We start from the raw sequence: 230,686 nt of genomic DNA on the forward strand, positions 1-230,686 counted from the left end.
AAAACTACTTCAAGCCCGCATTTATTGGCCGTTCGACAGTAGTGCCTTATTTCCCGCTTGATAATGACGAAATGGCACAAATTGCTCGTTTATCATTACGCCGAATTGAAAAGCGCGTAAAAAATCATTACGGCGCTAGCTTCAGTTACAGCGAAGAGCTAATTGAACATCTAATTGAACAAAATCACTCACCAGAAACCGGTGCTCGTGCAATTGAGCAGATTATAAACCGGACTTTAATGCCTGAGCTGGCGACACAATGCATTGTGAGAGTTAGCGGCGGCGAAGCCATTACTCAGATCCATCTGGATCTGGCTGAAGGACAAATTGATATAGCCATTAATTAACGGGGGATGTTGTGAACAACGAAATAAGCAACAGTTATGGGCTTGGTAAAGCGATTCATAAGCAGGTAACAGATCCTAAAGGGGATTCTGTAGGTTTGGCCGATGCGGCGCTTGATTGGACGACTGGAATGATTGATGCGACACCGATTGGTGAAGTGATTAACCGCCCAGTTAAAGCCATTGAAGAAAGCTGTATTAGTCGTATTGAGCGCACCAAAATTGTAGAAGGCGTAAAACAAAAATTTTCTACACACATCAGTAAAGCGGCTGCTCAAAGCTTGCATAGTTTTACGATGCCAAATGTACTTTCTGCCGACAGAGCATTACTGAGAGGCAAAACCGGGCAAGAGTACATGGACACAACAAAAGCGGTTTACGACAAACATCAGCAGTCTCGTTTTTATCGTTTCCAGCGTAAAATGCACGATCAAGCTCGTGTGTTGAAGAAGAATCCGGTAAAAATTGCCAAATTACCACTTGGTTTAGTTCCGGGTGGCGATATTGCTAAAACAGCTATTAAAGGCGCTGAATACGTTGGTGGTAAGTTTGCTGGAGCGCGTAAGCAGCGTAAAAAAGGCGAATACGCATCAGGCAATAAAGCCGTTTTAGAGCAGCGTTTAGGGAACAAAGAAGCAGCAAGGAAAATTGCTAAATGGCAAGCAAAAGACATAGCTGAATTGGGGCCAAAACTGCAACGTAACCTGTATAAGTTAAAACAATCGGTAGCGGTGTTGGATTCTCGCCACAGTGATATTGAAGCGAAAGTAAATCGCTTTAATGCGGCTTCGACGGTTGATGCACAGTATGCCGCTTTAGCGCAAGTTGCACGTAGCCGTGAAGAGTTAGCGATGAGCTACCATGAAGCGCAGCACTATATCGAGAAGGTAAAAGGGATGTGCAGTACACTAGAAGCCACTGCCATTGAAACAAATGCGTACTTACACTTTCTAGAAGAGTTACTGGATCAAACACAAACTTCCATTCTTAACTCGATTAAGTAGCGGTAATAACTAAAAACATTACATATTGTATTCAGCGGCTGAAAAGTCGCTGAGTAGTATACAAGGAGTGACGTTTATGCCGAGTAAAATGTCAATAACGCTTAGCTCGACTAAGCCTGCGGTTAGTTTTTCAGGCTTAAAAAATGTACCGGGTTACATGAAACGTATACCTGACACAAAAGGCTTTGGTTATGCTAATGATCATGTCGGTGATGGCATTGGTTTAATCACAGGTGCCGTTGAACAGGCCCAAGAAGTAGCGAATGCCGCTGCCGAAGCTGCAGGTGCTGCTGCGGATTCTGGTGGTATTGATTGGGTTGGTGCTGGGCCGATTGGTGATACGGTTTCAACAGCGATTGAGTCTGTGCAAGCGATTTTAGAGTGGGCCGGAAAACGCAAAGCTAAAGAGTTACCTGCTAATACGCTCTTATTAGCTCCAACTCCGGTTTCTCCGCCACAAGGTCAAAGCCAAGTTGTGCATCAAGATATGTTGTCGGCAACGGCTTCAAATGCAAAGTGCCAGAGCTACTTTAAAAAACGCATGTACAAGAAAATTGCAGGCTCGGCAGTATCAACAACTGGGTCTTGGCTGGGAGCAGTGACGCAAGTGAACGTAACAGGGGCACTTCGTCATGGCCGTTCAGAAGCGAAAACCATTGCTCATATTGCTCGTTTTAAAAAACTCTTAGATGGTTTTAACCGTCAAGGGTATGAAGATGAAATCGAAATGTGTAAGCGTTTAATGCGCTGGAAAGCAGTAAAAGCGGTTTCTCAAGGTGCTCAGTTAACAGCAGATCTCATTCCAGGTTCGGCAGGTGCACCTATAGCTGGAGGCTTGATTGCTGGTGCTGCTTCTATTGGTACAGCAGCTTACATGCGTAAAGAAGAAGACTTGATCGTTCAAACCGCTCAAATGCTCCATTACCGCGCCTTCATGGAATTATCAAATAACATGGATACTCAGCAACGCAGTGTCTACACCGTTGCATTAGATTCGCCTGCCGTTGAATTAGTACGTGAGATGTTTGGCCAAATCGCACGTATTGAGCAAGAGCGCGTACTCGTTAATGTACGTGGTCATAAACTTAAAATTGGTGGTGAGCACCTAAAAGCCGATCAATACATGCGTGAGCCTGCTGGCTGGCTAGTTCTGGTTGATAAATTGAGCTTGCTCTAATATTTGTTTGCTTTGTAATAAACTAAAAAATAAAATTATTACAAACAAATATCATAAAAATAAAAAGTCAGATCGACTGAATATAGCCGATACTGATTATTATAAAAACAATAATACCCAGAAAAGTGGTCATCATTGTAAGGGAAAATATTAGGATACGATTGTGGAAAAAAATCCATTTACACCAGAACAGCTTCAATGGATAAGAAGTTCCTTAAAAATAGCCGTTGTCCACGGAGGAGATAAGACGCAATCGGAAAGTTATCTTTATGAAAACTTAAGCCCGCGTTCAACAAAAACCTATGAGCCAGTCGCGCACGATATTGCTCAGGCTTTACGTGAATCAGGCTTTATGCATGTAAAGGTGCTTCCAGAAGACATTAATTTACCGCAACAACTAAAAGCTTTAGAAATTGACTTAGTTTTCACCAATAGTGGTGGTTTACAAGGCTTTGACTCAATGTGTCACTTACCATCTATGCTCGAAATGCTAGGGGTACCGTACGTTGGCCATTCACCAATGGTCGCTGGTGTGTTGGATAATAAGCATCTGTTTAAGCACGAGATTCATGCGGCAGGGATCCCGACTGCACCTTTTATTACCATAGGTTTAGAAGAGAGCATTAATGATGACGTGAACCAGTCTATGCTTGATCTGATTGACGCTGAGTTTGGTGACGGCTTCATTGTTAAGCCAGTGTCTGGCCGTGCTTCTGTGCATGTATACCCAGTATTTGAGCGTAAAGAGCTTGATAGTGTGGTTAAAAAAGTTCAAAAAGCGACCAATAATATCGTTCTAGTCGAACCTTATTTATCTGGACGTGAATTTGTCGTTGCTGTGGCTGGCCCAGTAGTGATGAAAAATAATGAACTACACAGTTTAGATGGGCCGCTGTCTTTTTCTATAACAGAGAGAGTATTAGAAAAAGATGAAACGATTTTTACTTCAATGGATGTAAAACCTATTACAGGTGATCGCTTATTGAAGGTAACAGATTCTAATCTGCGCGGTCAGTTGGCCGAAATTGGCTCGAAAATCTTTACTCAATTAGGGCTACAAACCCTTGTTAGAGTCGATTTACGTATGGATAAGAAAGGAAAATTGTTGGTATTGGAAACCAACCCTAAGCCTGATCTGAAAAAACCAGAAGGTAATAAGGTCAGTCTTGTTTGTCACGATATTCAGGGAGAGAATATGAGTTACCACGACCTAATTCAATCGGTTGTTTTCAATCGACTGGCTTATTTAAAACAGCACCGACCAAGTACTCTTGCCCACTGTTTCTCTGATGATTTTTATCAGCTAGCAGAGAAATAGGAGTAGGAGTGGACTCAGTAAAAAATAAAGCAAGGTTGCTACTCGGTTCAGCAATAGTGACGTTGTCACTATTGCTGATTCTCGTTGTGGGGTACGCACAAGCATTAAAAAGCTATCAACAGTTAACCGTTGATACGGTGCTGGCGCAAACAGAAGCAGCACGTCTTGGTATTGAACAAATCCTGAATTCAGGTGTGTCCCTGACCGAAATTGCAGGCTTAAATAAAGTTCTTCAGCCTATTGCTGATTCAGAAAACTCAGTGACGGGGTTGCGCTTACTAGCCGGTGATAAAGAGTTATATAGTTTTGGCCCTCAAGCAGGTAGCCTTAATCATATTTCAGTACCATTAAGTAACAAATTTGGCCAAGTAGGCAGTTTGGAAGTGGTTTTAAGCCCTGAAAAGGTTGAAGCTCTGATCAGCGCTAACTTTCAGCCGATGTTATGGCTTATTGCAATCCTTCTTATCGTCTTTGTTGGTTGTGTACTGAAGAGTCAGCATCGTGCTGTTTATCTGACCAGTTTTACGGTCATCTTCTTTACTATGGCCATTAGCGTATTGCTGTTAGTCGGCAGCTTGTACCGTGATGGTTTACAAAGCAAAGCGGTATCTCTGGGGGATATTGTAAGCCAGCGTTTATCTCCCATTCTTGATTATAACGTTGATCAAGATTTATTAACTGGGATTGATGGCATGCTTGATAACTTCAGGCGCGCGAATCCGGAGCTTTCCGAAATTTCGGTGTACAAAGGCGAAGCGTTGATTGCCAGTAGCCATGACCGAAATAGCATGGGGCTGATTTTAAAAGACACCGGAGTGCTTGAATACAGCCATGCCACCTCTTTGCAAGGCGAGGTGAGGTTATCTTATCAAGCAGAAGTTGTTTTAGCACAGCTCGCGAGAATTTTGAAAAACTTCGCGGTGCTGTTTTTTGCGTGTGGGCTAGTGTGTTTTGTGTTCATTCGTCTATTAAGCGGTGAAGCAAATCGAAGCCAAGACGATTTAGTTCTAGAGCGACTTAAGCCCTTGTTTCTTGGCGCAGTGCTAATGGAAGCGCTAATGGCTCCGATCATGCCCCAGTACCTAACAGCAGTTGCTAATGATGCTGGTTTAGGGGCGGGCGCATCTTCTTTATTTTTCACGCTGTATTTTCTCGGTTTTGCATTAACGCTATTGCCTGCTGCTCGGCTTATTGAACTTTATGATATTAGACGAGTGCTGGTTATTGGCATTTTATTATCAAGTTTGGGGTGTGTTCTTCTTGGCTCTGAGTACTTCCATATTGATTGGAATATTGTCGTTACGCTTGGGGCAAGGTTAGTTTCTGGTATTGGCCAAGCTTTAATTTTTATTGCTGTTCAAGGGTATATTTTAAGATTTAGTAACCGAAGTAATAAAACTCAGGCGGCGGGTATCATTGTCTTTTGCTTTAACGCTGGCTTTATTACCGGGGCAGCGATTGGTGCTTTATTGGCTAACTACCTTGGTGATAAAGGTATCTTTATGCTTGCGGCAAGCATCGGTCTGATCATGAGTATGTTTAGTTTGTTGTTGCCTTCCATGAAATTACAGAAGGTGTCATCACGATCGTTTACTCAAAATATTGTGGAGATGATGTCTGACTCGTGGCGCTTAATTAAAGTCCCTGCATTTATTCGTACCATGTTATTAGTCGGGATACCAACGAAAGCAGCATTAACGGGGGTTGTGTCTTTTGCTGTTCCTTTATTGTTATCTGAGCAAGGGATCAGTAAAGAAAGTATTGGGCAGGTATTAATGGCATACGCAGCTGTAGTGTTGTTTGTGAGCCATAAGGTTGGCCCTTGGGTTGATAAATTAGGCAGTAGCAAAACCGCGTTGAGTATTGGCAGTTTATTAGCTGGGCTAGGCCTTGCTTTGTTGGCTTATGCTCTGATGCTGGAAACAGAGTGGCACATTGTCGCGTTAATGACGGTATCTATGATGGTGCTGGGCTTTTCACACGGTTTAATTAATGCGCCTGTGGTGACACACGTTGTAGAAAAAACTCGTGGTTATAGCAGCACAGACTCAACAGTTGCAGCAACTTACCGATTTCTTGAAAGATTTGGTCATGTTTCCGGTTCTATTATAGTGGCTCAATTGCTGATGTGGTTAGGGGCTGCTCAAGCGATGCTTGCATTAGGTATTTTCTTCACTTTGGCTTGCACTCTATTTGTGATGTTTGAACGAACCACGGTTAAGGCGGTGAGTGTATGAGGTGGATAGTTTTATTGTGCTCATTTTTGAGTTTCATTGCCTTTGCAAAACCAAGTGACATGAGTTCAGGCATGATGCAGGAAGTGCAAAAACCTTGGCCTCAATGGCTTGGAGAAGAGTTAAAACCAGATTTTAATAGCCATTGGCAAACTGAAATTACAGATTTGGGAGTGACTTATTCTCCGGCGCAATCGCTACCAACGGTGCTTGTGATTATTTCTCGTAAAGCGAAATCTTATGATACAGCGTTGAATACCTTGTTAGGAGCATTCAGTCGAGAATTGCCACAAGCACAGCTAGTTATACGTAAACTACCAACGGAAAAAGCGGAATTAACCGAATTACTTAATCTTGCAGAGCAAAGTAGTGATTTGATTTATACCGTGGGCTCTAAAGCCACGGTAGCGGTTCGAGAAGTATTTAAAGGTCGTCAAACCCCTGTTGTTTCTGTAAACGCAAAAGACCCTGTTCAACTGGGTTTAATTGAGGATTATCAGGGGTCAGGTGATAACTTTGCGTTTACGTCTTTGAATTTACCTGCTGATGTTACCTTGGCTTTTATGCAGCGTTTTAAACCTCACCTAGAGCAGGTTGCTGTGCTTTATGCAAAAAGCAATAAGAGTGCTTATGTCACTCAATATTTGCCTTTAAAGAAAGAAGCAGAGCAAAAAGGGGTGAAGGTATGGCCGATAGTGGTAGACGAAAGTGATCCTGATTTGCGTTTAAAAACGACGATGAAGCGAACCATTGCGGAACTAAAGCAAAATGATCCTAATTTAACAAAAACAGTGTTGTGGCTCACAGGCAGCTCAAGTTTACTGGCAAGAGTGGCAGAAATTAACCAGTATTCTAGTAACTTACCGCTGATTTCAGCTGTGCCTGATGTAGTTCGCCAAGGGAAAGACAGTGCGTTGATGTCGTTTGGTGTGAGCTTTGTGAACAATGCTCATCAAGCTGCTTTGTATGGATTGTCCATTTTAAAAGGAGAAACAACAGCTGGAGAATTGCCTGTTGGGTTGATCTCACCACCTGACATCGCGATTAGCTTTGAACAAGCTCAGAGAATTAATCAGCAAATACCATTTGTGCTAATGGAAATGGCCAGTGATGTATATGACACCGATGGAAAGGTAATTCGTTCAGAGGGTAAATCTATGCAGGAACAGCAATGAAGGTAAGCAGACTATACAAAGCTTTTGGCCTCAGCTTTTGTTTGTTATGGACAGCAGGCGTTAATGCTGCGGGAAATATTGGCCCTGAGCGCTTATTGTTGGTAACTCAACAATGGCGACCTTATCAGTACCAAGAAAACGGTGAGATGAGGGGCCCTGGTATTGATAAAATAAAGTGTGTGATGAAAGGCATGCAGCAGCCTTATCAACTTACGATGACAAGCTGGGATCGAGCCCAAATCTTAACGGAAGTAGGCGATCAGCATGGTTTCTTTTTGGCATCAAAGAATGATATTCGAGATAAGTTCGCTTCATATTCAGACCCAGTAATGAATCAAGCGTGGAGTTGGTTTAGCCTTTCAGACTCTATCGACACACAAAGCACTATGTTTAAAGAGCAGATCACTGTTACGGCTTTGTTTGGTTCTAATAAATGGTTTTGGCTACAAAAACAGGGTTATCGAGTAGAAAAAAAACCACGCCATTCCGGAACCTTGGTTGAGTTGTTATTAGCTGGTGAGGTGGGGGCTGTCCTGGCGAATGATTTTGTTATGGAAGACGCTATTAAACAGCTAGGCGTAAGTCACCGTGCTATTACTAAAAATAGAATTAAAGAAAAGCCACTTGGTGTGTATTTTTCAAAAAAATTTACTAAGCAGTACCCGCGTTTTTTAAAGGCATTTAATGAAGCCGTAGCGCAGTGTAAGGGGAGTTAAAATGCCATTATCATTAAGAATTATCAGCTCTCCTAACGGGGAACCAATTTCAGATTGGACTAAAAACTTCCCAGAAGAAGGGGGAAGTATTGGACGCTCATTTGGAACTACGATGCAGCTCTCTGACGCGACTCGTGAAGTTTCTGGCACACATGCAGTGATCAATCGTGGCAGCCGTGGTTATCAGATCATGGACATGAGCACCAATGGATTATTCATTAATGGAAGTAATCAGCCATTAGGGAAAAATAATCAATCGGCTTTAAACGATGGCGATGTTATCGATTTAGGTCAATATCGCTTGATGGTATCTTGTTTTGTACCAGCTCAAGCCACAGCGAAAAAAGGACTAGAAACTGCCAATTCACCACTAGGTAGTTGGGAAGATGATCCTTTTGGATCCGATATTCCGCCTATGTCGACTCAACCTGAAGCACCTGCTCAAGTAAGAGAGCCTGAATTATCTTTCAGTGCGTTGTCAGATAGCGTTGAGCCGGATCCCTTTTTGGAGATAGAGGCAGAAAAAGAGAGCACTGACGAAGTGCGAAATATTAGCCTATTAAGCAACGATGGGTTTGATGATGACCCGTTTGCTGAAGACAGCAGTGACAGTTTAACGCCTATTACTTTTGATGCGCCAATAGCACCTCATACGGGTAATTCTTCTCCTAATATTCATCCAGCCATGGATCCACAGCAGTTATTATCCATGCAAGCGAAGCAGCAAGAGCTGATGATTCAAGCTGTGGAAATGGCCTTTGGTCGTTTGATGGAAGAAATGGCTCCTGCCCATTTAGAAGATATGTTTAATGATATCGCACAGCCTGGTTTCTTTAGCCGTAAGCCGGATTATTGGTCGATGTACAAACGTTATTTCCAGCGTCAACAAGACAATCAAGACTGGCAATTAAAGTTTAAGGCGTATTTCAGTGAGAGTTTACGCATTAAACAGTCGTTAGGGGAAAAGTAAGATGAAAAAGATACTCTTAATGATGGCTTGTGTGTTTTTGCTGAATGGCTGTAGCTCGTGGATGTTTTGGAAAGATCCTCTTCCGCTTCAGGTAACAGTGAATATTGAAGCGGCAAACAACATTAACCCCAATTTAGATGGATTAGCTTCTCCGCTTGAAATGAGGGTGTATCAGCTTGCTGACAGCGAAGCGTTTAATCAGGCCAATTTTATTGATCTTTACAATGATGATCAGGGCATTTTAAAAGCTAAGTTACTGTCAAAGCGTAATTTAGACAGTGTATTACCCGCAGAGAAACGCGTAGTTGTGTTGCCTCAGCTAGCTGAAACTCAATATATTGGCGTGATTGCGGCGTTTGCCGACTACCGAGAAGCAAAAAATAAAGCGATTGTACAAGTTCAGCCGGGTTTACCTGTGGTTGTGAATATCAGTGTCGATGGAATTAATATCAGTATTACAGGTCAAGAGGGCTAATTAAGAATGGATAAGAAAAAAGTCGTTTGGTCTGAAGGGATGTTTTTAAGCCCGCAGCATTTCCAGCAACAAGAGCGTTACTTAGAAACATTTACAAAATCTTACTGTGGTTTGATGAATCCGGCGCGTTTTGGTCTTGCTGCCCTTGAACTGGATTCTTCACTTACTCGGATTGGTAAAGTTGGGATCAAAAGCGCATCGGGTTTATTCCCAGATGGTACTCCGTTTGAGGTACATAATGGACTTGCTCTAGAGATCCCTGAAGGTACTATTGATAAGCTTGTTTATTTGGCATTGCCGATTTATCGCACGGGGGTTGTAGATGTCGGTGATGAGCAAGATAAAAATCGACGTCATCATCGAATTGATCATAATGTATTTGATACCAGCCGAGATCACAGTGAAGCATTACAGCTGGAGCTGGCGGAGCCGAACATTGTATTAAAGCTAGAAGGGGACGATCTACAAGATTACACCGTGATACCGATTGCTCACGTTACTGAGCATAAATCAGATGGTGAAATTGAATTAAACCGTGCTTTCATTCCTGTGCCACTTTACTTCACAGTGTCGGATTATTTAAAAGACAACGTGAACGACATCTACGCGCAAATGCAATATCGTGCACGCACCATTTCACAGCGTCTGCAGGTGGAGTCGGGCAGTAAAAGTCATCAAGCACTTTTACGTGACTATTTGTGGCTTCAAGCATTGGGCCGTTGGCTGCCAAACGTGAAATACTGGCTTGATACCAGCACCATTTCCCCTCAAGAAATCTACCAAACGTGTTTGCAAATGGTGGGTGAAATGCAAGGTCTTGAAGGTAAGATGCCGCAAGAATATCAAGGCTGGGAACATAACCGTTTGTATAGTTTATTTTCATCCCTGTTTTCTGATATTCGTATCATGTTGCGTGAAGTACAGCTAGACAGTGTGAGCACTTTGGTTTGGGATAGCAGTCTATTTGAGAAACGTCGACTATTGCGCACAATCGTACAAGATCGAGGCTTATTTAATGCTGGTCGATTCTTGTTGGTGGTTTCTTCACCGTTAGGCGCAGTGCAGCTGGGGGAGCAGTTCCCACAAGCGAGTAAATTGGCGGGTAATAGCGCGATTGCAGAATTGGTGCGCAATGCGTTATCTGGTGTACCGATGCGTGCGCTTCCTGTACCACCTTCTGAGCTAAAAGCACGCAGTGATGCTGCTTATTTTGAATTGGATACTCAGTCACCATTATGGCGTGAGTTGATTCAAAAAGATGAGCCGATAGCCCTTCATGTTGACAGCCGTATTGGTGAAGTTGACATCGAATTTTTTGTGATTAGATAGGGGCGTGAGTGATGACGTCATTATTTAATGAACAAGAAACTATTTCAGTTCGGCGCAGTGGAGCTAATGCCGAGCCAGTGAAGTCTGCTGAGCAGAATCCAGCACTGGATTTAACTGGAACTGAAAAGCTCATTGAAAACTTAACGATTTACGGTAATCCATTGCTTAATGCCAGTAGTGAATTACTGGGTTTATTAGTCAGTTTGCCTCGTTTAGCTACACCGCTGGATATCGATGCATTTCGTCAGCAACTATTAGATGGCATTGCTGACTTTAAGCGCCGTGGTTTGTTCTTGGACTATCACCCGAGTGTGATTGAAAAAAGCTGCTTTGTTTTGTGTGCCGCGTTTGATGAATGTATTTTGTATACCCATTGGGGCGAGCAAGTTCGTTGGGAAAATCATTCCTTATTGAGTAAGGTATTTAACCAACGAGATGGTGGTGAAGTCTTTTTCACGTTGTTGGATCAAGCGCGCCGCCAGCCATCAAAATTAGTGGATTTTTTAGAGCTTCAATATGTGCTTATTATGTTGGGCTTCTTAGGTAAATATCGCCATTCTGAGCGACGAAAAATCAATGAGCTTCAGTCTGAGCTTTATAGTGTCATTCGCTTTTACAGAGAAGAGTCTGCTTTGCCAGTGCCTGCTCCCGGTACAGTGGTTGATGCAAGAAAACCATGGCAATTCTTGAGTGTCACTAAGCTGTTGGTGATCAGTGGTTTGGTTGTGCTGGGCTCTTATGCATTTTCTGAGTTCTGGTATAAAAACCGCAGTCAAGCGACATTATCTGCGTTTACGTCGTTAGACATGCATGGTTTTGTTCACACGACGCAAGATAGTGACTTGATTTACACAAGTACACCCGCCGATTTGGGGCAAAAGGACGCCAGTTTGCCTGAAGTAATGGTGGAATCTATGACACCACCTCAAGTGACCTGGGAAATTTTGATAGCCACTTTCTCTAGTAAAGATGATGGGCAACGCCTAGCACACGACTTACGAGAATCTGGCTACAGTATTACCATCAAAACGTTAGATACAGGTGTGGAGTTGATTGTTACTGAGCAAAAAGATTTAGCGAAAGCCAAAGCGTTAAAAAATGAGCTGAATATACGCTTCGGGCTTAATGCTGCTGTGCGCCGAAGCAAACAGTGATTGTCGGCTAAAACGGAGTTTATAACATCATCATCGCAGTTCTTCACTTTATTGGCCTAAGTCTAGATAGGGTAGAAGCAACTGCGACTATGTATAAGAATAAAATTTATGAAATTAAATAAACCATTACTCTTGCTAACCGTCCTGTTGTTGATGGCTTCTGCTTTCACTTGGTGGCTGATACCTGCTGAGCCTGATTTTAATGGCTTGGTAAAAATGTTGATAGTGTTTAGTTTGCTTGCTGCGGGGCTTGTTTCATTCGGCTTATCTTACTGGTATCGTTCAGAGAAAGAGCAAGATGAGCAGCAACACGAACAATCTTTGCTTCTTAAGCAAGACATACAAACCATTAATCAGCTATTCAAAAGTGCTGTTAAGCAGCTACGTGGTGTAAGAGGGAATAAACTCAACAGCTTGTATGAGTTACCTTGGTACGTCTTGATCGGTGGGGAAACCGACGCCAAAAGTAGTTTGTTACAGCAAAATAATTTAGAGCCAGTATTACACCGAGCACACGATGCAAGTGATACGGATCAGTATGTTCGTTTCTGGAGCAATGATAATCTTGTAGTTATTGAAGTAGGGCATCGCTTATTTGATAGTGATGGCATTGATGATTCATTATGGCGTGCTTTTGCGAAACAGCTACTTAAATACCGCCCTCGTCAGGCAGCGAACGGGGTTGTTACGGCTATTGGTTGTGATCGATTACTGCAAGGTGATAAAAAAGCGCGCCAAATATTAAGTACCAATCTACAAGAAGCGATTTTGACGTTAGGTGAACATACTGGCTTGTCTTTACCTGTTTACAGTATCTTCACTAAATCTGATTCCATTTCTGATTTTGTGGACTTCTTCACTAGCTATTCAGGTTGTGATGTTGAAAACCCATTTGGTTTGTCTTTTTCAATGGATGACTCGCGTCGATTTAATCCTCACCAGTTCGAATCTGATAGCAAGCAATTATTGAAATCACTGTCTCAACAACAATTCCAGTTATTACGGGAAGTTCATCAGGACAGCAGCTCTTCTGTTATCGCTTTACCTTACCAATTGAGAATCTTTTTTGAGCGCGCGAATGAGCTATTAACCAATATTGGTCGTGAAAACCGAGTTCGCCAAGCTGTATGGCTTCGAGGTATGTACTTGGTCAGTACGGGCCAAAAAGGAGCGAGTTATGATTTATTAACTCAGCTGGTGGCAGAGCAAGGTTCATTCAACGCAAATTCCGTGAAGTCTCAAGTCCCAAGTCGTAAAAGCTTATTTGCGAGTCGCATTTTTAATAATGTGATTGCACCAGAAGCGGATGCGGTTGGGGTTAATGAAGTTCGCCATCATTCGTATATTGCGGCTCGAAGTGCATTGGTAATTGCTTTGTTTGGTGTCATCACGCTCTTTGGACTACAGCTAAAAGATAACTGGAATTTGGACGAAGAGTTCCGTGGTAATGCGACAACACAATTAAGCCTGTATCGTAATGATATTGAGCGTTTACGAGATGGTCGTTCAGGATTAGCGGAAGTGATTCCGGTGCTGAATGAATTACGTTTAGTGGCCGAGCAAGGTAACCAACCAGTGCCTTGGTATCAGAAGGTCAGTATTAAGCAAACGCAAACGGCAGAGCAAATTTATCAAGGTTATCAGCAGCAGTTACAACTGTTCTTACTACCACAACTTGCAGATGTACTGAGTAGTGAGTTGTACGTGTATGTAAACCTAGGTAACCCAAGTAAGGTGTTTGAGTTACTGCGCTATTATCAGATGTTGTTTGATAAGCAGCGACTAGATCAGCAAGAAATGGTGGATTATTTGGTTGATACCTTGAATGACCAAGGGGATATTTCAGCCGACAGTTTAAATAATTTAGGCCTACTCATGGCTGACTTATTTGGCAGCAGTTATGACAAAGTGTTAGAAGCCAATAGTGAGTTGATCTCTGTTGCGGCACAGAATTTAGAAGGTCTATCGCCAGAACGCTTGATTTATGCACGCTTAAAAGCCATGCCTGAGTACCGAACTCGTGTTGATATTCGTCGCCAGTTGGGTGAAAAGTTTGGCTCGATGTTCCGCTTTAAAAATGATTTTCATGGCTATTTATTGCAAGAGCTGTATACCCGCCAAGGCCACTCCAACATTGATTTATCGGTGAAGTCACCACTGCTGAAAAAGCAACTGGAAGAGTTTAAATCGATCCAAGGCGACATGTCGGGTGTCTCTATTGCAGAGCTGACGGCATTGAGTAAAAAAGTACAACGTCTGTACTACGCTGACTATGTGTATCAGTGGAAAGAGCTGGTTAATAACATTGAAGTGAAAGAGTTTACCAGTATGGCTGATTTAGCGTATGCGGTGAAAATAGCTCGTGAGCCAGCTAACAGTCCATTAATTGATGTTCTTGATGCTCTAGTTGTTAATACCACTTTAGCCACTGAAAAGACCCCTGATACGAAAGGGACGACAAAAGCTGCAAGACAGCTGGGTTTAAAGAGCGTTGCTAAAGTGGCTAAAAAAGCAGACAAAATTAATAAAGTAGGGGGTGAAAAACTACTTCGTTTACAGCCTGCTTTTGTTGTGAACGAAGCGTTTAGCAGCTATTCAACATTTATGGGGGCAGAATCTGAAGTACCACCCGTTAATGAGTTGATCACTGAATTTGATAATTTGAATACCTATTTCGATAGTGCACTTTCTAGCAGCGAGCCAGGTAAAGCAATGTACGCCAATGCTAAGGCTCATGCAGCTGGTAGCCAAGACCCACTTGTGACATTCCGACGTCAGTCTAGCCGTGCTCCGGGGCAGGTAGCAGACTGGATTAAGTCACTTGATGATCAAGCTTGGAGCCATATTATTAGTAGTAGCTCGGTGTATTTGAATCGACAGTGGAAAGAGCGTGTTTATTCGTTTTACCGTCAAGCAATTGAAGGTCGCTTCCCATTTTCTCTTCAAGGGCGTGGTGAAGTAGCTTTGGATGACTTTGCTAACCTATTTAAACCGCAGGGACGTATTGATACCTTTATTACAGAAGAGCTTCAGCCTTTTGCGTATTGGGATAATGGAGTACTGAAATTAGCGGAAATTGATGGAGAACGTTTACCAATAAAAGCCGATATGCTGAGAAAGCTAAAACAAGCAAAAGACATTCGTGAGTTGTTCTTTGGGCCGACAGGTCAAGAGCTTGCTTTGCAGTTGCGCCTTAAAGCCAGCTCCATGAGTACATCGACGACGCAGTTTGATATTCGTGAAGCCGAAAGCTTATTCGCTTATCGTCATGGCCCACGTTTATGGCAGAACATTGCATGGCCTACAACAGGAGAAGATGGTTATATTTCCGCTAATTTCTATAATGGTGAGAATAGAACCGCAAGTAAATCCTATACGGGGCAGTGGGCAATTTTCCGCATGTTATTTGATGGACAATCCAGTTCTACGGGTGACCGACGTATTAGAAATCTTGTTTATAAGCTAGAAAAAGACGATATTGTGCTTCAATATGCGTTAAAAGACAGCAACCGAGCGTTAAATAAAGGGTTATTAACCAGCTTCTATTTACCATCGAGCTTGTAATTCAAGATAGGGGATATTGTGAATGCATTTTTGCCTGTGCAAGCAGGCAGTTTATTGGCTAACCGCTTTTTGGTGAAAGAACCGTTAGGTCGAGCTGTTTATATAGCCTATGACTTGAGTCACGGTAAAACGGTTGTCATTAAGCAAGCGAAGGCGTCACAATTACAAAAAGAGTGGCAATGTTTATCGATGTGCCACTCACCCTATATTATAAAAGCAGGGGAGTTATGCTCCTCTGCTTCATTATTGACTCTTCCATACTTAGATGGACAGTCGTTACTGTCTTTCTCTTCTGATCAAGCTCACTTGTTTTTATCATTATTGCCTCAACTGGTGAGGGCTATTGATCATGTACATCAGCAAGGTTGGATCCACGGTGATATTAAGCCTTCTAATGTGATGTATTTAGCCAATGAACATAAAATTCAGTTGATTGATTTTGGATCTTGTCTATCCATTGGTACGAAATATTATGATTTGGATGAATGGCAGCTGACACCAGGATTTTCTACACAGGACCAACTGCAAGGTAATGGCCACGTACTTCCTAGCTACGATTGGTTTGCACTCAAGCAATGGCTATCTCAATTGGATGCAAATTGTTTATCTGATCCTGAGCTGCGTTTAGCTACCCAGTGGTCATCTTGGCTTCAGACGAAAGTAAAGTAATCAAGCTTACTTCGAAGCCAGCATTTGGTATTTTTTTAACATGCTTGAATATTTAGGTGTTCGCTTTAGGTTTTTGATAGATTTACTAAACTGCTGGATTAGGTAGGTAGCGTTCGGTGTTTTTTTACTTATCGCCATGTAAATAGGGCTAATGTCGACGGCTGGCTCTAACAGCACTATTTGATGACTGACTCCTAGCCGATCAGCCTGTAATTTTATAGCAAATGGGTTGCCAACGGCCAATTCAAATCGTTTTCCTATCAGCATTTTGATGAGTTGATGTTCATTGTTTACTCTGTCTTTTTTCAAAAAATTTGCTTTGTCGTACTCGTTGCCGTAGGTATATCCGCTGATCATACCGATGCGATACTGTTTGAGAGTGTTTAAGTCCCCATTATAGTGAATGGAGAGCTCTGGCCTAGTCACAAACTGATTGACTTCTAGGGCGTGGGGTTCGTCTGGGTAAAGGGCAAATTGAGCACGCTCTTCAGTGTAAAACATAGTGGTGATCAAATCTGCTTTACCTGTTTTTAAGCTGTTTAGTGCGCCTTGCCAAGAAGATCTTTGGTAACGAAGGGTAAAACCAAGATCATCTGCGATATGCTCTAGTACCTCAATGGATATTCCTGAAAAGGTGTCATTGTCTTTGAAGTAAAAGGGGGGATAATCCACATCGGCTAAGGCGATAGTCAGTACTGAGGGGATCTGTTTTTCACTGGCGTGACTATGCAAAGAAAAAGTTAACAATATGCAGAAAATGGCGATAAGATGCGAAAAAAGCATGTATGTTCGCTTTACTATGCAGTGCAATCTAACCTCTACGACATGAATGGCTATCTATAGAAAATAGCACGTGTCAGGAGGTATTGCGTATGAGTAAAGGTCTTTGGTAAGAAAAGAGGGCTTGCTAGCCCCCAATTAATACGGTGGGCATCCCCATAACAATAGTGCCGCCATGAGCAGTGGTATCACCCATTCGAGCGGCAGGTTTACTGTTAACTAATACTGTAGCGCTACCTTTGACCACACTGTCTGGTGGCCCAACACAAACACAGATTTGTCCAACGGTTGCGGCAGGAAGATTACCAATTAGAACCGTACAAGGTAGAGGAAGAAGTGGACCGCCCACATGGGGGATTGGTACGACAGCAGGGGTTTGCATTGGGCACACATGCATGTCGGTAGCTCTGGCTGCGGGTAGCATAATTAACTCTCCTTAACTTACTTCGCTCTGTAGGCCATTACCGCCCTGTGCGATGTTTAAACCCATGTCTAAATAGTGTTGATAGCGTTCTTTAGCTTGCTCACCATCTGGTAACACAGCGGTTAAATTAATTGCCCCTGCGACGGCGTGAGAATACAGATTTGCAGGTGGTGGAACCACAGGATCACCAACGGCAGTCATGCTGCCTCCACTCCAGAATGCAGCTTGTGCTGTCCAGCCTGCACCTGTTTGCAAATCTGCTTTTTCTGCCATTTGTTCTGCAAAGCGACGTGATGTTTCATCAGGTGTATGCACCCAAGCTTTGGCTGAACGGATGGCATTTTCTTCGTCTTCATTCCAGTCATCGCGGCTTGAGGAGCAACAACAAGCCCACCAAATCGCTTCACGAACGGGTAGAGCATGTGCAAGAAATAAAACCACATCATTAAACAGTTCAGCGTCAATAGCCGCTAAAATCAAGGGCGCAGGCTCAGGGTGTTGCTGGGATAACTCTAAAATTTCATCACTGGCTTCATAAAGGTTTAAAATATCACTGGCCAATTGATGGGGTATTTTTAAATAAGTCATTAATTTACCTTCGCAATAGCGCCTTGAATTTGTACCATTGCGCCTGCTTTTACTTGGGTCATAGCACTACCGTTTACGGTAATCATGGTGCCTTTAATATCGGCTTTACCTTGGCCTTCAACGGTTACCATAGTGGCTTTCATTTCTGCTTTAGCTTGCCCACTAATGGCAATTTGTGGCCCTGAAATTTTAATGCCACTTGCGCTTAGTTCAATGGAGCTTCCGCCAACGGCGAGCTTAATACTGGTTTTACCCGAAATTTTAACGGTCTGGCCATCAACAGACACAGCGGAAGTTGCGCTAATATCGGCGTTCTTGCCTGCATCTGCACTGAAGTTGGCATCTGCTTTTAAAGAAACGTCCTTTTTTGCACTGGCAGAAAAAGCATCTTCAGTGGCTAATGTCATGGCCTCTTTACTTTTCCAGTCTGTCGTTTTTTCTACTTCAGTGGAGGAGATGCCTGTGATTGTTTGTTTCGAGTCGTTCTTAACATTAATCGTTAGGTCTTTTTCAGCTTGAAGAAAGACCTCTTCTTTGTCTTTTTTATCTTCAAAGCGCAGTTCATTTGCGGTGCTGCTGCTGCCATTTGGTGTGGTACGGGTTTTTATGCCGCTTTGCGTGGCAGTGGTATAAGGCGGCTTATTTTTTCCATTATAAATAGAACCAGATACAACAGGTCTATCAGGATCGCCATCAATGAAGCTGACTAATACTTCGTCACCAATTCGCGGAATGAATTGTACGCCAAAGCCGTTACTGGCGACGGCTTGAGCTACTGGCACCCAGCATGAACTTTTCTCATCTTTTTTACCGTCTTGATCCCAATGGAATTGGATTTTTATTCGTGCTGACTTATCTTGGTTGACTTCTTCGCCACTTGGTCCTGTGACTTCTGCACTTTGAATACTATAAATTCTCGGTTTTTCGATAAAAGGTGGTCGCCATGTGCCAGTTGTCGGAACACAGTGAATTCGGTTCTGATATTCCGCTTGCATGCCACTTTCATTGGCTTGAATCGAGTGCTCAGCATGGGTGATCAAGTACTCTTGATTGTATTCAGACTCGGTATGATCCGTTAAAGAAAAGCGCAGCCCAGCCCCCAGCGTTGGGATTGTTGAATGGGCAACAGCAATCACTTTTTGGCTATCAATGCTTTCCATTTGCCGTTTGGCGGCATCACGAATGGCGCTTTTATCTTGATTACCTTGGCCGAAAAAGTATTGGGTTAACGCGCTGTTTTTGATTGATGAGGTGGTGTTGCGATCACCGCTCGATAAACATTCTGCAAGCTCTTGAGTGTGATCGGCTAATGAAAGTTTGCTTGCCCCAATTTGGTTACGATAGCCCCATTGCGTGATGGCAAAGGTTTTATCTTTCGCATTGGTAATGAAGGGAACTTTGCTATCCTTGGCTTTATTAAAATCTTGATTACTGTCGGCGATAACAACAGAAGGTTGAGAGCCTGTGTGATCACAATGATAATGCCAGCCTTCACTTGCCATCATGCGCATTAAGAAATCTAAATCAGATTCATTAAATTGGATACAGTATGTGTGGGTAATGCCTGAACTTCGAGGCGATACTTTGAAATAGCTTTTCAAACCAGAATCAGACAGCACTTCTTCTACAATTTGCTTTGTACTCATTTCTTGAAAAGTACGGCTGGTCGTACGAAATGCAAATACAGAAAGTGGATCAATAGCTTCTACACGGTAGCTATAGAGTTGTTTTCCAACATCAAAGCCAATATTTTCAATCGACGATGTTAGAGCAAGAAAGCGTTTTACTTCTTCTCTATCACCTTCAAAACCAGGAGAATAGCGTACATCAAAAGTTTTGCCTAAGCTGCTCTCGGCTAGCTTCTCGCTAGATACAATAGTCGCTACAAAATCCGAACGTCCTGATACACGTTCAGTCACGTTCAGCTCAGTGATAATGTATGGCCCTTTGCCGTCCAATTTGGCAAGAGCAGGACGCTGTTTCTCATTATAGTCAGCAGCCATAATCTAAGCTCTCTGTTGTTATAATAATTATTTTTAATATCGTAATTATACAGTATTTCTTAATAAGTCGAATTTATCAATGGTTGGTTATTATATAATTTATAAGTAAAAAAACAGCTCTGATGACTCGTGTATAGAGAGCTCATTCCAATTGTTCGTATTGCTTTAACCGTTTTAGTTGTTGTCACTGTTTATATAAGAACGGGTAAGTGCGCCATTATTTTCAAAATACCTTGAATTTTTGTTTTTATGTAAGTGATATCCATTCCACTTTTGATGGTTTAGAGCTACATATGTGTACAAAAAAATAATTTGTACAATCTTAATTTTTCAACTAGCATAGTTGTACAAGGTGATTTTTTGTATAGGGTTTAAATATGGATATTCAAGTTGGAGTGAGTGCGTGTGTTCTTGGGCACCCTGTTCGTTTTGATGGTGGTCACAAAAGACATCGTTTTACAGTTGAAGAGTTAAGTGAGTTTTTTAATTTCACTCCGCTCTGTCCGGAGGTTTCGATCGGTTTAACGGTTCCAAGGCCCACGATTAGGCTTGTTAAAAAAGGCGAGCATACTGAGTTAGTTGCGACCAAAGATCCATCGATTATTTACACGGAAAACATGAATCGATTTTGTGATAAGCATATTCCCACCCTAGAAGATATGTGTGGTTATATTGTTTGTGCTAAATCACCTACGTGCGGTATGGAAAGGGTAAAGCTTTATCGAGAGAATGGACATACCATTCCAGGGGGAACCATGGGGATGTTCACACAAAAGCTCATTGATAACATGCCTTGGCTACCTGTAGAAGAAGACGGAAGGCTGCAAGATCCTGTTTTGAGAGAGAATTTTATTTTTCGAGTGTTTGCACTGAATGATTTGTACAATTCTGTGAGTGAAAATTTATCGATAAAAAGCATTGTTGACTTCCACTCAAGATATAAGTTAACTCTAATGGCCCACAGTCGCGTGGACTACACGGCTTTAGGAAGTTTAGTCGCGAACATTAAAGGCCGTGATTTAGATGAGTTTTTTCATGAATACAGAAGTTTATTTATGGCGGCATTGAAGAAAAGAACAAACAAGAAAACGAACACAAATGTGTTAATGCACTGCCAAGGTTACTTTAAGAAAATGCTTAATAAGCAAGAAAAAGAAGAGCTATCTAAGTTAATTTTGGATTATCGAGCTGGAATAGTTCCTTTGTTGTCTCCACTAACTTTGATTAATCATTATTTGAATCGATTTCCGAATGCTTACTTGACCAGTCAAGTATTCTTACAGCCTTACCCAGAAAAATTGAGATTACGCTATGCCCTCTAAGCCACAAGAAAAAACAATGCCAGCTTTACTCAGTATTGGAGAAGTCTCTTCAATAACAGGTGTTAATACCGTTACGCTCAGAGCATGGCAAAGGCGTTATGGCTTAATTACCCCCCAGAGGACAGAAAAAGGCCATCGATTATACAGTGATGCTGACATTGTATTAATTAAGGAGATTTTAGAGTGGCTAGATAAAGGGGTATCTATTGGCAAGGTGAAAGCGCTGCTTGGTAGTGCAGCGGTTGTAGAAAAGGTGAAAAGTGTTCGTTCGCTAGATGGTACAGAAGATGTTATTCGTTATTTAGAGCAGTTTAACCAAGTGAAGTTAGATCGTCAGCTAAGCGAGATGATGAAGCTTTATCCGCTAGAGTCTTTACAGAGCGGTCTATTTGATGTGGTTGAATCACATTTAAATAATGAACAAAACCCTATTGCTGAGTTACAGAAAGCACTATGGGATAACGTGCTGACAGAACGGTGCATTTTTTCTATTGCTGCACTACGAAAGCGAAACAGTCAGGGTTGCTTACTACTCAGCTACGATGAGGTAAGTAATCGGCATTTTTGGTTAGTGAATTTGCAGTTAGCGAATAAAGGCTTTAATGCTATTGCTTTGCAGGCAATTAATGGCAAGTTATCGATTTTACGTACTGTTGTTGAACAGCAAAAAATTAAGCATATAGCATTATATGGTGAGTCTAGAATATCGGCAGTGAACTTAGATCTACTTGTGAATTTCCTTTCAGATCTGGATGTTAGTGTGTCTGTACATGGTTCCATTGCTCACATTCATTCTCAGTCTTTTTGATGTACTAGCAAGGAGGGCTATGTTTTAAGTCAGGTGATGATAAGAAGACATAGCTTAACAATATGATGAATGTTTCAAGTTCTGTTAATTTGATGTGGTTTCGGCGTGATTTGCGAACCTTCGACAATAAAGCCCTTTATGCGGCATGTGATGCAGGAGTCCCTGTTATTGCACTCTATGTTGCAACACCTAAACAGTGGAAGTTACATAATAACGCAGGCATTCAAGTAGATTTAATTCAACGTCGCCTTAAGGTTCTTGAGAAAGAGCTGGAACACTTAAATATTCCCTTACTTGTTGAAAGTGTTGCTACTTACAATGATGTGCCTAGTTTATTTGCTAGCCTGATTGAGAAATATCAAATTAAGCATGTGTTTTGCAATAATGAATTTTCATGGAATGAGCGGCAAAGAGACCACATGGTGGCCAATCAACTTAATGCAAAACAGGTTTTGTTTAGCGGCTTTGATGATGATTGTGCTTTGATTCCAAATTCCATTGTCACTCAACATGGTGATCCTTATAAAGTATTTACGCCGTTTAAGAACACTTGGTTGAAGGAATTTGATAATCATCCATTGTGCCTTATTAAGCCAAAAGCCTTGCCGTTCAACCAAGTAACCAGATCATTAGTTGATAGCTCTAACGAGTTTATTTCATTTGATTACTCAGAGGATGATAGCTCAGGGTGGGATGTTGAAACGGATATAATTCACGATAAGCTGTCTGATTTTTGTAAAGAAAAATTGTTTTATTATAAAGAGCAGAGAGAAGAACCCTCTATTGATGGTACGAGTGGATTATCACCTTATTTAACCATTGGGGCACTTTCGATTCGCCAGTGTATGAATGCGATAAGAAATGCCACCCAAGGGGCTAATTTCCAGCAGAAAGAGAATGTTTCAACGTGGCTTAATGAATTAATCTGGCGAGAATTTTACCGTCATTTGATGATAGCTTACCCTAGAGTGAGCAAGGGGTATTCATTTCATTCTTGGGCTGAAAATATTGAATGGAACAATAATCCAGACTGGTTTTTAAGGTGGAAAAAAGGAGAAACTGGCTACCCAATTGTTGATGCAGCCATGCGACAGCTTGAAAAAACAGGTTGGATGCATAATCGACTCAGAATGATTGTGGCGAGCTTTTTAACGAAAGATTTGCTTTTGCCTTGGCAGTTAGGTGAAGCGTGGTTTATGTCGAAGTTGATTGATGGTGATCACCCGTCAAATAACGGAGGGTGGCAGTGGTCTGCATCTACAGGGACCGATGCACAACCTTACTTTCGAATTTTTAACCCAACGGTGCAAGGACAGAGATTTGACTTGGAAGGCAAGTATATACGTCGGTGGGTAAAAGAGCTGAGAGAAGTACCTGATAAATATATTCATACTCCAGATAAATGGGTACATTTTGATGATCTTAATTACCCAAAGCCTATCGTAGAACATAAGCAAGCTCGATTGTTGGCTATTGAGGTCTTTAAAAAGGCGAAAGGCGAGATAGCATAATCGAGAGAAGATGATTACCTCAAAGGCGGAAAGAACTCTGCCTTTGAGGTACAACGTTTTAAAGTTGCAATATTTTTAGTCTATCAAACCATAGTCAGAGCGAAGAATGTCCACAATTTCAGCTTTCGGATTTTCACTCAGTGTAATTTTCTTACCTGTTACTTTCTCTGCAACGCCAATATAAGTTTTCGAGATTTGCATTAATACTTCTTGTGGTAAAGCGTTATCACGCGCAAGGGCAGAACGCTCTTCCATGCGGTCTTTGTTTAACAAAATATCTGGGTCGGGAAAGTGGTTGAGCAGTAGCTGACGGAAATCTTCTTTTGAGTTTTCGATGATTTGACCATCGCGGTAGGCTGGGCCATCCCAAATACGAGAGGAATCAGGCGTGCCAACCTCATCCATGTAAATTAGTTTTTCTTTGCCACTGGCATCACTTACGTAGCCAAACTCGAACTTTGTATCCACAAAAATTTGGTCGATGGCTGCTAAGGCATCGCTGATGACGTTAAAACCTTCTTTCAATAGCTTTTCATAATGAGCAATGTCGCAGGCTTTGCTGAAATTAAAGGAAGCAAAGTTATCTTCGATGTTTTTACGTGTGATGTTCACATCATCGACAGCAGGAACACCAGGAATGCCTTCTAAAATGCCTTTTGTGGATGGCGTGATTAAAAGCTCAGGTAACTTTTGATCTTTCTCTAGCCCTTCAGGTACTTCGATACCACAGAATTCACGTTCGCCCTTTTCGTAAGAGCGCCACATTGACCCCGTAATGTACTGGCGGCAAATTGCTTCAATCATGACCGGTTTTGCTTTTTGTACGATCCAAACAAATGGGTGAGGGATGTCTAGAATGTGGCTATCGGCAAGGCCATTGTCTTTAAAAAGCTTAAACCAGTGATTAGAAATGGCATTAAGAGCAGCCCCTTTACCTGGTACGCCTTTCATACCACCTTCACCGTGCCAAATGCAGTCAAAAGCCGAAATACGATCGCTGATCACCATAATCGCTAGCGGGGCATCAGGGGCTACATCATAGCCTTTTTCTTCGATCAGGCGGCGGCTGTCCGCTTCAGTTAACCAGTAAACCGAGCGCACTTTTCCACTGTGAACAGGTTTGTCGGTACGGATTGGGAGATCATCATTTACAGCGAGGACTTGATCAGCAAGACTCATGGCGAGAAATTCCTATTTCAATAATCAATACGATGATATAGCGCGCAGTGATTGCGGCTAGCAACTGGTGCGAATAATAACAGAACTGATAGAGGCTTCCACCTAAAAAGCAAACGTTTGCCTTTGTTTTTATCTAATTGGAGCAATAATTAAAAAATAGATTAGATTAAGGCTGCATTCGATTTTATATCAGCACGAATACAGCCGTGATATGAGAGAGTGATGTAAAAAGTTAGGAATTAAAAAGTCCAGAAGCAAACTTGATATTGAGCCACTCTGGCCAGAAGAGGAAATGGCTCCAGTCAGTTAATACATCAATTGCGGGTTGTGGAGAGGGCGCAATTTGAAACAGAGCGACAGTGGCAACTAGCTGAGCGATGCTTGTTACGGGGTAACGCATGTCCATGAACTTGAGGGCAGTACCAAACGAGGCTTTTAAACTGGTATTGGAAAAATCTACACTGTAAAACTCATCCAGCAGCAGATGTACCATAGCGCCGCCAAAGACAAATATGCCTGACAGCCAGCTGATCACGTCGGCATTTTGCGCTCGGTCTTGACTTGCCCAATCGATCAAACAGACAGTGATCATGCTAAGTAAAGCTGAAAAAACTAAGGAGTGGCAACTGCCACGGTGAACCGTGAGTTTTTCAAATGCAGATTTGCATACAAACCGAATAAACATATAAATTGCCAGAGCCCACAACAGCAGTTCCAGCATGGTGAGTTGCATGTAGATGAACCGTATGGCTAAAAAAGAGCACCCTCCCGCTAATAAATTAAATAAGGTTTTCATTGAGGTGGAGTTGTCTGAATCGATGTCAGGCAGTAAGCCACCTACGGTACCTAGAAACCATAACCATAATGCCGTTGTTGGTGTGATGGCATAAGAAGACAATAGGGCAGTGGACGCTAACCCACTGATCAATGCGGCCCCATTTAAATGAGTACTAAAGTTCGCCACAGCTTAATCCTTGCCTGAAACAGGAATAAGGCCACGAGAAGAATAAGCGATAAATGTGCAGTCAAAGCTCATAAAGGTCTGTGTTTATATCCAGTACTGTTCGTTTATAGGCACGGTATAGCAGAAACTTTGTGTTCATGAAACTTTTTTTGCATGAAAAGTTCAATTTAGCTCGAATAGTATGCTGGTTCTTGGTCGTATAGGCTGATATTCCTTGCTTTCTACCGTTTAACTGTTTTCCTTTTCGAAAAAAAACACTAGAATCTTGCGGTCTAAAAAATTGACCGTATAAGTCAACTTACAAAACAAATAAATCCGCCAGCAAAGCTGTAGGACGATACATAGGAAACAATATGATTCAAGTAGTAGGACACAAAAACCCAGACAGCGATAGCATCTGTTCAGCTCTAGTTGGTGCAGAACTTCTTAAAGCTCGTGGTCTTGAAGCAAAAGCGGTTCGTCAAGGCGAATTAAACCGTGAAACTCAACATATTTTGCAACAAGCCGGTGTTGATCAACCAGAGATGTGTGAAGGTGTTGCTGGCGAGAAAATCTGGCTAGTGGACTACTCAGATCTAGCGCAAGCACCAGACGATGTAGCTGAAGCTGAAATCGTAGGTATTGTTGACCACCACCGTCTAGGTGATGTGATGACAGTTAACCCACTTGAAGCGTGGATCTGGCCTGTTGGTTGTACTTGTACCATCATGTTCAACCTATTCAAAATGGAAGAAACAGAAATCACTCGTCCACTAGCGACACTAATGATGTCTGCTATTTTAAGTGACACAGTAGGTTTCGCTTCTCCAACTTGTACTCAAAAAGATAAGGATGCGGTTGCTGAACTTGCTCCTTTAGCTGGTGTTGAAGATCTTGATCTATTCATCAAAGAGCTTTTAATCGCGAAAACAGACATTGCGGGTCTTTCTGCTGCTGAGCTTGTAGAAAAAGATCTGAAAGCGTACCCATTCAAAGAGCGCGATGTTGTTGTTGGTCAAATTGAACTTGCGACTCTTGAGCAAGTAGATAGCATGATTGATGAGCTGAACGCTGATCTACAGCGTCGTTGTGATGAAGATGGCCTAGCAATGGCTGCTCTAATGTTAACAGACATCACAACAAGCACGACTCGTCTACTTTACAAAGGTGAGTGGAACGAAACGTTAGATACACACGCGAAAGACGGTGTATTAACAATGGAAAATACGCTTAGCCGTAAGAAGCAAGGCTGGCCTTGGCTACAAACGGTTCTTGCTTAATCGCATTTAGCCGTTTATACAGCCTGCTTAAATAGCGGATAGTAAAAAGCCCCTGTATTGACAAGTACAGGGGCTTTTTGTTTCTGAAATCAGCGATGAGAGAATGAGTAAAAAATGAGTTAATGAGAGTATTGCTCGTTGATGGCCAAAGCGAGATCTATATTGTTCAGTAGAGTGTCAACAATGAGTGGGTCGAGGTGAGTACCACGAGAATCACGAAGCAGAGTGATGACATCTTCAATAGGCCAAGCTGGTTTATAACATCTGGCATGAGTGAGGGCATCAAACACATCAACAACGGCGATAATACGAGCTTCTAAACTGATCTCTTCTCCTTTTAAGCCTTGTGGGTAGCCTGTGCCATCGTATTTTTCGTGGTGCTGGTGGGCAATAATGGCAGCGGTTTGTAGAATAGGGCGTTTAGAGCCGGAAAGGATATTGTACCCAATTTCAGAGTGCTCTTTCATGATCTCCCATTCTTCAGGATCCAGTTTTCCGGGTTTTAAAAGTATGGCGTCTGGAGTGGCAATTTTTCCGATATCGTGCATGGGAGAAGATTGTTTGATCAGTTGTGCGCGCTCTTCACTGCATCCAAGTAACTTACATAAATGATAACCAAGATTAGCGATACGGCGAACATGGTTGCCTGCTTCTTGGGAACGCGATTCCACCACATCTCCGAGTCGGTAAATAAGTTCACCTTGTGTATCGATTATTTCTTTATTCAATAGTAGGTTTTCAAAAGACATACTGACACTAGAAGAAAAAATATTGAGAAGCTGGCATTCTAAATCGGTGATTTTTCGTGCCCCTTTTAAATACAGCAGACTGATGGCCCCAGATTTAGTGGAGAAGTAACCCACAAAAATATCGTCTTCGATAATGCTTTTTTTCTCTTTTAATGCTCGTTCTAAAAACCGTTGGATCTCTTCATCAATGGCTTCTTCAGTATCATCTGCGCCTATTTGAGCCAATATCTGATAGTCGTTTTTTTCATCCTGTAGGGTAGCAATTCCTTTGACTCGTACCAGCATGCTTTGATCATTCATTCTGAGCAGAGAAAGCACTTGTTGTAAAACCCCACTACTAAAAGAGGTAAGGGTACTTTGTTTGAATATTTCTGAAGTAGATTGAATGACTCGTTCTAAGCCGTGACGATAGCTTTCTTCTTGTTGGCGAGCTTCTTCTACGTTGATGATGTCGCGATAAGAGCGCAGGGAAGTATATACGGTTGAGAATAGTTTTTTACTGTCGAGTTCGGTTTTTTCTCGGTAATCGTTAATGTCATACTCTGTGATGACTTTATGTTCTGGAGCTTGACCGGGTTGACCTGTTCTTAAAACAATACGAGTGCGGTGGTTATCCAGCTCTTGACGCATCCAGCGGGCAACTTCTAAACCTGCATCGTCCGTTTCCATTACCACATCCAAAAACACTAAGGCAAAGTCGCTGGTGTTGGAAAGTTGCTCTTTGGCTTCTTCGCCGGAGAAGGCATCGTGAAATTCTAAGGGGCGATTATCAAATTTAAATCGCTTTAACACCATTTTAGTGACTTGATGTATGTCTGGTTCATCATCAACGATCAATATTTTCCAAGGAGGTAGGGATTCTTCCTCAAGATCTCGCAATAATGACAATGACATGGCAAGTCTCTTTGTTAGCTGTTAATACTTATTGGTATAGGTAACTTTTGTGTTTTACACAAGTGCATAGGTTCGGCAGTTGTATGTTAAAGGCGGTGTATCATGAGTCTGGATGCTGAGAGGGAAAGTTGATGAAATAGTTTAATCCTGCTCCTGGGGCTGTGGTAATTTGCACCTCTCCTCCAAGTTTTCTATTTACTAAATTGTAGACAAGGTGGGCCCCTAGGCCGCTGCCACCTTCATTGCGCTTGGTGGTATAAAATGGGTCAAAGAGGTTCTTTTCACCTTCATAATCAAGCCCAACCCCATTATCTCGAAAATGAAGGCGTGTCATATCGTCTTCCTGAGTGACCTTGATATCAATTTGGCCTGTTTGCTCTGGCTCAAATGCATGTAATAAACTATTCATAATTAAATTAGTGAGGATCTGGGAGATAGCGCCAGGGTAGGAGGTGCAGACAATGTGTGGTTCACATTCAACATTAATGACATGGGGAACACGTTTTAACTTGGGGCGCAGAGAAAGCAAAATTTCATCAATGTATTCTTTAAATTGGAATTGGCGTAATTCATCACTGGATTGATCAACGGCCACTTGTTTGAAGCTTTGGATCAGCTTTGAAGCGCGCTCATTATTTTTCAGGATGATTTCGGAAGATTCATCGCACAGCTCCATAAACTCCAGCAGTTGAGATTCGCTTAACTTACCTTCATCATAAAGCTGTTTAAGTACACTGGCTTCTTCATGGAGGTTGGATGCTGCGGTGACACAGACTCCAATCGGCGTATTAATTTCATGGGCAATCCCAGCGACTAATTTACCCAGTGAAGCCTGTTTTTCATTTTCAACCAATTGAGACTGTGCTTCTTGTAATTGATTCATGGCATCTTGTAGCTCTTGGGTGCGGTCATCAACTAAGGTTTGCAATTGCTCACTATAACGCATGGCCAATTGTTCTTTTTCTTGTGCGTAATTAAGCTGCTTGCGGAGTTGAGTTGGGCTTACTTTTAGTTGGCTCAACATCTGGCGGTAGCAATTTTCTAAAGCGTTATTTTCAAATTCAGTAAATAATTCTGATTTTTTTATTAATATATGTGCCATAGCGGCACCTGTTATCCCGCTTAGCATTCGCTCTGCTGTTTTTTCTATATCGGCTAACTCTTGAACATTGATGGTGGTTTTATTGTGGACTTTGGACTCTGTTAAGCAGGTATCGAGCTTTTGTTTGGTTTCATTTTCAGGAAGGTATTGATTGAATAACTGGGTCAATATATTTACTTTTTGTTGCAGGTTGATATCTTGCGGCAAATCCAGTTGTTTTAAATCCTCCTCTCCCTGCCTTTTAGTCATAACATCAATAAATTCAGCATTATAGCGATCCTCTTCTTTTGATGTTTTACAAAATAGGCTGGCAATAATAGCGGTAGAGACATTAGCAATTAACGACCAAAAAGCTCCGTGGCTAACTCTATCCATTTCTGTACCAAATAAACGCTCAGGGTGAAGCCAGCTGATCCCCCATGGTCCGTACTGGAGCATATTTGCATCAATCCAGCCGCTTTTCATAATGGCAGGAATAAATAAGCAATACGCCCAGACTAAAAAGCCTGCGCTTATTCCTGCAATCGCACCAGCAGTGTTCACATGCCGCCAATAGACCCCCATCAGCACTAAAGGCAAAAATTGCAAAACAGCGCAAAAGGAAATCATCCCCATATTGGCTAGCATGTAAGACTCACCTAAGAATAAATAAAACGCCTGTCCTGCCCCCAGCACTAAAAAGACGGCCAACCAACGGACTTGTAGAAGGTATTTGCTTAAACGACTTTTGGGGGCGAGCCACTGCATAAGAGGTAATGCAAGGTGATTACTGAACATGGTGGACAGCGTCATGCCAGATACCATTAACATGGCCATAGACGCAGAGAAGCCACCGATGAATACCAATAGAGCAAGTTCACTTTGTTCTGCTAATAATGGTAATGCCAACATATAGCGATCAGCATGTTGTGGCCCAATAGCAAGTAGGCCTGCGGCGGCGATGGGGGTGACAAACATGGTCATGAGCAGCAAATAAATAGGCAAGGCCCATTGTACTTTTTTAATGTAGGTTGGCTCAGAATTTTCCACTACCATGACATGAAATTGGCGCGGTAGCATGATAAAGGCGGAACCAGCCAAAAGAAGAAAGCTTATCCATGTCATTAAATTTGGTCGGCTCGCCATTTTGTCAGCAGCTTCTGGCAGTTGTTGTTGTAGTTGGTCAAAAATATCAAAGGGGCCATCAAACATAAAAAAGCACACAAAAATGCCAGCCACCAGCATGGCGATCAGCTTAACTGCGCCCTCTACGGCTAGGGCAAGCATCATACCCGGGTGACGCTCAGTAGGGTCGAGGTGGCGAATCCCAAAGATAATGGTAAATAGAGCAACGCCAATCCATACCAGCCACGTCACTGATAGGTGGTTGTCTCCGCTGGTGGAAAGGATAAGGTTGATGGAGCTATTAATGGCTTTTAGTTGCAGTGCGAGGTAGGGGACAATGCCTATCATGGCAACAATAGAGACAAGGCCAGCGAGATAAAGGCTGCGGTTAAATCGTGCAGAAAGAAAATCGGCAATGCTGTTGACGTGATACACCTGTTTGATCAGTAAAATACGTTGCATTAAGGGCCAAATGACAAGCATGAGTAGTGTTGGGCCAAGGTAGATGGTAAACATCAAAATACCGGATCGCGAGGCGAGTCCAACGCTGCCAAAAAATGTCCAGCTGGTGCAATAGATGGCAATCGAGAAGATATACACAATGACGCTGGATGAGATCCTTTGAGCCCGTTCATTACCCGATTCGGCCCACGTGGCTAAAAAATACAAAACACCAATATAGGCAAGGATCACGATAATGAGGGTCGTGGCACTGATCATAGCGAACCTCTTTATTCAGCAAGGAAGCGTAAGAGCACGATTAAACAACACCAGATCACAAGTACGCTGATCAGTAGAGTACCAATAGGGAGAGGGATGCTAGCAGCCACTGGCCAAGTAACCAGTAACGTGGCGAGCACTAAAATTAAGAGTCGAAGAGCGGGTTGATTATTGTTCTTAATCCACACAGTGAGAACTCCTTCTGCGTTACTAATAGATAGCATAGTCCAGCTTGGAAGGAGTTAGGGAGCTCTATGGTCGCCTCCTTATTTATAGTGGTGCTTAATGACGTTGATTAGGCTCTTAATGTCAGATGCATTGTTATAAATATGCGGTGAGATTCGAATGCCGTGGCTACGTTCATCAATACTGATTCTTTGTTGTGCTAAAGCGGCGGTGATGTGAGGTTGCCGCTGTTTAAAATTTAATACCACGGTGCCACTACGTTTTGCTTCCAAGGTAGGAGATGCCACTTCATGACTAAACTCATTGGTAATCATATTAATTAAGGTTTGGTTATGTTTCCGTATTTTGTCTGCTCCTATCCGAGATAAATACATAATGCTGTTCGAGGCAATGACATAAGGAGCAATGGATGGCGTTCCGCCCCAAAACCTCAGGGCGTTGTCTTGATATTGAAAATGGTGAATATCAAACTCGAATGGGTTTTCATGGGAAAACCAGCCTACATCTTTAGGTGTACATAATGACAAAATATCTGGATTGACCCATAAGTACGCCGCGCCTGGACCACCACATAACCATTTCACGCTAGAGCCGATAAGAAAATCTGGCTTTAATGCATTTAAGTGCAATGGAATAACGCCAGCCGATTGAGCAACGTCAACAACGGATACAGCGTTATGTTCGTGGGCTAATGTCACTATGTGTTCAATGGGGGCGCGCTGCCCTGTATTGGAGTAGGCATGGCTGATAAACACTAAATCGGTATTATTATTTACATATTCAGCCCAAACGTTGGGGTCGGTAATATTGAGATGTTTAGGTATATAGGTAATGCAGGCTTGGTGAGGCAGGGCTTTTTGTAGCACAAACCCCATACTGGGAAAGTCTTGCTCACTCATGACTATACGGGGGCGCGACACTTGAAGAGAAGCTAGCGACATAACGACTTTACTGAGGGTGCTAGACAAGTTCACTTGTGGGCAAAAATTGCTCATGGAAGAGTGAAACAACAATCCCAGAGCCGTTCGAAATGAATCAATTTGTGTTAGCCATTGTTGCCACGGATCACCATGAGAAGTTTGCCATGGTTCAAAGAAATGATCTGTAAAAAATTGTTGGCTAGTTTTTAAAGGTCGCCCCACAGAGTGGCTGAGTAGATAGGTGCCATCAGGAAGTAGAAAGTCATCGCTGTACATAAGAAACCTACGTGATTTTAGTGTCTATCTAATGTGGATTTAAGCTTTTGAATGTCTTTGTATCGTGTATAAATATCACTGCGATCAGCAGCAGCACGGCGGTCGCGAAGTTTTTCCAGTGAATTGAGTAATACGGGCAATGGTGGGCCGCTGGCCGTGAGTTTATCCATGTGTTGCTGATTCATGTTACTAGATGGAATGGCGATGTATTTTGTAACCAGTTGATTATGGTGCTGAATGGCTGTTTTACCGTGGAGTTCACATACCTCTAAAAAGAGTGCTAGGTTTTCTTGATACCAATTGTGGTTGCTGTGTTTGGTTTGGCTTAGAAAATCATCCATCATGCTTTGTCGGCGCATACAGTCTCGTAGAATTTGTTGATCTTCTGGCATCATAAACAAGAATTTATCCACCAATATTTGCGAATAAGAAGGCTCGTTTGCCACACACAAACCAAGCAGCAAATCAATGACATTAATGCCTGCAAAATCCCCCGCATTAGCCCCCCGATACACTTGGGTGCCGACTCGATAAGGTTTGTAATAAGGGCGAACACAATAGAAAAAACGATCCGGATCCAGCTTTTCAAATAGTTGTGAATTCGAATCAAATACGTCTTGCAGTGCTTGTTTTGTTACTTTGAGTAACTCGCGGCTAATAGGGTGAGAAATACCAAGAGGTTGAATTTTTAATAAAGCATCCGCCGCACGTTTGTAGGCCAAAATACCTTTGGTGTTGTAATCAACAAACAGCTTTTCATCGGTGAGATCGCTAAACCGCTTGTACAAGCCGTTACTGGCCGAGTTGTGTGTGGTGAGGTGTGCGGTAGAAAACCGCGGTGTTACTCCAATAGAAGCCCCAATGTGCATAGCCAGTGCAGAGGCTTCTTTTAATGGTGAGGTGGTTTCACGTGAAGGCTCTGTGATTTCATGTCGACGACAAGCCGCCATGTATAGCCCCACATTGCCTAACAAGTTAAAGTCTTCATCAAATCCTTCATCGGTATTCCCTTCGGCTAATAGTTTTGTAATATATGCTCGGCCTTCCTCTTCAAGTTGTTGTTTTTCCTGTTCACCGATGTTTTCCACATTGGCTTTATCGTTTTGAGCCCAATAAAGGCGCTCCAGCTCAGAATTAATTTCCACAAAGGCGGTTCTGATCCAGTGATCAAAGATTTCAGTATTTTTTGTCACGGCCTAGTCCATTAGTTAATGTTGCTAATATGTTAATTTTATACTCAATATCAAAGTGTAATTCGTTAAAGGGATAGAGAGTTTGTACAGTGATTAGCGTTATTCGATAAAAATCTAAGATAAATTATCGAAAATCACTCGTTGGTATTGATCTGGGAAGGTTGCGTTTTGCATTTTGCAACGCAGATAAGGGCGTTAAAGTTAGATTTTGTCTAAAAATGAGTAAATTTAAGGAGATATGGCTTGGTATTCATCTTGCGTTACTGGAAATAAATAATTTTGGGGATACGCAAAGGAGATCAAGATGAGAAGAGAAGCATTGATCCTATTTCTTGCTCTGCAATCAAGTATGGCCTTTGGTGCGGCATTCTCTACTTGCCCATCAAAAGCCTTCTTGATTCAAGACACCACCGCTAAATTATATGGTGTTAATCTGGTTTCTGGTGATCACACCTTACTGTCAGACAGTATGAATACATCAGGAAAGATCAACGGCATGGGCTTTAACTTTCATGATAACTATCTTTATGGCTTTGGTTATGAAGCTAAAAATGTAGTGAGAATTGGCGATGATTATCAGGCCGAAGCGTTATCAGCCACAGGACTTCCGAATACTAATTTTTATGTTGGTGATATTTCGCTATCAGAAAATGCGTACTACGTATATAGAAAGGGAGGAAGTTATGGTTTGTATAAAATTCCTCTTGATCCTTTAGATGCTAATTATCTTCAAGCAACCAGAGTTATTGATGGTGGTTCATTAAATCTGAATATCTACGATTTGGCGTTTAACCCAGTAACCAATGAAGTTTACAGTGTTGATGGTGGGGGTAATCTACACCGCATTAATGTCAGTACAGGGGGAGCAACCTCATTGGGCAATGTTGGAGTCAGCGGCACTTTTGGTGCGGTTTATTTTGATGTGAATCAGAACCTATACATTAGCCGAAACAGCGACGGTGTAATTTTTCGTATTGCGATAGGTGAAGGTGCAACAACAGCGGAGCATTTCACGTACGGGCCAAGTTCGGGTAATAATGATGGTGCTCGCTGTGCTATGGCTGCGGTCGTTGATGAAGATAGTGACCCAACCGTAGATTACGGTGATGCGCCAGATACATATGGAACTTCCCTTGATAGTAATGGCCCGCGACATGGAGTATCAGGCTTGTATTTAGGCTCGTTGGTGGATGCAGAGCATCATGCATTAGTATCACCGAGCTCTGATGAAGGGGATCAACTGGCTGACGATGATGGTATTGGTTTTGTGTCTGTTATTGAAAGTGGTCAAAAATACTTATTACAGATCGAATCAAACGGCAGTGGTTATTTGAATGCTTGGCTGGATTGGAACCAAAATGGCCAGTTTGATTCTGGCGAGCAAATCATTACAGACATGGCATTAACGGGTGGTATCAATAATGTGTTGTTGGATGCGCCATCTGATTTAGTGGAAGGCATGACTTGGGCGCGTTTTCGTTACAGCTCAACGGCAGGCATTGGCCCTACGGGTGGTGTGTCGGATGGTGAGGTGGAAGATTACTCGGTGTACATCACGTCATTGTCATTGACTGCTCATTACAATGCCAATACCACCGTTGCTTTTGAAGATTCATGGCCTCGTAAAGGGGATTACGACATGAATGATTTGGTGTCGACTTACGACAGTACGGTTTATGTCAATGACGCCAATAATGTTGAAAAGATCATTATCTCCGGGACCATTATTGCTTCTGGGGCTTCTTATCATAACGGGTTCGCTATCCATTTCCCTGGTATTGCGACGGGAGATGTATCCAACTCTCTTTCAACCTTAACGGTAAATGGTGCTATTGCCAGCCATGACATGTTTGAATCAGCGTCCACTTATTTATCTGTGGTGATAAGCCCAGATGTGGAAGAGGCAATCACCAAACTAAGTGGTTGTTCCTTCTATCGAACAGAAAGCAGTGCGGGTTGTGCACAAAGCATTCAATACAGTTTTGAAGCGCAAATCAACGTAACAGGTACTGTGCCGTATAGCTCTATGCCAGTAATGCCGTTTGATCCGTATCTCTTCGGTGTTTCCACTCACTACCATGGTGATGACTTTAGTGTAGCGCCAAGTAATGCGTTAGAAATCCACTTGAAAAATAAAGCCCCAACCAATCTATTCAATACTGATTATTTTGGCTTGGGAGATGACAGAAGTTCAGTCGCGAGTGGTGTTTACTTTCTAACAGACACAGGACTTCCTTGGGCGATTTCGGTTTCTGATTCATGGGTTCATCCGTACGAGTTTAAAGATATTTCAGAAGCTTACCCAGATTTTATTAACTTTGTGACCACTGCTGGTGGTGAAAATGGAGATTGGTATTTGTCTGAAAAAGCGAATTCTGCACTGATTTATTCTAATTAGGAGAAGAACAATGAAATATTGTTTTAGTGTGTTTTTTCTTATGTTACTGGTTGCTTGCGGCGGCGGGGATAGTGGTGACGACTCAGGAAATAGCAGTGTTAGTACGCCTTCTACTGGTCCAACGCCAGCGACAAAAACGGCAGACCTATCTACCACGGAGGAATTTGATTTTTCTACTCATAAAACCGTAATGGTAGCTGTGGATCTGACTAATGCGGCATTAACGCCGATGTTGCTGAATATTTGTACGTCTTTTGTGGAAAAAAATGCGCAAGTCATTGTCGATCAAAGTAGCTGTGTCGTTAAGCAAAAGGTGAGTGGTACTTATTATGAGTACAGTATGGAACTGAGTAATCATCAACAGTCTTTGGCGGTTCAGCTGTGGCAATCGGAGCCAGAGTTGACAAACGTGACACAAATTTTGGATGTGTCAGACAACATAGCGTCTTCTTTGGTACGAGTCGATTTTTAATAAAAAGGTGAAGTGTGTGTTACTGATACAGAGTGATTTTCGATACACTGAATGAAATTGATATCGGAAATCACTCAATGGTTAAGTTAGATAATAAAGATCGCATTATTTTATCCATGTTGCAGCGCTCTGGCCGGATCTCCATGTCTGAATTAGCAGAGGTTGTGAACTTATCAGATACGCCATGTTTGCGCCGAGTAAAAAAACTAGAGCAAGCGGGGGTGATTGAAGGGTACAGTGCAAGAGTAAATCGAAAAGCGGTCGGCCTGAATGTGTTGATTTATGCGTTTGTACGTTTAACCGAAAGCTCCGATACCAATGCCGAACTATTTGAACACGCCATGAGTGAGCTGGATTGTGTACTGGAATGCTCGGTAGTCACAGGCAGTTATGACTATTTAATCAAGATAGTGGCTTATGATTTGGAAGCTTACGAAAGCTTTGTGAAAAAATCGTTTGGGCGTTTATCGTTTATTGCCAATATTGAGTCAACAGTGGTGCTAAAACAGACGTTTTCTAAAGAAGAGTTGCCGCTAGAAGGCTAAATGGGCTTAAGCGCAAACAATGTTAGCGATTCAAATTGCTTACGCTTACTGTATTTTACTTAGTTTTTTGAGTTATACATTTTATCGAAGTTTTTCTGATTCCAGCCAACCATTACCTGATCGCCAATTTTTAACACTGGAATAGAGCGAGCGCCCATGGCTTGCAGTTCTTTACGTCCACGTTGCATTTTGGCATTGGTTAAGCGGTATTTAATCCCTTTTGAATCAAGGTAACGCTGTGCGTCTTTACAGTGTGGGCACTTGTCAGCTACGTATAAAACAATTCTTTTCATGGGATATTTACTCTTTACTTATTTGCCAATGCCAGCGTAGGCCAAAACAGATTACGCCGCTCATTTTTACTTCAAAATGAGCGGCGTAGTATATACGTAAATAGCTTCAAGATGCTCGTTTCAATGAGAATTTATTGGTTTCAAGCCAAAGAGCCGATTTAAACTGGGGTAAGGCGATGGTGAAAATCATTATATCTACATTAGGTTAGATGAATAACCAAGGGGCCTGTTGTGTTTGATCAATCACTTGGCGGTAGTGTTGGTGAATACTTTTGAGTTGTTGGCTGGCACCATCTAATTCTTTCTCAATGTGTTTTGAGATGGAGCGGATCAGTTCGTAACCGAGTTTTGCGTCTTGTTGGCTTACGATCTGTTTTAAATCGTTAATGCGGCTTTCATCAAAACATGGGTCTTTATCTAATAGCTCTTGCTCTTTTAAAGGTAAGTACTCCCAGTAGAGTAATAATTCATCGGGCTTACTTTTGGTTTCTTCTATTTGTTGTTCTTTAATAAAACCTTTTTTCTCTATGGCTTCTGCGTAAGCAAAGTAATGATACAGAGACTTTAAGCTATTATCGTCTAGCTGTAATCGCTGGTGGCAGTAGTTCAATAAGCGTTTGTAATCATGAGAGAAGTAGCTATGGTCGTTCATAATACTAAGAAGTTTTAGCATAGATTCTGCAGCAACCTCTGTGATTTCGGGTAGGCTTTCAATTTGCTTAAGGTGCTGCTTAGCTTCTGATAGCTTTTCTTCAATTCTGAGCACATCAGGCATTTGTTCTAGTGTGGTATTACAAAAGGTAATACATAACATGTTGGTGGCTTTTTTATATAACAGCAGTGCGGTAAACGTGTTCGACATGGACGCGTAATCTGTGTGATGTTTACTGTCCAATTCTGGTGGAAAAATATTAGTGTGGGTGGTTTGTTGTTTTTTAAGGCAAATATCAAACAGCACTTCAATGGGGAAGCGGCCGATGATCTGATATTTTTTTTGCTCAACAACATGCTCATAGAGCCAAGAACTATCAATAAACGCTAGATTTTCTAGATGCGCTTTTGTTAGCTCATGCCCATTTATTTTGCATTGCTGCACTTCGATGATTTCTTTTTGGACTTCTACTTTCATACGCAACATCCTTGTTCGCTATCTAATTTTCAGATTAGCTTACATTCAGACCTTGTAAACAGCCGAAAGTGAGATTAAACGTATAAAAGTACAGAAAAGTCATTAATATTATCAGCTTATCAATATATTTTATGCTGACAGCATTAAACTTAAATTCACTTTTGAACTGGGGATGCGATTTAACTTTTGGCTGATATCTTTACCAATAGTGGCAATTTTTTCTAAGTCTACCCCTGTCTTGATGCCTAGACCACGGCATAAATAGAGTACATCTTCAGTGGCAACATTACCATTTGCGCCAGGAGCATAAGGGCAGCCACCTAAACCGCCCACAGAACAATCCACTACACTTACGCCGCATTGTAGAGCCTGATAAATATTCACAAGGGCTTGGCCGTAAGTGTCATGGCAGTGAATGGCTAAGTGCTCAGCAGGAACATGAATTTGTACCGCTTCTAATACTTGTTCAATGCGAAGCGGGGAGGCCATGCCTAATGTGTCACCAAGGGATATTTCGTAACAGCCTAATTGGTGTAGGCTTTGAGCAACGTGAGAAACTTGAGCGACGCTCGTTTTTCCTTCATAGGGGCAGTCGGTGATGCAAGAAAGGTAGCCCCGTACTTTTATATTGTACTGCTGAGCTAATTCCATTATGGGCTCAAATCGTTGTAAGCTCTCTTTTATGGAACAATTAATGTTTTTTCGACAAAATGATTCGGAGGCAGAGGTAAAAATGGCAATTTGTGTTACGCCTGCGCTGATGGCTGCTTCTAAGCCATTTAAGTTCGGTACAAGTGCCGAGTAGGTAACGCCGGGCTTTCGAGAAATGCGTTGCAGTACTTTGGCAGAATCTGCCATTTGGGGAATCCATTTTGGAGAGACAAACGAGCCAGACTCTATATGAGTGAGTCCCGTTTCCGATAAGTCATTAATTAACTGGATTTTGGTAGCGGTACTGACTTTTTTTTCATTTTGAAGGCCATCCCGTGGCCCGACTTCCACTAAAGTAACTTGCTCCGGTAAGTGTTCTGCTACCATATCTTCTTGCTCCCATAATTAACTGTCTTGATGTTCGTCGTGCCAACTTGGGCTGCGATTATCAAAAAATGCTTGAACGCCTTCTTGTCCTTCTTTAGAGACTCGGATTTCAGCGATCATTTGGCTGGTGGTGCGGCGGAGTTCTTTATCCAGCGGGTGTTGCTCACACAATGCGATGACTTTTTTAGCTTGGGCGAGGGCGTTGGGGCCATTAAAGAGTAAATTGTGTATGAGATCTTTAGCGGCTTGAATTGGGTCTTCATTGATCTCATGAATCAAGCTGAGTTGCACTGCATGTTGGCTTTTAATTATCTCGGCCGTTAAAAAATAGCGGCGGCTTTGGCGCACGCCCATAGCTCGTATGACGTAAGGCCCGATAGTTGCGGGGATCAATCCTAGTTTTACTTCGCTTAAACAGAATTTCGATTCCGGGTTGGCAACGGCAATATCGCAGCAGCAAATAAGGCCAATAGCTCCCCCGAAGGCCGCGCCATTGATGGCAGCAATGGTAGGGTGTGGAAATACGTCAAGCTTGTGCAGTAACTCGGCAAGAGTTTGTGCTTCTTTATGATTTTGAAAAGGGGTATGGGTTGCCATTTCTTGCATCCAGTTTAAGTCGGCACCAGATGAGAAATGCTTTCCATTGGAGGTTAAGAGTAAAGCACGTATTTTGGGGTTTTCTGTTAGGGCATCGAGCTGCATGATCAGCGCATTAACGAGTTCAGAGTTAAAAGCATTATGAACCTCAGGGCGGTTTAATGTTAAGGTCGCAACGCCCTCTGGGGAGATATCAAGCTCTAACATAAAAATCTACTCCTTTGTTATTACTTCACCGGAACTTGGGATAATTTAAGTTCCCAGCTCTGGTTACTCGGTACGTTTTTCAAAATGCAAGTGACCGTAATTCTCAAGGTTTTACCTAAAAGCGTAGATGCAGTTATCAAAATTCACAGGTGGATGTTTACATTTTTGGGCTACATACGAAAAATTCCAAAGTCACTGTTAGAGATCTTTTGGTTTAAGGCTGCGGTTAACGCTTGGATAAGGACATCACGTGTGTGTGCCGGATCGATAATGCCATCATCCCATAGGCGGGCGCTGGCGTATAAGGGGCTGGCTTGTTGGTCATACATATCGATGATGGGCTGCATAAATGCGTCTTTGTCTGCTTCACTCCATTGTTCGCCTTGCCTTTCTTTAATCGCTTGAGTGACTTGAGCCATAACACCTGCTGCTTGGTTTCCTCCCATGACGGCAATTTTAGCGTTTGGCCACATCCACATCATGGTTGGATCGTAAGATCGCCCGCACATGGCGTAGTTGCCTGCTCCATAAGATCCCCCAATCACCACGGTTAATTTAGGCACATCAGCACAAGCCACGGCCATGACCATTTTAGCGCCATGTTTTGCGATGCCTTCTGCTTCATAGCGTTTGCCGACCATGAAACCAGTGACGTTTTGCAAGAATAAGAGTGGTATTTTTCGTTTGGTACACAAAGTAATGAAGTGCGCGCCTTTTAATGCGGATTCTGAAAATAAAATGCCATTGTTGGCCACAATGCCGATTAGGTGACCATTTAGTTTAGCAAAGCCACAAATAAGACTTTTGCCATACAAGGCTTTAAATTCATCAAAATCTGAGTCGTCAACTAATCGAGCAATAATTTCACGAACATCAAAGGGGATCCGTAAATCGTGATTGATGATGCCGTACATCTCCTTGGCATCGTACCTTGGTGGCAACACATGATTTTCTGTTGCGGGATCTTTAGGGGGAAGCCCGCAGTTTTGAATGGCTTGTCGCGCCAGTAAGAGGGCATGTGGCTCATTGTCGGCTAAATAATCCGCGACTCCAGAGTGGCGACAATGTACGTCAGCCCCACCGAGATCTTCAGAACTGACGACTTCTCCGGTGGCGGCTTTGACTAAAGGAGGCCCCGCTAAAAAGATTGTGCCTTGTTGTTTCACCATAATGGCGACGTCAGACATGGCGGGAACATAGGCTCCACCAGCGGTGCATAACCCTAAAACTACTGCAATTTGAGGAATGCCCTTGGCCGACATTCGGGCTTGGTTATAGAAAATGCGTCCGAAGTGCTCTCGATCAGGAAAAACTTCATCTTGTCTTGGCAGGTTAGCGCCACCAGAATCGACGAGATAAACACAAGGAATGTGGCATTTCTCTGCGATCTCTTGCGCTCGCAGGTGTTTTTTTACGGTGATCGGGTAATACGTGCCGCCTTTTACTGTTGGATCATTGGCAATGATCATGCATTCTTGGCCATAAATATGTCCGATACCAGCAACAACACCAGCGCAGGGTACGTCTTCTTCATACACTTTTAAAGCGGCGTATTTTCCAACTTCAAGAAAAGGTGAACCATCATCGAGTAATTGCGAAATGCGCTCTCTTACAGGTAGTTTTCCTTTTTCTTTTTGTCGTTGTTGTGCTTTTTCTCCACCGCCTTTTTCAATGCGTTTTGACAGGGTGGTAAGCAAATCCAAATTACTTTGCATGGTCAATGCGTTGGTAGAAAACAGCTCACTGTTGGTGTCGATTTTACTGGTTATGATGGCCATAAGTTATCTTCCTGATCGCTTATTTGTTTTGAGTATCCCAAGCTTACTTATTTAGATTCTTCAAAGATCTCTCTGCCAATGAGCATTCGACGGATTTCTGAAGTGCCTGCTCCAATTTCATAGAGTTTGGCGTCGCGAAGCAGTCGGCCTGCGGAATATTCATTGATGTAGCCGTTGCCTCCAAGAAGTTGGATTGCATCTAGGGCGATTTGGGTTGCTAGCTCCGCGTTATATAAAATGACACCAGCGGCGTCTTTTCTGGAAGCTTCACCACGATCACATGCGGCGGCTACTGCGTATAAATAAGCTCTGGCTGCGTTCATTCTGCTGTACATATCGGCAATCTTTCCTTGTACCAGCTGAAATTCGCCAATAGATTGGCCAAACTGTTTTCTGTCATGGATATAGGGCACAACTAAGTCCATGCAGGCTTGCATGATCCCAAGTGGGCCTGCGGCAAGCACCACACGTTCATAGTCAAGGCCGCTCATTAAAACTCGTACGCCTTTGTTTAACTCGCCCAGTACATTTGTGGTGGGAACCCGGCATTGATTAAAGACCAGTTCACAGGTATTCGATCCGCGCATGCCGAGTTTGTCGAGCTTTTGTGCGGTGCTAAACCCCGCAAATTCCTTTTCGATAATGAAAGCGGTAATGCCATGAGATCCAAGCTCCGGCTCTGTTTTGGCGTATACCACCAACACATGCGCATCTGGCCCATTGGTGATCCACATTTTGTTGCCAGTCAGAACAAAATCATCACCATCTTTTTCCGCTTTTAACTGCATGGAAACCACATCAGAACCTGAGTTCACTTCGCTCATGGCAAGCGCGCCTATGTGTTCACCTGAAATGAGTTTTGGTAAATATTTTTGTTTCTGCTCAGCAGTACCATTACGAAAAATTTGGTTAACACACAGGTTGGAGTGCGCACCGTAGCTAAGGGCGACAGAGGCGGAAGCTCGGCTGATTTCTTCCATTGCAATGACATGGGCAAGGTACCCCATATTTGCACCACCATATTGTTCGGAAACGGTGACGCCGAGTAAGCCCATTTCACCGAGTTTTTCCCATAGATGATTTGGAAAGGCATTTTGCTGATCGATATCGGCTGCCAGAGGGGCTATTTCACCGTTTGCAAATCCATTGACCTGTTCGCGCAGCATGTCGAGGGTTTCCCCCAACCCAAAGTTTAAGGGGGTATAAGTCGATTGCATAGCCGCTCCTTAATGTTGTTATTGACCAGATTAAAAATGTTAACTGGCTAAGTGTGGTGGTGTTGAACTGTCTATATCCAGCAGTGCATTTTGGCAGCGCTCCTGAGCAAGATTAAGTTCATTCATTACGGCGTTAATGTCATTGAGTTGTTGCTGTAAGGCTATTTTTTTTTGATCGATAAGCTCAATCATTTGGGTTAATTGCTCGGTATTTTTGTTGGCATCGTACATTTCAAGTAGCTCACGAATCTCGGCCAGTGAGAAACCTAAGCGTTTACCACGAAGAATAAGTTTGAGCCTAATTTTGTCTTTATGGTTGTAAATTCGAGTGCTGCCCTTACGCTCTGGATACATCAAGCCCACATCTTCGTAGAAGCGAATACTGCGTGTTGTAATATTAAATTCATTAGCCAGCTCACTGATTTTAAAGGTGTCCATATAGGTATTTCTCCTTGCTAGCTTGTTATCGTTGCGGTGCTGATGGCACTTGATTTTGAAGCTAAAGATAAAGCGATGTTGCAAACTTGACGTTTACGTAAATGTTAGTAAGACTAATTCATAGGCGCAAAAAATTATTCGATGAAATTACAGTTTCTGTCAGAATCGGGAATGTGTAGTACGAAAGATTGGCAGACGAAAATTCAGTTTCTAGGTTGTGAAAACACATAATCAACCTCAACGAATGTAGGTCAGGTCATGGAAAATACCGTCTGGATAGTAGCCGCAAAACGTACACCTATGGGCAGTTTTCAAGGTTGCCTAAGTTCTCTTTCTGCACCTGAATTAGGCGCGCATGCTATTCGCAGTGTCTTAAAGCAGAGTCACCTTCCTCCTGAGCGTATCGATGAAGTGTTCATGGGGTGCGTATTACCCGCTGGGTGTGGTCAGGCTCCTGCTCGTCAGGCCGCTATAGGAGCGAATATTCCTTATTCCGTGCCATGTACCACGTTGAATAAAGTGTGTGGCTCGGGCATGAAGTCTGTCATGTTGGGATACGACTTGATTCAGTCACGGTCGCTTAAAACCGTGGTGGCTGGTGGCATGGAAAGCATGAGTAATGCCCCGTATTTTATGCCTGCTGCCCGCAAAGGCATGCGCTTAGGCCACGGAGAAGTACGTGATCATATGTTTTGGGATGGCCTTCAAGATGCGTACGAGGGCAAGTTGATGGGCGTGTATGCTCAAAAGGCCGCAGATGAGTACCATTTCAGCAGAGAAGCGATGGACGAGTGGGCGTTGCTCTCACTTGGTCGTGCAAAAAAGGCGATTGAAACCGGGTGGTTTAACGCTGAAGTCGATCCCATTAAGCTCACCGTGCGCCGTACTTCAACTATGGTTGAGCATGATGAAGCCCCATTTACCGTCAATGAAGAAAAAATTCCCCATTTAAAACCCGCTTTTGTTGAACACAGTTCTAATGGGCATGCCGCGGGTTCTGTCACTGCGGCTAATTCAAGTTCTATTTCTGATGGTGCTGCGGCATTGATCTTAATGGACAGTGAAGAAGCGAAAAAACAGGGTTTGGCACCACTTGCCATTATTAAAGGGCATTCCACGCACGCACGTGCTCCTGGTGAGTTCACGATCGCCCCTAAATTTGCCATTGAATCATTACTAGATAAATTGGAGTGGGGTGTGGAAGACGTGGATTTATGGGAAATCAATGAAGCTTTTGCCATGGTCACTCAGTATGCCGTGAAAGAGTTAAAACTGAACCCTGATCTGGTTAATGTTCATGGTGGTGCTTGTGCTCTTGGCCATCCCATTGGCGCGAGCGGTGCAAGGATCATCGTGACGCTCATTCATGCCTTACGACAAAGAGGTGAGCATAAGGGGATAGCTTCCTTATGTATTGGTGGCGGTGAAGCCACCGCGATTGCCGTAGAGGTTCCTTAATACTTGCTTGAACAATGTATGTTGTTGAACGCTATTTTGTTCTCACTTTTTTGTAGCAGCGCAATGCCATCGCAAAAGGATAAGAAAGATGACAAACCGTGTACCTATGTATTTGGAAGAGCAGTTCTATCAATCAGAAGCTAAAGAATGGATAGAAGTGACTAACCCAGCCACTAATGATGTGATCGCAGAAGTACCATGCTCTACGGAGTCTGAAATAGACAGAGCGATTCATTACGCCAAACAAACTTTTTCTACATGGAAGAATGTGCCAGTGCCTGAGCGGGCAAGGTTGATGCTCAACTACCAGCATTTATTGAAAGAAAACCACGATCAAATTGCCGAAGTGTTGTCGTTTGAAACCGGTAAAACTATTGCTGATGCAAAAGGGGATGTATGGCGAGGTATTGAGGTAGTCGAGCAAGCTGCCAATATTGCCAGCATGATGATGGGAGAAACCGTAGAAAATGTGGCAAGTGAGATAGACTGTTACTCTTATATTCAGCCCCTTGGTGTCTGTTGCGGTATTACGCCGTTTAACTTTCCTGCCATGATCCCGTTGTGGATGTTTCCTATGGCTATCGCGTCGGGAAATACGTTTGTTTTAAAACCATCGGAGCAAGTGCCACTTACCGCTGTGCGTTTGGTGGAATTGTTTTATTTGGCAGGTGCACCAGAAGGGGTATTGCAACTGGTTCATGGTGGAAAATCGCAAGTGGACCAATTATTGATGGATAAACGAGTACGTACGGTTTCGTTTGTGGGCTCTGTTCCGGTGGGCCAATACATTTATCAGCAAGGCACCAAGAACCTCAAACGTGTACAAGCCTTTGCTGGGGCTAAAAACCACATGGTGATCATGCCTGATGCGAATAAAGAACAGGTCATCAACAATTTAGTGGGTTCTTCGGTGGGGGCAGCAGGCCAACGTTGTATGGCTATTTCTGTCGCTGTGTTTGTTGGTGATACCAAAGAGTGGATTCCAGATCTGAAAGCGGCCATGGAAAAAGTCCAACCCGGGGCATGGAATGACGACAATGCAGGTTATGGCCCGCTTATTAGCCAACAAGCCAAACGAAGAGTGCTTGGGTTTATTGAAAGAGGTAAAAAAGAAGGTGCCAATTGTATTCTGGATGGCAGCGATTGTGTGGTGGAAGGCTACCCTAAAGGCAACTGGGTAGGGCCGACACTCTTTACGGGTGTGAACACCGACATGTCCATTTATAACGAAGAGATCTTTGGTCCAGTGCTGGTGACGTTAGAAGTGGACACGCTTGATGAAGCCATTGAGCTTGTGAACAACAACCCTTATGGCAACGGGACTTCTATTTTTACGGCTTGTGGTGCGGCTGCGCGAAAATACCAACATCAAATCGAAGTTGGCCAAGTAGGGATCAATGTTCCCGTACCTGTGCCATTGCCATTTTTCTCTTTTACGGGCTGGAAAGGCAGCTTTTATGGTGATCTACACGCTTATGGTAAGCAAGCGGTTCGTTTTTATACCGAGACGAAAACCGTGACATCCCGCTGGTTTGATGAAGACATTCCAACAGGGCCAAACATGACCATTCATTTGAGGTAGCTTGATTTGAAGTAACAAGGCTGGATTTCAAATAAGGAGTGAATATGGATTTTGACTTAAATGATGATCAGTTGGCCTTTGCTGAAACGGCTCGCCAGTTTGCGACACAATCTTTAGCGCCTTATGCCGCTCAATGGGATGAAGAAGCCCTGTTTCCAAAGCAGACCATTAAAGAAGCTGGTGAGCTTGGTTTTTTGGCACTTTATACACCGGAGCAGTATGGCGGTTTGGGGCTTAGTCGGTTGGATGCCGCCATTATTTTTGAACAGCTGGCTATGGGGTGTACTGCAACGACGGCTTATTTAACCATTCATAATATGGCGACTTGGATGGTGGCCAGCTTTGCGAAAGAAGAGTTAGCCAGTGAGCTTGTTCCTAAATTAGTGACTGGTGATTTACTGGCTTCGTATTGTTTGACGGAGCCGAACGCAGGCTCTGATGCTGCGTCTCTTACCACAAGTGCTACACATGAAGGGGAAGAGTACGTACTGTCTGGCTCAAAAGTATTCATTTCAGGTGCAGGTGATACGGATGTATTAATTGTGATGGCAAGAACAGGAGGCTCAGGTGCTTCAGGAATTTCGGCGTTTGTGGTGCCAGCGGACAGTAAAGGAATCAGCTATGGTCGAAAAGAGCCGAAAATGGGGTGGAATTGCCAAGCAACAAGAACTGTAACACTGGATAAAGTGAAAGTGCCTGTAAAAAATTTACTCGGCAAAGAAGGTGAAGGTTTTAAGTTCGCCATGATGGGTTTAGATGGTGGGCGAGTGAACATTGCAACCTGCTCGGTGGGAACAGCTCAACAAGCTCTAAATCTTGCGACGCAATATTTGCATGATAGAAAACAGTTCGGGCAGCCGCTTTCTCAATTTCAAGGGCTACAATTTAAGCTGGCAGACATGGCAACTGAGTTAGTGGCAGCTAGGCAGATGGTACGGTTAGCAGCGTTCAAGCTTGATCAGAAAAACAGCGAACGAACGACTTACTGTGCCATGGCGAAACGATTTGCGACTGATGTGGGTTTCCAAGTGTGTGACCAAGCTCTACAGATCTTTGGTGGTTATGGATACATTAAAGAGTACCCGTTGGAGCGGTATTTCCGTGATGTTCGAGTTCATCAGATCTTAGAAGGCAGCAACGAAATCATGCGAGTTATTATTGCTCGGCGATTACTGACAGAAGGTACGGAGATCATGTAATGGCAAAATCCAGTAAAAAGTCTCAGAAAGGAAAGCAAGTTACGAAGTCGGCTCCTCCATTACCTCATGCAGAAGGTTTACTGGTAGAAATGCATGATCATGTGGCAGTTATTACGATGAATAACCCACCAGCCAATACATGGACTGCTGAGAGTTTAATGGGTTTAACTGCCTTAATAGAAGCGTTAAACAAAGACGCATCAGTTTATGCTTTAGTGATAACGGGGCAAGGCGAAAAATTCTTTTCAGCAGGGGCGGATCTTAATCTGTTTGCCAGTGGTGATAAAACCATCGCGGTAGAAATGGCACAAAAATTTGGCTTGGCATTTGAAACGCTTTCTAATTTTAGAGGGGTTTCCATTGCTGCCATTAACGGTTACGCCATGGGGGGCGGGTTAGAGGTGGCACTAGCCTGTGATATTCGTATCGCAGAAGAGCAAGCGGTGATGGCGTTACCGGAAGCGTCTGTTGGTTTATTGCCTTGTGCTGGTGGAACCCAACATCTAACTCGTATTGTCGGGGAGGGCTGGGCTAAACGGATGATCTTGTGCGGTGAACGAGTAAATGCAGATGTCGCGAAAACATTAAACTTAGTTGAAGAGGTCGTCGATAAAGGGGAAAGCTTTTCTTCGGCGATGGCATTAGCAAATAAAGTCGCTAATCAATCACCTCCGGCGGTCACTGTATGTAAGCAGCTTATCCAGCAAACTCGCACTGCACCCATGCATCATGGACTAAGGATGGAGCGAGAGCTGTTTGTAGGTTTGTTTGACACGAAAGATCAAGCTGAAGGAGTAAATGCCTTTTTAGAAAAACGACAGCCAGAATGGAAAAACAAATAGCGCATAGATAAGACATGATTATGATGACGTATTACAACAATAAGAAGGAAGTCTTATGTCGGGAACGGTTAACTTTTCAGAGTTAGAATGCATGGATGGTCATAAGGTTGGCATAGCAGAGCTCGATAATCCGGCTTCTTTAAATGCTCTGTCTTTAACCATGCTTGAAAAGCTCAAGCACCAATTAAAAGAGTGGCAAGGAGACCCTAAATTTGTTTGTGTTGTGCTAAAAGCAACGGGAGAAAAGGCTTTCTGTGCAGGTGGCGATATTCGTTCTATGTACCAAGTGATGTCGGAAGCCAAGTCTGATGAGCAGATCAAAACCCAGCTTACTCATTACTTTACAGTGGAATATGAATGTGACTATTTAATTCATACCTTCGAAAAGCCCATTATTGTGTGGGGGCACGGTATTGTGATGGGTGGTGGCATTGGTTTGTTTGTTGGAGCCAGTCATCGTGTGATTACGCCGGCAACCCGCTTGGCTATGCCAGAAATAACCATAGGTTTGTACCCAGATGTTGGCGGGACGTGGTTTTTAAATCAATTGCCAGAAGGGGTTGGTTTGTTTCTAGGTCTAACAGGGGCAAGATTGAACGCCACCGATGTGCAGCAGCTCGGGCTAGCTGAACATATGGTTTCTCCGGATACCTACCAAAACTTACTTAATTTATTACAGCGTAATGCATGGGTAGGTGGTGATCAACTCGGCGATCTTAGTAGCGATTTAGACCACATACGAGTAACAGAGTTATTAATTGCTTTGGAAGAGCAAAACCCTGTTGAGCTCCCTTCTTCTCAGATAATGCCGTTTTTAGAGCAAATTCAAGCAGCAGGATCAGCCGATAGTTTAAGTGGTGTGTATAACAACATTCAGCAAATAGCAGGCACAGAACCATGGTTGAAAAACGCAAAAGATAACTTATCAAAAGGCAGCCCAATATCGGCTCATATTTGCTACCGACAAATGACGCAATATCAAGAATCCAGCTTGGCAGAGGCGTTTCAGATTGAGCTTACCTTATCGGTAAAAAGTGGCTTGTTTGGTGAATTTAAAGAAGGGGTGAGAGCCTTACTTATCGATAAATGTGGAGATCCCAACTGGAAATACAGCAGCATAGAAGAGGTAGATGTCAGCGATATCGATGATCTGTTTACTTCTCTGTGGCCAAGTGAATTTCACCCTTTGCAACATCTTCAATAATAAATCTAATATTCAAGGTTAAAAGGAGAGTTGAACATGGAAACAGTCGCGTTTATTGGTTTAGGTAATATGGGCGCTCCAATGGCCATTAATTTGCTAAAAGCGGGTTATCAAGTCAATGTGTTTGATTTGAATCCTAAAGCGATAGAAAAAGTTGCAGAGCACGGGGCGATTGCGTGTTCAGATCTGACTTCTGTTGTCGATAAAGTGAGTATTGTGCTGACGATGTTACCGGCGGGTCAGCATGTTCGCCAAGTGTATTTAGATAACGACGATGGTCCCGGAGTTTTCTCTTTAATCGATGATAAGACCTTTATTATCGACTCTTCCACTATCGATCCTGCTACAGCAAAACAAATGGCTCACGAAGCTTGTAAACGTGGTATCGGGTTTGTAGATGCACCTGTTTCAGGCGGTGTTGCTGGAGCTGCCGCGGGCACATTAACGTTTATCGTTGGTGGCTCAGAAGGCGATTTTTCACAAGCAAAACCGATTTTAGAGGTCATGGGGAAAAATGTTTTTCATGCCGGAGAAGCAGGAGCAGGGCAGCTTGCAAAAATCTGTAATAACATCATGCTTGCGACCCTAATGGTGGGGACTTGTGAAGCACTAAATCTTGGTATAGATCATGGGCTTGATCCAAAAGTCTTGACGAACATTATGCTGCAAAGTTCAGGGAAAAATTGGGCTTTAGAAGTCTACAATCCGTGCCCTGGGATCATGGAGAATGTGCCCTCTAGTAATGACTATCGTGGTGGATTTATGGGCAAATTAATGGTGAAGGATCTAGGCTTAGCCATGGAGGCTGCAATTCAAAGTCAGTCATCGATTCCGATGGGAACACTGGCAAGGAATTTGTACGCCATACACAATTCAAACGGAAATGAAGAGCGGGATTTTTCAAGTCTGTTTGAATTTTTCAGCCATAAATAGGATGTAAACGCGGTATGGAAGTAAAAAACGGAGTATTTGCCATTACAGGGGCAGGTCAAGGGTTAGGCCGAGAAATGGCGATAACACTGGCGAAATTAGGGGCTCAAGTCGCATTAATTGATTTGAATGAAGAAGGCTTATTGGAAACCTCGACTTTGTGTCATGAAGAGGGCGTTAAGGCCGTCATGTATTGCATGGATGTGAGTGATGAAGAAGCAGTTGTAAACGTTTTTCAGCGGATTGTTCATGATTTTGGTCACCTTGATGGACTGATCAACAATGCTGGCTTATTGCGCGATGGAATGTTAGTGAAAGTGAAAAACGATGAAGTGACTAAAATGTCGTTGGATCATTTTCAAGCAGTGATGGATGTGAATGTCACTGGAACGTTTTTATGTGGTCGTGAAGCGGCAGTGAGAATGATTGAAACCGGAAGGCATGGAGTCATCATTAATATTTCCAGTGTTTCTCGGGCTGGTAACATGGGGCAGACCAATTATTCTGCGTCTAAGGCAGCGGTTGCCACGATGGCAGTATGCTGGGCAAAAGAACTTGGTCGTTATGGTATACGCGCAGCAGCAATTGCTCCCGGTGTAATTAAAACAGCTATGACAGACGGTATGAAGCCAGAAGCTCGTGAGCGTTTAAAACAAATGGTGCCATTGGGCCGTTTGGGTGAAGCACAAGAGATTGCACAGAGTGTGCGATTTATTATTGAAAATGATTATTACACAGGGCGGGTGTTAGAAACGGATGGAGGGATTCGTTTATAACGAAGCTTAAGTGTATCTGTGAGCGGACTTCATTATTTCACGATGTAGGTAATGAATTCCGCTCAGCCATATGACTGTGTTGGAAATCTTAGTCTTTGTTTTGATCTCTTAAGGCCATTTCGGCTAGATTGAATTGACGAACATCTTGTTTTGCGTAGTCGTTACATTTTTCGCAGGAGTGGTGCTTAATACCATCACAGTAGTTTAACTGTAGAACCATCGCTGGTTGATGACACCAATCACAAATACCTTCAATGCTAAACATAATTTGCCTCTCTTCTATTATATTTTCTCTTGTCTGTTAAGGCGTTATGGTTAACAAACACGGCCAGTCTATAGGGTGGATATGACAATTAAATCGCAATTTTATGGAACAATTATGATTTAAGCCAAGTTAGACAGGCGGCAGAACCGTAACAAATGAAAGGCATTTTGCAACTGTTAGTTACTTTTTTTGATGTCTATCCGACACTTTATTTTTACGCAAAGGTTTGCTTTTTGTTAATTTTTTGTATTCTCGCCGCAAAAGTAAGATAAAAGCAATAGCACCAACTATTGCTCCGATAATGTAAATCCCCCCGATAGTATTGCATAGCCAGTCGGGGTTACAGGGCATGTAAATTTCAATGTCCATTCGGTTAACCCATGTCCTTTATTTTTTATACTGAATAGACAGACCTGAAGAAGCTTTGGTTATTGCAAGATGTTTGAAATCTTTCCTTAGCATCATAAAGAACCAGTAGGTATGTCGTTTTAAACAGTGAGCTTTTTAAGATCTGCGAGTGTTTCTCGTAATCGGCGTTGATCGGGCGCTAAGCAGAGTGCTTTTATGTGGTATGGCAGGGCTCTTAATGGCTTTTGTCTCGCAAGCCAAAATTCGGCTTTACCCACACTAAGGCCCACACTTGCTATGCGTTTTGCCCATGTTTTCACATTCTCTTTACTGTGTCGGCGTTGAATCATTTCAATGGCTTTTAATCTCGCGTCATCTTTGCTGGTTTCGGAGCCTGCGTGGACTAGGTATTGAGTATGGCAGCGTTCGGTTAGGGAAAATTTTCCAATATTTGCTAGTTTTAGCCATAGGTCCCAATCTTCTGCGGAAGGTAAATTAGGATCAAATAACCCAACACGAAGCAGAGCGTCTTTACGACATACAACAGTGGAAGTGCCAATCACATTTTCTGCAAATATTTGGCTCTTAGCGTTAATTAATATTCTAAAGTCGGGGTCTTTCGTAAGTTGTTTAGCAAATTGTGGCCAAGAGCTAAAGCAGGTATGACCAAATTTACCATCATTATAAACATGGCGATAATCTGTAAAGCTCAACACAACATCGGGGTTGCGTTGCATATAGGTGAGTTGTTTTAGTAGTTTACCTGACTGCCATGTGTCGTCGGCATCAAGAAAAGCGATGTATGTGCCTGTGGCTGCTTTGATGGCTTCATTACGCGCTTTAGCAGGTCCAACACCAGGTAGATTGAGCACTTTTAAATTGGGGTAAATCACCTTATGTGTTTCCAACCATTCCTGTGTGCCATCATTTGAGTTGTCGTTAGCAACGATAATTTCCACTTCTTTAATATGTTGCCCTTGAATGGAAAGCAGTGCTTTGGGTAAATATTGGATCGCATTGTGAGAAGGAATGATAACGCTGCAATCTGGAACAAAATAGTTCATATAGCACCTCATAGACGAACGGGGTTAGGTTCCGCGTAGCAAAATTTATTCCCTGTTATGAAGTATAGGTATTTTCGATAGCAGTAATTTAAGCTGGAATATTAATTGCTTTGATGGTGTTCATAGCAGTGAATAAATGGACATGAATATGAGAAAAATAGCGTATGTTTTATCGAGCTTTCCGGTGCTGTCTGAGACTTTTGTTGGTACGGAGATACGAGCAATGGAACGTTGTGGTCATGAAGTCACGCCATTTGCACTTGCTGATGATCAAGTGGAATATCAATGCCATGATGAACCTTTAAGACGTAGAGCTATTTATCTTAACACCTATCACATGAATTCGAATCTTAAAGGTTTGTTTTGCCTTAAAAAAAGCTTCATCAGTGGTCTTATCTTCGCTTTTAAACAAAAAGGGTTACGATTTCATTCGTTAATTTGGTCGGGATTAAAGTTGGCTTATTTGGCCAAGCAGCAAGGATGTAATCATTTTCATGCTCATTTTGCTCAGCATACAGCAGCAATCGCTATTGTCGCCGCCCGCTTTTGTGGGGCCAGTGTATCATTTGTGGGCCATGGTTATGATGTGTATGCGTCCCCAGCGGATTTACGTTTGAAATTAGAATCTGTGGATTTTTCCGTTGCAGTTTGCAAAGACATGTTGTTGGATTTCAAAAAACAGTCACCGCATGCGAATGTGGAATTAATTTATTGTGGCATTGAAGCCAATCGCTTTCCTTTGTCTTCTAAGGCATATAACAAACAAGGTAGGCTTATTTTTGTCGGGCGATTATGTGAAACGAAAGGAGTAGATAACCTTATATATGCGCTATGTTTGATTAAGGAAGCACAACGACCTCACTTAGATATTGTGGGCGATGGTGTTTTGAAAAGTCAGCTTCAAGAGATATGTAGGGAGTTAAATCTTGAAAAATGGGTAAACTTTCTCGGCTCAAAGCAATCGACGTGGTTAAGTCAGCACAGTTGTGAATATTCTGCACTGGTGATGCCTTTTCGAATGGCCACTAATGGTGATCGTGATACAGGGCCTGTGATAATTAAGGAAGCGATGTCGATGGGGCTACCAATTATCACTACTTATTTTATGGGCTGTAAAGAAATGCTAACGGAAGAGTGTGCCATTCGTATTGAACCCGACAATATTAAATCTTTAGCTCAAGCAATATTACAGTTAAAGGGAATGGAAAAACATGAAATAGACATAATGACGACATGTTCATACCATCGTGTTAATCAATTATTCACATCGGATATTCAAGCTAAAAAACTTTCTAATACCATTGAAGACAATATATCTATTTAGTTTAGATGAACTTGTTCTAATCTGAGGGAATAGTTAAATTAACTGATGTATTTTAAATCCTTAATCTAAACAGTCTTTGTTTATCATATTTTCGAATAAATTTAGGGGGCAAAATGAATAAGCGAAACACATGGGTAACAGATAATGAAGCGATGTATAAACGATTAGTTAACTTGGAAAATGGTCATGAAGTAGTGTTGTTAAATTCTGATTTTTCATTTTTTCAAAAAGTATGGTCACTAATAAAAAGCCATACTGCTATTTTTTATTGCCCTAGTAGTACGACTTATATATTAATTGCACTGATTAAAGCAATATTGAATAGAAAAATGAGAATAATTTACTTTGATTTGGTTCTTGCTAGGCCCAATTCTTTAAAGCAGAGGACTTTATTACCGATAAAGTCTTGGGCATTAAAGAAAATCAGTGTATTAATTACCATACATAAAGACCTTAGTGGGTATGATTATGTATATGGAATAAAGGATGTTCCTAGACTATACAGTCCCTTCAAAGCGAATAATTATGGGATGGAATCGAGTAATAAATCAAATAATATGATCATTAGTTGTGGGGCTAGCCAACGTGATTATAATACATTGGTTGAGGCTGTGCGCGGATTAGATGTAAAGCTGGTCATCTTGCTAAGTTATGCTAGGCAAATAGAACATAATGCAGAATTAAATGAGTTTAATTTACCAGATAATGTCATAGTCATTCGTGAGGAGCTCAGTCGTGAAGAATATTATGGTTATCTGTCTCAAGCGTGGGTTGTTGCCATTCCTATAAAATATGATGCTATTCAACCCGCAGGAATTAGTGTTTATTTGGAAGCAATGTACTTTAAGAAGCCTTGTATTATTACCAAGGGTGCATCAACCAATGGTTTATTAACTAATGATATGGCGATGATGGTGTCTCCTGGAAACTTTCATGAAATTAAAGAGTGTATTATTAAGTTAAAAGATGAGCATACGTATAACCATTATTCTGAGCGCGGATTTTCTTATGCAGATTCATTAGAAGGGAATAACCGTATGTTTCGGTCAGCAGCAATAGCAATTAATGACTATTTAATGAATGAAGACAGGGGTGAAGTTGGTCACTCAATCCATGATATTACAGAAAGATAAATCCTCTATTATTTGCAAAATAGTACGCAAATTAATAGACATAAAAGTATTAATAAGTAGGCTTAATATTCGGATTATATAGTTTTTCTTTCTGGTTTGAATTATCACTATTCAATGTTTAATCAGTTATTTATGTAGAGTTTTGTCTTTATGTTTTTACGTCATTTAGTCAATAGCTGGCAATTAACTTGCATTGAATAAGTTATTATTGATAAGCATAGTGTAAGGATCAGCTATGAGGGCGTTAGGGAAAACCGCTAAAGACATACTGACATACGGTGTGCTTATTCTAATGCAAAAAGGCATTGGCTTATTGTTGCTCCCGTTCACGACGTCGTATCTGTCTGTCACCGAGTTTGGTATTTTAGAAACCATCTTAATCACACTTTCTCTTATCTCTTTACTGGAAATTGCGGGTGGTGCTTTACCGCGTTTCTATTCACTAACAACAACAGATAATGAACGTTGTCAGCTATTGACCTCTGCTGTGCTTGTGAGCTTATGTTACGGGGCAATATTATCTCTGATTATTTGGCTAAGCTTTGATGTTTTATTATCAATTGAAGCTGAACTTGAACCATCCATAAAGGTTATTGTTGCATGCACGGTATGGGTAATGATGCTGCAACCGCCATTCTATATTTGGATACGTATTGAAGAGCGTTCAAAAGAGTATTTTTACCTTTCCATTACCCAATCTCTAACCCAGGTTATTCTGTCCATCGGGCTTCTAAGTTCTGGCTTTGGAATAAAGTCGATTCTTATCGCATCATTACTGTCTAATAGTATAGGTCTTATTTTATCTTATGGATTTTGTAGGCATAAGTTATCAGGGGCGTTTGATCTTTCGTTAATCATTAAAATTATCCGTTATCAGTCCTACATGATTGCGGCATCACTGTGTATGTTCGCAGTACAAGGTTTCGATCGTTTGCTACTTAGCAATTTATTAGGGCCTTCTTTACTCGCTAGTTACGCGATTACGATGAAGATAATGGAAATGGTGGCAACGGTTGTGGGGGCTATTGAAACATGGTGGATGCCAAAACGTTTCGAAGTAGTAAAAGATAAAGCAAATTTAGATAGGGCTTTATATCTCCATCAGCAGCTGATTATTTCTACGCTGAGTGTTATTTTTCTAGGCACTGCGGTTGGATTTACATTAGTGACTTTAGTCACTCCCGTTGAATATCATGCTTCACTTATTTATTTACCTATTTTATGTCTGGCTTTTTGTTGGAAATTATTAACGGGCATTGTTGATGTCGGTTGCTATATTTCTGAAAATCCAGTTTCTGTTCCCATGGTGAACTTTAGTTTTGCTGTTATTGCGTTAGGGCTGTACTTTTTTACCATAAAAGAGGTGGGAATACTTGGTTTGGTGATTACTCTAAATCTTATTTTCTTAGGTCGATTTTTGGTCTTTTTAGTATTAAGCCAAAAGAGAGTCTACATCTCATATTCTTATCATAAATTAATACCTCTGTTTATATTTATGATTATAGCCAGTGTAGCTTCTGTTACTTATATACCTACGTATTTCTATGGCGGGTATTTTTTGATCGTTTCAGTATTAATACTTCTATATGGTGTGATGAGCAAGATATTAGATCTTGAACCGTTACTTGACTGGCTTTTTAAAAAAAGAAGAAAAATAAATGGATAGCGCTTCCTTTCAAGCCAGTATTGCCCTTTGCGCTTCTCTTTTACTGGGCTGTATTTGGTATGTGACAGGTCAGCCTATATTTATGGCTGGGTTGATTTTGTTGCCATTTGCGGTGATCTTATTAATGCCAATGACTTACTTTAGTTGCTTAGGCTTTATTTTATTTTCTTATTTTAGAATACACGAAGCGTTTCCTGTCTTGATGCCATTTCGTATTCCACAGTTGTTTGCACTAGCGACCATCGCAGGTTTTTCGCTGCATCTTTGGTTGAATAAAGAGGAAGTTATTGAGTTAAAAAAAGAAAGTAAGTTACTGTTATTTTTTGCTTTATGGGTCTACATATGCGGTGTATTTGCCACCAATCGACCTGAGTCGTTTGCCATGCTTAATGGTGTGTATATCAAAGTGATCTTAATGTCATTTATGGTCTCGATGCTAGTGAAGACACATAAAGAGTTTGTGATATTAACTTGGGGGATCTTGATCAGTAGCTCTGCCATTGCGATCGTGGCACTTAAGAATAAAGCGATGGGAATTGGGCTTGTTGAAGGGACTCGGGTGACGATTAGCCGAGATATTGGCTCCGTTTTAGGTGATCCCAATGACCTTTCTCTGGTGCTGACTTTCCCTATCTCGTTTGCTTTTTCTGTCTTTTTTGCAAAATCTTTACCCACTTGGCAGCGTGTTATTGGTTTTCTTGTGGTGTGTTTACTCGGCTCTGCGATCATTGCAACACAAAGTCGAGGAGGCTTGTTAGGGTTTGTTGCTGTGCTAGGGGTGTATGTTTACGCAAGAGTGAGAAATAAAGCCTTACTTATTGTTGGCGGTGGGCTTGCGCTTATGATTTTAATGGCCGCAGCAGGCATTTCTGGCCGCCAATCTGGAGGGGCGCAAGAAGAGGGGATTGATGAATCCGCGATGGGGCGTATTTATGCGTGGGGAGCTGCCGTAGGAATGGCAGTCGCTGATCCCTTAACAGGAGTCGGACCACAAAACTTTGTACCAAACTACTATTTTTACAGCTCTCATTGGGATGGTAAAAATCATGCTGTTCATAGCACTTGGTTTCAAGTTCTCGCGGAGACGGGTTTTATCGGAATGGGTTTGTTTTTAGCTTTTGTAGGAATGTTAGTAAAGCTATCGATGAGGCTGGTTTTATATCACCGACAAAACGATACCCATCTAGCTCCTTATGCTGAAGCCATATTGGGTGGAGTGGTTGGGTTTTGTGTTAGCGGTACATTTTTAACCCAAGGGTTTAGTTGGCCTTTGTATATCTTATTTGGCTTAACCATTGCGATGGACAACATGACATTCAAAAGGCCGTTGCTTAATCGGAAATCTTAGCTGAGACACTAGAAACAATGGCAAAATGATCAGAGTAGCGTAATTCAGAAACCGCTTCGCGATGACATAAAGTGAGCGGTGATGATACCAATAAATGATCAATAGCGACTCCGATAAATTGTCCTAAATATTCAATGTTAGGCCAGCTTATGACTGGTTTGTCTTGGAGTTCGTGAAAGGTTTTCTGATAGTACTGGCTATTCGGAGGTGTATTGAGATCGCCAATTACCATGATATTGGGTAAATTATAGCGTTCAAAAAGTCGCTCAATACGGTGTAATGTTTGGTTTCGTTGTTGCCATAATTGGTTCGACCGTGGCGATGGTGCATGGGCAGCAATGAGATGGATTGGTTCATAGTTAGGGCTTTGCCATAAGGCTGAAATAAGCTGGTTTTCACCTTGAGCCCCATGGATCTTAAATTCAATAAAAGGACTTTTACTTAAAAGAAGTTGGCCACTCGGAAAACCAATAATAGGCGTACCACCTATCTGGTATGGATATTCCTCCCTTAACTTGTTAATTAACAGTTTACCTTGATTCGGACTGACCTCTTGGAGTGCGATTAAATCGTAATTCTGCGACTTTAAATGGGAGAGCAAACTTTTATATGCGTGGCTGAAGTAAGACAGATTAAATTGCAGAATATGAAACTCGTTTTGGCAAAAAGCGCCTCGTTTTGCAAATTTATTGGAAATATAAGAGCCATTGCTCTGAGACTGGATGAGTATCAGTGTAAAAAAAAGGAATAAACTGGTACGCCAACGTTGCGTGATTAAGAAAAGCAGAGTGACAACAAATAAGAGAAAAGAGGTTGCGTTCATTAAGGCGAAAGCAATATCAAATTCCCACAAATCAGAAACTTGATGAATGGTGAAAAGGATTAATCCCAGCGAAAAAATGATGGCAGCGACAAGGAAAATACATACGAAAAGAGGATGAAAACACGGTTTTATCATCGAAAATCGTTCTCCATTAGGAATTTTATGGATTTTGGCAAGGAATTTGCCCTGTTTATGTTATTCGTACAGAGATGGAGAGTGGTGATGGTAAGATCACAACCGAAAGTCAGTGTCATCGTAGCTGTTTATAACGGTGCTCAATATTTGGCTCAATGTCTAGATTCACTCATTAATCAAACTCTAGCAGAGATTCAAATTATCATAGTAAACGATGGTAGTACTGATAGAAGTGCATCTATTATTGAGCACTATTGCGAGCAATTTCCCCACCGTTGTAAGCAAGTCATCTTATCTAAAAGAAGTGGGCTCTCTTGTGCGAGAAACATGGGTATGTCGAAGGCAAAAGGGGAGTTTATAGGGTTTCTCGACAGTCATTGCTATGCACACTCCACCATGTTTGAAAAATTGCATTACACAGCAACATCTGAAAATAGTGATATGGCATTTTGTCATTTAACTCAGGCATCAACCATAGCAGCGAACAAACACTACGATAGAGTCGATATTTCTACTCATTACTTAAATGTGTTTATTACGAATAAAATATTTCGCCGAAGTGTTATTGAAAAGAATAAGGTTTTTTTCTTTCCAAATACTGAATTTGAAGATCAAGCTTTTAATTATTTAATAAGCTCATATGCAAATTCAGTCGCTTATGTGGAAGATTTTTTATTATTCTATCGCCAAAAAGAAAAAATAAGTGATGAGAGACATGAACACTTAACAAAAATGAGCGACATGCTTTTATTGCTTATGAAAGATATGGAGTACAGAGGCATTTTAGAGAAAAATAAATCGAAAATGTTAGAGTACATTGCGCATCATGCCTTAACTTCGTCTTATTCTTCATCAGCTTACCGTGATACGTCAGCGTTTATATTGTTCTTATTCGGCCTGGTAAAAAAATACAACTTAAGAGACAGTAAGAAGTCGAAAGCGTCTACTTATGTTATTCAACGTTTTTATGATGTTAGCCGTAACCCGATTCTACGTTTTTCAAATTATTTCATGGTGAACAGTAGCCGCCGAATGATGAAATTGCGCCACAATATGGCCTAGGAGGCATTATGGACGTATCGGTAGTTGTACCTGTCTATAATACCGAAGCTTATATCGATGAATGTATAGGTTCATTGATCGGACAAAGTGGAAGCGCAACATTAGAAATTGTAGTGATTGATGATGCTTCACCGGATAAAGCAATGGATAAAGTACAAGCATGGAAGGGAGAAGCTGAAAAAGCCGGGGTGACTTTATCGATTTATCAAAATACTCAGAATATGGGGTTAGCACAAACGCGTAATATCGGTGTCTTTAAAGCGAAGGGCCGTTATATCGGGTTTGTAGACAGCGATGATCATGTTGATGAGTCTATGTTTGATTTACTTTATATTGAAGCCCTTCAGCATAACCTAGATGGTGTTTCTTGTGATATGGTGAAATTCGATCAATCGCGTTGGGTACATTTAAGCGGATTATCACCAGCGGAAAACACATCGGTTTGCAACAAGCTCTATCGAAAACAATTTTTGCAAAAGCACGATATTATTTTTGCTCGTGGTCAGTTATTTGAGGATGAGCTATTTAGCTATCATTTCAATTTTTGCCAACCGAAAGTTAAACATATAGAACGCGGTTTGTATTTTTATCGTGCTAATCCTAGTGGAATATGTCGAAATAAGCAGTCTGAAAAAAAACGCTTACTTGGTAGGGTAGACTCTAGTCGCGCATTTTTAGCTCGCCAGTATGAAACGGGGTTACTTGATGCTCATCAGCAGGAGTGTATTGAACTTATTTGTCGTAACTTTGTGCTCACGATGTATGGTTCCAGTGCACTGAAAGATAAACTCCACTATTTAGATGCAATAAGTCAGCTCTTTTTGGAGTTTGGTGTCGAACCTAAGCAATCAAAACAAAACAGTTTTTTTATTAATAGCTTTTTAAAAATCCAAAAACAAAAATGGAGGATCGCCATTCTTCCAGTCATCGCTTGGATGAAGTCATCGTCAGATCGAACATTAGATTTTGAAGTGTGATCGTCAAAGAGTGGGTGTTTCATTGTGGCGCTTCGTCTATCATAGGGGCATATCAATAACTTCTCTGATGAAACAATGAACCAAACTCGCACGACACGATTAAGTGAAAAAGAACTCGACCTTATCCCGCGCTTAGATGTGCCCTTTGAACAAAAAAATCAATGCTGGTTCTGTGGTGAGCCTGTCTTTAAAGATGTGGTGTTCATTTCTAATTCGCAGTTTCCAGTGGAATTACCGCGTTTAAAGGTGCCAAGTTGTGAAGAGTGTTTTGGTCTTTGTCGTGGAGAACAGGTGCCATACATCGAACTATTGCGTGACTTAGTGAAAGATAAGCTCACTAAGCGCCACCATAAAGCGTTGGCGGTTGGCACCAATTGGACTCAGGAAGAACTTGAGGAGTGTGATTTTTCTGGTGCAGCATTAGAGGGCTTTAAGCGCAGTGCTTGGCAAATGTTTTTGATTACGAAAGATCGCATCAATTTTCAAGGTTGGCCAATCAGTGTTGATGGAATTACGGCTGGCTCTGGTATTAGCTCAGAGCAGGTGATGTTTGATGAGATTACGTATCCGAATTTGTTGGTTGCGATTCGTAGCCTGAGTCAGAGCTATCAGTTAGATAGGGGGTATTTAGCTCAAGTTATTGAAATCGTCGGGCAAGATAGGCTCGGATACGCCATCAGTTTTTGCCGAGCCACTCAAGGTGATGCTGCTAAGCGTAAAGATGAGCACTTACGTAGCTTGCAAGAGCTGTTGGTTGAAGAAAAACAAGCGGAAGCGGAGCGGTTAGTAGATACTGGTAGCATTCATTATAAAGTGCGTGATATCGCACTTGAGGATGTTAAAGAGCTGATTTTATATCGTACGTTAATTCCTGCTGTGGCGATTCAATGGGCGTTAAATCGTGATATCACCTTATTAGAGCAAATTGTGGAAGCAGAAGATGATTTGTTTTCGGCCTTTAGTGAGCAAGGTGAGCTGGTGGCATTTTCGTATTTTAATGGGCTGCAGATCTATTTTGAAAAGCGTGAAACTGACTTGGAATGGGCGACTAATGAAGATCCTAATCGCCACTTGTTTATGAAGTAGATGTCAGCTTTTAATTAAAAGGCACTGTTTTTAACATTACTCGATTTCAGACAGTAGCTGTTTATATGCGGCATTCACTTTCACCATGACTTCGCTATCTGCCCCTTTATCAGGGTGGTATATTTTCACAAGCTTTCGGTAGTTGGATTTCAGTTCCGCTTTACTTGGCATACTTTCAAACCCCATGAGTTGCAAAGCATTAAAAGCAGGTGCCTCTGATGAGGTTTGTTTGGTTAGTTTGTTTTCAAAAGAAAGTTTTTTAATAAGCAGATCTTTACTTTCTAATTGAGAGTTAAGTTTTTGTATTTCGGCTTCCGCTGTTTTTAGCTTAGCCTCTAATGCCTTTAACTCTTTTGTATCACGGGCTGCAACTGGTGTTTTAAGTTGCTTATTGTTTTTAAATACTAGGGCTAATAACCCCAAGGTTAATGAGATAAAAATAGCGAGAGTAACGATCAGCCACAGTGGTGCGTGCGAGTTGTCTTTCGGGTTAGCAACGGTTTGTGGTGTCATTGTTTCGCTGCCGAGCTTTTCGTTTTTTCCATCTTGGTGGAAGGTCGCCTTTAACTCTTCAATGGTTTCTTGGCGTTGTTTCGCTTCCTTCAGGTTAGTTAGCTGTTGAGACACACGTTGATAGCCAACCATTGCTTCACCATGGCCATTTTCAGCAGCAGTCTGGTACCAGACTTTGGCTAAGAATAAGTCTTGATTGCCAACTTCATTTCCTTGAGCGCCGTATTCATAAATGTGGCCTAAATTAAACTGTGAAGGAGGGTGGCCTAAAGTAGCGGATTTGGTAAACCAACGAATGGCTTCTTCAACATCTTGTGGTACGCCATAACCATTTTCATAAATCTGGGCTAGGTTATATTGCGCTGAAATGCTGTTTTGTTCTGCCGCTTTCGTGTACCACTTGATGGCTAAATCTGTGTTTTGCTCAACTTCTTGGCCAGCATCGAACAATAAAGCGAGTTTGAGTTGTGCTTTTACATCACCATTCGTTGCTTCTTGTTCTAGTTGTTGAATGTTAGGTGCCGTATTTTCGGTTTGAGCTAAGGCGGGCGCACTCATTAAAAGTGAAAGGGTTAATACAATCGGTAGCAATGGCATCATTAAATCAGTGTTTCTTATTTTTGTGGATATACATAAGGACGAGCACACAGTATAGCGAATATTGAGCCGCACTCTTACATTTTATCGACAAGAAATGATGCCGCTGATTAGTTCAATTTATTAGTCTTTTAGCCCCAGCTCCGAATGGACCTGGTCTTTTAGCTCATCAGATAACTCAACACCATCGGCTCCAATAAGGTGCAACACAATATGTTTCGCTTGTTTTGTTGTGCTGTTCATCATTGCTTTAATTATAGCAGTCGCTCGTACTGGCTTAAGTACTTGAAATGCTTGAAATCGGTAAGAGCATAGGTTGCTGTGGTGAATAATAACATTGTTGTTTAATAGAGTATGCTCGGCTTGTAGCATTTCAGCGTCTACGATCGGAATTATGTTATCAGTACCTACAATGTTTGAACGAGGGTAGTGGTTAGGGTATTTAACGGAATAATCTGTTTTCGACAAACGTAACTCAGCCAAACGGGCCGTTTCGGCATCGGCAGCTCGTTTTTTAATGGTTTTACAGTAGGTTTTAAGGGCATCAAACGAAGGGAAATTTAACGCTTGTTGCAATAAATCGGGTTTTGTTTCATCGCCAACTTTGGTTGCTAAGCGAAACTTACTCATGAATGAGGTATAAATCTTCGCTTGATTGTTCTGGTGGTGGAACCAATAACCAATACTGGACTGAGACAGCTTAGGGATCAGTTTGTTAAGCCTTAGCTCGTAAATGCTGACTTTTTTATAATGGGACAATTTCAAATATTGACCTGTTTGCAAGGCACCAATAATTAAGCTAATTCCGCTGTTATCAAAGTTTTCAGCAGACAGTTTATCCAGAAAGCGAAGTGCGCTTGGGCCAGCGATAAGGTTGAGTTCTTTTAAGCTATGGCGTTGGCCATCTTTAGCGATGGTTTTAATGGCCGCGCTGTTGGCCGGAAAATGATGACAAATCAGCGCCAGTAGGTTAGGGCGTTTTTCTAATAGCTCTAAACAAAAAGAAGACTGAGCAGCCAGCATCAACATATGAATGGCTTTTCCGCCATAGGGTTCTGCTACGTTTAGGTATTCGACAGGAATAGAGCGTATCCATTCTTCACCGCCAGCTGATTCACGAATCGCATCCAGCTCAAAACCGACATTACCATCGACGGGTTGATGGTAGCCATCGGCATGAACCGTATAAGCTTGTAAACCTTGATCCCAATGTGAAATGGTAATGAAGGTTTCAAACCCAAGAAAGGAAAGATCGATCTTTAGCATAGCAAAGTGCACATAATTATTAATTACCGAACATACGCTTATTATTGCTTGCCTGTTAGGTATTATCCAGCTAAGTATCACATAAATAGGGATAAACTTGCCCTTATTGCACCTAAAATCGTCAAATTTGCAATAAGAGCAAGGAAGATCAGAAATGGAGTTGTTCTAATGCGTTTAAATCAACGTCAGTATTATAATCAATATGGGAAAAGCCAAAGCCATTCAGTTTAAGAAAATCTTTTTTGTACCCTTCATAATCCCCCAGCTGAGCAAAGTTATCAGGGGTAATGGAAGCCATTAGTTTTGAGACTTCTTGTTGTACATCTTCTCTTAATTCACGATCGTCAATACGGATTAGGCGCTCACCATCCACAGGGATTTGTGAGGGAGAACTGTACAGGATGTCAGCGAATAAGCGATGCATTTGTTCAATGCAGCCTTCGTGCAACCCTTTGGCTTTCATTACTTTAAACAACGATAGAATGTAGGTGGAGAAGCCAGGAATGAAGACACTTGCTTTCGTCACTAGCGCTTTACAGACACAAGCGTATGCACTGCCACCTATGCCTGCGAGTTTTAAATTTAGCGCGTGACTGGTTTGGTGAAGATTAATTTTGGCGCGCCCTAATGTACCTTGATGATAAATCGGATAGGTGGCTTCAGGACCAATGTAGGAATAAGCAATGGTACGGCAACCCTCATTCAGAACATCGGCATTGATCAAATCATCGATCCAGCTTTCCCAGTCTTCGCCTCCCATGACCTTGATAGTATCCTCTATCTCTTGTTCATTAGCGGCAGAAACCGTTGTTTCATCTAATTGATCGAGTTCAAGATTAAGGGTTGAGCCTGTTACGGATTCACCAATGGTTTTAATAGAGGAACGCCACATTTCTCCTGTGTCTGGGTTGGGCCTTACCCCTGTTGCTAAGCTATAAATGATTAGATCCAGTTTTCCGTCGCACTCTTCATTTATATAATCAATGACTTGCTGGCGTACTGCGGGTGAGAAAGCATCACCAATAATATTTTTGGATTTAATGCCAGCTTTGTCAGCCTGTTGCTTAAAGAAGATGTTGTTATACCAACCCGCAGTGCCGACACTTTTTTCTGACGGGCCTCGTTCAAAAGAAACACCGATAGTGTGAGTTTTATTGCCTCCAAAGGCGAGAGCAATGCGTGAGGCTAGCCCAAAACCAGATGATGCACCAAGAATCAGGACTCGCTTAGGGCCATCAGTCATTGGTTTTGCTTTTTTAATGAATTCTATTTGTTCTAAAACAGCGGCTTCACAGCCAAAAGGATGTGCTGAACGAGCAACCACACCAGAAATAACAGGCTTAATAATCATAAAAAATCCTACAGTTCTATGGGTATCGCTTATGTGGCTTACATAGTAACCAGATTCTGTTCAATAACATTGATATGAAATAGGTTATGAATGTAACAGGTGCTATTTATAAGTAAGGTGTGAGCTCAGTCGCCATAAATTGTGCAATCCAAGGTTGTGCCTCTGGCTTGGGATGCAATCCATCTGCCATCATCCATTCCGGCTTGGTAATGATATGCTCAAGGAAAAAAGGCACTAAAGGAACATTATGCTGGCTACTTAGCTGAGGGTATATGGAGCTGAATGCTTTGCTATAGCGCTGACCATAGTTTGGTGGCACAAAAATTTGCATTAGCACTGGGTTTGCGCCAGCACTTTTTATTTTATTTATCATGCTAGTGAGGTTATTTGTCACCATATTTGGGGGAAAACCGCGTAATCCGTCGTTGGCACCTAACTCAATCAGTACGGTTTGTGGTTGATGTTGGTTCAATAAATCTGATAAACGCGCCAAGCCATTACCTGTTGTATCTCCGGAAATACTGGCATTGATGACGGATATTTTAGTACCTTGTTTATTTAAAATAGGTTCAAGCAACGTTGGCCAACTTTGTTCAGCCGACATGTTGTATCCAGCACTTAAGCTATCTCCTAGAATTAATAGGGTGTTGCTATTAGCTGAATACGAAAAAAACAAAAAAACAAAAATAGAAAGGATGCGCATTATGTCTATGTCCGTGATAAGGGCGACTTCGGTTTCAAAACGTGTTGTTACTAATCAAACTGAATTAACGATACTCGATGACATTTCACTTGATATCAGTCAAGGAGAAACTATCGCTATTATTGGCACATCTGGTGCGGGTAAATCAACTTTAATGACATTACTTGCAGGGTTGGATGTTGCTAGTTCTGGAGATGTAGAGTTATTGGGTCAGTCTCTCTCATTGTTGGGTGATGAAGAACGAGCAGCTATTCGGAGTCAGTCTATTGGTTTTGTGTTTCAAAGTTTTTTATTGATCCCTTCTTTAACCGCGCTCGAGAATGTCACTTTACCGAGTATTTTACGGGGGGACAGTGAAGATAACGATCGGGCGATGGCGTTATTAAAGTCGGTCGGTTTGGAGGGGCGTGAAACACATTTGCCAAGTCAGCTCTCTGGCGGTGAGCAACAAAGGGTAGCTTTAGCTCGCGCTTTCATGGTGCAACCTAAAGTACTGTTTGCCGATGAACCAACAGGAAATTTAGATCAACATACTGCGTCCACTATCATTGAACTGCTGTTTTCTATGAACCGAGAGCACGGTACCACGCTTGTGCTCGTTACTCATGATTCGGCTTTGGCTGATCGCTGTGATCGCGTTTTAACCATAAATGCAGGGCAGTTAGGAGAGGAAGAATGGAGCAAATAGAAAAAGTATCTGTGGTTAAGTCTTCGGCTTCGGGCCAACAAATGATTGCTCGATGGAGCTGGCGGGAGATTCGACATGGTCAATTATGGCCTGTGGCCGCAGCCCTGACGTTAATTATTGCTTGTGTCTTTGCATTATCGGCGTTGGCTGTGAGAGTGGAGGGGGTGATGACTGCACAAGGTCGAGCTGTCATGGCCGCCGATTTGGTGTTTGTCTCTGCGAATCCAACGCCTTCTCCAGTGTTGAAAAAAGCGGAAGAAAATTCTCTGATCCAGTCGCACCAAACTCGATTTTCCACCATGGCCTTCAGTGATACTTCAATGCAATTGGTCAGTGTAAAAGCCATTGAAAGTAACTACCCATTACGCGGAGAGTTGATCCTAGAAGGGCAAAATCAATCGATTAAAAATAACGTCAGTCAAGGAGATCTATGGCTAGCGGAACGTTTGTTTAGTCTTCTGAATGTTCAGGTGGGAGACGTGGTTGCGATTGGGGATGCTGAATTACGAGTATCAGGAAAGATTGCTTTAGATCCTGCATTGTCGTTTAACCCTTTTAGGCAAATGCCTGCAGTCCTTATTCATCAATCTGATATGGAGAAAACGGGAGCAGTACAGTTAGGCAGCCGTGTTCAGTATCGAACTTTTTTTGCGGGGGATGATACTCAAATAAAAGCGTTACAAAAAAGTACGGAGCTCAAAGCCGGGGAGCGTTGGATTCACGAAGATACACAAGGACGAACAGCGGATTTATTACACAAAGCAAAGCAGTATTTGTCTCTCACAGTGCTTATGGTGATTTTAATGGCATCGGCGACCTTGGTGCTGACTTGCCAGCATTATGTTGCAGGGCGAATGGAAAGTGTTGCGATGCTAAAAAGTTTAGGTGCAAGTAAAACTTGGCTTAAACGATGGTTAATGACTCAAGTTGGTTTGTTATTAGGGCTAAGCGCAACTGCTGGCCTTTTAGTTGGTGTTGCGTTAGAAGCTTTATTACGAATGCCATTAACCGGTATTTTACCTGAAAACCTTCCTTCATTTGGTTGGCAACCCGCTATATTGGCGATAGTAGTTTCGGTTGTAATTGCTATTCCTGCATTGGGTATTCCGCTGCATCGTTTACTTAGCACATCAGCGAATAGTGTATTACAGCCTCAGAGTAAGAGGTCATGGGATAAAAGTGTCTGGTTGGTCGCTATTCCTGTTGTGTTTTTGTTAGGAGCTTATGGCTCCAATATTTTTGTTTGGATTGTATTAGCGGCCCTTTTAGTGATGTTTGTTGTTTTAGCCGTAATTGGTATAGGAATCATTAAAGGGTTAAGCCGATACACATGGAAAGCACCATTAAAGCTGGCATTAAGCAGAATTAATCGAAGTGCACTGGTTAGCAGTTTACAACTATCAGCCTTGTCGAGCTCTCTCATGCTGGTGGCTATTATTTGGTTAGTAAGAACTGACTTACTGTCAGACTGGCAGCAGACCTTGCCTGCTGATGCTCCTAATGTCTTTGCGATCAATATCGATCCGCAAGATCGTGATGGGTACCTAGCTAAGTTAGATCATGAAGAGGTAAATCGATCAGAGGGCTATCCCATTATTCGGGGTCGTTTAACGCATATTAATGGGGTTGATGCAAAAGAAGTCACGGAGCAAAAGAATAAAGGTTCAGAAGCGTTAAGTCGTGAATTGAATTTTACATGGAAACAGGAAATCCCCGAGCATAATGTAGTAGTCGAAGGTCAATGGACCAATCAAGGAGGTGTGTCTGTAGAACAAGAAGTGGCAAATGATTTAGACATTAAAGTTGGTGATCGTCTGTCATTTACCGTAAGCAGCCAAGAATTCCATGCCACAGTGAATACCATTCGTACTGTTGAATGGCGTAACATGCGTCCTAATTTTTATTTTATTTTTACACCTGATGTGATGGCCTCTCTGCCGTCGACTTGGTTGGTGAGTTTTCGAATTGATGAAAGCCAAGTACCAATCTTAAATCAATTAGGGCGTGATTTTCCTACAGTCAGTTTGATGGATCTCAGAACAATGGGAAATCGGATTCAAGTTTTATTGCAACAGATCAGCTGGTCTTTGTCTGTTTTAGCGGGTTTGGGGGTAATGAGCGGTTTGTTGCTTATTTTTACCTTATTAAGGCTCAGTCTTTATCAGAGAAAGCAAGAAATCATGTTGTATAGAACGTTTGGGGCGAGTGAGTCAACAATATCTAAAACTCTGTGGTGTGAATATGGAGTGATGGCGGTTGTTGCAGGAATAATTGCAGTATTTGGTTCTGAGTTATCTGTGGCGAGTTTGATGAAATGGGGATTTGAACAGCCAGTCACTTTACATGGGCAGTTATGGCTCCTCCTACCAGTAATTGCGTTATTAATCGTCTATTTAACATTGAAAAGCATTATTAATTCATTGTTGGAGCCACTTCATAAATAGAACTATCAATGCGACTCAAGTCACATTTTTACTAATTGAGGTATAGAGTCTTATAAAGGGAGAAGAGGTCGATCTTCTCCTTTATTTTTATACACTTATTGTTACAAATAGAGCCTTTCTGTCACCTTTCTATAATTGATATTTGCATAACTATGCTTTTGCGCCTTGTCATTAGTATGTGTCTGTGTTCTTATAATTTACATGCAATCACTTGTTCATATTCTTGTAGCATTTAACTGTAAGACTACAAATATTAACAAACTGAGCTGATGTTTTTTTCATCTGATTGTTTTAGTTATATATTAAACCTCACTCATAGTGAAAAGAGTATATTTCGGACAATCTCACACTTTTTGATAGAAAGGAGTCGTTTCATGACTAAATTAGCGCTACTTACGGGTGCAAAAGGGGGGATCGGTTCTGCGATCACCGAGGGTCTAATTGAGGCTGGATACCGTGTTATTGCAACATTCTACCCAGGTAATGAAGCATGCGCTAAAGAGTGGTTTGTAGAGAATAATTATTCAGAAGAAAATGTAAAACTTTTCGGATTGGATGTTACAAACACCGAAGAGTGTGGTGAGCGTCTTAAAGCTCTTCTTGAAGAAGAAGGGACAATCGATTTACTTGTGAACAATGCAGGCATTACGCGTGATGCTACGTTTAAGCGTATGGATTACTCGAAATGGGAACAAGTTATTGATACTAACCTGAACAGCCTTTTCAACGTGACTCAACCTGTTTTCAGTAGCATGCTTGAAAAAGGTAACTGTCGCATTGTTAACATCACGTCTGTTAATGGCTTAAAAGGTCAATTTGGTCAAGCAAACTACTCAGCAGCTAAAGCTGGCATGATTGGTTTCACTAAAGCGCTGGCATTTGAAGGTGCACGCTCAGGCGTAACCGTGAATGCGATTGCTCCAGGGTATACAGCGACACCAATGGTTGAAGCGATGAAGCCTGAAGTATTAGAAAGTATCAAAGCTGAAATCCCAATGGGACGCCTTGCAACTCCAGCAGAAATCGCAAGTGCAGTAGTATTTTTAGCAAGTGAAAAAAGCGGCTACATCACTGGTGAGACATTATCAGTGAATGGCGGACTTTACATGAACTAACCCGAATTTCGGTTGACTAGGAAAATAATAACGATGAAAAAAGTATTTATTGTCGCTGCAAAACGTACTCCATTAGGTAGTTTCGGCGGCTCTTTAAGCTCAATACCTGCCTCAAAACTAGCTGCTACTGCAATCAAAGCAGCTTTGGAAGAAAGTAAAGTGCCGTCAGAGGCCGTAGATGAAGTGATTTTAGGTAACGTGATTGGCGCAGGCCAAGGCATGGGACCTGGTCGTCAAGCTGCAATCTATGCAGGTCTATCAGAAGACGTTCCTGCATACAGCTTGAACATGGTATGTGGTAGTGGCATGAAAACAATTATGGATGCTGCTGCTCACATCAAAGCGGGGGATGCGGAAGTTGTTGTTGCCGCGGGCGCTGAGAACATGTCTCAAATCCCATTTGCTGTACCTTCAAAAATCCGTTCAGGTCAGAAAATGGGTGGTCTAGAAATGGCTGACCTATTAATCAGCGATGGCCTAACTGATGCGTTTAACCAATACCACATGGGTAACACAGCAGAAAACGTAGTTGAGAAAGCTGGTTTAACTCGTGAAGAGCAAGACACATTTGCAATCAACAGCCAAGTGAAAGCAGTAGCGGCGATTGATGAAGGCAAATTTAAAGATGAAATCGTTCCAGTTGATGTTGTTAGCCGTAAGAAAACAACAACAGTTGATACAGATGAATACCCTAAAGCTGACGCGTCTTTAGACGGATTAGCAAAATTACGTGCTGCTTTCAAAAAAGACGGTTCTGTAACTGCGGGCAACGCATCTGGCATTAACGATGGTGGTAGTGCTGTTATCGTAGCTTCAGAAGAAGCAATCGAAAAATATAACCTGACTCCTCTTATGGAGATTGTAGGTTATGCACAAGCAGGTATTGACCCTAAAATCATGGGCTTAGGTCCTGTACCAGCAGTGAAAAAAGCGTTAGAAAAAGCGAATGTAAACATTCAGTCTGTAGGTCTACTTGAGCTTAATGAAGCCTTTGCTGGTCAAGCTTTAGGTGTAGTGAAAGGTCTTGCTACTGAGCTAGATACTCAAGAAGCAGACTTACTTGAGCGCTGTAATGTGAATGGTGGTGCTATCGCTCTAGGCCACCCACTAGGTGCTTCAGGTAACCGAATCGTTGTTACATTGCTGCACGAAATGAACCGTCGTAACACAGAGTATGGCCTAGCGTCATTATGTGTAGGTGGTGGTATGGGCACAGCGATTATCTTGAAAAAAGCGTAACAACATTGAAATGCTAGCCTGTTGAAATAGTTTCAATGGGCTCTAACTGTAAAAATTAAATGATTAATTGAGGAAACTGCTATGTATACGGATATGTTCAAAACATTCTCTGAGCAAACGGAAAAAACTCTTGCGCCTGTAACAAAATTCAACCAACTTTTTGCTAAAAACGTTGAAGAGCTAACTGAGCTTCAGCTAGCTGCAGTTCGTGCATATAGCGACCTAGGTGTTGAGCAACTAAAAGCGGCAACTGAAGTACGTGATGTACAATCTCTAACTGCATTCAGCAGCAAGCAACTTCAAGCAATGACTCAGCTGTCTCAGCAAATGATCAACGACAGCAACAAGCTGAATGAGATTGCTCAAAATTTCAAAACTGAAATTGATGCACTAGCTACTGAAAATGTGAAAAAAGCGACCTCTGTAGCATAAGCGTCAGATCGTCTTGTTCACGCCGCTCCTGTAATGGGAGCGGCTTCAGTAGTCTAGACTTTAGAGGTCATTGTAATGTACCAAAATTTCTTTTCGGACTACTTTACTCAGCTGCAGGAGTGCAATCAGCAGTGGTGGAAAGATGTAGACACCAGTAAAGCAGTTATGAATAGCCCAATAAATAAAGCCTTCACAGATCTCAACATTGAAGATCTGACACAATTCTTCGATAAAGCCTCTAATCAACCATCATCCCTTATGAACATCCAAATGAATTGGTGGGAAAACCAATTAAAAATTTGGCAAAATGTCAGTGTTCAAGGCAATAACAGTGATGATGTAATTGCAGCAGAGCGCGGTGACCGCCGCTTTAAAGATCCTGCATGGCAAGAAGAAGCAATGTATAACTTTATCAAGCAGTCATATTTACTGTTCGGTAAAACAACCTTAGATACTATCAATTCGGTTGATGGTTTAGACGAAAAAGTGAAAGAGCGTCTTCAGTTCTTTTCTCGTCAGATGATTAATGCCATGTCACCTAGTAACTTTGTAGCTAGTAACCCTGAATTAATGAAGTTAACCCTTGAAAGCAATGGCCAAAACTTGGCTAAAGGGATTGAACTACTACAGGAAGACATGGCATCGAGTGCTGATATTCTTAAAGTTAGAATGACAAACAACAACGCTTTCCGTTTAGGGGAAGAAATTGCCAATACACCTGGCGATGTTGTTTTTCGTAATGACTTATTTGAGTTGATTCAGTACCGTCCAACGACTGAAACAGTCCACAAAACACCTCTGTTGATTGTTCCTCCTTTCATTAATAAGTACTACATCCTTGACCTTCAAGAGAAAAACTCGATGGTTCGCTGGTTAGTAGAGCAAGGGCACACAGTGTTCTTAATGTCTTGGAGAAACCCTGGCAAATCAATGGCAAATGTTGATTTTGAACATTATGTCACTGATGGCGTGGTTAAAGCTGTTGATGCGATTGAATCCATCACTGGAGAGAAGCAGGTTAACGCAGCTGGCTACTGCATCGGCGGAACCTTGCTAGCGACAACTGTTGCTTTTTATTCGGCACGTAGAATGCGAGCTAGAATTAAGACAGCTTCGTTCTTTACTACATTGCTGGACTTCTCGCAGCCGGGTGAAATCGGCGTCTACATCAATGATCCAATAGTATCGGCGATGGAAGCGCAGAATAAAGAGCTGGGTTACTTAGATGGTCGTTCTTTAAGCGTTACTTTTGGTTTATTACGCGAAAATAGCTTGTACTGGAACTACTACGTAGACAACTATTTGAAGGGTAATAGCCCAGTCGATTTTGATTTATTGTACTGGAACAGTGATAGTACGAACGTTGCGGGTAAGTGTCATAGTACACTTCTACGCAAGCTATACCTTGAGAATCAACTTGTTCAGCCAAAAGGTATTAAAGTTGATGGTGTCGATATTGATCTAAGTAAGATCAAAATTCCAACTTACTTTATTTCAACGAAAGAAGATCACATCGCACTTTGGCAAGGTACTTATCGTGGTGCTCATAAGCCAACGGGTAAAACAACATTTGTTTTAGGTGAATCTGGTCATATTGCAGGGATTGTTAACCACCCTGATAAAAAGAAATATGGCTATTGGGTGAATCCTAAGCTGGTTAAGAACCCAGAAGATTGGCTAGAAGGTGCGAAACGTGAAGATGGTTCTTGGTGGGATAACTGGAATGTTTGGATTGCTGATAACAGCCCTCAAGATAGAATTCCAGCACGAACCGCCGGTTCTAAAGAGTACCCAATCATTGAAGCTGCACCAGGAAGCTATGTAAGACAAGTACTTCCTATTGAAGAAGATGCCTAATATATTTTTTTTATTAGCTGAAAATCTTAATCAAATAATAAAAAGCTGAATCATTACGATTCAGCTTTTTTTTAGAATGTAATATATAAAATATAAGCCTAGGTAATTGCATTTATAACCACTGTGAATTGGTTGTGACTTTAAAATGTTTACCAGTTCAAAGTTATGTAACTTCATGAAATTTATTCGTTAAAAAAGAATAATAGCACTGCTAAGAACTAAACTTTTAGGCTAAATTAGGGAATTAGAGATTTGATTGAGCTGTAAGCCTAAAGGAGTAGCGGGTGAGTGACAAAGATGATCTGATCTATTTTTCTGATGAGCATGATCTAATGCCTGAATCACAAAGAGAAAGTAGTGTTAATCCATGGTCTATTTTGATTGTTGACGATGATGAGGATGTTCATTTATCTACGGTATATTCGTTACAAGGCTTGCAAGTATGTGATCAACCTTTATCGTTTACTCATGCTTATTCGGCTCAGCAAGCCATCACCTTGTTAAGTAATAAGTCGTTTGCCGTTATTTTACTTGATGTGGTGATGGAAACAGAAACATCAGGGTTAGACTTGATTAATACGATTCGTACGGAATTGAATTTACATCATTTACAGATTATTTTAAGAACAGGTCAGCCTGGCTACGCACCAGAAATTGAAACGATAGCTAAATACGATATAAATGATTATCGTGCAAAAAGTGAGCTAACAAGAGAGCAGTTGTTCACCTCCATTGCCTCTTCTATTCGAGCATATCAGCAGTTATCTTATTTAGACAAAAATAGGAATGGGTTACAAAGTGTCATTGAAGTAACCAATAATCTTCTTGCACGAAGTAATCAAGCCGATTTTTCTGATAATTTACTCGCTCAGCTTTCAAATTTGACGAAGAAAAAAGTCAGTGGTTTTGTATGCTCACGGAAAGAAAAAAAAAGCATTACAACTGTAATATCGACTTCTGATGAATATAGTCATTGGGATAGAGAATGCATCACAGTGCTTCCTTTCGAATGGAAAAGTAATATCCAGGATTGCTTGAATAATAAGACAAATAGAATATTAAACGGGGCTAGTTATTTTTATTTTGAATTGGTAGGTAGGGATGAATACGTTTTATTTATTGATGATTCAATTTCTTTAGAAAAAAATATAATTGATCTTTTTAGTCAGAACTTGTCTTTATGTGCTAACAACATCGCTTTAGTCAAAAAATTACATAACATGGCTTATGATGATGCGTTAACACAGCTTCCAAATCGAAATGGTATTCTTAAATTACTTGAAGCAGAATTAGAAAAGAAAGATGTTAAAATGGTTTTATCCATTATTGATATTGAGCAATTTTCTATTATTGTTGATACGTTTGGCTATTATTACAGTGATAAAATACTAGGTGCTGTTGCCGACCGGTTAACTTGTGTATTCCAAAAAACAGCGATTATTGGCCGAATAGGTGCAGACTTATTTTCTGTTTGTTATCCGTATTCTTCGGTGAACCCTGAAAGCTTATGTTCTATTTTTGATGAACCAGTCTTGATAGAAGGTAACCAACATACTTTATCTGTGTATGTGGGCAGTGTCGTTGAACAGCACGGCGATATAGCAACAGGCATGATGAGCTCAGCTATGCTTGCCCTTAAACGTGCTAAAACGGCAGGACAGTTTAAGCATGCTTATTTTGAGTCTAAGTTTTTAGATGAAATGAAAGAGCACGCTTTATTACTGAGCGCACTAAAGAGAGATCTCGATCAAACGCGTCTATTTTTAGTTTATCAGCCTTTAATGGACTTAAATACTCGAAAAGTATCAGGTGTAGAAGCGTTACTTCGTTGGAAAAATGAGCAAGGTGACTTTATTGCACCAGATAAGTTTATTCCTATTGCTGAGCAATCTGGAATGATAATTTCTCTTGGAGAATGGGTACTAAGAGCTGCGTTAACAACATTAGCTGAATTTCACAAAAAAGGTTTTCCTATTCGCATGGCGGTGAACATTTCAGCTGTTCAATTTCAGCAGCCGGATTTTGTTAAAAAGGTATTTAGTGCACTATCGGAGTCAGGCATTCCTGCCTATTATCTTGAATTAGAAATCACAGAGTCAGTTGGCATTTTAGGTTCTGATGAAATTGAAGAAAAGCTAAAACAATTAAAGGAAAAAGGGGTATCTATCTCCATTGATGACTTTGGTACTGGATTTTCATCGCTATCTTACCTAAAACATTTAAGTGCTGATAGATTAAAAATCGATCGTTCATTTGTGCAGGCGTTTGATGAATCAGAGCAAGGCGAGTGTATTGCAGAAATGATCATTACTTTAGGTAAACAACTTAACTTATCGGTATTAGCTGAAGGGATCGAAACAAAATATCATTTAAAGTTGCTGAAAAAAATGGGTTGCACTGAAGGGCAAGGTTTCTTGTTCGCTCGACCAATGGAAAAAGCAACGCTATTACAATGGTTGAAAAGACAGCAGTGATTAAATGGAGAGATAATGGTTTATCGTAAGTTAATTATTGCTTTCTTGATTAGTATATTTACAGGATGCGGGGAAGCAGATTTAATTCGAATTGGTTTTGTTGGGTGCCTCACTGGTGAAAATGTAGATTTAGGTGAGGCAGCCAGAAACGGTGCATTATTGGCTGTGGAAGATGCGAACCAGTCTAAGCTAAGTGAAAATAAATATGAGCTGGTGGTTCGTGACTGTAAGAAAGGTGATCAAATATTAGAAACACTCACGGAATTTAAGCTACTAGACATCGATATTGTTGTTGGCCCTCTAACCAGCTCGAATGCGTTGCAGTATTTACCTTTTGCGGAAAGTAAAGGGCTTTTGCTGATCAGTCCTACCGCGACATCGAGTCGACTCACTGGAAAAAATGATAATTTTATTCGAATTGTTGCAGATAATAATACCTATGCGAAAGAGGCGGCAGGGTATATTAAGGCGCAGTCTGATATTGAAAGTATTGTCATTCTTCAAGATGAAATGAACAGTGACTATACAACAAATTGGAAAAATACATTACTTACCGACTTATCAGGCAGCAGAGTTAAGGCTAAAGTTATCGAGTATAACTCAAAGTATATGACAGACTATAAAACATTGATGGACAGGGCTTTGAATCATCAACCTGAGATGATTGTGTTAATCAGTAAAGCAACCGATGTTGTCCGGTTTGCGCAGCATATGGAAAATGATAATCAAACGATTCCAATATTAAGTACTGAGTGGTCAGCCAGTGAAGCTTTATTGGAGTTGGGTGGGCGAACGGTTGAAGGTATTTACCATACTCAATTTTATGATCGTGAAAGTGTCACTAAAGATTTTTTGGCGTTTAAAGAAAGCTACCGGCGAATGTTTAAAAGAGAAGCAGATTTCTCCGCTATATCTTCTTACGATGCAACAACGATTGCGATAAGTTCATTAAGCAATAGAGATGGAAGTAATAATAAAAGAAAAATAGTGGATAGATCTTTCATGGGGCTTCAACATGAAATAGCCATAGATGAAAATGGTGACTCGAATGGATATGCATTTATAACCCAAATAATAAATGGACAGTTTCATCAGTTAGGGAAGTAATGAAAAAAATCAGTTTGCAGTCATTTCTCATTATCATCTTTTTTTGCACTACTTTTTTTACGGTTACTTTAATAGGATCAGGGATTTTAGTTGGCCGATTACCTCAGGTTGCTTACGAAGCAAGTGAAAATGCAAAAATAAGAGCCAGAAATATTGCTCAGTTATTTGTGAACTCATTACAGGATGCTAATCAAGATATTACTATTTTATCTAAGTTGATCAATGAAGTACCTCAAAGGCATTGGGATGCAATGATTGACACTTTTTTAAGTGATGATGTGAATTTTAGTGCCATTTATATTTCAGATCTAGAAGGGAATATCTTATCGGTTAAACGTGATGGATCCAATGAAGTAAAAATAGAAGGTAGAGACCTTTCTTTATCACCGCTATTTATGGAGGCTTTTGATAGCCTTTCAGTAGTATGGAGTGATAAATATCTTTCGCCAGTGACGTATCAAAATACGGTTGGCGTTGCCCTTAATCATGGTAGTTACATTGTTTTTGGTGAAATTGATCATAAACACTTACGCCAACTTTCACACTCTTGGATAGAGTACATTGATAGTCCTATCCTAGTCATAGATAGTCGTGGCCAATGGATTATTGATAACGATAATAACCCAAATAACCGGGTACAGAACTGGGGAACAACAGAAACGGTTCGTTTTGCTGAACTGAATGATGGCAATACTCGCGAAACCACTTTGTTTGATCAGAATATTTATCCTTCCAGTGCAGTTATTGAAGGGGTGGATTGGCGGGTTATTACAGGGGAACCAGCATCACTTGAGAATGAACGCTATGCCATGACTGTCTTTTTAGTGGTTATTGCTTATGTTGCTTCGTGTATGTTAGCGGTTGGCATGGCACCATTTTGGGCAAAAATTTTACGTAAACAATTAGATCAAATTATGCTGCATACTCATAAAGTGGCGAGTGGTGGTACGACTGGAAAATGGCCTAAAAGTAAGATTTCAGAACTTACTCAATTATCAAATGATATTGAAAACATGGCTGCGTCACTAATACATAGAGAGCTGGAGCTTTCGGAAAATAAAAAAAAGGCGGAAGCGGTGTTTGACATGTCGCCTAGTCCGATGATGGTTGCTCGGCATTTGGGTGATGAACAATTTAAAATTGAAGCGGTGAATCAATCATGGTTAAAACAATTTGGTATAAATAAAGAACAGATACTAATCTATGAAGGTACAGGTGCAATGTTATGGTGTTCAGATGATGATCGAACGCGAGCACTAACAACCTTGCTTGAGGCTAACCGAATTAGTCACTTTTTTGTGTGGATGCATGGGGCTGCTAATCAAGACTTTTTATGTGAGCTTTCTGCTTCCGTAATGGAATTGAATGGCAATAAGTATATGATTTTTGCTTATGATGATGTAACTGATAATTATCAGATGCAATTTCAGTTAACTGAGTTTAATCGAAATCTTGAACATTTGGTTGAACAACGAACCACTGCACTAAAAGCAACAAACATCGAGTTAAATCAAACCTTAGACGATCTGCATCATACTCGTGATGAACTTGTGCAGGCAGAAAAGTTATCTGCTTTAGGTGGAATGGTGGCTGGTGTTGCTCATGAGCTTAATACACCAATAGGCAATGGCGTCATGGCGGCGTCGACGTTGCAAGCTCAGATCAAATCATTTAATCAAGAAGTAAAAACAGGGCTGCGTAAATCAGTACTGGATCAATTTTTGTTGCAAGCAAGTGAAGGCACTGAAATTGTCAGCCGAAACATGGCTCGGGCAGATAAATTGATTAAAAGCTTCAAGCAGCTGGCTGTTGACCGCACAAGTTCGCAATACCGAGATTTTTACCTCCAAAAGGTAGTGGATGAAATCTTGGTGGTCATGAAACCTATGTTAAGAAACACCTTAGTTGATATTAACGTACAAATTTCTGATGACATAAAGCTGAGCAGTTACCCTGGTCCTTTAGGGCAGGTATTAACAAATTTGATTCAAAATGCCTTAAAGCATGCTTTTATCGAGAAGCAGGCCTTTAAAGTCATTGAAATTAAAGCTGAAGTTGATTTGGAGCAACATGTTTCCATTACGGTAAAAGATAATGGGAGTGGAATTACACAACAAAACTTACATAAGATCTTTGAGCCTTTCTATACTACACAGTTAGGGAAGGGTGGTTCAGGGCTTGGGTTGCACATTGTACACAACATTGTCACTGGCACTTTAGGTGGCACAATTCAAGTAACAAGCCAAACAGGGGAAGGCGTAACTTTCCATATTCGGCTTCCTATCGCTGTTTCTGAACAAACAGCATAATAAACATGACATACTTAATCGGTTGCTATTGATGATTTTGTTTTTAATGGAATATACTTAGCAGAGGAATAAAGTGAGGGTTTTATTTAATGTATGGGATAACTGCACTAAAGCATGGTGCCTATCGAGCGAAAGTACCTGAACCTGAAGGCACCTACTTGACGAAACATTTCAGTTTATCAAAATACAGTGATCCAAAGAAGGAAGCGATCAAGTTCTTAAACGAGAAAGGTCGAGAAATCTGGGGCTCTAAAAAATGGATTATGATAAAGAAAGGGGCTTACCGGAAGCAATTTCACCGCGGTAAAGGGGTGAATATTCGCAAGACGAGTCAAGTTAAAAAGATGAAAGATGATACCGTAAAAACATACGATGCTTGGGCGGTTGAATGGCGAGATTATAGCGGTAAGAAATTTTCTAAGTCATTTAGTATTCGGCGTTACGGTGATGATGCATTACGTATGGCTCGGTTTGCAGCGTTACGCATTAAGAAAGAATTATCAAGCTACGAAAAGCCTGCGTCTACATCTTCTAAATAATTGAAGCCAGCTTATTGCGTTATTACATTGTAATGTGAAGTAAAGTGGCGAGGTATATCGCCACTTTATCGATCTTGCTTATTTTAAAGATTGGATCTTAATTTCTACACGGCGGTTACAAGCACGGCCTTGTTTTGTGCTGTTGTCACAAATAGGGTAGCGCTCACCGAAACCACGAGCGTTTGCACGGCCACCAGCAACACCTTGACTAATAAGTTGCGCACGTACAGATTCTGCACGTTGCTCTGAAAGTGTTTGGTTCGTCACGTTACTGCCAGTGCTGTCTGTATGGCCTTCGATAGTTAGGCTTGTGTCTGGGTATTCAACTAAGATCTTCGCAATGCCGTTTAAGGTTGGGTAGATGCTTGGATCAAGAGCATAAGAAGCGGATTGGAAACCAATGCCATTTTCCATAATAAGAACTAACTGGTTTTCACCAACACGTTTTACTTGAACACCAGAGCTTTTTAGCTCAGCACGTAAAGCGGCTTCTTGTTGATCGAAGTAGTAGCCAACACCACCACCGATAGCTGCGCCACCAAGAGCACCAAATAATGCGCCATTCTTTTTACCTGTCGCAGCGCCAGCCACAGCACCACCGATTGCGCCAATAAGAGCACCTTTTGTTGCTGAGTTGGTTTCTGCTTCACCCGTAGTTGCGTTTTGGCGTTGTGTTGCCTGACAGCCTGTTAATGCGATAGCAACAGCTAGAGCCAAAGTTAATTTTTTCATTATTGGTCACCCGTATTTAAACGTAAATTTAAGCTATTGGTTAAATGTATAAACATAAAGGACAGGGTATGTTTTATTTGTGCAATTAGCAACAACAAAAGTACACTGTTCATTTATGTTATTGTGGAATGTTAAAAGTCTTTTGCTTTTTCTTTTTATTTTAGTAATTTGGCAGCTTGAGCACCGCCAACAGGACGGTTTACCGAAAGGCGACGTCCTTTTTTAAGGCCTTTTTCGTAGTCTTCGGTAATGTTCGCCATAGCTTCTCGGAGTTGCTTTTTAAAGGTCTCACGGTCGATATTTTGGAATTCTTTATCAATATAGTCGTTAATTTTATTCGCAGACTCATCATCAGGAGTGATGATCGGTAATTTTTCGAGAGCACCTTCAACCCATCCTGAAACAAACGAGTTAACACGCTTGGTCACCTCCGCAGTACTGGTGCCGGAACCTGCAAAGCTGTTTCGAAATTGCCCCGTATGTTCATTTAATTCGCGATAGACAATATCAAATGCAAATGCAGCAAAAATAGCGCGGTCAGCTTCACCGATAAATTCTGCTTTTTTAAGGCCTTTATGGTTAGTTAGCACTGCTTCAACGCCAAATCGAGTGTTAATACCACGAATAATACGCAAAATGGTTGAGTTAATTTCAGCAGGGAGTAAGTGGGTCGATGTGGTTTTACCGAGTTTAATAAATTCGATGTCGTCTTTATCTAAACCGTATTTGAGCATTAGTCGATGAGCCATTTTTATGGCTTGAGCAGCTTCATTTACGTTTGCAGAATTACCCAGCTCTAGACACTTAGCGATTTTCTTTAGTGCCTTCTGCTTACTTATAGCCGACATACTATATAAAGACCTATTTTTGAAAAAGGGGAACTATTCTAGCTTAAAAAGTTAAAATCTTCTATTCCGGTATGTCTTGTACGCGTAGGTCTACAGCTCTTTCATTATGTTCATGACGCTTGAGAGGGCATTATTCTTTGCCCTCTCACTCAGCCAGTTTACGTATATTATGGAGTTACCATTACAAATATTGATGATGAAGTAGCATGCCTTCTTTGTCTTCTAGTGGTAGATGTAATAAGCCATTACTTGCTTGGTATTGGCTGCCATCCATCATATTTGTGAAAGTGGCTTCTTCAATGCCTGTTTGCCAGACAGGTAAAGAGACATTTTGAGCGTGTCGGTGAGTATTAATCAGGCTGATTGTAACCTCATGGCTGTTTGTTCTAGCAAAGACAAATAGCCCAGACTCTGCCAATAGTTGTTGATAATTACCTGTTTGTAATGAGGGGAGTGAGGTGCGAAGTTGAATGAGCTTTTTAAAATAGGGGAGTAACTCACAGTTATTGGCCCGTTCCCACGGAAAGCAGCGCCGATTATCAGGGTCATGCATACCTTCTAGCCCTATTTCTGTTCCGTAGTACAAGCAGGGCACACCGGGATAGCAGAATAAAAACTGAACTGCCAGTTTGAACAGCTTTACGTCGTTATTAAGTAAACTAATAAAGCGTGCCGTATCATGGCTGTCTAGTTGGTTTAATTGGGCTAGCTGGTTTTTCCACGGTATTTTTGCGCGTGCTTCGTTTAGCCATGCTGAAAATTCCATATCAGAAATAGCAATGGATTCAAAACTGATATCAAGGTTGATTAAATAAGCTCGCAAGGGATGTGAAAAACCATAGTAGTTCATGGAACCATCTTCTTGATCTCCTTGTAACCATTGACTTGCTTCGAAAAAATGCTCTCCTAACATATAGGCATCAGAGTTTACCTCTTTGCTGGCTTTACGAAATTCTTTGACGTAGTGCGCATTATTTTTTGCTCCTTCTCCTTCTCCCAGCATGTGTATGACATCAAACCGCCAACCGTCAATGGAATAGGGTGGTTTAAGCCAGTGTTTGATGACTGCATCTTCAGCCTGATAAATATAATCACGAACTGCTTGATTACTGAAATTTAAAACAGGCAGATGATCGATCCCTTTCCAGCCAATATAGTGGTTAGTATCACCCTCAAAGAAATAGTAATCACGATAGGGGGAGCTAGGGTTTCCAAATGCGCCTTTTTGCTCTGAAGATCGTTGGTATTTGTCAAACCAAGGGTGATCCACTGAGGTATGGTTAAAGACGGCATCGAGAACAACTTTCATCCCGCGCTGATGGAGTTCTTGTGTTAGTGCAATAAATTCCTGATTGGTACCTAGGTGCTGATCAATATTAAGATAATCCGTGGTGTCGTATTTATGGTTGCTTGGCGCAGAAAAAATGGGGTTTAGGTACAAAGTAGTGACACCCAGCTCTTGCAAATAGTCAAGTTTGGAGTGAATTCCAGCTAAGTCTCCGCCGTAAAACTCACTGGCCCCAGTACCTGCGTGCTCTCCGACTGGATCTCCCCAAGCTTTGGCTACGGTTGGGCTGTGATCGCCTCTTAAATTGTATTGATTGCTCTTTACGCTGATTTCAGGGTTGCCATTACAAAATCTGTCGGGAAATATTTGGTAGAACACTTGCTGGCTGACCCACTCCGGAGGGTGGTTTACTGCATTATATTTAAAATGCAATTCAATAGGCGGAATGCGGTTGCTTTTTCCTGCGCCATGTAACCACCATTGGCGTTTGTTCTGACACAGTTTAAATGTGTAATTGGTAATGTCTTTATCGGTGTTAATAGGAATAGTGGCTTGCCAGAACTGGAGTCGTCCTTGTGTGTGAATGGGCTCCATTTTAGTCAGTAGTTCTTCATTATCTGGCTCACTACGAACGTAAACAGTAAGAAAACTATGAGATTCAGAGGTTACTAAAGTTAGGGTGAGTTGCTTATTGTGGTGCTGTACCCATGAGTCATCTTGGCCATGGTAAATGAACGGTGCTTCCATTATTACCTCAACGATGGTCGATGCTTGTATAATTTTAGTGTAATAAGGGATAAATGAGATGAAATCAGCCCTTGAGGACTCTTTTCAATGTTTATGGGGAGGAGGAGAAAGGCGTAGATTATCTGACGTAAAGATAGAGCACAGAGTTATGTCTGTGCTCTATGAAAGCTAGCCTAGCGGGACGCTAAATGCCTAGTTCGTTGAATAGGTCAATATCGGCTTCTGGTTTGGCATCCGATTTTGTCGATTTTGAACTTTTAGTTTGGCGTTCTTGATCCAGTATTGCATCTGGATCTGGGTCGTCTTGAGTTTCAAATTCGTGAAGTTGAATGAACTCTGTTTTGTCCATCGCGAGTTCAAGGTAGAAAATATTGTTTTTCTCTGTTGAGAAAGTCACACGACGCGCTTGGGCTCTATCGAGGTTAGTATCAACCGACAGAATCACTTGTTTGTTCAGCGCCAGCATTTTTGGTTGGTTTTGCGTAATGGATGTTTGCAACTCAATGCGAATCTTACCCGTAAAGTCACCAATGATTTGATTCATTAGTTCGCCTAATACATCACATACTTCATCAGAGGTATGTAAGATAGCCAGTTCTTCTTCAGGCATTCCCATGTGAGACATATATCGAGTGTAGAGCTCTAAAGCTGCCTGGGCTGTGAAGTTAATAACGACTAACCCTGAAAATCCACCATCAAATAATACAAAACACCCAACATCAGGTTTTAAGCTGGTTTTATGGATTTTTTGGACCATGGCGGAATAATTAACTTTACTATCCGTTGCAGCACTCATCACCTTGGTGAGCGATTGACATAGCGTCAAGAGGACATCTTCTGTCGTTACAGTTTTCGTTTTTTTCATACTCGGTGATCTCATTAAGAAGGCTAGTATTAAGTCTTTGTTATGCCCTAAATTTCTAGCTCTGTATAGTTAAAAATAATGATATTGTGGAAACGTACAGTTTTGTTTATTCCTGTACTTCTTCTATCATTTGGTTCACTGCGCTATCACAAGTGGGCAATTCTTCCTTCAGCTGCCCTAATAGTGTATTTGCTGTTGTATTATCACTGCTGTCACATGCTTCAAGATTTCCACATATGGTGGCCACTCTTTGCGCCCCAATAGTTGCGGAAGAGGATTTTAATTTATGTGCAAGTTGCTTGATTATAGTAAGGTCAAAATCTTGGTCTATTTCGCTAACAAGTGCATTCAGTTGTGGAAGGATCAGATCTCTAAAGTCGGTTAAAGCAAAGAGGTAATCTTCTTTATCATTTAAGAAAAAATTGGCTAAGGCATCGGGCTCTAAGTAGGGAGCAGAAAACTCTTCGGTGCTCGCTGGTGGCTCTGAGTTGCTTGTTTCTGATGTGGCTTTTTCTTCATGATGTAGAGGGCTAACATTTTTGGAGCTTGGCAGCCATTTTCGCATTTTTTCTTTTAATTTTAATATCTCAATAGGCTTAGATAGATAGTCATCCATACCTACTTGAATGCATTTTTCTGCTTCTCCGACTAATGCATTGGCGGTGAAGGCAATAATCGGGATCCGATGTTCGGTTTCTTGCTGTATTTGACGTAAAACTTGGGTTAATTCATAACCATCCCTGTTTGGCATGTGACAATCAGTTAAGACTAATCCAAAATTGTATTTTTTGTAGAGGGCCTCTGCTTCAACGCCATCATTGGCTATTCGGCATTGTAGGCCGAGTTTAGCGAGCTGGCGTTTTATTACATCTTGATTGGTAATGTTGTCTTCAGCGACAAGGATTAAGTTCCCACGTGCTTCTGCTTCTTCTTGAGAGATGATTTTCTCCGATGCTTTTTTTTCTGATGGTTCTATTTCTTCTTGTTCTACCGGGCTTTCCACACCGCGAGCGACATTAATACCATGAATCAATGAGGTGATTTTGAGAGGCAGTAGCCCAATAGAGAAGCTGTACTCGTCAATAAATCCGTGGCCGTTGTTGTTTGGCTCTAGTATGAGGAAGCGGGCGGACTCAATTGGGAAGTTAAAACCGATCAATTGCTCTTTAGAAAGCGCGTAGTTATCGGTAATGATCACTAGGGTTTTATCGTGGGTCAGTAATACGGCATTGTGGTTGGCAAGTTCTGAAGCACTGATATCAATGAAGTGAATTCTTAGTGCACGTAGGTAGATATTTACAATGTCACTATGCCACCCTGGGGTCATTAAGTTGCAAACATTAAAATTGGCAGGGTTGATGATTTGGTAAGGCTCACAGAGTTTTCCACATGGGAAAGTTAAATGCAGCTGGAAGGTTGAGCCTGCTCCTAATGTGCTGATTACTTTGATCTCGCCCTTCATGAGCTCAATTAAATTTTTACATATAGCGAGTCCTAACCCTGTTCCTCCAAAGCGACGAGTGGTGGAGCTTTCAGCTTGGGAAAAGGCCTGAAACAGCCCTTTGACAGTCGCATTATCCATACCAATGCCGTTATCTTTTACTGAAATCAGTAGTTTATAACTATTTGGGTTTTCATTGATAAGTTCGACACTGAGTCTGACAATGCCTTTTCGTTTTTCATTGGACGAAAACTTGATGGCATTTCCAACGAGGTTAAAGAGCACCTGACGTAAACGAACGGGATCACCAATGACATTTCTTGTGATAGCGGGATCGGTAAATAACTCAAACTCGACATTTTTCTCAAGAGCGGTAGGAATGAGAGTATCCATGACGCCTTCTGCTACTGAAAAAGGGGAGAATTCGATGTGCTCTAAATTGAGTTTACCCGCTTCAATTTTAGAAAAATCGAGAATGTCATTAATGATGTTTAACAATGAAAAAGCCGAATCACGAATGGTGTTGGCCATGGATTTTTGATCGTGATTGAGGTTGGATCCATGAATGAGGTCGATCATGCCGATAATACCATTCATTGGAGTACGAATTTCATGGCTCATGGTGGCAAGGAAATTGGCTTTTGCCCGAGAGGCTTCTTCGGCTCGTTCTTTTTCAGACAGTAATTGCTTCTCGGCTAAATTACGCGCAATGATGTTTTTCTTAAATACCTCTATGGCATTGGCCATGCTACCGACTTCATCATTGCGATCAAAATAGCGGATACGCACTTTTGTGTCTCCTTCAGATAATGAGCGCATTGAAGCACTTAATTCCGAAATAGGCACTGTAATGGTTCTATAAGCAGAGTAGGTGAGAATAACACAGCACAAAATGACGAGTCCGACAAAAAAAAGCAGTCGGACTTGGTTTTCTCGGGTGATGGTTCGAAGGTCAAGTAAGGAGCTGCTGGCCTTCTGATTCGCCTTGGATGCTAAGTCCCTCAGTCGTGAATCTAGCCGGACATGTATTTCTTGTTCTATTCGTTCGGAAGCTCTAATGGCTTCGGATTTTGCTTTGGGGTTATACCGCCCAAAGACTTCAAATCCGCCGTCACGTAACACGGAATACAAGGCTTCCACTTCATTGAGGGAGATAATCTCGTTGGTTTTGTTAGCCAGCGGTTTTAAAAGCGCAAAATACTCCTCGAAAGATTGGCTGTCTTGAATGAAGTTTCGTTTAGCATCAATACTACCGTCTATATATAAGATGAGGTTGTTGACCATATCACCCGCTTCATCAAGAAGTTCTAGGTAGTAACGAACGCTGGGTAAATCGTTATAAAGCACATCTAAATGGTCGGTTGATAGATCCGCTGATTCCACCTTCTTTTGTTTCAAATCATCAAGTAATCGTTCTAATTTTGTGCCTGTAAAGTCAGTGAGCCCTTGAACCCTTTGTCTTGCCCATGCTTCTGAAGAGGGGCTAAAACGAGAAAAAATATGTGTAGTAGATTGGGTATAAAAGCTATCAAATAGGTTTTCAATCTCTTTAATGGTTTGTTTTTCGAGCGTGGTTTCACTTTTTAACGTCGCTAAAAAATGTAGGAACTCATTTTTGTTTTTTTCAAAGTCCACCAGCTTATTTTGATCGCCAAGAATGTATTCCAGTATGTTGGCACGCATATCTCCGGTTTCGCTACGCATTGAAGTGGAAATCAGTGCGTTAGGGATATCGTAAGCACTTACTGAAGTTGTGTCTACGTGAACACGGTCGTACATCAGGTAGCTGGATGTGGATAGAATGAGTACAAGGGCAGTAATGGTAAACATGGTTGCGGCAATTTTGCTACCAATGGTTTTGAAGAAAAAAAGCTGCGTTAGCAACCGCTTCATTTTTGCCATACTTGCCACCTGTTGATTATTAACATCTTCAGTCTAGTACATATTTTGTATTTTATGCTTTGCTAAAAAATGCAGCAGAACTCTATTGAGTGGCTATATTATTAATAAGGACGTAAATTAGACCGGAGCAGAGAATGTCAGCAAAGCTATCTAGAGAGTTACGCATTTTAGTGGTTGATGACGACCACTTTGTACTCAAGAGCTTAACTCGGCTTTTAGAGAAGTGCGAAGTGAAAAAAGTCGTGACTACTGACAATGCGCATGATGCTTTGAAAATATTGAGTTCTAGAATGGAACCCATTGATGTTGTGATTTCAGACTTGAATATGCCTGAATTAGATGGTGTTGAGTTGATCCGGCACTTAGGGGAATTAAAACAAGATGTGTCTTTGGTATTGATCAGTGGCGAAGACTCCCGAATTTTACAAACAGCGGAAAGCATCGCAAAAGAAAGAGATATACATGTACTGGGATCACTAGGGAAACCTGTGATGCCCGATGCGTTAATCAGCTTACTTAATTCACCAGATATAGCCAGTGCACTTCAAGGCCGTATGACTCATTTACCAGAGCTTGGTGAAGAGCTAAGAGAAGCGATCAGTCAGGGGGAAATCGACGTGTTTTTCCAACCTCAGGTTGGGGCACAAAACAATCAGGTAATGGGAGCTGAAGCACTGGCACGCTGGCACCACCCAACGAAAGGAATGATTTCCCCTGTGGTGTTTATTCCTATGTGTGAACAAATAGGATTGATAGGAGAGCTGACCAGGCAAGTGTATACCAAGGCTTTTAATTGTTTATCCCAGTGGCGAGACATGGGGCATGACATCACCATGTCGATCAATTTCTCACCAAGAGGCTTGGATAAGCTCAACATGCCTGAATTGATCGCCAATGAAGTTAAGATGCGAAACTTACCTGCTAATAAGGTAATTATTGAAGTGACCGAATCTTTGTTAGCTAATGACATTGTAACCAGTTTGGATATTCTGACTCGGTTTCGGCTCAAAGGCATGGGGTTATCGATAGATGATTTTGGGACTGGCTTTTCAACCCTTGAGCAATTGAAACGAATTCCGTTTACTGAGCTTAAAGTGGACCGTTCTTTTGTTCATGGTGCGGCTAAAAATGACGTGAGTTTGGCGATTTTAGAGTCGAGTTTAGCGTTAGGAAGTCGTTTGGGAATTCACACTGTTGCCGAAGGGGTGGAAGATCAAACAGACTTGGATTTAATTAAAGAATTAGGGTGTGAAATTGTACAAGGCTATTATCATTCTAAACCTCTGAGTATGGATGACTTTAGTACTTGGCTAGAGCAACGCTAGCGTGTTCTCACTTATCTTTTTATAAAGCCGCTGCCTCTCTCAGCGGCTTTTCTATTTTTAATAGACAGTTTTCCGCTCCCCTGTTATTTCATAATCTACACTTCTATTAATAAAGTCTGAGATAGGTTACTTATCACCCATTGCATGATTTTATGGTGATTTATTTTCGTTAGGTCACAATTTTTTGTTCTATATCGAAAATAAATACTGATCTTTGATCTTAGATAAATTATATTGTTCGAAATTGCTCGTTTTTGCTCGTTCGAGCTTTTGTTCGGGTGTGAATTATGAATAAATATAAAAAGTGAGAATAGAGATGGATGTTCAGGAATCAGTCTTAGATGTAGTTATTGTTGGCGGTGGAATCAATGGCGCTGGTATTGCTGCTGATGCTGCGGGTCGTGGATTAACGGTTGGCTTGTATGAAGCATCTGATTTTGCTTCAGCGACATCTTCTGCAAGTTCGAAGCTTATTCATGGTGGTTTGCGATATCTTGAACATTACGAGTTTCGCTTGGTATCTGAAGCACTTGCAGAGCGTGAGGTTCTATTGAAGAAAGCTCCTCATCTCGCAAAACCAATGCGTTTTCGCTTACCGCACCGCCCATTTTTACGTCCAGCATGGATGATTCGTGCAGGTCTATTCCTTTACGACAACTTAGGGAAGCGCACAACGTTACCAAGCAGCTGCCAAGTTGATTTAGCAAAATCTGGTTTACTTAAGCAAGAGATCAAAAAGGGCTTTGAATATTCAGATTGCTGGGTAGATGATGCGCGTTTAGTGCTTACAAATGCGATGTCCGCACAACAAAATGGCGCGGAAGTGAAAAACTACTGTAAGGTTATCAAAGCCACTCGTGAAGGTGAAGTGTGGCATGTGACGCTAAGAGATGAGCGGACGAATGTTTGTTTTGAACGAAAAGCGCATGCCTTGGTGAACGCAGCGGGCCCGTGGGTAAAACAATTTTTTGATGACAGTTTAACGGAGCCTTCACCACGTAACATTCGTTTGATTAAAGGTTCCCACATTGTGGTGCCAAAGGTTCATTCTGAAGAGCAAGCTTATATTCTACAGAATAAAGATAACCGCATTGTTTTTGTGATCCCTTATATGAATGATTTCTCCATCATCGGTACAACAGACGTTGAGTATGTAGGTTGCCCACGTGAAGTCGCTATTTCTGATGATGAGGTTGATTACTTAGTTGATGTTGTAAACCAACACTTTGTTAAGCAGTTAACACCAGAAGATGTTGTATGGACCTACAGTGGTGTGCGCCCGTTATGTGATGATGAATCGGATTCACCCCAAGCTATTACCCGTGATTACACTCTGGAGCTGCAACAAGAAGGTGAGCAAGCGCCATTGTTGTCTATTTTCGGTGGTAAGCTAACAACATACCGTAAGCTGGCTGAGTCAGCAATGAAGAACCTTGAACCATTCTTTAATAAAATGGGGGATTCTTGGACGGCGGAAGCACCATTACCAGGTGGTGATTTTAATTATTCCCGTGAACAATTAGCTCAAAACATTTGCTCGCAGCATGATTGGTTACCACTTGCGACAGCGCAACGTTATGTGGATCAGTTCGGTACATTAGCGTGGTCTTTATTTGATGGTGTTAAGTCTGAAGAAGACTTTGGTATTCACTTTGGTAAAGGCTTCTACCAGGCTGAAATTGATTACCTAATTACGGATGAATTTGCTAAAACGGAAGAAGATGTCTTGTGGCGTCGTACTAAAATGGGCTTGTACTTAGATGATGCTGAAAAAGCGGAAGTGTCTAAGTACATTCAAGCAAAAGTGCAAACTGTACAACCCGTTGAGCTTGCACAAGTAGGGTAATCTGGCTCTTAAACTAGAATAATTTCACATCGTATTGAAAAGAAAGGCAGCTAAATCAGCTGCCTTTTTGTATTTCAGAGTGTAGGTATTAGAAAGCCTTAAGCGAGAGCTTGTGCCAGCAATGAAATAGGGTGAATGGTGTCAAGTGATGTGTTTTCTTCAATTTGCCATTTGCATGTTTCACAGTCTGTAATGGCGAGATCGGCATTGGCATGTTCAATTTGTTCAAATAAACCAGCACCAATTTTCATTGAGGTTTGGTAGTTTTCAGATTTAAACCCATATGTGCCCGCGGAACCACAGCATTGGCTATCTAATACTTGCACTTCTAACCCTGGGATCATTCGTAGTAGTTCAATGGTGTAGATCTGACCACCGCTGCGCTCAAGATGACACGGAGTATGATAAACCACTTTTTTGTTTACCGATTTGAGCTTTGGGGCATTGCCATTCATGAACTCACGGATTAAATAGCGAGTAACAAATTCAATTTTACTCGCCACTTTACTGTTATCGACTTTTAATACGTGCGGGTACTCTTGTTGCAGAGTCAAAGCGCAAGTTGATGAAGTGGAAATAATGGGCGCATCGTATTTGTTCAGGGCATTTTCGAAATTGCTTACATTTAATCGGGCGTTCTTTTTTGCCTTGTCAAAGAATCCATTGGCGATCAAAGGTACACCACAGCACTTTTCTTTATCCATGATTTGTACACCAATGCTCATGGCATTCATCACTTTAACAAAGTCTTTGCCTTGCTGTGGGTTGTTATAGTTAACATAACAGCCATGAAAATAGTGAACCTGCTTAGGGTATAAGGCTTGGCTCGTGCAGTTTTGTTTATACCAACGCCTGAATGTGCCATGAGAATACTTAGGTAACGATTTATGATCGTGTACCCCGATGGTTTTGTGCATGATTTTTTTCACCACCGGTAAGCTGGTGGCGGTATTCACAATGGGAGCCACTGGGTTAGCGAGACTGCCGAATAAATCCGTGTGGCTTAATACGTAATCACGAATGGTTTTGATGTTGTATGCAGGTTTACTAAAATTATCGCGCGCAACAGCAATTAAGTCTCCGATATTGACCCCAGAAGGGCAAGCGGTTTCACATCGTTTGCAGTTTGTGCAGTGTTTTAGTGCCTCATCATAAAACTCTGGGCTTTTGGCTCTTAAGCGTTCGCCATCTGGGCCACACTGTTTGGGACCTGGGTAGTCAGGGTTTACTTCGGCTACAGGGCAATACACAGTACAAACCGTGCATTTAATGCATTTCTCAAAGCTAATGTTTTTTACGGGAAGGCTCATAGTAGCACCTCTGCGTTATTGTTATTGGTGCAATGGGTTTGATGTTGTGCATTCGTGATTATTTGTTGTGCAGCAAAGTACCCAGTACTGATGGCTACGCCACTGCCATTGCCTTCAAAAATAGGGTTGTAGTGAGCAAGAACAGCGCCAGCACAATATAGATTTTCTACTAGGCGGTTATTGATACGGGGTCTGAATTGCTCATCGGTTTCGACTCCCATGGCCAAAAACGGGTGTGGGTTTTGATCAAAAAATTGTGGAGAGTACCACTCAGAGCGCACCGAAGGGTGGTGCATATCAAGGTTAAAAATAGGCTCAGATATTGAGTGCGTGTCAGATTTTAATCCTTGGCTAAAAAAGCTTCCGGAGGCTAGTAGAAATTGTTTCGCGCTTAATGGCATGTCAGCCATGCTGTTGGTGTAGATTTTTTTCAGAGTAAGCGCTTTGTTTTCAGTTGAATTAGAATTTTCAGTGGAATCAAATTCCCCTTTGATCACTTGTGTACCACGAATTAATGTCCCACCTTGGCGAGTAAACTGGCGTAGCATCGCTTCTTCAAGGCGAATACCTAATAGCGAGGGCGGCATTGTGGGCACTTCGCAGAGCCGCAGCCCAGTCATTGATTGTAATTTTGAGAGCAGTTCAAGCCCGTTGTCTGTGCCAAATATGGCCGGGATCACAACCAGATCATCTTTATTGGCGTGTTTTAGTAAGCTCATTGCCAATTCACTTAACTGATTTTCATCTTTGATAATTCGAGCTAAATCAATGGATCTTAATTCACAGTGATTGCGTGTGAGCTGTTTGAATGCATTTAATTCAACATTGGCTGTTTTTATGTCTGTGTGCTTAAACGCATCTAATTGTTTAAGGTTATCGGCGGCAAGCTCAGGCTGAAAATCACGAAAGCCATCAAGACTGACAAGAACCAGTTTTGCAAAAGATTGTTCATTGAGCAAAAGAGGGAATTGATGAACAAACTCTTGTGAAAGCCACGTTGGTTTGAAGGTTCCTAATGGGGTCAGGCGCATATGATTGTGGTGACTTTGATGGGAGGTTAAAGACACCCCAGCGTTACGGAGTGTTTCTTGGTACCAGTTAAGTGCATTGACGATGCAGCTTGTGTTGAGCTTTCCATAAGGGTGATTTGGATATTGGTTTTTGAAGTTTTCTAACTCAGCAAAAGGTTGGGTAACTTGCTTCCCTTGTGGGGTTCGCGAAAGAACATCAATCGAACCTGATGAGAAATGTAGGGCACTTTGACCTGATGCGATAACTGCGGTTTTTAATCCAGTCTCAAGGCAGCGTAATGCGCAGGTAAGGCCAGCCATTCCACCACCAATAATAATTGTATCGAAATTCATGCTAGGCCTCTGTTTTTTCTGCTGGTGTTGTTGTGTGCGTTGGTTGATTAGGTACATCACTGGCACCAAATAACCCTTCATAGATCCAATAGGTAAATTCGGCTTCGCGTAGCGCATCACCCCAAAACACGGGTTTGATGCCTTTCCAGCGTTCTTCTAAAAAGTGGGTGAGTAGTTGGCTAGATTGATTGCCGCTCGCATGCCCATACTCTTCAAACAAGCCTGCTGCGCGGTAGGTACAGAGCTCGCCTTGGCAGGGCCCCATTCCAAGTCGGGTACGGCGACGAAGATCCACTAAGTTATGTACGTCTAATTCATTAATGGCGTATTCAATCTCCCCGCCTGTTACCATTTCACACTCACAAATCACAGCTTGGCTTTTTGCATTATCGGTTAAGAATTTATTGGCTCGTTCACCATGACGATAGGTTGCACTTTGGTAGACCGGCTTCGCCAAACTGGCTGTTTTTGAAGGCGTTGTTGTGGCGGTCTTAGATCCAGGCAGAGGCGTGCTGTGTGTGGTGCATGGCGTATTATTTCCTATTTTTTTCGCGATAAGATCCGTGGCCATTTCTGCCATTAGGCGATAGGTCATCAACTTGCCACCCGTAATGGTCGTGAAGCCTTGTAAGCCATCGCGTTGTTCATGATCAAGCAACACAATGCCACGACTGATGTTTCTGCCTGAGTCGTCATCATCAACCGAAACCAGAGGTCGAACGCCAGCATACGCACGTAATACGCGTGTATTCGCCATGATTGGGGCTAATTTTGTCCCTTCTTCAAGTAATGTGTTTACTTCATTTTCAGACACGTGCAGATCATTAATTTTATCGTAATCAATATGTTCGGATGTGGTGCCTATCAGTGAGATGGTATCGCCTGGAACCAAAATATCCGCATCAGCAGGTTTACGACAGCGGTTGATGACTAAGTTGTTGATGCGATAATCAAGAATCAGTAGCGAGCCTTTGGCCGGGAACATTTTAATATTGAGATCGGCGTACTCACAGATCTGCTGCCCCCAGATACCTGCAGCATTTATTACTTGTTGAGCAAAAATCTCGTAGTGTTGATTTGTTCTGTGATTAAGACAGCGTACTCCTAAAATCGTATCTTGATGGCGAATTAACGAGGTAACCACGGAATGAGTAAAAATTTTTGCGCCATGCTCTTTGGCATCGAGCACGTTAGCAGCACAGAGACGGAAAGGGTCTAAAGTACCATCTGGAACTTGTACGGCACCAATCATGTTGGGATTGGCGTTGGGCTCTAGGGCTAGGGCTTCCTGTGGGCTGAGTTTTTGTGTTTCAATGCCAGCTTTGCCACATGCATGAATAAAATCGGCTTGGAAATTCAGATCATCACCGGGTAGGGAGATGAATAGCCCTTTGGTATCTTCCACACAGTGCTTGGCTATTTGTTTGAGAATCTTGTTTTCTTGTATGCACTCTTCCGCTGATTCTGGATCAGTGACGGCGTAACGTGCGCCGGAGTGAAGAAGACCATGATTACGGCCTGTTGTGCCCGATGCTAAGTCATCTTTTTCGATCAAGATACAGTTAATACCGCGTAATGCACAATCACGCATGATCCCTGTTCCGGTAGCTCCGCCACCAATAATAATGACGTCTGTTTCAAATCGAGCTTGTTTATTCATTATTATGCTCACTATGTCCGTATTTCATAAAACATTACTTTTAGTATGCTTATATAGTGACATTTATTTTCGAACGAGAAATTGATCGCGCGCATTAAATGTTCGTTCGAGCTTTATTGCAATTGATTGTGAGCGATTTTTATAAAAATTGGGCGTAGTAATTTTATAGGTAGCGAGATGTTCACGGGTGGGAAGCAATCAGTGCTAAAGTGCACAGCTTAATAACCGATAACTTATATATTCGAGTATCTTAAGGTAACTTGAATATAAAGAGCTTGTGTATATGAGGACGTTTTAATCGATGGATACTTACCACGATATTTTAGGCACAACAAAAGACAATACAGCACAAGAATGCAAGTTGCGTTATAAAGCACTTGGCGCTCGTGTGCATCCAGATAAAGGTGGTAGTAAAGCCTTGATGCAGTTAGTGCGTAGAGCTTACGACAAAGTGAGTTCTGGGGCTGGCCATCATGAAGTGTTTGATCCTGAAGTTACAGAAACAGATAACACGCTGATTATCTCTCGTATGCAATCCGCTATTTCAACATTAAAAGATGAAAATGAGCGTTTAACGAAAGAAAACGAAGCCCTGAAACAATCAACGTCAGAATCACCAACGAATGCGTCACCGAGTACATCAGACAGCGAAAAAGATCAAAAAATCGAACGTTTATCCTCTGCACTAGATTCAGCCAATAAAGAGTTGATGCAAGTGAAAATTTCCCTTGCTGATGCGAATAAAGCACTGCAACAAGAAAAAGCCAATAACAAAACAAATCAAACCGCAAACCAGCAGCCTTTTAGCCCAGCAGCTTCTGGTTCTGGCTGGGATCAAACAACACCAGCAAAAAGTGGAAACTCAGGCTCACTGAAACTTAAACTAACCGCGCTCATCATTTGCCTGCTGCTGGTGTTAGGAATGGGCTACCTCAGCTTAGGTATAGGGGAGTGGGACCGCTGGATTGATGAAAAGTGGCAGCAAACGAAAGTTTGGGTCGGAATGGCTGAAGAAGAGGTGGTTGCTGAAAAGGCGGTTGAGGTCACTAAGGAACCGACTGTTACAACATTGGCAGTGGAGCCAGAGTCACCTATTGTAGATCCTGTGAAACCGCAACACCAAATTATGCTTAATCATGAAGTGGATAAGTGGCAGTTGCGTTACTTTCAAAATACATTTGTGCCATACCTTGCGACGAAAAGTGAGCAAGGCTCTTTGGTTCTAGCGGATTGTGATGGAGTGTTCAAATACTATTTGGCGCAAGATTTACGCCCACTAAGAATGCCTGCCAATTTAACGTATCAATCTCAAGAGCAGGGCTTTTTTGTGTATGAGATCCCTTATGGTAAAGGATCGTCTGCGGAGCATTGGCAAAAAAGTAAGCACTTAACCATTTTTGAAGATGTGTTTAGCAATAAAGGGTTTGAACAAGCCAATAGTGAATTTGGTAAGTTATGTGCAGTAAGCCAGTAAGAAAATCTGGATACTGAACTAGATAAAAATGACTTGTTATCACTGGCTCTTGTTCATTGCGCAACAAGAGCCATTCATTTTATGCAAGCTGCCATTATGGTTGTGTGGCATAAAACGCAGCAATGTCTGCCAGATCTTGTTCGTTAAGGCGAGATAATTGCGCTTTCATCATCTTTGCTAAGCTGCCTGTTCGTGAATCGTTTTGGTAAGCTTTCATGGCATTAAATAGGTAAGTCTCATTTTGCCCATTGAGATTAGGGTAACTTGAATTTGAGGTGATGCCGTTTTGGCCATGACAAAATACACAGCTAGGTGACTTTATTTTCCCTTTCACTGGGTCACCAGTGATACTGGTGGAAAAGGCTGTGTTTGCAAATAAACATAAGCTAATAACGAGTAAATTTAACCGCTTCAAGACATTTCTCTTCCATTGTTTTTTCCTCAGAGTACCTAGCCACACAGATTGGTGGTTTATCTTGAATCAAAATTAACAGAGTTAACCAAGAATCATCAAAACATTGGCCGTTATTAATGCCAATGCTTACTCTCGCTGAAATAGGAACATTTCTTGATTGATGTGTGTGTTTAAAATCTAATCTTGTACTTTCTCTCAGATTATCGTTTCTAAATATCAAGTTCCGATTTTTTCCTCATTCAGAATGTTGTAAAGTGGTTTGTATCATAACAATATTATTAATTTTCCCATTCTGATGGACTCAGTCGTATTAGGGACAAGGAAAGCAATGTTACCTGCACTAGATTTTCAAGCGAGTATCGATAAAACCGTACTCACCTTCCTCGATGAACTTTCTCAAACGGGCTTTACTGGCGATATTGAACGCCAATACGCAAGTCGCTTAGCGGTGGCTACTGATAACAGCGTATATCAGCAACTTCCACAGGCGGTCGTTCATCCCAAAACCACAGATGATGTCATCTTAATAGGCCAGTTAAGCGCTAAGCCAGAATATCAACAAGTGACGTTTTCACCACGAGGTGGTGGCACAGGGACTAATGGTCAGTCTTTAACAAAAGGTATTGTGGTGGATTTGTCACGCCACATGAACAAAGTGCTGGAGATTAACCCGGAAGAGGGGTGGGCACGAGTTCAAACGGGGGTCGTAAAAGATCAACTGAATGATGCACTGCGTCCTCATGGTTTTTTCTTCTCTCCTGATCTCTCGACCAGTAATCGAGCGACGTTAGGGGGCATGATTAATACCGATGCGTCAGGGCAAGGATCTCTGTTTTATGGGAAAACATCGGATCACGTATTGTCGTTGCAAGCGGTATTGGCCGATGGATCTGTATTAAATACTCAAACGTTAGAGCCTGATGCTATCGCCAATGAAGCGAAAGAAGGCACTTTTGCTCATCAAGCTTTAGTTACTGCTGAGCACGTGTGTCGTGAGAAACGAGCCCAAATCGAAGCTAAGTTCCCACCACTGAATCGATTCTTAACTGGGTACGATCTTAAAAACGCGTATAACGATGAGTTAAATGAGTTTGATATCACGCGGGTATTGTGTGGTGCAGAAGGTTCTTTAGCGTTTATTACTGAAGCTAAATTGAATTTAACGCCGATCCCTAAAGCTCGTACTCTTGTCAACATTAAGTACAACAGCTTTGATTCAGCATTGCGTAATGCGCCATTTATGGTGGAAGCACAAGCGCTGTCAGTAGAGACCATTGATTCTCGTGTACTCAACTTAGCACGTGAAGACATTGTGTGGCACACCGTGAGTGATTTGTTTACGGAAGTACCGGGCAAAGAAATGCTTGGTGTAAACATGGTGGAGTTTGCCGGACAAAATGAAGAAGAAGTGGCTAAACAGGTTCAAGCGTTAGTGAGCAAACTCGATGGTATGGTAGCGGCAGAAGAAGCAGGGATCATCGGTTATCAAATTTGTGATGATTTGGCCTCCATTGGCCGAATTTATAACATGCGAAAAAAAGCTGTTGGTCTATTAGGGGCTGCCAAGGGCCGAGCTAAGCCTGTCGCATTTGCAGAAGACACGTGTGTACCGCCAGAAAACTTAGCTGACTTTATTGCGGAGTTTCGAGCTTTGCTAGATGAAAAGGGCTTGAACTACGGCATGTTTGGTCATGTGGATGCGGGTGTTCTTCATGTGCGTCCTGCTTTGGATTTATGTGATCCTGACCAAGAGCTGTTAATGAAAGAAGTGTCTGATGATGTGGTTCAGCTGGTGGCGAAATACGGCGGCCTAATGTGGGGGGAACACGGTAAAGGGTTCCGTTCTGAATACGGGCCTGAATTTTTTGGTGAGGAGCTATTTACAGAACTTCGCCGGATAAAAGCGGCTTTTGATCCTCACAATAAAATGAATCCAGGTAAAATCTGTACGCCATTAGAGAGTGATGCAGAACTGGTAAAAGTATCAGACACGAAACGCGGATTTTATGATCGCCAAATTCCAGTCTCAGTGCGTGATAGCTTTAAGCAGGCGATGGAGTGTAACGGTAACGGCTTGTGCTTTAACTATGATACCAGCTCGCCAATGTGCCCATCGATGAAGGTGACGGCGGACCGTCGTCACTCTCCGAAAGGGCGCGCAGGTTTGGTTCGGGAGTGGTTACGTCAGCTAGCAGAGCAAGGGTTAGATCCAATCCAGCTTGAAAAGCAGTTAATGACGAAAAATCCAAGTATTAAACAAATTATTGATCGCATCAAAAATACCTACGGAAAACACAAAGCCTACGACTACTCACATGAAGTGTATGAAGCGATGGATGGTTGCTTAGCGTGTAAAGCGTGTGCCAGCCAGTGCCCGATCAAAGTAGATGTGCCAAGTTTCCGTTCTCGTTTCTTGAATATCTATTACAGTCGCTATCAACGCCCAGTGAAAGATTATTTGGTAGCAAACATTGAAACCATGTTGCCATTAATGGCGAAAGCACCGTCGGTGGTTAATGCTGTCATGGCGCCAAAGTGGGTACAAAACGCAACGAAAGCGACCATCGGTTATGTTGATATGCCACCGCTGTCTGTGCCTACCTTAAAGAATAGATTTAAAAATCAGCACCCGACTAAGTTTGACTTGGAATGGTTGAAAGCGTTGTCAAAAGAGGAGCGATCTCATTACGTATTGATAGTGCAAGACCCATTCACTAGTTTCTATGATGCTGATGTGGTAGAAGATTTTGTTTTACTGGCTCAAAAGCTGGGCAAAAAGCCAATCTTGTTACCATTTAAACCCAACGGCAAAGCTCAGCATGTAAAAGGTTTCTTAAAGCAATTTGCGAAATCAGCACGTAATACATCTGAGTTTTTGGCAGAAGTAGCCCAATTAAATGTGCCGCTTGTGGGTGTCGATCCTGCTTTGGTGCTGTGTTATCGAGATGAGTACCAAGAGATTTTGGCGGACAGTCGTGGTGACTTTGATGTTCTGACGGTACATGAGTGGTTGTATCCTATTTTGTCAGAGTTTAAAGCAGTAGATTCCACACAGGCTCAACCTTGGTATCTGTTTGCGCATTGTACTGAAAAAACCAAGATGCCTAATGCTGAAAAAGAGTGGGGGGCCATATTTACGCATTTTGGAGCAAGTCTTCAAACAGTCCCTGTTGGGTGTTGCGGTATGGCTGGTACTTTTGGCCATGAAGCGAATAAGTTGCAAACTTCAAAAGACATTTTTGCTTTGAGTTGGAAGCCTAATATTAGCCAACTGCCAAAAGATCGCTGTTTAGTGACGGGGTATTCTTGTCGTAGCCAAGTAAAACGTTTTGAGCAAAAGAAAATGAAACACCCGCTACAGGCTCTGCTAAAACAGGTGAGCTAATATAGCGTACTTTACGTTTTTATGAGCAATAGAAAGGGAGCGAGTGGCTCCCTTTTTTGTGGCTGTGTTACAAGAAATACTTAACGGTTAAAAGAAGGTTGGTAGTTGAGCAATAGTGGCTCTTCAATGGCAACAAAGTTGGAGGCAGAACGCATGAGAGAGGTTGCGGTTAATTGAGGCACGGCATAAACCGTAACAGGGAGATTGTAGCGTTCTTTTAATGTCTCAACTAAAATAGTGAAATCACCGTCACCAGACATAAGGATAATGTGTTCAACTTCTTGAGCGGCATGGATAACATCAATGGTGATGCCAACATCCCAATCACCCTTTGATGAGCCATCTGAGCGTTGAATGAAAGGCTTTAACTTAACATCGAAACCTATTGCTCTGAGGATGTTTTGAAATTGACGCTGTTTTTCATCACCTCGGTCAATGGCATAAGCATGAGCAGACACAATATCATGCTGTGCTGACACATCGGCCCAGAAACGGTTGTAATCAAAGTTTGCCGAGTAAGCTTCTCTAGTGGTGTAGTACAAGTTTTGTATATCGGCAAAAATAGCCGTAGAAAGTTTAGTCATATTCGCCACATTAACAAATCAAGCTGTATTAACGGAATGGTATCAGATTTCCATTTATTTAACGATTTCTATGGTTTAAAGTGTCGCTTTAATAGGCAATTAGTTTGATTATTTTTGATTGACAAGGTTAACGTTGTTCGATGATTGAAAAATATTTAGCCAGAATACATTTTAACGATCCTCCTGCCTTGAATGAATTGACATTAATGCGTCTACACCGCCAGCACCTAATGCACATTCCTTTTGTTTCCCCTTATTTAGGCCACGCTCATTTTAAAGCATTAGAGCTGAGAACGATTTACAAAAAATTGGTGTTAAAGAAACAAGGTGGAACCAGTTTTGAGCTAAATACTTTGTTTGGTTTTTTGCTAAAACAATTGGGTTTTAAGGTCGATTACTTAGCTGCCCGAGTGTATGAGCCTGGGCGCGGTAAGCCACCATATTTCGACCACCTAGTCTTACATGTGAGAATTGAAGATAAGGAAGAGCTCGGCTGGTTGTGTGATGTTGGGTTTGGGCGTGGTTTTATCGATCCCATTCGATTCGCGTCGTTTAAGAGTCCTCAACAGGGAAAAAATTACTTTTTAAAGCACAAGCAAGGGCAGTATATGTTGTCTGAAAATAAAGGCATAGGGCTAATTCATGAGATGTATAGCTTTACATTAAAGCCCTATAAGTTGAAGCAGTTTGAGCAAGGGCTTGATTTTCATTTACATTCTGAAGAATCTTGTTTTTTTCGTCGTAATTATTGTTCTATTTTTACTCCTAACGGCTATCTTAGTTTTGATGATGGTTATTTACGTTATGACGTTGGTCACAAGCCTTGTTTTGTGAAGTTACCCGAAGAAACTTACCCAGCTGTTTTACGTCAATACTTTGGTTTGAACTCCTTTGATTAAAACCAGCATTCGTCTGGTTAAATAGCAAGCGAACAGTAGGCTAAAATTCTAAAGAGCTTAATGGAATGGTCGATATTAGTTATGTAGCACTTTATAATGTACTACTGTACGTGTGTGTCCACTGTTGTGAACCATGTCAATAATGTTTATTTTCGGCCTATCATTCTGTAAAGTAAAATTTTTCCACCTGTAAAGGAATGAGTTCAACGTTATATGCTAAGTAATGAAGTTTTAAAGCGTATCAGTAAATTGAGTATGCTCTGTTACACGGAAAAACGTGATCGGGGAATGCAAATTCGCCAGTTTTTCCAGAAAGCAGGGTTTCCTGTGACGGACTCATTTACTCCGGGGAAAGAGATAGCTGACCTTGCGGTATATGATTTTTATTTTATTGAATATCGGTACGCAGATCATGACATCATTGCTCAAATTGTAACGACGGCACGTAACAAAGCAAAGTTTGGCCAGCGTCCTATCTTTATTTTTGATATCGACAATGAAGACTCTCAAGTTGAGGTGATTAACGCAAGAGAACTGTTCCCTGATTTTGTTATTAACTCGCCTATTAACTTTGGTTACATTGACGAGCTGATCAAAAAAGCAATGAGCCTAGTGCTACTGATTGAAAAATTGACAGCGGAAGTGAAGGGCTCTCACCAAGCATTCATCAAACGGGCTCAGACCTTTGATGGTGTGTATAAAAATAGAATGTTATTGAACATGACGCTAGAAGAGCTGAAAAAAGTGAATGATAAAGGCACTTTTCTCCGTGTCTATATGCGACATGATAAAGCAGACATTACACCTCAAAATTTAATGTCTTTTTGTGAGTTTGTGGAGCCGCCAAAAGCCATTCCTATACTTGAGATGTTGCTAAAAGCACAAAAATACAGTTTTAAAGCTCATATGATGCTGGCTGAGATTTATGCTGGTGCGAAACATATTGCGTCTTGGAAACAGCATTTAAGCAAAGCGTTTGAAAATCATCCTAAAAATACAAAAGTGTTTTATCTTTACCTGAACTTTATTATTAAGCATAAAGACTTTGCTCAGTTACAAAGCATGGTAATGAAGCGTTTTGTGCATATTGGTGTGAACCAATCAACGCTTAATAAAATGGTGATTGATATTGCTGATAGCATTATTAACAATCAGCAAGCAGTGTCTAAGAAAGAGTATCAGAAGCACTTTACAGGTTTGCTGATGACGTTACGTAAGCGTATTTCAATGGATAAGCGTGATGAGTTTCAAGGGTTGATTAATGTGCTAATCGCTCGTTACTTATTCAAGCACGGTAAAAAATACAAAGCTAGATCCATTGCGATTAGTAATTTCCATCGATTTTTATCGGGTAGAAAAGTCGCTCCTGATGAATTTCGTTTGGCGGCATTGAACGTGCTGGCCTCGGCAGGGGAGATGAAAATGAGTATTGCCATGTATAAAGCGTTTGATCAGCAGGCAATGCAAAAACATGTTCCAGAGTTTTATGCTCAGTCGATGGGCAACTTTCAGCGTTTGAACAAAGTGTATCAATGGTTGAAAGCGCAAAAAACAGAAAATACCAGCATGGCTCAGCTGATTAAAGTGACGAATAATTATCCTAATTCATCTGATCTTAATTATATGCTTTTGAATTTATTGCTAAAAAATAAAGAGATCATGAAAAACCCAGACATTATCAAACAATGTCTTTTGGTTATTCGTCGAATGGAAAAAGCCAATAATGCGGCGGGTAATGATACGTTAATGAGTACGGTTGAGCAGAACAAAAAAGCGCTTAATGATTTCTTATTAGCGGGTGCAATGGGATAGCGGTGTTATATTAGTTCGGCTTACGTCCGAATAACTCTTTCATACTAAAAAGGCTTCCAACACTGGAAGCCTTTTTTGATTTTCATTCAATCTGTTTGCTGGTGGTTATGCGGCTTTTGTTTCCCACTTTGCTGCGAATTCTTCTTTACGAACAGCAAAGCGGTGAACAAGATCATCGATAGCATCTTGTTGATATGGTTTCAAACCACTCGCGACCATGCGTTTGATGCCGGTTCCGACTTTTTCGCCATTTTCTTTAAAGCAAAAGTTAAGGCTTACCACGCCACGCTTACCATCCACATCCATAGTTGCACCAGTAAATTCTACTTCTGGATTAGATAGATCCAGTTTAGTGAATTCCAACTCCATGCTTTCATAAATAACCAGCGGGCGAGTGGTGTTAATCATCATTTGTTGCTCCTCCATAAGAGGGACCATGATGTGTGGGAAGTTCATACCCGAAAACTGAACGTAGCTTTGTACTACTTGGTTAATAAATTCAGGGTTCTTATTCACGTCCCCTGAGCGAGTGACATGAAGGTACTCTTTGCCACTGTCATCAGTTAAAGCATTTTCGTTGTCTGAATCCACAATAGTAAGGTCAATGTCGTTAGACACCATACCTGCAAAGTCAAAGCGCATTTTTTGGCTTATGCCTGTTTTACTGAGTAATACGGCAAAGAGGAGATCTCCAGGTACACAGAAACGTTTAGCGTCTTCGTCATGAATAGGGTTAAAGTCGCCAGCGATTTGCTTAGCAAAGTTACTTGCTTGTTCACGAGTAAATTGAAACTTGTTCTCTGTCGCAGAGTAGTAATGGCTTAGTTGCATAGCGGGTGAATAAATACCTAATTTATGAATTAACATGCTCATTATACCGAAGCTTGTTACTTAAATGGTCTATCCAGTCGTTTTTCTTTGTAAAAACGTACACTGGTAGCCAACTCTGTGGGTTCTTGTTGATCCTACTACAGAAGCGAGTACAATTTGGCCCCTTTTATTCTCGGGTAAGGCATTTTGCCTGAAAAGCAGCGTGTAGGAGCAAAGTATGTTTGTTGGATTCGATTATGGTACTGCTAATTGTTCAATGGCTTATTTAAAAAACGGAAAGCCTGAATTAATCGCAATAGAACAAGATAATACTTTCATTCCGTCAACATTGTGTGCGCCTACTCGTGAAGCTGTCACCGAATATTTATACCGTTTTTGGGATATAAAATCGAGTACACCAGCGGGGGAGCAGCTGCTGCGCCAAGCGATGTCTTTTAATCGTATGGAAGACATTGAGGTCGAAAAAAACAGTTTATTGTTTGGCCGAGAAGCGCTGGATTTCTATATTGATGATCCTGAAGAAGTGTATTACGTAAAATCGCCGAAGTCTTTTTTGGGTGCCACGGGCTTGCGTGACGTACAAATAGCCCTTTTTGAAGACTTAGTATGTGCCATGATGACCAACATAAAGCAGAAAGCAGAGCTAAGTGTTGAACAAGAGATCACGAAAGCCGTGATTGGCCGCCCAGTCAATTTTCAGGGTAGTAAGGGCGACGAAGCGAATCAGCAGGCCATCAATATCTTAACGTCAGCAGCGAAACGCTCTGGGTTTAAAGATATTGAATTTCAGCTAGAGCCAGTTGCAGCGGGTTTAGACTTCGAACGAACTCTAACTGAGGACAAAACCGTACTAGTTGTTGATATCGGTGGTGGTACAACAGATTGCTCTATGATCGAAATGGGGCCGTCATGGTTGAAAAAAAGTGACCGTAATAGTGGCATTCTTGCTCATAGTGGCCGTCGTGTGGGTGGTAATGATTTAGATATTTACCTTGCATATCAAAAGTTGATGCCATTGTTAGGTAGTGGTTCAAAAAATCAGAAAGGGTTAGATTTACCAATGGGGCAATTTTGGAACCCTATTGCGATTAATAATGTGGCGGCTCAAGCTGACTTTTTTGCGGCTAAAAACCGTGATGTGCTGACGCAGTTAATGAGAGATGCCCAAGAGCCTAAAAAATTGGCTCGGTTACTAAAACTGTATGATGAAAAGTTAAGTTACCGTGTGATTCGTGATGCTGAAAAAACAAAAATTGCGTTGTCTGAGCAGCAATCTCATGTGGTGGATTTGTCGTATTTGGAGAGTGGCTTAGATTTATCGATTTCTTCTGAGCATTTTGAAGAGGCAATCATGAACCCACAACAGAAAATAAATGATTTGGTTGCAGAGGCTATTTTACAAGCAGGCAAGAAGCCAGACATTATTTATGTGACTGGAGGTTCAGCCCGCTCTCCTATTTTACGAGCGGCACTGAAAGCTCAGCTTCCAGGAATAGAAATTGTGGGAGGTAACTATTTTGGTTCTGTTACTTCGGGCTTAGCTTATTGGGCGGAGCACTGTTTCTCGTAAATATTAGTGAAGATGAATTGGCCGCATAATCGCTGCGGCCAATTTTATTACATGATTACACCGCAAGCCATTCTTGCGCCACCGCCCCCTGATTTATGTGGGTGGTCGGCATGACTATCACCTCCCACATGTATCATCAATGAACGCCCGCGAACTTGGTCTAATGTTAATCGTGGCGCTAATACTGGATTGGTGATGTTGCCATCCATATCTGCATACAAAGCGGGCAAATCGCCTTTGTGGTTATCATTTGTCCATGGGTAACCGTGTTTGTTCGTTTTTTCAGGGTCATAGTGGCCGCCAGCAGCTCCTCCCGGTATTTTTTTTCCATTTTTTATCGTGGCACTACAACTACCAAATTCGTGTAAATGGAAACCATGAATACCAGCAGGGAAAGAAGATAAACTGGGATCTAAAACCAGTCCATAATCTGATTCATAGAGCAAGATAGAGCCAACTTGAACGTGCTCTTCACCTTCGAACATCATCATATTGACTGAAATAGCGTAGGCTAGGTTGGGCAGTATCAATAATACTGAGGTGAACGCGGCTAATAAACACTTAACTTTTATCATTACAGCTCCTAACAATGATAGTTACTATTGAGTTTATTGTTTTTAGTGTAGGAAAAAACCATCACTTAATAGGAGAAATTTGATTAAAGAATGGCATTAAAATAAAAGTGGGAGTAAAAGAAAAGCCCTGAATATAGAAAATCAGGGCTAAATTCATACAGTTCAATAAAGCTGTGATTATTTTACGCTTGGTAAAGTATTTACAGGCATTAACTTATTGTGAGTTGCTTCTAACAATAATGCATTGGCTTTTTCAATATCAGGCGCAAAGTAACGATCTTTGTCATAAAAAGGTACGCGTTCACGTAGTTCTGTTTTGGCTGCCTCAATAAGCTCAGATGAACGTTTTGGTGCCCTAAAGTCGAGTCCTTGCGCTGCTGCGAGCAATTCAACGGCTAAAATACCGCGAGTGTTTTCAGCCATGTCTTTTAAACGACGGCCAGCAAAGGTTGCCATAGAAACATGGTCTTCTTGGTTGGCTGATGTCGGTAAGCTATCGACTGATGCTGGGTGAGCTAATGTTTTGTTCTCACTAGCAAGAGCAGCTGACGTTACCTGTGCAATCATAAAGCCTGAGTTTACACCGCCATTATCCACTAAGAATGGTGGTAATTTACTTAGACCGCTGTCGATTAACAGTGCCATTCTGCGTTCAGATAAGCTACCAATTTCAGCAATCGCGAGAGCTAGGTTGTCACTGGCCATTGCGATAGGTTCAGCGTGGAAGTTACCACCAGAGATAATGTCGCCATCATCTGCAAAAACAAGTGGGTTATCAGATACTGAGTTCGCTTCTACTTCAAACACGTCAGCGGCTTGGCGAATCTGATGTAAACACGCTCCCATTACTTGAGGCTGACAGCGTAATGAATAAGGGTCTTGTACCTTTTCACAATCAGTATGAGATTCACCGATTTCACTGCTGCTATCAAGAATATTACGGTAGGCGGCAGCGGCATCCATTTGTGTACGGTGACCACGAACACGGTGAATACGAGGATCAAATGGACGACGGCTACCGAGTGCTGCATCGACAGACATGGCACCACATAAGGTTGCTGAAGCAAACAGATCTTCGGCAGCAAATAGACCTTCAAGTCCAAATGCCGCAGAGGCTTGTGTGCCATTAAGTAGCGCTAGGCCTTCTTTAGGAGCCAGAGTAATTGGTTCTAATCCAGCGATAGACAAGGCGTCTAAACCCGAAATGATATTTCCGTTGTAACGCGCCTGTCCTTCACCTAGTAAAATGGTGCTCATGTGGGCTAGGGGAGCTAAATCACCAGAAGCACCAACAGAGCCTTTTTTAGGTATGCATGGGTAAACTTGTGCGTTAACTAAAGTGATTAAGGCTTCAATGACTTTAAGGCGAATACCAGAGTAGCCACGCGCTAAGCTGTTAATTTTCAAAACCATCATTAAACGAACAGTTTCGTCGTCCATGAACTCACCGATACCAGCGGCATGAGAAAGAACGATACTGCGTTGCAGGGTTTCTAAATCTTCAACAGCAATGCGAGTATTTGCCAGTAAGCCAAATCCGGTATTAATTCCATAGACGACGCGATCTTCAGCAATGACATCGTTCACAACTTGAGTGCTGGCTTCAATATCAGGAATAGCAGCTGGATCTAAGCTTAATTTAACTGGTGAACGGCTTATATGGCGTAAGTCGTTAAGGCTCAATTTCCCTGGGGTAATGGTTAGTTGGTACATCGTATTCTCCATAGCCATTATTTGTTTAGTTCGTTGTTAAGCATTGGCAGATCTAGCCCTTGCTCTTTAGCGCATTGTTTAGCGATGTCATAACCTGCATCAGCATGACGCATCACTCCTGTTGCAGGGTCATTTCGTAGTACACGGCCAACACGCTCAGAAGCATCGTCCGTACCATCACATACCACAACCATGCCTGAATGTTGCGAGAAGCCCATACCTACGCCACCACCGTGATGTAGAGAAACCCAGGTTGCACCACTTGCAGTATTTAACATTGCGTTAAGTAGTGGCCAATCTGAAACTGCATCGGAGCCATCCATCATGCCTTCGGTTTCACGGTTCGGGCTGGCTACAGAGCCTGAATCTAAATGATCTCGGCCAATAACGATAGGGGCTTTGAGCTCACCATTTTTTACCATTTCATTGAACGCCAAACCTAAACGTTGGCGATCTTTTAAACCAACCCAACAAATACGAGCAGGTAAGCCTTGGAATTGAATGCGCTCACGAGCCATGTCTAACCAATTGTGTAGATGTGGGTTATCAGGGATCAGCTCTTTTACTTTCTGATCGGTTTTGTAAATGTCTTCTGGATCACCAGATAAGGCCGCCCAGCGGAAAGGACCGATGCCTTCACAGAATAATGGACGAATATAAGCAGGAACAAAACCAGGGAAGTCGAAGGCATTTTCGACACCTTCTTCTAGTGCCATTTGGCGAATGTTATTACCGTAATCTACCGTTGCAGAGCCTTTCGCTTGCAGATCCAGCATGGCTTGAACTTGTAATGCCATGGATTGTTTCGCTGCTTTAACCACGGCTGCTTCGTCTTTAGTGCGCATTTCTGCCGCGTGCTCCATGCTCCAGCCTGTAGGCAAGTAACCGTTTAGTGGGTCATGAGCTGACGTTTGGTCGGTAACGACGTCTGGAGTGATGCCACGTTTGACTAGTTCAGGGAAAATATCTGCTGCATTACCTAGTAGTCCAACTGAAACTGGCGAGTTATTGTCGATGGATTCATTGATGATAGCCAAAGCTTCATCTAGCGAGGTTGCTTTTTTGTCAACATAGCCTGTACGTAGGCGGTAATCGATGCGTGACTCGTCACATTCGACAGCTAACATAGAGAAGCCTGCCATTGTTGCCGCCAGTGGCTGAGCGCCACCCATACCACCTAAACCACCCGTTAATACCCAGCGCCCTTTGGCTTGGCCATCAAAGTGTTTCTTCGCCATAGCAACGAATGTTTCGTAAGTACCTTGTACAATGCCTTGAGAGCCAATGTAAATCCAAGAGCCAGCAGTCATTTGACCGTACATCATCAAGCCTTCTTTATCTAGCTCGTTGAAGTGCTCCCAGTTTGCCCAGTGTGGAACTAAGTTAGAGTTGGCAATCAATACGCGAGGGGCATTGTTGTGTGTTTTGAAGACCCCAACAGGTTTACCTGATTGAACTAACAAGGTTTCATCATCTTCAAGGCGCTTTAGTACGTCGACGATGGTGTCGAAGCATTGCCAATCACGCGCTGCACGGCCAATGCCGCCGTAAACAACCAGCGAGTGAGGGTGCTCTGCGACATCAGGGTGTAGGTTATTCATTAGCATGCGTAATGGTGCTTCTGTTAACCACGATTTTGCGTTTAACTCAGTGCCTTCAGGCGCTTTGATTGTACGAGTAGTGTCTAAACGCTTGTTAGTCATGTTGCTCTCCTTTGCAGGGTAGGGTTACATCTGTAATAGGTTGAAGTTATTTTATTTTTTGGTGTTAATTTTTGTTGTCATTCATTGCTCTGGCAATATCCCAAGTCAGCCTTGCCGCTAAGCGAGCAGTTTGGCTGTCAATGTCGTACCTTGGGTTATATTCAGCGAGATCGGCCACTAATAATTTTGACTGTCCTTCGTCTGTTTTTGCTTCAAAAATCGGTTTCATTAGCGCCTCGATGATCTCGTAACTGACGCCACGAGCGGCTGGCGCACTGACTCCCGGAGCGGTGCAGGCTGGGAAAACATCAATATCAATGGTTAGATATAAATAATCGGATTCACGAATAAAGGTTTCTAATTCAACGGTTCTGCGAGCCAAAGACAAGGCCGTTAGTTGGTGATCTTCACGGTATAACACACCCAGTTCATCGGCTTTTTTAAACAGCGCTTGTGTATTACTAGCTCTGCTGACACCGAGGCACGCGTAGTGAAAAGGCCAATCACGGTTTTGGCAGTAGTTGGCTATTTGAGAAAATGGCGTGCCTGAGCTTGGTCGGTACTCAGAGCTGGCAGCGCTGTAGTTACGTAAATCAAAATGCGCATCAAAATTAATAATGCCAATTTTTGGTGGTTTTGTGTGCTGGCGCTGCTCTAGGTATTTGGCTAAACCTTGGAAAGATCCCCATGCAATTTCGTGCCCGCCACCTAACGTAATGACTTTGTGCTTTTGGCGCAGAGCTTGGCAAATGTCGTTACTTAACCGACGCTGGCTATCATCTAGGTTATGATCGTCACAGTGAATGTTACCGCCATCATAAAACGGAGTGTTGTGATGCCAAGCAAGGTTAGCTAGTGCTCTGCGAATAGTATCAGGGCCATCATAAGCACCGACACGGCCTTTATTTCTTGCCACGCCTTCATCACAGGCAAAGCCAAGTAGCATAAGCCCAGGTTCTCCGCTCAGGCTCGCTTGCTCAGAACCATCCTGTAGAACGACTTTTTGATGTATGCGTTGTCCTAATTCACCATCTTCAGGGTCAACTCGGCCTTGCCATATAGTCTTATCAAGCGGCATAACACACCTCTCCGTTCACCAGTCGAGCGTGGAGGCGCGGGATACCAACTTGATAAGATAAATCAGCAGGGTGTTCAATATCCCAGATGGCTAAATCAGCATCAAAACCCGTAACTATTTGTCCTTTGCTATGATTTAACCCTAATGCTTGTGCGGCATGTACAGTGACACCCCGTAGCGCTTCTTCTGGTGTGAGTCTGAATAACGTACACGCCATATTCATCATCATAGTCAATGATGCAAATGGCGATGTGCCAGGGTTGAAATCAGTCGCAATGGCCATTGGCACGTTATGTTTCCGCAATAGCTCAATTGGAGGGAGTTGTGTTTCGCGTAAAAAGTAAAAGGCACCAGGAAGTAAGGTGGCGACGGTGTGATTATGAGCAAGCGCTTTAACCCCAGCTTCATCCAAATACTCAACATGATCGACAGAGCTTGCGCCCATGTTTGCAGCAAGTGCACTGCCACCAAGGTTACTCAATTGCTCCGTATGACCTTTAATGCCCAAACCGTACTGTTTTGCAGTTTCAAAGACTTTTTGGGTTTGCTCTAGGTTAAAACCGATCCCTTCACAGAATACATCGACGTAGTCGGCGAGTTGTTCTTCCGCCGCTTGTGGGATTATTGTGTCGCACACATGGTCGATATATTGATCGGCCTTGTTTTGGTATTCCGGCGGCAGAGCATGGGCTGCGAGGAGAGTTGTGGATACGTTAATGCGTTCATGTTGTTCAAGTTGGCGAGCAACACGAAGCATTTTCAGCTCATCTTCTAAAGTTAACCCGTAGCCAGACTTGATTTCCACTGTTGTTACGCCGTCACGAATCAAGCCTTGTAATCTTGGTAGTGCTAATTCACACAGCTCAGATTCAGAGGCATTACGTGTCGAACGAACCGTTGATAAGATGCCACCACCACTTTTTGCAATTTGTTCGTAAGGTACGCCCGTCAAGCGTTGTTCAAACTCATTCGCTCTGTTACCAGCAAAAACAAGGTGGGTGTGGCAATCAATTAACCCTGGAGTGACCAGTTTGTTTTGGCAGTTGATGACTTTTACATGATCAAGTGAAGAAAATTCTTCTTTAGCGCCGATCTGCTTAATTTTACCTTTCTCTATACCAATATATTGATTATTAAGAACTTGGTAGCCATCTGGGCCTGTACTCATGGTGACTATATTGGCGTTACTCAGTATAAAATCCATCACAGCCTCTAAATATGAATTAAATGTATATACAAATATATAGACAAATGAGGCGGGTGCCGCAAGTAACTTAAGAAAAAGTTGTGATGTAGGTAGCTATAAAGGGGCTAAAAAGAACGGTATTGAAACTAAAGCAGGGAGAAAATAGCTTCCTCCCTCTGATGGTTTGAGGGAGGGAAAAAAGGTAGCGGGGATGATAAATTCGTGGTTATAAATGAGTACGGGAGCTGAGTTTATAACGGTGCCCAGGGTGGTAGAGCAGGGCGGCACTGATGAGGTTTTGTTTGCTCCAAGTACGGCGGTTAAGCAGTAGGCACGGTTCATTGGCACTTAAATTTAAATAACGCTGTGTTTTGGCGTCTGGAATGATGGCTTCAACAGTGTGTTCAATCGTACTTAAAGGGCAGTTTTGAGACAGATATTCATTAGGGGTGGCTTGGCTGAAGTCTTGCTGGATATAGGCTGGAGCATATTCAGGGTTAACCCAGCGAATTTCTAACTGCAGTGGCTTATTGTCTTCAAAGTGGATAATTTCACTGAAATAAATTTGGGTACCTAACATCACCCCAAGGCGCATTGCGATTTCATCATCGGCCACAATGCTTCTCTGGCTTAGCACTTTATTACTGTACTCTCCGCCGCGCTGGCTGATCTCATCAGCAATATTGCGAATATCGGTGAGAGGGGATTCCGCTTTTTTCTGGCATACAAACGTGCCCAGCCTTGGGGTGCGTTCTAGTAGTCCGTCAGACACTAAATCACGAATGGCTTTATTTACTGTCATACGGCTGACATTGAAGGTTTCGGTTAATTCGAGCTCTGTTGGAATTTTATGGCCAGGAACCCATTCATGGGCGCTGATTTTGTCACTGATGTATGTTTTTATCTGGATGTAGCGAGGGGACTTACTCATAGTGACAACCTGGTTATAGAATGCGAAATATAATTGAATATACAAATATTCGCTGACCCATACTGTAATTGCAAGTGATAAAGCAAGATTCGAAATAACAGAAGAAGAATATTTGATGTTTTTGTTAATTGGATCGATGGATTGTGCAATTTGTAGATAAAAACACAGAATCGCTTGAACCTTACCCATAACCTCATAATATTCAAGATAGTCATTGTTATTTCATGTTTTTTCGTTAGTATGCTTCCTTACTTATCTTAACCGCATCTGTATTTGTGTTTAAGTGAGTAACTGATCTTATACTGTTTTTGTTCAATTTATTGATTTACAAGAATATTTTTATTATCACGTGCTGCTTGGTGTGCAGCACCACTGTAAAGGATATATCATGCCTGTAATTACTCTTCCTGACGGTAGTCAACGTCAATTTGATCATGCTGTTTCTACTATGGATGTCGCTGCAGACATCGGCCCAGGCTTAGCGAAAGCTTGTATTGCTGGTCGTGTAGATGGCGAGCGTGTTGATGCGTGTGATTTAATTGAAAATGATGCACAGCTAGAAATCATCACAGCGAAAGACGAAGATGGATTAGAAATCCTTCGTCACTCTTGTGCTCACCTTCTAGGTCATGCCATTAAGCAGCTTTTCCCAGAAGCAAAAATGGCAATTGGTCCTACCATTGACAGCGGCTTCTACTACGATATCGATCTTGAGCATTCTTTAACGCAAGACGATCTTGATGCCATCGAAAAACGCATGAAAGCGTTAGCGAAAACGAAGTATCAAGTTATCAAGAAAAAAGTAAGCTGGCAGGAAGCTCGTGATGTGTTTGAAGCACGTGGCGAGACATATAAGATGGAAATCCTAGACGAAAACGTTGCTCGCGACGATCGTCCTGGTTTGTACCACCACGAAGAATACATTGATATGTGTCGTGGCCCGCACGTACCAAACATGAGCTTTTGCCAGAACTTTAAGATTCTGAGCGTTGCTGGTGCATACTGGCGTGGTAACAGCGACAATAAAATGTTGCAACGTATCTACGGTACAGCTTTCCAAGATAAAAAGTTACTAAAAGCTCACCTAGTACGTCTTGAAGAAGCGGCTAAGCGTGACCACCGTAAAATTGGTAAGCACTTAGATCTATTCCATATGCAGCAAGAAGCGCCAGGTATGGTGTTCTGGCATCACAATGGTTGGTCTATTTTCCGTGATCTAGAAGTGTTTGTGCGAGAAAAACTGACTGAGTACGATTACCAAGAAGTAAAAGGCCCATTAATGATGGACCGCGTACTTTGGGAGCGTTCTGGCCACTGGGATAAATATGCAGAAGCGATGTTCACAACAAGTTCTGAGAACCGTGAATACGCAATTAAGCCAATGAACTGCCCAGGTCACGTGCAAATCTTTAACCAAGGGTTGAAGTCTTACCGTGATTTACCATTGCGTATGGCAGAATTTGGTAGCTGTCACCGTAACGAGCCTTCTGGTGCACTACACGGCATTATGCGTGTACGTGGTTTCACTCAGGATGATGCACACGTATTCTGTACTGAGTCTCAAGTTCAGCAAGAAGTGAAATCTTGTATTGAAATGGTCTACGATACTTATACGACGTTTGGATTTGAGAACATTGTCGTTAAGTTATCAACTCGTCCTGAAAACCGTGTTGGTTCTGACGAGATGTGGGATCGCGCTGAGTCAGATTTGAAGCTTGCTCTAGAGTCAATGGATATTCCATATGAGATTCAAGAGGGTGAGGGTGCGTTCTACGGACCGAAAATTGAATTTACTTTGCATGATTGTCTAGATAGAGCTTGGCAATGCGGTACAGTTCAGTTAGACTTCGCACTTCCTGAGCGTCTAGGTGCGACTTATGTCGGTGAAGACAATGAACGTCACACACCAGTGATGATTCACCGAGCCATTTTAGGTTCTCTTGAGCGCTTTATAGGAATCCTGATTGAAGAGTACGCTGGCTTTTTCCCAACGTGGTTGGCTCCAGAACAGGCGGTAGTCATGGGAATTACCGACAAGCAAGCTGATTACGTGCAAGAAATTGCAAAAAAACTACAAAAATCAGGATTTAGAGTCAAAGCGGACTTGAGAAATGAGAAGATTGGCTTTAAAATTCGCGAACATACTTTGAAACGAGTTCCGTACATGCTTGTTTGTGGTGACCAAGAAATGGAAGCCGGAGAAATCGCAGTACGTACTCGCAAGGGTAAAGACTTGGGTAAATTTAAGATTGACGATTTTGTTGCATACCTGCAGCAAGAAGTTAGCACCCGAAAGCTCAATATTGTGGAGGAATAAGGTATTAAAGGCGGAAGAAGAGCCCAACAGCCGGCTAAACAAAATGCGCATCGTCTAAACGGTGAAATTCGCGGTGTACGTGAAGTACGCTTAACTGGTCTTGACGGCGAGTCAATGGGTGTAGTTAGTCTTAACGAAGCTCTAGACGCAGCGTTAGAGGCTGGTGTTGATTTAGTTGAAATTAGCCCGAATGCCGAGCCACCTGTCTGTCGTGTGATGGACTACGGCAAATTCCTCTTCGAAAAGAGCAAGGCTGCTAAAGAGCAAAAGAAAAAGCAAAAACAGATCCAAGTGAAGGAAGTAAAATTCCGTCCTGGTACAGATGTAGGCGATTATCAGGTAAAACTACGCAACCTGGTTCGCTTCATTGAAGAGGGCAATAAAGTCAAAGTAACTATCCGCTTCCGCGGTCGTGAAATGGCGCACCAAAGCATCGGTGTTGACGTTCTTAATCGCTTGAAAGCCGACACAGCTGAAATTGCAGTTGTAGAAAGCTTCCCAACGCGTATCGAAGGTCGTCAAATGATCATGGTTATTGCTCCAAAGAAGAAGTAATTAAGGCATTCAAGTAATACAACGGGGCAGTTGTAAAGCTGCCCCGTTTTATTCGCCTGGTTACTATGTTTATTAACGCAACAATGCGGAGTTACATTCATCATGTCTAAGATGAAATCAAACAAAGGTGCTGCTAAGCGTTTCAAGAAAACTGCTGGTGGTATTAAGTTCAAGCACGCTGGTAAGCGTCACATCCTTACTAAACGTACTACTAAAAACAAGCGTCAGCTTCGTCCAAATGCACTACTTCCAAAATGTGAACTAGCTGCAATTGCTCGTATGCTTCCATACGCATAATTTTTTAGTATTTATTCATTTAGTTTAGGAGAGACATAATGCCTCGCGTAAAACGTGGTGTACAAGCTCGTGCACGTCATAAGAAAGTTCTGAAGCAAGCTAAAGGTTACTACGGTGCACGTTCTCGTGTTTACCGCGTAGCTTTCCAGGCGGTAACTAAAGCAGGTCAATATGCTTACCGTGACCGTCGTAACAAGAAGCGTCAGTTCCGTCAACTTTGGATCGCTCGTATCAACGCAGCATCTCGTCAAAATGGTCTATCTTACAGCCGTTTCATCAACGGTCTTAAGAAAGCATCTATCGAGATCGACCGTAAGATCCTTGCTGACATCGCAGTATTCGACAAAGCAGCATTTGCTGTTCTAGTTGAAAAAGCGAAAGCTGCTCTGTAATTCAGAACAGACAAGGCTTAAAGAAGGAGAGCATTAGCTCTCCTTTTTTCGTTTTTAGTAATAGAAGTACTATCTTTGACTATCCAACAGATGACTTTTTAATAGCAATTCCTGTTGTACTAGTTGGCCGCTGAGTTGTATGTGGTGGGACGGAGTTAGTGCTTGTGATGACATAGCTAAAGTAATGTTTTTAGCTAATGTTTTACACTTCGAAAATATCTGAGCTAAATGTTCTATTTGCTTTTCTAATACATCAATACTGCTTTGGATTTTAACCATTTTTTGATGGATTTTTTTTGCTTTGATTGATGAAGAGTGCATCGTTTCTAAGTTAACTGAATGATTTTTAATCGTTAGCTGCAGCTCTAAAGCGTAGTTAATATTCAGCTTGTCTGTCTCTAATGATGCTAGTTTCCCCTTTTTTTCCTCTAAGAGAGCCTGCTTGGCTTTAAGCAGACCCTTTAGGTGTTTATTCTGATGCATTAGTAGCTGTAATTGCGAGAGTATTACAGTACTCATTGTTTCTCCTTACTCTTCCATTTCATTTAGTAGCTTAGCTGTTTTAGCTTCTTCTAATCTTTGTAATAATTTTTTTGATTCACTGTCATCACGCACAGCTTTACTTAATGTGATAGTGGCGCTGATTAAGAATAAGCTGCAAATACTGTAATAACCTTTCACCAGTAGATCACCTGGTAGCATGATAATGCTGATGATCATGGCAGCTACCGCCAGTAGGAAAGTGAATTTTGCATAGTTAAGCCAGTACTTATCTTGTGTATTCATTTTTTATTCCTTAATAATTGAACGGTGTTTTTTTATTTAATTTAGACGGAATAAATTAAAAGTGCAAATAAAAATATGAATATTTTAGATACAGTTTTCACTTATGATTATAAGTGCTTATTTGTAAGTGTTTTTTAGTGTATTTGTCAGCTCTTCGATCGAGAGATATTTAAGCATAGTGTTATGGAATTATTGTCTTTTAGTGGGTAGGGGAGTTTTTTTAATCAAATAGCCCTAATTATTGCGGATTCGATTTGGATTTATAGGCGGCTTTCATTAGTATGTATGGTTACGCAATTAACTGTATTATATCCGTAATGGACACCACCACGATGGGTGGATGAGGAAGAGATGCAACATCTAGAAGAGATCATTGCCAATGCAACGACAGCGATTGAAAGCGCTGATTCGTTAGTCGCACTTGATGAAGTGCGAGTTCAGTATTTAGGTAAGAAAGGTGAACTAACTTCACAGCTTCAAAGCCTAGGTAAATTACCACCTGAAGAGCGTCGCACTGCTGGTCAAGAGATCAACAAAGCGAAAGGTGCTGTTCAACAAGCGATCGCTGCTCGTAAAGACGCACTACAACGTGCAGAGCTAGAAGCGAAACTGGCTGAAGAGACAATCGATGTGAGCCTACCGGGTCGTCGCATTGAAAACGGTGGTCTACACCCAGTAACACGCACAGTTGAGCGTATTGAACAGTTCTTTGGTGAGCTTGGCTTTAACACAGAGTCTGGTCCTGAGATTGAAGATGCATTCCACAATTTTGATGCACTAAACATCGCAGATGATCACCCAGCTCGTACTGACCACGATACCTTCTTCTTCAACCCAGACTTAATGCTGCGTACGCACACGTCTGGTGTTCAGATCCGTACAATGGAAAACGGCAAGCCACCTTTCCGTTTCATCGCCCCGGGCCGTGTTTACCGTAACGACTACGACCAAACTCACACACCAATGTTCCACCAAGTGGAAGGTATGTTAGTTGATGAGAACGTAAACTTCGCTCAGCTGAAAGGTATTCTGAACGACTTCCTATGTAACTTCTTTGAAGAAGAAGTTGAAGTGCGTTTCCGTCCTTCATTCTTCCCGTTTACAGAGCCTTCAGCTGAAGTTGACGTTAAGCGTAAAGATGGCAAATGGCTAGAAGTTCTAGGCTGTGGCATGGTTCACCCTAACGTACTTCGTTCAGTAGGCATTGATCCTGAGAAATACTCTGGTTTTGCATTCGGTATGGGTGTTGAGCGTCTAACGATGCTTCGTTATGGCGTAAATGACCTTCGTGCGTTCTTCGAGAACGACCTTCGTTTCCTAAAACAATTCAAGTAATCCGGGGCAGTCAATACTATGAAATTCAGTGAATCTTGGCTACGCGAGTGGGTTAAACCTGCAATAAACAGCGAAGAGCTAGCTCACCAAATCACTATGGCTGGTTTGGAAGTTGACGATGTAGAACCTGTTGCTGGTGAATTCACCGGCGTTAAAGTAGGTAAAGTGGTTGAGTGCGGTCAGCACCCAGACGCAGACAAACTACAAGTTACAAAAATTGATATCGGCGAAGAAGAGCTGTTAGACATCGTATGTGGTGCATCTAACTGTCGTCTTGGCCTAACTGTAGCAGTAGCAACAGTTGGCGCAGTACTGCCTGGTAACTTCAAAATCAAGAAAGCAAAACTACGTGGCGTTCCATCGCACGGCATGCTTTGTTCTTTCTCTGAGCTAGGTATCGACGTTGAATCAGACGGCATCCTTGAGCTGCCAGAAGGCACAACTCTAGGTATGGACGTTCGTGAGCTTCTAGAGCTTAACGACGTAACTATCGACGTAGACCTAACAGCAAACCGCGCAGACTGCTTCAGCATCCGTGGCCTTGCTCGTGAAGTTGGCGTACTAAACCGCACAGACGTTACAGAGCCAACAGTTGAAGCTGTTGCAACAAGCATTGAAGACACAGTATCTGTTGAAGTTAAAGCAACGGATGCTTGTCCACGTTACCTTGGCCGTGTGGTTAAGAACGTAAACGTGAAAGCGGAAACACCAATCTGGATGCAAGAAAAACTGCGTCGTTGTGGTATCCGTTCAATTGACCCAGTTGTAGACATCACAAACTACGTGATGCTAGAGCAAGGCCAACCAATGCACGCATTTGATCTAGCTAAGATCGAAGGTGGCATCGTGGTTCGTCTAGCAGAGCAGGGCGAAAAACTAACACTTCTAGATGGCAACGAAGCTGAACTAAACAGCAACACGCTTGTTATCGCTGACCACAACAAAGCATTAGCAATCGCGGGTATCTTTGGTGGTGAAGAGTCTGGTGTTACCACTGAAACTACAGACGTTCTTCTAGAAGCAGCATTCTTCGCACCGGATCACATCCGTGGTCGCGCACGTGCATACGGCCTTCACACAGATTCTTCTCTACGCTTCGAGCGTGGTGTTGATTCAACACTTCAGCTAGCTGCTATGGAGCGCGCAACACAGCTTCTAGTTGATATCTGTGGTGGTGAAGTTGCGCCAGTAAACGGCAGCGAGTCTGAAGCTGATCTACCAAAAGCAAACGTAGTATCTCTACGTCGCGTTAAGCTAGACAGCCTACTAGGTCACGAAATCCCATCTGAAGACGTGGTAGAAATCCTAACTCGTCTAGGTTGTGAAGTTGAAACTACAGAAGCAGGTTGGACGGCAACGTCTCCATCTTGGCGTTTCGATATCGCAATCGAGCAAGACCTAATTGAAGAAGTAGGTCGTATCTACGGTTACGATAACATTCCAAACCAAGCGCCTAAAGCAGCACTTAAAATGAATGACCACAAAGAAGCTGACCAACCGCTTAAGCGCGTTCGTGACCTTCTTGTAGACCGTGGCTACCACGAAGCAATCACATACAGCTTTGTAGAACCAGAACAGCAAAAGCTTGTTGTACCTGGTGTTGAGCCGCTAATCCTGCCATTCCCAATCTCTGCGGACATGTCAGCAATGCGTCTTGGCCTAATCCAAGGTCTTCTAAACACAGTGGTTCACAACCAGAAGCGTCAACAGCCACGCGTTCGTCTATTCGAATCAGGCCTACGTTTCATCCCAGAAGCATCAGCTGAAAACGGCATGCGTCAAGAAATGATGCTTGCGGGCGTTATCTCTGGTACTCGTGGCGAAGAGCACTGGGACGTTGCAACAAACACTGTTGACTTCTTCGACCTGAAAGGCGACCTAGAAGCAGTTCTAGAGCTAACAGCGAACGAGAAAGCTTACAGCTTCAAAGCAGCTAAGCACCCAGCACTTCACCCAGGTCAAACTGCCGCTATCGTAGTAGACGCTGGTTTAGAAACAGAAAGGGAAGTGGGTATCATTGGTACTGTTCACCCAGAACTAGAGCGTAAGTTTGGTCTTAATGGCCGTACTATTGTATTCGAAATCGAATGGGCAGCAATCAACACTCGCGTGCTTCCAGAAGCAGTAGCAGTATCTAAGTTCCCTGCAAACCGTCGTGATATCGCGGTTGTTGTTGACGAAACAGTAGCTTCTGGTGACATCGTAGAAGCGTGTATCGCAGCGGGTGGCGAATTCCTAACAGGCGCTAAACTTTTCGACGTTTACGTTGGTAAAGGCGTAGAAGAAGGTAAGAAGAGCCTAGCTATCGCACTTAGCCTACAGTCTGTAGAACGCACACTAGAAGATGCAGACATCGCTGGTTCAGTAGATGCCATTGTTGCCGCTATTGGCGATAAGTTTGGCGCGACTCTTCGTGATTAATGCATTGAATTTTTGATTTCAATACATGAATTTGTAAAGCCGATTTCGTTAAAGAAATCGGCTTTTTTATTTCTAGATGATAAATCATTTCCCACTAATATTAAGATATTGATAGGTGATATTTTCTTATTTCATACCGTCTTGATGCGCAAGCAACTGTATGAATAATGGACGATTGGCTTTAAAATACAATCAAAATTACGATTCTCATTTTCCGCGAAATTCTTATCTTTTTTTCATAACAATATGAAAAATATATAGTTTATTTTTTTATCTCTCGTACTTAGAAGTGTTCTTCCTAACGCTATGTTTTATATGGATATTTCTATTTTTAAAGCGAATCACGTAGCTGATTTTTTGTAAAAAGTGCCGCCAGACAAACAACTATTGCGATAAAAAAGTTGGCGAAAATCAGCAGGTTGGCTTACACTTGTCGTTAGTTAGGATTAAGTATGACGTGTTTTAGTTCTAGCTAGATAGCTCTCGTGTTGCAGTGCAATATTGCAACGTTGTTTAACATAGCTTTGAGGGAAGTTCTATGGCGCTCACCAAGGCCGATTTGGCTGAGAACCTGTTTGAAACGCTCGGACTAAGCAAACGGGACGCCAAGGAAACGGTTGAAGTGTTTTTTGAAGAAGTTCGAAGAGCACTTGAAAATGGCGAACAAGTAAAACTATCAGGTTTTGGTAACTTTGACCTTCGTGATAAGAACCAACGACCTGGTCGTAACCCGAAGACAGGTGAAGACATACCTATTTCTGCGCGTCGCGTAGTTACATTCAGACCAGGGCAAAAATTAAAAGCTCGAGTTGAAAATATTAAAATCGAAAAATAGTTTATTTCGGTTATAAAAGATAAAGCCATATAGGGTCTCCCTGTGTGGCTTTTGTTTTTTTGAGACATTCATCCATATAACGGTCGTTACAATAATGTTGCTAAATAGTATAGTGCTGATGGTGAATACTATAAAATAGTTATTATTTGGAATTACAAACTATAAATCCTTTCACTATAGGTGGTTATCACTATTCTTTTATAGTTTGTGTAAGACATTACAAGGAGTAATGAATGTCTGTGGACTTGTTCAATGGTTCTTTCTTAGCCGCTACACTAAATATGGCAGCCGATATTCCTGCTCAAGAATGGCAACTTGATAGTGGTGCTAATGTCATTTTTCATGGTCGTGGAATACTTGAAATTATTCCGGCAGTGGCTGGTAATAAAGATCTTATCATTTCGACGGGGATTCATGGGGATGAAACTGGCCCAATGGAAATCACGGATCAATTAGTGATGGATGTGTTACAAGGTCACGTCGATCTGGCTCATCGTTGCCTTTTCATTATTGGTCACCCACAGGCAACCAATGCATTTACCCGCTTTATCGATGTAAACCTCAACCGCTTGTTTGATGGGGTTCAGCAAGAAACCAACCTAGAAACACAAATTGCTAATCAGTTACAAGGGTACGTGCGTAAGTTCTTTAGCTCATCATTAGAAAACCAAGAGTTATGGCACCTTGATTTACATAGCGCTATCCGTGATTCTGAGCATTATACTTTTGCTGTCAGCCCTTATACAAATAAAGCGACCCGCAGTGAGGAGCTTGCGTGCTTCTTACAAGAAGGCGAGGTAGAGGCGTTAATGTTATCAACTTCTCCATCACCGACTTTCAGTTGGTTCAGTGCGGAAAATTTTGCAGCGCAAGCATTAACAATGGAACTGGGTAGAGTAGCACCACTGGGTGAAAATAATTTGGATGAGCTAGCGGCGTTTTCGAAGGCTTTACGTAATCTAGTGTGTGTTCAACACGCAAGTGATACAAAGTGGGACGGAGATTCAGTTAAGGTTTATGAGGTCAGCAGAACATTAACGAAGCTAAGTAATGACTTTGCTTTAACCTTCCCAAATGATACCGCTAACTTCACGTATTTTTCAGAAAACACCTTATTGGCTACAGATGAGAATGGCATCTCTTATTCAGCGATTGAAGGTGGAGAAGCGGTTGTATTCCCAAATGCTAACGTAGCTATTAACCAAAGAGCTTGCTTATTAGTTAAACCCGTTTTAACTGAGTTCAATAGTGGGCAGTTAGTAGTAAAAGCGAAATAGCCTCACGATTGCTATATTTTGTTGGCAAAAGCAGCATAAAGAGAGGATGAGGGTGATCTTCTCTTTTCATTCAAGAACGTTACGAGTATGTTTATGGCAAATTCATCTCGTGATTAGACAATGCATTTTTCTCATCTCTTAAATCAAAAGCAGACAAAGTGGCGGCGTGCTTTTATCGTCTCATCCATTTTTCTATTTTTGATGGCTCTTCTTGCACTTTCCGTTGGCGAGTTGTTTATTTTTCCGCTTTCTCCACAAGGCGAATTAGAAAGTCAGCTATTGTACCAGTTAAGAATGCCAAGGCTGATTGCTGCCATTGTGATTGGTGCGGCGTTGGCGGTGTCAGGGGCTAGTTTACAAGTGTTACTGGGAAACCCATTAGCCGAGCCTGGGGTGCTAGGTATTTCAGGTGGTGCCAGCCTTGCTTTGGTTGTGTTGCTCTTTGTTCTTCCTGTTATCCCAAGCCCAGCACTTTCTATGATAGCAGCAATGTTAGGTGCACTATTTTTTACCATAATTTTGGTGGGGCTGGCGACAAAGTTACGTCTATCAACGTCGCGTACATTATTGGTTGGTGTGGCACTTGGTATCCTGTCGGGGGCTGTAGTGACCTGGGCATTTTATTTTAGCTCTGATCTAAACCTTAGATTATTAATGTATTGGTTAATGGGTAGTATCGGTGGTGTTAGTTGGCAACAGCTATCGGTGGTCGTGATCATGATCCCGGTTATTTTTTGGTTATGCCGTAAAGGAAAAAGCTTAGATCAACTGATGATGGGGGAGACCTATGCGAAGCAGTTAGGTCTTGATACAGACAAGCTACGGTGGCGTTTGATTATTGCGGTGTCGTTATTAGTGGGGGCGAGTGTTGCCTTAGCTGGCGTGATAGGTTTTATTGGGCTGGTGGTTCCTCACTTGTTGAGGTTGGCTTTTGGTACGGAAAACCGATTTTTATTGCCTTTATCTGCTATTGTTGGCGCGGCTTTATTGGTGTTTGCTGACACGCTAGCACGAGTTTTATTGCCTTCCGCTGAGTTACCCGTTGGTGTAATGACCACATCAATTGGCGCACCTATCTTTATATGGATGTTGTTGAAAAATCATGCTTGATGCTCAGAATATTGCTTTACCTCCCCGATTGATGCCACTGTCTATTCAGGTAAAGCCAGGTGAAATCCTTCATGTGATTGGGCCAAATGGAAGTGGTAAAAGTACCATGATCTCGTGCTTGTCAGGCTTAATATCTTGTGCGGGAGAGATTGAACTTGATGGTAAGCCACTAAATTCATTTTCTTTGGATGCACTGGCGTTTAAAAGGTGTTATTTATCTCAACAAGATAGGCCAGCTTTTTCGGTTACGGTCTATCATTATTTACATCTTTCAGTGTTAAACCCCAATATTAACCCGGAATTGTTATCACAAGTGGTCGCCCATATTACGGACGTGTTAGGCATTGCCGATAAACTCAACCGAACAATACATCAGCTTTCCGGTGGGGAGTGGCAACGAGTTCGGCTAGCTGGTGCATGTCTGCAAGTATGGCCAACACTTAATCCGGACTCTCGTTGGTTATTATTGGATGAACCCGCCGCTGCATTGGATGTTGGGCAAGAAGCAATGATGTATCAATTGATACGAGATGTTGCTCGGATGGGAATTGGTGTTGTGGTAGCAAACCATGATCTTAACCGGACACTGAATGAAGCTGATAGTGTTTTATTATTAAAACAAGGAGTCTGCCTTGGCGTGGGAAAACCGGATGAAATCATGACGGAAACACGCCTATCTGAGGTATTCAATACATCCGTTAAAAAAGTTCAGGTAGAAGGCAGGCCGTATCTTATTTTTGACCGCTCAATTTAATAACGCTTTGACTGTTATTGCACTCTATTACGGTGTACGGAGTGGACCATTTCGCAAGGAACCAGTATGACTGCACCAAGTTGGGATCTTACTATTGCTTATAAGAGCTTACACGATCCAAAGATTGAACAAGACATTACCCTAATTAATAAATGTTTAGAGCAACTTAATGACAATGCATCAAGGCTTGAAAGTGTTAATACGTTACAGCAAGCTCTGATCACCCGAGAAGCGGCCAGTACGTTATTGGCCACTATTAACGCCTTTGCTTCTTGTCATGCCTCTGTTGATGCATCTGATACCGAAGCCAAAGTGTTATCTAGCCGAATGGATAAGTTGGCTTCTGAGTTAGCGCAAGCATTTAGCCCATACCAAAATACACTGACTCATTGTGATATCGAATTCGTTGATCAAGTGCTCGCTTTAGACAGTGAAGTTGCGGCTCAAAGCTTTTTAATCCATGAAGAACGTAAGTTGGCGGATACTCGTCTAAGCGTAAAAGAAGAGCAGCTATTAACAGCCATGTCTGTTGATGGGCGTAATGCATGGGGCCGCTTATATAACAACGTAACAGGCTCAATGAAAGTTACTTTAGTGCTTAAAGACGGAACGACTGAAGAGCTAGGTTTATCTCAAGCGGCTAGTATTCTTTATGGGGGAGATAGTGAGCGCAGAGAACCGGCATGGCGTGCCATTCAAGAAGCAATGCAAGCAAATCAAGAGAGCTTTAGTGCAATCCTAAATGCGCTTGCAGGTTGGCGTTTAACTGAGTATGAAAAACGCAGCCATACTCGTGAACTGCACTTTTTAGAGCCAAGTTTACACGGTAGCCGTATTGAAAAAGCAACACTAGATAGCATGATTTCTGTTGCAAAAAAGAACGCGCATGTAGGGCAGAAAGCAGGCCGTTTAATGGCGAAGTTGTATGGCACATCGACATTAATGCCATGGGATCAATTGGCAGCAATGCCTGCTTTAGGCGATGGTGAAAGCAAAACTTATTCTTTTGATGAGGCGATCAGCATCATAAAAGAAGCGTTTACAGGTGTTGATCCTGAAATGGGAGAGTTTGTGGACATCATGGTTGAAAACAACTGGATTGATGCCGCTCCTCAGCCGAATAAACGTCTAGGTGCGTACTGTACGAAGTTTGCGGTAACACGAACGCCACTGGTCTTTATGACATGGGGCAACAGCATGTCCGATGTTTTAACATTAGCCCATGAACTTGGTCATGCTTTCCATAACTGGGTTATGAAAGACATGCCATTATGCCAAACACGCTACCCGATGACTTTGGCTGAAACCGCCTCTATTTTTGCAGAAAATGTTGTTCGTGATGCATTAATGGAAAAGGCAAATACAGATCAGCAGCGAATTGAGATGCTATGGGAAGAAGTCTCTTCTGCTTTAGCATTATTGATTAATATTCCAGTACGGTTTGAATTTGAAAGACAATTCTATGAGCAACGTAAAAATGGTGAGTTAAGTGCTGAACAGCTAAAAACCTTGATGTCTGAAACGTGGAAAGAGTGGTATGGTGATGCAATGGAACAGGCAGATGAAATGTTCTGGGCGAGTAAGCTTCACTTTAGTATTGCAGGCGTAAGCTTCTATAACTACCCATATTTATTTGGCTATTTATTCAGTAAAGGTGTGTATGCTCAGCGCGAAATGAAAGGCGCAAGTTTCTATAGTGATTATGTTGCTTTACTGCGTGATACTGGGCGAATGCCTGCTGAAGAAGTGGTGATGGAACATTTACAAATGGATCTTACTCAAGAAGCCTTTTGGCAGCAGAGCCTAGATATGGTGAGCGAGCAAATAGATCGTTTTGAGGTGTTACTAGAGTCGGCTAAATAGTCGAACTAGATATCGGAATAAAGAAGCCAATGTGGTTTACACATTGGCTTTTTATTAGAAGAGTCTATTAGTCACGGAAATTCGTGAACTGGAATGGTTGGCCGAAATCACCTTCACGTACTAAGGCCATAACCGCTTGCAGATCATCACGTTTTTTACCTGTGATACGAAGTTGATCACCTTGAATCGCAGCTTGAACCTTGATTTTAGATGCTTTGATTTCTTTAACTAACTTTTTCGCGATTAAAGAGTCAATACCTTGCTTGAATTCGATGTCTTGGTAGTAATTTTTACCAGAGTGAACAACGTCTTTCTCTTCCATTGCCCCTGCGTCAACACCACGTTTAGCAAGGTTACCACGTAGGATATCAACCATTTGTTTTAGCTGAAAATCATCTTCGGCGCCAAGTTTTACAACTTCACCTTTAAGTTCAAAACTTGCATCAACACCACGAAAGTCGAAACGAGTAGATAACTCACGAGTGGCGTTGTCTACGGAGTTTTTTAGTTCTACGTTATCAACTTCAGACACAATATCGAATGATGGCATGGTTTATTTCCTAAATAGATTTACAGTGAATATCACAGATTATAATCGAGTTTTTACGGCCGTAGATAACATATCTAACATGGTGATGGTGTCTTCCCAGTGAATACAAGGATCCGTCACCGATTGACCATATGTTAGGTTATCTAGGTTAGTTAATGGTTGATTACCCTCAAGAATAAAGCTTTCAGCCATAATACCAGCCACAAACTGGCTACCATTTGTAATTTGCTCACAGATGTCTTTAGCAACATCTAGCTGACGATGGTGCTGTTTTTGGCAGTTGGCGTGACTAAAGTCCACTACTAAGCGTTGAGGTAAATCAAATTCAGCAAGATTTTGGCAAGCTTGCTCTACAAACTCATTGCCGTAGTTTGGTGTTTTTCCACCACGAAGAATGACATGACCGAATGGGTTACCAGCAGTGCGGTAGACTGTCATACGACCTTGTTTGTCTGGCGAATAAAAGTAATGTGAGGCTTTAGAAGCACGGATCGCATCAATCGCGATTTTGGTATTACCATCAGTGCCGTTTTTAAAACCAACAGGGCATGACAATGCAGATGCCATTTCACGGTGGATTTGCGATTCAGTGGTACGTGCACCAATAGCACCCCAAGTGATCAAATCAGAAATGTACTGACCTGTGATCATATCAAGGAACTCGGTCGCAGTTGCTAACCCAAGTTTATTGATGTCTAGAAGTAGTTTACGTGCTTTGTGTAGACCTGTTTCTAGGGCATAGCTGCCATCTAAGTTTGGATCAGTGATTAACCCTTTCCAACCAACAACGGTACGAGGCTTTTCAAAGTAGGTACGCATGACAATGAAAAGTTCATTCTTATACTGTTCTTGGATAGAGGCGAGACGTTGTGCGTAATCAAGTGCCGCCTCAGTGTCATGGACTGAGCAGGGGCCGACAATGACCAATAAACGATTGTCTTGTCCAGTTAAAATGGCTTCAACCTGGCGGCGAGAATGAGCAATATGCTCGGCAACATCGTCGGTGAGCGGGTGGGTATTTTCAAGTTCAGCGGGTGTTGGCATTGGGCCTAATGGCTGAGTTCTTAATTCATCTGTTTTTAATGGCATAAAAGCGCCTATAATTTCTATCACTTTGATCTGCCTACGATAACGGAAATTGAGATAGGAATAAACTAAACCAATGAACTATGTCTAGGTTATTTAAGTAAATATTGGCTTTTGAAACGAAAATGTCTCTAGAAAGAGTATTTTTAAATTAACTTAAAAATACTCTTATTACGTATTTTCTTTCGTGTTGCTATTCAAATAATACTCTTTATCATGCGGAAAACCATTGACTAATAAGTGAGTGTATTCTGCGGCGGGCATGGGTTTATTGAATAAATAGCCTTGTAGATAGTCGCATTCCATTTCTAAGAGCTGACTGGCCTGTTGTGCGTTTTCTACGCCTTCAGCAACCACTTGTAAATTCAGCACTTTGGCCATGGTAATTATGGCAGAAACAATTTTTGCGTCTTTGGGGTGTTTGTCCATTTCGAAAATAAAGGTTCTATCAATCTTTAGTGTATTGAGCGGGAAGCGCTTTAAATACGCTAAAGAAGAGTAGCCAGTACCAAAGTCATCCATGGCGATGCTGATCCCCATTTTTCTTAGCTCTTTTAACGTTTCGGTATTGTGAGCTAAGTTATCCATCAATGCGCTTTCTGTGATTTCAAACTCAATATTACGGGGCCTGATGGCGTAATCAGAAAGGGCTTTTTGAATATGTTCGAGTAAGTCACGATCCCTAAATTGAATAACAGAAAGGTTTACGGCGACTTGCACGTCTTTAAAGCCTATTTTCTGCCATATTTTTATTTGCTTACAAGTATTACGAATAACCCATAAACCCAGAGGAATAATCAGGCCATTTTTTTCCATGGCTTCAATAAAATAGTGTGGGCCAAGTACGCCTTGGTCTGGGTGATTCCAGCGTACGAGAGCTTCCATTTTTGTGGGAATATTTGATGTAGGTGAATATTTTGCTTGGTAGTAAAGTTCAAACTCGTTGTTATCAACAGCAAGGCGGAGCTCTTTTTCAAGTTGCAAATTATATTCGGCTTGTGAGTTCATTTCTTCATGATAAAACGCAAAACAGTTTCTCCCGTGTTCTTTGGCTCGATACATGGCTACATCAGCGTTCTTGCTCAACTCTTTTATGTTACTGCCATCATCAGGGTAGTAGGCTAGGCCAATGCTGGTGGTGCAAATTACTTCTTGATTTTGAATTTGAAGGGGTAGTTTTAAGGCAGATAAAATTTTTCGTGCGACATTGGATAATGTATCTGGTGTGCTTAGGTTGTTTATGATGATAGTAAATTCATCGCCTCCCATTCGGGCAACCGTATCTGATTTTCTAACGCAGTGAGTTAAGCGTTTTGCTACTTCGATAAGAAGTTCGTCGCCTGCACTGTGGCCTAAAGTGTCATTGATGGCTTTGAAATTGTCGAGGTCTAAGAATAATACACCGAGTTTTAAATTATCCCTTTGGGCCTCTAAAATACTGTGCTCAAGCCGATCTTGAAACAACATTCGATTTGGTAGCCCTGTTAGAGAGTCATGGAAAGCCAGTTGGATTAAGCGTTGCTCATTGGCTTTTTTATCTGTGATATCGGAGAAAATACCAATATAGTGAGTCAGCTTTTGTTCTACATCCTGTAAGACAGAGAGGTTCATCATAATCGGGTACTGGGTTTTATCTGAGCGAATGCCTTCCAACTCGCCCTCCCAGTAGCCTTCTTTTTCAATCCTCTTGGTAATCGGATCAAATAGTTCATTAAACTGGCCTGTATAAAAGAATTGACTGGCTTTATGACCCACAGATTGCTCTCTGGAAAGGCCTGTTATTTTTTCAAAGGCTTGGTTTACATCGACAAGGTAATAATTTTTATCTGTCACCATAATGGCTTCAGATGCGAACTCAAAAACTCGGGAAATAAGGCGCATTCGGGTTTCAGCTTCTTTCTGTGCTGTAATGTCTCGAAAAACGACCACGGTACTTTTGAACCTGTTTTCCGAATAGACGGGTGAACAGCTTAAATCGATTAAACAAATTTGACCGCTGGCGTTAATTAGTTCTGCTTCTAGGCCGGAGAAATGCTGGGTAATATCGAGAGTTCCATCTGGGGAAAACAGTTTAAGCGTATGAGGACGAGTACTCGGGCAAGGCTGTAAAGAGAGTACCAAACTGTAGTGTTGGCCAAGCATATAATTTTCATCAAACCCTGTGATTATTGTGCCCAAGTTATTCACAAAGGTAATGCGACCAGAGTCATCAATGCCAAAAACCCCTTCCGTTACGTTGTTTAAAATGATTTTTTGAGATTGAGAGATAAGGGCTAATTTGTGCTCGGAAATGACTCGTAAATTTAATTCGCTTTTTAAATCATGTTGAGCCGATTGTATGGACTCACTCATTTGCCCCATGGTGTTGGCTAACACACCGATTTCATCATGGCCTTTGGGGGGGAGTGGGTAGTTATAGTTACCAGTACTTAGAGCTTTTGCGTAATCTTGGAGTTTGCTTAGGGGGATATTTATTGAACGGGAAAGTAAGTGGCCTAAAATGAGTGAAGAGAGCAGCACCAATATGTAGCATATGCCCGTAATGTACCAACTTAGCTCTAGGCTATCGTGAAATTCATGGTACTCTTCGAACAGCTCCTCACGTGTTTCGATGTGTAGGTCATTAATTTTTTCTCTGAGCAGGGCAGCAGATAAGTTCCAATCTTTAATGTGCGCTACTAACACCTCGTCTTTCGGGGGTACAGAAGACAAAATATCATCGTAAATAAGAATACTCAGGTGTTCGAGGACCAGTAACTCTTCAGAAAACTCTTTGATTTCATCCAACTCATCTTGTTCTCCTTGCAGGGCTTCTTCATGGCCTTCTGAAGCTTTAAAATCTAACTCAATGGCAGAAATCCATTCGGAGGTGGATTTTTGTAGGTTCGTTAACGAGAAATGACTTTTTTCGATGATACTTTCATTAACGTTAGTAGGGGCTGTTTGTAGTGCGAAGGAGTATTGATATAACAATTCTTGAAAATTGCTGATGACTTTTTCTAAGTTAATGGTGGCCTCAGCGGCTTTTTCAGTTTCCTTCATATTAATCAAGACTAATCGATCGACTTGCTTATGCGCATCGGTAATGAAGTACAGTTCAATTGCACCAATAATACCGACAAACACAGCAAGAAACGTAAAGCTACCAATTAATCGGGTTGTAATTTTCAATAGAGACCTCTTTAGATTGGTTCTATATGCTGGTTGGTATTATATTGAACATGATGTCTATCGATGTGCACGTATGTTAGCTTGATGAATTCGAACAATTTATTAAGTCTAGCAACCTTTTTTGTATCGTGGTGTTTTCAATAAGATGATGTGCTTAAAAAATGAAGGAACTTGAGTTGTTATGCTTGTCTTGTTGGTTTTTACTCGGTATGTTCGTTCAATATCAGAATAATAGTGATTTGTTGGGATGCATTTAAAGTTAGCTATGCACTCAATAAAATTGCACTGACTCTATAATTTAACTGTGGTGTTAATTTAGCGCCTTAGTGATTTTCGTCGTACTGGAGTAATAATGACGCAAACTATCCATACTGGTTTCTGCCAATCCGCAAGCTTGCCAGCTTTTTCCGATCCTATCGCTGATGCAACGAGTCTGTATGTTTCTTTATCTGGCCTTATTCAAGATCAGATCTTTTTTCACCCTAAAGCTGCTTTAGAATCAGAATCACTCTCGGAGTTAGATCGTCAAACGCTTCAGGCAATGGCTGCGATGGGTAACCCTGTTGAGTATTTTGTTGATGCATTAGTTAATGTCATTAAGACAGCAGTAGAGCCTCAGTATTCAACGGTGAAAGTGTGTTTGTCAGACAGTGATAGTCATGTCTTTGGTGCTTTGCTTGGCGGTACATTAGAGCAAGCCGAAGTAAACCCAGCGATGGGAGTGCGTGGTGTTTCTCGTTTTGCTTCAGATTCTTATTCCTCAAGCTTCTCTTTGGAGTGCGAGGTAATAAAGCGTTTACGAGCAGATGGTATTACTGTTGAAGTTGTGGTGCCATTTGTACGTTCGTTAAGTGATGCTGCAAAAATTATCGATCGCTTAGCAGAACAAGGTTTGCCTCGTGGTTTACATGGCTTAAAAGTGCTTTATGTTTGTGATGTACCAGCATCGGCATTAATGTCAGAAAAGCTGCTTCAATACTTTGATGGTTTGGTGGTGAACGTAGACCATTTAACCCAGTTTAGTTTAGGGCTCGATAAAGCAAATGAAGGCCTGATTAATTTATTTGATCCGGAGAACGAAGCGATTTTACACATTATCGCGACGGCGGCTAAATCAGCTTTGGCTGCAAACAAGCCAGTGCTGGTGGCGTCGGATGATTTAGTGAGTTACCCAAAACTGCAAGACTGGCTGATTGAAATTGGTGTAAAAGATGTCGTAGTGACGGCGTAACTTAATTGTTGATATTGCAGTATAAAATGGCGAGGGGATAACTCGCCATTTTTTATGGGGTCGATTTAGGAAGTGATCTCTTCTATATCAACAATTTTGGAACGGTTCATAATGACTTTCCAACGCTGAATTGATACGGAGTTATCTTCGTTAATTTCTTTCGTTATTAAGTTGATTAAGTGGCGTTTTTCAACAGCTTCTTTACTGACTTGCCCATCCTTTAAGCGATATATTTTTTGAGAGCCTTTTGCCATTAAGCGGGACATCGGCCTTAAATCAAACATTAAGGTTTCTCGGGTTTGCTCATATCCACTCATAAACTTGGTGGTTGCCATTCGTGTTTGGCTTTTGTAATGCAGAACCACTTCTTCTTTTTGTGACACCCGGCCTTTTCGTACTTTTTGGACATCTTGGCTTAAGTCGTTATAGCCTTTGTACTCTAGCCATTCGAGCTGGCGGCCAATTAATCGGTTGGTGGTCGGATCGGAAAATTGTTTACGCCACTTTGGTTTTCCTTTACGTAGCCAGCTCCACATGGCATCACGTAAATCATCTTTAAAGATTTCGCGCATGGCATAAAGGATCGACATAGCAATAATGAACGAGGCGGTAATTTCACCTAAAAAGCCTCTGGCTTGAATTGCTGTTATGGTCACAAACACCATGACAATGCCCGTCGCACCGCCTTTTACCGCGCGTTTCATGTTTTTTCCCATGATGATGGTTTTTTCTTTCATGGTGACAGGGAATTCGATCAGGCGGCGTAACAGTCGCATTTTATTCGACATGCGTGTTGCGTCATTACGCGCTTTTTTGGAGTTATAACTTTTTTCTATTCGGTGCTGGGTTTCTCTTTCACATACTGTGATTAACCGCGCTTTTATTTCAGCATAATCTTGGTTTCTCGGTAGGTGAGCCACCAAAGAGAGAAAGCGCTGCTCTGTAAACCACGAAAGGTAGTTATCGATATTGGCATAATAACGCTTGAGCTGATCATCGTATGGGACGCTACGGCGGAGTCGTTTTAAAATGTCCAATGCAAGTTCGATGGCATCTTCAATTTCTGTGGTTGTAATGTCTTCACGATCAGTTTCATTTAACTGCTCGACGGCTTTTTCTAGCGCAATGGCGTATTGGTAAGCGTATAAACTCAAACTTAGACGATACTGTTCAGAAGAGAGGCGGCCACGTTGTGCCAAGCGGCTGTGAACCAAAGGGAGTAGGGTTTTGTCACTATAATAAGTGCGTTTTCCCACAATGGAGCTGTAGTAGAACTCGGATTCAGAAATAATATCGGAGCTTATTCCTAACTCTCCGGGAATAAAAAGGTAGATATCAAGATCGCGATCTTTCGATTCTTGAATTACATGAGATATCTTAAGTGACAAACCTTCTTTTTTTTCTACTGTTATCACGTAGTTGCTTTCCTGCCAGTGCCTAATAAAAGTGTAGGGTGATTTTAACTGCATTTTTGTCGATTAATGCAAAAAAAAGTTTGTTTGCTTAATAAGTAGCCATTTTTATTTGTATCATTAGCAGCAAGGATGACAGAGATCACGTATAATGGGCTTTCATTGTTGTCTGAACGATTCATAAGAGTGGATAAATCGGGTAATAATGATCTTCGTTAATACACCCACATTATATTTTGAGAAGTAGGACAATGATTAAAATTGGTCAAATCAACACATTAGAAGTCGTCAAGAAAGTAGATTTCGGGGTCTTCCTTGATGGTGATGATTACGGAAACATCCTTCTTCCTGCCCGTAACGTTCCAAAAAACACTGAAGTTGGTGATAAAGTTGAGGCTTTTCTATTTTTTGATTCAGAAAATGAAATCGTAGCAACGACAGAAACACCCCTAGCTCAAGTTGGTGAGTGGGCAGTGATGAAAGTGGTTGGCTTAAATAGCATTGGTGCGTTTGTTGATTGGGGCATTACGAAAAAAGACTTACTAATCCCATTCAGTGAGCAATTAGGTCGCTTTAAAGAAGGCCAATCAATCTTGGTTTATGTGTACACTGACAAAGCCTCAGGTCGAATTGTTGGTACTACTAAGTTCAACAAATGGTTAGACAATACACCAGCGACTTATAAAAAAGATGAACAAGTTGATTTACTGATTGCTGAGATCACCGACCTTGGCTTTAAAGCGATCATTAATGGTCAGCACTGGGGTCTATTATTTAAAACGGAATCTTTCGGTAAGCTGTTTGTTGGTAAAAAGCTAAAAGGTTACATTAAGACTGTGCGTGAAGATGGTAAGATTGATTTGTCTTTACAGCGTCAAGGTAAGGCTAAAATGGATGATTTGAGTGATAAAATCATCACCGCTTTGGAAAAGAAAGACGGTTTTATCCCTGTTAGTGACAAATCTTCGCCAGATGAAATTTTTGCAGTTTTTCGTACCAGTAAAGGGACCTTTAAGAAAACCATTGGTGGCTTGTATAAGCAGGGGTTAATTACCATTGAACGTGAAGGTATTCGCTTAGTCGACAAGTCGTAGTTGCTCTGCATATCCTGTTTGATAAAGCTCAGTATTTACTGGGCTTTTTTGTTATCAGAGGAAAGTGAAGAGATGACTCGTAGGCATAAAAATAGCCCGCAACTACTCCTGTCACGGGCTTAGGGGAATGGCTCACGAAGAGCCTTGCGCTAACTGTTAGTAAAATGGAGATCAATTACTCTTTCAGATTAGTACAAGCTCTATTATTGTCCAGTTTGCTTATAGATAAAATTGTAATTAACTTATTTGTCGAATAAGTTGGTGTCTCTTACTCGTTCTCGGGGGAGGCCATTTTTAATACGATTACCGACCCATTTACCAAGTCCGATAACGTCTCCTAGGTAAGTTACGATAACTTCACCTTTACCTACATTTTCCGGGCGTACATCTCGGCCCATATACCATTCACGGGCATGTTCAGCACTGAGTTCAACGCAGTTTGATTCTTTACCAGTTGCAATGGCGCATACTGCTTCATGTTGCCAGCGGAAGCCTTTTTTGTGCTGCTCTGCTAATTTCACACCAATGCGATCTAAGCGGATATTACCAATTAATGGAATTAACGCGGTAGGGAAGAGCCACACTTCTTTGTCACGTAACCAGATTTGGCTGGTCTCAGGCAGTTCTAAGTCCAATGTTGTTTTTAAGCTAGTTTGGATCTCTTGTACTGTTTTATTTGTCGCAGCTTCAAATGGAAATTTACCTAAACGCTTTTTGACTTTTGGTGGTTCAACAGAACTTAGCTTTTTCATTTTTGCGACAAAAAAGCCTTCACTATCAAAAATCTGTGGGAAGATATGCAAGAAGCCTTCTTCAGTACAGGCTTGCTCAGCATTCTCAAATAAATGGTTCAGTGGCTCAAACTCAACGGCATCACCAAAGGTTTCTTTTAGGTGATGGCAAACCTGTTGGTTTTCCTCAAGGTTTAAAGTACACGTTGAATAAACTAATACACCTCCAGGCTTTAAAGCATGAAAAGCACTTTCGATTAACCCTTTTTGCACTTCAGCGATTTCTGCTGCTGATTCGGTACTCCAGTTATTCATGGCATCTGGGTCTTTACGGATAGTACCTTCTCCAGAACACGGTGCATCTAACAGAACGGAATCGAAAGTTTCTGGTAGCCAGCCACCAAATACATGACCATCGAAATGGGTCAGGGCTGCATTGTGAACACCACAACGTTGTACATTCGAGCACAATACTTTTACGCGGCTGGCCGAAAATTCATTGGCGACTAGACCACCTTGGTTATTCATCGCGGCAGCAATTTGCGTGGTTTTGGAGCCTGGTGCAGCGGCCATGTCCAACACGGTATGCAGTTGCTCGTTATTGTCGATTAGTGCTGTTACTGGCATCATCGAGCTGGCTTCTTGAATATAAAAAAGCCCCGCCATGTGTTCTGCGGTATTACCTAACGGAGCGTCATCCTCTTCAGGTCGGTCTAACCAAAAACCAGTCTCACACCATGGAACCGGGGTTAAGACCCAATTTTTTTCTGCCATACGGGCAATGAATGCTTCGACGCTAATCTTTAACGTGTTAACACGAATGCTACGACGAAGAGGGCGTTTACAAGCTGCGATAAAATCATCCATATTCAAATTGTTAGGCATGATTTCTTCAATTTGCTTTAAGAACAGCTCAGGCAGAATAATATTTGGGTGCAAGGTGGGATCTCGGTTGGTTTCAGTGGGGCGAGAGTTTATAACAAAGCGGAAAGATAATCGAGAACGTGTTTTTTGTTTTGAAATATAAAAAATGCGACTCAAAAGCCGCATTTTTATTCTTTATCTAGAAAAGGTTATTCTTTATTCGGATTCGGAATGGCAGTTCGCCATTCTTTCCATTCTGGCTCTGGCTTAGCGTGAAGTAAGAAGTTATCACCCATTTGAGCTTTTGGCAGTAATGGCTGTGTATTTGGTGTTGCAAAGGCAATTCCACCACGAAGAATACTGTCCATTGTCCCAGCCTGAACCGTTGCACCTGTTATGCCAATGGCAACATTCACCCCAGATACATTCCAAAAAATGGTGTTTTCACGGATGAGGTAAGCATAATCATCATTCATATAAAAAGTAATTAAGACGCGATCAGATAAGTTACCTAATTCAATGTGAGAAACTTGGCCTACTTCTATGTCTCGGTATAAGATTGGTGTTCCAACTGTCACTGATGCACGGTGCTCACTTTCTAGAATAAAGGTGGATTTATTTTCAGTGCGCGGTTGTGTATTTAAGGGGAATACGGCTTGTTTCTGGCCAGCACCCGGCGCAACACGAACATAAGAGCCCAGTAAAGAGTCTAAGTTTTTTGCACCAGACGTTGTTATCTGTGGTGTCACTAACCAAAAGTGGCTGCCATTACGAGCAACTTCTGGTGCGTATTCTGGAAATAAACGGGCTTGAGCTTCTAGCATTCCAGTTTTGAAATTCGGCATGATACGGGTCACTTCACCCACTTTTATACCTTGATACTTTATGGCCATGCCTTTGGCTATACTGCTGTCGCCAGCTGCTTTTAAGGTGATTAATTTTCCAAATTGTTGTGCTTCTTTCATGCTGGAATAGAGCTTCCAACGTTTGCCTATTTTATTTTCAACCCCCGCGATTTGATCAAATGCTATCCCGCCTTTAACAAGAGAAGCAAGGGGCTGACTTTTAACACTCAGGCCGCTTAAGCTTGCATCAATTTCGATGCCAGAGTGATTCCAGAAAACGGTATTGGATTTAATGAGGTGGATGTATCGGTTTTCCACTTTCACTTTTATCACCATACCACTTTGAGTCAGTGAGTAGCTTTCTACCATACCTACTGGCAAGTTACGGTAAAGCAGAGGGGAGCCTTCATTTACCGCTGGCAGTTCTGGTGCCAATAACGAAATGGTTTTACTGCCCGTTGCTTTTAGCTCTGCCAGTTCAGCCAGTGCTTGGGTTTGGAAAAGTGTATAAGAAGGTTGTGCTTTTTGTTCCCCCTCACTGGTAAAGCTGATTGAGCCTGTTAATAGCTGTTTAGCGGGAGGAATAGTGACATTTAAACCCGCTCCAGTAAATTCCGCTTTTGCGCTGCCAGTGACAAAAAAGCGGTTATTGGATTTGATGAGTTCTTTGTATTCTGGGCTGACTAATACATCAAAATGGACTTTTTCTTTGATAAGGGCAACACGTGTGATGGAGCCAACGGCAATACCACGGTAGAGCACATTTGTACCGGGAGTTAAACCAAACGAAGCATCCGCAATCAGGGAAACCAATAACGTCCCCGGTTTTTCACGCTCTAAATCATCGTTTCTAATAGCGGTAAAGGTTCGGCTTTTGTCACCAGTACCGGGAACCAAAGTTAAGAAATTCCCTCGAACTAAGTTGCTGACGTTTTTAATTCCGGCCAGAGAGACTTTTGCTTCTTCCAGAACAAAGCGAGATCCCATGTTAAGCATGTCGCTAAAGCTAGGCTCAATAGAGGCATACGCGATGATCTGATCTCGTTCATCACTTAATTCAAGATCGGTGATCTGGCCAACTTCCAATCCTCGATACATGATGGGCGCGCCGCCGGGGCTGACTTGGTTATTATCAGGTAAAAGGATTTTTATTGGTATGCCTCGACCAGCGGTTTTTACATTCGGGTAGAGTTTAAATTCTTGGTTATTCGAGACGGCTTCACCATCGTCAGGGGAATCAACAGCAATAGCACCGCCTAAAAGAGCGGATAGACTTTCAAATTGCACGTCTAAGCCATTAAAGCCAATGTTAGCCCCAATACCACTGACGTTCCAAAAACGGCTTTGTGTTGTGATTAAATGGGCGTATTTTTTTTGGATAAGTGTATGAATGATGACAGAGTCATTCTTATCATCCAGCTCATAATTGTAAACTTCACCAATCGGAATTTTTTTATAAATGATGGTTGAGCCTACAGAGACCGAGCCTAAATCATCAGAGCGCAGTGATACGATTAAGCCTTCTTGGGCGGGGGTATCTGCTGGTGGCCCATCTAAAGCTGTGAACTGTGTTTCCGCTTCCCCTTCACCGGGTTGAATCGCAATGTAGTTACCAGATACCAGTGCATCGAGACCAGAAATACCCGTTAATGAGGCTTTGGGTTTGACTAACCAAAAACGCGTTCCGGTATTTAAAATTTGTGCAGCCTCGGGGTAAATATCGGCATCCACATAAATACTACTCAGATCTTCAGATAGGGTAATGTCGCGTACCATACCCACTTCGAGTCCTTGATAACGAATCGTAGTTCGCCCTGCGACTAAGCCTTGAGCATCTGCAAAATAGATTTGAACGCGTTGCCCAGCTTCATTGAGTGCTTTATAGACGAGCCAGCCAGCTAAGGAAAAGGCTAATAAAGGTAATAACCATAATGGCGAAATCCCCCGATCGCGGCGAATTTCAACAGAAGGGGTTTTGTCATCAATTTCGTTTTGGTTGCTCATAGTTATCCCAAATCAAGCGAGAGTCTAAGCTTTCAGCGGCTAGCATAGTCAAAAGAACCACCAGCCCAAAGGCAATGGCCCCTGGTCCAGGTGTAAAGTCTAAAATCTGTCCTCGGTCTATTAGTGTCATCATGATAGATATGACAAACAGATCCATAACGGACCATTTACCGATCCATTTAACAGCAAAGTAAATGATCATTCGCTGGCGATGGTAGAGGCGGCGCTTAATGCGAATGCAGAAAAGAATGTATGTGAGCCCAAGGATTTTGGCGACAGGAACAATAATGCTGGCCACAAAGATAATAATGGCAATGCCTGTCATGTCATTTTTTATTAGGCCTGCGACACCAGAGAAGATCGTATCTTCAAGGCGTTTACCGTTCGTTAATAAAATAGAGATAGGGTACAAGTTAGCAGGCAATACAAAAACGGCAGCAGCAATAAGGTAAGCCCACGTTTTCTGCAGGGAACGCGGAGCTCGTTTATATAAAGGGGAATGGCAACGAGCACAATGATGGCCTGGAGGCTGAGACAAATGGCAGTGTTTACAATGTAACGAATCTTCAGTACACCCATGCGGTGTTTGTTCTTCCCAAGCTTCCCAATAACGTCTGACACTCACTCGGGTGAGGAGTAAGGAAGTCATCAGTTGCAGCAACACAAGACCAAGTAAACCTGAGCCAACAAAGATATCAGCATGATCTTGAACTTTAAAACAAGCGATACCAAAGCTGACTAAAAATACATCCAGCATTACCCAAGCTTTAAAGTGTTGTAATACCCATAAAGAGTACTTGAAGGGCAAGAACTTTTTCTTAGCTAGTGCCCATTGAGCGGTCACCACAGAGCCACACAATAGTAAAGGGGCGATGGAGCTGCAAAATAAGATTAATAAGCCTAAAAAAGGGAAACCTTCCTTCATTAAGGTGATCGTACCAGAAGGCAAGGTTGCGGGGATCATGACCCCGAATAGCTTTATGGTGATTAAAGGAAAAAAGTGAGAGGGGATAAATAGCAGTAAACACGCAATGGCGATGGCAAGTTCGCCAGAAAAGCGACTTGAGCCCCCTCTATATAATTGACTATTACAGCGAGGGCAATAAGCACTGTAGCCACGTTTAGCAGCTACAGACGTTAAGGGTAGATCACAACCAGGGCATAGCCGCGCAGTACGGATCTTCATACTCACGCGGTTTTCCTATTAAGAAGATTAGCTCGCAATACTTGATTGAATATTTCCATATAGAGTTTGATAAAGTCCTTCTTGTTCAACCAGTTCGACATGTGTTCCCGATTGCGTTACTTGACCATCTTCTAGAACATAAATCAAGTCAGCTTGTTTTACTGCTGATAGACGGTGAGCAACAATTAAAGTAGTTCGACCGACTAAAAATTCTTTTAATGCCGTATGAAGCGCTGCTTCTGTGGCGGTATCCAGCGCCGATGTTGCTTCATCGAGGATCACAAATTGTGGATCTGCGAGCACCATTCGCGCTATTGCTAAACGTTGTCTCTGTCCGCCAGATAATCGAACACCTTGGCGGCCAATTTGGGTTTCTAAGCCATGGGTTAGCTGCTCAGTGACATCGCTCAGTTGGGCAATGTCCAATGCCTGCCACAATTTATCATCGCTGTAATTAGCACCTAAAGATAAATTGTGTCGGAGAGTATCATTAAATAGCACAGGTTGCTGTAATACAACGGACATTTGTTCACGAATCAGTTCGTAGCCAATGTCGTCAGTACTATGGCCATTGAAGCTAATTTGGCCCGCATCATAACGATAGACCCCTAACAGAAGCTGAATAAGCGTGGATTTTCCTCCACCACTGGCACCCACTAAAGCGACACGTTTGCCAGCAGGAATCGACATTGATAAATGATTTAATACTTGCTGGTCTTCATTATAAGAAAAGCACAGGTCTTTAATTTGAATATCAATAGGGGATGAGTTGTCTTTAAATGGGTTTACCTTACTAACAGGGCGATACTCTTCTTCTATATCCAGCAAAGTATTTACACGTTTAATGGCAGCGGAAGCGCTGTACCACGCAAACTGGATTCCCAATAGTTCTTGAACAGGGCTTAACATAAACCAAAGGTAGCCGAATACAGCGAAGATTTGGCCAATGGTTAAGTCACTAAATAGCACCATGAGCATGGCGGCCGCTCGGAATAGCTCGAAGCCAATTAAGAACAATAAGAAAGAGACTCGGCCAGCCGCTTCAGATTGCCAAGCGTATTTATCAGCATCAGAACGAATGGCATCAGCATCTTGTTTTAATACTTGTAAAAATTCACGTTCACGATTAGCTGCACGTAATTGGTAGATGCCATCGAGTGTTTCGACGAGTCGTTGTTGAAAGGTTTCGAAAGATTGATTTTCTTTTTTCTTTAAATCTTTGACCTTATTGCCAAGTTTACGAGAGCAGTACACCACAATCGGGTTTACCAGCAAAATAAAAAGCCCAAGCATCCAATCTAACCATAAGAGGATACCTGCGGTTCCAATTACAGTTAGCAAACTGACAAGAAAACGGCTAAGGGTGTCACCAATAAACTTGTCAATAGTTTCTATATCAGTCACTAAGTGAGAGTTAATACCACCACTGCCTTTGGTTTCGTACTGCTGCATGCTGATTTTGCCGAGCTTGTCGATCAGTCGAGTTCGAATCTGGTAAGTAATGGTTTTAGACACTAAAGTAAATTGTCGGCTCTGAAGAATGTTCAGTGCTTGGCTTACTGCCCGCATTAATACGACAAGAATTAAGACCAAAACAATGTAGCTGGTGGGCTGCTGCCATGACTCAGGAAGAAAATAGTTTAGAAGTTCAATACCAGTCGAGGGTTTGTCGAGTAAAACTTCATCAACCATTAATGGCATCATTAGGGGAATAGGAACACTGACTAAGGTCGCAAGAATAGCGATTAGATTAGCAGCATATAAACGTTTTTTATGTTTTTGTGCTTGCTTTAAAAGCCAAGTCCAGTTAATTGTGTTGTCTGAGTTCTTATTCAAAATGAGAATGCGTCCTATTTGTTAGATTGCGGCGCTATTTTACGCTTATCATTGCCTTTGGGAAGAAAATTTACATGGAAAATAAAACTGCTCTATATGAACGTTTAGTACAGCAGGCTGTTGCTTTGGTGGATGGAGAGCCTGATCTTATTGCTAATCTTTCTAATATTAGTGCACTTCTTTATATGGAGCTTGAAGGGGTTAACTGGGCTGGCTTCTATTTCTTAAAAGAAGAGCAATTAGTGCTTGGTCCATTTCAAGGTAAACCTGCTTGTGTGCGAATCCCTGTAGGGCGAGGAGTATGCGGCACTGCTATTTCGGAAAATAAAACCCAACGTGTTGCTGATGTGCATGCATTTAGTGGTCATATTGCTTGCGATGCGGCTAGTAATTCTGAGATAGTTATTCCATTCACTGTGAAGGGTGAGTTGTTCGGTGTTCTTGATATTGACAGCCCAAAATTGGCTCGATTTGATGAAGAAGACGAAATTGGCTTATCAAACTTAGTGAAAGAACTAGAAAAACGGCTTTAATTACAGTTAGACAGTGGTTTTTCAAAACCATCTAACTATAATAGCGTAAATCTTTTTACTAGAAATAAACAATAGATTGCGGGTGAACCCTGCGACTACCAGGAAACTACATGGAAAACACTGAAAAGTTAGCGAACAGCAAAGAAGTAATTGCCTACATTGCTGAGCGTTTCCCTAAATGCTTTACTTTAGAAGGTGAAGCTAAGCCACTTAAAATTGGTATCTTTCAAGAATTAGCAGAGCGCTTAAACGAAGATCCAAAAGTAAGTAAAACTCAACTTCGTGCAGCATTACGTCAGTACACATCTTCTTGGCGTTATCTACATGGCGTTAAGGCAGGGGCATCACGCGTTGATTTAGACGGTAACCCTTGTGGTGAACTGGAGCAAGAACACGTAGATCACGCACAAAAAGCACTTGAAGAGAGCAAAGCGAAAGTTCGTGCTCGTCGTAAAGAGCAAGCTGCTAAAGCTCGTGAAGAAGGTAAAACAGACGCTAAAGCTAAGAAAACACGCAATAATAAAGCACTAAATCGTAGCTCTAAGCCAAAAACTGCTAAAGTTATTAGTAAGCCTGCTGAACCTAAACGTGAACTAACTGCGGACGAAATTGTCGTAGGTAAAGAGGTTAGCGTTTCTATGGGTAAAGGAAACACGCCGGCTACAATCGTTGAAATCAATAAGGATGATGTGCGTGTTCGCTTAGTAAATGGCCTACAAATGGTTGTTAAAGCGGAGCACCTTCGTTCGTAAAGGAGAACTCCCGACGCATGAATTGTCGATTCAGAGTCTCGCTGTTAGCTGCTAGCATGATGCTAGCAGCTTCTGCACAAGCCCTAGAGGCAACATATCAGAAGAGCGACTTACCAACCCTTGCACCTGAAGCTCAACATGCAACAGCAAGCAAGCGAGTTACGTCAAGATTCACTCGTTCCCACTATAAACACTTCTCATTAAATGATGAATTCTCGGTCAATATTTTTAATCGCTATTTAGAAATGTTGGATTATAACCGAAATATTCTAACTCAATCAGATGTCGACTCGTTTGCTAAGTGGTCAGAAGAATTTGATGACCAGTTAAAAAACGGCAAGTCTGAAGCTGCTTTTGCAATGTTTAACCTTTCTTTAGAAAGACGCTTTGAGCGTTACGATTACGCATTAAAGCTGCTTGATAAAAAAGAGTTTAACTTTGAATTAGATGAAGAGGTTGAACTTGATCGTACAGAACAGGCTTGGGCTAAAGATACAGCTGAATTAAATGAGTTGTGGCGCAAGCGTGTAAAATACGATGCTTTAAACCTGAAGCTAACAGGTAAAGAGCTACCAGAGATCAAGAAGATGCTGGGAAAACGTTATAATAATGCATTAAAACGTTTAACTCAGACTCACAGTGAAGATGTATTTCAAATTTACATGAATGCGTTTGCTCGTGAAGTTGATCCACACACCAGTTATTTATCTCCTCGTAATGCAGAGCAGTTTCAGTCTGAAATGAACTTATCTCTTGAAGGGATAGGGGCAGTGCTTCAGGTTGAAGATGATTATACTGTTATTCGCTCATTAGTTGCTGGTGGACCAGCTTCTAGCAGTAAGCAACTTGCTGCGGGTGACCGAATTATTGGTGTAGCGCAAGACGAAGAAGATGTTGTTGATGTCATTGGTTGGCGTCTTGATGATGTTGTTCAGCTTATCAAAGGACCGAAAGGTAGTCAGGTGACACTACAAATCTTGCCGGAAGGTAAAGATTCTAAGAGTTACCCTGTCACTATTGTTCGTGATAAAATTCGTCTTGAAGATCGTGCTGTAAAATCTGAAGTTATTGAGCAAGATGGCAAAAAGGTTGGTGTTTTAGAAGTACCTAGCTTTTATGTTGGCCTTTCAGAAGACACTAAAAAACAGATCAATGAATTGAACAAACAAAATGTCGAAGGCATTATTGTTGATTTACGCAATAATGGTGGTGGCGCATTAAGTGAAGCGACTGCTTTAACAGGTTTGTTCATTGAAAGTGGTGCTGTTGTACAAGTACGTGATAGCTATGGCAGAGTCAAAGTAAATAGCGACTCGGACAATAAAATCAGCTATGACGGTCCATTAACGGTATTGGTTAACCGTTACAGTGCTTCGGCATCTGAAATTTTTGCGGCTGCGCTGCAAGACCATGCTCGTGCCATTATTTTAGGTGAACAGTCTTTTGGTAAAGGTACGGTTCAGCAACACCGTTCTCTAAATCATATTTACGACTTGTTTGATAAGCCTTTGGGTCATGTTCAATATACGATTCAAAAGTTTTATCGCATTAATGGTGGCAGCACCCAAAATCTAGGTGTTGTGCCAGACATTCTTTTCCCGACTCCGGTTGATCCAGCCGAAACAGGTGAAAGCGTGGAAGACAATGCATTGCCATGGGATAGCATTAAAAAAGCAGAGTATAAGCAGCTGAATGATTTTTCTGCTTTGCTGACTCAACTAACCCAGTTACATGACAAGCGTATTGAAGAAAGCATGGAGTTCCGTTTTATTCAGCAAGATATTGAGAAATATAAAGCGGAAAAAGACGACACCTCAATTTCTTTAAATGAAGCTACACGTAATCGTGAAAGTGATAAGCTTGAGAAAATACGTTTGGATCGGATTAATCAGCGTCAGAAGATGGAAGGTGAAAAAACCTTCAAATCCATTGATGAAGTACCAAAAGATTATGAAGCTCCTGATGCCTACCTCGGTGAAGCGGTGGCCATAACGTTAGATTTAGCTAAGGCAATCTCTAAGTCGTAGTTTTCCAACGTGCAATAACTGTTTATTGTTTTAATAAGGCGAAGTCATCTGGCTTCGCCTTTCTTTTTGCTCAGAACAAAATTGTGATGCAGTACAAATTTATTGTCTAAAATTGGTTTTATCTCCTAGGCTTACAGTAAGCCTGATAAATAAGGAGGCGGCATGATTAAACCTTTATTTTTGCTCATAACAATATTTTTTTCAGTAGGTTCCTTTGCTAAAGCCGATGTAAACCACAACGACCTTACTGAGTTTGATTATCCGCTTATCATAGGTGATTGGTATTGGTTTAACAGTTACTCGGAAGGGGAGCTGAGCCCAGATCAATATCAGGCTATCAATTTTCAATTCTCATCAAATTACCAGTTTACTATCCGAGTGCTAAGAGGGGACGATTCCATCGATCAATGGCAAGGTAAGTATGATTTGGATGATTCGATGGTGTTATTTGCAGCAGATGGCGAAGAGCCGCAATTACACAGCTACCATGTTAATCACCACCAGCTAAAGCTTAATGGAATAAACTTTACAAAAATTGCACCTGAGTTCCTAGCGGGACATTGGAAAAGTTCAATGATTTCAGGTGACGATATTACCGCCAGTAAAATCACTGAAATGGTATTAAGCTTACGTCCGGATTTTTTATTTTCTGTTCAAGTCTCTTCTGACTCCGGTGATCAAGTTACTCATCGTGGCATCTATTATCTAGAAGATGATCACCTTGTTCTGATTTACAAAGAAGGCCAGCATGACTCCCAATATGAACTGGCTGCTGATCAATTAATTTTAAAGAATGAACAGTTTGATATGTACGCTGTATTAGAACGAAGTGAATAAATCCTAAATTAGGAATGAATCTCTAATATTAAGGAGGGTGTCATACACATCCTCCTATTTTTATCTACAAACAAACTGATATTATTGTTAGTAATGGCAAGTGGTAATAAGTTCAACCTGAGTTTAAAAGGGATCAACTAATGCTTATTTGTTATCAAAAAGTAGTGCTAATCGTTAAAGTCATGGCATTTCATAGATTGCCAGAGGAATTTAACCAGACTTTGTGCGACAATAATTTCAATTGGCAGCATATTTTCTCATCTTAATACTGTTCTAGTATTACGCTGCCAGCTTTAAAAGGATAATTAAGGATTATAAATATGGCTGATCAACCACAGGCAAAATTTAGAAAAGATTACCAATCGCCTGAGTTTACGATTACTGATATCGATCTTACCTTCGACTTGCATGATACTGATACCCTAGTTACCGCTGTTAGCAAAGTAAAAAAATTAAAAGAATCTGACACGCTAGTATTAAATGGTGATGAGCTTAAATTAGTTCGCGTTGCCGTGAATGGGGAAGAGTGGATTGATTACAATGAACTTGATGGCCAGCTTGCCATTAACGGATTACCATCTGAGTTTGAATTAACGCTAGTTACTCAAGTTAACCCTGAAGCAAACACTGCGTTAGAAGGTTTGTATAAATCTGGTGGTGGCTTCTGTACACAGTGTGAAGCAGAAGGTTTCCGTCGTATTACTTACTACTTAGATCGCCCTGATGTACTTGCGCGTTTTACAACTAAAGTGATTGCAGACAAAGTCTCTTACCCATTCTTATTAAGTAATGGTAACCGTGTAGATAGCGGTGATGCTGAAGATGGTCGCCACTGGGTTAAATGGGAAGACCCGTTCCCGAAACCGTGTTATTTATTTGCTCTTGTTGCTGGTGACTTCGATGTTTTACGTGATAAGTACGTAACCACAAGTGGTCGTGAGGTTGCGTTAGAAATTTTTGTAGATAAAGGCAATCTGGATCGCGCTGATCATGCCATGATCTCCCTGATCAATTCGATGAAGTGGGATGAAGAACGTTTTGGTCTAGAGTATGACTTAGACATCTACATGATTGTTGCCGTTGACTTCTTCAATATGGGTGCAATGGAAAATAAAGGGCTAAATGTCTTTAACTCTAAGTTCGTATTGGCAAATTCAAAAACAGCAACAGATACCGATTACTTAGGTATTGAAGCGGTTATTGGTCACGAATATTTCCATAACTGGACTGGTAACCGAGTCACATGTCGTGACTGGTTCCAATTAAGCCTGAAAGAAGGTCTAACTGTATTCCGTGATCAAGAGTTTTCATCCGATTTAGGCTCTCGCTCAGTAAACCGAATTAATAATGTACGTATTATGCGTGGTCCTCAATTTGCGCAAGATGCTAGCCCGATGGCCCATCCAATTCGTCCGGAAAAAGTCATTGAGATGAATAACTTCTATACTGCGACAGTGTACAAAAAGGGTAGCGAAGTAATTCGTATGATGCATACATTGTTAGGTGAACTGGACTTCCAAAAAGGGATGAAGCTGTATTTTGAGCGCCATGACGGCACCGCTGCAACCTGTGAAGATTTTGTATTGGCAATGGAAGATGCATCAGGTGCTGATCTGACTTTGTTCCGCCGTTGGTACAGCCAATCAGGTACACCAACACTGGCTGTGAACAGCGAATACGATGCTGAGCAAAAACTATACAAACTGCATGTAAAACAGCATACAGCATCAACAGCAGATCAAACAGATAAGCTGCCACTTCATATTCCATTTGATGTGGAACTTTATAAAGCGAATGGCGATGTTATTGAGTTACAGCGTAACGGTGAATCAATCCCTAATGTATTGAACATCACAGAAGCGGAACAAACGTTCGAATTTGATAATGTTGCAGAGCAACCAATCGCTTCTTTATTACGTGAATTCTCTGCTCCTGTGAAGTTGGAATACGATTATTCTGATGAAGAGTTAGTTTTCTTAATGGTACATGCTCGTAATGAGTTTTCTCGTTGGGATGCTGGCCAAATGCTACTGGCAAAATACATTCGTGAGAACGTTTCAAGAGTGCAGCAAGGAGGTGATTTTGAATTGCCTAGCTCGGTTGTTGATGCGTTCCGTGGTGTATTATTAGACGCAAACTTAGATCCTGCCTTTATTGCTGAAATGCTATCACTTCCAAGTGAGAATGAAGTTTCTGGTTGGTATAAGATTGCAAATGTTGATGCAATCCACGACGTTCTGAACGGTATTAAGCAATCATTTTCTTCTGAGCTGGTTGACGAATTAACCGCAACTTACCACACATTATCGCAGGGTGAATACAATATTGAGCATGCTTCTATTGCAAAACGTGCTCTGCGTAATAAGTGTTTATCGTACCTAGCTTATAGCGAAATTGGTAATGAACTAACGCAAGCTCAGTATCAATCTTCAGATAACATGACAGATACTATTTCTGCTATGTCTGCTGCTAACAGTGCTGAGTTGGAATGCCGTGAAACACTGATGACAGACTTCAGTGATAAATGGTCGCATGATGGTTTGGTTATGGATAAGTGGTTTGCATTGCAAGGTTGTAATCCAGCACAAAACGCGCTTGAAAACGTTCGTGCGACACTAGAGCATAAAGCGTTTGATTTGAAAAACCCAAATCGTACTCGTAATCTTGTTGGTGCTTTCTGCAATGCAAACCCAGCTCGCTTCCATGCTGAAGATGGTTCAGGTTATGCGTTCATCGGTGAAATGTTAACGACTTTGAATGAAACTAACCCACAAGTAGCTTCTTGCTTAATTGATCCATTATTGAAGTTCCGTCAGTTTGACGAGCAACGTCAGGTATTAATGAAAGCTGAGTTGGAAAAACTGGCGAAATTAGATAACTTAGCAAATGATCTTTTTGAAAAAGTAAGTAAGGCTTTAGAGTCTTAATATTGCTTTTGTTTTAATCTGGATTTTTACTACCAATAGCGGGTACGATGATCGGACTCGCTATTTTTCTTTTTGGTCATTAACCCTATAAAAAATATGGAAAATAAACATTACTTTTTTTCTGTGGATATAAGTTATCAAGCTTATTTAGATCATTATTCTGGCGCAGCTAGCTCCGTACAAGTGGTCACAGAATGTGGATTGCGCTTACGACTACCTGCATCTCGTTTTAGACCTTATCTTAGTCAATTAGGGGTAAAAGGACGCTTTCGCTTGATTACTGACCAATCAAATAGATTTAAGCAGTTAGATAAACTAGTCTAAAGGTCTACCTTAGTCACATATTCGAACAATGCCCCCAAATCATGTAAAAATGATGTAACGAATTAGCAATAATGCCCATACAATATAGAAATCGTCGCGAGAGCGGCGAAACCCCCTATAATCAAAGATAATTCTAAAAAGATGGAGCATAAGCTATGACCGCGCGTGACCAAATTGTGCCGGTATTGCTTGAAAAGGTATACAACCTAATTCAAGACAAACTCGAGCTTCCACAACAGGCGTTAGCAAAAAAACTAGCTCAACGTTTGTTCTGTAACATTGCTGACGATGATCTGCTACAAAGGAATGAGTCAGATCTGTATGGTGCTGTTTTAAGTATGTGGCATCATCTAAATGAGAATGACGTAAGCCAAGTTTCTGTCCGAGTATTTAACCCGACTTTAAGTCGCCACGGATGGCAGTCAACTCACACTATCGTTGAAATTGTTACGCCAGACAGCCCGTTCTTAGTTGATTCAGTAAGAATGGCATTAACACGTTTGGATATGACAAGCCATCTTATGTTGAATGGTCCGCATCGTTTTAAACGCGATGAAAAAGGCGACATTATTGAGGTAGGTAGTAAAGAAGGGGATCTTCAGTCTTTATTCCATATTGAGGTGGATCGCCTAACTAGCAAAGCTGAAATGAAAGAGCTGCAAAAAGAGCTTGAGAATGTGATGCTGGATACTCAGCATGTTGTTCAAGACTGGCAGCCAATGGCGGATAAGCTTCATGAGGTTGTTGCTGAACTAAAATCGTCTCCACTACCTGTGAATGATGAGCGTCGCAATGAAGCGATCGATTTCTTAAATTGGATGATGAATCATAACTTTACCCTTATGGGATACAAAAGTTACGATTTAACTGCCATTAAAGGAGATCATGAGCTGCACCCGACACAAGAGAAAGGCTTAGGTCTTCTTTCTGTTGCTAATCGTGTTCGCTCTTTACGTTTATCTGAACTGCCAGAATCTGCTCGTATTGAAGCCCGTAAGCCAGAGATTTTAATTCTGACTAAAGGGAATATGAAATCTCGTATTCACCGCCCGGCTTATACAGATTATGTTGGCATTAAGCGCTTTGATAAAGAAGGTAATGTAATCGGGGAGCACCGTTTCATTGGTCTTTATACATCAAGTGTGTATAACCAAACTGCGGCAAATATCCCTCTGATTCGCAATAAAGTAGAACGTATTCTTGAGTCGAGTAATTACTTGGCTGGTTCTCATTCGTGGAAAGCACTTCATAATATTTTGGAAAACTACCCACGTGATGAGCTGTTCCAAGCTTCTGAGCAAGAAATGCTAGAAGTTGGTACAGGCGTTGTTCGTATGCAAGATCGTGATCAACTTCGCCTGTTTGTGCGTCGTGATCCATTTGGTCGTTTCTTCTCTTGCATGGTGTATGTATCTAAAGAGCGTTACAACACCGAGCTTCGCCGTCAAACCCAACGTATTTTCAAAAACTACTTTGGCTCGAAACAAGATGTAGAGTTCACGACTTTCTTCTCTGAAAGTCCATTAGCACGAACTCACTACATTATTCGAGTTGACAACAATAATATTGATGTAGATGTGAAAGCTATCGAAAGAAACTTAATGGAAGCGGCATCTTCTTGGGATGATCGCTTAGCAGAGGCAATTAAAGCGAACTTTGGTGAAAGCCAAGGTATTCCTCTTGCGAAAAACTACTTACGTGCGTTCCCTCGCTCTTACAAAGAAGCCATGCTGCCTGGCTCTGCCGTTGCAGATATTGAACGCTTAGAAGCTCTGAATGACGATCATACGCTAGGTATGTTGTTCTACCGTCCTCAAGAAGAGCAACAAGATTCGCGTCATGTGAAACTGAAGCTTTTCCACCGTAATGAGCCAATCCATCTGTCTGATGTAATGCCGATGTTGGAAAACTTAGGCTTGCGCGTGATTGGGGAGTCTCCGTATAAAGTAGAGAAAACAGATGGAACCGTATATTGGATCCTAGATTTCTCTATGCTGCATAACAGCACGAACGACATCGATTTCCGTGAAGCTCGTGATCGCTTCCAACAAGCGTTTGCAGCCGTATGGAATGGTGATTTAGAAAGTGATGGCTTCAACCGTTTAGTATTGGGTGCAGGTCTAAGTGGTCGTGAAGTGACTATTCTTCGTAGTTACGCGCGCTATATGCGCCAAGTGGGTTTCCCATTCAGTCAGCACTACATTGAAGAAACACTAAACCACCATGCTCATTTAGCGACGGCGCTGGTGGATCTGTTCGCGAAACGTTTTGACCCAAGTAAGAAGTGGTCTGAAAAAGCACAAAATGATTTAGTGCATAAGATCAGTGAGCAGCTTGAGCATGTAGAAAGCCTGGATGACGATCGTATTATTCGTCGTTACATGGAAATGATCTTAGCAACGCTTCGTACGAATTATTACCAAAAAGCAGAAAGCGGTGATGAGAAGCCTTGGTTATCATTGAAACTTCGCCCAGCGGATATTCCTGAGATTCCAGCACCAGTACCTGCATTTGAAATCTTTGTGTATGCACCAGATATTGAAGGTGTGCATTTACGAGGTGGTAAGGTTGCTCGTGGTGGCTTACGTTGGTCAGATCGTCAAGAAGACTTCCGTACAGAAGTGTTAGGCTTGGTAAAAGCGCAACAAGTGAAAAACACAGTAATTGTACCTGTAGGTGCAAAAGGTGGTTTTGTTTGTAAGCGTCAGCATCAGTTAACGACGCGTGATGAAATCTTTGCCGAAGGTCAACGTTGTTACCGTCGCTTCATTCGCGCTCTATTAGATGTGTCAGACAACATTATTGAAGGTAAAGTTGTTCCACCTAAGAATGTGGTTCGTCACGATGAAGATGATGCGTATTTGGTTGTTGCGGCCGATAAAGGTACTGCAACCTTCTCTGATTTAGCGAATGAAGTCTCTGAAGAATATAACTTCTGGTTAGGTGATGCATTTGCTTCTGGTGGCTCAAACGGTTATGACCATAAGAAAATGGGTATTACCGCGAAAGGTGGCTGGGAATCGGTTAAACGTCACTTCCGTGAAATGGGCATTAACTGTCAAACGACGGACTTCACCTGTGCTGGTGTTGGTGACATGGCTGGTGACGTATTTGGTAATGGTATGTTGCTTTCTAAGCACATTCGCTTACTGGCTGCGTTTAACCACATGCATATCTTTATCGATCCAAACCCAGACTCAGCAACAAGCTGGGTAGAACGTGATCGCCTGTTTAATCTACCTCGTTCTAGCTGGGAAGATTATAACTCAGAGCTTATTTCTGAGGGGGGCGGTGTATTCTCACGTCGCTCTAAGTCGATTAAATTGACACCACAAATGCAGAAGATGTTCGGCACTCGTAAGCAGTCGATGGCTCCCAATGACTTGATCAAATTGATCTTACAAATGGAAGTGGATCTACTGTGGAACGGTGGTATCGGTACTTATGTTAAAGGTGAAACGGAAACCCATACAGACGTAGGGGATCGTGCGAACGACGTTCTTCGTATTAATGGCAGCGAGCTTCGTGCGAAAGTTGTGGGTGAAGGCGGTAACTTAGGCATGACCCAGCTAGCTCGTATCGAGTTTGGTATTAATGGTGGCCGTGTTAATACTGACTTTGTGGATAACGTAGGTGGTGTAGACTGTTCAGATAACGAAGTAAACATCAAGATTCTTCTGAATGGCCTAGTAGCTAACGGCGACCTTACTTACAAACAACGTAACCTTGTTCTAGAGAGCATGGAAGACGAAGTAGGTGATATTGTTCTTGATGATGCTTACTGCCAGTCAGAGTCTATTTCTGTCACAGAGCAGCAGGGTACCGCACTCGTTAAAGAACAAATTCGTTTTATTCACGATCTTGAAAAAGCAGGTCAGCTGGATCGTGCTCTAGAGTACATTCCAGATGATGAAAGCTTGCTAGAACGTGAAAAACAAGGCCAAGGTCTGAGTCGTCCGGAACTGTCTGTACTTGTTGCTTATGGCAAGATGGTACTGAAAGAGCAGTTAGTGTGTGATGAGATCGCAAATAACCCATATCATGCGAAGCTATTACCTGCATACTTCCCTCAGGAATTACAGCGTAACTACCGCGATGCGATGGAACATCATCCACTACGTGCTGAAATCATCGCAACGTGCCTTGCTAACCAAATGGTGAATGAGACAGGTTGCAACTTTGTGACTCGCCTTGTTGATGAAACGGGTGCAAGTGTCGCTGATGTGGCTAATGCTTATGCAGCAGCTCGTGATATCTTCGAATTTGAAGAAACGTTCAAGCAAGTTCGTGGTATGGATAATGTTGCAACGACAGAAGCTCAATATGAGGCTCTGTATCGTGTGCGCCGTACACTACGTCGTGTTACTCGTTGGCTGTTACGTAATCGTGGCAATAAAGCGACTATTGAAGAGCTAATTGCACTGTATAAACCTGCAGCGGAAGACATTAAAGCGAATCTTGAAACGTACCTAGTGCCTGAAGAGATTGAAGAGCATGCGGAACAAGCGCAAGTTTATATTGATGCAGGGTTAGATGCGAAAGTCGCGAACAGTGTTGCGCGTTTAAGCAGTTTGTATTCTGCAATGGATATTACTGTTGTTGCTGCGGAAGAGGAGAAAACCATTGCTGAAGCCGCTCGTTCATACTTTGTCTTGGGCGAAAAGCTATCCCTACATTGGTTCCTAAAACAAATCACAGGCCAAGCTGTCGATAACCATTGGCAAGCCTTAGCCCGTGCTTCTTTCCGCGAAGATCTAGATTGGCAGCAGCGTCAATTAACAGGTCTTGTGTTAAAAGCAATGGATGAAGGACATACGCCAGAACAAGCGATTGAACATTGGTGTGATGTGAATCATTCTGCTTTAGATCGTTGGAATAGTATTTTGAAAGAGTTCAAAGTCGGCACAGTGCATGAATTTGCAAAATTCTCCGTTGCTTTACGGGAATTGATGCTATTAAATTTGAATTGTTCATCAAATGAGTAAATAATATGGCCCCGTTAATTCGGGGCTTTTTTTTGGAGGTACAATGCTTTACCGCCTTGCCAGACCTGGCATTTTTAAACTTGATGCAGAACATGCTCATGATCTTGCTATCAAAAACCTTTCTCGTTTCACTCACACTCCTCTTGATCTTTTCTATCGCCAACACTTACCAGATCGACCTGTCGAAGTAATGGGGCTTAAATTTAAGAACCCAGTTGGCCTTGCCGCAGGTTTAGATAAAAACGGCGAATGTATTGATGCATTTGGTGCAATGGGTTTTGGTTTCGTTGAAGTAGGAACTGTAACGCCTCGTCCTCAACCGGGTAATGATAAACCACGCTTATTCCGCTTAGTGGAAGCCGAAGGCATCATCAACCGAATGGGCTTTAATAACCTTGGTGTTGATAACCTTGTTGAGAATGTAAAAAAAGCAAAGTTTGATGGCATTATCGGAATTAATATCGGTAAGAATAAAGATACGCCAATTGAAAAGGGCAGTGAAGACTACCTAATTTGCATGGAGAAGGTGTATCAGTATGCAGGTTATATCGCTGTAAATATTTCGTCTCCAAACACTCCAGGGTTGCGTAGTTTACAATATGGTGAAGCACTGGATGAGTTACTATCCGATCTTAAAGAGAAGCAATTAGAGCTGAGTAAGAAACATAATAAATATGTGCCTGTTGCTCTAAAGATCGCACCAGATCTTGAAGATCATGAATTGGTTCAAATTGCAGAATCACTGGTTCGAAATAATATCGATGGTGTTATTGCGACAAATACAACCTTAGATCGCAGCTTGGTTGAAGGTATGAAGTATGGTGATGAGGCTGGTGGCTTGAGTGGTCGTCCTGTACAAAGTCGCAGTACGGAAGTCATTCGTCGTTTGCATGAAGAATTAGGCGATCAGCTACCGATTATTGGTGTGGGTGGTATTGATTCTTACGTTGCTGCGAAAGAAAAAATGATGGCTGGTGCAAAACTGGTTCAAGTTTATTCTGGTTTTATCTATCAAGGGCCAGGGTTAGTTCGAAATATTGTCAAGAACATCTAATTCTAAGCCTAAATGGCCTTAGATAGTTTGATTATTGATCAATTAGAAGGGGAGAGTGAAATTTCCCCTTTTCTTTTTGTGGTGCATTTGTAGAATAACTTGTCTAGGACTAACATTATTTGAGTAATGTGTTAATAGTAGTTATTACTCAGCGCAGAGAGAATTAAATGCTGGAACCCAGTGATACATGGAAGTGGTATTACAACTCTAAATCTGAAGGTCTGATGTTAGACCTCGGAATGGATATGGTTTTTTGCGTTAATTTGCCAAAAAAGATGTTGGTTGATAGTGCTTTCCAAGAAAATACTTTCTCAATCGATGATGCATCTGCATTTCATCTATTTAAAGAACAAACCTCTTACTTACCTATTTCTGAGCCTCGTCAGGCAGAGTTAACACTTAACTGTGTTGCAGCTCGCCGCTTCTTGAAGCCTATCCAGCCTAAAAGTTGGTTTTTCTCACATCAAGGGGCAGGGTATGAGCCAATGGAAGCTGAAGTTATTTGCCTTCAGAACGATCTTGGCACAGGGCATTTCATTATATTAGATAAAGGTGAGGTTGCGAGCATGTGTATGTTGGTGGATCTTGAACCTTTTGCGCTAAACCCAACAAAATACATGACATTTTGTGAGCCAATTAAAGTCATGCATGACCGCATGGCAAAAATGGAGCTTACAGACTCATCTTACTACGCTCTTGTTGGTTAATAGAGCGGAACCTTTTCGCTCTACATTACCCTTTATCCCCCCTTCCTGTCGTTGTTCTTATGGCCTCCCTGTAGGCGTTTCATTATTAATAACCCTTCTGGTAGCTATATAGGATTAATTGCTCTCTAGAGGCGTATAAGGAGCCATAGTCTTCCTTAAGGACCTTTATCTATTCTTGAGTAAATATAAGTCATGTCGCTTTGTTATTAATTACAAAATTCTTAGTATTTCCCCTCTTTTTACTCATTTTCCCTTACCGAAAATCAATTAGTTACCTTGGTCTCTTTTATGAGACTTTGCTCCCAAAACACATCAATATCTTTCTGATTGTTCCTATTGCTGCGACATGAGAGTGTTAATTACCCAAGGATAAATTTCCTCAATTATCAGTTTGTGTAATTTTATTACCAATGTTGCTGATTGTATTATTGGTTTTCTTTTATTTGGTATAGTCCAAATTTGTTGGTTATATTTAGAGTGATTTGAAGTGAGTTTGTTTTTATTTGGAAACAAGTGGCTTGTTGTTATTGATGATTAAGTAAACAGATGATTGGGAGGCTTAATTAGGACAGCGAAACGAGGCGAGAATACGGCTAAAATATTGCTGACATTTGACGTTTTTATCTTGATTTGATGCCGCTTTTAGTTCTATTTTCAGGTATAATCTGCGGCAATTTCACCATGTTAAGAATTCCATGAATCACTATTTAGCAATTACCTCAAAAGGGCTGGAAAACCTTCTAGCTGACGAATTAAAAGCACTAGGCGTAGATGAGCCTAAAGTTGTTCAAGCGGGCGTTAAGTTTAAAGCGCCGGAAGATGTCTTATATCGTTGTTGTTTGTGGAGCCGTATTGCTTCACGTTTTGTTCTTGTACTTTCTGAATTTGATGTGCGAGACGATATGGATTTGTACTTAGGCGCGACAGCCATCAACTGGCCTAGTTATTTCGATTCGGATAAGAAAATTGTGGTTGATTTTAACGGTACAAACCGTGAAATCCGCAACAGCCAATATGGTGCTTTAAAAGTAAAAGATGCCATTGTTGACCGTTTTACTAAAGCCGATTTAGAACGCCCATCCATCAGCAAAGAAAGCCCAGACCTTCGTGTCCACATGCGTCTATCTGGTGAAAAAGGCATTTTGGGTATCGATCTTGTGGGTAGTGGTTTGCATCAACGTGGCTATCGTACTGAAGCGGGTAAAGCGCCTTTGCGTGAAACTTTAGCTGCCGCACTGGTTATGCGTAGTACGTGGGATGCATCTAAACCATTACTTGATCCAATGTGTGGTTCAGGTACGTTATTAATTGAAGCAGCAATGATTGCTGCAGAGATTGCACCGGGCGTGAAACGTGATTATTGGTGTTTTGAAGCGCTAAAAGGATTTGATGCTGAAGCATGGAACGTCATTAAAGCCGAAGCTCGTGTGAAAAGTCGCCGTAGCGGTAAAAAAGTAACTGTGCATTTCTATGGTTACGATCGTGACATTCGAGTAATTAAAACGGCTCGTGATAACGCGCGTCGTGCTGGTGTAGAAGACCTGATCACTTTTGATACTGGTGATGCAGCAAAATTAGAAAAACCAGAAAACTTTGATTCTGGTGTTGTTCTTTGTAACCCTCCGTACGGTGAGCGTTTGGGCTCTCATCCAGGTCTGATTGCACTGTACAGTGAGTTTGGTGCTCGTCTGAAAAGTCAGTTTGGTGGTTGTACTGCTTCTGTTTATTCTGCGTCTGATGAGCTACTTAGCTGTTTACGTATGCGTGCAGACAAGCAATACAAATTAAACAATGGTGCCTTACCGTGTATTCAGAAGAACTACCAAATTTCTGAGAAAGCGGCAGGACAGTCTGACGATAAACAACAAGCAGAACAGCAAGTTGCGCCTGACTTTGCCAATCGTTTGAAAAAGAACATCGCTAAAATCAAAAAGTGGGCGAAGAAAGAAGGCCTAGAGTGCTTCCGTGTGTATGACGCGGACTTACCTGAATACAACGTAGCGATTGATTTCTATAAGTCACAGATTGTGATTCAAGAGTACGCTGCACCTAAAACGATTGCAGAAGAAAAAGCACGTCGTCGTTTAATGAATATTGTGAGAGCAACCATTCAGGTAACTGGTGCCGATGCAAACGATGTGATTTTAAAAGTACGTGAGCGCCAGAAGGGGTCAAGCCAATACCAAAAATTAGGTGAAGGCTCTCGCTACATGGAAGTAAAAGAATACGATGTTAATCTACTGGTTAATCTTCATGATTACCTAGACACAGGTTTGTTCTTAGATCATAAAGTAACTCGTCGTAACTTATCTCGTATGGCCGCAGGTAAGGATTTCTTAAATCTATTCGCTTACACAGGCTCAGCGACGGTTCATGCTGCTCAAGGTGGGGCCAAATCAACATTAACGGTTGATATGTCTAAAACTTACCTAGAGTGGGCTCAAAAGAACATGAAGCTGAATGGTCATGTAGGTAATCAACATCAGTTCTTACAAGCTGATTGTTTACAATGGCTTCAGCAAGCAAATGATGAATACGATCTGATTTTTATCGATCCACCAACTTTCTCTAACTCTAAGCGTATGGCTCAGACGTTTGATGTTCAGCGTGATCACATCATGTTGATGGAAAACCTGAAACGTATGCTTCGTAAAGATGGACAGATTGTGTTCTCTAATAACAAACGTAACTTCAAAATGGATTTTGATGGTTTAGAGAAGCTTGGCCTTCGTGCTGAAAATATTTCGTCGAAAACCCTTCCATTAGATTTTGCACGTAATAAGCAGATCCACAACTGCTGGATCATTACTCATCATTCGGAAGACTAATCACAATGCTTACCCTCTACAGTACAGAAGGGTGTCATTTATGTGAACAAGCCTACGCTTTACTACAAAGCGTAGGTTTTCCTGTTCAAGACCTTTCTATCGTGGATATCGCTTTTGATGACGAGCTCTTTTCTCGTTATGGCGTAACTATTCCTGTTTTATCAAATGGCACTAATGAACTTAATTGGCCATTTGATGCATCCCAATTACTTACATGGTTAGAAAATAATGGCATTAATTACCATCCATAATGGCCAACTGGCGTTTGGCGATCATCCTTTGCTTGATAAAGCGGAGTTTTTCTTACAGACGAATGAGCGAGTTTGTTTAGTTGGTCGTAACGGAGCGGGTAAATCGACGTTAATGAAAATTCTCGCTGGTGAAATTTTGCTGGATGATGGCAAGATGCAAGTCGCTCAAGAAGTGAAAGTGTCTCGTCTAGAGCAAGATCCACCACGTAACCAAACAGGTACGGTTTTTGACTATGTATCTGAAGGTTTAGCGGAAGCGGGGGAGTTACTTAAAGAGTATCACCACTTATTGGATCTTATGTCGACGGATCCAAGTGAATCTAACATTAATAAGCTATCTCGTGTTCAAGATAAGCTAGAGCATGCCGGTGCTTGGCATTTTGATAATCGTATTAAAACGGTTTTAGAAGCCCTTGAATTAGATGAGCATACGTTACTTACTGATTTGTCTGGTGGTTGGCAGCGTAAAGCGGCATTAGCACGTGCACTTGTATGTGAGCCTGATGTATTACTTCTTGATGAGCCAACCAACCACTTAGACGTAACGACCATTGAATGGCTAGAAGGGTTCTTAAAAGATTTTCGCGGTTCAATTATTTTCATTTCTCATGACCGTTCTTTTATTCGTTCTATGGCAACACGAATTGTTGATTTAGATCGTGGTCAATTGTCTTCTTTCCCTGGCGACTATGAAAACTACTTAGTTGATAAAGAAGAAGCGTTACGTGTTGAAGCTGAACAAAATGCTGAGTTTGATAAAAAGCTCGCTCAAGAAGAAGCATGGATCCGTGAAGGCATTAAAGCTCGTCGTACTCGTAATGAAGGTCGTGTTCGAGCATTAAAACAATTACGTCGTGAACGCTCTGAACGTCGTGAAGTAGTGGGTAAAGCAAATGCAACTATCGATGAGTCAACACGCTCGGGTAAGATCGTATTTGAAGCTGAAAACATTCATTATTCAATTGAAGGAAAAACAATTGTTGATGATTTCAGCTTTAATATCATGCGTGGAGATCGAATTGCATTAATTGGTCCGAACGGTTGTGGTAAGAGTACATTATTAAAACTATTATTGGGTAACCTAACTGCAGATTCCGGTCGCTTACATTGTGGCACTAAGCTTGATGTGGCTTATTTCGATCAATACCGTGAAGCTTTAGACCCTGAAAAAACGGTTATTGATAACCTTGCAGATGGTAAACAAGAAGTGACAGTTGGTGGCCGTCAACGTCATGCACTTGGTTACTTACAAGACTTCCTGTTTTCTCCTAAACGTGCGAGAACACCGGTTAAGGCTCTATCTGGTGGTGAGAAAAACCGCTTATTACTTGCTCGATTATTCCTGCGTCCTAACAATCTTTTAATTCTCGATGAACCAACCAATGATTTAGATATCGAAACATTGGAACTTTTGGAAGAATTACTTGCCAACTATCAGGGCACTTTGTTGCTGGTTAGTCATGATCGTCAGTTTGTGGATAATACCGTAACGACGAGTTGGATTTTTGAAGGAAATGGTCAAATATCTGAATACGTTGGTGGTTATCATGATGCTCAGCAGCAACGAGCGAATGTGCAAGCGATGCGTGCTGAGTATGCCCCGAAGAAAGTGGCTGTAGAAGAAAAACCGAAAAAAGCGTCTCAGGCTGCAGGTAATAAACCAAAAACGAAAAAACTTTCTTATAAGCTTTTACGTGAACTTGAAGCTCTTCCTGAGACAGTAGAAAAATTAGAAACAGAAATCGCAGAACTGCAAGAGCAAGTGAATGAGCCTGCTTTTTTTCAACAAGATCCAAATGACACGCAAGCGATTCTAACTCGTTTGGCAAACGCAGAAAACGAATGTGAAGTGGCTTTTGAACGTTGGGAAGAATTAGAAGCGATGCAAAAGGAATCTTAATGAGTAGTAACAAGTTTCAATATTCAGCGTTAGCTCTATTAGTTTTTGGAGCGACACAGGCAAACGCTGCATTGTACAAAGTTGTAGAAGTTGATGCATCGGCAGTCACGGCTAATGAATATCATGCAAGTGCGATAGAGCCTTCATCAAATGTCGATTGCTTTGATATTGCCAACTCTAATTCAGTAGATTGTGCTGCTGATAGTCCAACTAATACTTTTTCTTTAGCGGGTGACACTCGAAACGGTACTGAGGGTTTTTCTTACCGTGAAGAAGTTCCGTATATGGTGGATAACCATTTCTATTATTTAGATCGTGATGATCTAGAAAGTTATTGTCATAACGAATTGGGTTATAACACATGTAATTCTTGGGCAGATCGTCAATGGTCTGGTATTAATGGTGCTGGTGGCTTAAGTCGAGAACGTAATGCATGGAATATTGGCTCTTATGCGTCAAATGCCATTGCGTTTAAAGATACTACGGCGCTCACGCCTCCATTAACATCGGCTTATACGCCAGATTCTGGCAACTCTGCTACAACTCCGGTTGCGTCTACGGCAAATACTATTGTAAACAAATTAGCTAAAGATGCTGCGAATGCTGATATGACTTTAGGTAATACAAGCAGCGGTTATTACGATGTAAATGGTAAATACGCTCGTGTTTTCCGAAATCGTGGCTTTGTAAATGATGTCCAGTTACTTCCATTATCGACTAACGAAGATATTGTGAAGAAAATGGGGCATTCTATGGCGTGGGATTCTGCTGTCATTGGTGGAAAAACCTATGTTGTAGGTAGTGCTTCAGTTTCTGCATTTGATTATGGTGATAAGGAAAAAGATTACTTAGGTGATCTGAATACTTGCGCAAGCAGTACCGATCCTGCGGCGTTAGCAGCTTGCCAGAATTTTGAGTTTGCTAATAAAGCATACATTTGGGAAGTACCAAGCTCTGGTAACAGCACTGAGGGGATCACTGTGTCTGGTTGGGCTGATGGCACAAATAATACGGCAAATCATCATCAAGCAGCTTCACAGGCCAGTGCAAGAGCAATCGCGATTGATAAAACATCATCTAACCCATATATGGCTGGTTTTAATACGTGGTTTGATGGTGACAATGTATTAATGCAAGCGGCTGTTTTTAAACCAAATGGTACTTTTGATGCATCCAATCTTGTTGCTAATGCTTGGACACCGTCATTAATTCAGAATGCACAGGTCGAAATAGGAAGTGAATATATTCACTCTAACTCTGTTGCTACAGACATTAATGAAAATTTGATTGTTATTGGTACGGCTAAGCGTCGTGGTGATAAGCCAGAAAGTGGTGCTGCTGCTAATCGACTATTTGTTGCTGATGCCTCTCAAGCTACTGTCTCTGCAAGCTTTTTATCTGGTGGTATTTTCTTCACTGGTGCTGGTGGCGAAATGAATGCGATCAATAACATGAATGAAATTGTTGGTCGTGTGGACATTGAAAATATTCGTGAGAAAGACGGTAAGCAGCGTCGTCAACGCGCATTTATTTATGCTTATGATGATGGGAAAGGAACCAATACTCGTGCCGATGTTTATGGTGGACATAAAGCATGGTTATTGGATGACTTAACCAACGGTGGCTCTTTTTCTTCGGTAAACAATGCATACCGTATCTACGATGCGACCGACATTAATGATGCCGGTGTTATTTCTGCCACCGCTTTAAAATGTGAAGGTGGTTATGACACAACCGCGAGTGATTCTTACTGTGGAAATGGCAACACGGATGAGAAGGTTGTCGCGGTTAAATTGATCCCTATTGCTGATGAGAATGCCCGTAGTATCCAGTCTCGACCAGAAAATGAGACTAAGATTGAACGACAAGGTGCAGGGGTAGGTTGGTTAGCTCTAACATTACTTGCATTCATTGGGCTCCGACGCCGAATATCTTAAGAGTATAATTTTAGCTCGGGTTCACATTTTGTGAGCCCGAGCTTTTTTTTGTCTTGAATATCATTCTTAGTTGACCGATTCTTTAATAGTGGATTCATAGAAATGCCACGAAGTAGTAACAGTAGTATTTTGCAAGACATATTAATTGCGTATATGAGGACTGAACTATGAAGAGACAAAAGCGTGATCGCCTTGAAAGAGCACAATCTAAAGGCTATCAAGCAGGGTTGAATGGCCGTTCAACAGAAGCTTGCCCATATCAAGCTACAGATGCTCGTTCTTATTGGCTAGGTGGTTGGCGTGATGCCCGCGATGATAAACATACCGGTCTCTACAAATAATTACACTCCCTCAGTTTCCTGAATAACGGTTATTAGCCCCTGTTTGAATCAGGGGCTTTTAAACACACTTTAATGCACTATAATTAAATCAAAGGAGCAATAAAAAACCAGCATATTCGCTGGTTTTGAAAAGTAAAACTTCTATTAGAATGCAGAAGTATCTTGGAATAAGCCAACTTTCAAATCTTTTGCTGCGTAAATTTCTTTACCATCAACAAGAACTTTACCATCCGCTAGGCCCATTACTAAACGGCGATTAACGACACGTTTAATATCAATTTCATACGTTACTTTTTTCGCAGTAGGTAAGATTTGGCCTGTGAATTTCACTTCACCAACACCTAATGCACGGCCTTTACCTTCGCCATCAACCCAGCCAAGGAAGAAACCAACAAGCTGCCACATTGCATCTAAGCCAAGGCAACCAGGCATTACAGGGTCGCCAGGGAAATGGCAATCAAAGAACCAGAGGTCTGGAGTGATGTCTAATTCAGCAACAATTTTACCCTTACCAAATTCACCACCTTCATCACTGATGTGAGAAATACGGTCCATCATAAGCATGTTTGGCGCTGGCAGTTGAGGACGGCCTGGGCCAAAAAGCTCTCCCTGGCTTGATGCTATTAAGTGTTCGCGAGTATAAGAATCAAATTTGTTTTGTGGCATTAGTACTGCTCCTAGTAACAATGGCAATCATCTTAGCGAACACGTGTAAGCTAATCAACTCGGATCAGTTCTGGACAAACCAGTTCTTTAACTTGCTGAGTAAGTTAGGGTTCTCATGCTCGTGATGTTCAAATTCTTCAATTCTTTGTGCGATGCGGTTCAAAATAGTGTCTTTTTCACTCTCGCCACGAAAGGCTTTTCCTGTTAGTAACGGAATAGCTTCATCGACCGATTCAACAGACCAAATATGGAATTTTTTCGCTTTGATTGCCTCGACCACATCATCAGCAAGCACTAAGTTACGTAAATTAGTTTTAGGAAGAATGACACCTTGTTTACCCGTTAAACCACGATGAGAACAAATATGGAAAAAACCTTCCACTTTTTCATTTATTCCACCAACGGCTTGAACTCGGCCAAATTGATCGACTGCGCCAGTCACCGCGATTTGCTGATTGATAGGCTGCTCTGATAGGGCGCTAACTAAAGAGCACAGTTCCGCCAAAGAAGCACTATCGCCATCGACTTCGCAATAAGACTGCTCAAACACAATTGAAGCCGAGTAGGGAAGAGGCTCATTTAAATTTAGTGAACTACTCACAAAAGCTTGCATGATCATCATGCCTTTAGCGTGCAGGTTACCACCTAGCTCTGCTTTACGCTCTACGTCTGAAATATCGCCATCGCCAAAATGAATTACACAGGATATACGAGCTGGTTCACCATAAGGACGAGGGTGACCAGGTACTTCAATGACCGTCAGGCCATTCACTTGTCCGACTTGTTCACCTTCACATTGAATAACCACTTGTCCTTCAAGAATGTCTTCTACTGCTCTGAGAGGTAGGTAGCTCTCACGATAGTTTCTGGCTTGCATCGCACCATGAATATGCTGGCTAGTAATCGCATTTCCTTTGGATTCAAATGCAGATTCAGCAAGAATATTCTGATGCCAGATAGGACAAAGTGGGACCCTAAGTTGGTCTTCATATTCACGGGCACCTGCAACAAGAAGTGCTTCCAGTGCATCTTTATCTGCTAATGGAGGAAGGTTGTTTTCTTTTAGTAAACCTTTGATAAAGCTAATATAGTTCGGTAATAAAGCATCTGACAGTAAAAACTCCAGCTCAAACTCACCAAACAGAGACATCCCAGAGTTTAAATCAGGTTCTAAATTATCCAACTCTCCTAGCAAAGCACGATCACCCACAATGACTAACTTAATATCAATAGGGGTTGGCTCTGGTAGGGTGGTGGCTGCTTTAGAGTCGCTTGGTTGCCAATGTAGTGGTTGACCTAGCAGCACCGATTTTAATCGAGGCCAAGCTTGCGGGTTTGCCAGTATGGCCGTTACCGATAAAACGAGGTAACCACCATGTGCTTTATGCAATAACCCGTATTCAGTTTGGGAAGTTGTTACGCCATCTTCTGAAATTGCATGGACACAACCAAATAATTCTCTTTCAGAAATGGTTTCTGACATCAAAACAGTTTGCTCAGTGTAGCACATCGCTTCGGCACGCCTTGTTGCTACATCACTGAGCCATTCTTTTATTAACGTTCTGTAAATCGAGTTATCTAGGGCATTAACCAATAAAACATTAGGCCGAGAAGAAATAGCACAGAATCGGTGAATTGCATCCATCAATTTTGGCTGTAATGCACTTAATGAACCACTCGAATACTGATCAAAATCAGCTAACACTGATGAAAATTGATCGTAATTTGGAATCGCTGAACACCAGTTTTCTTCTTGCATATTACTGAACTATCTTAATTTTGAACCTAAAGGTATCGCAGTATATAGGATAAGGTGAAGTGACAGTAGTATTTGTTTTGTTTACTTAAAAAACAATCAATTAAAGTGAAATAGATGGTGCAACTGGTTGTTTTACGTTACAAGCGCAGTTACACTGTAACCCTATTCGGCAAGGTAGATAAAAAGGTCAATATGAAATATCAACAACTTGAGAATTTGGAAGCAGGCTGGAAATGGAATTACTTAGTTAAAAAATTCAAGGCCGGTGAATCCATAACCAGATACATTGATAGCAGTGAACAAGAGCATGCGGTTGAGCTACTATTTGCTATGGAGCATGATCCAACCCTAGTTATTGACTGGATTAATAATCATATCTCTCTAGAATTAGAAAATAAGCTGAAGCAATCAATACGAGCGAAACGAAAGCGTCACTTTAATGCAGAGCAGGAACACACTCGCAAAAAGTCGATTGATTTAGATTTTCGTGTTTGGGAAAAGTTGGCGGAACGTTCTAATGAGTTAGGCGCAACCTTATCCGATACCATTGAGTATTTATTAAGTGAAGCGTCACGTACAGAGCAAGCCGGTTTAGCTACGGATGCCTTAAAAAAAGACCTACATAACTTATTGGATGAGTAAATAGAGTGGAGTAGTTATGATATATGTGGTGGGTGTTGCCAGTCTTATTATTTTTTGGTTGGTTTTTTATGATAGACCAGCAATAAAAATGCAGTTTAAGGAAGGGAAGCTAGTAAAGCAATCAGGTAATATACCCCATGGCTTTCTGATGAACTGCACAGAAATTGCTCACAAAACGCCTTTTGATGGTGTGGTGAAAGTATATATCAACCGACATAACAAGAAATTGAAGTTTTCTAAAGGTGTACCTGGAAGAATACAGCAACGAATTAAGAATGTTTTTCCTCATGAAAGCTTCAAAACAGTTAGAAAAGTTAAGTATAAGAAAAGAAGAAGATGACCCCACACGTATTTAGATTAACTCAAGGGAAAGATCTACGTCGATCAATAGAGGAGTATGTAAAAAGTAGCTCCATCACAGGCGGTAGCTTACTTTCTTGTGTAGGGTGTTTGTCTAAAGCGTCAATCAGGCTAGCGGATGAATCAAAGACGTTAGAAGTCGATGGGCCTTTAGAAATTATTTCACTATCGGGCACATTAACACCAGACCATGTTCACCTGCATATCTCGGTGGCAGATAAACATGGTCATGTGATTGGTGGTCATCTTAACTTAGGTTCTATGGTGTCTTATACAGCCGAAATCTGTTTAGTGTCATTTGATTCATTATCTTTAGGCCGTGAATATGATCCAGATACAGGGTTCACAGAGCTAGTTGTATTGGATTAAGGATAGAACAGCATTAATCCAAACAACCTAATGCACTATAATTAATATGCACTAAACAATAAATAAAAAACTAATCACCTCAATCATTAAAATCAATGATCATAGAATTATTTTTAATCAGGAGGCTAGGCTCAGCCGCTTTAATTAAAGATTCAGATAGCTTGGAATCTTTAAGTTTGTATACAGGCTCATTAGTCAAAAATAAACTAACCACAGAAACAAGTGGTTTTACAACCTTTCGAAGGTGAGAGTCTATCGGGTAACTTTTACTGTCTAGCTTCTCTAACCGTACATTTTTCAGATAAATAGCCCCTTTTTCTTTATCATAAAAGGGGATAGCGCTGAAGTTTAGTGATAGGTCAAGTTCTTTGTTTTCCTGATTGAATATTTCAAGGTCGCCCGTCGCAGCAGCTTCTACATCAATTCGATTCTCAGCCACACGTCCTATTTTTACCGCTAAGTCATCTAAGTGTAACGTCGCATAGAGTAAACCAGGTAAACCAACTTCATGGTTATATTCAATTTCTTCATTCAAGTACTTGCTTACATCTTGCTCAGTAATGGTGTAACTGGTGCACCCAGATATAATCAATGAGCTGAAAAGGGCGATAATATGCTTCTTCATAGTAACCTTACTTATTGATAGTAATAAATTATTATAGTGTTACGTTGTAATTTTTACTATATCAATATCATTTTCTCATGATGTATTAGCGGCCAAAGCCATAATCAATGTATAAAAATAGTACATTGAGGTAATATTCGTTGCTTGTTTTTGAATTTGATCTGATTTTTGCCTATTTTGTATACAAAATAGTAATGGTAGAGTTAGGTACCTATTCAATGATGAATGAAATAAGCCCAAATTCAGGCAGAAAGTGAAAGTACTTCGAGGAAGTAGAAAATTAGCGAGCTTGATGCACAGATATCTCAGCCCATTTAGAAATAACGCAGAACAGAAAGCCAAGCAAAAAAACAAACTACTTGGCATTTCCAATTTAATAACAAGATTTAGAGCATTAAGTTGGTGAAACTAAAATACACCGGCTTCTTTTAATGCGATGGAACATTCACGAGCATGCTTAGGGTAATTCACTTCCAAAAAGTGCGATAAATCTAAAAATAATTCCTTTAAATCTTTCGCTTCTTTTTCACTCAAGTCTTCAATGAACTCTTCGTATTCAAGCAAATCCATCTGCGATTTATGATCCATAATCCAAGTAACAATAACTTGTTGTGGAATTTTAGACAATGTTGCGGTACGTACAACAGCATACCTGACTTTTCTTGTCGCAAAGCGGTACCATGCAAAACCATACAAAAGTACAACAATAACAATGGTCGTTATCATAAAGTTCACTCTAGAAGAGAGGGTGATATTATTGATGATTATAATAATATTTATTTTGTGGGAATTGCGAGAGGAATCGCATATTTTATGTAAGTATTTTTTCTTTATTCCTAATCTTAAGCGAAGAAAATTTTATTAGGTAAGGGAAAAATTTAAAATTTTACATCTTCCTCATTCAATCAAATGATCCTGTAACGTTATGTTTATATGAATAACCGACTAGTCACTCTATGCTATTGAGCTAGCCAATGTGGTGATCTTAATCATTTCAAATCATCAGTTTATCTGCAAGATCATCATTTCCGTTTTGCCCCAAGCCATGAAAACGACACCGACCACTATGTAAAGACGATCTCCAAGTGGACAGGCATTCCCGCCACACTGCCTATCAATACCAGTGACAATGTCACGTTAGCCAGCGTATTGCACGCCATGTCACGCATGGAAGTGGGCAACTATTACACGCTGAAAACGGCGCGGGCGGGGGTCGATATTGCATGACGAAGCGACATATTGTTTTAAAACTCAGTATTAGCGTGGCGGGCATGGTCATCGGTGCGTACACCATAAAACACTTAAAAAAAGCGGGTTTATTATGAAATTGAATGAAAGCAGCACAAAAACAGGTTTAGTCCTTTTAGGCACTGCCGCTACGGCATCGGTGACAGGACAAACGCAACTTATTGACATCGACGTAACGAACTCAGGAGTGGAGTTAGGGGGACTAATTCCTACGATTATCATGGGGTTAGTGGTTTTTGGGATGTTGCTCGAACAGAGAAAAAAGGATAGGGTGCGCGCATGGAAATATACCAAACATTGATGGTTGCGATTGCGTCCGGCTTTGCGTCAGCAGTCGGTACAACAGCCACCATTAAAACGGATATACGTTGGATTAAGCAATTAATCGATAAGTTAGAAGAGCGGGTAATGAAATTAGAAAAGAAAACTACGCAAAGCTGTCCAATTCCTTGGGGCTGAACTCACGGCCTTCGGGGGTGATTAAAATCCCGCGCTCTTCATTAATTCGAAAACCTTGCCAACGGATGTCATTGGGCAAAAAGCCAATCGCTTTGATAATGAGCAGTTTTTCGGCCATCGGGTTGATGTCTATTTTTCCGGTCAGCCAACGTTTGACGGTGATGGGTTCGACGTGAAAATATTCCGCGCCTTGGCTGTAAGTTTCAAATTCTTGCCAATACAACTGGCGGAAGGCGTCTAGTAGCATGTGATAAACCTCACGAATCGTTTTTTATTTTGATGGTTTTTTTCGATGGGTAAATCGGGGGTTAATCGATGAAAGCGATTAAGTGGCGTGTTAAGACATAATGGCAGAAATCCGCCCAATTTACTGGACACATAGGTACAGCTAATTGAAATGGAGATAAATACTAATAAAGATGGATAACTGATTGATGCTGGTAGGAAAAATGTCTGAGCTTTTGCAATGTCGATTCTGACATCCCATATGTTACAATAACTTACCAAAGTGCGTATTATGTATATTATGTTAAATTAAGTTTAGAGGTATATAAATTAGGTCTATCTCTTTGTGGGCTCTTATGATATGGCACTCACCCACTCCATATCTAGAGAATATTTTAAAGAACCTATTCAATTTAACCATAATCTGTATTTACCATAAAATAGCTAATAAACACTGTATTTAAGAATCTCTCAACTGAGTTGATCGAATCTTAAATACTTTGTCATTAGCTTAAATCTTATTATGAATCAGACATTCTCGGATACTGATTTAACATTAGATTTATTTCTTTTGCTCTTACAGGCTTAGATAAAAAATTATCCATTCCTGATTCTAAGCAACGTTCTTTATCTGTCGCCATTGCATGAGCTGTTAATGCTATGATTGGTAACTCGATTCCTTGTTTTCTGATTTCTTTCGTAGCTGCTAAACCATCCATTACTGGCATTGAAACATCCATAAAAACAACATCAAATACATCATGTTTTCTCTTCAACATTTCAAAAGCTTCTTTACCATTGTTAACGATTGTCACTGTATGGTTCAGCTTTTCTAAAATCAGTTTTATGACCATTTGGTTTGCAACACTGTCTTCAGCGACAAGAATTGAAAGCTGCTGTTTGTTGGAAATGATTAAGTGCTGATCTTTCAGTTGAACTGGCGTTGTGCTTTTGGTTATTGGTAAATCAACATAGAAACAGCTGCCATATTGCAATTTACTGGAAACACGAATGTCTCCTCCCATCATATCTACTAAGCGTTTGCTGATTGCTAACCCAAGCCCAGTGCCTCCAAAACGTCTTGTTATTGTATTGTCAGCTTGCACGAATGGTTTAAACAACTGTTGCTGAGATTCTTGGCCTATTCCGATCCCTGTATCTCTAACTGTTATGTTTAATAGTTGACCATCGGTTGAAACGCGAACATCAATTTTCCCTTTTTCAGTAAATTTGATTGCATTTCCAACAAGATTAAACAGTATTTGAGAGAATCTGGTTGCATCGCACCAAATATTTTTCGGTATGTCGGGTGAAATATCGACAATCAAAGGTAGGTTTTTAGCAATAGCTTGTTCTTGGAAGTGATTTATCACAAGTGTGACAGTGTCACCCACATTCATGTTTTGCTTATACAATTCAAAGTTACCAGATTCTATCTTAGATATATCCAATACATCACTGATAATAGTAAGTAACAATTGAGCAGATTGATCCATTTGAGTAAGCCACTGTTCTTGTTCTTTATCGAGATCAGAATCTTGTAGTGCATCCATCATTCCTAGTACTGCGTTTAATGGTGTTCTGATTTCATGGCTCATCATCGCTAAGAATTGCGATTTTGCATCATTAGCATTTTCGGCATCTTTTCGTGCATTTTGTAGTTCAAATAGGTGCTTTTTACGGGTACTTATGTTTTTTGCTGTTCCACGATAACCGATAATATTGCCTTTTTTATCGTAATATGGACAACCACTAATACTTAACCATAAATCACTATTTCGATCTGCTATCCATTCAAGCTCTTCAAACTCCGCTCTTTCAGACATGGCTTTTTTAATTTGATCGACAACGTCCTCATTATTGATTAACTCTAAAAGGTTGTTTGTGGTAATGGTTTTTTGAGCAATACTGGTATCAGATAGATAAGTAAAATTGAAGCTGTTATCTGTTTCCCAAAACCAATCCCCCACGGTTCGGGCAAAATCTTGGAAGCGTTGTTTGTTGTTATGAAGTTCTTTGGTGCGTACTGCCACTAATGATTGAAGCCGTTCTCTGTAATCAATATCAACAACGGCTCGTTCTACTAACGGTAAGAAGCGTAGCATCGTATCTTTACATGATGGTGAAAATTGCCCTTCATTAGGACTTAGCAATAAAATGAGTGCATCGTTCGAGTTTACATTCATTCCTGTTAGCATTACTGAACGAGTGTATTGATGCAGAGTATGTTCAAGAAAGGTAAATTCTTCGACCTGGCTCGGATCAAATAAAATAATACACTCACCAGTTAAGCCTCGCTCAAATGTAGAGAATGCTGGCCATGTTGTATTATCAAAGATGGAGAATGTAGATACGAGGACTTTAAAATTAAAATTTTCATCACTTCTTGTTAAGACGACAGCTTCATCAAAACTAATGTAGGAGCGCAATACATTTAGTAAGCCATTGAAAATTTGTTGTTTATTTTTAGCGCTAGACATTGCAGTAAGTGAAGCAAGTATAGCGCTGTTTTCATCACGAAGTTTTTGCTCCCTCTCCTGGCTTCTTAGTAGTTCAACTAGCGTCTCTTGAAGCTGCTCTGATTCAAAATGGTCCATAATACAAAATCCTAACTTCGGTGAAACAGCACAGTAGAGATCATAAGGTTCCCATGAGCATTTTCGCCACCTATAAATTTCCCTTGTTCACCAAAAGTAAAAGGACAGACATATGGCTGCTCATGCATCGCTTGATTAACATGCAGCCGAACACTGTCCATATCATCAACTATGTGAGCCATACACCCTGCACAATAAACATTCAAACCACCAATTGGATCTAATTGACCTCGTGAGGTGTCTATTGCTGAATCAATGACTCGTCCTGCTCTGGTTATCAATCTTTTTCGTGTTCCTGTCATTAAGTATATTTCCTCACCAGAAGTTATGGTGGAAAATAATAGTAATCCGCCCCGCTCTGTTACCTTGGCCGGGTGTGTAAGTTTATAGTATGGGGATTCATATAAATAGCCAGCAATACGACCAAACGGAAATAGATTGCTTTGGGTTAAAATATTGACATTATCTGACATATTTTCATTTAAATTCAGTCCAGTCCACTGTTGGTAAACTTGTGCTGCGGGTTGCCCATTAATTTCAATGAGCTCTCTACCGTCAACCTTAGTTGCAACTCCTCTTTTACCTGTGGATATATACCCTGAGTGAAATGAATATGAGATCTGACATGAAGGATAATAAACTGAAATAGAGACACCATTTTTACAGCTGCCACGTTGAGTGATGATTTGCCAATTATTCATGATATGGTTATCGGCTGCGCTTCCACCGACAATAGGCACGCCTTTAAGTTCAGCTTCAATAGCTTGGAGGACTTCTTCTTCAGAACCTGGTGTGGTGTGTAAGATAAGAAGTTCAGGTAACTCACCAAATCGACCTGTATCTTTAATCGCATGAAATAATGCGCTTTTAGTTGCTTCGTGAACAGGTAGCTGGTCAAAACTTGCTAGCCCTGTCCCATAGGCACCATTTTTAGTATCAAAAAGTGCCCAAACACTTATTGCAGGGCTAGAAAAAAAACCTTTATCTGTCATGATTCCTTGGCACGACGAGCAACCGTGAATCTTTGCTTTAGGATAACATTCACGGAGAAGACGGATAACTTGGTCTCCATCATGTTCCTCGGTGAAATAACACAAGATAATAGATGGAGAAAGATTTTGTGTTGGAAAGCTCTTACAGATCTCATCTATGGCATTTTTAGTATCGATGTCTTGCGCGCTACTCGTTATAATTTTCATTCGTCAGAATTATAAGCCTTTCATATGTATTCAAATAATCTCATTATATGGCTGTTTCTTGAAGGGAAATCCTTCTTAGATTAGTGCTTATTACTTAATATGACGATTTTTTTCATAATCTATATTTTTAATTTCGTTTTAAAGGATTAATTTTTGACAAAGGTAATTGTTATCACTGGTGCGACAAAAGGTCTTGGAAAAAAGATTGGATGTTACTTAGCGAAACAACAACACTTAGTATTTGCATTAGATCCCAATGAGTCTGCAGGCTTTGAACTGGCCGATTTTGAACCTCGAATTCGTTTCATAAAAGCAAACCTTTCGAATGAACCTGACCTCATTGGAGCCTTCGAATCAATCACTCAGCAATTTGGTCGTATCGATACTATTATAAATAATAACTATGAAATTAACTGTAAGCAGCCTCATATTTCAGAACAAGACACTGCTCTTTGGGGAGAAGATATCAAAAGAAACTTTACAGAACCAATGTTGGTAGTTAAGCAAGCTTATTCATATTTAAAAGAGAGCAATGGTTCTGTAATTAACTGCGCTAGTTTTGATAATTGTGAAAGTTTATCTGCTCAATTTTCTCTAGCAGGAATATCTGCATTTACAGAATCATTAGCAGTGAGCTTAAAGCCAGAAGTGAGAGTAAATTGTATCGCTTCTTCGTACAGTAATCGATGTGGTAATGAGAAAAATAGTTTACACAATGAATTTCAAAGTGTTGTTAATAAAGAAAAAAATTACAACATAGATGAGTTTATTCATTTAGTTGAGTTTTTAATAAGCCCTAAAGCGAACACTTTAACAGGGCAAGAATTTTGGGTGGGTGGAAAAGTTTAAAATATATGTTATTAATGATAATAGGCCTGAATAAAACTTCAGGCCATAAAAGTATAACTAATGTAAGCTAACTGTATGTTTTATTGATCTTTAAATACAGTAAAATTAAACATTTCATTTTTGTTATTCATCTTGATTTTTATCTGCCAAGTCATTTCAGAATGTGTGCAGGCTGGCACAAAAAACTCACCATTCCAACCAGTTGATGATTCAGAAAAAGTTACGGGAATCGACCCCATAAACATATCAACTCCTTCAACAGTCGCTAGAGGCTTTAACATCTCACCAGAAATTGTTAGCTCTAATGTTGAATTCTCACTAAGAGGTCGACTGGAAAAATCAACGACGACCAATTTTTCTTCTAAGATAATTTCACATTTTTTCTGGGTTAAATCACATGATTTTACTGGGGGATTAACCGATGATGTTGGCTCATAAGTTAATGTTCTCCATGTAAATGCGCTAATAAGCACCACCATTAAGAATATAATTTGTATTAATCTTGCGCGGGTTAGTTTTTCTGCTGCCATGAGTTACTCGTTTTCCGTGTTACAGAGTTCAAACTTTTCAAATAAATGTTGCTTAACCGTAACGACAGTGTGGCTACTGCTCTGTCATTCGATTGCCAACTACAGTATCATCTTGGCTGAAAATGCCACTTTTACAATAAAAGTGCAATGCAAGAGTTGGAACGGTTAAAACTTGTTCTATTTACTTGCTGAGCAATTGGGTGGCATTGCGACAATTAAGTTCGCGCATAGAAAGTAGAGTGTAGTTGAACAATACAAGTGGAAGCATGCAAAATGAGCCAAGAAAAGCAGCTTGAACAAAATTACAACTATACAGTCGTTCGACAATTCACCATGGTAACTATTCTATGGGGTATTGTTGGTATGTCTGTTGGTGTATTAATTGCCGCTCAGTTGGTTTGGCCGCAACTAAACTTTGACACACCATGGCTGACGTATAGCCGTCTGCGTCCACTGCATACTAATGCAGTAATTTTCGCGTTCGGTACAAGTGCCCTGTTTGCAACGTCTTATTACGTTGTGCAGCGTACTTGTCAAACACGTCTGTTTGGTGGTCCGTTAGTTGCGTTCACCTTCTGGGGCTGGCAAGCCATTATCCTATCTGCAGCAATTACGTTGCCGCTGGGTATGACATCGGGTAAGGAATACGCAGAATTAGAGTGGCCAATCGATTTGGCGATCACTGCGGTGTGGGTCGCGTATGCGATCGTATTCTTTGGAACCATGATTAAACGTAAAACTTCTCATATTTACGTTGCTAACTGGTTCTTCGGTGCCTTTATTATTACGGTAGCAGTACTTCACATAGTGAACAGCTTAGCTATTCCTGTCTCTATGACTAAATCTTACTCGATTTACTCTGGTGCCGTGGATGCTATGGTTCAATGGTGGTACGGCCATAATGCGGTAGGTTTCCTACTTACAGCTGGTTTCTTGGGTATGATGTACTACTTCGTACCAAAACAAGCTGGACGTCCAGTATTCTCATACCGTTTATCTATTGTCCACTTCTGGGCTCTAGTTTCTCTTTATATCTGGGCTGGTCCTCACCACTTACATTACACTGCTCTACCTGACTGGACTCAGTCTCTTGGTATGGTGATGTCTTTGGTACTGTTTGCTCCATCTTGGGGTGGTATGATTAACGGTATCATGACCCTTTCTGGTGCATGGCATAAACTTCGTTACGACCCTATCCTACGTTTCCTAATCGTATCTCTGTCTTTCTACGGTATGTCTACCTTTGAAGGTCCTATGATGGCAATTAAAACGGTTAACGCATTATCTCACTATACGGACTGGACTATCGGTCACGTACACTCTGGTGCGTTAGGCTGGGTTGCAATGGTATCTATCGGTTCTGTTTACCACTTAGTTCCTAAACTATTTGGTCAAGAGCGTATGTACTCAATTGCTTTAATCAACGTTCACTTCTGGTTAGCAACGGTTGGTACTGTTCTTTACATCGTAGCAATGTGGATCTCTGGTGTAATGCAAGGCCTGATGTGGCGTGCGGTTAACTCTGATGGTACGTTAACATACAGCTTTGTTGAGTCATTAGAAGCATCTTACCCGTTCTACTTTGTACGTTTCCTAGGTGGTTTCATCTTCTTATCTGGTATGTTCTTAATGGCATACAACGCATATAAGACTGTGAGCGCTCCAAAGAACACATTAAAAGCCGTTGAGCAACCAGCATAAGGAGGTCGCAAAAATGAGTACGAATCGTCATGAAATCGTAGAAAAAAATGTTGGCCTACTTGCTATTCTGATTGTATTTGCAATTAGTTTAGGTGCCTTGGTTGAAATCACACCGCTTATTTTCCAAAAGCAAACAACTGAGCCAGTTGAAAACCTGCGCCCTTATACTGCTCTAGAGATGGAAGGCCGTGATATTTACATCCGTGAAGGCTGTACAGTATGTCACAGTCAGATGATCCGTCCGTTCCGTGCTGAAACTGAACGTTACGGTCACTACTCTGTTGCTGGCGAAAGTGTGTGGGAACACCCTTTCCTATGGGGTTCTAAGCGTACTGGTCCAGATCTAGCTCGTGTTGGTGAGCGTTATTCTGATGAATGGCACCGTGTTCACTTGATTAACCCTCGTGACGTGGTTCCTGAGTCAAATATGCCTGGCTTCCCATGGTTGGAAGAAAACATGCTAGACGGTGAATTAACATCTAAGAAACTTGCCCTATTCCGTGAGTCTTACGGTGTACCTTACACTCAAGAACAAGTGGATAACGCTTCGAAAGAAGTTGAAGGCAAAACGGAGATGGATGCAATTATTGCCTATCTTCAGTCTCTTGGTCATGCGATGAAGTAAGGAGGTCCCATGGACGTTGGAACCATACATAGCATTTGGACAGTAGTACTGTTCGTGAGCTTCATCGGTATCGTATTCTGGGCTTACAGTAAGCGCCGAAAAGCCTCTTTTGAAGAAGCGGCTAATTTGGTATTTGCTGACGAAGAACTCGATACTGCTACCCTAAAAAAAACAGGAGCTAGCAAGTAATGACTACATTCTGGAGTATCTGGATTACAGTAATTACCCTTGGTTCTCTCGCTGGTTGTGCTGCTCTACTTATTTGGTGTAAAAAGAACAGCACGGGTATTGAAGAAGGCGAAGACATGGGGCACGAATACGATGGTATTCGTGAAATTAACAACCCGTTACCAAAATGGTGGTCTTACTTATTTTGGGCAACACTAGTTTTTGCTATTGTTTACCTAATTTTGTACCCAGGTTTAGGTAACTTCAAAGGCGTATTAGGCTGGACAAGTTCTGATCAAACCGTTCGCTCTATGGAAGAGTCACGTGCTTCAATTGCACGCGCTCAACAAGAGCAACATCTTGATCAGTTTGCAAAAGAACTTAACGATGCTGAAAACGTTTTTGGTGAAACATTCAAAAGGCTAGCTTATGAAGCAAATGGTTCGGATTTCCGTGCCATTACAGACATTGCAGCAGATGATGAAGCAATAAAGGTTGGTCAACGTTTATTTCTTCAAAACTGTTCTCAATGTCACGGCTCTGATGCTCGTGGTATGAAAGGCTTCCCTAACCTAACCGACAAGGCTTGGTTATATGGTGGTGAGCCAGAAGCAATCAAAACAACCATCATGAATGGTCGTATTGGTAACATGCCAGCATGGGGGGATGCATTAGGTAAAGAAGGTGTTGACGAAGTAGTAAGCTACACGTTGAGCCTTTCTGGTCGTAGTGTGAATGCGAAAGAAGCAGCCGCAGGTAAACAGCGTTTTGTTGTTTGTGCTGCGTGTCACGGTACAGATGGTAAAGGTAACCCAGCATTTGGTGCACCTGACCTAACTGACAGAGATTGGTTATTTGGCGATTCTCGTGCAGATGTAACAGAAACTGTTATGCATGGTCGTCAAGGTGTAATGCCTGCTTGGAAAGACATACTAGGTGAAGAGAAAGTTCAACTTCTCTCAGCTTACGTATGGAGCCTAAGTAACTCTGACAGCAAATAAAAATACTAATAAATAATCACAAAGCCCCTGTATTCCAGGGGCTTTTTTTCCAAGAAAATTTCATTGAGAGTAGTTATATGTCTAAGCCTTGGTATAAACAATTTTGGCCATGGTTCATCATCGCCCTTCCTATGAGTGCAGTGATTGCCGGTTTCACAACTTTAACCTTATTTACTAAAAACCAAGTCTCTCTAGTTGCTGAAGATTATTATAAAAAAGGGAAAGGGATTAATATTGACCTTTCTCGTCTAAAAGCGGCAAAAGAGTTAGGGTTAGAAGCTTCTATACACTCTGAAGGCTCTAACTTGTTACTAAGCTTTACGAAAGGTAAATTAGAGACTTACCCCTCTTTACGTGTGCTATTCACTCATCGTACTCTTGCGGATAAAGATTTCTCTCAAATGTTAACTGCTGATGCTAACGGAAATTACCGCCTATCTTTAGATAAGTCGTTAGATGGCCCATGGTTTGTAGAACTAGAATCTTTTGATAAACAATGGATGCTACAAGGCCGTGTTAATTTCCCTACTTCTGAGCCAGTTGAACTAGACGGACAAAATTAGGAATGAGTAAAGAGTGTTATCACTGTGGAGAGCCTGTATTAGCAGGCTCTGATTTCCACGTAGAGATATTAGGTGAACAACGCGAAATGTGTTGTCCTGGTTGTGAATCTGTCGCTCAAACCATCGTAGACAGTGGCTTAACGTCTTATTATCAATATAGAACTGCCCCTGCTGAAAAAGCAGACTTAGTCCCTGAGCAACTTCAAGCTCTCTTGCATTATGATCACCAAGAAGTTCAGCGTGAATTTGTCAGAAATACAGAACAATTAAATGAAGTGACACTTTCTTTAGATGGTGTTTCCTGCGCTGCTTGTGCGTGGTTAATCGAAAAACAAGTAGGGAAAGAAGATGGCGTTGCAGAAATCAGAGTAAACACAACAACCCATCGCGCCATTCTTAGCTGGGATCCTGAATCTACCAAACTAAGTTCTCTGCTCTCTGTCATCCACCGTTTAGGCTATAAAGCAGCCCCTTTTGAAGCAGATAAGCAAGAACAAGAATATCACCGCACCATGAAACAATACCTCTATCGATTAGGTATTGCTGGTTTAGCAACCATGCAGGTCATGATGCTCGCAGTAGCGCTTTATTTAGAAGTGTTTGGCGATCTGGATGAAGAATTTAAAAACTACTTTCGAGTTGTTAGCTTAATATTTGCTACACCTGTTTTATTATACTCAGCCCTTCCCTTTTATCTTAATGCATGGCGAAGCCTTAAAGCCCGAACTCTTGGGATGGATGTCCCCGTTTCTATCGCTTTACTCTTCGCCTACTTCTCAAGCTTAGTGGCAACGATCACTGAAAAAGGTGAAGTCTTCTTTGAATCTGTAGCAATGTTTACCTTTTTCTTATTGCTTGGGCGATTCTTAGAAATGCGTGCTCGCAGAAAAGCCGCAGCAGCAAGTGCAAACTTGTTAAAGTTAGTTCCAGCCATGGCAACATTGACTGATGGCGAACAAGTACCAGCTAGAACATTGGATGCAGGTGACCAAGTCCGTGTATTACCTGGTGAGAACCTTCCTGCGGACGGCATTATTTTACATGGTGATACAGCCATTGATGAATCTATGCTTACGGGCGAACCAATGCCAGTAAGAAAGTCGAAAGATGACATTGTGTATGCCGGCACAATCAATGGTGATGCCAATATCACCATCGAAGTAACGCACAGCAAAGCTAATTCTCTTATTTCTAATATTGTGCGCTTGCAAGATGAAGCACAAATGTCAAAACCTACAGTCGCGCGATTAGCAGATTTAGTGGCACGATACTTTGTGGCCGTTACTTTAATTGTGGCAGCAGGAACTTGGTATTACTGGCATCAGACTAAACCGGAAGATGCCTTTTGGGTCATGCTTTCTGTTTTAGTTGCTACTTGTCCATGCGCCCTGTCTTTAGCTACACCAACAGCGATAACATGTTCAACATCTCGTTTAGGTCGCCTTGGTTTAATGCTTCGACGTGGCCATGTTTTAGAAACCCTCTGTAAAGTCAATCGCCTTGTGATCGACAAGACAGGTACGCTGACTGAAGGTAATGTACGTATAACTGAAACAACCTGCTTTTCGACTTATGCGGAATCAGAAGTTCTTTCTATTGCAGCATCGCTAGAAGCTTTTGCTAATCATCCCATTGCCAATGCATTTTCAACATTTAAACAAGAAAACATTAAAGTAACTGATGTGGAAAATACCATTGGTTCAGGTTTGCAAGGCACCTATCAAGGTAAAAGCTGGAAGATCGGTAAAGCTAAATTTGCATTAGAAAAACTACCTGAAGATCATGACCAATTTCAAGTATGGTTATCTTGTGATGATCAAGCTATCGCCGCATTTAAACTCGATGACCCAATTCGATCTGATAGCGCTGAATTGATTCAAAAGTTTAAAAAAGCAGGTATAAGTACTACCATGTTGACTGGTGATGCGAGCCCTGCTGCTGCACAAGTAGCAAAATCACTCGACATTGATGATCTTGTTTCAGGTGTCTCTCCTGAAGGCAAGCTTGAATACCTCCACTCTTTAAAGAAAGATCAAATTACGCTGATGGTTGGAGACGGTGTGAATGATGCCCCTACTCTTGCTGGAGCTCATTTATCCGTTGCTATGGGCAGTGGCACCGATGTAGCTAAAGCTTCAGCAGATATGGTATTACTTGGTGATAAACTCGCACGCCTTTTAAAAGCTCGTAAACTTGCCCTTAAAACTCGCCAGATCATTCGTGAAAATTTAGCATGGTCTCTCGGGTATAACTTAGTTATCCTACCTCTCGCCGTTGCCGGTATGGTTGCGCCATATATTGCGGTAGTAGGTATGTCTACTAGCTCCATAATTGTTGTATCAAATTCACTGAGGTTGTTAAAAGAAGATGAGTAGCTTATATATTTTGATTCCAATTGCCATAGCCTTAGTATGCGTGGCTGTTGCTGTCTTCCTTTGGGCTGTTCGTACCGAGCAATTCGAAGACTTGGACCGCCAAGGCTACAGCATCTTATTTGATGAAGATAAAAACGACAGTTCAACAGCTAAAACAAAAGAACAGTAATAATGGAATTGGATTTATTAGGTGCATTAGTTGTAGGCCTAATGGGGGCAGGACATTGTATTGGGATGTGCGGCGGTGTTTCTGCCGCGCTCACCATTGGTGTTTCAGGCCCGAAAGCCACCTCAAAGGGCGGTCGCTTTTCTTTTCTCTTAGCTTATAACTTTGGGCGATTAGCTAGCTATGTTTTGATTGGTGCTTTAATTGGCAGTACATTTGCGAATTTGGCTGGCTTATCGGGTGTTAACAACGCTTTAGTCGGGTTACGAATTGGCGCTGCCGCCATGATGATCCTATTAGCTTTGTATATAGGACAATGGTGGAAAGGACTTACCTACATTGAAAAAGGTGGTCAGGTAGTCTGGAAGTACATTTCCCCGCTGGCACAACGCTTTCTTCCTTTAAAAAGCCCATTATCAGCTCTTCCATTTGGTTTCATTTGGGGTTGGCTTCCATGTGGTTTGGTTTACTCAATGTTAAGTTGGGCTGCGGTATCTGGCAGTGCCTTAGGAGGAGCTCAAACCATGCTGGCTTTTGGGCTGGGTACTTTACCCGCGATGTTACTTGTTGGAGCCAGTGCTCAACGCATGAAAAACGTGCTAAGTAATAATCTATTTAAAAAAAGTAGTGCCCTTTTGCTGCTTGCCTATGGATTACATACTGGCTATATCGCTTGGTCGCAATTATCATAAAGTGATATATCTCGTTGTAATTAGACTTATTATTTCACTACCTATTGTAAGTGAATTGGTGTTAAAATATTGACTTACATCAAGTTGGTAAAGCAGAGCTTATGATTTCAGATAAACCTACAACCAAAAGAATTCAGTCTGGTGGCTGTGCAATTCATTGTCAGGATTGCAGTATTAGCCAACTGTGCATTCCCTTTACTTTAAATGACTCTGAGCTTGATCAGCTTGATGAGATCATTGAGCGCAAAAAGCCAATCCAAAAAGGCCAAGAGCTATTTAAAGCTGGTGATGAGCTTAAATCTCTTTACGCGATCCGTTCAGGTACAGTAAAAAGCTACACGATTACTGAGCAAGGCGATGAACAAATCACCGCTTTCCACTTAGCAGGTGACCTTGTGGGCTTTGATGCCATTACGGAAAGTATGCACCCTAGCTTCGCTCAAGCTCTTGAAACTTCTATGGTGTGTGAAATTCCTTATGAAATCTTAGATGATTTATCAGGAAAGATGCCTAAGCTGAGACAGCAAATCATGCGCCTAATGAGTAATGAGATTAAAGGCGATCAAGAAATGATTCTTCTGCTTTCTAAAAAGAATGCCGAAGAGCGTTTAGCCGCCTTCCTTCATAACTTGTCTGTACGTTTTGCTCAACGTGGTTTCTCGCAGCGTGAATTCCGCTTAACAATGACTCGTGGTGATATTGGTAATTACTTAGGTTTAACCGTTGAAACCATCAGTCGCCTATTAGGTCGTTTCCAAAAGTCTGGCATGTTAAGTGTAAAAGGTAAGTACATCACTATCTTAGATCACGATGTATTATCAGAATTAGCTGGCGCTTCTCAAGAATCTTAATCACTTGATCTTACCTGAAGCGGCGAATTTGAGCCGCTTCATATTTCTCACCCTCCAATTTCATATTACCTCAACCTTCCCTGCTTATTACGCTACAGTTATCTTATCAGCGAGTCCGCATTAGGGGTGATTATGACAAAATACCGAAAAATCCTAGTTGTTGCAGATCCAAACCAAGATAAACAACCAGCTTTAGCTCGTGCAATTCAACTGGTAGAAAAAAACAAATCCCCTGCTGTTATTACTTTCTTTCTCGCTATTTATGACTTTTCTTATGAAATGACTTCAATGCTGTCTGGCGATGAAAGAGATGCAATGCGCAAAGGCGTAATCAGCCAACGTGAAGCATGGATGAATGAAATATCAGAGCAATACATCAGCGATGAGATTAATATAGAAGTAAAAGTGGTTTGGCATAATCGCCCTTACGAAGCAACAGTCGCTGAAGTGTTCAGTAGTGACCAAGATATTCTCATTAAAACCACACATCAAAATGACACACTAGAAGCTGTTATTTTTACACCAACCGATTGGCACCTTTTGCGTAAGTGCCCTTGCCCGGTTCTACTGGTAAAACAACATGATTGGCCCGAGCACGGTAACGTGATTGCATCTGTTCATGTTGGTTCAGAAAATGAAACTCATCATGAGCTTAATCATAAGATGGTCGAGGAAGCCATTGCATTCAGCGAAATTTTAAACGCAACCCCACATTTAATTAATGCTTACCCAAGTACCCCTGCAAATATCACCATTGAGTTACCGGAGTTTGATCCGGGAACATATACTGATGCAGTACGCGGCCACCATTTAACAGCGATGAAAAACCTTCGCCAACAGTACTGTATTCCAAGTGAACAAACCCATGTTGTGGAAGGCATAACAGAAGATGTTATCTCTGATGTTTCGAAAAAACTGGATGCTGAGCTAGTCATTCTAGGAACTACCGGCCGTACTGGGTTATCCGCTGTTTTCATTGGCAATACTGCTGAGCATACTATTGATAAACTCAATTGTGATGTTCTTGCTTTAAAACCAGAAGGTTATGTTAGCCCGCTCGACCCTAGATATGAAGCTTAAACTTGTCGACTAAGTCTGCGTTATAACCAAATAAGCGGTGTGTTTTTACGCCGCGTCTCCGTTTTTCGTCGGTATTAATGACAAAACGCTTCTCTAATCCACCCCATCTATTTTCTTTTAGTTCTGCATCATTATAATAGTCGGCCTTATAGACCATCGCCCCGACTCTAGGTAGTGATTAATGAGCGAATTGACCAAAGCACAACAGTATAATTTTAATAAACTGCAGAAAAAAATCCGTAGAAATACAGGCCAAGCTATTGCCGATTACAACATGATCGAAGATGGTGATCGCATTATGGTTTGTTTATCAGGCGGCAAAGACAGCTTTACTATGCTTGATATCTTACGCAGTTTACAAAAAAGTGCGCCAATCTCGTTTGAGTTAATCGCTGTTAACCTTGATCAAAAACAACCAGGGTTCCCAGAGCATGTATTACCTGAGTACTTAGAGAGCTTGGGCGTTGAGTACAAAATTGTTGAAGAAGATACTTATGCCATCGTAAAAGATAAAGTGCCAGAAGGTAAAACGACTTGTTCTTTATGTTCTCGTTTACGCCGTGGTATCTTGTACCGCACAGCGAAGGAACTTGGCGCAACAAAAATTGCATTAGGCCACCATCGTGATGACATCATCGAGACTATGTTCTTGAACATGTTCTACGGTGGAAAGATGAAAGGTATGCCACCGAAGCTGGTTTCTGATAACGGTGAACACGTTGTTATTCGTCCATTGGCTTATTGCCGTGAGAAAGACATCATCAAGTTCTCTGAAATGCGCGACTACCCTATTATTCCATGTAATTTATGTGGCTCTCAGCCAAACATGCAGCGCCAAAATGTGAAGAAGATGTTGAATGACTGGGATAAGCAATTCCCTGGCCGAATTGAAACCATGTTTACAGCAATGCAAAATGTAGTTCCTAGCCACTTGGCAGATCACCAATTATTTGATTTTAAGAGCATCAACCGTGACTCTGGCGTGATCAATGGTGGTGACATCGGGTTTGATAAAGAAGACATGCCAGTAACCCCAGTATCTGAAGAACTTGAAGTTGGTGAGTTTGATCCAAAACTTCAGTTAGACGTACTAAACGTTCAATAATATTTGTTGAGTTTGATATTAAAATTAAATAGGCGCATTGCTTGATAAGTAATGCGCCTTTCTTTTTGCATAGTTACACAGGCTTTCTATGCACTAAATTCACAGTTTCTTGGCATCGCTCGCAGTAAGCTCTGCTAATTTAATAATAACTTGAACAGCCTGCTCCATTCCTTCAATCGTTATAAACTCATGGATACCATGAAAATTATAGCCGCCTGTAAAAATATTCGGGCATGGTAACCCCATAAACGATAGTCTCGCTCCGTCAGTGCCTCCACGAATTGGTTTTACGATTGGCTCTACGTCACAAGCTATCATAGCACTTTTAGCTAACTCTATAATGTGTGGGTGTGGCTCAACCATTTCACGCATATTGTTATAGCTGTGCGCGATCTTTACTTCAACATGACCTTTATCTAATTCTTTATTCAGTTCTTCGGCGATAGATTGAATAAACTCCAACCGCTTTTGTTGTTCTTTTCCATCAAAGTCACGAACAATATAGCTTAGCTCTGTTTTGGCGACCGAGGACTCCATACTTTTTAAATGGAAAAAACCTTCGTACCCTTCCGTCTGTTCAGGCGTTTGCTCTTTCGGCATTTTAGTGATGAATTTACCAGCAATAGTCATGGAGTTAATCATTTTATCTTTTGCTGTACCTGGGTGAACATTAATGCCGTGACATATTACAGTTGCTGTTGATGCATGGAAGTTTTCAAATTCCAGCTCTCCAACCGGACCTCCATCAATAGTGTATGCCCATTCCGCGCCAAACTTTTCAACATTAAATAAATCGGCACCACGACCAATTTCCTCATCAGGAGTAAAGCCGATGCAAATGTCACCATGCTTAATATCAGGGTTATGAACCATGAAAGATAACGCCGTCATGATTTCAGCAATACCAGCTTTGTTATCTGCGCCTAGTAATGTAGTTCCATCTGTTGTAATTACATTGTGACCTTGTAACGCATTAAGTTCTGGGTATTGGGTAGGAGACAAAACCTCATCACCTATTCCAAGTGCGATATCCCCTCCTTGGTAATTTTCTATGATTTGCGGTTGTACATTAGCCCCCGATGCATCAGGTGCGGTGTCCATATGGGAAATAAAGCCAATAGCTGGGACATGATGCTCAACATTTGAAGGCAACTTTGCCATTAAATACCCATTTTCATCCAAGCTTACATCTTCAAGTCCTAGCTCAATCAGCTCACTTTTAAGGCTTTGTGCAAATGAATACTGGCCAATACTACTTGGGCATTGCGAGTTATTTGGATCAGATTGAGTGTTGAAAGAAACGTATTTAAAAAATCGATTAATTAAATTGTTCATAATCTTACACTTCGCAGGTGGCTTTTATAATATGCGCTATTTTCTACTTATTCGAATGGTAAGTAATTGCGGTGTATCAGTTATTGTCTAACTTTATTTAAGTTTTTATTTGTTTACTTTTAATTATAGTGCGCTAGAGTATCTAAAAAAGGCAATGGTAATAACAACACTGCCTTATCAGTTTTAAAGCCTTATGACTGAGGGATCCAAGGCATAACCTTGTCAGCTTTTATAGGTAAGGTAACAACAGATTGCTCATTTAAATCAGCTAACTTAATGATTGCCCTACCATTATTGATCTGAATATCATCTGCTTCAGAAATAGCGATTGTACCCGATTCTAGCTCATTAAAAACAACCACAACCCCTTCTACATCCGGCATAAACCAACTAGAGAACATCCCTCCTAAATCGGACATCATCTTCTGCATTTGAGGTAATAAATTCTCTACTGTTTGGTAATCAAAACGGGTCGTTAAATCCTTACTTACCAACACTTCCATCGCAATATCACACTGTTTCCCCTCTTCTGTATGAACATAAACCAAAGGGTTAGCCGAGCGTAAGTTATTGTCTAAAGGAAGCGGAAGCTCTTGAGATTCAGGAATGCTAAACTCTTCATAATGCTCTTCTTTTTCCATCCAGGCTTTCGTTATGTTACATGCCTTCCCTGTTTTAGCATCGTTAAAAAACAAAGCCAAACGAACATCGTCATGGCCTTCTTTTGTGTTATTTTTTAACTGAGAGAATAGCTTTGAATAAGTAAACATATATTCATCTGCAACGACTGGTGCCGAAACTAATAACGCCCCTAATAACAGTGCAGTACTGCGCTTTATCATCCCTTACTCCAATACTTATTATTGTGTCTTATCATTGCTTGTATCTCTGATACATACTCTTCACCACGCTCTGAATAACGGCTTAACCCAGCAGTAAGCTGTGATGCAATTTGATCAGATGACAATTTCTCTTCTGTGTTTTCATCATCATGCAATGCCAGTCTTATTTCACGTAATTCTTTATAAGCTGCATTCCGGTTCACATTCATAAAATATGCATGAACAGATTGGTATGCTGATTCAAACACCGCAACTTCATGGCTTGCCCCTTCTGTTCTCGAACTGGGTACTAAGCCACAACCTTTACGATAACACCACTGCCCAAAGTAATTATTGCCCTGAACAGCAAAGCGTGATGTTCCCCATCCAGATTCATTCGCAGCTTGGCTTAATACTAACGCTTCAGGAATAACATCAACTTGAACTAACATGGTGTCTAGCCATGAACGAGTAACACCTTCGGAAGGAACTTCATTATGGTAAAGCTTACCAAGGCGACGAGCATAACTGGTATCTTTTTCAGACACTGGCGTACTCGATTGAAGCTTATTTGACATCGCGAGTAAATATTGACGCTCTTTTAGAATGCGATTATTTTCTATCACGACTGCTGGACGTAAGAAATCGAAGAAAGCTTTTTTCTTCTCATTTGCATCGGCATACGACGAAAAGTCAGGCTTATCTTGCGTCGGTGTAGTTTCTTCTATTTCTGGCTCAGGTTTCTTTTCTTCTTTTTCAGGAGACTCTGTGACTGGCACTTCTGTCGCTACATCTCGTTTTTCTTCAAGGCGACTTGTATGGCCAGTGTCTTCACACGCAGCCAACCCCAGTACAATGACTGAGGCTGAAACAATTTTTCTTATAATCATGCATTGAACACCTGGTGATCATTATCGTTGTCGTCATCACCTTCGATTTTGGTTGTAATTTTTAAAGACACACCAAACATATTGCGGTAAATCACACCTTTTACATTAAAGAAGAAAGGTAAAACAATGATCAGACCTAATCCAAATACCGTGAACGACAATGCAAACATAATAAGAAGAAACATATAGATAGCAGTAAGCGGGATAATTTTCTTATAAGTCGCTCTAAAAGAAAGCATTAATGCTTGTAATGGCGGCACTCGTTTTTCACAAATAAGCAGCGTGCCCATTCCGAGAGCCATGGTTAAATACAATGACAGTAAAGGGAAAATAAGATTAGCCATTCCTTGAACAGAAGACGCCACCATAGTTGCAATAGTCACTGCTACCGCAAAAGGAAGCCCTTTCATTAAATGGCGAGGTTTACTCGGCAGCCCAGCAGCATGACTCATGGCCATTAAACTAACGCCAGCGTATAGCGGTGCACTCAGTACTTCAGAGCTAAAGTTAGCAATCCACACGGCATTTAGCATGGCCTCTGTAAGATCCCCTTTTCCTTGCAAAGCTTCAAATAAAACAAAAGGGTCACCAAGCTGAAGCTTTAAGGCAAATAAAAACAGAGCGAGTTGAGCCAGCAAAAGCGCCATGATCGCAGGAAAAAAACTGATGAAATAACGCAGAGTGTTTTTCCACGCTTCTTGTAAAACCTTGACAGGACTCAGTTCATAGTCACCACTGAGGGCTTTTTCTATACTACCGCCTAATAGAAATTCTTTGTCTAAATGCTTGTTGCTCATAACATTGATACTTAGCGTAAAGGTATAACAATTATACGGGAATCTCGCATACACTGGGAAGAACAATCAGAAGAAGAAGTGTCTCCTAATGTAATAATAGCTCTTTATTGGGCACTTTTTCTACAACACAACTTTCGCTCACTATTAAACTGGTTGAACTAGGTATGTTTTAGCAAAATTACATCAAAACAAATTCGTTTTAAAAATTGTCTAAAATAGATAAAAAACACTTTGAATTAATAACTTTGGCGACTATTATGCGCCGTCAAATTCACTAAGGTAGCAGGGAACATCATCATGTCCCAAGGCGGAGATAAGCAGACGTTGAACGTTACACAATCTTTAAAAAAACCAGTCATCAAACTGACAGGTATTAGCAAAAGTTTTGATAATAAAGAAATCATCAAAAACCTTAATTTAGATGTCAATCATGGTGAGTTTCTTACCATTCTTGGTCCTTCGGGCTGCGGCAAAACCACCGTTTTAAGGATGATCGCGGGTTTTGAAACCGCAGATAACGGTCAAATTTTGCTAGACAGTAAAGATGTAACCAACACTCCGGCCGAACAGCGCCACGTTAACACCGTATTTCAAAGCTACGCCCTTTTCCCTCACATGACGGTTTTTGAAAACGTAGCCTTTGGTCTGCGTATGCAAAAAGTACCAAATGCTGAAATTGAACCAAGAGTGATTGAAGCGCTAAAAATGGTTCGACTAGAACAAATGGCGCAGCGTAAACCACACCAGTTATCAGGCGGTCAACAACAGCGTATTGCCATCGCCCGCGCCGTGGTTAACAAACCGAAAGTCCTACTACTGGATGAATCCCTGTCTGCGTTAGATTACAAACTGCGTAAGCAAATGCAGATTGAGCTAAAACAGCTACAACGTCAATTAGGCATTACCTTCATTTTTGTTACTCACGATCAAGAAGAAGCCCTTTCGATGTCTGATCGTATTATCGTGATGCGTGATGGTGTTATCGAACAAGATGGTTCACCACGTGAAATTTATGAAGAACCGAAGAACTTATTTGTTGCTCGCTTTATCGGTGAAATCAATGTCTTTAACGCTGAAGTCGTTGCACGTTTAGATGAAAAACGTATTCAGGCAACCATCGAAGGCCAAGCATGTTTAGTACATTGTGATTTAAATGTACAACAAGGTGACAAACTGCAAGTCCTACTTCGCCCAGAAGATCTGCGCCTTGAAGAAATTAAAGAAAGTGAAAACAAAGGCATTGTCGGCCACGTAAAAGAACGTACCTACAAAGGCATGACGTTAGATTCTGTTATTGAACTAGAATCTGGTATGCGTGTGATGGTGAGTGAGTTCTTTAACGAAGATGATCCTGATGTTGATCATTCACTAGAGCAAAAAGTTGCCGTCACTTGGGTTGAAAGCTGGGAAGTGGTATTAGCTGATGAAGAAGCTTAATCTCCAGAACTGCATCATCACTCTGATTGTCGGATGGTTGATGCTGTTTGTGTTTGTTCCTAATGTCATGATCATTGGTACTAGCTTCTTAACTCGTGATGAAGCTAACCTCATCGACATGACCTTTACCTTAGATAACTATTTCCGATTGTTTGATCCGTTATACGCTAAGGTTTTGTGGCATTCATTTTATATGGCCATCATCGCAACACTCATATGCTTAGTGGTTGGTTACCCGTTTGCCTATATCGTTGCGAAAATGCCGCAAAAATGGCGTCCGTTCATGCTGTTTCTGGTCATTGTTCCTTTTTGGACCAACTCCCTGATCCGAACTTATGGCCTTAAAATCGTACTAGGTACACAAGGCGTTTTAAATAAAAGCCTGATGGCTCTGGATATTATCGATCGCCCTATTCGCATCATGTATTCAGAAAATGCCGTCATGATTGGCTTAGTCTATATTTTACTTCCTTTCATGATTTTGCCTTTGTACTCAGCCATCGAAAAATTAGATCACACCTACATTGAAGCTGCCCGCGATTTAGGCGCAAGCAAACTACAAACCCTGTTTAAAGTTGTGCTTCCCCTAACAATGCCAGGTATTATTGGCGGCTGCCTGTTAGTGCTTCTTCCTGCTTTAGGTATGTTCTACATTTCAGACTTACTCGGCGGAGCCAAAAACTTACTGATCGGTAATGTGATTAAAAGCCAAGTGCTCAATGCTCGAGACTGGCCATTTGGGGCAGCAACCAGTATTGCGCTAACCACAGCAATGGCCATCATGCTTTATGCTTATTACCGTGCTGGAAAATTACTGAATAAAAAAGTGGAGCTGAACTAATGGGACGCACGTTACGATTCAGCTTTATGACGCTGGTTTACGCCTTCTTATACCTGCCAATCATTGTATTGATCGTTAATTCATTTAATGCCAGTAAATTTGGTATGAAATGGGGCGGCTTTACCATGAAATGGTACGAAGCATTAATTAAGAACGACAGCTTAATGCAAGCGGCTTGGCACTCGATTAATGTTGCGGTTTTTTCGGCTACAGCAGCAACGATCATTGGTAGCCTAACTGCGGTTGCCCTTTTCCGTTACCGCTTCCGAGGCAAAAACTTCGTAAATGGCATGCTCTTCATCGTAATGATGTCACCGGATATTGTCATGGCGATCTCACTGCTTGCTTTATTTTTAGTGATTGGTGCTGAACTTGGCTTCTTAACCCTGTTGTTTGCTCACATCACTTTCTGCCTACCTTTTGTTGTGATCACGGTATACAGCCGGTTAAATGGCTTTGATGTAAAAATGCTGGAAGCGGCTAAAGATCTGGGTGCTAGCGAATGGACGATTCTTAAGCAAATTATTTTACCATTAGCCAAACCAGCCGTTGCTGCCGGTTGGCTATTAAGTTTCACCCTATCTCTAGACGATGTCATTATTAGCTCGTTTGTGACAGGGCCAACCTATGAAATTTTACCATTGAAGATTTATTCTATGGTGAAAGTTGGCATCTCCCCAGAGGTTAATGCCCTCGCGACGGTCATGTTAATCGTCTCGTTAGTTCTTGTGGTCTGTTCACAGTTACTGGCCAGAGAAAAAATCAAATAATCACAATCAAAAAAGCATGGCTGTTGCAGTCATGCTTTTTCTTTAACTTCACTATTCATACCTTCCTCTTTTGGAATTTATTGGAGCACAGCATAATGAAAAAATGGACTACTTTATTAGCTGGTAGTGCATGTGCACTTGCTATGTTTTCGAACGTAGCAAAGGCAGAAGAAAATAAAGAACTGGTATTCATGAACTGGGGGCCGTATTTATCCAGCGAGTTACTAGAACAGTTTACGGATGAAACTGGCATTAAAGTTATCTATTCAACGTATGAGTCGAACGAAACCTTATATGCGAAAATGAAAGCTCACCAAAAAGGTTACGATCTAGTGGTTCCTTCCACCTATTTCGTCTCAAAAATGCGTGACGAAAACATGCTACAGCCCGTAGATAAATCAAAACTAAGCAACTTTTCACAGCTTGATAATAACTACCTAGACAAAGCATACGATCCACACAACGCCTATTCCATTCCTCATGTTGTTGCCATTACAGGCCTTGCGGTAAATACAGATATGTACGACCCAGAGCAATTCAACAGCTGGGGGGATTTATGGAACCCGGAGTTTGAAGGTCAGCTAATGATGATGGATGATACCCGTGAAGTATTCCACATCGCCCTTCGTAAACTGGGGTTCTCAGGTAATACAACTAATCCTGATGAAATTGATGCGGCCTACAAAGAGCTAGAAAAGCTGATGCCAAATGTTTTGGTGTTTAACTCAGATAACCCAGCAGCGCCTTACATGGCAGGTGAAGTTGGCCTTGGCATGCTGTGGAATGGCTCAGCTGCTGCGGCACAAAAAGAAGGCTTACCCATTAAACTGATTTTCCCGAAAGAAGGTGGTATCGGTTGGGTGGATAATTTTGCAATTCCGTCAGGCGCTAAAAATGTAGAAGCGGCTCATAAAATGATCGATTTTCTACTTCGTCCTGAAATCGCAGAGCAAATATCAAAGAACACAGGTTATTTAACCGCAGTTGCTCAATCCAATCAAAAATTCAAACATGAGCCAGCTTTATTTCCATCACAAGAAGATTTAAATCGCGTGGAATGGCAATCAGCGGTTGGAAACATGAATATACGTTATGAAAATTACTTCCTTAAATTAAAAGCAGGTCAGTAATTTTTACAAAATAAAGAAGGCAGTCAGTGTGAAAGCTGGCTGCCTTCTGTTGTTTAAGCTGATATACTCCGCCCGTTTATTATCAAACCTGACATTTATTACATAAAATAGTGAGATACAACGCACTACGTTAGTTTTGGTAACCCTATATACGCGTACCCTATCGCATATGATTTTAGGATTGAGGAGTAGAAAATGAAAAAACTGTCTGCCATCATCGCCGGTGGCCTTTGCGCTACTGCATTATTCTCAAGTGCTGTAAATGCCGCCGATGAAGAACTGTATTTCTACAATTGGTCAGAATACATTCCAAGCGAAGTTCTTAAGCAATTTACCAAAGAAACTGGCATTAAAGTTATCTACTCCACATACGAATCTAATGAAAGTATGTACGCCAAATTAAAAACCCAAGGTAAAGGCTATGACCTTGTGGTTCCTTCTACGTACTTTGTTTCTAAAATGCGTAAAGAAGAAATGCTACAACCTATCGATAAGAGCAAACTGTCTCACTTTGAAGGTTTAGATCCAAACTACCTTGATAAGCCTTTTGATCCAAGCAACAACTACTCTATTCCATACATCTGGGGTGCAACGGGTATTGGTGTGAATACAGAGATGATGGATGCTTCTGAAATCAAAGGTTGGGATGATTTTTGGGATCCTAAATGGGAAGGTCAGCTAATGATGATGGACGACTCACGTGAGTTCTTCCACATTGCTTTATCTAAGCTGGGTTATTCTGCAAACACCACAAACCCAGATGAAATCAAAGCGGCATACGAAGAGTTAAGAAAACTAATGCCAAACGTATTGGTATTTAACTCAGACTTCCCTGCGAACCCATACTTAGCAGGCGAAACGTCGTTAGGCATGCTTTGGAATGGCTCTGCTTACATGGCTCGTCAAGAAGGTGCTTCTATTGATATCGTATGGCCAGAAAAAGGTACTATTTTCTGGATGGACAGCCTAGCAATCCCAGCTGGCGCTAAAAACATCGAAGCAGCTCATAAAATGATTGATTTCTTACTACGCCCAGAAAATGCAGCAAAAATTGCTGTAGAAATTGGTTACCCAACACCAGTAAAAGCCGCTTACGACTTATTACCAAAAGAGTTTTCTGAAGATAAAAACATCTTCCCACCACAAGAAGTCTTCGATAACGGCGAATGGCAAGATGAAGTGGGTTCAGCAAGTGTGATTTACGATGAGTACTTCCAAAAACTAAAAGTTGATCAATAAGCGCTGAATTGCTCATCAACTGAAAACTTAAAAATACAAGGCGATGGAACTCATTATTCCATCGCCTTTTTTGTTCTTCCTATAAAGGTATCACTCCCCTAAGTTCAGGTTCGTGAAATACCACCAGCCATTATTCTGACAACAATGCGTCTGTTTTCGCTGCACAAATGAAATCGTTTTTATGCAAACCTTTAATGGAATGGCTCCACCAGCGAACACGCACTTTACCCCACTCTAGCGTAATTTCAGGGTGATGAAATTCATCTTCTGCTAACTGAGCAACTTTATCGGTAAAGGCCCATGCCAACTTAAAGTTCTTAAACTTATATTCGCGCTCAAGCTGTAATACCCCTTCCACAGTAATTGGCGTCCAATCAGGAATTTGCCCCATTAACTCTGCTAGCTCACTTTCGTTAACACGCGGTGCGTCGGCGTGGCAGGATTCACATTTCAATTCATTTAACGTCGCTTGTGCTTCAGACATAACTTTCCTCTGTTTCTTTATTTTTCTTTGGGTACAACGGGGTATGCAAACCTAATGATTTAGCTTCTTGAACCATAGACATGATGTCTTGATGAGCCAAATCCAGTAGCGCATGAATACTATCGATAAGAAAATAAGCCGGTTGCATAATATCAATACGATAAGGCGTTCTCATGATATCGACAGGATCAAAAGGTTTAATTAGCCTTTCTTCATTTTCAAATACATAACGAGTCTCGCCAGGAGAAGATAAAATTCCCCCACCAAAAATTCGAAACTCATCTTCATGTTTTACAAGACCAAATTCTACCGTAAACCAATAAAGCCTCGCCAAATAAACACGCTCTTCTTTTGTTGCTTTAGATCCAATTTTTCCATATGCATGAGTAAATTCAGCAAAATCTTTATTCGTTAGCATGGCGCAATGGCCAAATATCTCATGAAAATAATCAGGTTCTTGTAAATACTTCATGTCTTCACGCGTGCGTAAAAATGTCGCTGCCGGAAATTTTTTCTCCGACAGAAGCTTAAAAAACCGATCAAAATCAATCAATGCAGGAACAGGAGCGACTTGCCAACCTGTTTCATTAAGAAGCACTTTATTAACATCAGCAATTTGAGCCGTTTCATCACGAGAGAGAGCGAGAAGCTCTAATCCCCGAATATACTCATCACAAGCTCGGCCTTGAATACATTCCATTTGTGTATCCACCAGCTCCGCCCAAACACGATTTTCTGATTGCGTCCATTGCACAAAACCCGCTTCATCAACAGGCTTTGATACATATTTTGCACTTGATCCCATATCGTCAGACCTTTCTCCATTTCCTCCCTCTAGGTTAGATGTTGTTGAAGATTTAATCTCTAACTGGCTGAAAAATCAGGACGCCTGACAATGTAAACGAAATGTTACATCCTATTTTTACGCCTATGATTTAGAATTCCCAAAATTTTTTAGCTTTTTTTATGCTTAAAAATTAGCCAAAAATAAAAAATGGAGTCATAATACCTACGTTGTATTGCAATCGCTTGTATATATAAATAGCTAGGTAAAGGATTATAAAAATGAATCATAATAAGCTCAGAGTCATGAGTAGCTGGACCCCTAATAACGCACGCGAGTCAGAGGCTATGCGTAATATGCTTATGTATGAAATGGGCGGCTCTTCCGCTATCGCTAAGCATCCAGATCCAAGCCAATTTGATCACAGCCGTTCGCCATACAAACGTCTTTCGTCACATCGTATTAAATAGTCAATAAATAAAGGGGGTCCCCCTAGCCCCCTTTTCTATTTTTATCTCTCCTTGAAAATTCAATGTAACATTTTGATTACATCAAGCACTTTTGTTCATTTTTTACTTTCCCCTCAACACTTGCCTCTTAAGACGTGATGTACCAAGTTAGTTATAGCTTTTAGTCATCATAAAACGATGCGTTAGTGCGCAAATAAAAAGACTAACCCTATACAAAAAGTAAATACCGACAAGGAGTCATGAATGCGTGAATGGTTTCAGTTTCCCTTAAAAGAAGGAATTACGTCTAAGCAAGCTCATTGCGATCTTCCTGAGGGCAGCTATGAGCGTGAGTGTGGGCGAGATGGTTTTTTCGGGCCAGCAAGCCACATGTATCATAAAAATATGCCGACAGGTTGGACAAATTGGGAAGGCGATTTAAAACCAAGAGCATTGGATACAAATCAATTAAATCATGATGGTATTTGCCCTTGGGAGGCAACCCTCCTGCTTTCTAATTCAGACGTAAAAATAAGAAGTTGGAAAACTCAGCACTCGATGGATCACTTAGTGCGAAATGGCGATGGTGACGAGTTACTGTTTATTCATAATGGTAAAGGCGAGCTGTTTTGTGATTACGGCCATCTAAGTTTCCGAGATGGTGATTACATCGTACTGCCTCGCTCTACGTCTTGGCGTCTTGAGGCCAAAGAGCCCGTAGAAATGCTGCTGATTGAAGCATCTAACTCCGGTTATATGATGAGTGATAAAGGCATCGTTGGCCAACATGCGATTTACGACCCTGCCGTTCTGGAGCACGCTCAAATTAACGATACCTTTAAAGCGCAGCAGAACCAAAATCAAGAGTGGAAAATAAAACTCAAAGCGCGTAACCAACTGAATACCATTACCTATCCTTATAACCCGCTCGATGCTATTGGTTGGAAAGGCAACCTTACTGTTTTTAAACTTAACTGGCGTGATATTCGTCCGTTAATGAGCCATCGTTATCACCTTCCCCCTTCTGCACACACCACGTTTGTCACAAATGGCTTTGTGGTGTGTACGTTTGTGCCAAGGCCTATCGAGTCCGATCCGGGCGCATTAAAAGTGCCATTTTTCCATAACAACGATGATTATGACGAAGTGCTTTTTTATCACCGTGGCGACTTTTTCAGCCGAGATAATATCGATCAAGGCATGATGACGTTCCACCCATGTGGATTCCCTCACGGACCTCACCCTAAAGCGTTTGCTGCGGGCGCGAAAAACACCCGTAAAGAGACGGATGAAGTAGCAGTCATGATAGATACGCGTAACCCGCTAAACTTAGCAGAACTGCCTGAAGGCGTTGAAAACCAGAATTACGTTTCTTCTTGGCTTGCTAAGCCAGATTCAAATACTCAGCAGAATAACAAGTAAGGAATAGACATGAAGTTAGCATCTTTAAATAGTGGACGTGATGGACAGCTGATTGTGGTATCTAAAGACTTAACAATCGCAGCCCATGCACATGATATTGCGCCTACCTTACAATTTGCTCTAGATAATTGGTCTATCGTCGAACGCGATTTACAGCACCTATATCAAAACTTAAACGATCGTAGTGTCATTGATAGCTTTGTGTTCCATCCAGAGAAATGCATGTCTCCTCTGCCACGTGCCTATCAATGGGCTGATGGTAGTGCTTATGTGAATCATGTGGAATTAGTTCGTAAAGCACGTGGCGCAGAAATGCCAGCCAGCTTCTGGACCGATCCTCTTGTTTACCAAGGCATGTCTGATGGATTCCTAAGTCCTGAACAAGACATTGAAGTGGCCGATTTAAGCTGGGGGGTAGATTTTGAAGCAGAAATTGCCGCCGTCACCAATGATGTTCCTATGGGTATAGGATCGAACAAAGCAGGACAGCACATTAAGTTACTTATGCTGGTTAACGATGTCTCTTTACGTAACTTGATCCCCAATGAATTAGCCAAAGGATTTGGTTTCTTTCAATCCAAACCTTCTTCAGCCTTCTCTCCTGTTGCGGTAACACCTGATGAATTAGGTGATGCTTGGCAAGATAATAAAGTACACCTTCCTCTTCACGTTTGGTTAAACGAAGAGAAATTTGGTCAGCCCAATGCTGGTGTCGATATGACTTTCCATTTTGGCCAGCTTATTAGCCATATCGCAAAATCTCGTCATTTGTGTGCAGGAACCATTGTTGGCTCAGGTACTGTTTCTAATAAAGATCGAAGCGTAGGCTCTTGTTGCTTAGCAGAAAAACGTATGTTGGAAATCATCGAAAATGGTGAGGCATTGACTCCTTTCATGCAATACCAAGATAAAGTCAAAATTGAGATGTACGATCAGGCAGGCCATTCTATTTTTGGAGCCATTGAACAAAAAGTGGTTCCATATGATCCAGAATAAAACCAAGGGTCATTACACTCTTCATTAATACCGTGATAGGAGCTTACTAGAATGGAACTGTTTGATTATTGTCGGTCATCGGCTTCCTATCGAGTGCGAATCGCGTTAAATCTAAAAGAGGTTGACCACGAGTTAACCTCTATTTCGTTACTTGATAATGAACAACAATCTGATCTTTATCTCTTAAAAAACCCTACTGGCTTAGTCCCTACCTTACATACCGAGTACGGCGAATTAAGCCAATCACTGGCGATACTGGAATACTTAGAAGAACGTTATCCAAACCCGGCTTTATTACCTTCAGATCCTTGGCAAAAAGCCCAATGCCGAGCACTCGCTCAACAAATCTGTTGTGATATTCACCCACTTAACAACCTTCGTGTTTTGAAGTACCTAACAGGCCACTTAAAAGTGGATGAAGAGCAAAAAATAGAATGGTATCACCATTGGTTAAACACTGGCTTACAACCTTTAGAGAAACAGCTGCTAAAAACACACGGGATGTACTCCCTAGGCGATGAGATTAGTCTGGTTGACGTGTGTTTAATCCCCCAGTTGTTTAACGCTTATCGCTTTGAGCTGGATATGTCGCCTTACCCTACCTTGGCAAAACTCTATCATTATTGCCTTGAACACCCAGCTTTTTTTGATGCACGGCCAAATAAGTCATGATGATGGAAGCCATTCAATGAAAAAGGTGAACAGCAACAATTATGATTGCATTAATCCTAGAGAATCTAGCGATGACTAGACAACAGTGCAATCAAAAGCCCCTAATAGAAATACATTGAAAACAAAGTAGATATCAATAGTAATAAGTGATCTGGCTAGAAAAAGAACACAAAGCGCAAGGCAACCATCGAAAAGGAAGTCGTTCTAATGATACAGAATAAAAAAGACGCAGCGAATAGCACGCACCCAGTGCATTCCAATAACCCAATATTGTGGCAACCAACACAAGAAGAGAAAGAAAATAGCCTGCTTGCGCAATTTATTAAGTCCCTAGGGAATGATTATAAAACGGATGCTCCTTTTGATTTCTCTCATTTCCACCAATGGACGCTAGAACATCCGGAGGCTTTCTGGGAAAATCTGTGGCACTTTTGCCAGGTACAAGGAACGCTCAATTCGACTCAGGAACAAGGCAAAAAAATTATTCAGCGTCATCCTTCCGAGCCAAATAAACAGTCCACTTGGTTTCCACAAAGTCAGCTCAATTTTGCTCAAAACCTGCTGGCCGCTGCCCAAGAAAAACCGCAAGCCGCCGCAATCATCAGTCATGGCGAATCAGATGGTTCACAACAAGCCATGCACGACAGCCAATCAATTACGTGGCACCAGCTTTATCAGCAAACCTCCCAAATCGCTCAATTCCTAAAAGGGGCTGGCGTCACCAAAGGTGATGTGGTGGCGGGTTATTTACCCAACTTACCTCACACCATTATTGCCATGTTAGCCACCAGCAGTTTAGGGGCAATCTGGACTTCAACTTCTCCAGATTTTGGAGCCCAAAGTGTGATAGATCGCTTTGGTCAAACAAACCCTAAAGTACTTTTTTGTGCTAACGGTTATCGCTATAACGGAAAGGTATTTGATTCCCTCACTAACGTTGAAGAAATCTTGAATCATATTCCCTCGATTTCTCAATGCATCGTTATTGACTATGTACCGTCTGATCATGTGCTGATTCATGACACGTGCGAGGCAACGTATTGGCATCAGCTCTTCTCGCTATATACAGCAAAAGAGATTTCATTTACGCCCGTTGCTTTTAACGATCCTCTATACATCTTATATTCCTCCGGTACAACGGGTAAGCCCAAATGCATTGTTCATTCAGTGGGTGGCATATTGCTTAATCACCTAAAAGAGCATCAGCTACATTGCAATATCAAACCTGATGATACTGTTTTCTATTTCACAACCTGTGGCTGGATGATGTGGAATTGGCTTGTCTCAGTGCTCGCGAGTAAGGCCACCATTGTCTTATATGAGGGAAACCCAGCGTACCCAGACATTTCCCGTTTATGGAATATTGCAGAAAGTGACAATGTCACCCTATTTGGTTGCTCAGCCAAATACATCGAGCAATTAGAGAAACAAGAATATCAACCAGCTCAGCATCATGCTCTGTCATCCCTTCGAACGCTGTGCTCAACGGGATCAGTTTTGAGCCCTAGCTCCTTTGAATTTACCTATCAATCAATAAAAAGTGACCTGCAACTGGCCTCTATCTCTGGCGGAACCGACATTTGCGGTTGTTTTGCTATTGGTAACCCATTTAGCCCTGTACGTACCAGTGAATGCCAAGGAAAAGCCTTAGCGATGGATGTACAGATCTATGATCAACAAGGGCAACATACGATCAACCACCGTGGTGAGTTAGTGTGTTGTAACAGCTTTCCTAATCAACCTGTCGGCTTTTGGCGTGACGAAAATGGAGAGAAATATCATAAAGCCTATTGGGCAACCTACCCTGATATTTGGCATCATGGAGACTATGTACGTGAAACACCAGAAGGAGGAATGGTGTTCTATGGCAGATCTGATGCGATTTTAAATCCAGGGGGGGTACGGATCGGAACCGCTGAAATATACCGCCAAGTTAACCCCATTGAAGGCATCGCCGACTCTATAGTAGTAGGCCAAGAGTGGAATAATGACGTTCGAGTTGTGCTCTTTGTTCAATTACAGCCAAATCACAAGTTAAGTGATGTGTTAAAGCAAACCATCAAGAACACCATTAGAATCCATTGTAGCCCTAGGCATGTCCCAGCCGTGATTGCAGAGGTGAAACAAATACCAAGAACCATGTCAGGCAAGTTAACCGAAATTGCCGTCAGAGAGGTAATACACGGGCGAGAAATCAATAATGTCGGTGCAATAGCCAACCCTGACGCACTCAATGAATATAAAAACCGCGCTGAATTACAATGAGGTTAACTAAAACGACCACCTCAAATAAACAACATAAAATCTGATTTATCGGCCTTACCTGAAAAGGGATATTAGTGACTTTTGCTACAATCCCTTTTCATTTATACCTTTTATCATCCTTTATTTAAAAACAAAAAGCCTTACTATTCATATTATTAATATCTCCTCCATTCTATTATTTAGTTAACGCTAATTTATTAGCGGTATTTATCTCAATAGCAACGAATTTCTTAGCTATAATTACATTATGCTCAATCAGGCATATAGCTAATTAATAATAACGCTTGGAAGCCATCAACTAACTTAATGAGCGGACTAGGTATATGGATATGAATACTCTACAGAATGATTCTTGTGAGCATAAAAAAAATAATAGCCATGACGACGAATACGTAGGACTCGACATAAAAATGGCTTTTCAGCCTATTGTTGATGTTCAAAAAAAAGATGTGGTTGGCTATGAAGCACTCGTACGCGGCCCTAATGGCGAATCCGCAGGATGGGTGCTGGATAAAATAAACAAAGAGCAACAATACCAATTCGACCAACAGTGCCGGTTTAAAGCCATTGAAACCGCCAGCAAATTAGATTGCCACAAGCACCTCTTTATCAATTTCTGCCCCAATGCTGTTGAAGACCCTAATCTTTGTATTCGCTCCATTCTACAAGCATCTGGAAAGTACAAATTTCCGGTGCAGCTCTTAGTCTTTGAAATCACTGAATCAGAACAAATAGAAAATGAAGACAAAGTCGTGCAAATCAAAGATGAGTATCATAGAAACGGCTTTCTCACCGCCATTGATGATTTTGGTTCAGGGTACGCAGGGCTTGGCTGGTTAAGTCAAATTAAGCCCGATATCGTTAAAATTGATATGTCGTTAATACGCGATATTCATAAAGACCACTACAAGCTTTCTATTCTCAAAGGCACCTTATTAAGTTGCTATGAAATGAACATTACCGTGCTCGCTGAAGGTGTGCAAAACGAAGCAGAGTTCATGACATTATTTCGTCACGGTGTGCGTTACATGCAAGGGTTTTATTTCTCCAAGCCACGGTTAGAAAAGCTAGTATGTTTAGAAGACATTGAGCCTTTTCATCAAGCGTCTTACCCTAATCTCGATGATATTGTGCCTAAATCGTGCTTATTCCAACCAGACGTTCACTCTGCTCACGATGTCTGCCAATTACGAGATGGCTTTGAAGAAATAGGTTGCTCAAAGTGTCCATTAAAAGTGGAAAAAGCCTCTGATGATGCTTATTACTAGCCCTATAACTTATGAGCATTCGCGTTTTTAACTACATAATAAAGAATCTAATGAATAAAAAATCGCCGCCTTTTAAAACAAAAAGCAGCGATTGGTATAAATAGAGATTTTTTAGCTAAGGCTAAAGCCAGAAGTAATTATTCGGTCAACACACCGCGGCGTATTTGATCAAGCTCGATGGATTCAAATAGCGCTTGGAAATTACCCTCACCAAAACCTTGGTTGCCTTTACGCTGAATAATTTCAAAAAAGACAGGGCCAATAACCGTATCGGTAAATATTTGTAATAAAATCCCAGACTCTTCACCATCAATCAAAATACGATCGTTACGTAAATCTTCAACATTTTCCTGATGATTTTTTACGCGACTATCCACTTTCTCATAATAAGTGTCCGGCGTATCCATAAAGGCCATGCCGTGAGAACGGAGCTTTTTCACCGTGCCATAAATATCGTTTGTACTTAACGCAATATGCTGGATACCTTCGCCGTTATACTGATCAAGGTACTCAGCAATTTGTGATTTATCATCACTGGATTCGTTAATTGGGATACGGATTTTTCCGCATGGTGCTGTCATGGCACGAGATTTCAACCCAGTCAACTTACCTTCAATATCAAAGAAACGGATCTCTTTAAAGTTAGCTATACGCTCATAAAAACCAGCCCACAGATCCATGTTGCCTTGAGCGACATTATGCGTCAGGTGATCAATTTCTAACAAACCTGCACTTTGTGTTTCTAAGCGCTGCTCCCAATCTGGATAGAAATCAAAATCTACCCCGTAAATGTCTTGCTCGCCATAACGATCAACCAAATAAATCAATGATTCACCGATGCCATAAATAGCCGGGATATTAAGCTCCATAGGGCCAGCTGTTGGTTTACATGGCGTTGCCCCCTGGTTCACAGCATAACGCATGGCATGAGCCGCATCAGCCACTCTGAACGCCATGGCATTCACACTCGCACCATGCTGACTAGCAAAACCAGAAGCATGAGATTGCTGCTCACTATTCACAATAAAATTCACATCACCTTGGCGATACAGCCACACATCTTTACGCTTATGTTTAGCTACTTCAGCAAATCCCATCAATCCAAACAAGTTCTTTAATTGTTCTACTCCTTCCGCGGTAGGAGCTGTGTATTCTACAAACTCGAAACCATCCGTGCCTAGTGGATTTATGGTGTACTCAGTCATGTGTTTTCCTCGTCCAATGTCTTAATTAATCAATAGCATCGGAGCATTCAGACACAAAATTTTTGCTTCATTTTGTTAATGACTTGTTAACTGTAACCTATGTAAAGTTATTCTGACAAAATACAGCCACCATCCTACAATTAAGGTGATTCGGCTTTTTAAAGTGGTAGTTATTCGTCAACAAATCCATACAGAATATAATGTTAACAATATGTTCAATAAACAGAATTATGCTTAAACTTCTTAGTAAGTGTTAAATAAATAAGACCTCCACATATGAACTAGCAGACTGTATAATGAATATTAAAAGCCACTCAATACCCCATCATGTCAAATTTGGTTTAACCAACATCATTATGACGAAACCTATTCGAATCTGCTTATTACTCTGTGTTGGGCTTTTTGCTCTACCATTTTTTAATGAAGAGCTAGTTATAAATGCACCTATGGACATGATGTTCGAAGGCATATCTCTTATTATTCTTATTTATATTTTTCTTACCAGTTATCGCCACATACGAGAGATAAACAGTCTGCGATGGGGAAGCTATTTATTATTAGGATCACGAACGTTCGATTTTATAAGCGAAAGTGATCTTGTGGATACATGGATAAAACAGCTCGATTTCATGGACAACTTTCTTGAAGATACCCTCACGCAAGTGTCTTACATGCTGTTAGCGTACGGAGTGACACAAATCATCAAGCAGCATGAACAAGCTTCCTATACCGATGAACTCACCGGTTTGTATAATCGTAAATACCTCAACAAAATCCGCATGAGTGTGTTCGAGCTGGTGTATTTTGATTTAAACAACCTTAAAACGACCAACGATACATTAGGCCACCAGCACGGCGACACCTTAATTATGAATTTTGCTCACCTGCTTAAACAACACCTAAAAAATAAAGAAGTGGCGATACGTGTGGGAGGAGATGAATTTGTCGCCATCGTCCATAAAGGCAATGGTGAGGGGCTCGTCGAAGCGCTAAAACAAGACACTCAAAGAGGCAGTATTTGCTTTTCTTATGGCATGAGCCAAGGCCACGTTAACGATCTTGACCACATCATCGCGATGGCTGATGAAAAGATGTATGAAATGAAAAAAGAATGCATAAAATAAATCTGGCGGCCACCTACCTCTGTACATAACCGCCTTAACCAAACTTTTACTCGGTTTGATCAATCTTGTAATTTTAAAATCTCATCCACTATTTGAGGCACTAACGAACCAGCTTTACCATAACGCTTTTCAGCAAATTCACTTTCTACTGCACTCGGTTCAAGGTTAATTTCTACGGTGTGTGCACCATGCAACGCGGCTTCATGAACAAACCCCGCCGCAGGATACACTGCCCCCGATGTACCTATGGATAAAAACAGATCCGCATCGCCAAGAGCATCATGAATGCGATCCATACCCAATGGCATTTCACCAAACCACACCACATGAGGGCGCAATTGCTCCGGAATTTGACAACAATGGCATAAATCACCGGTTTGAATGTCTTCTTTCCATTCAATGGCTTGTGAAGTGCCACTACAGCGCGCTTTTAATAACTCACCATGCATATGGATAACATTTTTATTACCAGCCCGCTCATGTAGGTTGTCAATATTTTGTGTAACAACCAGTACCTCACCATCCAATTCTTGCTCTAATCGGGCCAATGCTAGGTGCGCATCATTTGGCGCAATGTTTTCACCTTGCAGTTGCCGGCGGCGCTGATTATAAAAATCTTGAACTAATTCTGGATCTCTACTAAAACCTTCAGGTGTCGCAACATCCTCTATTCGATGGTTTTCCCACAAACCATCTTGTGCTCTGAAAGTCTGAATCCCCGACTCTGCTGAAATGCCAGCGCCAGTTAAAATTACGATTTTCTTATATGGGTACGTTGTCGACATTAATCAAAATCCTTTTAAAGTAGACTATTTACAAACATCAAAAAAGCGTTTGAATCCGCCCAGTACTCTTGTCTGAACTGTTATTTTCTTGTCTGAACTGTTATTTTAATCCTTTCTTATTATGCCTTGATTTTGGAACACGCCCACCACTTGTTTTATTGACGCTGGGCACAATTATGAACATTTGCACATATTTTCTATGGATATGTACCTTTCAGTGAAACTTTCCCTCATCCAAAATCATATCTTGCTCCACTTGCAAATAAACTGCTAATTTAAAAGCTTATACAACGATTAAGGAACCAACATGAGCAGTGAGTTAACAACAGAGTGGAAAGAAATAAAATGGGTTTTAACCGATGTTGATGACACGCTCACTTGGCAGGGGGAACTTCCACCTGAAACCTTAATTGCTCTATCTCAATTACAACAAGCTGGTATAAACGTTGTCGCCGTCACTGGAGCTTGTGCTGGTTGGTGCGATCACATTGCTCAACTTTGGCCAATAAATGCGGTGTTAGGTGAAAATGGTGCTTTTACTCTTGAGAAAAAAAACGGTGCGGTGCATTTGTCCTCTCAAAAGCCAATCGATGAAATAAGGCAGCAACAAGAACAATTAAAACATCAAATTCTTGAAATATTACAGCAGTACCCTAGCCTTAGTTTAACCTTAGATCAGCCATACCGCTTATGTGAAGTTGCCATAGATATTGGACAAAACCGCCCGCCAGTGAATAGCGAGATCGTAGAAGAGATCATAGGGAAAATTCGCCAACTAGGTGCTCATGCTACAGCCAGTTCCATTCATATCAATGCATGGTACGGGGAACATTCAAAGAAAAATACGAGCCTGCATTTTTTACAGCAAAGAGGCCTCAGCCATAAAGCGATTCTTGAACAAGTCTGTTATGTCGGAGACTCACTGAACGATCAACAAATGTTTGAAACCTTGCCATTAACCGCTGGCGTTGCCAACATTTTGCATTACTGGGATCGCCTTGAACACAAACCCAGTTTAATCATGACTAAATCAGGCGGATTTGGGTTCGCTCAATTTGCTCAAAAGTTATTAAGGCTAAAACAAGAACCCTGAATCTCACTTTTATGGCTCGATAAAAGTAGTCCCATAAAAAACGGCTCAATTAAGAGCCGTTTTCTTTTTCATTTATTTCCAATGTGTAACTTAAGCCACTTTAAAACGGCTCACTGCTGAATGTAAGTTCGCAGCTAACTTGCTCAGCTCAATGCTTGACTGTGCCGTTTGACTTGCACCAACCGCTACTTCCGTTGAAGACTGATTAATGTTTTCAATATTGCGGCTTAATTCCTCTGTTACAGAATCTTGCTCACTGCACGCACTTGCTATTTGTAAATTCATGTCTGCAATTTTTGCAATGGTCTGTTCAATGTACTGAATCTTATCCCCTGTCATTTGGCTTTGCTCTGCACATTGATTGATCATTTCACAACTTTCTGTTGTGGCACTTTTTGCTTCATTGGCACTCTTTTGCAAACTTTCAATAATCGTGACAATCTCGCCAGTAGAATCTTGCGTTCTGCCTGCTAACGTTCTTACTTCATCAGCAACAACCGCAAAACCACGACCTTGCTCACCCGCCCTTGCCGCTTCAATCGCTGCGTTTAATGCCAACAAGTTCGTTTGATCCGCAATATCACGAATCACATCCACCACCATATTGATGTTGGCAGACTCTTTTTCTAATTGCTCCACCAAGTTACCCGCATTAGCAATTTCACTGGACACTTGCTGGATAGACGTAATGCTTTGCTGAATCTCAACGCACCCTTGTGTTGCTTCTCTATTCGCTAACGCCGCAGAAGATGAAGCATCTTCTGTATTACTCGCAACTTCCGCTACCGTTGCTTTCATCTGATTCATGGCCGTGGCTACCATGGTGATCTCATTTTGTTGCTGCTGCATACCTTGAGAAGACTGCTCAGAGACAGCACTCACCTCTTCAACCGCCGCGCTTAGCTGCTCAACTTGAGACAAAATGTCTTCAATTAGCACGCGTAAATGTTTCTGCATCGCGATACTGGAGTCCGCCAATTGGCCTAATTCATCATTACCAATTTCTTCACGCTTTAGCTTATGGGTTAAATTGCCTGATGCAATCTCACCAGCCAAAGTCATTACGGCTCTTAATGGTGTGCAGATCTGACGGGTCAAGAACAAGTTAATCAATGCCATAAGTACAACCAAGCCAATAATGCATACTAGCGTGATGGTTCCCACACGGCTGATACTCGATAGCATGTCAGTTCTGTTTGCAGTAACAAAACCTAAATTAAGCTTAGCAAGGCCACTGATCGCATCCCCCAATTCTGTATATTCGTCAAACGTTCCGAACAACATTGGCTGGGCATTTTTAATGTCGTTATTAATAACTAATGTATCAAAATTACTTAGCTGACTTTTATAGCGGCTCCAGCCATTACTGACTCGCATAAAAGATTGACGCTCATCCGCAGACACAATGGTTGCTTCATAATCCGATAATAATGTATCAATTTGACGGTACTGATCCTTAATAACATTAATAGCATGACGAGCTTGATCTGCATCCGTGTAACTTAGTGCCCCAAATTGATTACTGCGTAACGCCGCAACTTCATAGCGAACCGTTTCCACAGCCAGCACACTTGGCAGCGTTGAGTCCGTAAAATTAACCGCAGCATTACGAACTAACTTAAGTTCACTGGTAAGAAATAGACCAAAAGCAACAATAATAGCTGCGATCGCAACAAAAGCGACGGCAATTTTTTTACCGATAGAAAAGTTTTTATAATTCATGATAGGAAATAATAGCCTTATGTATTTTTATACTCGAAGCGATTTATTTATACGCCTGATAAAATAATCCACACAAATTATCATACAAATAAACCTTAAATCCACTTATTTATAACGTTTACACCGTTAATGTTCTTTTTAAACAAAATAAAAACAACTCCCAATTATATTGCTTGAATAAAGGATGAGGGTATAATTTTATTCAGAAAATGAATGCGATTAACATTTAATTACAAAAACCGGTTACTATATCTACATCATAGGATGAAAATACAACACAAAAATAAGTCGCATCATTCATTTTATGTTTTATATATTTATATTCTCAATCACTATTGATTTACCACATGAAAAAATGTCAACCTAGCTTCTAAAATAATAAATGACTCAATATGGGAAATAATTAGAACCTCATTTCATAAAGTAAATGTTAATAACTATTTCAGCCAATATTAGTGCTAATAAAAGTGAACATAAAATTAACACCACATCATTTTTAACAAGGAACTACCATGAGATTAAAAATATCTCTTCTTGCTTTATCGATCTCACTCATCAGCGCCAACGCATTCAGTGCACCAACTCTTATTTCTAAAACACCAATAAAGCATGAGCAAGCAAATATACAAGCTAACTCTTGGGTTGAAATAGATACTGCCGCTTTTAAAAGCAACATTAATGAAGTAAAAAAAATCGTTGGTGATAAAACAAAAATCTGCGCCATCATGAAGGCTGACGCTTATGGTAATGGCATTAGTAACTTAATCGGTTCTGTGATTGAAAGTGACCTGGCTTGTGTTGGTATTACCAGTAATGAAGAAGCCAAATTGGTTCGAGAAAAAGGCTTTAAAGGGCAAATCATGCGTGTTCGCGCTGGCACACCAAACGAAATCGAAAATGCCATTCAGTTTGATGTGGAAGAACTTATCGGTACTACTCAACAAGCTGAAATTGTTTCAAAAATTGCAGCTAAATACAACAAAACGGTAGCCGTACATTTGGCCTTAAACTCTGCGGGAATGGGCAGAAATGGATTGGATTTAAGCACAACACAAGGAAAAGCCAGCGCACTAGATCTCGTTAAGACCAATCACATTAATATTGTTGGCATGATGACCCATTTCCCAACGGAAGATGCAGACAAAACCCGTCAAGGTCTCACCCAATTTAATGAAGAGACCGCGTGGCTAATTAAAACGGCGAAACTTAACCGAAACAACATTACTCTTCACGCCGCAAACTCTTACACTACCCTTACTCTACCTGAAGCACACCTCGATATGGTGCGACCTGGCGGTGCTTTATATGGTGATCTTCCACCAACGTTCAGTGATTTCAAACGAATTGTATCCTTTAAAACAGAAGTTGCCTCGATCCATCAATTCCCAGCGGGAAGCACCATAGGTTACAGCAGCACCGAAACATTAAAACGAGATTCTATTCTTGCTAACCTGCCCGTTGGTTACTCAGATGGCTACCCTCGCTCATTAAGCAGCAAAGGTTTTGTTCTTATTAATGGTCAGCGCGCTCGTGTCGTTGGTAAAGCATCAATGAATACCACCATGGTTGATGTCACTGATATTCAAGGTATCAAACCAGGGGATGAAGTCGTACTGTTTGGTCGTCAAGGTAAAGATGAAATAACCAGTGCTGAAACAGAAGAGTTAAGTGGCCGTATTCTTCCAGACTTATATACGCTTTGGGGGTTATCAAACCCAAAATACGTGAATTAATTTCCTTTAAACAGCGGCTGTTCACTCCAGCCGCTTATTTTAACACCGATAACACGATTATATTTAAACCACTTTAAACTGATATAAAAAAGCGCCGAACTATGCCAATTACATTAAGCTTAGGGGGACTTAATGAAATGGGTATAAATTCAGCGCAAAAGGGACTGTGTAACCGCTTTTTTATTTTTTCGTTTTGTTACCTACACTCAAATCGCTAGGTTCCAACGACTAGATTCGTACTATTTTTCGTCGTTAACACGATCAAACCAAATTTTGTGGTGTTGTTTCGCCCAAGTTTCATCTACATAACCTGTTTTCATGCCTTCTAGTGCCCCTTCTGTTCCCACCGTACCAATATAGATATGACCAAAAGACGCAGCAATTAAACCCAGAGAAGCAACAGCATGAAGTACATTGGCAATTTGCATTTCAAATCTCAGCTGACCAAACATTGGGAAATCCATAAACAGGCCAGATAAACATACCGTCACACCAGCAGTGGCGAGTAACCAGAACCATACTTTTTCACCACCATTACAAAAATCGGCTTCTGGGTGCTTGCCATTAGGTAAAATACCACCACCTTGTTTAAACCACTCCCAATCCACTTTGGTGAAAAAGTTATTTTTTAACCATTTGACTAGCATGCCCAAAATACCAAGGCTGAACAGTGGGCCTAAATAGTTATGAGACACTTTCGCCGCCATGATGACATTCGCCCATGCCGAATCCCCCAACACAGGTTTAATCGCGTACTTACCGTACAAAAGGGTTAATCCAGTAATGGCTAAAATGATGAACAGAATAGCGGTGTACCAATGCAGTGCTCGCTCAAATGGAGTCCAGCGCAATACTTTTTTACCTGTTAATTCCTGATCTAGTTTGATTTGCCCCGCCCAAAGGTAAAACAAAAACAGTGCTGCAAACGAGCCTAAAATCATTAACACCCCGATCGGAGTGATCCATTTATTGCGAATTTCTCGCCATAACTGACCTGAGGTGTTAATAAGCACACCATGCTCTAGTTTGGTTGAAGTGGTGTAGCCTTCTTCACCATTTTTTACCTGACGCCAATAATCTGCACCCGCTAATTGAGTGATTTCTCGCTCAGCACTGGCTGCTGATGCTTCATCTGCCGCCAAACTTTGCAAGCTAAAAATCAGTGCTAATAAAGCCAAAAATGGGGCGACAAAAAAAGCAACAAGACGCTTAAACATAGGGCTCTCCGAATTGGCGGCCTGATACGACCGCCTTATTTTATTGACTAATAATTAAAATGCAGGGTATTAACTTTTCGTAGCATCAAACGCTAGGTCTTCGCCGTTTGTCCAACCCGCACCTTTTGCACCGCGCTCTACCACACGTTGACGGTAAATTTCAGATACTTTCTCAGCATCACCGGCAATCAAAGCTTTGGTTGAACAAAGTGATGCACACATCGGTAACTTGCCTTCCGCAATACGGTTCGCACCATACTTACTGCGCTCTTCTGGCGATCCGGCTTCGGTTTCAGGGCCGCCAGCACAGAAGGTACATTTGTCCATTTTGCCACGTTCACCAAACGCCGACTCTTTCGGGAACTGCGGCGCACCAAACGGGCAAGCAAACAAACAGTAACCACAACCAATACACAAATCTTTATTGTGTAGAACGATGCCATCTTCTGTTTGCTTAAAACAATCCGTTGGACATACCGCCATACAAGGCGCATCGGTACAGTGCATACAAGCAACGGAAATTGAGTTTTCACCCGGCTCACCATCGTTCAAGGTAACCACGCGGCGGCGCTGAATGCCCCACTCTAATGCGTCGTCATTTTCGTTTTTGCATGCCGTGACACAGCCGTTACATTCAATACAACGCTTGGAGTCACAAAGGAATTTCATACGTGCCATTTTCTAACTCCTACGCTTTTGAAATTTTACAAAGGGTCACTTTTGTTTCTTGCATTTGCGTGACGGGATCGTAACCATACGTGGTTGCAATATTGGCAGATTCACCAATAACGTACGGATCTGTTCCTTCAGGGTATTTATTGCGCAAGTCTTCACCTTGGAACTTACCGCCAAAGTGGAACGGAATGAACGCAAGGCCCGGCTTAACACGACGAGTCACCATAGCTTTCACATGAATTCGGCCTTTCTCTGCCCCTTCAAGCCACACCATGTCTCCATCTTTAAAGCCAAGATCGTTCGCATCTTTCGGGTTTACTTCCACAAACATTTCTTGCTGAAGCTCGGCCAGCCAAGGATTCGAACGGGTCTCTTCACCACCACCTTCATATTCAACCAAACGACCCGAAGTTAAGATAATTGGGTACTCTTTTGAAACATCTTTATCTTGGATCGACTTATACATAGTCGGTAAACGGTAAATAGACTCACTGTCATTCCAGGTTGGGTAATCTGTCACCAAATCACGACGTGGCGTATAAAGAGGCTCACGGTGAAGTGGCACTCTATCTGGGAATGTCCATACAATGGCACGCGCTTTTGCATTACCAAAAGGCATACAACCATGCTTGATGGCCACACGCTGAATCCCGCCAGATAGATCCGTTTTCCAATTTTTTCCTTCCGCGGCCGCTTGTTCTTCTGCGGTTAGCTCATCCCACCAACCAAGCTGCTTCAACAACTTATCAGTAAACTCTGGGTGACCATCTTCTAAGTCACAATCTTTTGGAAAGCTGTCTTCAGCAAGTAAGCTCTCGCCTTCAAATTCAACACCAAAACGAGCACGGAAATTACCACCACCTTGCGCCACAGGTTTAGATGTATCGTAAAGAATATGCGTACCCGGGTGCTTCATTTCTGGCGTGCCCCAACATGGCCACGGCATACCATAAGTATCACCATGTGCTGGGCCACCTTCCGCTTCCAACGTTGTTTTATGGAAAGTGTGCCAGTTCTGTGTGTGTGATTTAATACGCTCTGGGCTTTGTCCTGTATAGCCGATTGTCCACATACCGCGATTAAACTCACGAGTCACATCCTCAATAACAGGCTGATTGTTCTTAACTTTTATATTCTTAAACAGCTGTTCTGAAAAACCCAGTTTCTTGGTTAAAAGATACATGATTTCATGGTCAGGTTTAGATTCGAACAAAGGTTGGACGATCTGTTCGCGCCACTGCAATGAACGGTTTGACGCGGTTACTGAGCCGTGAGTTTCAAACTGTGTGGTAGCAGGAAGTAAATACACGCCATCAGTACGATCATTCATAACCGCAGCAACCGTTGGGTATGGATCCACAATCACCATCATGTCCAATTTCTGCATCGCTTTTTTCATTTCTGGGCCGCGAGTTTGTGAGTTAACCGCATGACCCCAGTAGAACATGGCACGAATATTATCTTTCTGCTCGATATTTTCTTTGTTTTCTAAAACACCATCAATCCAGCGAGAAACAGGAATACCTTTGTTATTCATTGGCTTTTTGCCACGGTATTCATTTTGGTCAAAGCGTTTTTGAACCCACTCATGATCCAAGTTCCACACTTTACTCCAGTGCTTCCACGCCCCTGTCGATAAACCGTAATACCCTGGCAGTGTATGAGAGAGTACGCCCAAATCAGTAGCGCCCTGTACGTTGTCGTGACCACGGAATATGTTTGCGCCACCGCCAGACTTACCCATGTTGCCTAGAGCCAGTTCCAACACACAGTAAGCACGCGTATTGTTGTTACCCGTCGTATGCTGAGTACCGCCCATGCACCACACCACACAACCCGGGCGATTTTCTGAAAGCAGTTTCGCGGTTTTATACACCTCTTCTTCGCTGATGCCCGTTACACGTTCAACTTCTTTAGGTTTCCATTTCGCCACTTCTTCACGAATCTCATCCATACCAAATACACGTTGGCGAATGAACTCTTTATCTTCCCAATTATTTTTGAACACATGCCATAAAATGCCCCAGATAAAAGCAACATCAGAGCCCGGACGCAGAGAAACATAGTGGTCTGACTTAGCCGCAGTTCGAGTACGACGCGGATCCGCCACCACAATCTTACAATCGTTTTTTTCTTTGGCGATCAAGATGTGCTGCATGGCAACAGGGTGCGCTTCTGCTGGGTTTGAACCAATGAACAGCATTGACTTACAGTTATGCATGTCATTAAACGAGTTGGTCATCGCACCATAACCCCAGGTATTGGCTACCCCAGCTACTGTGGTTGAGTGACAAATACGAGCTTGGTGGTCAACGTTGTTTGTACCCCATAACGATGCCATTTTACGGAACATGTACGCTTGTTCGTTACTGTGTTTTGCTGAACCTAACCAGTAAACTGAGTCTGGGCCGGATTCTTTACGGATCTCTAACGTTTTATTGCCAATTTCTTCAATAGCTTGTTCCCAAGAAAGCTTTTTCCATTTGCCGCCTTCCAGTTTCATTGGGTATTTTAAACGACGTTCACCATGACCATGTTCACGTAACGCCGCCCCTTTTGCGCAGTGTCCGCCAGCATTAAAAGGATGGTCAAAAGCAGGTTCTTGGCCAGTCCAGACACCATTTTGCACTTCAGCGTAAATACCACAGCCCACCGAACAGTGAGAACAAATCGTACGCTTAATTTCAGTTGGCGCATTCGCATCCACGCTTTTCGCTTGTGCTTTTTTCATCATGCTCGGAGCAAATAAACCAGCACCTATCGCCGCGGCACCACCAGCAACACTTGAATTACGAATAAAAGCACGACGGCTAATACCTAGCTGATTTTCGTCTTTTGTTACCGTATCGGAACGTTTTATTAATTTCATTCTATGCTCCGTATTTATAGGGTTTCGTAGTAATCACGAATGTGTTGAGTTTCGTGATAACCAGCCGACTTTTCTTCTGCTGGTTTTGCTTCTTGATCACTAGCGATGACCGTTTTCGATACGCCAGCAGCGACAGCGCCCACAACCGCAGCCGTAGATAAGCCCTTTAATAGCTCTCGGCGTCCTTGGTCTGGTTTATTTTGTTTACTCATTGCTTTTGCTCCGTTGTTTAACTCTAAATAAAGAGAGTTAGGGGCTTGTTATTGTTGTTTGTGTTTTTCACATTGCTTGCTGTTTATAAAAACTTGTTATAAAAAGCAGTACCTTGCTCTAAGCGATACTCTTTTGCGGATTTTCAATAAAGCGGGTTTGCTCGACGGTTAAGAACTGCAAAGCCAATTCACCTACTGAAGCGTAAAATGCGGAACTCTTCGCCTGCTTCAAGTCGTGGCAAAAACGCTCAAACCAGGTTTGAATATGCCGATTAAAAAAAATCTTTTGCGTGTGCTCACTCCCCGACTCCACCAGCATGGCCATCACCTCTAATAAGGCAGCGATGTTATCTTCTGGTTCTTTTACCGATTCATCTCTTTCAAAACCCAACTGCGCTAAATCATTACGTAGCTTAGCCAACGGCATTTCCATTAAAGAGCCAGTTAAATACCAAGAGCCATAAGGAACCAACTCCCCGCGGCCAATTCCGATAAACAAATCTTGGTACTCATCTGCACAACTCATTTCGCTGGTGGTTTGTGCTGATAGCTTCAATAAAGACCACGCAGCCGACATGCCATGATGTTCATCGTGTGTTACGTCCAATTCACTAAGCCATGTCAGCAGCTCTTGATCGGGTGCTATACGAAACAGACGAGCCAATAAGCCGTAAATATCCACGCGCAGCGCTTGTTGTTCATTAAAGTGATTCATAAAGCGCCTCTGTTATACGTTGAGTTGTTTTTCTGGATGAGCAGATAAATCAGTAAAAATGTCTCTGACTCGGCAGTCTTCACACATTGATAAACGACGCAGAGAGCTTTCGTCATTGAAATGTGGGTTACCTTGTAACTTTTCAGTCAACATTTTGATCATGGAAGCAGGGGCGAAAGCCGTTCCACAACTAATACAGCAAGCGGCCTCTTCTTCATGAACCACGACCGCATTTTGACGAGATACTGAATCCCAATTCATTTGCAGTTTCAGTGTTAACACATTTTCAGGGCAAGCTTTTTCACATAAACCACACTGAACACAATCTTGTTCAATAAATAGAAGACCTGGGCTGTCCCCTTTTGTATGCAGTGCTCTTGTCGGACATACCGCCACACAACTCATGCATAACGTACAATCTTGACTAGCACACTCAACAGAACCAAATGGTGCGCCTGCTGGCACTTGAGCGATAACATTGTCTGGGAGGTAATGTGAGGAAAGGTGATCCAAAGCCGACAGCAAACGTTGGCGTTTATTTCCTTCCAAAGGGGTTGCTTTTCTTACAAGTGGTTTTTCGATCAATACCACTTCTTCTAATGCTTCAATATGTGCAATTTGAATGCGGTTTTCTTCAAGACCAAGATCCGATAAAAAGGAACGAGCCACTTCCACTTCTTGGCCAAGAACGCGCTGTATTGTCGCGGGCATACGGCGGCTTGCTAAGAACAGAACCTGTGAAGCGCCATTCACTAATGCAGCAAACCATGTATCCATTCCAACTGATGGCAATTCATCAAGTACGATTGGAAGAACATTTTCTGGCATGGTTTTCAGAGCCATTACATTGAAGCTTTCATGACGTTCACTGCAAAACATAACGATGGGCTGCTTACCGCCATGTTGCTCATATTTCGCCAATACACGTTGAATGAAGTTTTGAGTATTTTGCGCATCTGGCAACGCATAACTGATGGCTTCCGTAGGACATGATGTAGCACACGTCCCCACTCCTTGACACAAATACGGGTTAATTTGAATGTGATGGCCAGTTTGCTCGCTGCCCACACTGGATAGTGCGCCAGCAGGACACGCATCCACACAACGTTCGCACCCTTTTACACCACGTGAACTGTGAGCACAGAGATCGCTATCTAATCGAAAGTATTTGGGTTTATCAAAGGTTCCTTTCAAACCTGGAATTTCTTCTAGCACTTCAGCAAGTTTTGGATAACCTCGCCCTACTGGGTAATAACCCGGCACAGGCACTTCTTCCGTCATTAAGCCCTTTTGCGTCATGTCTAACACAATATCGAAACTGTTTATGCCAATCGCAACCTGAGATAAATTGACACGGTTTGTTTCAAGCTGACAACTCACTTCAAAAGCGCCTAAAAAACCTCTTACTTCCACTTGTGATGCATAATAAATTGAGCCGGGTAACTCAGTGTCACTTTTGGACTCAACTGGTGCATTTAAGTCAGTGCATACCAAAGTCACGCTATTAAGTTGCTCTGAAAATAGAGGCGCTAATTCCGCAATAATGGCATTAGGACCAATAATCACGAGATTTCCTCGACTTTCATAACTGACCGTCGGCGGGATCAGGTTTGTCAGTTCAACGGTGCCCGTAATGGCAGCCAAGCGAGCCTGACCATTTTCGGTATTATGTTGTTCTAAGTATTGTTTTAACATTGCTATTCCTGTGCCTTCATAAAATGGCGGCTGCTACTGAGTAAAATTGTTTAGTCTTTTTGTTGTTCACTCAGCACGTTTTAAATCAACTAGTTGCAGCTGGTTTTGCACGACTGACTTATTGCTCATGTCTATAAACTGCAAGTACTGAACCAAGTTGAAAAAGAAAAAAATGACCTAAATGGAGCTAAAGTCCGTTGTGTGATTTTGAAGGATTGATGAGTGAGACATTTTGACCCAACCGATAATGTTCTAGTCAGCCAAAATGTCCCGTTTGCTCATGTGGTCTTTTTTGTCTCATGATCCAATAGTGGTAATTCATCGCTTTCTTTCGGTTGATTTGATGCTGTATCTAGGCCTACTTCTGAATCACTCAGCACAAGCGCTTCCTCACAATTGGCTGGTGCATTTTCATCATCAAACTCATTAACAGGCCGTATGGTTTGCTCACTTTCTAGCTCAGATTCTGACGATGTTTCTTTTACCCAGTTGCGTAGCCCTTCAGCCACATCACTCCCCAGTGTTTTTACTGCGCTGTAGTCGTGGTCGTAATCATTCAACCCGTCAACCACGTTAAATTCATCACTTAAAAACATCTTTCTGAGTGCCGCTTTCTTTACTTCTTTCTCAACACCTTTTGCTAAAAACGCAGAAACGGAACTGTCACCATTAATGGATTCAACATCAGACAAAGACAGATTCTGCTCTTGAGTCGTCTCTTCTGAATCGGCTTCATGATGTAATACTTCACCAAAGGGATCTTGCTCTACTTCAGTCTCTGTGTTCTTTGCCTGATCTAACTCAACCGCATTTTCTTGATGGGAATCAGTGAGTTTTCTCTCTGACCAACGCTTAAAGAAGTTAGTTGCCACAAGCCCTCCCCGCACCTCTACGCTTCTTACGACGAACTTCTAACAACTCACCATGGCGGCCAATAAACGCTTCAAGCCACGCTTGAATGGGTAAAGGCATATCCACAGACAGCACCAAATAGTCACTGTCCATGAAGTCCCCAACAATAGATTGAGAAGCAGTAACCGCAATCGGTGTGGGAGTCGTGTCTGTGGATTCTTGTTCAAAAGCAAAGAACAATTTCGGCTCACGTGAGCTCAAGTTAAAACGGTAATCCGTTCTTTCATCTCGGTAGATTTCTAATACAAAATCACACCAAATTGATTCCGTTTCATCGCTTGTTTGCGCTTCATCGCACGCTGCATTTTTCGGCTGTAACTTGATGTTAGAAACCTGCCAACTGGAGGTTTCCCAGCGTCCAACTTGCTTATGCTCTTGGATTAGCTCGAAACAAATTGGCCAAGTATCTTCTGTTTTTTCTACGGCATTAGAGAGCGGTTCACGAAGGGGGGATATCGTTGTCATTCAATGATCCTTTGTTAAGGGAACTCGTTTCGTTCGTGTTATCGCCCTCTATAAAGCAAGACTCAGACCACAAGAAGCAGACCTAAAAATAAAGGAAAATAAGTGGAATAAAGCTTGCTTATAGCCACTAACCTCGAACTAATTCAATCAATGGAGATCTGCTGTGAGTCACCCACCAAAAATTATAAAGACAGGCCCAGTACCCAACCAAACCATCAGTGTAGAAGTCATGGATGAATACGGTGAACTGATCACCAAACACGTCGCGTGTGAAAGGCCCTTAACCGTATTACTGAACTGGAAAGAAGTGGTCACCCTAATGACACTCGGCGCACGTCCAGATGCCTTAGTATTAGGCTATTTAAAAAACCAAAGCTTTATCGAAGACATCAACGCACTTGATTCCATTATTGTGGATTGGGAAACCAACTCAGCGGCAGTTATTACTAAAGAAAACACGGAACACTTAGAGAAAAAACTACAAAAGAAAACAGTCACATCTGGGTGTGGTCAAGGCACCATGTATGGCAACGTAATGAAGAAACTGGAAAACTACCAAGTTCCTCAAGTCACCATCAAACAATCCACCATTTACGAAACACTGGAAGCCCTTACCCACCATAATGAAACCTATAAAAATGCGGGTGGTGTTCATGGTTGTGCCGTATGCCAAGGCGCTAACATTCTTTCGTTTGTGGAAGATGTGGGTCGCCATAATGCTGTCGATACACTGGCAGGTGAAATGTGGCTTAAAGGGGAAACAGGTGAAAATAAAATCTTCTACACTACGGGGCGTTTAACCTCAGAAATGGTGATTAAAGTGGCGCAAATGGGCATTCCAGTTCTACTCTCACGCTCTGGTGTGACACAAATGGGCTTAGATCTCGCAAAACAGTTCGGTATCACCACCATTGCAAGAGCCAAAGGCCACCGTTTCCAAGTATTTACGGGTCACCAAAATATGCAATTTGATGTCAAAGGTGAGCAAGCTCAATCAACCCATGTTACTGACTCAGAATCACTGGCTGAATAAACCTTATGACCACACCAGAATTTATGAACGCCAAGCAAGTGGCCGAATATTTGGATTTAAATGAAAAGAAAGTCTACACCCTTGCTAACGATGGCCAGCTCCCTGCCACCAAAGTCACGGGTAAATGGCTGTTTCCTAAATCTTTGCTGGATAAGTGGCTCATTGAGTCTTGCCATAATGGCGCCTTTAACGATCGCCTATTAATTGCAGGTTCGGATGATCCTCTATTGCAGCTGGCGGTTGGAGAAATGGCCAATCAACTTGGCAGTACAGCGTTAGTTGGCTATACCTCAACGGGAACACGTCAAGGGCTTTCGATGCTCAGCAAAGGCCATGTTGATATTTGTGCGATTCATTGGGGCCGTGCCAGTGAAGCCCCTTTGCGCCACCCTGCGTTGTTACAACAATACGCCGGAAGCCGAAACTGGGTGCTTATTCATGCCTATGAGCGAGTGCAAGGGTTGATCATAAGCCCCAAACTAATGGGTAAAATCAGCGATCCTATAGAGTTAACCTCACAGCAATATCAATGGGCATTAAGACAAGAAGGCGCAGGCAGTCTGCGAGCGTTGGAAGAATGGCTGCAAAATAAAGGCAATGTATTAGATAACTTAAACCAACAAGATGTCTATTACAGCGAACGGGAGTTAGGCTCTGCCATTGCTCGTGGCTGTGCCGATGTGGGCTGTGGAAGCGAAAGTACTGCTGGAGAATTTAACCTTTCTTTTTTGCCACTCTTTACTGAAGCGTTTGAGTTGGTGATCCCTAAAAACATCTATTTCCGCTCTTTAGTGCAACAACTACTACAAACACTACAAAAACCAGAAACACAGGCCAAAGGCGATCAATTTGGCGGTTATAATTTCACAAATACCAGCAAGCAAGTATGGGGCTCCGAGTAAGACTCTTTATTTCAATGAGCCACGCGGTCAACGTGACTCATTGAAAGGATCATAAGCAAATACACCCTCTATAATTACTAATAAATATTATAAAAATAAAAGTGATGAGCATTCCAAGCCTGTAGATTATTTTTCCGTCTATTTCAAAAATAAATGATTGATATCTCATATATGAAATAACAAAAAGCAAAGATTCTCAGGTAGTCTTTATTCTGACTAGGTTAATTAATATCGTTGAAAACTCAGATTTAGTGCTTTTAACGGCGCGAGTTAGCTAAAATTAGAATAAGAAACTGGTTGATTAATGGCTGTAATAAACTCTTTATCGCTAAAAGCTCGAATACAAATCTTGGTTTTTACCCCACTCTTCTGTGGTTTATTGTTGGTCACTCACCTGCTTCATGATAAATATATCGAACTACAATCGCTCGCTACCATAACTCAACGTTTTGCACGCTTTTCAGAGATTGATTTAGAACTACAGACTCTTTATGCGACCAGAAATAAAATCACCACTAGCTTTCCTAGTGCCATTGAGTTTACCCAACCCATCAAAATCATAGATAAGCTATTAAAAGAACCTCAAACACAGAACTTATTCTCTAATGTTGCACCAAAATACAAAGTGCTAGCAGATGATCTAAATGAGTTGAAAGTGACATTGTCACAAAACAATACCCTCAATGATTGGTTTATATGGAGTAAGCTCCTGACTGAATGGCTAGAAAATTACCTCAATATGACCGAAACCAGTTCATTAAGCATTACCGCCACGGATATACACCGCTCATTAAGTGCTTATCACTTACTCAAGCGCCTACAAAGCCTAACCTACGATGAGTTTCATTTATTAAATATTGTGAGCCAAACCAATCATTTTTCTTTTACTAATAAGCAAAAATTGATTGAAAATATTGCCAAGCAAGAAGAAATATTCAATCGTTATATTTCTGTTTTTTCGACTCCACAACAGGTCGCCGACTTTCTTGCCATCCTCTCTGAACCAGCCTTTGTTGCCAGCAACCAAGCACGAAACCAACTGCTTCATAACAAGTCATTTGAACTCAATAGTTCACTTTTGATGGCTCGCATGAAAATGCTACACGCCCTCATCACTGGCGCCGAACAAGAGATTAAAGACCGTAGCCAACAGGCTTATGAGCGAGAACAACGTGTTTTTTTATTTAGTATCTTTGCTTTCATCATTACGGGAGGACTGCTCTACTACTTATCATCCGCCCTTTGCTCACGCCTCCTTGGAGCGATATTCGAAATCACCACAAAGATGAAGGAAATCGAATACAACAAGAACTACGAAGCCACAATAGACATTAAAGGAAATGATGAGCTGAGCCAACTGGCCACTACCTTAAACCATCTAACATTAGAGCGAAAAAGCAGTGAGCAACGGATCATCCAAGCCAAAGAAGCTGCAGAGAAAGCCAATCAGGCTAAGAGTACCTTTTTAGCTAACATGTCTCATGAAATCCGCACTCCCCTGAACGGTGTGATCGGCATGACCAATATTTTAAGCAATTCAGACCTAACCGCAGAACAAAAAGAATACCTGCGTACCATCGATTCTTCTTCTAACTCATTACTTGGCATATTAAATGACATTCTTGATCTGTCTAAAATTGAGTCAGGGAGTATGCAGCTCTCTCCCACTGCCGTGCAGCTAAACAGCATTATTTATGACGCTGTCGAAATCATACTACCCAAAGTCAAAGAAAAATCATTGCATATTGATGTTTCAGTAAAAAACATCCCTCACCTATGCCTGTTAGACGGACTAAGGTTTAAGCAAATCTTAATGAATTTACTCTCCAATGCCGTTAAATTTACTGAATCAGGTCAAATTCACGTTCATGCCTCTGTCAGCGCTACAGAAACGCCTTACATTAATGTCACCGTGCAAGATTCTGGCATTGGCATTGACAAAGATAACCTACGTTCCATTTTTTCTCCTTTTACTCAAGAAGACGACTCCATTACTCGTCGTTTTGGAGGCACTGGACTTGGCCTAAGTATCTGTAAGCAACTCATTGAAATGATGAAAGGCCATATTTCGGTCGATAGTCAAAGAAACAAAGGAAGCTGCTTTTCATTTTCTATTCCTTTGAACGTAATGTCTTATTTCGACCCTAGAACACCCCAACTTCAAAATAAAAGCGTTTTAGTTGTCGATCCAGACCCTCGATCCATTAGCTACTTAATTCAAGAACTTAACGAATGGGGGTTAGTGCCTCTTCCTTACTTAAGCTTGGGCCAAGCCAGCTTTCAGCAACAAAAAAACAGCCCCCCTGACTTCTTAATTGTAAAATACGATAACAATGAGGGCTGGGCTGAAGAACTGGAACAACTGCTGTATCAACTACCAGAAAAAAAAACCGTCATTTTATTTTCTGAGTTAGGAGCACCATTACCAGCTCTAGAAGTGACCAATACAATTGATAATACTCCTTTTCCTATTCGCGGCGAGCGCTTAAAAGAAACCTTGTTGGCACACTTAACACCAAACAACAACGCCAATACCACGAATAACCCGGCCAATGTTCAAGGTGCGTCGATATTAATTGTTGAAGACAATGCCGCCAACCAAAAAGTCGCTGATGTAACTTTAATGCGTGCAGGCTATAACACGAAGATCGCCTGTCATGGTCAAGAAGCTGTAGAAATGTGGAAACAAGGACAATTTGATGTGGTGTTAATGGATTGCATGATGCCCGTGATGGATGGCTTAACCGCAACGAAGATCATCCGGCAATATGAAGCGCTACACGATCTTAACCCAATCCCAATTATCGCTCTTACCGCCAGTGTAGCCGATGAAGATATTGCCCGTTGTTATCAAGCCGGCATGAATGACTATGTGGCCAAGCCATTTCGCAAGCAAACGTTAATTGAATGCATTGAGAAACAGCTTTCTCCTACTAGCCCAGTAACCTATGTTTCAACTAATGGAAGCTAGCAAGTTAATATCAATGTCTGATTCTGCTTTCAAAGGCAAATACACAGAAAAACAGGTTCCAACCCCTTCTTCAGAGCTGACTTTGATTTCCCCACCAATTTGGCTTAGTAAACTTTGAGAAACTGAAAGGCCAAGCCCTGTTCCTTCTCGCTTAGTGGTATAGAACGGGTCAAAAATACGCTTTAGGTTCTCTTCTTTAATACCACAACCAAAATCTTGTACGCTAACAATGGCTCCGATCGGGCTCTCGTCTTCTATCCAATCTCGGCTGGAAATACGAAGCTCCCCTTCGCCGCTCATAGCATGAACCCCGTTCATTTGTAAGTTTACGAGAATTTGCAATAACTGATGGCGATTCACTTCAACATTACACTGAGCCTGTAAATCCGACGTGATCTGGATCTGTTTTTTCTTTGTGCCCGAGCGCACTAAGGTAATACTTTCTTCAACAATCGGATTCACGTGCTGCCAAGTCACTTCATCCTGAATGCCACCGTGACGACTGTATTGCAACAAACTTCGGGTAATATTACGAATGCGATCAATTTGTTCTAAAATGGCATTAATTTCTTCTTCTACGGGCTTAACACCTTCGCCAAGCTCAAATTTCATCAACTCAACATTACCCAAGATAACCGCTGTTGGGTTATTAATTTCATGAGCAATACCTGCCGTTAATTCCCCTAAGGCCGCCAGCTTTTCATTGGTAACTAGCTTATCTCGGGTCTGTTGAAGCAAACGAATATGAAGTTCTAACTGTTCTGTTTTTTCATGCAAACTGGCAGTTCGACGTTCCACTTTTGATTCAAGTTCACTGGCCGCTTGGCGAATTTCAGCATTACGCATACTTAATTGATCCAACATATTGTCAAATTGATACGCTAGGCTGGCTAATTCATGCTGGCTGTCTAACCCTAACTCTCCAATTCGCTTATCCCGACCAATTTGAACGGACTTTACGACATGGTGAATGCGTTCAATAGGATCAAATAAATCCCGAGCGCCACGGTAAACAAACACCCCAGAAATGATCAACACCACAACAACCATCAAACCAATTTCAATAATGTTAATTAAATAGGTTTCAATAAAAGGCCACTCTAAGTACCCCGTATATAGCATGCCGATGACGTTATTCTGATCATTTTTTAATGGTTTATAACCGGAAATATACCAAGCATCGTATACATAAGCGCGATCGATCCAAGGCGTTCCGTCTTGCAATACTTGCTGCTGAACTGATGGTGAAACCCGTGTACCTATCGCACGACCAGACGTTCCCTCACTGTCTAATGGCACATTGGTACTGACACGTAAGTCATCCAGAAACAACGTCACGGTTCCGATGCTTCCTTCTGGTAAAGTATGATTCGGATAGACAAGATCTCGAATTCTATCCACCAGAACCGTACTGTTGTTAAGTAAAATTCCCCCATCCGCAATCCACTTTAGTCGACCGTACTGATCAAACAATGGAATTACGCTGCGGCTTAACAAGCCTCTCGACTCAACTCCACCCGTTTTTAAGATTGGCACTTGCGCCTGACGTCGTAAACTTGGCGATAAACTGTCTAACTCAGTTTCCCCCACGACTTGGAAGAAGGTCAGTTCTTCACCCGCTAACAATCGCTCGCGGCTTTGTGCACTAAATAGCTCAATGTCTTGGCTTGGGTGCAGCACCACATAATCTAAGTTATATTTTTGAGCTTGCCTACCAACCCACAAATTCAAAGCGGCTCGGTCTTTACGTAATAGATCCTGAAAATCGTAAGAGTCGACCAACGCGGTTAAATGATTACGCTGCTCTCTTTGCAAAATCTCTATGCTGTTATTAGCCACGGATAAATTCGCATTAATTTGGTTTAATGCGTTTTGCCATGTGTAACTAACAGACCAATAAATCGTAATACCTACCAACGCCAATAACGTCATAAAGATGGGAAACGACGTCAGCACCAATAAACGGTAACGCACCATGGTACGAAAGCGGCGCATCCAAATAGAAAATAAAGATGTTTTCATTAACCTTTATCCTTAGGCTCTTCCGACCATTCCTTGTATTTTCGCTCTAACGTTTTACGTGCAACGCCCAACTGGCGAGCAGCAGCGGATTTATTGCCATCGTGAGCATTCACCACTTTTTGAATATGGACCTTTTCCACTTCTTTTAATGGCCAATCCAACGGGTATGCTTCTATTAACTCACCGACGAATTCGGCGGTTTGCTTTTCTAAAGGCTGAGGATCATCCAGCCCTTGGAGTAACTCAGTAGAAGTAGTTTCTACGGCTGTCTGTGACACTGGTGTTCCGCTATGCTCCGCTTGCATTTCACGCCAATAATCCGCAGGTGGTTTGCCGAGTAAAATACAACGTTCCATCATATTTTTTAGTTCACGGATGTTACCCGGCCAGTGATAGGTTTGCATGGCTGCGATGTCTTCATGGGCCCAAGAAATGGTTTTCATGCCAAGATCTTTAGCAAGCATGGACGTTAAATGATGAATAAGTGCTGGGATGTCTTCTTTTCTGTCGCGCAGTGGAGGCAGCTCAACGGTTAACACATTCAAACGGTAATACAAATCTCGTCTGAAATTTCCGGCTTCCACTTCTTCTTTCAAGTTACGGTTGGTGGCAGCCACAATTCGAACATCTACATTAACTTCTTTTTCAGCACCAACCGGGCGAATGGCTTTTTGCTCTAACGCACGCAGCAATGACGACTGCATCGCGATGGGCATCTCACCAATTTCATCTAAAAATAGTGTGCCGTTATTGGCCACTCTAAATAACCCTTCTCGCCCTTTTCTCGCTCCAGTAAAAGCGCCCGATACATGGCCAAACAGCTCACTTTCTAATAACTCGGGCGCTATCGCCCCACAGTTCAGTGGAACAAAAGGCCCACTGCGTTTACTCAATTGATGTAAACCACGCGCCACCAACTCTTTACCTGTACCAGATTCTCCTTGAACTAATACAGCTGCATTG

The 230,686-nt window shown here is 41.7% G+C and carries 190 protein-coding genes and 1 pseudogene (2 of these 191 only partly in view); 111 read left to right on the forward strand and 80 right to left on the reverse strand.

Going from position 1 to position 230,686, the window contains the following annotated elements; genetic code table 11:
- The 13 genes from tssH to MHO82_RS04980 all read left to right on the forward strand — a co-directional run.
- A protein-coding gene (tssH, locus tag MHO82_RS04920) for a type VI secretion system ATPase TssH (protein WP_239182746.1) crosses the window boundary here: on the forward strand, window positions 1-347 show its 3' end. The gene continues 2,266 nt to the left of window position 1, outside the view; only the last 347 of its 2,613 coding nucleotides appear in the window; its start codon lies beyond the left edge, outside the window; it ends in the stop codon at window positions 345-347.
- 11 nt (window positions 348-358) lie between these two features.
- Entirely contained in the window at window positions 359-1,348 is a 990-nt protein-coding gene (locus MHO82_RS04925; RefSeq protein WP_239182747.1) for a hypothetical protein, read from the forward strand.
- A gap of 76 nt (window positions 1,349-1,424) precedes the next feature.
- Window positions 1,425-2,525, forward strand: coding sequence for a hypothetical protein (locus MHO82_RS04930; RefSeq protein WP_239182748.1), 1,101 nt, complete (start codon window positions 1,425-1,427; stop codon window positions 2,523-2,525).
- 163 nt (window positions 2,526-2,688) lie between these two features.
- Window positions 2,689-3,843, forward strand: coding sequence for a D-alanine--D-alanine ligase (locus MHO82_RS04935; RefSeq protein WP_239182749.1), 1,155 nt, complete (start codon window positions 2,689-2,691; stop codon window positions 3,841-3,843).
- 8 nt (window positions 3,844-3,851) lie between these two features.
- Window positions 3,852-6,080, forward strand: coding sequence for an MFS transporter (locus MHO82_RS04940; protein ID WP_239182750.1), 2,229 nt, complete (start codon window positions 3,852-3,854; stop codon window positions 6,078-6,080).
- Window positions 6,077-7,252, forward strand: coding sequence for an ABC transporter substrate binding protein (locus MHO82_RS04945; RefSeq protein WP_239182751.1), 1,176 nt, complete (start codon window positions 6,077-6,079; stop codon window positions 7,250-7,252). Before MHO82_RS04940 ends, MHO82_RS04945 begins: the two co-directional genes overlap by 4 nt.
- Window positions 7,249-7,968 carry a transporter substrate-binding domain-containing protein gene (locus MHO82_RS04950; protein WP_239182752.1) on the forward strand — a complete coding sequence of 240 codons (720 nt, stop codon included), beginning with the start codon at window positions 7,249-7,251 and terminating at the stop codon, window positions 7,966-7,968. Before MHO82_RS04945 ends, MHO82_RS04950 begins: the two co-directional genes overlap by 4 nt.
- Before the next feature lies 1 nt (window position 7,969).
- On the forward strand, window positions 7,970-8,938 hold the full coding sequence (locus MHO82_RS04955) for an FHA domain-containing protein (protein WP_239182753.1): 969 nt from the start codon (window positions 7,970-7,972) through the stop codon (window positions 8,936-8,938).
- A gap of 1 nt (window position 8,939) precedes the next feature.
- Complete coding sequence (gene tssJ / locus MHO82_RS04960) at window positions 8,940-9,413, forward strand: type VI secretion system lipoprotein TssJ (RefSeq protein WP_239182754.1); 474 nt, start codon at window positions 8,940-8,942, stop codon at window positions 9,411-9,413.
- 6 nt (window positions 9,414-9,419) lie between these two features.
- Window positions 9,420-10,742, forward strand: a complete 1,323-nt coding sequence (gene tssK, locus MHO82_RS04965; RefSeq protein WP_239182755.1) for a type VI secretion system baseplate subunit TssK — start codon at window positions 9,420-9,422, stop codon at window positions 10,740-10,742.
- A gap of 11 nt (window positions 10,743-10,753) precedes the next feature.
- Window positions 10,754-11,896 carry a type IVB secretion system protein IcmH/DotU gene (icmH, locus tag MHO82_RS04970; RefSeq protein ID WP_239182756.1) on the forward strand — a complete coding sequence of 381 codons (1,143 nt, stop codon included), beginning with the start codon at window positions 10,754-10,756 and terminating at the stop codon, window positions 11,894-11,896.
- 108 nt (window positions 11,897-12,004) lie between these two features.
- A complete protein-coding gene (tssM, locus tag MHO82_RS04975) occupies window positions 12,005-15,460 on the forward strand; it encodes a type VI secretion system membrane subunit TssM (RefSeq protein ID WP_239182757.1) in 3,456 nt (1,151 codons plus the stop codon).
- Between the two features lie 18 nt (window positions 15,461-15,478).
- Window positions 15,479-16,129, forward strand: coding sequence for a protein kinase (locus MHO82_RS04980; RefSeq protein WP_239182758.1), 651 nt, complete (start codon window positions 15,479-15,481; stop codon window positions 16,127-16,129).
- A 6-nt stretch (window positions 16,130-16,135) separates the two neighbouring features.
- On the opposite strand, the gene MHO82_RS04985 is transcribed toward MHO82_RS04980, so the two are convergent.
- The 4 genes from MHO82_RS04985 to tssI all read right to left on the reverse strand — a co-directional run bounded on the left by MHO82_RS04985 (window position 16,136) and on the right by tssI (window position 19,924).
- Window positions 16,136-16,912 carry a transporter substrate-binding domain-containing protein gene (locus MHO82_RS04985; RefSeq protein ID WP_239182759.1) on the reverse strand — a complete coding sequence of 259 codons (777 nt, stop codon included), beginning with the start codon at window positions 16,910-16,912 and terminating at the stop codon, window positions 16,136-16,138.
- A gap of 124 nt (window positions 16,913-17,036) precedes the next feature.
- A complete protein-coding gene (locus MHO82_RS04990; protein ID WP_239182760.1) occupies window positions 17,037-17,333 on the reverse strand; it encodes a PAAR domain-containing protein in 297 nt (98 codons plus the stop codon).
- Between the two features lie 12 nt (window positions 17,334-17,345).
- Window positions 17,346-17,921: a Twin-arginine translocation pathway signal gene (locus MHO82_RS04995; RefSeq protein WP_239182761.1), complete on the reverse strand. Its 576-nt coding sequence runs from the start codon at window positions 17,919-17,921 to the stop codon at window positions 17,346-17,348.
- The gene (gene tssI, locus MHO82_RS05000; protein ID WP_239182762.1) at window positions 17,921-19,924 is read right to left on the reverse strand and encodes a type VI secretion system tip protein TssI/VgrG; all 2,004 of its coding nucleotides are present in this window, start codon (window positions 19,922-19,924) and stop codon (window positions 17,921-17,923) included. Before tssI ends, MHO82_RS04995 begins: the two co-directional genes overlap by 1 nt.
- A 377-nt stretch (window positions 19,925-20,301) precedes the next feature.
- On the opposite strand from tssI, the gene MHO82_RS05005 reads away from it, so the two are divergent.
- The 3 genes from MHO82_RS05005 (at window position 20,302) to phrB (ending at window position 23,565) form a co-directional block, all read left to right on the forward strand.
- The gene (locus tag MHO82_RS05005; RefSeq protein ID WP_239182763.1) at window positions 20,302-21,246 is read left to right on the forward strand and encodes a DUF523 and DUF1722 domain-containing protein; all 945 of its coding nucleotides are present in this window, start codon (window positions 20,302-20,304) and stop codon (window positions 21,244-21,246) included.
- A 16-nt stretch (window positions 21,247-21,262) separates the two neighbouring features.
- Complete coding sequence (locus MHO82_RS05010) at window positions 21,263-22,054, forward strand: MerR family transcriptional regulator (RefSeq protein WP_239182764.1); 792 nt, start codon at window positions 21,263-21,265, stop codon at window positions 22,052-22,054.
- Between the two features lie 62 nt (window positions 22,055-22,116).
- A complete protein-coding gene (gene phrB, locus MHO82_RS05015; RefSeq protein ID WP_343299950.1) occupies window positions 22,117-23,565 on the forward strand; it encodes a deoxyribodipyrimidine photo-lyase in 1,449 nt (482 codons plus the stop codon).
- A 75-nt stretch (window positions 23,566-23,640) separates the two neighbouring features.
- Here phrB and MHO82_RS05020 read toward each other — a convergent pair whose 3' ends face one another.
- Window positions 23,641-24,744, reverse strand: coding sequence for a phosphoribosylaminoimidazolesuccinocarboxamide synthase (locus MHO82_RS05020; RefSeq protein ID WP_239182765.1), 1,104 nt, complete (start codon window positions 24,742-24,744; stop codon window positions 23,641-23,643).
- Window positions 24,745-24,976: 232 nt separating this feature from the next.
- Window positions 24,977-25,708 carry a metal-dependent hydrolase gene (locus tag MHO82_RS05025; protein WP_239182766.1) on the reverse strand — a complete coding sequence of 244 codons (732 nt, stop codon included), beginning with the start codon at window positions 25,706-25,708 and terminating at the stop codon, window positions 24,977-24,979.
- 353 nt (window positions 25,709-26,061) lie between these two features.
- On the opposite strand from MHO82_RS05025, the gene MHO82_RS05030 reads away from it, so the two are divergent.
- On the forward strand, window positions 26,062-26,967 hold the full coding sequence (locus MHO82_RS05030; RefSeq protein ID WP_239182767.1) for a manganese-dependent inorganic pyrophosphatase: 906 nt from the start codon (window positions 26,062-26,064) through the stop codon (window positions 26,965-26,967).
- Between the two features lie 119 nt (window positions 26,968-27,086).
- On the opposite strand, the gene MHO82_RS05035 is transcribed toward MHO82_RS05030, so the two are convergent.
- From MHO82_RS05035 to MHO82_RS05055, 5 genes are all read right to left on the reverse strand, one after another.
- Window positions 27,087-28,610 carry an HD domain-containing phosphohydrolase gene (locus tag MHO82_RS05035; protein ID WP_239182768.1) on the reverse strand — a complete coding sequence of 508 codons (1,524 nt, stop codon included), beginning with the start codon at window positions 28,608-28,610 and terminating at the stop codon, window positions 27,087-27,089.
- 100 nt (window positions 28,611-28,710) lie between these two features.
- On the reverse strand, window positions 28,711-31,536 hold the full coding sequence (locus MHO82_RS05040) for an ATP-binding protein (RefSeq protein WP_239182769.1): 2,826 nt from the start codon (window positions 31,534-31,536) through the stop codon (window positions 28,711-28,713).
- 11 nt (window positions 31,537-31,547) lie between these two features.
- Window positions 31,548-31,724 (reverse strand): hypothetical protein, encoded by a 177-nt coding sequence (locus MHO82_RS05045; protein WP_239182770.1) that lies wholly within the window; start codon window positions 31,722-31,724, stop codon window positions 31,548-31,550.
- Between the two features lie 78 nt (window positions 31,725-31,802).
- Window positions 31,803-32,918 (reverse strand): aminotransferase class V-fold PLP-dependent enzyme, encoded by a 1,116-nt coding sequence (locus MHO82_RS05050; RefSeq protein ID WP_239182771.1) that lies wholly within the window; start codon window positions 32,916-32,918, stop codon window positions 31,803-31,805.
- A gap of 17 nt (window positions 32,919-32,935) precedes the next feature.
- On the reverse strand, window positions 32,936-34,111 hold the full coding sequence (locus MHO82_RS05055) for a monodechloroaminopyrrolnitrin synthase PrnB family protein (RefSeq protein WP_239182772.1): 1,176 nt from the start codon (window positions 34,109-34,111) through the stop codon (window positions 32,936-32,938).
- Window positions 34,112-34,415: 304 nt separating this feature from the next.
- Between MHO82_RS05055 and MHO82_RS05060 the strand changes: the two genes are divergently transcribed.
- The 3 genes from MHO82_RS05060 to MHO82_RS05070 all read left to right on the forward strand — a co-directional run bounded on the left by MHO82_RS05060 (window position 34,416) and on the right by MHO82_RS05070 (window position 37,526).
- Complete coding sequence (locus MHO82_RS05060; RefSeq protein WP_239182773.1) at window positions 34,416-36,509, forward strand: LruC domain-containing protein; 2,094 nt, start codon at window positions 34,416-34,418, stop codon at window positions 36,507-36,509.
- Between the two features lie 10 nt (window positions 36,510-36,519).
- Window positions 36,520-36,981 carry a hypothetical protein gene (locus MHO82_RS05065; RefSeq protein WP_239182774.1) on the forward strand — a complete coding sequence of 154 codons (462 nt, stop codon included), beginning with the start codon at window positions 36,520-36,522 and terminating at the stop codon, window positions 36,979-36,981.
- 77 nt (window positions 36,982-37,058) lie between these two features.
- Complete coding sequence (locus tag MHO82_RS05070; protein WP_239182775.1) at window positions 37,059-37,526, forward strand: Lrp/AsnC family transcriptional regulator; 468 nt, start codon at window positions 37,059-37,061, stop codon at window positions 37,524-37,526.
- 59 nt (window positions 37,527-37,585) lie between these two features.
- Here MHO82_RS05070 and MHO82_RS05075 read toward each other — a convergent pair whose 3' ends face one another.
- The 7 genes from MHO82_RS05075 to MHO82_RS05105 all read right to left on the reverse strand — a co-directional run bounded on the left by MHO82_RS05075 (window position 37,586) and on the right by MHO82_RS05105 (window position 44,223).
- Window positions 37,586-37,819 carry a glutaredoxin family protein gene (locus MHO82_RS05075; protein WP_239182776.1) on the reverse strand — a complete coding sequence of 78 codons (234 nt, stop codon included), beginning with the start codon at window positions 37,817-37,819 and terminating at the stop codon, window positions 37,586-37,588.
- 205 nt (window positions 37,820-38,024) lie between these two features.
- Complete coding sequence (locus MHO82_RS05080) at window positions 38,025-38,948, reverse strand: hypothetical protein (RefSeq protein ID WP_239182777.1); 924 nt, start codon at window positions 38,946-38,948, stop codon at window positions 38,025-38,027.
- Window positions 38,949-39,077: 129 nt separating this feature from the next.
- Window positions 39,078-39,986 carry a hydroxymethylglutaryl-CoA lyase gene (locus MHO82_RS05085; protein ID WP_239182778.1) on the reverse strand — a complete coding sequence of 303 codons (909 nt, stop codon included), beginning with the start codon at window positions 39,984-39,986 and terminating at the stop codon, window positions 39,078-39,080.
- An 18-nt stretch (window positions 39,987-40,004) separates the two neighbouring features.
- A complete protein-coding gene (locus MHO82_RS05090; RefSeq protein WP_239182779.1) occupies window positions 40,005-40,790 on the reverse strand; it encodes an enoyl-CoA hydratase-related protein in 786 nt (261 codons plus the stop codon).
- Window positions 40,791-40,960: 170 nt separating this feature from the next.
- Window positions 40,961-42,568: a carboxyl transferase domain-containing protein gene (locus tag MHO82_RS05095; RefSeq protein WP_239182780.1), complete on the reverse strand. Its 1,608-nt coding sequence runs from the start codon at window positions 42,566-42,568 to the stop codon at window positions 40,961-40,963.
- A gap of 47 nt (window positions 42,569-42,615) precedes the next feature.
- Complete coding sequence (locus tag MHO82_RS05100) at window positions 42,616-43,785, reverse strand: isovaleryl-CoA dehydrogenase (RefSeq protein WP_239182781.1); 1,170 nt, start codon at window positions 43,783-43,785, stop codon at window positions 42,616-42,618.
- Window positions 43,786-43,824: 39 nt separating this feature from the next.
- Window positions 43,825-44,223 carry a MerR family DNA-binding transcriptional regulator gene (locus MHO82_RS05105; RefSeq protein ID WP_239182782.1) on the reverse strand — a complete coding sequence of 133 codons (399 nt, stop codon included), beginning with the start codon at window positions 44,221-44,223 and terminating at the stop codon, window positions 43,825-43,827.
- 258 nt (window positions 44,224-44,481) lie between these two features.
- On the opposite strand from MHO82_RS05105, the gene MHO82_RS05110 reads away from it, so the two are divergent.
- The 7 genes from MHO82_RS05110 (at window position 44,482) to MHO82_RS05140 (ending at window position 52,214) form a co-directional block, all read left to right on the forward strand.
- The gene (locus MHO82_RS05110; RefSeq protein WP_239182783.1) at window positions 44,482-45,681 is read left to right on the forward strand and encodes a thiolase family protein; all 1,200 of its coding nucleotides are present in this window, start codon (window positions 44,482-44,484) and stop codon (window positions 45,679-45,681) included.
- 88 nt (window positions 45,682-45,769) lie between these two features.
- Complete coding sequence (locus MHO82_RS05115; protein WP_239182784.1) at window positions 45,770-47,263, forward strand: CoA-acylating methylmalonate-semialdehyde dehydrogenase; 1,494 nt, start codon at window positions 45,770-45,772, stop codon at window positions 47,261-47,263.
- A 44-nt stretch (window positions 47,264-47,307) separates the two neighbouring features.
- Window positions 47,308-48,462 (forward strand): acyl-CoA dehydrogenase family protein, encoded by a 1,155-nt coding sequence (locus tag MHO82_RS05120; RefSeq protein WP_239182785.1) that lies wholly within the window; start codon window positions 47,308-47,310, stop codon window positions 48,460-48,462.
- The gene (locus MHO82_RS05125; RefSeq protein WP_275440519.1) at window positions 48,462-49,304 is read left to right on the forward strand and encodes an enoyl-CoA hydratase; all 843 of its coding nucleotides are present in this window, start codon (window positions 48,462-48,464) and stop codon (window positions 49,302-49,304) included. The genes MHO82_RS05120 and MHO82_RS05125 overlap by 1 nt, the downstream gene beginning before the upstream one ends.
- Before the next feature lie 55 nt (window positions 49,305-49,359).
- Window positions 49,360-50,508 (forward strand): enoyl-CoA hydratase/isomerase family protein, encoded by a 1,149-nt coding sequence (locus MHO82_RS05130; protein WP_239182786.1) that lies wholly within the window; start codon window positions 49,360-49,362, stop codon window positions 50,506-50,508.
- 36 nt (window positions 50,509-50,544) lie between these two features.
- Window positions 50,545-51,441 carry a 3-hydroxyisobutyrate dehydrogenase gene (mmsB, locus tag MHO82_RS05135; protein WP_239182787.1) on the forward strand — a complete coding sequence of 299 codons (897 nt, stop codon included), beginning with the start codon at window positions 50,545-50,547 and terminating at the stop codon, window positions 51,439-51,441.
- Between the two features lie 14 nt (window positions 51,442-51,455).
- Complete coding sequence (locus MHO82_RS05140; RefSeq protein WP_239182788.1) at window positions 51,456-52,214, forward strand: SDR family oxidoreductase; 759 nt, start codon at window positions 51,456-51,458, stop codon at window positions 52,212-52,214.
- 88 nt (window positions 52,215-52,302) lie between these two features.
- Here MHO82_RS05140 and MHO82_RS05145 read toward each other — a convergent pair whose 3' ends face one another.
- The 3 genes from MHO82_RS05145 to MHO82_RS05155 form a co-directional block, all read right to left on the reverse strand.
- Window positions 52,303-52,479, reverse strand: coding sequence for a hypothetical protein (locus MHO82_RS05145; protein WP_239182789.1), 177 nt, complete (start codon window positions 52,477-52,479; stop codon window positions 52,303-52,305).
- Between the two features lie 180 nt (window positions 52,480-52,659).
- On the reverse strand, window positions 52,660-52,848 hold the full coding sequence (locus tag MHO82_RS05150; RefSeq protein ID WP_239182790.1) for a hypothetical protein: 189 nt from the start codon (window positions 52,846-52,848) through the stop codon (window positions 52,660-52,662).
- Window positions 52,849-52,967: 119 nt separating this feature from the next.
- A complete protein-coding gene (locus MHO82_RS05155; RefSeq protein ID WP_239182791.1) occupies window positions 52,968-53,891 on the reverse strand; it encodes a glycosyltransferase family 2 protein in 924 nt (307 codons plus the stop codon).
- A gap of 148 nt (window positions 53,892-54,039) precedes the next feature.
- On the opposite strand from MHO82_RS05155, the gene MHO82_RS05160 reads away from it, so the two are divergent.
- The 4 genes from MHO82_RS05160 (at window position 54,040) to MHO82_RS05175 (ending at window position 59,362) form a co-directional block, all read left to right on the forward strand.
- Window positions 54,040-55,215: a glycosyltransferase gene (locus MHO82_RS05160; RefSeq protein ID WP_239182792.1), complete on the forward strand. Its 1,176-nt coding sequence runs from the start codon at window positions 54,040-54,042 to the stop codon at window positions 55,213-55,215.
- A 113-nt stretch (window positions 55,216-55,328) separates the two neighbouring features.
- Window positions 55,329-56,348: a glycosyltransferase gene (locus MHO82_RS05165; protein ID WP_239182793.1), complete on the forward strand. Its 1,020-nt coding sequence runs from the start codon at window positions 55,329-55,331 to the stop codon at window positions 56,346-56,348.
- Between the two features lie 235 nt (window positions 56,349-56,583).
- On the forward strand, window positions 56,584-58,014 hold the full coding sequence (locus tag MHO82_RS05170; RefSeq protein WP_275440520.1) for an oligosaccharide flippase family protein: 1,431 nt from the start codon (window positions 56,584-56,586) through the stop codon (window positions 58,012-58,014).
- The gene (locus tag MHO82_RS05175) at window positions 58,007-59,362 is read left to right on the forward strand and encodes an O-antigen ligase family protein (protein ID WP_239182795.1); all 1,356 of its coding nucleotides are present in this window, start codon (window positions 58,007-58,009) and stop codon (window positions 59,360-59,362) included. The genes MHO82_RS05170 and MHO82_RS05175 overlap by 8 nt, the downstream gene beginning before the upstream one ends.
- Here MHO82_RS05175 and MHO82_RS05180 read toward each other — a convergent pair.
- A complete protein-coding gene (locus tag MHO82_RS05180) occupies window positions 59,346-60,320 on the reverse strand; it encodes an endonuclease/exonuclease/phosphatase family protein (protein WP_239182796.1) in 975 nt (324 codons plus the stop codon). The genes MHO82_RS05175 and MHO82_RS05180 overlap by 17 nt on opposite strands.
- Before the next feature lie 27 nt (window positions 60,321-60,347).
- Between MHO82_RS05180 and MHO82_RS05185 the strand changes: the two genes are divergently transcribed.
- From MHO82_RS05185 to MHO82_RS05195, 3 genes are all read left to right on the forward strand, one after another.
- Window positions 60,348-61,382, forward strand: a complete 1,035-nt coding sequence (locus tag MHO82_RS05185) for a glycosyltransferase (RefSeq protein WP_239182797.1) — start codon at window positions 60,348-60,350, stop codon at window positions 61,380-61,382.
- Between the two features lie 8 nt (window positions 61,383-61,390).
- Entirely contained in the window at window positions 61,391-62,359 is a 969-nt protein-coding gene (locus tag MHO82_RS05190; RefSeq protein ID WP_239182798.1) for a glycosyltransferase family A protein, read from the forward strand.
- 75 nt (window positions 62,360-62,434) lie between these two features.
- Window positions 62,435-63,445, forward strand: a complete 1,011-nt coding sequence (locus MHO82_RS05195) for a hypothetical protein (protein WP_239182799.1) — start codon at window positions 62,435-62,437, stop codon at window positions 63,443-63,445.
- A 36-nt stretch (window positions 63,446-63,481) separates the two neighbouring features.
- On the opposite strand, the gene MHO82_RS05200 is transcribed toward MHO82_RS05195, so the two are convergent.
- The 4 genes from MHO82_RS05200 to tesA form a co-directional block, all read right to left on the reverse strand.
- Entirely contained in the window at window positions 63,482-64,558 is a 1,077-nt protein-coding gene (locus MHO82_RS05200) for a DnaJ domain-containing protein (RefSeq protein ID WP_239182800.1), read from the reverse strand.
- A 120-nt stretch (window positions 64,559-64,678) separates the two neighbouring features.
- Window positions 64,679-65,821: a hypothetical protein gene (locus tag MHO82_RS05205; protein WP_239182801.1), complete on the reverse strand. Its 1,143-nt coding sequence runs from the start codon at window positions 65,819-65,821 to the stop codon at window positions 64,679-64,681.
- A gap of 148 nt (window positions 65,822-65,969) precedes the next feature.
- Window positions 65,970-67,172 carry an enoyl-ACP reductase FabV gene (fabV, locus tag MHO82_RS05210; protein WP_239182802.1) on the reverse strand — a complete coding sequence of 401 codons (1,203 nt, stop codon included), beginning with the start codon at window positions 67,170-67,172 and terminating at the stop codon, window positions 65,970-65,972.
- A gap of 106 nt (window positions 67,173-67,278) precedes the next feature.
- Window positions 67,279-67,878: a multifunctional acyl-CoA thioesterase I/protease I/lysophospholipase L1 gene (tesA, locus tag MHO82_RS05215; protein WP_239182986.1), complete on the reverse strand. Its 600-nt coding sequence runs from the start codon at window positions 67,876-67,878 to the stop codon at window positions 67,279-67,281.
- On the opposite strand from tesA, the gene MHO82_RS05220 reads away from it, so the two are divergent.
- The 10 genes from MHO82_RS05220 (at window position 67,877) to MHO82_RS05265 (ending at window position 82,079) form a co-directional block, all read left to right on the forward strand.
- Window positions 67,877-68,563: an ATP-binding cassette domain-containing protein gene (locus MHO82_RS05220; protein ID WP_239182803.1), complete on the forward strand. Its 687-nt coding sequence runs from the start codon at window positions 67,877-67,879 to the stop codon at window positions 68,561-68,563. The genes tesA and MHO82_RS05220 overlap by 2 nt on opposite strands.
- A 41-nt stretch (window positions 68,564-68,604) precedes the next feature.
- Window positions 68,605-71,007: an FtsX-like permease family protein gene (locus MHO82_RS05225; RefSeq protein ID WP_239182987.1), complete on the forward strand. Its 2,403-nt coding sequence runs from the start codon at window positions 68,605-68,607 to the stop codon at window positions 71,005-71,007.
- 374 nt (window positions 71,008-71,381) lie between these two features.
- A complete protein-coding gene (locus tag MHO82_RS05230; RefSeq protein ID WP_239182804.1) occupies window positions 71,382-72,122 on the forward strand; it encodes an SDR family oxidoreductase in 741 nt (246 codons plus the stop codon).
- A gap of 33 nt (window positions 72,123-72,155) precedes the next feature.
- On the forward strand, window positions 72,156-73,361 hold the full coding sequence (locus tag MHO82_RS05235; protein WP_239182805.1) for an acetyl-CoA C-acetyltransferase: 1,206 nt from the start codon (window positions 72,156-72,158) through the stop codon (window positions 73,359-73,361).
- A gap of 81 nt (window positions 73,362-73,442) precedes the next feature.
- Complete coding sequence (locus tag MHO82_RS05240; protein WP_239182806.1) at window positions 73,443-73,793, forward strand: phasin family protein; 351 nt, start codon at window positions 73,443-73,445, stop codon at window positions 73,791-73,793.
- Between the two features lie 75 nt (window positions 73,794-73,868).
- Window positions 73,869-75,650: a class I poly(R)-hydroxyalkanoic acid synthase gene (gene phaC / locus MHO82_RS05245; protein WP_239182807.1), complete on the forward strand. Its 1,782-nt coding sequence runs from the start codon at window positions 73,869-73,871 to the stop codon at window positions 75,648-75,650.
- A gap of 284 nt (window positions 75,651-75,934) precedes the next feature.
- A complete protein-coding gene (locus tag MHO82_RS05250) occupies window positions 75,935-78,124 on the forward strand; it encodes an EAL domain-containing protein (protein ID WP_239182808.1) in 2,190 nt (729 codons plus the stop codon).
- 15 nt (window positions 78,125-78,139) lie between these two features.
- Complete coding sequence (locus MHO82_RS05255) at window positions 78,140-79,231, forward strand: ABC transporter substrate-binding protein (RefSeq protein WP_239182809.1); 1,092 nt, start codon at window positions 78,140-78,142, stop codon at window positions 79,229-79,231.
- Entirely contained in the window at window positions 79,231-81,540 is a 2,310-nt protein-coding gene (locus MHO82_RS05260) for an ATP-binding protein (protein ID WP_239182810.1), read from the forward strand. Before MHO82_RS05255 ends, MHO82_RS05260 begins: the two co-directional genes overlap by 1 nt.
- Before the next feature lie 89 nt (window positions 81,541-81,629).
- Window positions 81,630-82,079, forward strand: a complete 450-nt coding sequence (locus tag MHO82_RS05265; RefSeq protein ID WP_239182811.1) for a hypothetical protein — start codon at window positions 81,630-81,632, stop codon at window positions 82,077-82,079.
- A 78-nt stretch (window positions 82,080-82,157) separates the two neighbouring features.
- On the opposite strand, the gene MHO82_RS05270 is transcribed toward MHO82_RS05265, so the two are convergent.
- The 5 genes from MHO82_RS05270 to MHO82_RS05290 all read right to left on the reverse strand — a co-directional run bounded on the left by MHO82_RS05270 (window position 82,158) and on the right by MHO82_RS05290 (window position 89,902).
- Window positions 82,158-82,811, reverse strand: coding sequence for an OmpA family protein (locus MHO82_RS05270; RefSeq protein WP_239182812.1), 654 nt, complete (start codon window positions 82,809-82,811; stop codon window positions 82,158-82,160).
- Between the two features lie 155 nt (window positions 82,812-82,966).
- A complete protein-coding gene (locus MHO82_RS05275; protein ID WP_239182988.1) occupies window positions 82,967-83,650 on the reverse strand; it encodes a DUF2786 domain-containing protein in 684 nt (227 codons plus the stop codon).
- A gap of 190 nt (window positions 83,651-83,840) precedes the next feature.
- Window positions 83,841-85,694: a maltodextrin glucosidase gene (gene malZ, locus MHO82_RS05280; RefSeq protein ID WP_239182813.1), complete on the reverse strand. Its 1,854-nt coding sequence runs from the start codon at window positions 85,692-85,694 to the stop codon at window positions 83,841-83,843.
- Between the two features lie 184 nt (window positions 85,695-85,878).
- Window positions 85,879-86,559: a DUF3334 family protein gene (locus tag MHO82_RS05285; RefSeq protein WP_239182814.1), complete on the reverse strand. Its 681-nt coding sequence runs from the start codon at window positions 86,557-86,559 to the stop codon at window positions 85,879-85,881.
- A gap of 106 nt (window positions 86,560-86,665) precedes the next feature.
- Window positions 86,666-89,902 (reverse strand): ATP-binding protein, encoded by a 3,237-nt coding sequence (locus MHO82_RS05290; RefSeq protein WP_239182815.1) that lies wholly within the window; start codon window positions 89,900-89,902, stop codon window positions 86,666-86,668.
- Window positions 89,903-90,036: 134 nt separating this feature from the next.
- On the opposite strand from MHO82_RS05290, the gene MHO82_RS05295 reads away from it, so the two are divergent.
- Together MHO82_RS05295 and glpD are read left to right on the forward strand one after the other, a co-directional pair.
- Window positions 90,037-91,227: an EAL domain-containing response regulator gene (locus MHO82_RS05295; RefSeq protein WP_239182816.1), complete on the forward strand. Its 1,191-nt coding sequence runs from the start codon at window positions 90,037-90,039 to the stop codon at window positions 91,225-91,227.
- A gap of 316 nt (window positions 91,228-91,543) precedes the next feature.
- On the forward strand, window positions 91,544-93,073 hold the full coding sequence (gene glpD / locus MHO82_RS05300; RefSeq protein ID WP_239182817.1) for a glycerol-3-phosphate dehydrogenase: 1,530 nt from the start codon (window positions 91,544-91,546) through the stop codon (window positions 93,071-93,073).
- 98 nt (window positions 93,074-93,171) lie between these two features.
- Here glpD and glpC read toward each other — a convergent pair whose 3' ends face one another.
- From glpC to glpA, 3 genes are read right to left on the reverse strand one after another with little or no spacing between them, the layout of a single operon-like run.
- Window positions 93,172-94,383 (reverse strand): anaerobic glycerol-3-phosphate dehydrogenase subunit GlpC, encoded by a 1,212-nt coding sequence (gene glpC / locus MHO82_RS05305; protein ID WP_239182818.1) that lies wholly within the window; start codon window positions 94,381-94,383, stop codon window positions 93,172-93,174.
- Entirely contained in the window at window positions 94,380-95,747 is a 1,368-nt protein-coding gene (gene glpB, locus MHO82_RS05310; protein ID WP_239182819.1) for a glycerol-3-phosphate dehydrogenase subunit GlpB, read from the reverse strand. Before glpB ends, glpC begins: the two co-directional genes overlap by 4 nt.
- A 1-nt stretch (window position 95,748) precedes the next feature.
- Window positions 95,749-97,407 (reverse strand): anaerobic glycerol-3-phosphate dehydrogenase subunit A, encoded by a 1,659-nt coding sequence (gene glpA / locus MHO82_RS05315; RefSeq protein ID WP_239182820.1) that lies wholly within the window; start codon window positions 97,405-97,407, stop codon window positions 95,749-95,751.
- A 301-nt stretch (window positions 97,408-97,708) separates the two neighbouring features.
- Between glpA and MHO82_RS05320 the strand changes: the two genes are divergently transcribed.
- Window positions 97,709-98,881, forward strand: coding sequence for a J domain-containing protein (locus MHO82_RS05320; RefSeq protein ID WP_239182821.1), 1,173 nt, complete (start codon window positions 97,709-97,711; stop codon window positions 98,879-98,881).
- 94 nt (window positions 98,882-98,975) lie between these two features.
- On the opposite strand, the gene MHO82_RS05325 is transcribed toward MHO82_RS05320, so the two are convergent.
- Complete coding sequence (locus tag MHO82_RS05325; RefSeq protein ID WP_239182989.1) at window positions 98,976-99,272, reverse strand: cytochrome c; 297 nt, start codon at window positions 99,270-99,272, stop codon at window positions 98,976-98,978.
- Between the two features lie 352 nt (window positions 99,273-99,624).
- Here MHO82_RS05325 and MHO82_RS05330 point away from each other — a divergent pair, with 352 nt between their 5' ends.
- The gene (locus tag MHO82_RS05330) at window positions 99,625-102,681 is read left to right on the forward strand and encodes an FAD-binding and (Fe-S)-binding domain-containing protein (RefSeq protein ID WP_239182822.1); all 3,057 of its coding nucleotides are present in this window, start codon (window positions 99,625-99,627) and stop codon (window positions 102,679-102,681) included.
- 80 nt (window positions 102,682-102,761) lie between these two features.
- Here the strand turns inward: MHO82_RS05330 and MHO82_RS05335 are convergent, their stop codons facing one another.
- On the reverse strand, window positions 102,762-103,265 hold the full coding sequence (locus MHO82_RS05335; RefSeq protein ID WP_239182823.1) for an NYN domain-containing protein: 504 nt from the start codon (window positions 103,263-103,265) through the stop codon (window positions 102,762-102,764).
- A 140-nt stretch (window positions 103,266-103,405) separates the two neighbouring features.
- Between MHO82_RS05335 and MHO82_RS05340 the strand changes: the two genes are divergently transcribed.
- Window positions 103,406-104,164 (forward strand): arylamine N-acetyltransferase, encoded by a 759-nt coding sequence (locus MHO82_RS05340; protein ID WP_239182824.1) that lies wholly within the window; start codon window positions 103,406-103,408, stop codon window positions 104,162-104,164.
- A gap of 213 nt (window positions 104,165-104,377) precedes the next feature.
- Window positions 104,378-105,976 carry a hypothetical protein gene (locus tag MHO82_RS05345; RefSeq protein ID WP_239182825.1) on the forward strand — a complete coding sequence of 533 codons (1,599 nt, stop codon included), beginning with the start codon at window positions 104,378-104,380 and terminating at the stop codon, window positions 105,974-105,976.
- Between the two features lie 105 nt (window positions 105,977-106,081).
- Here MHO82_RS05345 and MHO82_RS05350 read toward each other — a convergent pair whose 3' ends face one another.
- Window positions 106,082-106,807, reverse strand: a complete 726-nt coding sequence (locus tag MHO82_RS05350) for a DUF3581 domain-containing protein (protein WP_239182990.1) — start codon at window positions 106,805-106,807, stop codon at window positions 106,082-106,084.
- A 217-nt stretch (window positions 106,808-107,024) separates the two neighbouring features.
- Between MHO82_RS05350 and yegD the strand changes: the two genes are divergently transcribed.
- Window positions 107,025-108,377, forward strand: coding sequence for a molecular chaperone (yegD, locus tag MHO82_RS05355; RefSeq protein WP_239182826.1), 1,353 nt, complete (start codon window positions 107,025-107,027; stop codon window positions 108,375-108,377).
- Window positions 108,378-108,424: 47 nt separating this feature from the next.
- Here the strand turns inward: yegD and MHO82_RS05360 are convergent, their stop codons facing one another.
- The 6 genes from MHO82_RS05360 to hutC form a co-directional block, all read right to left on the reverse strand.
- A complete protein-coding gene (locus MHO82_RS05360; protein ID WP_239182827.1) occupies window positions 108,425-108,952 on the reverse strand; it encodes a superoxide dismutase family protein in 528 nt (175 codons plus the stop codon).
- Window positions 108,953-109,129: 177 nt separating this feature from the next.
- Window positions 109,130-110,665, reverse strand: a complete 1,536-nt coding sequence (hutH, locus tag MHO82_RS05365; protein ID WP_239182828.1) for a histidine ammonia-lyase — start codon at window positions 110,663-110,665, stop codon at window positions 109,130-109,132.
- 17 nt (window positions 110,666-110,682) lie between these two features.
- Window positions 110,683-112,368: a urocanate hydratase gene (gene hutU, locus MHO82_RS05370; RefSeq protein WP_239182829.1), complete on the reverse strand. Its 1,686-nt coding sequence runs from the start codon at window positions 112,366-112,368 to the stop codon at window positions 110,683-110,685.
- 64 nt (window positions 112,369-112,432) lie between these two features.
- Window positions 112,433-113,446 (reverse strand): formimidoylglutamase, encoded by a 1,014-nt coding sequence (gene hutG / locus MHO82_RS05375; RefSeq protein WP_239182830.1) that lies wholly within the window; start codon window positions 113,444-113,446, stop codon window positions 112,433-112,435.
- Entirely contained in the window at window positions 113,436-114,650 is a 1,215-nt protein-coding gene (gene hutI / locus MHO82_RS05380) for an imidazolonepropionase (RefSeq protein WP_239182831.1), read from the reverse strand. The genes hutG and hutI overlap by 11 nt, the downstream gene beginning before the upstream one ends.
- A gap of 208 nt (window positions 114,651-114,858) precedes the next feature.
- Window positions 114,859-115,563, reverse strand: coding sequence for a histidine utilization repressor (gene hutC, locus MHO82_RS05385; RefSeq protein WP_239182832.1), 705 nt, complete (start codon window positions 115,561-115,563; stop codon window positions 114,859-114,861).
- A gap of 388 nt (window positions 115,564-115,951) precedes the next feature.
- On the opposite strand from hutC, the gene thrS reads away from it, so the two are divergent.
- From thrS to rplT, 4 genes are all read left to right on the forward strand, one after another.
- On the forward strand, window positions 115,952-117,880 hold the full coding sequence (gene thrS, locus MHO82_RS05390; RefSeq protein WP_239182833.1) for a threonine--tRNA ligase: 1,929 nt from the start codon (window positions 115,952-115,954) through the stop codon (window positions 117,878-117,880).
- A gap of 3 nt (window positions 117,881-117,883) precedes the next feature.
- Entirely contained in the window at window positions 117,884-118,435 is a 552-nt protein-coding gene (infC, locus tag MHO82_RS05395) for a translation initiation factor IF-3 (protein WP_239182991.1), read from the forward strand.
- Window positions 118,436-118,537: 102 nt separating this feature from the next.
- Entirely contained in the window at window positions 118,538-118,732 is a 195-nt protein-coding gene (gene rpmI, locus MHO82_RS05400) for a 50S ribosomal protein L35 (protein ID WP_239182834.1), read from the forward strand.
- A gap of 38 nt (window positions 118,733-118,770) precedes the next feature.
- The gene (gene rplT / locus MHO82_RS05405) at window positions 118,771-119,124 is read left to right on the forward strand and encodes a 50S ribosomal protein L20 (protein ID WP_004401084.1); all 354 of its coding nucleotides are present in this window, start codon (window positions 118,771-118,773) and stop codon (window positions 119,122-119,124) included.
- 69 nt (window positions 119,125-119,193) lie between these two features.
- On the opposite strand, the gene MHO82_RS05410 is transcribed toward rplT, so the two are convergent.
- Window positions 119,194-119,643 (reverse strand): hypothetical protein, encoded by a 450-nt coding sequence (locus MHO82_RS05410; RefSeq protein ID WP_239182835.1) that lies wholly within the window; start codon window positions 119,641-119,643, stop codon window positions 119,194-119,196.
- A 9-nt stretch (window positions 119,644-119,652) separates the two neighbouring features.
- The gene (locus MHO82_RS05415) at window positions 119,653-119,910 is read right to left on the reverse strand and encodes a YiaA/YiaB family inner membrane protein (protein ID WP_239182836.1); all 258 of its coding nucleotides are present in this window, start codon (window positions 119,908-119,910) and stop codon (window positions 119,653-119,655) included.
- A 351-nt stretch (window positions 119,911-120,261) separates the two neighbouring features.
- Between MHO82_RS05415 and pheS the strand changes: the two genes are divergently transcribed.
- The 7 genes from pheS (at window position 120,262) to MHO82_RS05450 (ending at window position 129,505) form a co-directional block, all read left to right on the forward strand.
- Window positions 120,262-121,245, forward strand: a complete 984-nt coding sequence (gene pheS, locus MHO82_RS05420; protein ID WP_239182837.1) for a phenylalanine--tRNA ligase subunit alpha — start codon at window positions 120,262-120,264, stop codon at window positions 121,243-121,245.
- An 18-nt stretch (window positions 121,246-121,263) separates the two neighbouring features.
- On the forward strand, window positions 121,264-123,666 hold the full coding sequence (gene pheT / locus MHO82_RS05425) for a phenylalanine--tRNA ligase subunit beta (protein WP_239182838.1): 2,403 nt from the start codon (window positions 121,264-121,266) through the stop codon (window positions 123,664-123,666).
- 538 nt (window positions 123,667-124,204) lie between these two features.
- Window positions 124,205-124,501 carry an integration host factor subunit alpha gene (ihfA, locus tag MHO82_RS05430; protein WP_239182839.1) on the forward strand — a complete coding sequence of 99 codons (297 nt, stop codon included), beginning with the start codon at window positions 124,205-124,207 and terminating at the stop codon, window positions 124,499-124,501.
- Window positions 124,502-124,734: 233 nt separating this feature from the next.
- On the forward strand, window positions 124,735-125,778 hold the full coding sequence (locus tag MHO82_RS05435; protein WP_239182840.1) for a succinylglutamate desuccinylase: 1,044 nt from the start codon (window positions 124,735-124,737) through the stop codon (window positions 125,776-125,778).
- 120 nt (window positions 125,779-125,898) lie between these two features.
- Window positions 125,899-126,888: a vitamin B12 ABC transporter permease BtuC gene (gene btuC / locus MHO82_RS05440; RefSeq protein ID WP_239182841.1), complete on the forward strand. Its 990-nt coding sequence runs from the start codon at window positions 125,899-125,901 to the stop codon at window positions 126,886-126,888.
- A complete protein-coding gene (btuD, locus tag MHO82_RS05445; protein WP_239182992.1) occupies window positions 126,878-127,642 on the forward strand; it encodes a vitamin B12 ABC transporter ATP-binding protein BtuD in 765 nt (254 codons plus the stop codon). Before btuC ends, btuD begins: the two co-directional genes overlap by 11 nt.
- Window positions 127,643-127,708: 66 nt before the next feature.
- On the forward strand, window positions 127,709-129,505 hold the full coding sequence (locus tag MHO82_RS05450; protein ID WP_239182842.1) for a M3 family oligoendopeptidase: 1,797 nt from the start codon (window positions 127,709-127,711) through the stop codon (window positions 129,503-129,505).
- A 67-nt stretch (window positions 129,506-129,572) separates the two neighbouring features.
- Here the strand turns inward: MHO82_RS05450 and MHO82_RS05455 are convergent, their stop codons facing one another.
- The 3 genes from MHO82_RS05455 to MHO82_RS05465 all read right to left on the reverse strand — a co-directional run bounded on the left by MHO82_RS05455 (window position 129,573) and on the right by MHO82_RS05465 (window position 134,312).
- Window positions 129,573-130,055 (reverse strand): YajQ family cyclic di-GMP-binding protein, encoded by a 483-nt coding sequence (locus tag MHO82_RS05455; RefSeq protein WP_239182843.1) that lies wholly within the window; start codon window positions 130,053-130,055, stop codon window positions 129,573-129,575.
- A gap of 39 nt (window positions 130,056-130,094) precedes the next feature.
- Entirely contained in the window at window positions 130,095-131,144 is a 1,050-nt protein-coding gene (locus MHO82_RS05460) for a 3-deoxy-7-phosphoheptulonate synthase (protein WP_239182844.1), read from the reverse strand.
- Between the two features lie 168 nt (window positions 131,145-131,312).
- The gene (locus MHO82_RS05465) at window positions 131,313-134,312 is read right to left on the reverse strand and encodes an EAL domain-containing protein (protein WP_239182845.1); all 3,000 of its coding nucleotides are present in this window, start codon (window positions 134,310-134,312) and stop codon (window positions 131,313-131,315) included.
- Window positions 134,313-134,664: 352 nt separating this feature from the next.
- On the opposite strand from MHO82_RS05465, the gene MHO82_RS05470 reads away from it, so the two are divergent.
- Entirely contained in the window at window positions 134,665-135,543 is an 879-nt protein-coding gene (locus MHO82_RS05470) for a putative PEP-binding protein (protein ID WP_239182846.1), read from the forward strand.
- A gap of 65 nt (window positions 135,544-135,608) precedes the next feature.
- Here MHO82_RS05470 and MHO82_RS05475 read toward each other — a convergent pair whose 3' ends face one another.
- Window positions 135,609-136,958, reverse strand: coding sequence for a hypothetical protein (locus MHO82_RS05475; RefSeq protein ID WP_239182847.1), 1,350 nt, complete (start codon window positions 136,956-136,958; stop codon window positions 135,609-135,611).
- A 248-nt stretch (window positions 136,959-137,206) separates the two neighbouring features.
- On the opposite strand from MHO82_RS05475, the gene MHO82_RS05480 reads away from it, so the two are divergent.
- Entirely contained in the window at window positions 137,207-138,049 is an 843-nt protein-coding gene (locus tag MHO82_RS05480; protein WP_239182848.1) for a S1-like domain-containing RNA-binding protein, read from the forward strand.
- 242 nt (window positions 138,050-138,291) lie between these two features.
- Here the strand turns inward: MHO82_RS05480 and rsmF are convergent, their stop codons facing one another.
- The 4 genes from rsmF to MHO82_RS05500 form a co-directional block, all read right to left on the reverse strand.
- A complete protein-coding gene (rsmF, locus tag MHO82_RS05485) occupies window positions 138,292-139,719 on the reverse strand; it encodes a 16S rRNA (cytosine(1407)-C(5))-methyltransferase RsmF (RefSeq protein WP_239182993.1) in 1,428 nt (475 codons plus the stop codon).
- 134 nt (window positions 139,720-139,853) lie between these two features.
- Window positions 139,854-142,493: an MlaD family protein gene (locus MHO82_RS05490; protein ID WP_239182849.1), complete on the reverse strand. Its 2,640-nt coding sequence runs from the start codon at window positions 142,491-142,493 to the stop codon at window positions 139,854-139,856.
- A complete protein-coding gene (locus MHO82_RS05495) occupies window positions 142,471-143,679 on the reverse strand; it encodes a paraquat-inducible protein A (RefSeq protein ID WP_239182994.1) in 1,209 nt (402 codons plus the stop codon). The genes MHO82_RS05490 and MHO82_RS05495 overlap by 23 nt, the downstream gene beginning before the upstream one ends.
- Window positions 143,680-143,706: 27 nt before the next feature.
- On the reverse strand, window positions 143,707-145,515 hold the full coding sequence (locus MHO82_RS05500) for an ABC transporter ATP-binding protein (RefSeq protein ID WP_239182850.1): 1,809 nt from the start codon (window positions 145,513-145,515) through the stop codon (window positions 143,707-143,709).
- Between the two features lie 74 nt (window positions 145,516-145,589).
- On the opposite strand from MHO82_RS05500, the gene MHO82_RS05505 reads away from it, so the two are divergent.
- From MHO82_RS05505 to rmf, 14 genes are all read left to right on the forward strand, one after another.
- The gene (locus MHO82_RS05505; RefSeq protein ID WP_239182851.1) at window positions 145,590-146,048 is read left to right on the forward strand and encodes a GAF domain-containing protein; all 459 of its coding nucleotides are present in this window, start codon (window positions 145,590-145,592) and stop codon (window positions 146,046-146,048) included.
- Window positions 146,049-146,158: 110 nt separating this feature from the next.
- Window positions 146,159-146,800 carry an RNA chaperone ProQ gene (proQ, locus tag MHO82_RS05510; protein WP_239182852.1) on the forward strand — a complete coding sequence of 214 codons (642 nt, stop codon included), beginning with the start codon at window positions 146,159-146,161 and terminating at the stop codon, window positions 146,798-146,800.
- Between the two features lie 17 nt (window positions 146,801-146,817).
- Complete coding sequence (prc, locus tag MHO82_RS05515) at window positions 146,818-148,827, forward strand: carboxy terminal-processing peptidase (RefSeq protein WP_239182853.1); 2,010 nt, start codon at window positions 146,818-146,820, stop codon at window positions 148,825-148,827.
- Window positions 148,828-148,989: 162 nt separating this feature from the next.
- A complete protein-coding gene (locus MHO82_RS05520; RefSeq protein WP_239182854.1) occupies window positions 148,990-149,664 on the forward strand; it encodes a hypothetical protein in 675 nt (224 codons plus the stop codon).
- Between the two features lie 320 nt (window positions 149,665-149,984).
- Window positions 149,985-152,591: an aminopeptidase N gene (gene pepN, locus MHO82_RS05525; protein WP_239182855.1), complete on the forward strand. Its 2,607-nt coding sequence runs from the start codon at window positions 149,985-149,987 to the stop codon at window positions 152,589-152,591.
- Window positions 152,592-152,687: 96 nt separating this feature from the next.
- Window positions 152,688-152,915: a DUF2835 domain-containing protein gene (locus MHO82_RS05530; protein ID WP_239182856.1), complete on the forward strand. Its 228-nt coding sequence runs from the start codon at window positions 152,688-152,690 to the stop codon at window positions 152,913-152,915.
- Window positions 152,916-153,070: 155 nt separating this feature from the next.
- Window positions 153,071-157,900, forward strand: a complete 4,830-nt coding sequence (locus MHO82_RS05535) for an NAD-glutamate dehydrogenase (RefSeq protein ID WP_239182857.1) — start codon at window positions 153,071-153,073, stop codon at window positions 157,898-157,900.
- A gap of 43 nt (window positions 157,901-157,943) precedes the next feature.
- Window positions 157,944-158,954 carry a quinone-dependent dihydroorotate dehydrogenase gene (gene pyrD, locus MHO82_RS05540; protein WP_239182858.1) on the forward strand — a complete coding sequence of 337 codons (1,011 nt, stop codon included), beginning with the start codon at window positions 157,944-157,946 and terminating at the stop codon, window positions 158,952-158,954.
- 167 nt (window positions 158,955-159,121) lie between these two features.
- Window positions 159,122-159,661, forward strand: coding sequence for a cell division protein ZapC (locus MHO82_RS05545; protein WP_239182859.1), 540 nt, complete (start codon window positions 159,122-159,124; stop codon window positions 159,659-159,661).
- A 695-nt stretch (window positions 159,662-160,356) separates the two neighbouring features.
- Window positions 160,357-162,489 carry a bifunctional 23S rRNA (guanine(2069)-N(7))-methyltransferase RlmK/23S rRNA (guanine(2445)-N(2))-methyltransferase RlmL gene (gene rlmKL, locus MHO82_RS05550; protein WP_239182860.1) on the forward strand — a complete coding sequence of 711 codons (2,133 nt, stop codon included), beginning with the start codon at window positions 160,357-160,359 and terminating at the stop codon, window positions 162,487-162,489.
- Window positions 162,490-162,494: 5 nt separating this feature from the next.
- Window positions 162,495-162,740, forward strand: coding sequence for a glutaredoxin family protein (locus tag MHO82_RS05555; protein ID WP_239182861.1), 246 nt, complete (start codon window positions 162,495-162,497; stop codon window positions 162,738-162,740).
- Window positions 162,718-164,640, forward strand: a complete 1,923-nt coding sequence (locus MHO82_RS05560) for an ABC transporter ATP-binding protein (RefSeq protein WP_239182862.1) — start codon at window positions 162,718-162,720, stop codon at window positions 164,638-164,640. Before MHO82_RS05555 ends, MHO82_RS05560 begins: the two co-directional genes overlap by 23 nt.
- Window positions 164,640-166,577 (forward strand): DUF3466 family protein, encoded by a 1,938-nt coding sequence (locus MHO82_RS05565; protein ID WP_239182863.1) that lies wholly within the window; start codon window positions 164,640-164,642, stop codon window positions 166,575-166,577. The genes MHO82_RS05560 and MHO82_RS05565 overlap by 1 nt, the downstream gene beginning before the upstream one ends.
- Window positions 166,578-166,744: 167 nt before the next feature.
- Window positions 166,745-166,918: a ribosome modulation factor gene (gene rmf, locus MHO82_RS05570; protein ID WP_239182864.1), complete on the forward strand. Its 174-nt coding sequence runs from the start codon at window positions 166,745-166,747 to the stop codon at window positions 166,916-166,918.
- 144 nt (window positions 166,919-167,062) lie between these two features.
- On the opposite strand, the gene fabA is transcribed toward rmf, so the two are convergent.
- Both fabA and MHO82_RS05580 read right to left on the reverse strand, forming a co-directional pair.
- Window positions 167,063-167,584, reverse strand: a complete 522-nt coding sequence (fabA, locus tag MHO82_RS05575; protein ID WP_239182865.1) for a bifunctional 3-hydroxydecanoyl-ACP dehydratase/trans-2-decenoyl-ACP isomerase — start codon at window positions 167,582-167,584, stop codon at window positions 167,063-167,065.
- Window positions 167,585-167,648: 64 nt separating this feature from the next.
- Entirely contained in the window at window positions 167,649-169,343 is a 1,695-nt protein-coding gene (locus tag MHO82_RS05580; protein ID WP_239182866.1) for a Lon protease family protein, read from the reverse strand.
- Between the two features lie 192 nt (window positions 169,344-169,535).
- Between MHO82_RS05580 and matP the strand changes: the two genes are divergently transcribed.
- Genes matP through MHO82_RS05595 form a run of 3 tightly spaced genes read left to right on the forward strand, consistent with a single transcriptional unit; the run spans window position 169,536 to window position 170,714 of the window.
- On the forward strand, window positions 169,536-169,985 hold the full coding sequence (gene matP / locus MHO82_RS05585; RefSeq protein WP_239182995.1) for a macrodomain Ter protein MatP: 450 nt from the start codon (window positions 169,536-169,538) through the stop codon (window positions 169,983-169,985).
- A gap of 16 nt (window positions 169,986-170,001) precedes the next feature.
- Window positions 170,002-170,325 carry a DUF3634 family protein gene (locus tag MHO82_RS05590; protein WP_239182867.1) on the forward strand — a complete coding sequence of 108 codons (324 nt, stop codon included), beginning with the start codon at window positions 170,002-170,004 and terminating at the stop codon, window positions 170,323-170,325.
- Window positions 170,322-170,714 (forward strand): PPC domain-containing DNA-binding protein, encoded by a 393-nt coding sequence (locus MHO82_RS05595; protein WP_239182868.1) that lies wholly within the window; start codon window positions 170,322-170,324, stop codon window positions 170,712-170,714. The genes MHO82_RS05590 and MHO82_RS05595 overlap by 4 nt, the downstream gene beginning before the upstream one ends.
- Window positions 170,715-170,793: 79 nt before the next feature.
- Here MHO82_RS05595 and MHO82_RS05600 read toward each other — a convergent pair whose 3' ends face one another.
- Both MHO82_RS05600 and MHO82_RS05605 read right to left on the reverse strand, forming a co-directional pair.
- Window positions 170,794-171,339: a DUF1439 domain-containing protein gene (locus MHO82_RS05600; RefSeq protein WP_239182869.1), complete on the reverse strand. Its 546-nt coding sequence runs from the start codon at window positions 171,337-171,339 to the stop codon at window positions 170,794-170,796.
- Window positions 171,340-171,747: 408 nt separating this feature from the next.
- Complete coding sequence (locus MHO82_RS05605; RefSeq protein WP_239182870.1) at window positions 171,748-172,065, reverse strand: hypothetical protein; 318 nt, start codon at window positions 172,063-172,065, stop codon at window positions 171,748-171,750.
- A gap of 801 nt (window positions 172,066-172,866) precedes the next feature.
- Here MHO82_RS05605 and MHO82_RS05610 point away from each other — a divergent pair.
- Window positions 172,867-173,046 (forward strand): hypothetical protein, encoded by a 180-nt coding sequence (locus MHO82_RS05610; protein ID WP_239182871.1) that lies wholly within the window; start codon window positions 172,867-172,869, stop codon window positions 173,044-173,046.
- On the opposite strand, the pseudogene MHO82_RS05615 reads toward MHO82_RS05610, so the two are convergent.
- From MHO82_RS05615 to MHO82_RS05625, 3 genes and pseudogenes are all read right to left on the reverse strand, one after another.
- Window positions 173,021-173,293, reverse strand: a pseudogene (locus MHO82_RS05615) (DUF3653 domain-containing protein); the annotation flags it as partial. The gene MHO82_RS05610 and the pseudogene MHO82_RS05615 overlap by 26 nt on opposite strands.
- Window positions 173,294-173,792: 499 nt before the next feature.
- Window positions 173,793-175,868, reverse strand: coding sequence for an ATP-binding protein (locus tag MHO82_RS05620; protein WP_239182872.1), 2,076 nt, complete (start codon window positions 175,866-175,868; stop codon window positions 173,793-173,795).
- 11 nt (window positions 175,869-175,879) lie between these two features.
- Window positions 175,880-177,067 carry an FIST N-terminal domain-containing protein gene (locus tag MHO82_RS05625; protein ID WP_239182873.1) on the reverse strand — a complete coding sequence of 396 codons (1,188 nt, stop codon included), beginning with the start codon at window positions 177,065-177,067 and terminating at the stop codon, window positions 175,880-175,882.
- Between the two features lie 153 nt (window positions 177,068-177,220).
- Between MHO82_RS05625 and MHO82_RS05630 the strand changes: the two genes are divergently transcribed.
- On the forward strand, window positions 177,221-177,916 hold the full coding sequence (locus MHO82_RS05630) for an SDR family oxidoreductase (RefSeq protein WP_239182874.1): 696 nt from the start codon (window positions 177,221-177,223) through the stop codon (window positions 177,914-177,916).
- An 80-nt stretch (window positions 177,917-177,996) separates the two neighbouring features.
- On the opposite strand, the gene MHO82_RS05635 is transcribed toward MHO82_RS05630, so the two are convergent.
- Complete coding sequence (locus MHO82_RS05635; RefSeq protein ID WP_239182875.1) at window positions 177,997-178,446, reverse strand: hypothetical protein; 450 nt, start codon at window positions 178,444-178,446, stop codon at window positions 177,997-177,999.
- Window positions 178,447-178,719: 273 nt separating this feature from the next.
- On the opposite strand from MHO82_RS05635, the gene ccoN reads away from it, so the two are divergent.
- From ccoN to ttcA, 11 genes are all read left to right on the forward strand, one after another.
- The gene (gene ccoN / locus MHO82_RS05640; RefSeq protein ID WP_239182876.1) at window positions 178,720-180,147 is read left to right on the forward strand and encodes a cytochrome-c oxidase, cbb3-type subunit I; all 1,428 of its coding nucleotides are present in this window, start codon (window positions 178,720-178,722) and stop codon (window positions 180,145-180,147) included.
- Window positions 180,148-180,160: 13 nt separating this feature from the next.
- Window positions 180,161-180,772, forward strand: a complete 612-nt coding sequence (gene ccoO, locus MHO82_RS05645; RefSeq protein WP_239182877.1) for a cytochrome-c oxidase, cbb3-type subunit II — start codon at window positions 180,161-180,163, stop codon at window positions 180,770-180,772.
- Between the two features lie 9 nt (window positions 180,773-180,781).
- The gene (locus MHO82_RS05650; RefSeq protein WP_239182878.1) at window positions 180,782-180,961 is read left to right on the forward strand and encodes a CcoQ/FixQ family Cbb3-type cytochrome c oxidase assembly chaperone; all 180 of its coding nucleotides are present in this window, start codon (window positions 180,782-180,784) and stop codon (window positions 180,959-180,961) included.
- Complete coding sequence (ccoP, locus tag MHO82_RS05655; protein ID WP_239182879.1) at window positions 180,961-181,941, forward strand: cytochrome-c oxidase, cbb3-type subunit III; 981 nt, start codon at window positions 180,961-180,963, stop codon at window positions 181,939-181,941. The genes MHO82_RS05650 and ccoP overlap by 1 nt, the downstream gene beginning before the upstream one ends.
- A 77-nt stretch (window positions 181,942-182,018) precedes the next feature.
- Window positions 182,019-182,504 carry a FixH family protein gene (locus tag MHO82_RS05660; RefSeq protein ID WP_239182880.1) on the forward strand — a complete coding sequence of 162 codons (486 nt, stop codon included), beginning with the start codon at window positions 182,019-182,021 and terminating at the stop codon, window positions 182,502-182,504.
- A gap of 2 nt (window positions 182,505-182,506) precedes the next feature.
- Window positions 182,507-184,879, forward strand: a complete 2,373-nt coding sequence (locus MHO82_RS05665; RefSeq protein WP_239182881.1) for a heavy metal translocating P-type ATPase — start codon at window positions 182,507-182,509, stop codon at window positions 184,877-184,879.
- Window positions 184,872-185,048, forward strand: coding sequence for a cbb3-type cytochrome oxidase assembly protein CcoS (gene ccoS / locus MHO82_RS05670; RefSeq protein ID WP_239182882.1), 177 nt, complete (start codon window positions 184,872-184,874; stop codon window positions 185,046-185,048). The genes MHO82_RS05665 and ccoS overlap by 8 nt, the downstream gene beginning before the upstream one ends.
- 2 nt (window positions 185,049-185,050) lie before the next feature.
- A complete protein-coding gene (locus MHO82_RS05675) occupies window positions 185,051-185,737 on the forward strand; it encodes a sulfite exporter TauE/SafE family protein (protein WP_239182883.1) in 687 nt (228 codons plus the stop codon).
- A 101-nt stretch (window positions 185,738-185,838) separates the two neighbouring features.
- Entirely contained in the window at window positions 185,839-186,588 is a 750-nt protein-coding gene (locus MHO82_RS05680) for an FNR family transcription factor (protein WP_239182884.1), read from the forward strand.
- 132 nt (window positions 186,589-186,720) lie between these two features.
- Window positions 186,721-187,668 carry a universal stress protein UspE gene (gene uspE / locus MHO82_RS05685; RefSeq protein ID WP_239182885.1) on the forward strand — a complete coding sequence of 316 codons (948 nt, stop codon included), beginning with the start codon at window positions 186,721-186,723 and terminating at the stop codon, window positions 187,666-187,668.
- A 181-nt stretch (window positions 187,669-187,849) separates the two neighbouring features.
- A complete protein-coding gene (ttcA, locus tag MHO82_RS05690) occupies window positions 187,850-188,773 on the forward strand; it encodes a tRNA 2-thiocytidine(32) synthetase TtcA (protein WP_239182886.1) in 924 nt (307 codons plus the stop codon).
- A 99-nt stretch (window positions 188,774-188,872) separates the two neighbouring features.
- On the opposite strand, the gene pepT is transcribed toward ttcA, so the two are convergent.
- The 4 genes from pepT to MHO82_RS05710 form a co-directional block, all read right to left on the reverse strand.
- Window positions 188,873-190,108, reverse strand: a complete 1,236-nt coding sequence (gene pepT, locus MHO82_RS05695; RefSeq protein ID WP_239182887.1) for a peptidase T — start codon at window positions 190,106-190,108, stop codon at window positions 188,873-188,875.
- Window positions 190,109-190,299: 191 nt separating this feature from the next.
- Complete coding sequence (locus MHO82_RS05700) at window positions 190,300-190,950, reverse strand: DUF2987 domain-containing protein (protein WP_239182888.1); 651 nt, start codon at window positions 190,948-190,950, stop codon at window positions 190,300-190,302.
- On the reverse strand, window positions 190,947-191,819 hold the full coding sequence (locus tag MHO82_RS05705; RefSeq protein ID WP_239182889.1) for a glucosaminidase domain-containing protein: 873 nt from the start codon (window positions 191,817-191,819) through the stop codon (window positions 190,947-190,949). Before MHO82_RS05705 ends, MHO82_RS05700 begins: the two co-directional genes overlap by 4 nt.
- On the reverse strand, window positions 191,816-192,616 hold the full coding sequence (locus MHO82_RS05710) for a hypothetical protein (protein ID WP_239182890.1): 801 nt from the start codon (window positions 192,614-192,616) through the stop codon (window positions 191,816-191,818). Before MHO82_RS05710 ends, MHO82_RS05705 begins: the two co-directional genes overlap by 4 nt.
- A gap of 297 nt (window positions 192,617-192,913) precedes the next feature.
- Between MHO82_RS05710 and potA the strand changes: the two genes are divergently transcribed.
- From potA to MHO82_RS05735, 5 genes are all read left to right on the forward strand, one after another.
- Window positions 192,914-194,053: a spermidine/putrescine ABC transporter ATP-binding protein PotA gene (gene potA / locus MHO82_RS05715; RefSeq protein ID WP_239182891.1), complete on the forward strand. Its 1,140-nt coding sequence runs from the start codon at window positions 192,914-192,916 to the stop codon at window positions 194,051-194,053.
- A complete protein-coding gene (gene potB, locus MHO82_RS05720; protein WP_239182996.1) occupies window positions 194,037-194,894 on the forward strand; it encodes a spermidine/putrescine ABC transporter permease PotB in 858 nt (285 codons plus the stop codon). The genes potA and potB overlap by 17 nt, the downstream gene beginning before the upstream one ends.
- Entirely contained in the window at window positions 194,894-195,664 is a 771-nt protein-coding gene (gene potC, locus MHO82_RS05725) for a spermidine/putrescine ABC transporter permease PotC (RefSeq protein ID WP_239182892.1), read from the forward strand. Before potB ends, potC begins: the two co-directional genes overlap by 1 nt.
- Before the next feature lie 95 nt (window positions 195,665-195,759).
- Complete coding sequence (locus tag MHO82_RS05730) at window positions 195,760-196,794, forward strand: extracellular solute-binding protein (RefSeq protein WP_239182893.1); 1,035 nt, start codon at window positions 195,760-195,762, stop codon at window positions 196,792-196,794.
- 195 nt (window positions 196,795-196,989) lie between these two features.
- Complete coding sequence (locus MHO82_RS05735) at window positions 196,990-198,033, forward strand: extracellular solute-binding protein (RefSeq protein WP_239182894.1); 1,044 nt, start codon at window positions 196,990-196,992, stop codon at window positions 198,031-198,033.
- Window positions 198,034-198,163: 130 nt separating this feature from the next.
- Here MHO82_RS05735 and MHO82_RS05740 read toward each other — a convergent pair whose 3' ends face one another.
- Both MHO82_RS05740 and phhA read right to left on the reverse strand, forming a co-directional pair.
- Window positions 198,164-198,517 carry a 4a-hydroxytetrahydrobiopterin dehydratase gene (locus MHO82_RS05740; RefSeq protein WP_239182895.1) on the reverse strand — a complete coding sequence of 118 codons (354 nt, stop codon included), beginning with the start codon at window positions 198,515-198,517 and terminating at the stop codon, window positions 198,164-198,166.
- A complete protein-coding gene (gene phhA, locus MHO82_RS05745; RefSeq protein WP_239182896.1) occupies window positions 198,510-199,322 on the reverse strand; it encodes a phenylalanine 4-monooxygenase in 813 nt (270 codons plus the stop codon). Before phhA ends, MHO82_RS05740 begins: the two co-directional genes overlap by 8 nt.
- A 260-nt stretch (window positions 199,323-199,582) precedes the next feature.
- Here phhA and MHO82_RS05750 point away from each other — a divergent pair, with 260 nt between their 5' ends.
- The 6 genes from MHO82_RS05750 (at window position 199,583) to MHO82_RS05775 (ending at window position 206,373) form a co-directional block, all read left to right on the forward strand.
- Window positions 199,583-199,771, forward strand: coding sequence for a hypothetical protein (locus tag MHO82_RS05750; RefSeq protein ID WP_239182897.1), 189 nt, complete (start codon window positions 199,583-199,585; stop codon window positions 199,769-199,771).
- A gap of 243 nt (window positions 199,772-200,014) precedes the next feature.
- The gene (locus tag MHO82_RS05755; RefSeq protein ID WP_239182898.1) at window positions 200,015-201,172 is read left to right on the forward strand and encodes a homogentisate 1,2-dioxygenase; all 1,158 of its coding nucleotides are present in this window, start codon (window positions 200,015-200,017) and stop codon (window positions 201,170-201,172) included.
- A gap of 9 nt (window positions 201,173-201,181) precedes the next feature.
- Window positions 201,182-202,168 (forward strand): fumarylacetoacetate hydrolase family protein, encoded by a 987-nt coding sequence (locus MHO82_RS05760; RefSeq protein ID WP_239182899.1) that lies wholly within the window; start codon window positions 201,182-201,184, stop codon window positions 202,166-202,168.
- Window positions 202,169-202,219: 51 nt separating this feature from the next.
- A complete protein-coding gene (gene maiA / locus MHO82_RS05765; RefSeq protein ID WP_239182900.1) occupies window positions 202,220-202,840 on the forward strand; it encodes a maleylacetoacetate isomerase in 621 nt (206 codons plus the stop codon).
- A gap of 207 nt (window positions 202,841-203,047) precedes the next feature.
- A complete protein-coding gene (locus MHO82_RS05770) occupies window positions 203,048-205,105 on the forward strand; it encodes an acetoacetate--CoA ligase (RefSeq protein WP_239182901.1) in 2,058 nt (685 codons plus the stop codon).
- Between the two features lie 329 nt (window positions 205,106-205,434).
- On the forward strand, window positions 205,435-206,373 hold the full coding sequence (locus MHO82_RS05775; protein WP_239182902.1) for an EAL domain-containing protein: 939 nt from the start codon (window positions 205,435-205,437) through the stop codon (window positions 206,371-206,373).
- A gap of 137 nt (window positions 206,374-206,510) precedes the next feature.
- Here the strand turns inward: MHO82_RS05775 and hppD are convergent, their stop codons facing one another.
- Window positions 206,511-207,578, reverse strand: coding sequence for a 4-hydroxyphenylpyruvate dioxygenase (gene hppD, locus MHO82_RS05780; RefSeq protein ID WP_239182903.1), 1,068 nt, complete (start codon window positions 207,576-207,578; stop codon window positions 206,511-206,513).
- 599 nt (window positions 207,579-208,177) lie between these two features.
- Here hppD and MHO82_RS05785 point away from each other — a divergent pair.
- Window positions 208,178-208,702: a GGDEF domain-containing protein gene (locus MHO82_RS05785; RefSeq protein ID WP_239182904.1), complete on the forward strand. Its 525-nt coding sequence runs from the start codon at window positions 208,178-208,180 to the stop codon at window positions 208,700-208,702.
- A 59-nt stretch (window positions 208,703-208,761) separates the two neighbouring features.
- On the opposite strand, the gene cobB is transcribed toward MHO82_RS05785, so the two are convergent.
- Entirely contained in the window at window positions 208,762-209,487 is a 726-nt protein-coding gene (cobB, locus tag MHO82_RS05790; RefSeq protein ID WP_239182905.1) for a Sir2 family NAD+-dependent deacetylase, read from the reverse strand.
- 307 nt (window positions 209,488-209,794) lie between these two features.
- Here cobB and MHO82_RS05795 point away from each other — a divergent pair, with 307 nt between their 5' ends.
- Complete coding sequence (locus MHO82_RS05795) at window positions 209,795-210,580, forward strand: HAD-IIB family hydrolase (protein ID WP_239182906.1); 786 nt, start codon at window positions 209,795-209,797, stop codon at window positions 210,578-210,580.
- 90 nt (window positions 210,581-210,670) lie between these two features.
- Here MHO82_RS05795 and MHO82_RS05800 read toward each other — a convergent pair whose 3' ends face one another.
- Window positions 210,671-212,302 (reverse strand): methyl-accepting chemotaxis protein, encoded by a 1,632-nt coding sequence (locus MHO82_RS05800; protein ID WP_239182907.1) that lies wholly within the window; start codon window positions 212,300-212,302, stop codon window positions 210,671-210,673.
- Window positions 212,303-212,814: 512 nt separating this feature from the next.
- On the opposite strand from MHO82_RS05800, the gene alr reads away from it, so the two are divergent.
- Window positions 212,815-214,035: an alanine racemase gene (gene alr / locus MHO82_RS05805; RefSeq protein ID WP_239182908.1), complete on the forward strand. Its 1,221-nt coding sequence runs from the start codon at window positions 212,815-212,817 to the stop codon at window positions 214,033-214,035.
- Between the two features lie 239 nt (window positions 214,036-214,274).
- On the opposite strand, the gene MHO82_RS05810 is transcribed toward alr, so the two are convergent.
- The 8 genes from MHO82_RS05810 to MHO82_RS05845 all read right to left on the reverse strand — a co-directional run bounded on the left by MHO82_RS05810 (window position 214,275) and on the right by MHO82_RS05845 (window position 222,795).
- Complete coding sequence (locus MHO82_RS05810) at window positions 214,275-215,252, reverse strand: formate dehydrogenase subunit gamma (protein ID WP_239182909.1); 978 nt, start codon at window positions 215,250-215,252, stop codon at window positions 214,275-214,277.
- Between the two features lie 69 nt (window positions 215,253-215,321).
- Window positions 215,322-215,930: a formate dehydrogenase FDH3 subunit beta gene (gene fdh3B, locus MHO82_RS05815; protein ID WP_239182910.1), complete on the reverse strand. Its 609-nt coding sequence runs from the start codon at window positions 215,928-215,930 to the stop codon at window positions 215,322-215,324.
- 10 nt (window positions 215,931-215,940) lie between these two features.
- Entirely contained in the window at window positions 215,941-218,796 is a 2,856-nt protein-coding gene (locus MHO82_RS05820) for a formate dehydrogenase subunit alpha (RefSeq protein WP_239182911.1), read from the reverse strand.
- A 14-nt stretch (window positions 218,797-218,810) separates the two neighbouring features.
- Window positions 218,811-219,008 (reverse strand): transcriptional initiation protein Tat, encoded by a 198-nt coding sequence (locus MHO82_RS05825; RefSeq protein WP_239182912.1) that lies wholly within the window; start codon window positions 219,006-219,008, stop codon window positions 218,811-218,813.
- Between the two features lie 118 nt (window positions 219,009-219,126).
- Complete coding sequence (locus MHO82_RS05830) at window positions 219,127-219,723, reverse strand: molecular chaperone (RefSeq protein ID WP_239182913.1); 597 nt, start codon at window positions 219,721-219,723, stop codon at window positions 219,127-219,129.
- Between the two features lie 12 nt (window positions 219,724-219,735).
- Window positions 219,736-221,418 carry a 4Fe-4S binding protein gene (locus MHO82_RS05835; protein ID WP_239182914.1) on the reverse strand — a complete coding sequence of 561 codons (1,683 nt, stop codon included), beginning with the start codon at window positions 221,416-221,418 and terminating at the stop codon, window positions 219,736-219,738.
- Between the two features lie 278 nt (window positions 221,419-221,696).
- Entirely contained in the window at window positions 221,697-222,290 is a 594-nt protein-coding gene (locus MHO82_RS05840) for a DUF3306 domain-containing protein (protein WP_239182915.1), read from the reverse strand.
- Complete coding sequence (locus MHO82_RS05845) at window positions 222,280-222,795, reverse strand: DUF3305 domain-containing protein (RefSeq protein WP_239182916.1); 516 nt, start codon at window positions 222,793-222,795, stop codon at window positions 222,280-222,282. The genes MHO82_RS05840 and MHO82_RS05845 overlap by 11 nt, the downstream gene beginning before the upstream one ends.
- Before the next feature lie 163 nt (window positions 222,796-222,958).
- On the opposite strand from MHO82_RS05845, the gene MHO82_RS05850 reads away from it, so the two are divergent.
- From MHO82_RS05850 to MHO82_RS05860, 3 genes are all read left to right on the forward strand, one after another.
- Entirely contained in the window at window positions 222,959-223,828 is an 870-nt protein-coding gene (locus MHO82_RS05850) for a formate dehydrogenase accessory sulfurtransferase FdhD (protein WP_239182917.1), read from the forward strand.
- 5 nt (window positions 223,829-223,833) lie between these two features.
- Window positions 223,834-224,730 (forward strand): helix-turn-helix transcriptional regulator, encoded by an 897-nt coding sequence (locus MHO82_RS05855; protein ID WP_239182918.1) that lies wholly within the window; start codon window positions 223,834-223,836, stop codon window positions 224,728-224,730.
- Window positions 224,731-225,034: 304 nt separating this feature from the next.
- Window positions 225,035-227,701 (forward strand): ATP-binding protein, encoded by a 2,667-nt coding sequence (locus tag MHO82_RS05860; RefSeq protein ID WP_239182919.1) that lies wholly within the window; start codon window positions 225,035-225,037, stop codon window positions 227,699-227,701.
- Here the strand turns inward: MHO82_RS05860 and MHO82_RS05865 are convergent.
- Both MHO82_RS05865 and MHO82_RS05870 read right to left on the reverse strand, forming a co-directional pair.
- Entirely contained in the window at window positions 227,684-229,723 is a 2,040-nt protein-coding gene (locus tag MHO82_RS05865; RefSeq protein WP_239182920.1) for a HAMP domain-containing sensor histidine kinase, read from the reverse strand. The two genes, MHO82_RS05860 and MHO82_RS05865, sit on opposite strands and share 18 nt — an antisense overlap.
- Window positions 229,723-230,686: the 3' portion of a sigma-54 dependent transcriptional regulator gene (locus MHO82_RS05870; protein WP_239182921.1), read on the reverse strand. Its footprint extends 521 nt past the window's final position; 964 of the gene's 1,485 nt are visible here — the last part of the coding sequence; its start codon lies beyond the right edge, outside the window; its stop codon occupies window positions 229,723-229,725. The genes MHO82_RS05865 and MHO82_RS05870 overlap by 1 nt, the downstream gene beginning before the upstream one ends.

The sequence above is a fragment of the Vibrio sp. Of7-15 genome (genome assembly GCF_022347565.1).
GTDB lineage: Bacteria > Pseudomonadota > Gammaproteobacteria > Enterobacterales > Vibrionaceae > NORP241.

Coding starts and splice junctions, on each gene's coding strand:
- MHO82_RS04930 (WP_239182748.1), top strand. CDS start 1,425: ATGCCGAGTAAAATGTCAATAACGCTTAGCTCGACTAAGCCTGCGGTT.
- MHO82_RS04945 (WP_239182751.1), top strand. CDS start 6,077: ATGAGGTGGATAGTTTTATTGTGCTCATTTTTGAGTTTCATTGCCTTT.
- MHO82_RS04950 (WP_239182752.1), top strand. CDS start 7,249: ATGAAGGTAAGCAGACTATACAAAGCTTTTGGCCTCAGCTTTTGTTTG.
- MHO82_RS04955 (WP_239182753.1), top strand. CDS start 7,970: ATGCCATTATCATTAAGAATTATCAGCTCTCCTAACGGGGAACCAATT.
- tssJ (WP_239182754.1), top strand. CDS start 8,940: ATGAAAAAGATACTCTTAATGATGGCTTGTGTGTTTTTGCTGAATGGC.
- tssK (WP_239182755.1), top strand. CDS start 9,420: ATGGATAAGAAAAAAGTCGTTTGGTCTGAAGGGATGTTTTTAAGCCCG.
- icmH (WP_239182756.1), top strand. CDS start 10,754: ATGACGTCATTATTTAATGAACAAGAAACTATTTCAGTTCGGCGCAGT.
- tssM (WP_239182757.1), top strand. CDS start 12,005: ATGAAATTAAATAAACCATTACTCTTGCTAACCGTCCTGTTGTTGATG.
- MHO82_RS04985 (WP_239182759.1), bottom strand. CDS start 16,912: ATGCTTTTTTCGCATCTTATCGCCATTTTCTGCATATTGTTAACTTTT.
- MHO82_RS04990 (WP_239182760.1), bottom strand. CDS start 17,333: ATGCTACCCGCAGCCAGAGCTACCGACATGCATGTGTGCCCAATGCAA.
- MHO82_RS04995 (WP_239182761.1), bottom strand. CDS start 17,921: ATGACTTATTTAAAAATACCCCATCAATTGGCCAGTGATATTTTAAAC.
- tssI (WP_239182762.1), bottom strand. CDS start 19,924: ATGGCTGCTGACTATAATGAGAAACAGCGTCCTGCTCTTGCCAAATTG.
- MHO82_RS05005 (WP_239182763.1), top strand. CDS start 20,302: ATGGATATTCAAGTTGGAGTGAGTGCGTGTGTTCTTGGGCACCCTGTT.
- MHO82_RS05010 (WP_239182764.1), top strand. CDS start 21,263: ATGCCAGCTTTACTCAGTATTGGAGAAGTCTCTTCAATAACAGGTGTT.
- phrB (WP_343299950.1), top strand. CDS start 22,117: ATGATGAATGTTTCAAGTTCTGTTAATTTGATGTGGTTTCGGCGTGAT.
- MHO82_RS05020 (WP_239182765.1), bottom strand. CDS start 24,744: ATGAGTCTTGCTGATCAAGTCCTCGCTGTAAATGATGATCTCCCAATC.
- MHO82_RS05030 (WP_239182767.1), top strand. CDS start 26,062: ATGATTCAAGTAGTAGGACACAAAAACCCAGACAGCGATAGCATCTGT.
- MHO82_RS05035 (WP_239182768.1), bottom strand. CDS start 28,610: ATGTCATTGTCATTATTGCGAGATCTTGAGGAAGAATCCCTACCTCCT.
- MHO82_RS05040 (WP_239182769.1), bottom strand. CDS start 31,536: ATGATCAGTGCCACGACCCTCATTATCGTGATCCTTGCCTATATTGGT.
- MHO82_RS05050 (WP_239182771.1), bottom strand. CDS start 32,918: ATGTACAGCGATGACTTTCTACTTCCTGATGGCACCTATCTACTCAGC.
- MHO82_RS05060 (WP_239182773.1), top strand. CDS start 34,416: ATGAGAAGAGAAGCATTGATCCTATTTCTTGCTCTGCAATCAAGTATG.
- MHO82_RS05065 (WP_239182774.1), top strand. CDS start 36,520: ATGAAATATTGTTTTAGTGTGTTTTTTCTTATGTTACTGGTTGCTTGC.
- MHO82_RS05070 (WP_239182775.1), top strand. CDS start 37,059: ATGGTTAAGTTAGATAATAAAGATCGCATTATTTTATCCATGTTGCAG.
- MHO82_RS05075 (WP_239182776.1), bottom strand. CDS start 37,819: ATGAAAAGAATTGTTTTATACGTAGCTGACAAGTGCCCACACTGTAAA.
- MHO82_RS05080 (WP_239182777.1), bottom strand. CDS start 38,948: ATGAAAGTAGAAGTCCAAAAAGAAATCATCGAAGTGCAGCAATGCAAA.
- MHO82_RS05085 (WP_239182778.1), bottom strand. CDS start 39,986: ATGGTAGCAGAACACTTACCGGAGCAAGTTACTTTAGTGGAAGTCGGG.
- MHO82_RS05090 (WP_239182779.1), bottom strand. CDS start 40,790: ATGTTAGAGCTTGATATCTCCCCAGAGGGCGTTGCGACCTTAACATTA.
- MHO82_RS05095 (WP_239182780.1), bottom strand. CDS start 42,568: ATGGCCATCATAACCAGTAAAATCGACACCAACAGTGAGCTGTTTTCT.
- MHO82_RS05100 (WP_239182781.1), bottom strand. CDS start 43,785: ATGCAATCGACTTATACCCCCTTAAACTTTGGGTTGGGGGAAACCCTC.
- MHO82_RS05105 (WP_239182782.1), bottom strand. CDS start 44,223: ATGGACACCTTTAAAATCAGTGAGCTGGCTAATGAATTTAATATTACA.
- MHO82_RS05110 (WP_239182783.1), top strand. CDS start 44,482: ATGGAAAATACCGTCTGGATAGTAGCCGCAAAACGTACACCTATGGGC.
- MHO82_RS05115 (WP_239182784.1), top strand. CDS start 45,770: ATGACAAACCGTGTACCTATGTATTTGGAAGAGCAGTTCTATCAATCA.
- MHO82_RS05120 (WP_239182785.1), top strand. CDS start 47,308: ATGGATTTTGACTTAAATGATGATCAGTTGGCCTTTGCTGAAACGGCT.
- MHO82_RS05125 (WP_275440519.1), top strand. CDS start 48,462: ATGGCAAAATCCAGTAAAAAGTCTCAGAAAGGAAAGCAAGTTACGAAG.
- MHO82_RS05130 (WP_239182786.1), top strand. CDS start 49,360: ATGTCGGGAACGGTTAACTTTTCAGAGTTAGAATGCATGGATGGTCAT.
- mmsB (WP_239182787.1), top strand. CDS start 50,545: ATGGAAACAGTCGCGTTTATTGGTTTAGGTAATATGGGCGCTCCAATG.
- MHO82_RS05140 (WP_239182788.1), top strand. CDS start 51,456: ATGGAAGTAAAAAACGGAGTATTTGCCATTACAGGGGCAGGTCAAGGG.
- MHO82_RS05145 (WP_239182789.1), bottom strand. CDS start 52,479: ATGTTTAGCATTGAAGGTATTTGTGATTGGTGTCATCAACCAGCGATG.
- MHO82_RS05150 (WP_239182790.1), bottom strand. CDS start 52,848: ATGGACATTGAAATTTACATGCCCTGTAACCCCGACTGGCTATGCAAT.
- MHO82_RS05155 (WP_239182791.1), bottom strand. CDS start 53,891: ATGAACTATTTTGTTCCAGATTGCAGCGTTATCATTCCTTCTCACAAT.
- MHO82_RS05160 (WP_239182792.1), top strand. CDS start 54,040: ATGAGAAAAATAGCGTATGTTTTATCGAGCTTTCCGGTGCTGTCTGAG.
- MHO82_RS05165 (WP_239182793.1), top strand. CDS start 55,329: ATGAATAAGCGAAACACATGGGTAACAGATAATGAAGCGATGTATAAA.
- MHO82_RS05170 (WP_275440520.1), top strand. CDS start 56,584: ATGAGGGCGTTAGGGAAAACCGCTAAAGACATACTGACATACGGTGTG.
- MHO82_RS05175 (WP_239182795.1), top strand. CDS start 58,007: ATGGATAGCGCTTCCTTTCAAGCCAGTATTGCCCTTTGCGCTTCTCTT.
- MHO82_RS05180 (WP_239182796.1), bottom strand. CDS start 60,320: ATGATAAAACCGTGTTTTCATCCTCTTTTCGTATGTATTTTCCTTGTC.
- MHO82_RS05185 (WP_239182797.1), top strand. CDS start 60,348: ATGGATTTTGGCAAGGAATTTGCCCTGTTTATGTTATTCGTACAGAGA.
- MHO82_RS05190 (WP_239182798.1), top strand. CDS start 61,391: ATGGACGTATCGGTAGTTGTACCTGTCTATAATACCGAAGCTTATATC.
- MHO82_RS05195 (WP_239182799.1), top strand. CDS start 62,435: ATGAACCAAACTCGCACGACACGATTAAGTGAAAAAGAACTCGACCTT.
- MHO82_RS05200 (WP_239182800.1), bottom strand. CDS start 64,558: ATGATGCCATTGCTACCGATTGTATTAACCCTTTCACTTTTAATGAGT.
- MHO82_RS05205 (WP_239182801.1), bottom strand. CDS start 65,821: ATGCTAAAGATCGATCTTTCCTTTCTTGGGTTTGAAACCTTCATTACC.
- fabV (WP_239182802.1), bottom strand. CDS start 67,172: ATGATTATTAAGCCTGTTATTTCTGGTGTGGTTGCTCGTTCAGCACAT.
- MHO82_RS05220 (WP_239182803.1), top strand. CDS start 67,877: ATGTCTATGTCCGTGATAAGGGCGACTTCGGTTTCAAAACGTGTTGTT.
- MHO82_RS05225 (WP_239182987.1), top strand. CDS start 68,605: ATGATTGCTCGATGGAGCTGGCGGGAGATTCGACATGGTCAATTATGG.
- MHO82_RS05230 (WP_239182804.1), top strand. CDS start 71,382: ATGACTAAATTAGCGCTACTTACGGGTGCAAAAGGGGGGATCGGTTCT.
- MHO82_RS05235 (WP_239182805.1), top strand. CDS start 72,156: ATGAAAAAAGTATTTATTGTCGCTGCAAAACGTACTCCATTAGGTAGT.
- MHO82_RS05240 (WP_239182806.1), top strand. CDS start 73,443: ATGTATACGGATATGTTCAAAACATTCTCTGAGCAAACGGAAAAAACT.
- phaC (WP_239182807.1), top strand. CDS start 73,869: ATGTACCAAAATTTCTTTTCGGACTACTTTACTCAGCTGCAGGAGTGC.
- MHO82_RS05255 (WP_239182809.1), top strand. CDS start 78,140: ATGGTTTATCGTAAGTTAATTATTGCTTTCTTGATTAGTATATTTACA.
- MHO82_RS05260 (WP_239182810.1), top strand. CDS start 79,231: ATGAAAAAAATCAGTTTGCAGTCATTTCTCATTATCATCTTTTTTTGC.
- MHO82_RS05265 (WP_239182811.1), top strand. CDS start 81,630: ATGTATGGGATAACTGCACTAAAGCATGGTGCCTATCGAGCGAAAGTA.
- MHO82_RS05270 (WP_239182812.1), bottom strand. CDS start 82,811: ATGAAAAAATTAACTTTGGCTCTAGCTGTTGCTATCGCATTAACAGGC.
- malZ (WP_239182813.1), bottom strand. CDS start 85,694: ATGGAAGCACCGTTCATTTACCATGGCCAAGATGACTCATGGGTACAG.
- MHO82_RS05285 (WP_239182814.1), bottom strand. CDS start 86,559: ATGAAAAAAACGAAAACTGTAACGACAGAAGATGTCCTCTTGACGCTA.
- MHO82_RS05290 (WP_239182815.1), bottom strand. CDS start 89,902: ATGGCAAAAATGAAGCGGTTGCTAACGCAGCTTTTTTTCTTCAAAACC.
- MHO82_RS05295 (WP_239182816.1), top strand. CDS start 90,037: ATGTCAGCAAAGCTATCTAGAGAGTTACGCATTTTAGTGGTTGATGAC.
- glpD (WP_239182817.1), top strand. CDS start 91,544: ATGGATGTTCAGGAATCAGTCTTAGATGTAGTTATTGTTGGCGGTGGA.
- glpC (WP_239182818.1), bottom strand. CDS start 94,383: ATGAGCCTTCCCGTAAAAAACATTAGCTTTGAGAAATGCATTAAATGC.
- glpB (WP_239182819.1), bottom strand. CDS start 95,747: ATGAATTTCGATACAATTATTATTGGTGGTGGAATGGCTGGCCTTACC.
- glpA (WP_239182820.1), bottom strand. CDS start 97,407: ATGAATAAACAAGCTCGATTTGAAACAGACGTCATTATTATTGGTGGC.
- MHO82_RS05320 (WP_239182821.1), top strand. CDS start 97,709: ATGGATACTTACCACGATATTTTAGGCACAACAAAAGACAATACAGCA.
- MHO82_RS05330 (WP_239182822.1), top strand. CDS start 99,625: ATGTTACCTGCACTAGATTTTCAAGCGAGTATCGATAAAACCGTACTC.
- MHO82_RS05335 (WP_239182823.1), bottom strand. CDS start 103,265: ATGACTAAACTTTCTACGGCTATTTTTGCCGATATACAAAACTTGTAC.
- MHO82_RS05340 (WP_239182824.1), top strand. CDS start 103,406: ATGATTGAAAAATATTTAGCCAGAATACATTTTAACGATCCTCCTGCC.
- MHO82_RS05345 (WP_239182825.1), top strand. CDS start 104,378: ATGCTAAGTAATGAAGTTTTAAAGCGTATCAGTAAATTGAGTATGCTC.
- MHO82_RS05350 (WP_239182990.1), bottom strand. CDS start 106,807: ATGCAACTAAGCCATTACTACTCTGCGACAGAGAACAAGTTTCAATTT.
- yegD (WP_239182826.1), top strand. CDS start 107,025: ATGTTTGTTGGATTCGATTATGGTACTGCTAATTGTTCAATGGCTTAT.
- MHO82_RS05360 (WP_239182827.1), bottom strand. CDS start 108,952: ATGATAAAAGTTAAGTGTTTATTAGCCGCGTTCACCTCAGTATTATTG.
- hutH (WP_239182828.1), bottom strand. CDS start 110,665: ATGTACCAACTAACCATTACCCCAGGGAAATTGAGCCTTAACGACTTA.
- hutU (WP_239182829.1), bottom strand. CDS start 112,368: ATGACTAACAAGCGTTTAGACACTACTCGTACAATCAAAGCGCCTGAA.
- hutG (WP_239182830.1), bottom strand. CDS start 113,446: ATGCCGCTTGATAAGACTATATGGCAAGGCCGAGTTGACCCTGAAGAT.
- hutI (WP_239182831.1), bottom strand. CDS start 114,650: ATGGATTTTATACTGAGTAACGCCAATATAGTCACCATGAGTACAGGC.
- hutC (WP_239182832.1), bottom strand. CDS start 115,563: ATGAGTAAGTCCCCTCGCTACATCCAGATAAAAACATACATCAGTGAC.
- thrS (WP_239182833.1), top strand. CDS start 115,952: ATGCCTGTAATTACTCTTCCTGACGGTAGTCAACGTCAATTTGATCAT.
- rpmI (WP_239182834.1), top strand. CDS start 118,538: ATGTCTAAGATGAAATCAAACAAAGGTGCTGCTAAGCGTTTCAAGAAA.
- rplT (WP_004401084.1), top strand. CDS start 118,771: ATGCCTCGCGTAAAACGTGGTGTACAAGCTCGTGCACGTCATAAGAAA.
- MHO82_RS05410 (WP_239182835.1), bottom strand. CDS start 119,643: ATGAGTACTGTAATACTCTCGCAATTACAGCTACTAATGCATCAGAAT.
- MHO82_RS05415 (WP_239182836.1), bottom strand. CDS start 119,910: ATGAATACACAAGATAAGTACTGGCTTAACTATGCAAAATTCACTTTC.
- pheS (WP_239182837.1), top strand. CDS start 120,262: ATGCAACATCTAGAAGAGATCATTGCCAATGCAACGACAGCGATTGAA.
- pheT (WP_239182838.1), top strand. CDS start 121,264: ATGAAATTCAGTGAATCTTGGCTACGCGAGTGGGTTAAACCTGCAATA.
- ihfA (WP_239182839.1), top strand. CDS start 124,205: ATGGCGCTCACCAAGGCCGATTTGGCTGAGAACCTGTTTGAAACGCTC.
- MHO82_RS05435 (WP_239182840.1), top strand. CDS start 124,735: ATGTCTGTGGACTTGTTCAATGGTTCTTTCTTAGCCGCTACACTAAAT.
- btuC (WP_239182841.1), top strand. CDS start 125,899: ATGCATTTTTCTCATCTCTTAAATCAAAAGCAGACAAAGTGGCGGCGT.
- MHO82_RS05450 (WP_239182842.1), top strand. CDS start 127,709: ATGACTGCACCAAGTTGGGATCTTACTATTGCTTATAAGAGCTTACAC.
- MHO82_RS05455 (WP_239182843.1), bottom strand. CDS start 130,055: ATGCCATCATTCGATATTGTGTCTGAAGTTGATAACGTAGAACTAAAA.
- MHO82_RS05460 (WP_239182844.1), bottom strand. CDS start 131,144: ATGCCATTAAAAACAGATGAATTAAGAACTCAGCCATTAGGCCCAATG.
- MHO82_RS05470 (WP_239182846.1), top strand. CDS start 134,665: ATGACGCAAACTATCCATACTGGTTTCTGCCAATCCGCAAGCTTGCCA.
- MHO82_RS05480 (WP_239182848.1), top strand. CDS start 137,207: ATGATTAAAATTGGTCAAATCAACACATTAGAAGTCGTCAAGAAAGTA.
- MHO82_RS05490 (WP_239182849.1), bottom strand. CDS start 142,493: ATGAGCAACCAAAACGAAATTGATGACAAAACCCCTTCTGTTGAAATT.
- MHO82_RS05495 (WP_239182994.1), bottom strand. CDS start 143,679: ATGAAGATCCGTACTGCGCGGCTATGCCCTGGTTGTGATCTACCCTTA.
- MHO82_RS05505 (WP_239182851.1), top strand. CDS start 145,590: ATGGAAAATAAAACTGCTCTATATGAACGTTTAGTACAGCAGGCTGTT.
- proQ (WP_239182852.1), top strand. CDS start 146,159: ATGGAAAACACTGAAAAGTTAGCGAACAGCAAAGAAGTAATTGCCTAC.
- prc (WP_239182853.1), top strand. CDS start 146,818: ATGAATTGTCGATTCAGAGTCTCGCTGTTAGCTGCTAGCATGATGCTA.
- MHO82_RS05520 (WP_239182854.1), top strand. CDS start 148,990: ATGATTAAACCTTTATTTTTGCTCATAACAATATTTTTTTCAGTAGGT.
- pepN (WP_239182855.1), top strand. CDS start 149,985: ATGGCTGATCAACCACAGGCAAAATTTAGAAAAGATTACCAATCGCCT.
- MHO82_RS05530 (WP_239182856.1), top strand. CDS start 152,688: ATGGAAAATAAACATTACTTTTTTTCTGTGGATATAAGTTATCAAGCT.
- MHO82_RS05535 (WP_239182857.1), top strand. CDS start 153,071: ATGACCGCGCGTGACCAAATTGTGCCGGTATTGCTTGAAAAGGTATAC.
- pyrD (WP_239182858.1), top strand. CDS start 157,944: ATGCTTTACCGCCTTGCCAGACCTGGCATTTTTAAACTTGATGCAGAA.
- MHO82_RS05545 (WP_239182859.1), top strand. CDS start 159,122: ATGCTGGAACCCAGTGATACATGGAAGTGGTATTACAACTCTAAATCT.
- rlmKL (WP_239182860.1), top strand. CDS start 160,357: ATGAATCACTATTTAGCAATTACCTCAAAAGGGCTGGAAAACCTTCTA.
- MHO82_RS05555 (WP_239182861.1), top strand. CDS start 162,495: ATGCTTACCCTCTACAGTACAGAAGGGTGTCATTTATGTGAACAAGCC.
- MHO82_RS05560 (WP_239182862.1), top strand. CDS start 162,718: ATGGCATTAATTACCATCCATAATGGCCAACTGGCGTTTGGCGATCAT.
- MHO82_RS05565 (WP_239182863.1), top strand. CDS start 164,640: ATGAGTAGTAACAAGTTTCAATATTCAGCGTTAGCTCTATTAGTTTTT.
- rmf (WP_239182864.1), top strand. CDS start 166,745: ATGAAGAGACAAAAGCGTGATCGCCTTGAAAGAGCACAATCTAAAGGC.
- fabA (WP_239182865.1), bottom strand. CDS start 167,584: ATGCCACAAAACAAATTTGATTCTTATACTCGCGAACACTTAATAGCA.
- MHO82_RS05580 (WP_239182866.1), bottom strand. CDS start 169,343: ATGCAAGAAGAAAACTGGTGTTCAGCGATTCCAAATTACGATCAATTT.
- matP (WP_239182995.1), top strand. CDS start 169,536: ATGAAATATCAACAACTTGAGAATTTGGAAGCAGGCTGGAAATGGAAT.
- MHO82_RS05590 (WP_239182867.1), top strand. CDS start 170,002: ATGATATATGTGGTGGGTGTTGCCAGTCTTATTATTTTTTGGTTGGTT.
- MHO82_RS05595 (WP_239182868.1), top strand. CDS start 170,322: ATGACCCCACACGTATTTAGATTAACTCAAGGGAAAGATCTACGTCGA.
- MHO82_RS05600 (WP_239182869.1), bottom strand. CDS start 171,339: ATGAAGAAGCATATTATCGCCCTTTTCAGCTCATTGATTATATCTGGG.
- MHO82_RS05605 (WP_239182870.1), bottom strand. CDS start 172,065: ATGATAACGACCATTGTTATTGTTGTACTTTTGTATGGTTTTGCATGG.
- MHO82_RS05610 (WP_239182871.1), top strand. CDS start 172,867: ATGGAAATATACCAAACATTGATGGTTGCGATTGCGTCCGGCTTTGCG.
- MHO82_RS05620 (WP_239182872.1), bottom strand. CDS start 175,868: ATGGACCATTTTGAATCAGAGCAGCTTCAAGAGACGCTAGTTGAACTA.
- MHO82_RS05625 (WP_239182873.1), bottom strand. CDS start 177,067: ATGAAAATTATAACGAGTAGCGCGCAAGACATCGATACTAAAAATGCC.
- MHO82_RS05635 (WP_239182875.1), bottom strand. CDS start 178,446: ATGGCAGCAGAAAAACTAACCCGCGCAAGATTAATACAAATTATATTC.
- ccoN (WP_239182876.1), top strand. CDS start 178,720: ATGAGCCAAGAAAAGCAGCTTGAACAAAATTACAACTATACAGTCGTT.
- ccoO (WP_239182877.1), top strand. CDS start 180,161: ATGAGTACGAATCGTCATGAAATCGTAGAAAAAAATGTTGGCCTACTT.
- MHO82_RS05650 (WP_239182878.1), top strand. CDS start 180,782: ATGGACGTTGGAACCATACATAGCATTTGGACAGTAGTACTGTTCGTG.
- ccoP (WP_239182879.1), top strand. CDS start 180,961: ATGACTACATTCTGGAGTATCTGGATTACAGTAATTACCCTTGGTTCT.
- MHO82_RS05660 (WP_239182880.1), top strand. CDS start 182,019: ATGTCTAAGCCTTGGTATAAACAATTTTGGCCATGGTTCATCATCGCC.
- MHO82_RS05665 (WP_239182881.1), top strand. CDS start 182,507: ATGAGTAAAGAGTGTTATCACTGTGGAGAGCCTGTATTAGCAGGCTCT.
- ccoS (WP_239182882.1), top strand. CDS start 184,872: ATGAGTAGCTTATATATTTTGATTCCAATTGCCATAGCCTTAGTATGC.
- MHO82_RS05675 (WP_239182883.1), top strand. CDS start 185,051: ATGGAATTGGATTTATTAGGTGCATTAGTTGTAGGCCTAATGGGGGCA.
- MHO82_RS05680 (WP_239182884.1), top strand. CDS start 185,839: ATGATTTCAGATAAACCTACAACCAAAAGAATTCAGTCTGGTGGCTGT.
- uspE (WP_239182885.1), top strand. CDS start 186,721: ATGACAAAATACCGAAAAATCCTAGTTGTTGCAGATCCAAACCAAGAT.
- ttcA (WP_239182886.1), top strand. CDS start 187,850: ATGAGCGAATTGACCAAAGCACAACAGTATAATTTTAATAAACTGCAG.
- pepT (WP_239182887.1), bottom strand. CDS start 190,108: ATGAACAATTTAATTAATCGATTTTTTAAATACGTTTCTTTCAACACT.
- MHO82_RS05700 (WP_239182888.1), bottom strand. CDS start 190,950: ATGATAAAGCGCAGTACTGCACTGTTATTAGGGGCGTTATTAGTTTCG.
- MHO82_RS05705 (WP_239182889.1), bottom strand. CDS start 191,819: ATGATTATAAGAAAAATTGTTTCAGCCTCAGTCATTGTACTGGGGTTG.
- MHO82_RS05710 (WP_239182890.1), bottom strand. CDS start 192,616: ATGAGCAACAAGCATTTAGACAAAGAATTTCTATTAGGCGGTAGTATA.
- potA (WP_239182891.1), top strand. CDS start 192,914: ATGTCCCAAGGCGGAGATAAGCAGACGTTGAACGTTACACAATCTTTA.
- potC (WP_239182892.1), top strand. CDS start 194,894: ATGGGACGCACGTTACGATTCAGCTTTATGACGCTGGTTTACGCCTTC.
- MHO82_RS05730 (WP_239182893.1), top strand. CDS start 195,760: ATGAAAAAATGGACTACTTTATTAGCTGGTAGTGCATGTGCACTTGCT.
- MHO82_RS05735 (WP_239182894.1), top strand. CDS start 196,990: ATGAAAAAACTGTCTGCCATCATCGCCGGTGGCCTTTGCGCTACTGCA.
- MHO82_RS05740 (WP_239182895.1), bottom strand. CDS start 198,517: ATGTCTGAAGCACAAGCGACGTTAAATGAATTGAAATGTGAATCCTGC.
- phhA (WP_239182896.1), bottom strand. CDS start 199,322: ATGGGATCAAGTGCAAAATATGTATCAAAGCCTGTTGATGAAGCGGGT.
- MHO82_RS05750 (WP_239182897.1), top strand. CDS start 199,583: ATGAATCATAATAAGCTCAGAGTCATGAGTAGCTGGACCCCTAATAAC.
- MHO82_RS05755 (WP_239182898.1), top strand. CDS start 200,015: ATGCGTGAATGGTTTCAGTTTCCCTTAAAAGAAGGAATTACGTCTAAG.
- MHO82_RS05760 (WP_239182899.1), top strand. CDS start 201,182: ATGAAGTTAGCATCTTTAAATAGTGGACGTGATGGACAGCTGATTGTG.
- maiA (WP_239182900.1), top strand. CDS start 202,220: ATGGAACTGTTTGATTATTGTCGGTCATCGGCTTCCTATCGAGTGCGA.
- MHO82_RS05770 (WP_239182901.1), top strand. CDS start 203,048: ATGATACAGAATAAAAAAGACGCAGCGAATAGCACGCACCCAGTGCAT.
- MHO82_RS05775 (WP_239182902.1), top strand. CDS start 205,435: ATGAATACTCTACAGAATGATTCTTGTGAGCATAAAAAAAATAATAGC.
- hppD (WP_239182903.1), bottom strand. CDS start 207,578: ATGACTGAGTACACCATAAATCCACTAGGCACGGATGGTTTCGAGTTT.
- cobB (WP_239182905.1), bottom strand. CDS start 209,487: ATGTCGACAACGTACCCATATAAGAAAATCGTAATTTTAACTGGCGCT.
- MHO82_RS05795 (WP_239182906.1), top strand. CDS start 209,795: ATGAGCAGTGAGTTAACAACAGAGTGGAAAGAAATAAAATGGGTTTTA.
- MHO82_RS05800 (WP_239182907.1), bottom strand. CDS start 212,302: ATGAATTATAAAAACTTTTCTATCGGTAAAAAAATTGCCGTCGCTTTT.
- alr (WP_239182908.1), top strand. CDS start 212,815: ATGAGATTAAAAATATCTCTTCTTGCTTTATCGATCTCACTCATCAGC.
- MHO82_RS05810 (WP_239182909.1), bottom strand. CDS start 215,252: ATGTTTAAGCGTCTTGTTGCTTTTTTTGTCGCCCCATTTTTGGCTTTA.
- fdh3B (WP_239182910.1), bottom strand. CDS start 215,930: ATGGCACGTATGAAATTCCTTTGTGACTCCAAGCGTTGTATTGAATGT.
- MHO82_RS05820 (WP_239182911.1), bottom strand. CDS start 218,796: ATGAAATTAATAAAACGTTCCGATACGGTAACAAAAGACGAAAATCAG.
- MHO82_RS05825 (WP_239182912.1), bottom strand. CDS start 219,008: ATGAGTAAACAAAATAAACCAGACCAAGGACGCCGAGAGCTATTAAAG.
- MHO82_RS05830 (WP_239182913.1), bottom strand. CDS start 219,723: ATGAATCACTTTAATGAACAACAAGCGCTGCGCGTGGATATTTACGGC.
- MHO82_RS05835 (WP_239182914.1), bottom strand. CDS start 221,418: ATGTTAAAACAATACTTAGAACAACATAATACCGAAAATGGTCAGGCT.
- MHO82_RS05845 (WP_239182916.1), bottom strand. CDS start 222,795: ATGACAACGATATCCCCCCTTCGTGAACCGCTCTCTAATGCCGTAGAA.
- MHO82_RS05855 (WP_239182918.1), top strand. CDS start 223,834: ATGACCACACCAGAATTTATGAACGCCAAGCAAGTGGCCGAATATTTG.
- MHO82_RS05860 (WP_239182919.1), top strand. CDS start 225,035: ATGGCTGTAATAAACTCTTTATCGCTAAAAGCTCGAATACAAATCTTG.
- MHO82_RS05865 (WP_239182920.1), bottom strand. CDS start 229,723: ATGAAAACATCTTTATTTTCTATTTGGATGCGCCGCTTTCGTACCATG.